The organism is Antarctobacter albus (assembly GCF_900101505.1).
Lineage (GTDB): Bacteria > Pseudomonadota > Alphaproteobacteria > Rhodobacterales > Rhodobacteraceae > Antarctobacter > Antarctobacter albus.
The window spans coordinates 109,660-330,963 of the sequence record NZ_FMZI01000005.1; the positions used below are offsets into that span (position 1 = coordinate 109,660).

The 221,304-nt window shown below is 64.9% G+C and carries 234 protein-coding genes, 4 tRNA genes, 1 other RNA gene and 1 pseudogene (2 of these 240 cut by a window edge); 92 read left to right on the plus strand and 148 right to left on the minus strand.

Annotated elements, in window-relative coordinates:
- The 15 genes from BLQ71_RS10125 to BLQ71_RS10195 all read right to left on the minus strand — a co-directional run.
- Window positions 1–260, minus strand: the start of a protein-coding gene (locus BLQ71_RS10125) for an RraA family protein (protein ID WP_074621626.1). It extends 436 nt beyond the left edge of the window; 260 of the gene's 696 nt are visible here — the first part of the coding sequence; its start codon is at window positions 258–260; its stop codon lies off the left edge, out of view.
- The gene (locus BLQ71_RS10130; protein ID WP_074621627.1) at window positions 253–954 is read right to left on the minus strand and encodes an alpha/beta fold hydrolase; all 702 of its coding nucleotides are present in this window, start codon (window positions 952–954) and stop codon (window positions 253–255) included. Before BLQ71_RS10130 ends, BLQ71_RS10125 begins: the two co-directional genes overlap by 8 nt.
- On the minus strand, window positions 951–2,072 hold the full coding sequence (locus BLQ71_RS10135; RefSeq protein WP_074621628.1) for a cobalamin-independent methionine synthase II family protein: 1,122 nt from the start codon (window positions 2,070–2,072) through the stop codon (window positions 951–953). The genes BLQ71_RS10130 and BLQ71_RS10135 overlap by 4 nt, the downstream gene beginning before the upstream one ends.
- Window positions 2,069–2,515 carry a hypothetical protein gene (locus tag BLQ71_RS10140; protein WP_074621629.1) on the minus strand — a complete coding sequence of 149 codons (447 nt, stop codon included), beginning with the start codon at window positions 2,513–2,515 and terminating at the stop codon, window positions 2,069–2,071. The genes BLQ71_RS10135 and BLQ71_RS10140 overlap by 4 nt, the downstream gene beginning before the upstream one ends.
- Window positions 2,516–2,521: 6 nt before the next feature.
- On the minus strand, window positions 2,522–3,487 hold the full coding sequence (locus BLQ71_RS10145) for a cupin domain-containing protein (protein WP_074621630.1): 966 nt from the start codon (window positions 3,485–3,487) through the stop codon (window positions 2,522–2,524).
- 160 nt (window positions 3,488–3,647) lie between these two features.
- Window positions 3,648–4,625, minus strand: a complete 978-nt coding sequence (locus BLQ71_RS10150) for a nuclear transport factor 2 family protein (protein WP_074621631.1) — start codon at window positions 4,623–4,625, stop codon at window positions 3,648–3,650.
- Entirely contained in the window at window positions 4,622–5,644 is a 1,023-nt protein-coding gene (locus tag BLQ71_RS10155; protein ID WP_074621632.1) for a nuclear transport factor 2 family protein, read from the minus strand. Before BLQ71_RS10155 ends, BLQ71_RS10150 begins: the two co-directional genes overlap by 4 nt.
- Window positions 5,645–6,661, minus strand: a complete 1,017-nt coding sequence (locus BLQ71_RS10160; protein WP_043138099.1) for a LacI family DNA-binding transcriptional regulator — start codon at window positions 6,659–6,661, stop codon at window positions 5,645–5,647.
- Window positions 6,661–7,416 carry an SDR family NAD(P)-dependent oxidoreductase gene (locus BLQ71_RS10165; protein ID WP_074621633.1) on the minus strand — a complete coding sequence of 252 codons (756 nt, stop codon included), beginning with the start codon at window positions 7,414–7,416 and terminating at the stop codon, window positions 6,661–6,663. The genes BLQ71_RS10160 and BLQ71_RS10165 overlap by 1 nt, the downstream gene beginning before the upstream one ends.
- A complete protein-coding gene (hisD, locus tag BLQ71_RS10170) occupies window positions 7,413–8,744 on the minus strand; it encodes a histidinol dehydrogenase (RefSeq protein ID WP_074621634.1) in 1,332 nt (443 codons plus the stop codon). Before hisD (BLQ71_RS10170) ends, BLQ71_RS10165 begins: the two co-directional genes overlap by 4 nt.
- Entirely contained in the window at window positions 8,741–9,238 is a 498-nt protein-coding gene (locus BLQ71_RS10175) for an ester cyclase (protein ID WP_074621635.1), read from the minus strand. The genes hisD (BLQ71_RS10170) and BLQ71_RS10175 overlap by 4 nt, the downstream gene beginning before the upstream one ends.
- Complete coding sequence (locus tag BLQ71_RS10180) at window positions 9,238–10,290, minus strand: ABC transporter ATP-binding protein (RefSeq protein ID WP_074621636.1); 1,053 nt, start codon at window positions 10,288–10,290, stop codon at window positions 9,238–9,240. The genes BLQ71_RS10175 and BLQ71_RS10180 overlap by 1 nt, the downstream gene beginning before the upstream one ends.
- Before the next feature lie 12 nt (window positions 10,291–10,302).
- Entirely contained in the window at window positions 10,303–11,184 is an 882-nt protein-coding gene (locus BLQ71_RS10185) for a carbohydrate ABC transporter permease (protein WP_043138112.1), read from the minus strand.
- 13 nt (window positions 11,185–11,197) lie between these two features.
- A complete protein-coding gene (locus tag BLQ71_RS10190; RefSeq protein ID WP_043138115.1) occupies window positions 11,198–12,226 on the minus strand; it encodes a carbohydrate ABC transporter permease in 1,029 nt (342 codons plus the stop codon).
- A gap of 98 nt (window positions 12,227–12,324) precedes the next feature.
- Window positions 12,325–13,563 (minus strand): ABC transporter substrate-binding protein, encoded by a 1,239-nt coding sequence (locus BLQ71_RS10195; protein ID WP_074621637.1) that lies wholly within the window; start codon window positions 13,561–13,563, stop codon window positions 12,325–12,327.
- Between the two features lie 220 nt (window positions 13,564–13,783).
- Here BLQ71_RS10195 and BLQ71_RS10200 point away from each other — a divergent pair, with 220 nt between their 5' ends.
- Both BLQ71_RS10200 and BLQ71_RS10205 read left to right on the plus strand, forming a co-directional pair.
- Complete coding sequence (locus BLQ71_RS10200) at window positions 13,784–14,860, plus strand: ester cyclase (protein ID WP_083342213.1); 1,077 nt, start codon at window positions 13,784–13,786, stop codon at window positions 14,858–14,860.
- Between the two features lie 72 nt (window positions 14,861–14,932).
- The gene (locus BLQ71_RS10205; RefSeq protein ID WP_043138120.1) at window positions 14,933–16,117 is read left to right on the plus strand and encodes a nuclear transport factor 2 family protein; all 1,185 of its coding nucleotides are present in this window, start codon (window positions 14,933–14,935) and stop codon (window positions 16,115–16,117) included.
- A gap of 57 nt (window positions 16,118–16,174) precedes the next feature.
- Here BLQ71_RS10205 and glpK read toward each other — a convergent pair whose 3' ends face one another.
- The 8 genes from glpK to glpD form a co-directional block, all read right to left on the minus strand.
- Complete coding sequence (gene glpK / locus BLQ71_RS10210; protein ID WP_074621638.1) at window positions 16,175–17,653, minus strand: glycerol kinase GlpK; 1,479 nt, start codon at window positions 17,651–17,653, stop codon at window positions 16,175–16,177.
- Window positions 17,654–17,761: 108 nt separating this feature from the next.
- The gene (locus BLQ71_RS10215; RefSeq protein ID WP_074621639.1) at window positions 17,762–19,474 is read right to left on the minus strand and encodes an ABC transporter substrate-binding protein; all 1,713 of its coding nucleotides are present in this window, start codon (window positions 19,472–19,474) and stop codon (window positions 17,762–17,764) included.
- Between the two features lie 88 nt (window positions 19,475–19,562).
- Window positions 19,563–19,835 carry a DUF2160 domain-containing protein gene (locus BLQ71_RS10220; protein WP_043138128.1) on the minus strand — a complete coding sequence of 91 codons (273 nt, stop codon included), beginning with the start codon at window positions 19,833–19,835 and terminating at the stop codon, window positions 19,563–19,565.
- A 22-nt stretch (window positions 19,836–19,857) separates the two neighbouring features.
- Window positions 19,858–20,709, minus strand: a complete 852-nt coding sequence (locus tag BLQ71_RS10225; RefSeq protein ID WP_074621640.1) for a carbohydrate ABC transporter permease — start codon at window positions 20,707–20,709, stop codon at window positions 19,858–19,860.
- A gap of 3 nt (window positions 20,710–20,712) precedes the next feature.
- Window positions 20,713–21,582, minus strand: coding sequence for a carbohydrate ABC transporter permease (locus BLQ71_RS10230; RefSeq protein WP_043138132.1), 870 nt, complete (start codon window positions 21,580–21,582; stop codon window positions 20,713–20,715).
- Complete coding sequence (locus BLQ71_RS10235; protein WP_074621641.1) at window positions 21,582–22,658, minus strand: ABC transporter ATP-binding protein; 1,077 nt, start codon at window positions 22,656–22,658, stop codon at window positions 21,582–21,584. The genes BLQ71_RS10230 and BLQ71_RS10235 overlap by 1 nt, the downstream gene beginning before the upstream one ends.
- Before the next feature lie 11 nt (window positions 22,659–22,669).
- The gene (locus BLQ71_RS10240; protein WP_043138136.1) at window positions 22,670–23,758 is read right to left on the minus strand and encodes an ABC transporter ATP-binding protein; all 1,089 of its coding nucleotides are present in this window, start codon (window positions 23,756–23,758) and stop codon (window positions 22,670–22,672) included.
- Between the two features lie 13 nt (window positions 23,759–23,771).
- The gene (gene glpD, locus BLQ71_RS10245) at window positions 23,772–25,370 is read right to left on the minus strand and encodes a glycerol-3-phosphate dehydrogenase (RefSeq protein ID WP_175459232.1); all 1,599 of its coding nucleotides are present in this window, start codon (window positions 25,368–25,370) and stop codon (window positions 23,772–23,774) included.
- 246 nt (window positions 25,371–25,616) lie between these two features.
- Between glpD and BLQ71_RS10250 the strand changes: the two genes are divergently transcribed.
- Window positions 25,617–26,390, plus strand: a complete 774-nt coding sequence (locus tag BLQ71_RS10250) for a DeoR/GlpR family DNA-binding transcription regulator (protein ID WP_043138140.1) — start codon at window positions 25,617–25,619, stop codon at window positions 26,388–26,390.
- Window positions 26,391–26,461: 71 nt separating this feature from the next.
- Here BLQ71_RS10250 and BLQ71_RS10255 read toward each other — a convergent pair.
- A tRNA-His gene (locus BLQ71_RS10255) sits at window positions 26,462–26,538 on the minus strand.
- A 113-nt stretch (window positions 26,539–26,651) separates the two neighbouring features.
- Complete coding sequence (locus tag BLQ71_RS10260) at window positions 26,652–27,851, minus strand: thiolase family protein (RefSeq protein WP_074621643.1); 1,200 nt, start codon at window positions 27,849–27,851, stop codon at window positions 26,652–26,654.
- 300 nt (window positions 27,852–28,151) lie between these two features.
- Here BLQ71_RS10260 and BLQ71_RS10265 point away from each other — a divergent pair, with 300 nt between their 5' ends.
- Entirely contained in the window at window positions 28,152–28,385 is a 234-nt protein-coding gene (locus tag BLQ71_RS10265; protein ID WP_083342214.1) for a DUF6455 family protein, read from the plus strand.
- Between the two features lie 20 nt (window positions 28,386–28,405).
- Here the strand turns inward: BLQ71_RS10265 and BLQ71_RS10270 are convergent, their stop codons facing one another.
- The 10 genes from BLQ71_RS10270 to BLQ71_RS10310 form a co-directional block, all read right to left on the minus strand.
- Complete coding sequence (locus tag BLQ71_RS10270; protein WP_074621644.1) at window positions 28,406–29,302, minus strand: helix-turn-helix transcriptional regulator; 897 nt, start codon at window positions 29,300–29,302, stop codon at window positions 28,406–28,408.
- 17 nt (window positions 29,303–29,319) lie between these two features.
- The gene (locus BLQ71_RS10275; RefSeq protein WP_043138148.1) at window positions 29,320–29,754 is read right to left on the minus strand and encodes an acyl-CoA thioesterase; all 435 of its coding nucleotides are present in this window, start codon (window positions 29,752–29,754) and stop codon (window positions 29,320–29,322) included.
- A gap of 1 nt (window position 29,755) precedes the next feature.
- On the minus strand, window positions 29,756–30,949 hold the full coding sequence (boxA, locus tag BLQ71_RS10280; protein ID WP_069209046.1) for a benzoyl-CoA 2,3-epoxidase subunit BoxA: 1,194 nt from the start codon (window positions 30,947–30,949) through the stop codon (window positions 29,756–29,758).
- Window positions 30,946–31,113 carry a hypothetical protein gene (locus tag BLQ71_RS26380; protein WP_157903837.1) on the minus strand — a complete coding sequence of 56 codons (168 nt, stop codon included), beginning with the start codon at window positions 31,111–31,113 and terminating at the stop codon, window positions 30,946–30,948. The genes boxA and BLQ71_RS26380 overlap by 4 nt, the downstream gene beginning before the upstream one ends.
- A gap of 98 nt (window positions 31,114–31,211) precedes the next feature.
- Window positions 31,212–32,663, minus strand: coding sequence for a benzoyl-CoA 2,3-epoxidase subunit BoxB (gene boxB, locus BLQ71_RS10285; protein ID WP_069209045.1), 1,452 nt, complete (start codon window positions 32,661–32,663; stop codon window positions 31,212–31,214).
- A gap of 87 nt (window positions 32,664–32,750) precedes the next feature.
- Window positions 32,751–34,409 carry a 2,3-epoxybenzoyl-CoA dihydrolase gene (boxC, locus tag BLQ71_RS10290; RefSeq protein WP_074621645.1) on the minus strand — a complete coding sequence of 553 codons (1,659 nt, stop codon included), beginning with the start codon at window positions 34,407–34,409 and terminating at the stop codon, window positions 32,751–32,753.
- A 146-nt stretch (window positions 34,410–34,555) separates the two neighbouring features.
- Window positions 34,556–34,990 (minus strand): DUF309 domain-containing protein, encoded by a 435-nt coding sequence (locus BLQ71_RS10295; RefSeq protein WP_074621646.1) that lies wholly within the window; start codon window positions 34,988–34,990, stop codon window positions 34,556–34,558.
- A gap of 2 nt (window positions 34,991–34,992) precedes the next feature.
- Window positions 34,993–35,811 carry an alpha/beta fold hydrolase gene (locus BLQ71_RS10300; RefSeq protein ID WP_074621647.1) on the minus strand — a complete coding sequence of 273 codons (819 nt, stop codon included), beginning with the start codon at window positions 35,809–35,811 and terminating at the stop codon, window positions 34,993–34,995.
- A complete protein-coding gene (locus tag BLQ71_RS10305) occupies window positions 35,808–37,337 on the minus strand; it encodes a benzoate-CoA ligase family protein (RefSeq protein ID WP_074621648.1) in 1,530 nt (509 codons plus the stop codon). The genes BLQ71_RS10300 and BLQ71_RS10305 overlap by 4 nt, the downstream gene beginning before the upstream one ends.
- Window positions 37,338–37,562: 225 nt before the next feature.
- Window positions 37,563–38,027: a MarR family winged helix-turn-helix transcriptional regulator gene (locus tag BLQ71_RS10310; protein ID WP_069209040.1), complete on the minus strand. Its 465-nt coding sequence runs from the start codon at window positions 38,025–38,027 to the stop codon at window positions 37,563–37,565.
- 100 nt (window positions 38,028–38,127) lie between these two features.
- Between BLQ71_RS10310 and BLQ71_RS10315 the strand changes: the two genes are divergently transcribed.
- Complete coding sequence (locus BLQ71_RS10315; protein ID WP_232788223.1) at window positions 38,128–38,670, plus strand: MarR family winged helix-turn-helix transcriptional regulator; 543 nt, start codon at window positions 38,128–38,130, stop codon at window positions 38,668–38,670.
- Between the two features lie 53 nt (window positions 38,671–38,723).
- Entirely contained in the window at window positions 38,724–39,512 is a 789-nt protein-coding gene (paaG, locus tag BLQ71_RS10320) for a 2-(1,2-epoxy-1,2-dihydrophenyl)acetyl-CoA isomerase PaaG (protein ID WP_074621811.1), read from the plus strand.
- Between the two features lies 1 nt (window position 39,513).
- Here the strand turns inward: paaG and BLQ71_RS10325 are convergent, their stop codons facing one another.
- Window positions 39,514–39,993, minus strand: a complete 480-nt coding sequence (locus BLQ71_RS10325) for a GNAT family N-acetyltransferase (protein ID WP_074621812.1) — start codon at window positions 39,991–39,993, stop codon at window positions 39,514–39,516.
- Between the two features lie 92 nt (window positions 39,994–40,085).
- Here BLQ71_RS10325 and BLQ71_RS10330 point away from each other — a divergent pair, with 92 nt between their 5' ends.
- Window positions 40,086–40,283, plus strand: coding sequence for a DUF6324 family protein (locus tag BLQ71_RS10330; RefSeq protein ID WP_043138168.1), 198 nt, complete (start codon window positions 40,086–40,088; stop codon window positions 40,281–40,283).
- Here BLQ71_RS10330 and BLQ71_RS10335 read toward each other — a convergent pair.
- Together BLQ71_RS10335 and BLQ71_RS10340 are read right to left on the minus strand one after the other, a co-directional pair.
- On the minus strand, window positions 40,280–40,660 hold the full coding sequence (locus tag BLQ71_RS10335; RefSeq protein WP_074621650.1) for a VOC family protein: 381 nt from the start codon (window positions 40,658–40,660) through the stop codon (window positions 40,280–40,282). The genes BLQ71_RS10330 and BLQ71_RS10335 overlap by 4 nt on opposite strands.
- A 109-nt stretch (window positions 40,661–40,769) precedes the next feature.
- Entirely contained in the window at window positions 40,770–41,231 is a 462-nt protein-coding gene (locus BLQ71_RS10340) for an MmcB family DNA repair protein (RefSeq protein ID WP_074621651.1), read from the minus strand.
- Window positions 41,232–41,345: 114 nt separating this feature from the next.
- Here BLQ71_RS10340 and BLQ71_RS10345 point away from each other — a divergent pair, with 114 nt between their 5' ends.
- The 3 genes from BLQ71_RS10345 (at window position 41,346) to ssrS (ending at window position 43,661) form a co-directional block, all read left to right on the plus strand.
- A complete protein-coding gene (locus BLQ71_RS10345; protein WP_074621652.1) occupies window positions 41,346–42,674 on the plus strand; it encodes a coiled-coil domain-containing protein in 1,329 nt (442 codons plus the stop codon).
- Between the two features lie 25 nt (window positions 42,675–42,699).
- A complete protein-coding gene (locus tag BLQ71_RS10350) occupies window positions 42,700–43,437 on the plus strand; it encodes a COG3904 family protein (protein ID WP_074621653.1) in 738 nt (245 codons plus the stop codon).
- Window positions 43,438–43,504: 67 nt separating this feature from the next.
- A non-coding RNA gene (gene ssrS / locus BLQ71_RS27145) (6S RNA) lies at window positions 43,505–43,661 on the plus strand.
- Between the two features lie 62 nt (window positions 43,662–43,723).
- Here ssrS and BLQ71_RS10355 read toward each other — a convergent pair.
- The 7 genes from BLQ71_RS10355 to rlmB form a co-directional block, all read right to left on the minus strand.
- Window positions 43,724–44,056: a hypothetical protein gene (locus BLQ71_RS10355; protein ID WP_074621654.1), complete on the minus strand. Its 333-nt coding sequence runs from the start codon at window positions 44,054–44,056 to the stop codon at window positions 43,724–43,726.
- A gap of 78 nt (window positions 44,057–44,134) precedes the next feature.
- Window positions 44,135–44,470: a hypothetical protein gene (locus BLQ71_RS10360; RefSeq protein WP_074621655.1), complete on the minus strand. Its 336-nt coding sequence runs from the start codon at window positions 44,468–44,470 to the stop codon at window positions 44,135–44,137.
- 168 nt (window positions 44,471–44,638) lie between these two features.
- Window positions 44,639–45,112 carry a transcription antitermination factor NusB gene (nusB, locus tag BLQ71_RS10365; protein WP_043138178.1) on the minus strand — a complete coding sequence of 158 codons (474 nt, stop codon included), beginning with the start codon at window positions 45,110–45,112 and terminating at the stop codon, window positions 44,639–44,641.
- Complete coding sequence (locus BLQ71_RS10370; protein WP_043138180.1) at window positions 45,109–45,660, minus strand: 6,7-dimethyl-8-ribityllumazine synthase; 552 nt, start codon at window positions 45,658–45,660, stop codon at window positions 45,109–45,111. The genes nusB and BLQ71_RS10370 overlap by 4 nt, the downstream gene beginning before the upstream one ends.
- Entirely contained in the window at window positions 45,660–46,787 is a 1,128-nt protein-coding gene (gene ribB / locus BLQ71_RS10375; RefSeq protein WP_074621656.1) for a 3,4-dihydroxy-2-butanone-4-phosphate synthase, read from the minus strand. The genes BLQ71_RS10370 and ribB overlap by 1 nt, the downstream gene beginning before the upstream one ends.
- 131 nt (window positions 46,788–46,918) lie before the next feature.
- Window positions 46,919–47,251: a hypothetical protein gene (locus tag BLQ71_RS10380; protein ID WP_074621657.1), complete on the minus strand. Its 333-nt coding sequence runs from the start codon at window positions 47,249–47,251 to the stop codon at window positions 46,919–46,921.
- 9 nt (window positions 47,252–47,260) lie between these two features.
- Window positions 47,261–48,037, minus strand: coding sequence for a 23S rRNA (guanosine(2251)-2'-O)-methyltransferase RlmB (gene rlmB, locus BLQ71_RS10385; RefSeq protein ID WP_074621813.1), 777 nt, complete (start codon window positions 48,035–48,037; stop codon window positions 47,261–47,263).
- A gap of 132 nt (window positions 48,038–48,169) precedes the next feature.
- Here rlmB and BLQ71_RS26385 point away from each other — a divergent pair.
- Together BLQ71_RS26385 and BLQ71_RS10390 are read left to right on the plus strand one after the other, a co-directional pair.
- Window positions 48,170–48,253: transfer RNA gene (locus tag BLQ71_RS26385), tRNA-Tyr, on the plus strand.
- 376 nt (window positions 48,254–48,629) lie between these two features.
- Window positions 48,630–51,134, plus strand: coding sequence for a DUF4062 domain-containing protein (locus tag BLQ71_RS10390; RefSeq protein ID WP_074621658.1), 2,505 nt, complete (start codon window positions 48,630–48,632; stop codon window positions 51,132–51,134).
- Window positions 51,135–51,542: 408 nt separating this feature from the next.
- On the opposite strand, the pseudogene BLQ71_RS10395 reads toward BLQ71_RS10390, so the two are convergent.
- Together BLQ71_RS10395 and BLQ71_RS10400 are read right to left on the minus strand one after the other, a co-directional pair.
- Window positions 51,543–51,727: pseudogene (locus tag BLQ71_RS10395) on the minus strand (integrase core domain-containing protein); the annotation flags it as partial.
- A 3-nt stretch (window positions 51,728–51,730) separates the two neighbouring features.
- On the minus strand, window positions 51,731–52,198 hold the full coding sequence (locus BLQ71_RS10400) for a thermonuclease family protein (RefSeq protein WP_133066141.1): 468 nt from the start codon (window positions 52,196–52,198) through the stop codon (window positions 51,731–51,733).
- 173 nt (window positions 52,199–52,371) lie between these two features.
- Between BLQ71_RS10400 and BLQ71_RS10405 the strand changes: the two genes are divergently transcribed.
- From BLQ71_RS10405 to BLQ71_RS10415, 3 genes are all read left to right on the plus strand, one after another.
- Window positions 52,372–52,560 (plus strand): type II toxin-antitoxin system HicA family toxin, encoded by a 189-nt coding sequence (locus BLQ71_RS10405; protein ID WP_198548535.1) that lies wholly within the window; start codon window positions 52,372–52,374, stop codon window positions 52,558–52,560.
- A gap of 52 nt (window positions 52,561–52,612) precedes the next feature.
- Complete coding sequence (locus BLQ71_RS10410) at window positions 52,613–53,011, plus strand: type II toxin-antitoxin system HicB family antitoxin (protein WP_074621659.1); 399 nt, start codon at window positions 52,613–52,615, stop codon at window positions 53,009–53,011.
- A gap of 234 nt (window positions 53,012–53,245) precedes the next feature.
- Window positions 53,246–54,922, plus strand: coding sequence for an ATP-dependent nuclease (locus BLQ71_RS10415; protein WP_074621660.1), 1,677 nt, complete (start codon window positions 53,246–53,248; stop codon window positions 54,920–54,922).
- Window positions 54,923–55,278: 356 nt separating this feature from the next.
- Here the strand turns inward: BLQ71_RS10415 and BLQ71_RS10420 are convergent, their stop codons facing one another.
- Both BLQ71_RS10420 and BLQ71_RS26390 read right to left on the minus strand, forming a co-directional pair.
- The gene (locus BLQ71_RS10420) at window positions 55,279–55,821 is read right to left on the minus strand and encodes a hypothetical protein (protein WP_074621661.1); all 543 of its coding nucleotides are present in this window, start codon (window positions 55,819–55,821) and stop codon (window positions 55,279–55,281) included.
- Window positions 55,818–55,988: a hypothetical protein gene (locus BLQ71_RS26390; RefSeq protein ID WP_157923297.1), complete on the minus strand. Its 171-nt coding sequence runs from the start codon at window positions 55,986–55,988 to the stop codon at window positions 55,818–55,820. Before BLQ71_RS26390 ends, BLQ71_RS10420 begins: the two co-directional genes overlap by 4 nt.
- Before the next feature lie 270 nt (window positions 55,989–56,258).
- On the opposite strand from BLQ71_RS26390, the gene BLQ71_RS10425 reads away from it, so the two are divergent.
- Window positions 56,259–57,173, plus strand: a complete 915-nt coding sequence (locus BLQ71_RS10425; protein WP_346223461.1) for a PDZ domain-containing protein — start codon at window positions 56,259–56,261, stop codon at window positions 57,171–57,173.
- Window positions 57,174–57,440: 267 nt separating this feature from the next.
- Here the strand turns inward: BLQ71_RS10425 and BLQ71_RS26395 are convergent, their stop codons facing one another.
- From BLQ71_RS26395 to BLQ71_RS27055, 34 genes are all read right to left on the minus strand, one after another.
- On the minus strand, window positions 57,441–57,662 hold the full coding sequence (locus BLQ71_RS26395) for a hypothetical protein (protein ID WP_157923298.1): 222 nt from the start codon (window positions 57,660–57,662) through the stop codon (window positions 57,441–57,443).
- Complete coding sequence (locus tag BLQ71_RS10435; protein ID WP_198548536.1) at window positions 57,659–57,946, minus strand: ubiquitination-like system serine protease family protein; 288 nt, start codon at window positions 57,944–57,946, stop codon at window positions 57,659–57,661. Before BLQ71_RS10435 ends, BLQ71_RS26395 begins: the two co-directional genes overlap by 4 nt.
- Window positions 57,943–58,698, minus strand: a complete 756-nt coding sequence (locus BLQ71_RS10440; RefSeq protein ID WP_074621665.1) for a lysozyme family protein — start codon at window positions 58,696–58,698, stop codon at window positions 57,943–57,945. The genes BLQ71_RS10435 and BLQ71_RS10440 overlap by 4 nt, the downstream gene beginning before the upstream one ends.
- Before the next feature lie 103 nt (window positions 58,699–58,801).
- On the minus strand, window positions 58,802–59,128 hold the full coding sequence (locus BLQ71_RS10445) for a hypothetical protein (protein WP_074621666.1): 327 nt from the start codon (window positions 59,126–59,128) through the stop codon (window positions 58,802–58,804).
- A complete protein-coding gene (locus BLQ71_RS10450; protein WP_074621667.1) occupies window positions 59,125–61,911 on the minus strand; it encodes a hypothetical protein in 2,787 nt (928 codons plus the stop codon). The genes BLQ71_RS10445 and BLQ71_RS10450 overlap by 4 nt, the downstream gene beginning before the upstream one ends.
- A 13-nt stretch (window positions 61,912–61,924) precedes the next feature.
- The gene (locus tag BLQ71_RS10455; protein ID WP_083342217.1) at window positions 61,925–64,159 is read right to left on the minus strand and encodes a phage tail protein; all 2,235 of its coding nucleotides are present in this window, start codon (window positions 64,157–64,159) and stop codon (window positions 61,925–61,927) included.
- Window positions 64,146–64,583 (minus strand): DUF6950 family protein, encoded by a 438-nt coding sequence (locus BLQ71_RS10460; protein WP_074621668.1) that lies wholly within the window; start codon window positions 64,581–64,583, stop codon window positions 64,146–64,148. Before BLQ71_RS10460 ends, BLQ71_RS10455 begins: the two co-directional genes overlap by 14 nt.
- The gene (locus BLQ71_RS10465; RefSeq protein WP_069211065.1) at window positions 64,580–65,170 is read right to left on the minus strand and encodes a hypothetical protein; all 591 of its coding nucleotides are present in this window, start codon (window positions 65,168–65,170) and stop codon (window positions 64,580–64,582) included. Before BLQ71_RS10465 ends, BLQ71_RS10460 begins: the two co-directional genes overlap by 4 nt.
- Window positions 65,167–65,850 (minus strand): hypothetical protein, encoded by a 684-nt coding sequence (locus tag BLQ71_RS10470; protein ID WP_069211066.1) that lies wholly within the window; start codon window positions 65,848–65,850, stop codon window positions 65,167–65,169. The genes BLQ71_RS10465 and BLQ71_RS10470 overlap by 4 nt, the downstream gene beginning before the upstream one ends.
- The gene (locus tag BLQ71_RS10475) at window positions 65,850–67,946 is read right to left on the minus strand and encodes a hypothetical protein (protein ID WP_074621669.1); all 2,097 of its coding nucleotides are present in this window, start codon (window positions 67,944–67,946) and stop codon (window positions 65,850–65,852) included. The genes BLQ71_RS10470 and BLQ71_RS10475 overlap by 1 nt, the downstream gene beginning before the upstream one ends.
- Window positions 67,915–68,190: a DUF7697 family protein gene (locus tag BLQ71_RS10480; RefSeq protein ID WP_074621670.1), complete on the minus strand. Its 276-nt coding sequence runs from the start codon at window positions 68,188–68,190 to the stop codon at window positions 67,915–67,917. Before BLQ71_RS10480 ends, BLQ71_RS10475 begins: the two co-directional genes overlap by 32 nt.
- Before the next feature lie 74 nt (window positions 68,191–68,264).
- Window positions 68,265–68,630 (minus strand): hypothetical protein, encoded by a 366-nt coding sequence (locus BLQ71_RS10485; protein ID WP_074621671.1) that lies wholly within the window; start codon window positions 68,628–68,630, stop codon window positions 68,265–68,267.
- Complete coding sequence (locus BLQ71_RS10490; RefSeq protein WP_074621672.1) at window positions 68,630–69,580, minus strand: phage tail tube protein; 951 nt, start codon at window positions 69,578–69,580, stop codon at window positions 68,630–68,632. The genes BLQ71_RS10485 and BLQ71_RS10490 overlap by 1 nt, the downstream gene beginning before the upstream one ends.
- A 12-nt stretch (window positions 69,581–69,592) precedes the next feature.
- Window positions 69,593–70,015 (minus strand): hypothetical protein, encoded by a 423-nt coding sequence (locus tag BLQ71_RS10495; RefSeq protein ID WP_074621673.1) that lies wholly within the window; start codon window positions 70,013–70,015, stop codon window positions 69,593–69,595.
- Window positions 70,016–70,024: 9 nt separating this feature from the next.
- On the minus strand, window positions 70,025–70,657 hold the full coding sequence (locus BLQ71_RS10500; RefSeq protein WP_043146331.1) for a DUF6441 family protein: 633 nt from the start codon (window positions 70,655–70,657) through the stop codon (window positions 70,025–70,027).
- The gene (locus tag BLQ71_RS10505) at window positions 70,654–70,980 is read right to left on the minus strand and encodes a head-tail joining protein (protein ID WP_074621674.1); all 327 of its coding nucleotides are present in this window, start codon (window positions 70,978–70,980) and stop codon (window positions 70,654–70,656) included. The genes BLQ71_RS10500 and BLQ71_RS10505 overlap by 4 nt, the downstream gene beginning before the upstream one ends.
- Window positions 70,977–71,354, minus strand: a complete 378-nt coding sequence (locus BLQ71_RS10510; RefSeq protein ID WP_074621675.1) for a hypothetical protein — start codon at window positions 71,352–71,354, stop codon at window positions 70,977–70,979. The genes BLQ71_RS10505 and BLQ71_RS10510 overlap by 4 nt, the downstream gene beginning before the upstream one ends.
- A gap of 2 nt (window positions 71,355–71,356) precedes the next feature.
- Complete coding sequence (locus BLQ71_RS10515; RefSeq protein WP_074621676.1) at window positions 71,357–72,307, minus strand: Mu-like prophage major head subunit gpT family protein; 951 nt, start codon at window positions 72,305–72,307, stop codon at window positions 71,357–71,359.
- A gap of 17 nt (window positions 72,308–72,324) precedes the next feature.
- Complete coding sequence (locus tag BLQ71_RS10520; protein ID WP_074621677.1) at window positions 72,325–72,744, minus strand: cytoplasmic protein; 420 nt, start codon at window positions 72,742–72,744, stop codon at window positions 72,325–72,327.
- A 29-nt stretch (window positions 72,745–72,773) separates the two neighbouring features.
- The gene (locus BLQ71_RS10525; RefSeq protein WP_074621678.1) at window positions 72,774–74,168 is read right to left on the minus strand and encodes a S49 family peptidase; all 1,395 of its coding nucleotides are present in this window, start codon (window positions 74,166–74,168) and stop codon (window positions 72,774–72,776) included.
- Window positions 74,158–75,747: a phage portal protein gene (locus BLQ71_RS10530; protein WP_074621679.1), complete on the minus strand. Its 1,590-nt coding sequence runs from the start codon at window positions 75,745–75,747 to the stop codon at window positions 74,158–74,160. Before BLQ71_RS10530 ends, BLQ71_RS10525 begins: the two co-directional genes overlap by 11 nt.
- Entirely contained in the window at window positions 75,744–75,956 is a 213-nt protein-coding gene (locus BLQ71_RS10535) for a hypothetical protein (RefSeq protein WP_043146240.1), read from the minus strand. Before BLQ71_RS10535 ends, BLQ71_RS10530 begins: the two co-directional genes overlap by 4 nt.
- A 7-nt stretch (window positions 75,957–75,963) precedes the next feature.
- A complete protein-coding gene (locus BLQ71_RS10540) occupies window positions 75,964–77,961 on the minus strand; it encodes a phage terminase large subunit family protein (protein ID WP_074621680.1) in 1,998 nt (665 codons plus the stop codon).
- A gap of 1 nt (window position 77,962) precedes the next feature.
- Window positions 77,963–78,592 (minus strand): hypothetical protein, encoded by a 630-nt coding sequence (locus BLQ71_RS10545; protein WP_074621681.1) that lies wholly within the window; start codon window positions 78,590–78,592, stop codon window positions 77,963–77,965.
- A 944-nt stretch (window positions 78,593–79,536) separates the two neighbouring features.
- Window positions 79,537–80,118, minus strand: a complete 582-nt coding sequence (locus BLQ71_RS10555; RefSeq protein ID WP_074621683.1) for a hypothetical protein — start codon at window positions 80,116–80,118, stop codon at window positions 79,537–79,539.
- A gap of 16 nt (window positions 80,119–80,134) precedes the next feature.
- On the minus strand, window positions 80,135–80,815 hold the full coding sequence (locus BLQ71_RS10560) for a helix-turn-helix domain-containing protein (protein WP_074621684.1): 681 nt from the start codon (window positions 80,813–80,815) through the stop codon (window positions 80,135–80,137).
- A complete protein-coding gene (locus tag BLQ71_RS10565) occupies window positions 80,812–81,093 on the minus strand; it encodes a hypothetical protein (RefSeq protein WP_074621685.1) in 282 nt (93 codons plus the stop codon). Before BLQ71_RS10565 ends, BLQ71_RS10560 begins: the two co-directional genes overlap by 4 nt.
- Before the next feature lie 322 nt (window positions 81,094–81,415).
- Window positions 81,416–81,655: a hypothetical protein gene (locus BLQ71_RS10570; RefSeq protein WP_133066142.1), complete on the minus strand. Its 240-nt coding sequence runs from the start codon at window positions 81,653–81,655 to the stop codon at window positions 81,416–81,418.
- The gene (locus tag BLQ71_RS10575; RefSeq protein WP_133066143.1) at window positions 81,652–82,068 is read right to left on the minus strand and encodes a hypothetical protein; all 417 of its coding nucleotides are present in this window, start codon (window positions 82,066–82,068) and stop codon (window positions 81,652–81,654) included. Before BLQ71_RS10575 ends, BLQ71_RS10570 begins: the two co-directional genes overlap by 4 nt.
- Window positions 82,065–82,790, minus strand: coding sequence for a helix-turn-helix domain-containing protein (locus BLQ71_RS10580; protein ID WP_074621688.1), 726 nt, complete (start codon window positions 82,788–82,790; stop codon window positions 82,065–82,067). Before BLQ71_RS10580 ends, BLQ71_RS10575 begins: the two co-directional genes overlap by 4 nt.
- Window positions 82,791–82,815: 25 nt before the next feature.
- On the minus strand, window positions 82,816–83,286 hold the full coding sequence (locus BLQ71_RS10585; protein WP_133066144.1) for a hypothetical protein: 471 nt from the start codon (window positions 83,284–83,286) through the stop codon (window positions 82,816–82,818).
- Between the two features lie 65 nt (window positions 83,287–83,351).
- The gene (locus BLQ71_RS10590) at window positions 83,352–83,783 is read right to left on the minus strand and encodes a hypothetical protein (RefSeq protein WP_074621690.1); all 432 of its coding nucleotides are present in this window, start codon (window positions 83,781–83,783) and stop codon (window positions 83,352–83,354) included.
- 72 nt (window positions 83,784–83,855) lie between these two features.
- Window positions 83,856–84,095 (minus strand): hypothetical protein, encoded by a 240-nt coding sequence (locus BLQ71_RS10595; RefSeq protein ID WP_074621691.1) that lies wholly within the window; start codon window positions 84,093–84,095, stop codon window positions 83,856–83,858.
- A complete protein-coding gene (locus BLQ71_RS27055; RefSeq protein WP_367888664.1) occupies window positions 84,092–84,307 on the minus strand; it encodes a helix-turn-helix domain-containing protein in 216 nt (71 codons plus the stop codon). Before BLQ71_RS27055 ends, BLQ71_RS10595 begins: the two co-directional genes overlap by 4 nt.
- 107 nt (window positions 84,308–84,414) lie before the next feature.
- Between BLQ71_RS27055 and BLQ71_RS10600 the strand changes: the two genes are divergently transcribed.
- Window positions 84,415–84,852 carry a helix-turn-helix domain-containing protein gene (locus tag BLQ71_RS10600; protein WP_074621692.1) on the plus strand — a complete coding sequence of 146 codons (438 nt, stop codon included), beginning with the start codon at window positions 84,415–84,417 and terminating at the stop codon, window positions 84,850–84,852.
- Between the two features lie 643 nt (window positions 84,853–85,495).
- Complete coding sequence (locus BLQ71_RS10610) at window positions 85,496–85,771, plus strand: hypothetical protein (RefSeq protein ID WP_074621694.1); 276 nt, start codon at window positions 85,496–85,498, stop codon at window positions 85,769–85,771.
- On the opposite strand, the gene BLQ71_RS10615 is transcribed toward BLQ71_RS10610, so the two are convergent.
- Complete coding sequence (locus BLQ71_RS10615) at window positions 85,755–86,108, minus strand: hypothetical protein (protein WP_074621695.1); 354 nt, start codon at window positions 86,106–86,108, stop codon at window positions 85,755–85,757. The genes BLQ71_RS10610 and BLQ71_RS10615 overlap by 17 nt on opposite strands.
- Before the next feature lie 156 nt (window positions 86,109–86,264).
- Between BLQ71_RS10615 and BLQ71_RS10620 the strand changes: the two genes are divergently transcribed.
- From BLQ71_RS10620 to BLQ71_RS10675, 12 genes are all read left to right on the plus strand, one after another.
- Window positions 86,265–86,537: a hypothetical protein gene (locus BLQ71_RS10620; protein ID WP_074621696.1), complete on the plus strand. Its 273-nt coding sequence runs from the start codon at window positions 86,265–86,267 to the stop codon at window positions 86,535–86,537.
- Window positions 86,534–86,809, plus strand: coding sequence for a hypothetical protein (locus tag BLQ71_RS10625; RefSeq protein ID WP_074621697.1), 276 nt, complete (start codon window positions 86,534–86,536; stop codon window positions 86,807–86,809). The genes BLQ71_RS10620 and BLQ71_RS10625 overlap by 4 nt, the downstream gene beginning before the upstream one ends.
- A complete protein-coding gene (locus BLQ71_RS10630) occupies window positions 86,809–86,991 on the plus strand; it encodes a hypothetical protein (protein ID WP_074621698.1) in 183 nt (60 codons plus the stop codon). The genes BLQ71_RS10625 and BLQ71_RS10630 overlap by 1 nt, the downstream gene beginning before the upstream one ends.
- On the plus strand, window positions 86,988–87,167 hold the full coding sequence (locus BLQ71_RS10635; RefSeq protein WP_074621699.1) for a hypothetical protein: 180 nt from the start codon (window positions 86,988–86,990) through the stop codon (window positions 87,165–87,167). Before BLQ71_RS10630 ends, BLQ71_RS10635 begins: the two co-directional genes overlap by 4 nt.
- Entirely contained in the window at window positions 87,154–87,480 is a 327-nt protein-coding gene (locus BLQ71_RS10640; protein WP_074621700.1) for a YfdP family phage-associated protein, read from the plus strand. Before BLQ71_RS10635 ends, BLQ71_RS10640 begins: the two co-directional genes overlap by 14 nt.
- A gap of 23 nt (window positions 87,481–87,503) precedes the next feature.
- Window positions 87,504–88,328 carry a DUF2303 family protein gene (locus BLQ71_RS10645; RefSeq protein WP_074621701.1) on the plus strand — a complete coding sequence of 275 codons (825 nt, stop codon included), beginning with the start codon at window positions 87,504–87,506 and terminating at the stop codon, window positions 88,326–88,328.
- 51 nt (window positions 88,329–88,379) lie between these two features.
- The gene (locus BLQ71_RS10650) at window positions 88,380–88,619 is read left to right on the plus strand and encodes a hypothetical protein (protein ID WP_074621702.1); all 240 of its coding nucleotides are present in this window, start codon (window positions 88,380–88,382) and stop codon (window positions 88,617–88,619) included.
- Complete coding sequence (locus BLQ71_RS10655; RefSeq protein ID WP_074621703.1) at window positions 88,616–89,251, plus strand: HNH endonuclease signature motif containing protein; 636 nt, start codon at window positions 88,616–88,618, stop codon at window positions 89,249–89,251. The genes BLQ71_RS10650 and BLQ71_RS10655 overlap by 4 nt, the downstream gene beginning before the upstream one ends.
- Window positions 89,248–89,517: a DUF4031 domain-containing protein gene (locus tag BLQ71_RS10660; RefSeq protein WP_074621704.1), complete on the plus strand. Its 270-nt coding sequence runs from the start codon at window positions 89,248–89,250 to the stop codon at window positions 89,515–89,517. Before BLQ71_RS10655 ends, BLQ71_RS10660 begins: the two co-directional genes overlap by 4 nt.
- Window positions 89,514–89,747, plus strand: coding sequence for a helix-turn-helix domain-containing protein (locus BLQ71_RS10665; protein WP_074621705.1), 234 nt, complete (start codon window positions 89,514–89,516; stop codon window positions 89,745–89,747). Before BLQ71_RS10660 ends, BLQ71_RS10665 begins: the two co-directional genes overlap by 4 nt.
- Window positions 89,748–90,827 (plus strand): tyrosine-type recombinase/integrase, encoded by a 1,080-nt coding sequence (locus tag BLQ71_RS10670; protein WP_083342219.1) that lies wholly within the window; start codon window positions 89,748–89,750, stop codon window positions 90,825–90,827. It begins immediately after the preceding gene.
- A gap of 243 nt (window positions 90,828–91,070) precedes the next feature.
- Window positions 91,071–91,541 (plus strand): NUDIX hydrolase, encoded by a 471-nt coding sequence (locus tag BLQ71_RS10675; protein ID WP_083342224.1) that lies wholly within the window; start codon window positions 91,071–91,073, stop codon window positions 91,539–91,541.
- Here the strand turns inward: BLQ71_RS10675 and BLQ71_RS10680 are convergent.
- From BLQ71_RS10680 to BLQ71_RS10695, 4 genes are all read right to left on the minus strand, one after another.
- Entirely contained in the window at window positions 91,520–92,881 is a 1,362-nt protein-coding gene (locus tag BLQ71_RS10680) for a hypothetical protein (protein WP_133066145.1), read from the minus strand. The genes BLQ71_RS10675 and BLQ71_RS10680 overlap by 22 nt on opposite strands.
- Window positions 92,882–93,013: 132 nt before the next feature.
- Window positions 93,014–93,814, minus strand: a complete 801-nt coding sequence (locus tag BLQ71_RS10685) for a metal ABC transporter permease (RefSeq protein ID WP_069209016.1) — start codon at window positions 93,812–93,814, stop codon at window positions 93,014–93,016.
- On the minus strand, window positions 93,804–94,547 hold the full coding sequence (locus BLQ71_RS10690) for a metal ABC transporter ATP-binding protein (protein WP_074621707.1): 744 nt from the start codon (window positions 94,545–94,547) through the stop codon (window positions 93,804–93,806). Before BLQ71_RS10690 ends, BLQ71_RS10685 begins: the two co-directional genes overlap by 11 nt.
- A complete protein-coding gene (locus tag BLQ71_RS10695; RefSeq protein WP_074621708.1) occupies window positions 94,544–95,023 on the minus strand; it encodes a transcriptional repressor in 480 nt (159 codons plus the stop codon). The genes BLQ71_RS10690 and BLQ71_RS10695 overlap by 4 nt, the downstream gene beginning before the upstream one ends.
- Window positions 95,024–95,120: 97 nt before the next feature.
- On the opposite strand from BLQ71_RS10695, the gene BLQ71_RS10700 reads away from it, so the two are divergent.
- A complete protein-coding gene (locus BLQ71_RS10700) occupies window positions 95,121–96,107 on the plus strand; it encodes a zinc ABC transporter substrate-binding protein (RefSeq protein ID WP_074621709.1) in 987 nt (328 codons plus the stop codon).
- A 14-nt stretch (window positions 96,108–96,121) separates the two neighbouring features.
- Here BLQ71_RS10700 and BLQ71_RS10705 read toward each other — a convergent pair whose 3' ends face one another.
- The 18 genes from BLQ71_RS10705 to BLQ71_RS25970 form a co-directional block, all read right to left on the minus strand.
- Window positions 96,122–96,898: a LamB/YcsF family protein gene (locus BLQ71_RS10705; protein ID WP_074621710.1), complete on the minus strand. Its 777-nt coding sequence runs from the start codon at window positions 96,896–96,898 to the stop codon at window positions 96,122–96,124.
- Window positions 96,895–97,896 carry a 5-oxoprolinase subunit C family protein gene (locus tag BLQ71_RS10710; RefSeq protein WP_074621711.1) on the minus strand — a complete coding sequence of 334 codons (1,002 nt, stop codon included), beginning with the start codon at window positions 97,894–97,896 and terminating at the stop codon, window positions 96,895–96,897. Before BLQ71_RS10710 ends, BLQ71_RS10705 begins: the two co-directional genes overlap by 4 nt.
- Window positions 97,893–98,636 carry a 5-oxoprolinase subunit B family protein gene (locus BLQ71_RS10715; RefSeq protein ID WP_074621712.1) on the minus strand — a complete coding sequence of 248 codons (744 nt, stop codon included), beginning with the start codon at window positions 98,634–98,636 and terminating at the stop codon, window positions 97,893–97,895. Before BLQ71_RS10715 ends, BLQ71_RS10710 begins: the two co-directional genes overlap by 4 nt.
- A 179-nt stretch (window positions 98,637–98,815) precedes the next feature.
- A complete protein-coding gene (locus BLQ71_RS10720) occupies window positions 98,816–100,060 on the minus strand; it encodes an aminotransferase class V-fold PLP-dependent enzyme (RefSeq protein WP_074621713.1) in 1,245 nt (414 codons plus the stop codon).
- Window positions 100,060–100,242: a DNA gyrase inhibitor YacG gene (locus BLQ71_RS10725; RefSeq protein ID WP_043138201.1), complete on the minus strand. Its 183-nt coding sequence runs from the start codon at window positions 100,240–100,242 to the stop codon at window positions 100,060–100,062. Before BLQ71_RS10725 ends, BLQ71_RS10720 begins: the two co-directional genes overlap by 1 nt.
- Window positions 100,239–101,270: a ribonuclease E/G gene (locus BLQ71_RS10730; protein ID WP_074621714.1), complete on the minus strand. Its 1,032-nt coding sequence runs from the start codon at window positions 101,268–101,270 to the stop codon at window positions 100,239–100,241. Before BLQ71_RS10730 ends, BLQ71_RS10725 begins: the two co-directional genes overlap by 4 nt.
- On the minus strand, window positions 101,267–101,857 hold the full coding sequence (locus BLQ71_RS10735; protein ID WP_074621715.1) for a Maf family protein: 591 nt from the start codon (window positions 101,855–101,857) through the stop codon (window positions 101,267–101,269). The genes BLQ71_RS10730 and BLQ71_RS10735 overlap by 4 nt, the downstream gene beginning before the upstream one ends.
- A 189-nt stretch (window positions 101,858–102,046) precedes the next feature.
- Entirely contained in the window at window positions 102,047–102,265 is a 219-nt protein-coding gene (gene infA / locus BLQ71_RS10740) for a translation initiation factor IF-1 (RefSeq protein ID WP_023849011.1), read from the minus strand.
- A gap of 82 nt (window positions 102,266–102,347) precedes the next feature.
- Complete coding sequence (locus BLQ71_RS10745) at window positions 102,348–103,232, minus strand: carbon-nitrogen hydrolase family protein (RefSeq protein WP_069209011.1); 885 nt, start codon at window positions 103,230–103,232, stop codon at window positions 102,348–102,350.
- A 9-nt stretch (window positions 103,233–103,241) separates the two neighbouring features.
- The gene (locus BLQ71_RS10750; RefSeq protein WP_074621716.1) at window positions 103,242–103,823 is read right to left on the minus strand and encodes a GNAT family N-acetyltransferase; all 582 of its coding nucleotides are present in this window, start codon (window positions 103,821–103,823) and stop codon (window positions 103,242–103,244) included.
- The gene (locus BLQ71_RS10755; RefSeq protein WP_043138214.1) at window positions 103,823–104,224 is read right to left on the minus strand and encodes a ketosteroid isomerase-related protein; all 402 of its coding nucleotides are present in this window, start codon (window positions 104,222–104,224) and stop codon (window positions 103,823–103,825) included. The genes BLQ71_RS10750 and BLQ71_RS10755 overlap by 1 nt, the downstream gene beginning before the upstream one ends.
- Window positions 104,225–104,279: 55 nt before the next feature.
- Entirely contained in the window at window positions 104,280–104,726 is a 447-nt protein-coding gene (locus BLQ71_RS10760; protein ID WP_043138215.1) for an arsenate-mycothiol transferase ArsC, read from the minus strand.
- 1 nt (window position 104,727) lies between these two features.
- Window positions 104,728–105,207 (minus strand): UPF0262 family protein, encoded by a 480-nt coding sequence (locus BLQ71_RS10765; protein WP_043138217.1) that lies wholly within the window; start codon window positions 105,205–105,207, stop codon window positions 104,728–104,730.
- 102 nt (window positions 105,208–105,309) lie between these two features.
- Window positions 105,310–105,657, minus strand: coding sequence for an arsenate reductase (glutaredoxin) (gene arsC / locus BLQ71_RS10770; protein WP_074621717.1), 348 nt, complete (start codon window positions 105,655–105,657; stop codon window positions 105,310–105,312).
- Window positions 105,658–105,668: 11 nt separating this feature from the next.
- Entirely contained in the window at window positions 105,669–106,970 is a 1,302-nt protein-coding gene (hisD, locus tag BLQ71_RS10775; RefSeq protein WP_074621718.1) for a histidinol dehydrogenase, read from the minus strand.
- Window positions 106,971–107,299: 329 nt separating this feature from the next.
- A complete protein-coding gene (locus BLQ71_RS10780) occupies window positions 107,300–107,779 on the minus strand; it encodes a DUF2948 family protein (RefSeq protein WP_074621719.1) in 480 nt (159 codons plus the stop codon).
- Window positions 107,776–109,047 carry a UDP-N-acetylglucosamine 1-carboxyvinyltransferase gene (gene murA, locus BLQ71_RS10785; RefSeq protein WP_074621720.1) on the minus strand — a complete coding sequence of 424 codons (1,272 nt, stop codon included), beginning with the start codon at window positions 109,045–109,047 and terminating at the stop codon, window positions 107,776–107,778. Before murA ends, BLQ71_RS10780 begins: the two co-directional genes overlap by 4 nt.
- Before the next feature lie 7 nt (window positions 109,048–109,054).
- Window positions 109,055–109,303 carry a hypothetical protein gene (locus BLQ71_RS25970; RefSeq protein WP_139168473.1) on the minus strand — a complete coding sequence of 83 codons (249 nt, stop codon included), beginning with the start codon at window positions 109,301–109,303 and terminating at the stop codon, window positions 109,055–109,057.
- A gap of 49 nt (window positions 109,304–109,352) precedes the next feature.
- On the opposite strand from BLQ71_RS25970, the gene BLQ71_RS10790 reads away from it, so the two are divergent.
- The 10 genes from BLQ71_RS10790 to BLQ71_RS10835 all read left to right on the plus strand — a co-directional run bounded on the left by BLQ71_RS10790 (window position 109,353) and on the right by BLQ71_RS10835 (window position 119,106).
- Window positions 109,353–109,427, plus strand: a tRNA-Thr gene (locus tag BLQ71_RS10790).
- 577 nt (window positions 109,428–110,004) lie between these two features.
- Window positions 110,005–111,348, plus strand: a complete 1,344-nt coding sequence (locus BLQ71_RS10795; protein WP_254780708.1) for a 3-deoxy-D-manno-octulosonic acid transferase — start codon at window positions 110,005–110,007, stop codon at window positions 111,346–111,348.
- Between the two features lie 52 nt (window positions 111,349–111,400).
- A complete protein-coding gene (locus tag BLQ71_RS10800) occupies window positions 111,401–111,832 on the plus strand; it encodes a DUF1178 family protein (RefSeq protein ID WP_074621721.1) in 432 nt (143 codons plus the stop codon).
- 61 nt (window positions 111,833–111,893) lie between these two features.
- Window positions 111,894–112,538, plus strand: coding sequence for an SDR family NAD(P)-dependent oxidoreductase (locus tag BLQ71_RS10805; RefSeq protein ID WP_074621722.1), 645 nt, complete (start codon window positions 111,894–111,896; stop codon window positions 112,536–112,538).
- Window positions 112,516–112,986: an SgcJ/EcaC family oxidoreductase gene (locus BLQ71_RS10810; RefSeq protein WP_074621723.1), complete on the plus strand. Its 471-nt coding sequence runs from the start codon at window positions 112,516–112,518 to the stop codon at window positions 112,984–112,986. The genes BLQ71_RS10805 and BLQ71_RS10810 overlap by 23 nt, the downstream gene beginning before the upstream one ends.
- A 170-nt stretch (window positions 112,987–113,156) precedes the next feature.
- A complete protein-coding gene (locus BLQ71_RS10815) occupies window positions 113,157–114,395 on the plus strand; it encodes an aspartate kinase (RefSeq protein WP_043138236.1) in 1,239 nt (412 codons plus the stop codon).
- Between the two features lie 216 nt (window positions 114,396–114,611).
- The gene (gene ptsP, locus BLQ71_RS10820) at window positions 114,612–116,852 is read left to right on the plus strand and encodes a phosphoenolpyruvate--protein phosphotransferase (RefSeq protein WP_074621724.1); all 2,241 of its coding nucleotides are present in this window, start codon (window positions 114,612–114,614) and stop codon (window positions 116,850–116,852) included.
- Between the two features lie 93 nt (window positions 116,853–116,945).
- A complete protein-coding gene (locus tag BLQ71_RS10825) occupies window positions 116,946–117,380 on the plus strand; it encodes a c-type cytochrome (RefSeq protein WP_043138240.1) in 435 nt (144 codons plus the stop codon).
- Between the two features lie 2 nt (window positions 117,381–117,382).
- Window positions 117,383–118,681, plus strand: a complete 1,299-nt coding sequence (locus tag BLQ71_RS10830; protein WP_074621725.1) for a multicopper oxidase family protein — start codon at window positions 117,383–117,385, stop codon at window positions 118,679–118,681.
- A complete protein-coding gene (locus tag BLQ71_RS10835) occupies window positions 118,681–119,106 on the plus strand; it encodes a c-type cytochrome (protein ID WP_074621726.1) in 426 nt (141 codons plus the stop codon). The genes BLQ71_RS10830 and BLQ71_RS10835 overlap by 1 nt, the downstream gene beginning before the upstream one ends.
- A gap of 254 nt (window positions 119,107–119,360) precedes the next feature.
- Here BLQ71_RS10835 and BLQ71_RS10840 read toward each other — a convergent pair whose 3' ends face one another.
- Both BLQ71_RS10840 and BLQ71_RS10845 read right to left on the minus strand, forming a co-directional pair.
- The gene (locus BLQ71_RS10840; protein WP_074621820.1) at window positions 119,361–120,125 is read right to left on the minus strand and encodes an EcsC family protein; all 765 of its coding nucleotides are present in this window, start codon (window positions 120,123–120,125) and stop codon (window positions 119,361–119,363) included.
- A gap of 50 nt (window positions 120,126–120,175) precedes the next feature.
- Complete coding sequence (locus BLQ71_RS10845) at window positions 120,176–120,661, minus strand: GNAT family N-acetyltransferase (protein ID WP_043138248.1); 486 nt, start codon at window positions 120,659–120,661, stop codon at window positions 120,176–120,178.
- 83 nt (window positions 120,662–120,744) lie between these two features.
- Between BLQ71_RS10845 and BLQ71_RS10850 the strand changes: the two genes are divergently transcribed.
- The 3 genes from BLQ71_RS10850 to BLQ71_RS10860 all read left to right on the plus strand — a co-directional run bounded on the left by BLQ71_RS10850 (window position 120,745) and on the right by BLQ71_RS10860 (window position 123,050).
- On the plus strand, window positions 120,745–121,350 hold the full coding sequence (locus BLQ71_RS10850; RefSeq protein ID WP_074621727.1) for a flavin reductase family protein: 606 nt from the start codon (window positions 120,745–120,747) through the stop codon (window positions 121,348–121,350).
- A gap of 213 nt (window positions 121,351–121,563) precedes the next feature.
- Window positions 121,564–122,073 carry a DUF3592 domain-containing protein gene (locus tag BLQ71_RS10855; RefSeq protein WP_074621728.1) on the plus strand — a complete coding sequence of 170 codons (510 nt, stop codon included), beginning with the start codon at window positions 121,564–121,566 and terminating at the stop codon, window positions 122,071–122,073.
- A 302-nt stretch (window positions 122,074–122,375) separates the two neighbouring features.
- Entirely contained in the window at window positions 122,376–123,050 is a 675-nt protein-coding gene (locus tag BLQ71_RS10860) for a CatB-related O-acetyltransferase (RefSeq protein WP_074621729.1), read from the plus strand.
- Between the two features lie 112 nt (window positions 123,051–123,162).
- Here BLQ71_RS10860 and BLQ71_RS10865 read toward each other — a convergent pair whose 3' ends face one another.
- Window positions 123,163–124,797, minus strand: a complete 1,635-nt coding sequence (locus BLQ71_RS10865) for a SulP family inorganic anion transporter (protein ID WP_074621730.1) — start codon at window positions 124,795–124,797, stop codon at window positions 123,163–123,165.
- Window positions 124,798–125,080: 283 nt separating this feature from the next.
- On the opposite strand from BLQ71_RS10865, the gene BLQ71_RS10870 reads away from it, so the two are divergent.
- The 4 genes from BLQ71_RS10870 to BLQ71_RS10885 all read left to right on the plus strand — a co-directional run bounded on the left by BLQ71_RS10870 (window position 125,081) and on the right by BLQ71_RS10885 (window position 127,896).
- Complete coding sequence (locus tag BLQ71_RS10870) at window positions 125,081–125,962, plus strand: S-methyl-5'-thioadenosine phosphorylase (protein WP_074621731.1); 882 nt, start codon at window positions 125,081–125,083, stop codon at window positions 125,960–125,962.
- A gap of 9 nt (window positions 125,963–125,971) precedes the next feature.
- Window positions 125,972–126,649, plus strand: coding sequence for a DUF2927 domain-containing protein (locus BLQ71_RS10875; protein WP_074621732.1), 678 nt, complete (start codon window positions 125,972–125,974; stop codon window positions 126,647–126,649).
- A gap of 4 nt (window positions 126,650–126,653) precedes the next feature.
- A complete protein-coding gene (locus BLQ71_RS10880) occupies window positions 126,654–127,274 on the plus strand; it encodes a LysE family translocator (protein ID WP_074621733.1) in 621 nt (206 codons plus the stop codon).
- Between the two features lie 82 nt (window positions 127,275–127,356).
- Entirely contained in the window at window positions 127,357–127,896 is a 540-nt protein-coding gene (locus BLQ71_RS10885) for an adenine phosphoribosyltransferase (RefSeq protein WP_074621734.1), read from the plus strand.
- 154 nt (window positions 127,897–128,050) lie between these two features.
- Here BLQ71_RS10885 and phaZ read toward each other — a convergent pair whose 3' ends face one another.
- Window positions 128,051–129,331, minus strand: coding sequence for a polyhydroxyalkanoate depolymerase (gene phaZ, locus BLQ71_RS10890; RefSeq protein ID WP_043138267.1), 1,281 nt, complete (start codon window positions 129,329–129,331; stop codon window positions 128,051–128,053).
- 131 nt (window positions 129,332–129,462) lie between these two features.
- Between phaZ and BLQ71_RS10895 the strand changes: the two genes are divergently transcribed.
- The 3 genes from BLQ71_RS10895 to BLQ71_RS10905 all read left to right on the plus strand — a co-directional run bounded on the left by BLQ71_RS10895 (window position 129,463) and on the right by BLQ71_RS10905 (window position 132,571).
- Window positions 129,463–131,265, plus strand: a complete 1,803-nt coding sequence (locus tag BLQ71_RS10895) for a PHA/PHB synthase family protein (protein WP_043138269.1) — start codon at window positions 129,463–129,465, stop codon at window positions 131,263–131,265.
- Window positions 131,266–131,389: 124 nt separating this feature from the next.
- Window positions 131,390–131,839 (plus strand): phasin, PhaP, encoded by a 450-nt coding sequence (locus tag BLQ71_RS10900; protein ID WP_043138270.1) that lies wholly within the window; start codon window positions 131,390–131,392, stop codon window positions 131,837–131,839.
- 264 nt (window positions 131,840–132,103) lie between these two features.
- Window positions 132,104–132,571 carry a hypothetical protein gene (locus BLQ71_RS10905; protein WP_043138272.1) on the plus strand — a complete coding sequence of 156 codons (468 nt, stop codon included), beginning with the start codon at window positions 132,104–132,106 and terminating at the stop codon, window positions 132,569–132,571.
- A gap of 162 nt (window positions 132,572–132,733) precedes the next feature.
- On the opposite strand, the gene BLQ71_RS10910 is transcribed toward BLQ71_RS10905, so the two are convergent.
- The 4 genes from BLQ71_RS10910 to topA all read right to left on the minus strand — a co-directional run bounded on the left by BLQ71_RS10910 (window position 132,734) and on the right by topA (window position 137,543).
- Window positions 132,734–133,357 carry a 3-oxoacid CoA-transferase subunit B gene (locus tag BLQ71_RS10910; RefSeq protein ID WP_043138274.1) on the minus strand — a complete coding sequence of 208 codons (624 nt, stop codon included), beginning with the start codon at window positions 133,355–133,357 and terminating at the stop codon, window positions 132,734–132,736.
- Window positions 133,357–134,061 (minus strand): CoA transferase subunit A, encoded by a 705-nt coding sequence (locus BLQ71_RS10915; RefSeq protein WP_043138276.1) that lies wholly within the window; start codon window positions 134,059–134,061, stop codon window positions 133,357–133,359. Before BLQ71_RS10915 ends, BLQ71_RS10910 begins: the two co-directional genes overlap by 1 nt.
- Before the next feature lie 117 nt (window positions 134,062–134,178).
- Window positions 134,179–134,745: a L,D-transpeptidase gene (locus BLQ71_RS10920; RefSeq protein WP_074621735.1), complete on the minus strand. Its 567-nt coding sequence runs from the start codon at window positions 134,743–134,745 to the stop codon at window positions 134,179–134,181.
- Between the two features lie 89 nt (window positions 134,746–134,834).
- A complete protein-coding gene (gene topA, locus BLQ71_RS10925; protein ID WP_074621736.1) occupies window positions 134,835–137,543 on the minus strand; it encodes a type I DNA topoisomerase in 2,709 nt (902 codons plus the stop codon).
- A gap of 187 nt (window positions 137,544–137,730) precedes the next feature.
- Here topA and BLQ71_RS10930 point away from each other — a divergent pair, with 187 nt between their 5' ends.
- Window positions 137,731–138,165, plus strand: a complete 435-nt coding sequence (locus BLQ71_RS10930; RefSeq protein WP_074621737.1) for a hypothetical protein — start codon at window positions 137,731–137,733, stop codon at window positions 138,163–138,165.
- A gap of 8 nt (window positions 138,166–138,173) precedes the next feature.
- On the opposite strand, the gene dprA is transcribed toward BLQ71_RS10930, so the two are convergent.
- From dprA to tldD, 3 genes are all read right to left on the minus strand, one after another.
- Window positions 138,174–139,379, minus strand: a complete 1,206-nt coding sequence (gene dprA, locus BLQ71_RS10935) for a DNA-processing protein DprA (RefSeq protein WP_074621738.1) — start codon at window positions 139,377–139,379, stop codon at window positions 138,174–138,176.
- A gap of 133 nt (window positions 139,380–139,512) precedes the next feature.
- Window positions 139,513–139,920, minus strand: coding sequence for a hypothetical protein (locus tag BLQ71_RS10940; protein ID WP_139168474.1), 408 nt, complete (start codon window positions 139,918–139,920; stop codon window positions 139,513–139,515).
- Between the two features lie 58 nt (window positions 139,921–139,978).
- Window positions 139,979–141,400, minus strand: coding sequence for a metalloprotease TldD (gene tldD / locus BLQ71_RS10945; protein WP_043138295.1), 1,422 nt, complete (start codon window positions 141,398–141,400; stop codon window positions 139,979–139,981).
- Between the two features lie 141 nt (window positions 141,401–141,541).
- Here tldD and BLQ71_RS10950 point away from each other — a divergent pair, with 141 nt between their 5' ends.
- The 12 genes from BLQ71_RS10950 to BLQ71_RS11000 all read left to right on the plus strand — a co-directional run bounded on the left by BLQ71_RS10950 (window position 141,542) and on the right by BLQ71_RS11000 (window position 152,027).
- A complete protein-coding gene (locus BLQ71_RS10950; RefSeq protein WP_074621740.1) occupies window positions 141,542–141,799 on the plus strand; it encodes a hypothetical protein in 258 nt (85 codons plus the stop codon).
- A gap of 265 nt (window positions 141,800–142,064) precedes the next feature.
- Window positions 142,065–142,940: a cytochrome c oxidase subunit II gene (coxB, locus tag BLQ71_RS10955; protein ID WP_074621741.1), complete on the plus strand. Its 876-nt coding sequence runs from the start codon at window positions 142,065–142,067 to the stop codon at window positions 142,938–142,940.
- Between the two features lie 84 nt (window positions 142,941–143,024).
- The gene (gene cyoE, locus BLQ71_RS10960; protein ID WP_043138302.1) at window positions 143,025–143,960 is read left to right on the plus strand and encodes a heme o synthase; all 936 of its coding nucleotides are present in this window, start codon (window positions 143,025–143,027) and stop codon (window positions 143,958–143,960) included.
- Window positions 143,957–144,127: a cytochrome c oxidase system small membrane protein gene (locus BLQ71_RS26400; protein WP_043138304.1), complete on the plus strand. Its 171-nt coding sequence runs from the start codon at window positions 143,957–143,959 to the stop codon at window positions 144,125–144,127. The genes cyoE and BLQ71_RS26400 overlap by 4 nt, the downstream gene beginning before the upstream one ends.
- Complete coding sequence (locus BLQ71_RS10965) at window positions 144,117–144,698, plus strand: cytochrome c oxidase assembly protein (RefSeq protein WP_043138306.1); 582 nt, start codon at window positions 144,117–144,119, stop codon at window positions 144,696–144,698. The genes BLQ71_RS26400 and BLQ71_RS10965 overlap by 11 nt, the downstream gene beginning before the upstream one ends.
- A 20-nt stretch (window positions 144,699–144,718) precedes the next feature.
- Complete coding sequence (locus BLQ71_RS10970; RefSeq protein WP_043138308.1) at window positions 144,719–145,525, plus strand: cytochrome c oxidase subunit 3; 807 nt, start codon at window positions 144,719–144,721, stop codon at window positions 145,523–145,525.
- Window positions 145,526–145,636: 111 nt separating this feature from the next.
- Window positions 145,637–146,314, plus strand: coding sequence for an SURF1 family protein (locus tag BLQ71_RS10975; protein WP_074621742.1), 678 nt, complete (start codon window positions 145,637–145,639; stop codon window positions 146,312–146,314).
- 1 nt (window position 146,315) lies between these two features.
- Complete coding sequence (gene thrC / locus BLQ71_RS10980) at window positions 146,316–147,704, plus strand: threonine synthase (RefSeq protein ID WP_074621743.1); 1,389 nt, start codon at window positions 146,316–146,318, stop codon at window positions 147,702–147,704.
- Entirely contained in the window at window positions 147,701–148,963 is a 1,263-nt protein-coding gene (locus BLQ71_RS10985) for a M16 family metallopeptidase (RefSeq protein WP_069208987.1), read from the plus strand. The genes thrC and BLQ71_RS10985 overlap by 4 nt, the downstream gene beginning before the upstream one ends.
- The gene (locus BLQ71_RS10990; RefSeq protein ID WP_069208986.1) at window positions 148,963–149,547 is read left to right on the plus strand and encodes a GNAT family N-acetyltransferase; all 585 of its coding nucleotides are present in this window, start codon (window positions 148,963–148,965) and stop codon (window positions 149,545–149,547) included. Before BLQ71_RS10985 ends, BLQ71_RS10990 begins: the two co-directional genes overlap by 1 nt.
- A gap of 135 nt (window positions 149,548–149,682) precedes the next feature.
- Window positions 149,683–150,510 carry an MBL fold metallo-hydrolase gene (locus tag BLQ71_RS10995; RefSeq protein ID WP_074621745.1) on the plus strand — a complete coding sequence of 276 codons (828 nt, stop codon included), beginning with the start codon at window positions 149,683–149,685 and terminating at the stop codon, window positions 150,508–150,510.
- Between the two features lie 101 nt (window positions 150,511–150,611).
- Complete coding sequence (locus BLQ71_RS11000) at window positions 150,612–152,027, plus strand: FAD-binding oxidoreductase (RefSeq protein WP_074621746.1); 1,416 nt, start codon at window positions 150,612–150,614, stop codon at window positions 152,025–152,027.
- Between the two features lie 40 nt (window positions 152,028–152,067).
- Here the strand turns inward: BLQ71_RS11000 and BLQ71_RS11005 are convergent, their stop codons facing one another.
- Window positions 152,068–152,937, minus strand: coding sequence for a lytic transglycosylase domain-containing protein (locus BLQ71_RS11005; protein WP_074621747.1), 870 nt, complete (start codon window positions 152,935–152,937; stop codon window positions 152,068–152,070).
- 359 nt (window positions 152,938–153,296) lie between these two features.
- Between BLQ71_RS11005 and BLQ71_RS11010 the strand changes: the two genes are divergently transcribed.
- From BLQ71_RS11010 to BLQ71_RS11080, 15 genes are all read left to right on the plus strand, one after another.
- Window positions 153,297–153,476, plus strand: a complete 180-nt coding sequence (locus BLQ71_RS11010) for a hypothetical protein (protein WP_043138327.1) — start codon at window positions 153,297–153,299, stop codon at window positions 153,474–153,476.
- A gap of 109 nt (window positions 153,477–153,585) precedes the next feature.
- A complete protein-coding gene (locus tag BLQ71_RS11015) occupies window positions 153,586–153,765 on the plus strand; it encodes a hypothetical protein (RefSeq protein ID WP_074621748.1) in 180 nt (59 codons plus the stop codon).
- Between the two features lie 109 nt (window positions 153,766–153,874).
- The gene (locus BLQ71_RS11020; protein WP_074621748.1) at window positions 153,875–154,054 is read left to right on the plus strand and encodes a hypothetical protein; all 180 of its coding nucleotides are present in this window, start codon (window positions 153,875–153,877) and stop codon (window positions 154,052–154,054) included.
- 113 nt (window positions 154,055–154,167) lie between these two features.
- On the plus strand, window positions 154,168–154,347 hold the full coding sequence (locus BLQ71_RS11025) for a Flp family type IVb pilin (protein WP_069208984.1): 180 nt from the start codon (window positions 154,168–154,170) through the stop codon (window positions 154,345–154,347).
- Window positions 154,348–154,534: 187 nt separating this feature from the next.
- Window positions 154,535–155,389 (plus strand): Flp pilus assembly protein CpaB, encoded by an 855-nt coding sequence (gene cpaB, locus BLQ71_RS11030; protein ID WP_043138330.1) that lies wholly within the window; start codon window positions 154,535–154,537, stop codon window positions 155,387–155,389.
- Window positions 155,390–155,607: 218 nt separating this feature from the next.
- A complete protein-coding gene (locus tag BLQ71_RS11035) occupies window positions 155,608–157,044 on the plus strand; it encodes a type II and III secretion system protein family protein (RefSeq protein WP_043138332.1) in 1,437 nt (478 codons plus the stop codon).
- Window positions 157,045–157,058: 14 nt separating this feature from the next.
- Entirely contained in the window at window positions 157,059–157,715 is a 657-nt protein-coding gene (locus tag BLQ71_RS11040; protein WP_223306163.1) for an OmpA family protein, read from the plus strand.
- Window positions 157,716–158,047: 332 nt separating this feature from the next.
- Window positions 158,048–159,301, plus strand: a complete 1,254-nt coding sequence (locus tag BLQ71_RS11045) for a CpaE/TadZ family protein (protein WP_074621749.1) — start codon at window positions 158,048–158,050, stop codon at window positions 159,299–159,301.
- Window positions 159,302–159,315: 14 nt separating this feature from the next.
- Window positions 159,316–160,755 (plus strand): TadA family conjugal transfer-associated ATPase, encoded by a 1,440-nt coding sequence (locus BLQ71_RS11050; RefSeq protein WP_074621750.1) that lies wholly within the window; start codon window positions 159,316–159,318, stop codon window positions 160,753–160,755.
- Between the two features lie 5 nt (window positions 160,756–160,760).
- Window positions 160,761–161,726, plus strand: a complete 966-nt coding sequence (locus BLQ71_RS11055) for a type II secretion system F family protein (protein ID WP_069208980.1) — start codon at window positions 160,761–160,763, stop codon at window positions 161,724–161,726.
- Window positions 161,727–161,740: 14 nt separating this feature from the next.
- Window positions 161,741–162,718: a type II secretion system F family protein gene (locus tag BLQ71_RS11060; protein ID WP_069208979.1), complete on the plus strand. Its 978-nt coding sequence runs from the start codon at window positions 161,741–161,743 to the stop codon at window positions 162,716–162,718.
- Between the two features lie 4 nt (window positions 162,719–162,722).
- Window positions 162,723–163,289 carry a tetratricopeptide repeat protein gene (locus BLQ71_RS11065; protein ID WP_074621751.1) on the plus strand — a complete coding sequence of 189 codons (567 nt, stop codon included), beginning with the start codon at window positions 162,723–162,725 and terminating at the stop codon, window positions 163,287–163,289.
- A gap of 85 nt (window positions 163,290–163,374) precedes the next feature.
- Window positions 163,375–164,226 (plus strand): tetratricopeptide repeat protein, encoded by an 852-nt coding sequence (locus tag BLQ71_RS11070; RefSeq protein ID WP_043138349.1) that lies wholly within the window; start codon window positions 163,375–163,377, stop codon window positions 164,224–164,226.
- A 5-nt stretch (window positions 164,227–164,231) separates the two neighbouring features.
- Window positions 164,232–164,726, plus strand: a complete 495-nt coding sequence (locus BLQ71_RS11075) for a prepilin peptidase (RefSeq protein ID WP_043138352.1) — start codon at window positions 164,232–164,234, stop codon at window positions 164,724–164,726.
- 111 nt (window positions 164,727–164,837) lie between these two features.
- On the plus strand, window positions 164,838–166,151 hold the full coding sequence (locus BLQ71_RS11080) for a DUF8689 domain-containing protein (protein ID WP_074621752.1): 1,314 nt from the start codon (window positions 164,838–164,840) through the stop codon (window positions 166,149–166,151).
- Between the two features lie 36 nt (window positions 166,152–166,187).
- Here BLQ71_RS11080 and BLQ71_RS11085 read toward each other — a convergent pair whose 3' ends face one another.
- Window positions 166,188–167,210, minus strand: coding sequence for an AbrB family transcriptional regulator (locus tag BLQ71_RS11085; RefSeq protein WP_074621753.1), 1,023 nt, complete (start codon window positions 167,208–167,210; stop codon window positions 166,188–166,190).
- 146 nt (window positions 167,211–167,356) lie between these two features.
- On the opposite strand from BLQ71_RS11085, the gene BLQ71_RS11090 reads away from it, so the two are divergent.
- Window positions 167,357–167,433, plus strand: a tRNA-Met gene (locus tag BLQ71_RS11090).
- A gap of 116 nt (window positions 167,434–167,549) precedes the next feature.
- Here the strand turns inward: BLQ71_RS11090 and BLQ71_RS11095 are convergent.
- The 10 genes from BLQ71_RS11095 to eutB all read right to left on the minus strand — a co-directional run bounded on the left by BLQ71_RS11095 (window position 167,550) and on the right by eutB (window position 178,716).
- Window positions 167,550–167,936, minus strand: coding sequence for a pseudoazurin (locus BLQ71_RS11095; protein ID WP_198543990.1), 387 nt, complete (start codon window positions 167,934–167,936; stop codon window positions 167,550–167,552).
- Between the two features lie 7 nt (window positions 167,937–167,943).
- On the minus strand, window positions 167,944–168,948 hold the full coding sequence (locus BLQ71_RS25975; protein WP_133066147.1) for a hypothetical protein: 1,005 nt from the start codon (window positions 168,946–168,948) through the stop codon (window positions 167,944–167,946).
- A gap of 95 nt (window positions 168,949–169,043) precedes the next feature.
- Entirely contained in the window at window positions 169,044–170,084 is a 1,041-nt protein-coding gene (locus tag BLQ71_RS11105) for a lipocalin-like domain-containing protein (protein ID WP_074621756.1), read from the minus strand.
- Window positions 170,074–172,470, minus strand: a complete 2,397-nt coding sequence (locus BLQ71_RS11110; protein ID WP_074621757.1) for an FtsX-like permease family protein — start codon at window positions 172,468–172,470, stop codon at window positions 170,074–170,076. Before BLQ71_RS11110 ends, BLQ71_RS11105 begins: the two co-directional genes overlap by 11 nt.
- Window positions 172,467–173,123 (minus strand): ABC transporter ATP-binding protein, encoded by a 657-nt coding sequence (locus BLQ71_RS11115; protein ID WP_074621758.1) that lies wholly within the window; start codon window positions 173,121–173,123, stop codon window positions 172,467–172,469. The genes BLQ71_RS11110 and BLQ71_RS11115 overlap by 4 nt, the downstream gene beginning before the upstream one ends.
- A gap of 154 nt (window positions 173,124–173,277) precedes the next feature.
- On the minus strand, window positions 173,278–174,648 hold the full coding sequence (locus BLQ71_RS11120; protein ID WP_074621759.1) for an aspartate aminotransferase family protein: 1,371 nt from the start codon (window positions 174,646–174,648) through the stop codon (window positions 173,278–173,280).
- Window positions 174,649–174,666: 18 nt separating this feature from the next.
- A complete protein-coding gene (locus tag BLQ71_RS11125) occupies window positions 174,667–176,142 on the minus strand; it encodes an NAD-dependent succinate-semialdehyde dehydrogenase (RefSeq protein ID WP_074621760.1) in 1,476 nt (491 codons plus the stop codon).
- A gap of 123 nt (window positions 176,143–176,265) precedes the next feature.
- Complete coding sequence (locus BLQ71_RS11130) at window positions 176,266–176,745, minus strand: Lrp/AsnC family transcriptional regulator (protein ID WP_043138373.1); 480 nt, start codon at window positions 176,743–176,745, stop codon at window positions 176,266–176,268.
- Window positions 176,742–177,722 (minus strand): cyclodeaminase, encoded by a 981-nt coding sequence (locus BLQ71_RS11135; RefSeq protein WP_074621761.1) that lies wholly within the window; start codon window positions 177,720–177,722, stop codon window positions 176,742–176,744. Before BLQ71_RS11135 ends, BLQ71_RS11130 begins: the two co-directional genes overlap by 4 nt.
- Window positions 177,712–178,716 (minus strand): hydroxyectoine utilization dehydratase EutB, encoded by a 1,005-nt coding sequence (gene eutB / locus BLQ71_RS11140; protein WP_074621762.1) that lies wholly within the window; start codon window positions 178,714–178,716, stop codon window positions 177,712–177,714. The genes BLQ71_RS11135 and eutB overlap by 11 nt, the downstream gene beginning before the upstream one ends.
- Before the next feature lie 164 nt (window positions 178,717–178,880).
- Here eutB and BLQ71_RS11145 point away from each other — a divergent pair, with 164 nt between their 5' ends.
- From BLQ71_RS11145 to BLQ71_RS11155, 3 genes are all read left to right on the plus strand, one after another.
- Window positions 178,881–180,065: a M24 family metallopeptidase gene (locus BLQ71_RS11145; protein WP_074621763.1), complete on the plus strand. Its 1,185-nt coding sequence runs from the start codon at window positions 178,881–178,883 to the stop codon at window positions 180,063–180,065.
- A 1-nt stretch (window position 180,066) separates the two neighbouring features.
- Window positions 180,067–181,221 (plus strand): acetylornithine deacetylase, encoded by a 1,155-nt coding sequence (gene argE / locus BLQ71_RS11150; RefSeq protein ID WP_175459233.1) that lies wholly within the window; start codon window positions 180,067–180,069, stop codon window positions 181,219–181,221.
- 61 nt (window positions 181,222–181,282) lie between these two features.
- Entirely contained in the window at window positions 181,283–182,314 is a 1,032-nt protein-coding gene (locus BLQ71_RS11155) for an L-idonate 5-dehydrogenase (protein ID WP_074621764.1), read from the plus strand.
- A gap of 65 nt (window positions 182,315–182,379) precedes the next feature.
- Here the strand turns inward: BLQ71_RS11155 and BLQ71_RS11160 are convergent, their stop codons facing one another.
- From BLQ71_RS11160 to BLQ71_RS11185, 6 genes are all read right to left on the minus strand, one after another.
- Window positions 182,380–182,961 carry a DUF1190 domain-containing protein gene (locus BLQ71_RS11160; protein ID WP_043138384.1) on the minus strand — a complete coding sequence of 194 codons (582 nt, stop codon included), beginning with the start codon at window positions 182,959–182,961 and terminating at the stop codon, window positions 182,380–182,382.
- Between the two features lie 46 nt (window positions 182,962–183,007).
- The gene (locus BLQ71_RS11165; protein ID WP_074621765.1) at window positions 183,008–184,234 is read right to left on the minus strand and encodes a glutathionylspermidine synthase family protein; all 1,227 of its coding nucleotides are present in this window, start codon (window positions 184,232–184,234) and stop codon (window positions 183,008–183,010) included.
- A gap of 135 nt (window positions 184,235–184,369) precedes the next feature.
- Window positions 184,370–185,107, minus strand: coding sequence for an SDR family oxidoreductase (locus BLQ71_RS11170; protein WP_074621766.1), 738 nt, complete (start codon window positions 185,105–185,107; stop codon window positions 184,370–184,372).
- Entirely contained in the window at window positions 185,104–186,429 is a 1,326-nt protein-coding gene (locus BLQ71_RS11175; protein ID WP_074621767.1) for an FAD-binding oxidoreductase, read from the minus strand. The genes BLQ71_RS11170 and BLQ71_RS11175 overlap by 4 nt, the downstream gene beginning before the upstream one ends.
- Complete coding sequence (locus tag BLQ71_RS11180; protein WP_367888665.1) at window positions 186,426–186,836, minus strand: GtrA family protein; 411 nt, start codon at window positions 186,834–186,836, stop codon at window positions 186,426–186,428. The genes BLQ71_RS11175 and BLQ71_RS11180 overlap by 4 nt, the downstream gene beginning before the upstream one ends.
- Before the next feature lie 13 nt (window positions 186,837–186,849).
- Window positions 186,850–188,337, minus strand: a complete 1,488-nt coding sequence (locus tag BLQ71_RS11185) for a UbiA family prenyltransferase (RefSeq protein WP_074621769.1) — start codon at window positions 188,335–188,337, stop codon at window positions 186,850–186,852.
- Between the two features lie 269 nt (window positions 188,338–188,606).
- On the opposite strand from BLQ71_RS11185, the gene BLQ71_RS11190 reads away from it, so the two are divergent.
- Together BLQ71_RS11190 and BLQ71_RS11195 are read left to right on the plus strand one after the other, a co-directional pair.
- Window positions 188,607–189,923, plus strand: a complete 1,317-nt coding sequence (locus tag BLQ71_RS11190) for an aromatic ring-hydroxylating dioxygenase subunit alpha (protein ID WP_074621770.1) — start codon at window positions 188,607–188,609, stop codon at window positions 189,921–189,923.
- Window positions 189,923–191,353: a glutamine synthetase family protein gene (locus BLQ71_RS11195; RefSeq protein ID WP_074621771.1), complete on the plus strand. Its 1,431-nt coding sequence runs from the start codon at window positions 189,923–189,925 to the stop codon at window positions 191,351–191,353. The genes BLQ71_RS11190 and BLQ71_RS11195 overlap by 1 nt, the downstream gene beginning before the upstream one ends.
- A 1-nt stretch (window position 191,354) precedes the next feature.
- On the opposite strand, the gene BLQ71_RS11200 is transcribed toward BLQ71_RS11195, so the two are convergent.
- Window positions 191,355–192,323, minus strand: a complete 969-nt coding sequence (locus BLQ71_RS11200; RefSeq protein ID WP_074621822.1) for a ketopantoate reductase family protein — start codon at window positions 192,321–192,323, stop codon at window positions 191,355–191,357.
- Window positions 192,324–192,597: 274 nt separating this feature from the next.
- On the opposite strand from BLQ71_RS11200, the gene BLQ71_RS11205 reads away from it, so the two are divergent.
- The 3 genes from BLQ71_RS11205 (at window position 192,598) to BLQ71_RS11215 (ending at window position 196,160) form a co-directional block, all read left to right on the plus strand.
- Entirely contained in the window at window positions 192,598–195,009 is a 2,412-nt protein-coding gene (locus tag BLQ71_RS11205) for a PIG-L family deacetylase (RefSeq protein WP_074621772.1), read from the plus strand.
- Between the two features lie 76 nt (window positions 195,010–195,085).
- Entirely contained in the window at window positions 195,086–195,784 is a 699-nt protein-coding gene (gene gst / locus BLQ71_RS11210) for a glutathione transferase, Atu5508 family (protein ID WP_074621773.1), read from the plus strand.
- Between the two features lie 31 nt (window positions 195,785–195,815).
- Window positions 195,816–196,160, plus strand: coding sequence for a carboxymuconolactone decarboxylase family protein (locus BLQ71_RS11215; protein WP_229754776.1), 345 nt, complete (start codon window positions 195,816–195,818; stop codon window positions 196,158–196,160).
- A 3-nt stretch (window positions 196,161–196,163) separates the two neighbouring features.
- Here BLQ71_RS11215 and BLQ71_RS11220 read toward each other — a convergent pair whose 3' ends face one another.
- From BLQ71_RS11220 to BLQ71_RS11245, 6 genes are read right to left on the minus strand one after another with little or no spacing between them, the layout of a single operon-like run.
- The gene (locus tag BLQ71_RS11220) at window positions 196,164–197,126 is read right to left on the minus strand and encodes a S1 family peptidase (protein WP_074621775.1); all 963 of its coding nucleotides are present in this window, start codon (window positions 197,124–197,126) and stop codon (window positions 196,164–196,166) included.
- A complete protein-coding gene (locus tag BLQ71_RS26405; RefSeq protein ID WP_074621776.1) occupies window positions 197,123–198,664 on the minus strand; it encodes a hypothetical protein in 1,542 nt (513 codons plus the stop codon). The genes BLQ71_RS11220 and BLQ71_RS26405 overlap by 4 nt, the downstream gene beginning before the upstream one ends.
- A complete protein-coding gene (locus BLQ71_RS11230; RefSeq protein ID WP_074621777.1) occupies window positions 198,664–200,463 on the minus strand; it encodes an Ig-like domain-containing protein in 1,800 nt (599 codons plus the stop codon). Before BLQ71_RS11230 ends, BLQ71_RS26405 begins: the two co-directional genes overlap by 1 nt.
- Before the next feature lie 12 nt (window positions 200,464–200,475).
- A complete protein-coding gene (locus BLQ71_RS11235) occupies window positions 200,476–201,999 on the minus strand; it encodes a hypothetical protein (protein ID WP_074621778.1) in 1,524 nt (507 codons plus the stop codon).
- A gap of 4 nt (window positions 202,000–202,003) precedes the next feature.
- Window positions 202,004–204,610 (minus strand): virulence factor SrfC family protein, encoded by a 2,607-nt coding sequence (locus BLQ71_RS11240; RefSeq protein WP_074621779.1) that lies wholly within the window; start codon window positions 204,608–204,610, stop codon window positions 202,004–202,006.
- On the minus strand, window positions 204,610–207,441 hold the full coding sequence (locus tag BLQ71_RS11245) for a virulence factor SrfB (protein WP_043138415.1): 2,832 nt from the start codon (window positions 207,439–207,441) through the stop codon (window positions 204,610–204,612). Before BLQ71_RS11245 ends, BLQ71_RS11240 begins: the two co-directional genes overlap by 1 nt.
- Before the next feature lie 529 nt (window positions 207,442–207,970).
- On the opposite strand from BLQ71_RS11245, the gene BLQ71_RS11250 reads away from it, so the two are divergent.
- The 4 genes from BLQ71_RS11250 to BLQ71_RS11265 are packed head-to-tail and all read left to right on the plus strand — an operon-like array spanning window position 207,971 to window position 215,884.
- The gene (locus BLQ71_RS11250) at window positions 207,971–210,259 is read left to right on the plus strand and encodes an ABC transporter ATP-binding protein/permease (RefSeq protein WP_074621780.1); all 2,289 of its coding nucleotides are present in this window, start codon (window positions 207,971–207,973) and stop codon (window positions 210,257–210,259) included.
- A 9-nt stretch (window positions 210,260–210,268) separates the two neighbouring features.
- Window positions 210,269–211,237, plus strand: coding sequence for a hypothetical protein (locus tag BLQ71_RS11255; RefSeq protein WP_074621781.1), 969 nt, complete (start codon window positions 210,269–210,271; stop codon window positions 211,235–211,237).
- A complete protein-coding gene (locus tag BLQ71_RS11260) occupies window positions 211,234–213,411 on the plus strand; it encodes a hypothetical protein (protein ID WP_074621782.1) in 2,178 nt (725 codons plus the stop codon). Before BLQ71_RS11255 ends, BLQ71_RS11260 begins: the two co-directional genes overlap by 4 nt.
- Window positions 213,401–215,884: a vWA domain-containing protein gene (locus tag BLQ71_RS11265; protein ID WP_074621783.1), complete on the plus strand. Its 2,484-nt coding sequence runs from the start codon at window positions 213,401–213,403 to the stop codon at window positions 215,882–215,884. The genes BLQ71_RS11260 and BLQ71_RS11265 overlap by 11 nt, the downstream gene beginning before the upstream one ends.
- Window positions 215,885–215,956: 72 nt before the next feature.
- On the opposite strand, the gene BLQ71_RS11270 is transcribed toward BLQ71_RS11265, so the two are convergent.
- The 6 genes in view from BLQ71_RS11270 to BLQ71_RS11295 are tightly spaced (at most 8 nt apart) and all read right to left on the minus strand, a layout consistent with a single transcriptional unit that may run on beyond the window.
- A complete protein-coding gene (locus tag BLQ71_RS11270; RefSeq protein WP_074621784.1) occupies window positions 215,957–217,180 on the minus strand; it encodes a four-carbon acid sugar kinase family protein in 1,224 nt (407 codons plus the stop codon).
- Window positions 217,180–218,439, minus strand: coding sequence for a ribulose-bisphosphate carboxylase large subunit family protein (locus BLQ71_RS11275; protein ID WP_074621785.1), 1,260 nt, complete (start codon window positions 218,437–218,439; stop codon window positions 217,180–217,182). The genes BLQ71_RS11270 and BLQ71_RS11275 overlap by 1 nt, the downstream gene beginning before the upstream one ends.
- Window positions 218,439–218,978 (minus strand): VOC family protein, encoded by a 540-nt coding sequence (locus tag BLQ71_RS11280; protein WP_074621786.1) that lies wholly within the window; start codon window positions 218,976–218,978, stop codon window positions 218,439–218,441. The genes BLQ71_RS11275 and BLQ71_RS11280 overlap by 1 nt, the downstream gene beginning before the upstream one ends.
- An 8-nt stretch (window positions 218,979–218,986) precedes the next feature.
- Window positions 218,987–220,264 carry a TRAP transporter large permease gene (locus BLQ71_RS11285; protein WP_074621787.1) on the minus strand — a complete coding sequence of 426 codons (1,278 nt, stop codon included), beginning with the start codon at window positions 220,262–220,264 and terminating at the stop codon, window positions 218,987–218,989.
- Window positions 220,261–220,794 carry a TRAP transporter small permease gene (locus tag BLQ71_RS11290; RefSeq protein WP_074621788.1) on the minus strand — a complete coding sequence of 178 codons (534 nt, stop codon included), beginning with the start codon at window positions 220,792–220,794 and terminating at the stop codon, window positions 220,261–220,263. Before BLQ71_RS11290 ends, BLQ71_RS11285 begins: the two co-directional genes overlap by 4 nt.
- Window positions 220,794–221,304, minus strand: partial view of a TRAP transporter substrate-binding protein gene (locus tag BLQ71_RS11295; RefSeq protein WP_074621789.1) — the 3' portion only. The gene runs 503 nt beyond the window's last position; 511 of the gene's 1,014 nt are visible here — the last part of the coding sequence; its start codon lies off the right edge, out of view; it ends in the stop codon at window positions 220,794–220,796. Before BLQ71_RS11295 ends, BLQ71_RS11290 begins: the two co-directional genes overlap by 1 nt.

The following is a 221,304-nucleotide window of genomic DNA, read 5'->3' on the forward strand; positions in this document are numbered from 1 at the left end:
GGCTTCGGTCCCTCGGCCATCGCCTTGTAATAGGCCATCCGGCGCGCGCGGATCACGTCCGCCGGTTCCTCTGGCGGGGCGAGGGCGGAAATCTTTGCGGTCACCGCGTAGCCCACCATCGCGCCGCCCTCTGGGTCCGAGCACAGCATCGTGCCACGCGTGAACCCGTTGAAGCCGCGCTTACCCTGGGCCACCTCGATGGCGTTGCAGACGGTGGGGGTGTCGACGCTGCGCAGAAGCGCCAGAAGGGTGTCATCCATCACATTTCTCCAGCCAGGCCGCCAGGGCGGCATTGGTTTCATCGGGTCTTTCCAGGGTGGGCAGGTGCCCGGCATTCTCGATCACGCGCAGGGTGCTGCCGGGGATCAATTCCTGCATCAACTCGTGCCGCGCCACGGGGCACAGCGCATCGTCGCGTCCACAGAGCACCAGAGCCGGGCCAATGTAGGCGCGCAGCACCTCCTGTTGGTCCGGACGATCCGCCAAGGCCCGCGACTGGTTGAGAAAGACCTCGGGCCCCAGTGACAGCGCCATCTCCATGCAGAGATCGAGGATCTCGGGCCGGCGTGGGCCTTCGGTCAAGTAATTCGGTTTCATCTCGTCGCGCATCACCGCGTCGAGGTGCCCGGCCCGCACCTTGTCCATCTGCGGAACGCGACGGGCGCGCACCTCGTCCAGCTCCGCCTTGGGATTGGTGTCGAGCAGAGCAAGGCCCGCCACACGGTCGGGCGCCTGCCGCAGCACCTCCATCGCAACGATGCCCCCCATGCTGAGCCCCGCCAGCGCAAAGCGCGGCGGGGCATGGGTCAGCACCTCTGCCGCCAGTGCCTGCATCGTGTCATGCGCGCCGATCGGCGCACAATGAACCGCTCGGTTGCCGGACAACGCGGCGATCTGCGGCGCAAAGAGCCGTGCATCACACATCATGCCCGGCAGCAGGACAAGCGGGGTCATGAGACGCGCTTTGCCCCCTCGGCCAGCGCCGAGAGCTTGGCATAGGCGATGTCGGGATCCACCGCGCCGAAGCCAGCGAAGGTGCCAAAGCCGCAATCGGACCCGGCGATCACACGGTCGGCGCCGACGATATCGACAAATCGCTGGATGCGCTGCGCCACCAGGTCGGGGTGCTCGACGAAGTTGGTGGTCGTATCCACCACCCCGGGCACAAGAACCTTGCCTTCGGGAATGTCGCCCTTGCGGTCGCGGAACACGGTCCATTCATGGCCGTGGCGTGGGTTCGAGGTCTCGAACAGGACGTATCGCGCCTTGGCCGACATCAGCGTGTCGAACATCTGCGCCATCGGAATGTCGCAGACATGCGGCCCCTCGTAGTTGCCCCAGCAGATATGGATGCGCACCTTCTCCTCGGGCACATCGGCCAGCGCGTGGTTCAGCGCCTCGACATGGGCGGCAGCCACCTTGACGAATTCCGCATCGCTGAGATCGGTGAACAGCATGTGCCGCGACAGGGCCAGGTCCGGGCAATCCAGTTGCAGGTCGAGGCCCGAGGCGACAATCGTCTCGTATTCCGCCTTCATCGCATCGGCGAGCGCGGCCAGGTAGGCCTCGCGCGACTTGTAATAGTCGTTCTGAAGGAACAAGGAGATCACCCCGGGCGAGGCCGCGTTCATGAACCCCCGCTCGACCCCATGCGCAGCCATCGCGGCCTGAAGGTTGGCGATGTCCTTTTCCAGCTCGCCCTGGCCTTTCGATTTCACCTCTCCGACGCACATCGGGCGGGCGTATTGCGGTGTGCCGCCGTCGTCGGCGATGCGCTTGAGGAATGAGGGAAACAGTTTCAGGTCGGCGGGCGCGTTGCGCGGGCTGTCGCCGTCAAAGCCGGTGTAGCGGTCCTTGACGTAGGTCGCGTAGCTGATCTTCGACGTCTCGCCGTCCGAGACGATGTCGATCCCTGCCTCGGCCTGCTTGCGCACGGTGTCCAGAACCGCCTCGGTCATGGCGGCATCGAAGGCCCCGGCGTCGTAGTCCTGCCCGTTTTCCCTGGCAAAGATGTAATCCACGACCTTTTGAGTGCGCGGCAGTGACCCGACATGCGTGGTAAGAATGCTCATGGTTTCAGTTCCTTGTTCAAAGGCACGGCTTGCAGCACCGGCCAGCTTTCCCGGGTCATGCCACCGTCGACGCGCACGCGCTGCGGCAGACCGTCGGCACCCAGCCAGACCCAACCCCGGCGCAGGACGCCGTACATGTCCATGTCCTCGCGCCGCGGCGCCCGATCGAGCGAGACGGACCAGGCAGCCCGCCGGTAGGTATCGATCTGGGCATAGGTGCCCGGCGGTCCGATCCCATCACCCGGTTCAAAGGTGAAAGTGATCCTTGCCTGCTCTCCGCCCTTGCGCGATTTTTCCGGGTCGCGCAGATCGCGCCAGAGAAGCCCGCCGCTGACCAGGGCGATGGCCAGCCCGAGAAGCGCATCCCGGACACGACCGGACAGAATGTCCGACACCGCCCAGGACAGCCCCACAAACAGGACAAAGGCAAAGACCACCCGCATCGACGGTCAGCCCTGCCAGGTCTGGCCCGCAGGATCGTCGGTGGCGATCACATGGTACATCGCGGCCTCTCCGGTCATCGAGGGCACCGCCGAATGGGCCAGGTTTTCCGGTACGCTCATGGTGTCACCGGGTGCCAGGATCGCGCTGCCGCCCTCCCAGTCGACCCGCCAGTGCCCCTTGACCGGCATCAGGACGGAAGGCTTGTCATGGGCGTGTTTTTCCTCTGTCGCGTTGGCGCGGGTCAGGAAATCGACCTCGAACCCCGGCTTGTCGCGGATGATGCCGGTTTCGCCGATGACCTTGACCGCACCGTCATTGGCCAGCGCCACCATGTCGAGATAACGCCGGACGTAGCCGCCGATCACATCCGACGTCGTCGGACAATCGACCTTGGCCAGTTCTTCCTTGGTCAGCAGCGGCATGGGGTTCACGCCCTCGGGCAGGCTCTCGCCCTTCTTGCTGTCGTACAGCTTGCCGTTCTCGCCCAGGATCAGCCCGTGATCCTTGGCGTCCTCGATCACATGCGGCGCCCAGATCACGCCACCACCGGCATCGTCGCCGCCGAGGATCGCCATGATCATCCCGTAATCGGTACCGATGTTCTCGAACCCGCGGAAGATGTTGGTCGGAATGTTGAAGATATCCCCCTCTTCGAGGATCACCTCGCCCGCGTCGCCCTTTTCGCCCCAGAAGAAGCGCCAGCGCCCGGAGAGGATGAAGAACACCTCTGCCGTGCGGTGGTTGTGCATCGAGTTGCGGCACTTCGGCGGCTGCCCCGCCGCACCGATGTTGAACCCGTGCGGAATGGTGATGTGCACGTGCTGATCCGGCGACTCGGACACGCCGCCGCCGATGATGGTAAAGTTCTCCTTCTGGTTCGAACCCGGTGTATGGGCGTCGATGAAGGCGGTCTTGCAGGGCTGCAACTCGCCGTAGCGGACGATGCGGGCGTTCATGTCTTGCGGTGTCATGTGGGTCTTTCTCTGGTTGCCACGCGCTGTCCGGCGGGGCGGGTTGAACAAATCTAGTGAGACATGTTCAGCGCCCCGGGCGGGCGATTGTTCAGCCGCCGCGCACGACGGCTGGCGAGGAACCCGTGCAGGGGCCGCAATTGTCGCGCAAGTGCGATCATCAGACCTGCCCCTGATGCAGCAGGATCTGTTTCCAGATGGCGACCTCGTCGATCAGGGTGAATTCCCGGCGCAGGCCCCATTCGCCCCATTCGGCATGGGTGACGCCCATCACGTGCACCTCGGCCCCGGTGGGCGCCCCGAAAAATCCGTTTCCAGAATGCTTGCCGGTCAGCGACCAGCGCACCGCGGCGCGGTTGGGCGTTCCGGGGTCCGACCGGCCGATCTGGTGATGGATCTCGAATGTCGCGGTCGGAAAGGACGACCGCAGGCGCATCCAGTCCGTCTCGGCAAAGTCATAGGACCAGCCTCCGCGCGCGCCCCAATGTTCGGTGCGCACCGCACGGTCGTATTCCTGCCGGATGACGGTGAAATCCTTGTCCATCATCCGTGTCAGGATATCGGACAGCCGGGCGCCCCATTCGTTGTCATTGCCACGCCCGGTATAGGGGCCCTGGACATCGTGGCCGGGATGAAAGGGACGCTGGCAGGCATCGGGTCCGCCCTCGGCCTGGATCTGGTGGCGCGCGTAGTCCGCCGGCTCCCAGCCAAGCTGGCGCGCTATGCCGCCCACGTCGCGGATCAGCCATTCATCGTCGATCACGTCCCCCTTGGCGGCACAATCGGCAATAGCGCGGATGGTAAAGCTGCGCCCCGTGGGCGCGCCAAAGGCCCCGTGGCCGGTATGTGTGCCCGAGGTCACCAGCCGGTGCGAGGACAGGTAACGCCCCTCTTCCGGCCCTTCGGACCAGATCACGTCCTCGCCCAGCAACTGCCGGTCGGGGAACTCGGCCAGGGTCGCCAGCGTGCCGTCGATCACGCCAGCATTGCCCGTCACAAGGCCCGAGGGAAAGCGCATGGGGATGTCGCGGCCATAGTAATGGTGCAGCGTGGCCAGCCCGCGGTCTTCCCAGATCTCCTTGGTGATTTTCAGGATGTAATCGGGAAGGTCGCTGAACTTGTCGGAAAACCCCTTCATTCATGTGCTCCGGTCTGCAAGAGGATCTGTTTCCAGATCGCGGTTTCGTCAATCAGGGTGAATTCGCGGCGGATCGTCGGTTCGCCCCATGTGCCGCTGCCCGCGTAGGGCCCGAAGTCCGCGTGACTGATGCCCATGATGTAGACCTCGGCCCCCGTGGGCCGGCCAAAGCGGCCCCAGCCGGAGTGTCTGCCGTGCAGGCTCCACCTGACGGCGGCGCGCGGCGGCATCAGCGGGTCTTGGCGGCCCACCACATGTTCGATCTTGAACGTGGCCGTCGGAAAAGCGGCCCGCAGCCCCATCCAGAACCGATCCGCATCGGCCCAGCCCAGGCCGTCCTGGCCGCCGGGGTAGTGCAGGTTCACGCCACGATCGTAGGCGCGCGGGATCACGTTCATGTCCGCAGCCATGATCGCCGAGATCACGTCGGCGTAGCGTTGGCCCCATTCATTCTGGTTGCCCTTCCGGTCATAGGGGCCGGCCACATCCGTCGCCGGGGTCATCGGCGGAACGCAGGTCTCCGGGCCGCCCTCTCGCGCGATCAGGTCTCGGGTCCAGTCGACCACGTCGAACCCCACCTGGGCCACGATGGCGGATTGGTCCCGCACCAGCCATTCGTCATAGACCGCGTCGTCGCGGATCGCGCAATCGGCCAGGATGCGATAGGTCACCCGCCGCCCCGTGGGCGTGCCGTACATGCCGGGATGGCTGTGGGTGGCGGTGCAGATCAGCCGGTGAGACGACAGGAAGGCATCCGATGTTTCCGTCGCCCCCTCGGAATCCTCGCACCAGATCACATCCTCACCCAGCAATTCCCGGTCGGGGAATTCAGCCAGCGTCGCCATTGTCGCCGCAATGACGTTGGAATTGTCCACAACGACAGAGGCCGGAGAACGAACGATCAACCCCGGCGCATAGCGATGCCGCAGCGAGCCGATCTCTCGATCCTCCCAGATTTCCTTGGTGATGCCGATGATGAAATGCGGTACATCCTGCCACTTGGGATCAAATCCGCGCATTCAGGTTGCTCCAATGTTCCTTGTCGAGCCGCGCAACTTCAACTCTCCGTCCAGCGTGATGCGCTCGGGCGGGGTTTCGCGGTCCTCGATCCTGCGCAGAAGGATCTTCACCGTCTGCGCGATCATGCGATTGATGGGCTGGCGAAAGCTGGTCAGGTCATAGGCGGGCCAGGCGGCGATGGGCACGTCGTCGAAACCCGCCACCGCCACGTCCTCGGGGACCCGCAGGCCCAGCTTGAAACGGATCACGTCCATCGCGGCAAAGGCCATGTGGTCGTTACAGACGAAAACCGCGTCCGGGTAGTCGCGCCCCGCGAACATCTCCAGCGCCGCGGCCCGGGTCTGAGCGTATTCGAAGTTGCCCAGTTCGCGCGCCGTCAACGTCAACCCGGCTTCTTCCAGCCCGTCGCGGAATCCCGCCTCGCGGTCGCGCTGTGTCGTGGCTTCTTCGAGGCCAGCGATATAGCCGATCTTCTGATGTCCGGCGGCCGCGAAATGGGCGGCAATCGCCCGCCCTCCCTGGTAGTTGTCCGTGGTGACCGACGACATCCCGGATTCATCCTGTTCGCGGTTGAACAGCACCACCGGAATTCCATGATCCCGGCACCGGGCAGCCAGGACCGACGACATCGAGACGGAGGCCAGGACGATGCCGTCGACCTGATAATCCAGGATTTCGCGCATCACGTCCTGCACGTCGCCCACCGTGGGCGAGGACATGAAGACAAGGACGTGGTAGCCCTCTTTCTGAAGCGCAACGGAGAGGCGTTCGACGACCTCGGGGTAGAACTGGTTCTCAAGGTAGGCAACGACCAGGCCGATGATACGCGACCGGCCGGTGATCATCGCACGCGCCAGGACGTTGGGCCGATAGCCCAGCTCCTCCGCCGCCTGCAACACCTTTTCCCGCGTCGCCTTGGACACGCTGGCCCCGGGCGTGAAGACCCTGCTTACCGCCGACTGGCTTACCCCGGCGCGGCGCGCCACCTGTATCGATGTCACCCGTTCATTCGTCATCAGTCCGCCGTCCAGCCTCCGTCAATCAACATGGAGGTGCCGGTTACCAGAGCCGAGGCATCGGAGGCCAGATAAAGCACCGCCCCCATGATGTCCTCGACCTCGCCGACGCGGCCCAGCTTGATCTTTTCCTCGATCCAGGCGGCGCGCTCGGGGTTGTCGAAGGTCTGGGCGGTCAGCGGCGTACGGATGAAGGTGGGGCAGATCGAGTTGATGCGGATGCGGCGCTTGCCCCACTCGATCGCCATCGCCTTGATCATGCCTTCTAGCCCGTGTTTCGACGCGCAATAGACCGCCCGGTCGATGCCGCCCACATGGCCCATCTGGCTGCTGATATGGATGATCGAGCCGCCGGTCTCGGGCATGGCCTTGGCCGCCGCCACTGACAGGAAGTAGGCCGCGCGCAGGTTGACGCCCATGACGGCATCGTAGTCCTCGGGCGTGGTCTCCATCGCCGGGCCGTGGCGGGCGAGACCGGCGGAGTTGACCATCACGTCGAGCCGCTGCCCAGACAGCGCGTCCCGCATCACATCCAGATCGGCAATGTCCAACGGCAAGGCCGCGGCGCTCCAGCCCTCGGCCTGCATCTCGGCCACGGTCTCGTTCAGGCGGTCCGCCCCGCGCGCCGTGCAAATGACATGCGCGCCGGCCTCGGCCAGCGCCACGGCGCAGGCTTGACCGATGCCCGAAGAGGCACCAGTCACCAGCGCGCGCTTGCCGTCGAGGCGCAGGGAAGGTGTGCGCGGCAGGGTCATTCCGCCGCTTCCGCCAGTTGCGCGGGCGCCCCGTAGGGCACGTTCACCCCACCGTAGCGGCGCACACGTACGTTGCATTGTTCCGCGTGACCGACAAACCCCTCAAGCAGGCAGAGCCGCGAACCATAGGCGCCGATGCGGGCCGCGGCCTCATCGGTCAGGACCTTCTGATAGCTGTGGGTTTTCAGGTACTTGCCCACCCATAGCCCACCGGTATAGCGGCCCGCCTTCTTGGTCGGCAGGGTGTGGTTGGTGCCGATCACCTTGTCGCCGTTGGCCACGTTCGTTCGCGGACCAAGGAAAAGCGCGCCGTAACAGGTCATGTTGTCGAGGAACCAGTCGTCGCGGTCGGTCATCACCTGGACGTGCTCGCTGGCGATCTCGTCAGCCACCTGCAGCATCTCGTCATAGGTGTCGCAGACGATGACCTCGCCGTAATCCTCCCAAGACACTTTCGCGGTGCCGGCGGTGGGCAGGATCTCGAGGATGCGGTCGATCTCGGTCAAGGTGTCCCGTGCCAGCTTTTCGGAGTTGGTGATCAGGACACAGGGGCTGTTGTAGCCATGTTCGGCCTGGCCCAGCAGGTCCGTCGCACAGAGTTCCGCGTCGGCGGCGCTCTCGTCGGCGATCACCATCGTCTCTGTCGGGCCAGCGAAGAGGTCGATGCCGACGCGCCCGAACAGCTGGCGCTTGGCCTCGGCGACAAAGGCGTTGCCGGGGCCGACCAACAGGTGCACCGGCGCGATGCTCTCGGTGCCCAGCGCCATCGCGCCGACCGCCTGGATCCCGCCCAGCACATAGATCTCATCCGCTCCGCCCAGGTGCATGGCGGCGATCACGCCGGGGTTCGGCTCGCCGTTGAAGGGCGGGGTGCAGGCGACGATGCGCGGCACGCCGGCCACCTTGGCCGTCGCCACCGACATATGCGCCGAGGCGACCATCGGGAACTTGCCGCCGGGCACGTAGCAGCCCACCGATTGCACCGGGATGTTCTTGTGGCCCAGGATCACGCCGGGCAGCGTCTCGACCTCGATGTCGAGCATCGAGTCGCGCTGTGCCTGGGCAAAGTTTTTCACCTGCTCCTGGGCGAACTTGATGTCTTCGAGATCCTGAGGGCTGACCTTGGCAATGATCGCCTCGATCTCGGCCTCGCTCAGGCGATAGCTCTCACGGTCGTACTTGTCGAATTTCACCGCCAGTTCGCGCACTGCCGCGTCGCCGCGCGTCTCGATATCCTTGAGCGTCGAGGCCACCACAGCCGCGGTTTTTGCGTCGTCTTCGGCGCGGTCGGCCTCGGGTTTGCCGCGCTTGAGATAGGTGATGGTCATGTCGTTTCCTTCTCTGCACTGGGCGGCGTGAGCGTACCGTCGTCAAAATGCTCCCAGCCCTGCCCGTCGAATACATCCCGGCCCAGCTGGGCCAGGACAGCGGCGAAATCGACCGACACCCAGTTGTCGGCGATACGCCCCTCGGTCACTTTCCAGAAATCCATGTAGGGGATCGTCACCCGCTTGCCGGTGGGCGCGATACCCATGAAGGTCCCGGAATGGGTCGCCTCGATATGGCCAAAGCAAGACGCCCAGTCGCCTTCACAGATGAATTTCTCGGTCTTGTACTCCCGCTCGGTAAAGGCAGCGCGCAGCGGCAGCTGCCAGTTGCGGCGAAAGGCATCCAGCCCCGGTTTCGTGCCGCAACCCTGGTTGCCCATCCAGCGGAAGTCCTCGTGGAAATGGCTGCCCATGTCGTTGGAATTGGCGCCCAGCGCCTCTTCCATGCGGATGATGACCTGGCGGGTCGCCTCGGCCTGTTCCTCGGGGGTCATTATTGTGCGATCCTTTCTCCGCTCGCGGTGTCGAAAAGGTGGCAGATCCCGGCGGGAATGCGGGCGTTCACCGTATCGCCGATCTCGGCCCGGTATTCCTTGTTGGTCTTGATCGAGACAAGCGATCCGCCCAGCCGCCAGGTGATCATCGACGCCTCGCCCAGGAGTTCGATGGAATACATCGGTGCCGAAATCTCGCCCGCGCCGTCCACGATTTCCGCGTCCTCGGCCCGGAACCCCAGGGTGACATTGCCGGACGAACCGGCGGGCAGGCCCTCGACCCGGATGCCATCCCCCTGGAAGACGCCGTTTTCCAGCCGGCCTTCCACCAGGTTCATCGCCGGGGATCCGATAAAGCTGGCGACGAAGGTATTGGCCGGGTTGTCGTAGATGTCCGTGGGCGTGCCGACCTGCTGGATCTTGCCCTTGTTCATGACGACCACGCGGTCGGCCAGCGTCATGGCCTCGATCTGGTCATGGGTGACGTAGACTGTCGTCGTCTTCAGTTTGGACTGCAGGTTCTTGATCTGCGCCCGCGTGCTGACCCGCAGCTTGGCGTCCAGGTTCGACAGCGGCTCATCCATCAGGAAGACCGTGGGTTTGCGAACGATCGCCCGGCCCAGAGCCACGCGCTGACGCTGACCACCCGACAGTTCGGCGGGACGGCGGTCCATGAAATCGTTGAGTTCGACCATGTCGATGGCCTTCATGACCATCTCGTGATGCTGTTCCTTGGGCACTTTGCGGACGCGCAGCGGAAAACGGATGTTCTCGTAGACGCTGAGGTTCGGGTAAAGCCCGTAGGACTGGAACACCATCGAGATGTCGCGATCCTTGGGTTCGAGGTTGTTCACCACCCGGTCGCCCAGCCAGATCTCGCCGTCGGTCACATCCTCCAGCCCGGCGATCATCCGCATGGTGGTGGACTTGCCGCAGCCCGAAGGCCCCAGCAGAACAAGAAATTCCTGGTCCGCGATGTCGAGGTCGAAATTGTCCACGCCGACGAAGGACCCCCAGCGCTTGTTCACGTTCTTGAGTTGCAGTCTGGCCATTTGAAAAGCCCCTTATCCCTTGACGGCGCCGGCGGTCAGGCCGCTGACGATCTGGCGTTGGAAGAACAGGATGAGCACGAAGAGCGGCACGATGGCCGAGACGACGGCGGCGACGGCGTACATCACCTTGCCCTCTTCCTGGGTGGACCCCAGGAACGAGTTGATCTTGGGGATCATCGTCGCGTTTTCCTGCGTGAGCAGCATCGAGGTGACGGTGAAGTCATTGTAGGCCAGCAGGAAGCTGAACAGCCCCGTCGTCACCACGCCCGGCCACATGACCGGGATGATCGCCAGGCGGAACGCCTGGAAGCGCGTGCAGCCATCGACCATCGCCGCCTCGTCCAGATCCTTGGGGATCGAGAGGAAGAAACTGTGCAGCATCCACAGGGTGAAGGGCTGATTGATCGCCACCAGCACGATGATCGTTGTGGGCAGGTAACCCCAGATGTTCATTTGGAAGAAGGGCAGCAGGTAGCCCGACACCAGCGTCACATGCGGCATCGCCCGGAACACCAGCGCGGCCATCAAGAGCCAGAAGGTGTACTTGAACCCCGACCGTGCAAGCGCATAGCCGCCCAGCGTGCCCAGCGTCAGCGAGATCACCACGGTGAAGAAGACGACGATGCCGGTGTTGAGCACCGCGCGCCAGAATTCCTGTTCGATCCAGGCGCCGCGATACCCGTCCAGCGTGAAGGGCCCGCCATGCTGGCGTTCCGTCACCGGCCCCGTGATCGCGTTCATCCAGTCGGCGCGGGAAAAGAAGTCGCCCTCGACCTTGAAGGAACCCCACATCGTCCAGAGGAAGGGAAAGGCGGCAACCACCAGCCAGAACAGTACGAAGACCGTCGACAGGGCCACCAGAGATGGCGGTTTCTTGTTGGCAAGATTGGACATGTCCGGCCCTCCCTCAGGTCTTGCGGTTGAATTCGCGCCAGTTGCGGCGCAGCACCGGCAACAGCAGGATGATCACGCCGACGATGGTCAGCATCGAGGTCGCCGCGGCCGAGCCGAAGAGCGGCGATTCAGCGGCGCGAAGGTCGTTGTAGATCAGGTAGCTGAGCGAGGTGGCACTGGCCGCGGCCGAGAAACCGATGATCGGCTCGAAGATGCGGAAATTGTCCATCAACTGCATCAGCGCGATGAAGGTCGCCAGCGGCATCAGGTATGGAATGGTCACGAAACGCACCCGCTCCCACCGGCTGGCCCCGTCCACCATGGCCGATTCCAGCGTATCCTGAGGCACCGTCTGCAAACCGGCGTAGAAGACGACAAAGGCAAAGGGCGCCGAATGCCAGACACCGTAGACGAACAGCGTGATCCAGGTCAGCGTCGGAGAGGCCTTGAGCGACAGGGTGGGATCGCCGAACAGTGCCTGCAACCCCGCCCCGATGATGCCCCGGCTGTCGATCATCCAGAACAGCACCAGCGAGCCGACCAGCGGCGTCACCAGCATCGGCAGCAGCGAGAAGAAGATCACCGGCCCTTTGAGCAGCTTGGGGATGGAGTTGACCACCACCGCGATGATGAAGCCCAGGATGATCACCAGCGGCGTCACGATGAAGGTATAGGCCAGGGTAAAGATCAGCGCCTTGTAGAACGGCAGGTTCATGATCCGGTTGCGGATCTCGCCGAAATTCTCGCTGGTGGCAAAGATCTCGCCGATCTCGTCGAAGGCAAGGTGGCTGGCGTTGGTATAGGTGCCCAGCCCGTTGAACCGGCCAGCCGGTTGTTCGGCCCGCAGGTCGGCCATCGCCTCGACGTCGACGGTGACTTCCTTGTTGCAGCCGAACGGCCCGCAGGTCTCGGCCTCGATCAGGATCTGTTTGTGCTCGATGAAAAGCGACTGGTAGCCCACCGAAAGGATCGGCAGCGCGATGAACAACACCATCGCCAGGAGTGACGGCCAGATAAAGGCCATGAACGTCTTGTGAGGCATGACTTCCCCCTTGTCGCGCCCGCCAGGGGCACGAGGTCATCCGTTCCGCTGATTGGGGTGAGTGGGGCCGCCCTGCGGCGACCCCGGCCGGACCGCCCCTAGTTCAGGAAGCCGGCTTCGGTGGCGGCGGTGGTATAGGCCGCTGTCACATCGGCCAGCGCCTGTTCGGCACTTTCCTTGCCCTGCAGGAACTCTGCCAGGTTGTCACCCAATGCGGTGTGCAGCAGGCCCATGTAGGGCAACATTGGGTAGGGCCGCGCGCCGGCCTGCAGGTCGGCGATCACGCCAGTGGCGGCCGGTGTCGGCTCATAGCCGTCGATCAGCCAGACCGCCGCATCCATGTTGGCCGCCAGCATGTCCTGCGACAGGCCGTTCATCATCGCACGGAACGACGCCTCGGCATCCTCGTCCGAGATGTTCTTGGCGATGGTGAACCCGTCCCACCAGAGCGCCGCCGAGGGAATACTGTACTCCCCGATCGTGGGCGCCGCAGCAAAGGCGGTATTGGCCGCGATTTCCGGCGCCGGGTTGTCATTGGCGATGTAGGCCCCGGCACGCGACCCCCAGGAGATCGACAGCGCCGCCTCGCCCGCTTCCCACAGCGGCTTCTGCGCGTTGCTGTCGAAGGTGGCCCAGTCCTGGCTCATGTAGTCCAGCATCTTCTTCATGTTGTTGAGAACGAGAAGACCATCCTCGTTGTCGATCGCCAGTTCGGCGCTGCCGGGCACGAAGAAGTCATTGCCGGTGGCAAGGTAGTTGTTCACGAACTCGGCTGCGATGTTCCAGCCGGGCATGTAGTTCGAGGAAATCGGCGTCTCCATGACGCCCGCTTCGCGCAGCTTTTCGGCGGCGGCGAACATCTCGGCGTAGCTGGTGGGCACGGGGATGCCGTGTTCCTTCAGCAGGTCTTCGCGGTAGAACATGTGCTGGGCATTGGCCATGAAGGCGATTGCCATGATCTTGCCGTCGACGACGATCTTCTGGCTGTCCTGCAGCTGGCCGCCCCATTTCTCGACGTATTCGTCCAGGGGTCGGATCAGACCGTCGCTGAGCAGCGGCACGATGGAGTTTGTGGCGACAACGGCGACGGTGTAGCTGGCCGGATTGGTCGTCAGCGCCGGCACCTGGATGTTCTTGTGTTCCTCGGTGTGGTTCTTCGTCACCTCGACCTTGTCGTTGGCACATTTCGCGGCCCAGTCGGCCACCGCGTGCAGCGCGTCGAAGTCATTCGACAGAATGCGGACCGATCCGCTCTCGATGCCGCAGTCGGCCCAGGCGCCACCCGCCGATGCAATCAGTGCACCCGCGGCGACCGTTGCCCTAACATTGAACTTCATTCCGATCTCTCCCGTTGGAACTGCGCGCGCCCTCCGGCCACCCGGACAGCCTCCCGATTTCTACCCCGGCCTCTTTTCCGCCCGGGGTTGCGCGCTTGTCATGGTCATTTGCCTTGCGTCGCCCCGGACAATGGCCCGGAACCACCTTACCGTAGCAATTCATGAATACGATTGCAATAATTTCCTGCAAACGCCAGAATGCCCACAAAGGGAGACCAGGATGACCACTGACATCACCGCACTGAAACGCAGCCTGCACAAGGATCTGTCCGCACTTTGCGAAAGCGGACAGGCCGATCTGGGCGCCCGGCTAGCCGCGCTCTACCACCCCGAGGTCGAGGTGCGCGCCGCCCATCCGATAAACGAGGGCGTGGGGTTGGACTTCCTAACCGATTCGCTCTGGCGGCCCCTGATGGCCGCCCTGCCCGACCTGGAACGGCGGGACCTCATCGTAATGGGCGGAGAGTACGAGGGGCGCACCTATGTCGCCATGATGGGCCATTACTGTGGCACCTTCCGGAAAGACTGGCTGACCATTCCCGCCACCGGGCGCCCCATCTACCTACGCTACGGCGAGGTGCACGAGGTGCGTGACGGCAAGATCGTCCAGACAAACTGCCTGTGGGACGTGCTGGACGTGATCCGGCAAGCCGGGTTCTGGCCATTGGCGCCCAGCCTGGGAACAGAGGGCATGTGGCCCGGACCGATCACCGGGGACGGCCTGATATTCACCCCGCAGGACCCGGAAGAAGGCGCGTCCAGCATCGCGCAAACCCTTGCCATGCAAGGCACTTTGGCGGCCTACGACGACTTTGGGAAACGCGGGCGCGAGGGCCTGCTGACCATGCCGCAAAAGGACCACTGGCACCCCATGATGATGTGGTACGGGCCGTCGGGCATCGGCACGACGCGCGGCCTGCAGGGTTTTGTGGATTATCATCAGCTGCCGTTCCGCCGCGCCTTTCCCGGTCGCAAGGGCGGTGGGCAATGGGATGAAATCGCCGAACTGAAGGCCCGGCACAAGGGTGGCCACTATATCCGCGTGGGCGACGGCCCCTACTCGGTGACCGGCGGCTGGCCCAGCGTCTTCGCCACGCATGACGGCCCGGATTTCCTCGGTCTCGCGGCCACGGGACGCCCGGTGATGATGCGGGTGATGGATTTCTACCTGCACCACCAGGGCCTGATTCGCGAAAACTGGGTACCGCTCGATATCCTGGACCTGCTGATGCAGATGGGCGTGGACGTCCTGGACCGCCTGCAGAGCCATTTCCGCCGGGGCGCCGGGCTGGAGTGACGTGAGACTTGCAATCGTATGCATTGCATGCTTCATTCCGCGCAAGTGAAACCGCAACGTCAGGACAGAGACATGGCCACGAAGGACCAGCCCGCAAGCGAAACGGCACCCAGGGGCAAGGACACGCCCCCGGGCAAGACCAACCCGGCATCCGTGCTGCAGGTCGAGCGGCGCGACTTTGTCGACATCGTCCCCGAAGGCCGCGACCGCGCGCAACCGATGCGGGGTTTCGACCCGATCTATACCGACATCGTGGATTACATCGTCCGCTGCACGCACCGCATCTGGGACGAGCGCGACGTGGGGCTGATCTATACCCACTACACGCATAACTGCGTCGTCTACCACGCCACCGGCACGATCTATAACCGCGAGGATGTGGTCCATGACACCATCAAGCGGATGTTCATGCTGCCCGAACGCCGCGGCATGGCCACCCAGGTGATCTGGAACGGCAACGAGGACGATGGCTTTTACACCTCGCACCTCGTCACCGGCACCGGGCGGCACACCCAGCCCGGCATCTACGGCAAGCCCACGGGCCGCACATTTGTCGCGCGCACCATCGCCGACTGCATGATCTACGAGAACATGATCTACCGCGAATGGCTGGTGGTCGACAGCATGGCGCAGGTGAAACAGATCGGGCTGGACGCCCAGGCCTACGCCGAAAACCTCGCCCGGCCCTACTTTGAAAAGGGGCTGCTGGCCGTCGACATGGGCGAAAACCGCCGCCTGATCGGCCAGTACCCGCCCGAGACCGCCCCTGACACCGAGATCGCCAATACCGACCTCGAACGCGAGGTACTGGAGTGGCTGCACGAGATCCACAACAAGCGCATGTTCGGCAAGATCCGCGAGGTCTATGCCCCCACGGTCCAGTACCACGGCCCCCTGATGAAGGAACTCTACGGCCACGGCGCCGTCACGCACCAGACGGTCGGCCTCTATGCCACCGTGCCGGACGGGTTCTACATGCCGCAGCACATCTGTTCGGTCCCCTGCGAGGAAGGCGGAACCAAGGTTGCCGTGCGCTGGCTGATCGAGGGGCATCACCTCGGCTGGGGCGTGATGGAAGAGATCGGCGCGCCCACCGGCAAGCGGGTGCAGATCATGGGCATGAGCCATTTCCATATCAAGAACGGCCGCATCGTCGATGAATGGACGAACTACGACGAAATGTCGGTACTGATGCAGATCAAGCTGGCCCAGATGGCCGACCGCGACAGCGCGGTCCTGGACGAAGGCGACGCCTGAGGCCGCCTGCCCTGACGGCTTGGCGGGGCCGTCCCGACAGCCCCGCCAAGCACGTTCTCAAAAACGCATCGTGGCCTCGACTGCGCGTTGCCAGGCCGCGTATTTGTCCTGGCGCGTGGCCTCGTCCATCGCCGGGACAAAGCTCTTCTCCAGCGCCCAGCCCGCCGCGAACTCGGCCTGTTCCGGGTAGATCCCGGCGCGTTGACCGGCCAGCCATGCCGCCCCCAGCGCCGTTGTTTCCAGCACCTTGGGCCGGTCGACCCGCGCGCCGATGATGTCCGACAGGAACTGCATGGCAAAGTCCGAGGCGCTCATACCCCCGTCCACCCTGAGGACGGCATCGCTGACCCCGCCCATGTCCGCCTGCATGGCAGCCAGCAGGTCACGGGTCTGGTACCCGACGCTTTCCAGCGCGGCGCGGGCAAGCTCTGCCGGGCCGGAATTCCGGGTCAGGCCAAAGACCGCGCCCCGGCATTCGGCATTCCAATAGGGCGCGCCCAGCCCGGTAAAGGCCGGCACCAGGACCACGTTCTGCGCATCATCTGCGCCTTCGGCCAGCGGCTGCGTCTCTTTCGCCTCGCGGATGATCTTCAGCCCGTCCCGCAGCCATTGCACCACCGCCCCGGCGATAAAGATCGAGCCTTCGAGGGCGTAGGTCGGCTTGCCGTCCAGCTGGTAGGCGATGGTCGTCAGCAGGCGATTTTGCGAACGGACCGGCGTATCGCCGGTGTTGATCAGGGCAAAACAGCCCGTGCCATATGTGGATTTCAACATGCCCGGCGCGAAACAGGCCTGCCCCACCGTGGCCGCCTGCTGATCGCCGGCGATGCCCAGGATCGGGATCGGGCGACCAAACAGGTCCGGTCGGGTCTGACCGAAATCGGCGGCGCTATCACGGACCTCTGGCAGCATCGACATGGGGATCCCCAGCCGGTCACAGATCGTCTGTGACCAGCTGCCCTTGCGGATGTCATAGAGCATGGTGCGCGCGGCATTAGTGGCGTCGGTCACATGCACCGCGCCGCCGGTCAGGTTCCAGACCAGCCAGGTATCGACGGTGCCGAACAAAAGGTCTCCGGCCTCGGCACGGGCGCGGGCGCCATCCACGTTTTCCAGCAGCCAGGCCAGCTTGGTGCCGCTGAAATAGGGATCGAGCAAGAGCCCCGTTCGGTCCGTCACCGCGTCCTCGAACCCTTCATCCTTCAGGCGACGGCACAGGTCGGCGGTGCGCCGGTCCTGCCAGACAATCGCATTGTGGATGGGCTTGCCGGTCTTGCGGTCCCAGACCAGCGTGGTTTCGCGCTGGTTGGTGATGCCGATGGCGGCGATCGCTGCCCCGCCCGCCTTTTCGATCGCAGCGCGGCAGGTGGCCGCAGTGGTGGCCCAGAGATCCGCCGGATCATGTTCCACCCAGCCGGAGGCCGGATAATGCTGGGGGAATTCCTCTTGCGCCGAGGCGACGACAGACATGGAAGGATCGAAGACGATGGCGCGGGTGGATGTCGTGCCCTGATCGATGGCCAGAATATGGGTCATGACCGCCTCTCCTCAAAGCGATTTCAGGTTGCGCTGTCGCAGCGCCGAGTATGGGGGGAAAACAAGGGGTGGTCGAGGCCCCGAAGGGCCCCGACCGGGGAGGAAGGCTTATTGCCAGGACTTGATCAGCTCGTCGTAGCTGACGGTCTTGGGCTCTTCGTCTTCGTCGTCCAGCTTGGCGAAGGGCGCGCCGGGCTGGTCGAACCAGTATTCGGCGTCACGCTCGTCGTTCAGCTTGGGACCGATGTCACCCTGGATACCGGCACGTTCCAGACGCTCAAGCACGCGTTCCTGGTCGGCGCACAGGGCGTCCAGCGCCTCTTGCGGCGTCTTGGCACCGGACATGGCGTCACCGATGTTCTGCCACCACAGCTGTGCCAGCTTGGGGTAGTCCGGCACGTTGGTGCCGGTCGGCGACCAAGCCACGCGCGCGGGCGAGCGGTAGAACTCCACCAGGCCGCCCAGCTTGTCGGCACGATCTGTAAAGCTGTCGTGCTGCACGGTGGACTCGCGGATGAAGGTCAGGCCGACGTGGGACTTCTTGACGTCCACAGTCTTGGAGGTGACGAACTGGGCATAGAGCCAGGCCGCCTTGGCACGGTCGACCGGGGTCGACTTCATGAGCGTCCAGGAACCGGCGTCCTGGTAACCAACCTTCTGGCCTTCTTTCCAGTAGACACCATGCGGCGAGGGCGCCATGCGCCACTTGGGCGTGCCATCCTCGTTCATCACCGGCAGGCCGGGCTTGACCGTGTCGGCGGTGAAGGCGGTGTACCAGAACATCTGCTGGGCGATATTGCCCTGCGCCGGGATCGGGCCGGCCTCGGAGAAGGTCATGCCAGCGGCGGCGGGCGGCGTGTATTTCTCCAGCCACTCGATCGCCTTGGTCACGGCATAGACCGCCGCCGGGGCATTGGTGGCACCACCGCGCGCAACGCAGGAGCCGACAGGCTGGCTCTGGTCGTTGACGCGAATGCCCCATTCGTCGACCGGCAGGCCGTTGGGTTCACCGACGTCTCCCATGCCAGCCATGGACATCCACGCATCGGTGTAGCGCCAGCCAAGGCTGGGGTCCTTCTTGCCGTAGTCCATGTTGCCGAAGATCTCGCCATCGACACCCATGTGCGACAGGTCGCGGCCGGTAAAGAACTCGGCGATGTCCTCATAGGCCGACCAGTTGACCGGAACACCGAGGTCGTAGCCATAGGCGGCCTTGAAGTCTTCCTGGTTCTTGGGATCGTTGAACCAGTCGTAGCGGAACCAGTAGAGGTTCGCGAACTGCTGGGTCGGCAGCTGGTAGACCTTGCCATCCGGCCCGGTGGTGAAGCTGAGGCCGATGAAATCGTCCAGGTCCAGCGTGGGCGAGGTCACATCGGCGCCTTCGCCCGACATCCAGTCGGTCAGGTTGCGCACCTGCTGATAGCGCCAGTGGGTGCCGATCAGGTCCGAGTCGTTGATGTAGCCGTCGTAGATGTTCTGGCCCGACTGCATCTGCGTCTGCAGCTTTTCGACCACGTCGCCTTCGCCGATCAGGTCATGCGTGACCTTGATGCCGGTGATGGCGGTAAACGCCGGGGCCAGCACCTGCGCTTCGTATTCATGCGTGGTGATGGTTTCCGAGACGACCTTGATCTCCATCCCCGAGAAGGGTGCTGCGGCGTCGATGAACCATTGCATCTCCGCCTCCTGGGCGTCGCGCGGCAGGGCAGAGAGATCGCCGATCTCGCTGTCCAGGAACGCGCGCGCGGCGTCCATGTCGGCAAAGGCCGGACCCGCGAGGATCAGCAGCGCTGCCGTGGTTGTCTTGAGGTTGAGGTTCATTTGTTGGTTTCCTCCCATTTTGAACCATTGACTGAGGAACAAGCAGATCGCGGCCGGGTCTCCTCTGGTCCCGGCCCCGCGCCCGTCGCTACACCCAGCGGAAGACCGCTGCGGCGTAGATCAGGCAGACAATCAGCGCGTAAGGTTGGTTCGCGCCGACCAATCCAAGCCAGGCCAGGTTGATGAAGGCCGAGCCGAGAAGCGTGATGAAGAGCCGGTCACCGCGCGTTGTCTCGATCCGCAGAATGCCCGTGCGGGGCGTTTCCGGGAACTTGATCGCCAGCACCGTGAAGGTGATCAGCAGCGTGGCGATGACCATGAAGAAGATCGCGGTCGGCCAGGTCCATGCCATCCAGTCCATTGAAATTCCTCCCTTTCCCGGGTCACACGCGGCCCAGGGCAAAACCCTTGGCGATGTAGTTGCGGACGAAGTAGATCACCAGCGCGCCCGGCACGATGGTCAGGATGCCCGCCGCGGCCAGCACGCCCCAGTCGATGCCCGAGGCGCCCTGCGTCCGGGTCATGATCGCGGCGATGGGTTTCGCGTCCACCGTGGTCAGGGTGCGCGACAGCAGCAGTTCCACCCAGGAGAACATGAAGCAGAAGAAGGCCGCGACCCCGATGCCGCTGGCGATCAGCGGGGTGAAAATCTTCACGAAGAAGCTGCCAAAGCTGTAGCCATCGATATAGGCGGTTTCGTCGATTTCCTTGGGCACACCGCGCATGAAGCCTTCGAGAATCCAGACCGCCAGCGGCACGTTGAACAGGCAGTGCGCCAGCGCCACGGCGATATGTGTGTCGAACAGCCCGACCGAGGAATACAGCTGAAAGAACGGCAGCGCAAAGACGGCCGGCGGCGCCATCCGGTTGGTCAGCAACCAGAAGAACAGGTGCTTGTCACCCATGAAGTGATAGCGCGAAAAGGCATAGGCCGCCGGCAGCGCCACCGCGAGGCTGATCACCGTGTTCATCACCACGTAGATCAGCGAGTTGACGTAGCCCATGTACCAGGCCGGATCGGTCAGGATCGTGGCGTAGTTGGCAAAGGTCAGGTTGCGCGGCCAAAGCGTGAATTCGTTCAGGATCTCCGTGTTCGTCTTCAGGCTCATGTTCAAGAGCCAGTAGATCGGCAGCAGCAGGAACAGCAGGTACAGCGTCATCACCACGGCCCGGCTGTTGATCCGGGGCAGCGACAGCCCGCGAGAAGTCGATTGGTTTGCACTCAGGTCGGCCATCACTCAGCCCTCCCGTTTGTCGAGGTTGACCATCACCGTGTAGAACACCCAGCTGATCAGCAGGATCACGAGGAAATACATCAGCGAGAACGCCGCCGCGGGTCCAAGGTCGAACTGCCCCAGGGCCATCTTGACCAGGTCGATGGACAGCAGCGTCGTTGCATTTCCCGGGCCACCGCCGGTGACGACGAACGGCTCGGTGTAGATCATGAAGCTGTCCATGAAGCGCAGAAGGATCGCGATCATCAGAACGCCCATCATCTTGGGCAGCTCGATGAAGCGGAACACCTTCCAGCGGCTCGCCTGGTCGATTTTGGCCGCCTGGTAATAGGCATCGGGGATCGACTTCAGCCCGGCATAGGCCAGAAGCGCCACCAACGAGGTCCAGTGCCAGACATCCATCACGACGATGGTGATCCAGGCCGCCACGGTGTCCTGAGTGTAGTTGTAGTTCACGCCCAGCGCGTCCAGCGTGTAGCCCAGCAGGCCAATGTCCACGCGGCCGAAGATCTGCCAGATGGTCCCCACCACGTTCCAGGGGATCAGCAACGGCAGCGACATCAGCACCAGGCAAAGCGAGGCCCAGAACCCGCCCTTGGGCATGTTCAGCGCCACGAAGATGCCAAGCGGGATCTCTATCGCAAGGATGATACCCGAGAACATCAGCTGGCGGCCCAGCGCGTCCCACATGCGTTCGGACTCGAGCATTTCCTTGAACCATTCGAGACCAGCCCAGAAGAACTGGTTGTTCCCGAAGGTGTCCTGAACGGAATAGTTGACCACCGTCATAAGCGGGATCACCGCCGAAAAGGCGACCAGCAGCAGAACCGGCAGAACAAGAAACCAGGCTTTTTGATTGACTGTCTTTTCCATCACGCCGCACTCCCCTGCACACGCCAGTCATTGGCATAGACGTTGACGTGAGCCGCATCGAAGGTGACGCGGTTCATGTCGGCGCTGATCCGGTCATCCTCGCCCGCAATGATATTGATGTCGGTGCCAAAGAACTCGGCCCGGATGATCTTGTGGCGGCCCACGTCCTCGACGCGGCGCACCTTGACAGGCAGACCCTCGGACTGGCTCAGGCGGGCGAATTCGGGCCGCACGCCGATCTCGACCTTGCCGTCGAGCGGCTTGTACCCCTGCGACAGCTCCACGAAGGACCCGTTGATATAGGCCTTGTTGCCATCGATCTTGGCCGGGATGACGTTCATGCCCGGCGAGCCGATGAAATAGCCCACAAAGGTATGCTCGGGCCGTTCGAACAGCTCTTCGGGTGTGCCGATCTGCACGACCCGACCGTCATACATGACCACGACCTTGTCGGCGAAGGTGAGCGCCTCTGTCTGGTCATGGGTGACGTAGATCATCGTGTGGCCGAAATCGTGGTGCAGCTTTTTCAGCTGGGTGCGCAGTTCCCATTTCATGTGTGGGTCGATCACGGTCAGCGGCTCGTCGAAGAGCAGCGCGTTCACGTCCTTGCGCACCATGCCCCGCCCCAGCGAGATCTTCTGCTTGGCGTCCGCCGTCAGGCCGCGCGCCTTTTTCCGCAGCATGTCCTCCATGCCGATCATGCGGGCGATTTCCTGCACGCGCTCGGCCACATAGGCCTCGTCCCGCCCCCGGTTGCGCAGCGGAAAGGCAAGGTTGTCATGCACGGTCATGGTGTCGTAGACGACCGGGAACTGGAACACCTGCGCGATGTTGCGTTCCGCGGTGGGCGCCCCGGTGACGTCCTTGCCGTCGAACAGGATGCGCCCCTGGCTGGGATGCAACAGCCCCGAGATGATGTTGAGCAGCGTGGATTTCCCGCAGCCCGAGGACCCCAGAAGCGCATAGGCGGCCCCGTCCTCCCAGTCGTGGTTCAGCTCCTTCAGCGCGAAATCATCCTCGCTGGCCGGGTTCGGCAGGTAGGAATGCGCCAGGTTGTCTAGCGTGATCTTGGCCATTGTGTCCCCCCTCAGGCCGCAAGCGCATAGGCGGCGGGCGCGACCAGTTGGCCGTCCTCGCCGAAGATGTAGACATGGCGCGGGTCCAGCCAGACGCTCAGCTCATCGCCCAGCGTCAGGTCATGCACGCCGTGGATCAGGCCGACCCAGCGTTCGCCGTGGTGATCGAGGTGCACGAAGGTTTCGGACCCGGTCAGCTCTGTCACGTTCAGCCTGGTCTTGAACTCCATCGCGTCCGTGGCATGTTTGCCGATCTCCAGGTGGTTGGGACGGAACCCTGCGGTGTAGCGGCCATCCCCAAGTTCGGCGATCTTGCCCGTCGCCTGCGCGCTTTGCCCGTCGCCGAACATGATCCGGTCGCCGGTCTTGGAAATCTGCAGGAAGTTCATCGGCGGGTCGCTGAACACGCGCGCCGTCGTGGCGTCGACCGGCTGTCGGTAGACCTCCGGCGTGGGGCCGAACTGCGTGATCCGCCCCTCCCAGAGCGTTGCGACATTGCCGCCCAGCAGAAGCGCCTCTTCCGGTTCGGTCGTGGCATAGACAAAGATGCTGCCCGAGGCCTCGAAGATCTTGGGGATCTCCACCCGCAGCTCCTCGCGCAGCTTGTAATCCAGGTTGGCCAGCGGTTCGTCCAGCAGCACCAGCCCGGCGTTCTTGACCAGGGCCCGCGCCAGGGCGCAACGCTGCTGTTGCCCGCCCGACAGTTCCAGCGGCTTGCGGTCCAGCATCGGGGTGAGTTTCATCAGGTCGGCGGTCTCGCGCACGCGGCGGTCGATCTCGGCCCGGTCCGCGCCCATCAGCTTCATCGGAGAGGCGATGTTGTCGTAGACGCTCATCGACGGGTAGTTGATGAACTGCTGGTAGACCATCGCCACCTTGCGGTCCTGCACGCGCTGGCCGGTCACGTCCTCGCCATTCCAGACCACCTGCCCCGTCGCCGGAACGTCCAGCCCCGCCATCAGGCGCATCAGCGATGTCTTTCCGGACAGGGTCGGCCCAAGCAGCACGTTCATCGTGCCCTTTTCAAGCGTCAGGTCGGTGGGGTGGATATGCACCTGCCCGTCCACGGTCTTCGATACGCCTTTCAGTTCCAGCGTCATCGGGTCCTCCTCCTCATTCCGCTGCTGCGGGCGTGCTGTGACGGTTGCGGGCCATCCAGGCATCCAGGGCCTCGATCTGCCCGGCGTCCAGCCGGAGCCCCAGCTTGTTCCTGCGCCAGACCACGTCCTCGGCGGTGCGCGCGTATTCATGTGTCATCAGCCAGGTCACCTCGGCTTCGGTCAGGGTCGCGCCGAAATCGCGCCCCAGGTCGGCGGCCTCCTTCGCATCCCCCAGCACCTTGGCGGCCTCGGTTCCGTAGGCCCGCACCAGCCGCCTGGCCCAGAACTCGGTCAGGAAGGGATAGCCCCCCCTGAGATCAGAGATCAGTGTCCCCACGCCGCGCACGCGGAAATCGCCACCGGGCAGGGGCACACCGGCGGTCCATGCGCCCTTCGTGACCTCGATCTGTGTGCCGATCTTCTCCAGCGCGCTTTCGGCCAGCCGGCGATAGGTGGTGATCTTGCCGCCAAAGACGTTCAGCATCGGCGCACCGGCACTGGTATCGACCTTCAGCGTGTAGTCCCGTGTGGCGGCGGTCGCACTGCTGGCGCCATCGTCATAGAGCGGGCGAACGCCCGAATAGGTCCAGACGACGTCCTCTGCCGTCAGGTCGCGCTTGAAATAGCGGTTGGCGAAATCCAACAGGTAGTCGCGTTCCTGCGGGGTGCATTCCGGTTTCGTGGACGGATCGTCATGGTCGGCATCCGTGGTGCCGATCAGCGTGAAATCCGTCTCGTAGGGAATGGCAAAGATGATCCGCCCGTCCGTGCCCTGGAAGAAATAGCACTTGTCGTGGTCGTACAGCCTCTTGGTGACGATGTGGCTGCCGCGGACAAGGCGCACCCCCTCGCGTGAGTTCAGCCGCGCCTTGGTCTGGATGATGTCGCCGACCCAGGGGCCGCCGGCATTGACCAGCATCCGCGCATAGAAAGTGCGAGTTGCGTTGCTTTCGGAATTGCGCGTTTCGATGCGCCACAGACCATCTTCGCAGGTCGCGCTGAGCACCTTGGTGCGGGTCATCACGTGCGCGCCCCGGGCCTCTGCATCGCGCGCATTCAGGACCACAAGGCGCGAATCCTCGATCCAGCAATCGGAGTATTCGTAAGCCTTCTCGAACCTGTCCTCCAGCGGCGCGCCTTCCGGCCCGTTCACAAGGTCCACGGTTCGCGTCCCCGGCAGGATCTTGCGCCCGCCAAGGTTGTCATAGAGGAACAACCCCAGCCGGATCAGCCAGGCCGGGCGCCGCCCCTTCATCCAGGGCATGAAGACCCCAAGCAGCTTCGACGTCGGCGTTTCCGAATCGAACCGCATATCCTTATGATATGGAAGCACAAAGCGCATCGGCCAGCTGATGTGGGGCATCGCCCTCAACAGCACTTCACGCTCGATCAGCGCCTCGCGCACCAGCCGGAACTCGAAATACTCGAGATAGCGCAATCCTCCGTGAAACAGCTTGGTCGAGGCAGAAGAGGTCGCCGAGGCAAGGTCATTCATCTCGGCCAGGGTGACCGACAACCCGCGCCCGACCGCATCCCGTGCGATACCACATCCATTGATGCCGCCGCCGATGATGAACAGGTCAGTAACCGTCTTGTCTGTCGGTCGTCCCACGCGAATCCCCCCATGCGCGTCTCTGCGACAGTTATGACCAAGAAATTTGCGTGAAGCAATGGATTCCTTTTCGTTTGTGTTCGATTTTCCGATTTATCGCGAAACATCGCGCTTTCTTCGGTTTCGCTTCCGCAGAAAACGAACCCACACACCCTTCGAACCGATCCTACCGGTTGCCATTTCGCGCGTTTCGGGGAAGGCTGGGCCGCATCACTCTAGAAACGCCCAGACCCGAAAGCCCCGAACGTGTCCCAATCCTTCCGGCAGCCAGAGATCCTCGACATCGCGCGCCGCGAAGGCAAGGTCACGGTCGAAGGGCTCGCCGCGCATTTCGGCGTCACCCTGCAGACCATACGCCGCGACCTGACCGACCTGGCAGAGGCCGGGCGGTTGGAGCGGGTGCATGGCGGCGCGGTCCTGCCCTCGGGGACGACGAATATCGAATACGGCGAACGCCGGTCGCTCAACCAGGAGGCCAAGCGCGCCATCGCCCGCGCCTGCGCCGACCAGATCCCCAACGGCATTTCGTTGTTCCTGAACATTGGCACCTCGACCGAGGCCGTCGCCGAAGAGCTGAAACACCATGAGAACCTCATGGTGGTCACGAACAACATGAACGTGGCCAACATCCTTGCAGGCAATCCCGGCTGCGAGATCATCGTGACGGGGGGACAGTTGCGCCGGTCGGACGGCGGCCTGATCGGCAATCTCGCTGCCGAGACGATCCGCAAGTTCAAGTTCGACCTCGCGGTGATCGGCTGTTCGGCGCTGGACCGCGATGGTGACCTGCTCGATTTCGACATCCAGGAAGTCAGCGTCAGCCAGGCGATTCTGCGGCAGTCGCGCAAGACATTCCTCGTCTCGGACCACACCAAGTTCTCGCGCAGCGCCCCTGCCCGCATCGCCTCGCTGGCCGATCTGGACGCCTTCTTTACCGATGCACCGCTGCCCCCCGGTCTTGCCACGGCCTGCCAGTCCTGGGGAACGCGGGTCGTGACCTCGGTTCGGCCAGACACCTGACGGATACAGACCGCGCAGCGGTCAGCAGGATAGCTGCCAGCCGGAGAATTCCATTGGTGTCCGAGAATTGATGGTACCGCCTTCCCGGTTCGAACGGGAGACCTCTTGATCCACAATCAAGCGCTCTAACCTACTGAGCTAAGGCGGCACATCAGGCCTTGCAGGGCTAACCTGCCAGAAACCGTGCGGCTTACTAACAGCACGCCCCGAACAGCGCAAGCCCTCTGTGACACAGAATTCCGCGCTGTTCGGAGGCTCATTTTACCGCACCTTTAGGATCAGCGCCATTGCGGAATCGCCGGCCGCGCAGCCCTGGAAAAGACCGTGCCCACCGCCCCGCATTTCCAGCTCTTCGATCATCTCGATGATGGCCCGCAGACCGGTCGGCCCCTGCGGATGCCCCCAGATCAGCGAGCTGCCAAAATTGTTCATGTCGCGCCAGTCGATGCCAAAGGCGCGGGCAAAGGCGATGTCGTTGACCGCAAATGGGTTGTGTGACTTGACCACCTCCATGTCATTGATCGACAGCCCCGCCAGGTCCAGCGCGCGGCGCGCGGCGTCGATGGGGGCGGCGGGCATATGGGCCTTGTCCTCGCGCGCCTGCGCCGCCGCCACCAGCTCGACCAGCGGCGCATCCCCCCGCGTGGCCAGTTCACGCGCCCGGCCCGGATCGGACACCATGACCAGCCCCGCGTTGCCATCCGCCGGATGGGTCTGGGCCGCAAAAGTGACCGTGCCGCCCTCGCGCACCGGTTTCAGCGCCGCCATCTTCTCGGGCGAGGCCGGATAGACGCCGCAATCGCCTGAAATCGTCCCCACCGTCTTGCGAAAGCGCGGATCGGGCACCGCGAATTCCGCCGCCATGTAGCGTTTCTGAAAGGCCCGGTCGTCTTTCAGCGCCTCCTGGTACTGGCCCTGACGGTACAGGGTCAGCTCATGCTGTTCGGCGGTCTCGATCCCCACGCGGCGCGCCACGTTGTCCGCCGTGTCGATCATCGCGCAACGGGCAAAGGGATCCTTGTTGAAACTCTCCAGCACGATGTCTTCGCTCTGTCCCGTGCCGCCGGGCGCGCCCGGTGCGGGATAGTAGACATGCGGGCTGTTCGAGGTCCGGTCCCCCGAGACGAGCAACGCGGCAGAGGCCGCCCCGATGGCAAACTCGCCGGCCGCGGTGGCCAGCAGACGCGCCCCCGTCGCGCAGGCCTGGTTGACGGTCGGCCCCGGCAGGCGTTCGGCCCCGATCATGCCCGTGAACCAGGGCAGGCCATAGAAACTGCGGTATTGCGGCACCGTCAGACCGTAGGCCGCGAAATCGAAGGTCTCGACGGGAATGTCTCGCTGAGCCAGCGCCTCGCGCGTCACATGCGCCGCGAATTCCATCGCGTGCAGTTCCGCGAACTCGCCCTGCCAACGGGCAAAAGGTGTGCTCCAGTAAGCGCCGTAAGGGATATAGGCCTGCATGGCCGCCTCCGTGTTGAGTGGGAATGGAAGGTTCGGCCCTCAGTCCGAGGAAGACCAATCATCGAGAAACGGGAAGGCCGGCCGCCATACCGCCAGAGCGGCCCTCATCAGCCCCTTTGAAGCCATGACAAATCCCCCTCCCGAATTTGTTATGTTTCATCCTAATTTGTATACTTAACAAATTTCATCCCCGAAAACAATCATCTTCCTTCAGCCGTGTTGACAGAGGTCAATGTCCAGGCGCCGATCCTGCGGCATGCTCCGCTCAAAGACAGGATTGCATTTGCAAGGAATACCCCGATGTTCATGAGAAAGATGGCGCAAAGCACCGAACTGACCCACGGAATGGCCCAGCGCCTCGGCTACGATCTGGCAGAGACGACCCAACGCAACCCCGAAGGTCAGGCCATCGCCTTTCGCGCGGCGGTGATGCGCTGCACCCAGTGCCGCCAGCAGGAAGACTGCAAGCAGCTGCAGGCCTGCAACGACCGGCTGGAGCGGGCACCCGACTACTGCCGCAACACCTGGCTCTGACCCGCGCAAAGGCGGCGCATCTAGCTGCCCTGCCCTGCCAGCAGGCCCTGCGCCGCGATCAGCCCGCGCAGGTCCTGCAAGGACTGCTCCACCGAGCGGCCGCTGGTGTCTAGGTGATGTTCGGCCTTTCGGTAACTCACTTCCCGCGCCTTCAGGATCTCGCGTAACTGCAACATTGCCTGCGGATTGCCTGCCATCGGCCGGGTATCCCCCTGCGCCCGGACCCGGTCCATGTGATCCCCCGGCGCGGCCTTGACCCAGATCGTGTGAAAGCCCGCCAGCGTCCGTTCAAAGGTCCGCGGTTCCTCGACGATGCCGCCGCTGGCGGCAAGGACGATCCGGCTTTGCGTCGCCAAGAGACGGTCCAGCGCCTCCGCCTCGATCTGGCGATAGCCCTCCGCCCCGTACAGCGCGATAATCTCGGACACCGCCATGCCGGCGCTGCGCTCGATCTCGGCGTTCATCTCGACAAAGGGCAGACCCAGGTCGGCGCCGATGCGCGCACCCAGCGTGGATTTGCCCGCGCCGCGCAGACCGACAAGGCAGATGCGTTCCGCCTTTTGCGCCCGCAGGCGCCCCGGGTCCAGCACCCGAAAGACCTGTTCTCGCGTCGCGCCGCAGGCATTGCGGTACAGCAGCGAAAGCTGCGCAAGATCCGGCGCCAGCGGATCCTCCTCGGCCAAAAGCTCTGCCATCGGACGGCCCAGGACCAGCGCCACCCGTTTCAGAAGGCCGATCGAGATATTGCCGTCACCGCCTTCCAGCTTGGCCAGGTAGCGCGGCGAGACGCCCGACAGCTCCGCCAGGTCCTGCCGTGTCAGGCCCGAGGACTTGCGGGCCGCGCGCACGCGATCTCCGACCAACCGGTAAAGCGCAGCTGGATCCGCCTCTTCCGCCCCGCGCGCCGGTCCGGTCATGGCACCCGCGCCCCGGTCTAGGCCGCAGGCAGCCGCGCTTCGATCGCGGCGCGCATGTCATCGGGCGGCGTGCGCTTGGAAAAGGCATCCGCCTCGATGAAGACACTGACCGTCCGCGAGGAAAAGCACAGCTTGCCGTCCTGCTCGCCATCGACCCGGAAGGTGATCGAGGTCTCGCCAAGTCGCACCGGCCAGACGTGGCAGACCAGTTCGTGGCGGGGCGTGATCGGGCTGCGGAAATCCATTTCCAGCCGCACAAAGGGCGTGCCCACGTTGCGGTCGATCTCCATCTGGAACCAGCCGTCGCCGCCCAGGTTCTCGACCCACCAACCGTTGATGGCATCCAGCGCGAACCAGGGGATGCGCGCCGTGTAGACGATCTTTGCCGGGTCGCAGTCGCCCCAGGTCACGCGGATCACATGCCGGTGGGCATTGTCGGGACGGTCTTCCATCTCAATAGGTCTCGACGTGATAGCGGCCTTCCTCGCGAAGGACATCGCGCAGGTTGCGCCACTGCTGGCCGATGCTTTCGGCGATATTGGTGAACGAGCGTTCGACGCCCTCCTCCATCTCCTTCAGCCCGCAGATGTAGATATGCGTGTTGGGGTCCTGCAGCATGTCGGCCACGATGTCCTCTTCGACGCGCATCCGATCCTGGACGTATTCCTTGTCCTGGCCGGGCATCCGGCTGAACACCAGGTGCTTTTGCAGCAGGCTGGAAGGCACCTTGTTGAGCGGTCCGAAATAGGGCAGCGAGTCCGGCGTGCGTGCGCCAAAGAACATCACCATGCCGCCGGATTTCTTGCCCACGGTGCGCTGACGCGCCATCGTGAAGGACCGCATCGGCGCCGAGCCGGTGCCGGTGCAGATCATCAACAGGCGGGCATCGGGATCGTTCGGCATCAGGAAGGTCGCCCCGAAAGGCCCCGTCACCTGCACTTTGTCACCCTTTTTCAGGTCACAGACGTAGTTCGAACAGACGCCGCCTTCCTCGCGCTTCACCGTCAGAGAGACGTTGTGATAGCCCGCGCGTTCACCGTCACGTGGTGAAGAGACAGAGTAGAGCCGCGGCAGGTGCGCCTTGCCCTCGGCATCTGTGCCCGGCGCGATGATGCCCAGCGACTGCCCCTCAAGAGCGGGAAAGGGCTTGCCCTGGAAATCCAGGATGATGTGACGAACATCCGTGTCCGCGCCTTCGGCGGTCAGGCGATAGTTGCCCTGGACTACGGCCTCGACCGGGTTGGCGAGGTTGTAGAGGTTGACCGTCGGCTTGGCCGCGCTGGCGGGCGCCTTTGCCTTGCCGCCAGCGCCCTTGTGCGCCTCGGCCAGCAGGGCCGCCACCGGGTCCTCACCGCTTTCGGTGCCGTCCTCGGCGCTTTCGGCCACGGAAACCTCGCCCTGTTCGGGCAGTTCCATCCACTCGTATTGCTCTTCGAGCGAATAGGGTTTCTCGACCACGCGCCATTCGTCGATGGACCCGGTCGGACAGACCGGGATGCAGTCCATGCAGAAATCGCAGGCATCCGCGTTCACGACGACGTTGTTCTCGTCATGCTCGATCGCGCCCACGGGGCAGGTCATCTCGCAGGTATAGCAGCGGATGCAGATTTCCGGGTCGATCAGGTGCTGTTTCAGCGGCTTGTTCATTGCGTCCCCCGGTGCAAAACGGCCTCTGGGACAGCTATGGCCTCGATCACGGCCTGGCACAAGCCGCGGCAATTCTCGCATCCGATGCAGCAGCCGATCTCGCCCAGTTCCTTCGCGACCTCGGTCACGCGCGGCGCATGGCCGACGTTCCGTTTGGTAATCATCGCGTTTCCTCCTCCTGCTGGTCGGTCCGGCGCGGGGCCATGCCCCGCGCCGCCCTTTGGTTCGGGATGGACGGAGGTGATCCCCCGTCCCCGGCGCATCAGGCCATGTGCAGCTTGACGTATTCGAAGTCGCCCGGCTTGTTGTCGATGCCCACCTTCGGCGGGGCGATCCAGCTGGCGTATTTGCCCGGCTCGTAGACCGGCTTCATCAGCGACTGGATATAGTCACCGTCCGCATGGGTCGGCAGCCACTTGGTGATGCCCTTGTCGTATTCCTCGCCCGAGACATGGTTGCCGTCCGGGTCGAAGTTGTGGCCCGCGAAGATGCCGATCTTGCGATTGAAGGCCTGATGCGGCAGCTTCAGCTCGAACTCGATCCCGGCCTTTTCGATGATCTTGTTCCAGCGCTTCACGCCGCCCGCCGCGTCGCGGATATAGTCGTCGCGCAGGCGCATGTTGATCGCGGTCAGCGCGGGCACGTCCTTTTCGACAATCTTGCCATCCTCGAGGTCCAGCACCTTGTAGGTGTCGTTTTTGAGCATGTGGTCGTCGTCGATCCGGTTCTCCATGTACCGGCCCTTGATGCCCGCGTTGAAGGCATTGGCCGCGTTGGTGGAGACTTCCTGCCCGAAGAGGTCCAGCGAAAGCGTGTAGTGCAGGTTGAGCTTCTTCTGGATGGTCGGCAGGTCGATCACGTTCAGGTCGCGGATCTTGCCCACATCGTAGGGATCGGTGATGCCGGCCTTGTTCATCGCCTCGACGGTCGCCTGGATGGTGCGGCCGACACCGGTCTCGCCCACGAACATGTGGTGCGCTTCCTCGGTCAGCATGAACCGGCAGGTGCGCGACAGAGGGTCGAAGCCCGACTGCGCCAAGCTCTCCAGCTGCATCTTGCCGTCACGGTCGGTGAAGTAGGTGAACATGAAGAAGGAGAGCCAGTCCGGCGTTTCCTCGTTGAAGGCGCCCAGCATCCGCGGCGCTTCTTCGCTGCCCGACGAGCGGATCAGCAGGTCATCCGCCTCTTCGCGCCCGTCCTTGCCGAAATACTTCTGCAGCAGGTAGACCATCGCCCAGAGGTGGCGGCCCTCTTCGACGTTGACCTGGAACAGGTTGCGCATGTCGTAAAGCGACGGCGCGGTCAAGCCCAGGAAACGCTGCTGTTCGACCGAACCCGGCTCGGTGTCGCCCTGGATGACGATCAGGCGCTTCATCAGGTTGCGGTATTCCCCCGGCACTTCCTGCCAGGCCGGCTGGCCGGCGTGTTCGCCACAGGGAATGGTGCGGCCTTCGACCTGCGGCGCCAGCAACACGCCCCAGCGGTATTCCGGCATCTTGACGTAGTCGAACTTGGCCCAGCCCTTGGGGTCCACGCTGACGGCGGTGCGCAGGTAGACCATCGATTCCTGGAAGTTCTGCGGGATCAGCTTGTTCCACCAGTCCAGGTAGCCGGGGTGCCATTTCGACAGCGCCTTCAGCACTTTCTTGTCGGACGACAGACCCACGTTGTTCGGGATCTGGGTGTCGTAGCTCACGTTGATCAGATCGAGCATCTCTCTCTCTCCCTTTGGGTGTGGTGTCACGGGAACGGCCTTCGCCGGGGCCCGCAGGGCGGGGTTCACCCCGCCATGCCGAACGCGTCAGACGCGCTCCATGTTGTAATCGCCGCGTACGCCGGTGCCATAACGCTGCAACGCGCCGTCCTTGCCGACGGCATTCGGGCGGTTGAAGATCCAGTTCTGCCAGGCGGTCAGTCGGCCAAAGATCCGGGTTTCCATCGTTTCCGGCCCGGCAAAGCGCAGGTTCGCCTCCATGCCGGTCATCGCATCGGGGCTGAAGCTGGCGCGCTCTTCCATGAAGATCCGCACCTCGTCTTCCCAGTCGATGTCATCCAGGATCATGGTGACAAGGCCCTGCTCGTCCGCCTCTTCGGCCTCCAGCGCCTCGCCGATCTTGCCTTTCAGCTCGTCCACATGCTCCGGCTCGCCCAGGAAACGGGTTTCCAGCCGGGTCAGACCGTTGCCCATCGGATAGGGGCCAAAGTTGTCCTTGGTCAGGGTGATGGTCGCCATGTGGCGGTTGTCGCCCTCGAACTCGTCTTCCATCATATAGCTGCGGTCGACCGCGAACAGGATCTCAGCCAGCACGCCGACATAGCACGAGCCATGTTCGACAAAGGCCGCCAGAGAGCGCGAGGTCACGTCGATCCGCTTGAGCGTGCGCTTCCAGTAGTGGCGCACTTCGTTGGCCAGCCAGTGATCCGCGTTCTCGGCCAACAGCGCTTCATGCGCGGCCAGTTTTTCCGGGTCGCCCTGCGTGCGGAAGATCCACAGGCCGATTTCCATCTCGTTCAGGCGCAGGTGCAGGATCGCATCCTCAAGCTCACGGCAGAGCTTCAGCATGTAGGCCTGGTCGCCCTGTGCGGCAAAGGCGTCCATGTCGGCGGGCGCATCCTCTTCGGGGCCTTTCAGCGTGATGGTGGCCTTGCGCCCCTTGCGGTCGATCTCGACCTCGACCAGCGAATAGCTGACCGCGTCCTCGGTGATGGTCCGCGACAGCGGGCCCAGCTGGATGCCCTGCGCCACATCCGCCTTGTCCGAGGCGGCGGCGAATTCCTTCGCCCGCTCCATCACCGTGTCGTCGAATTTCGAGTTCGGGATGACCTCGTCCACCAGGCGCCAGTCCTTGGCGCGCTTGCCCTTCACGCCTTCCTCGATCGAGCAGAAGATATCGGCCAGGTCGCGGCGCACCTTGCGCTTGTCGGTGACGCGGGTCAGGCCCCCGGTGCCCGGCAGAACCGCCAGCAGCGGCACCTCGGGCAGGCCGACGGACGAGGTGCTGTCATCGGTCAGCATGATGTGGTTGCAGGCCAGCGCGAGTTCGTACCCGCCCCCGGCGCAGGCGCCCTTGACGGCGGCGATGTACTTCTGGCCGCTCTCCTCTTCGGCGGCCTCGAAACCGTTGCGGGTCTCGTTGGTGAACTTGCAGAAGTTCACCTTGTGGCTATGCGCGGCACCGCCCAGCATCCGGATGTTGGCACCGGCGCAGAACACGCCCGCCTTGCCCGACTTCATGACCACGGTCTTGACCTCGGGATGTTCGAACCGCATCCGCTGCACGATATCGCTCAGCTCGATGTCGACACCCAGGTCGTAGGAATTCAGCTTGAGCTTGTAGCCCTCGAAGAGGCCCGCATCCTCGTCGACGTCCATGATGAGCGTGGCTACGGGGCCATCATACTCAACACGCCAATGGCGGTACTTTGACGGGTCGGTCTGAAAGTCGATCATCTTGGTCATCGGGTCCTCCCTGGTCGCGAAGCTGCAGCCAACTTACATCAAAGCCAAAAGTAAGTAAACTTATGTGTGCACAATAGAGCACAAAATAAATCCTGCAAACTCAATAATCTCGCCAATAAAAAATGTCCCATCGGCAATAAGGTGCATTATAATGCAGGTTTCAGATCTGCCTCCAGAGAATCGAGCATTGCGTGGATGCGTTCTGCGCCAATGCCCATGACCCAAGCCTCGCGCGATGCCGGCAGCAGGTCGCGCGCGATCCCGCACAGCCGCCGCGCCGCACCGGGACGCATCATCTCGCGTTTCAGAAGGGCATTGGCGGTCTGGATCAGCGCCTGGAGGAACCGCCGGTCCTGCCCTTCGGGCAAGGCCATCCAGATCGGCTCCAGCACTTCGTGCGCTTCCCAGTAGAAACCGCTGTCGATGTAGAAAAGACCGTGGCGGAAAGCATCGCTTTCCGCCAGGTCCGCCGGGGTCATGCCCGGTTGGGCCGAGGCCCTGATATGGTCGAAAGCACCTTCCATGTGCCGGGCATTCTGCCCCGGCACATGGGCGTGGGTCGGCCTGTGCCAGGCCGACATGGTCACGCGACCTCGGGTTCGGCGGCTTCGATCCGCTCCAGCCGGGCGCAGAACTCTGCGATGCCCGCGACCACCTTTTCCGGCTGGTCCAGGTGTGGCGCGTGGCGGCAGTCGTCCAGGATCAGAGTGTCCACCGGCGCGTAACTGCGGCTCTCGACTTCCTCGATCTGCGCCAGCGTGCCGTACTGGTCGTCCTTCCCCTGCACCGCCAGCACCGGGATGCGCAGGTAGTCGATCACGTCACCCACGTTCCAGGCCTTGAATTCCGGGTGCAGCCAGCTGTCGTTCCAACCCCGGAAGGTATTGTCCGGGTCGCGGTGATAGCGCGCCATCTTCTCACGCAGGTCAGTGGTGTCATAAGCCGTCTTCGCCTTGGCAATCTCGGCCAGCCCCATCTCCTCGGTAAAGAAATGCGGCGCCATCAGCACCAGCCCCCGCACCCGCAGGTCCGACACGCTGCCCGCGTAGATCGCCGCGATGGTCGCGCCGTCGCTGTGACCCACCAGCACCCCGCGCTGAAAGCCGATCGCCTCCAGCACCTCGGGCAGCACGTCCACCGCCTCGCGCGTCATGTAATCCAGCGGGCGCGGCAGGTCCGCCGGGTCCGACTGGCCATAACCCGCGCGCGAAAAGGCAAAGACGCCAAAGCCCGTCGCCTCGGCCAGCGCCTTGGGGAAATCCCGCCACAGTGCCACGCACCCCAGCCCCTCGTGCAACAGGACCAACGTCGGCGCCTTGTCCGGCGCGGACCCGTAGCAGGCGTATTCCAATTCCTTGCCGCCGGCGCTCAACCGGCCGCTTTCCGTCCATTCCGCAGTCATGCCGCCCCTCTCAGCTTGAAACGTTGAATCTTGCCCGTCGCGGTCTTGGGCAGGTCCTCGACCACCTCGATCCATCGCGGGTATTTCCACATGCCGATCTTTTCCTTCACGAACTCCTTGAGCCCGTCGACAGCAGCGGCCTCCTGACCCTCCTTGAGCACGATAAAGGCCTTGGGCTTGTCCAATCCCTTTTCGTCGGCACAGGCGACCACCGCGGCCTCCAAAACCGCGGGATGCTCGATCAGCGCCTGTTCCACCTCGAAGGGGCTGACCCAGATGCCGGAAACCTTGAACATGTCGTCGGTGCGCCCGCAGTAGACATACCGCCCCTCGGCGGTGCATTCGTACTTGTCACCCGTGCGGGTCCAGTGTCCCTCGAAGGTCGACCGCGATTTGTGCCGCCGGTTCCAGTAGCCATCCGCCGCCGAGGGCCCACGCACCAACAGCTCGCCCACCTCGCCCTCTGGCACGTCCTCGTCGTGTTCATCCACCAGCCGCACCTCGTAGCCCGGCACCGGGGTGCCAGAGGTGCCATAGACGATCTCTCCGGGCCGGTTGCTGAGGAAGATGTGCAGCATCTCGGTCGAACCGACACCGTCGACGATCTCGGCCCCGGTCATCCTGAACCAGCGTTCACCCACCTCCTTGGGCAGCGCCTCACCGGCAGAGGTGCACAGCCGCATGGCATGGGCCGGCACGCCCGACTTGTCCATCGCCGCATTCATCGCGGCATAGAGCGTCGGCACCCCGCAGAACAGCGTCGGGCGCTCGGCCTCCAGGATGGCAAAGACCACGTCGGGCGTGGGCCGTCCGGACAGCAGCACCGTCGTCGCGCCCACCGCCATCGGAAAGGACATGGCATTGCCCAGTCCGTAGGCGAAAAAGATCTTGGCAACGGAATAGACGGTGTCCTCTTCGCGGATGCCCAGCACCTGCGCACCGAATGTATCGGCGGTGGCCTTCAGACTGGAATGGACGTGACGCACCCCCTTGGGCTGCCCCGTCGACCCCGAGGAATAGAGCCAGAAGGCCATTTCGTCGTCAAAGGCCTCGACAGGGTCCTCGACCGGTGCGCCGGCGATGAAATCCTGGTAGCTCTCGGTGCCTTCCGGCGCCTCTCCGATCACCACCACCGCGCGCAGAAAACGGTTGTCCTGGATCGCCGGCTTCACCGTCTCCCACAGTTTTTCCGACACCACCAGGATCGAGGCGCGGCTGTCGCCGAGGATCGACTCGTAGACCGAGGCCGACAGAAGCGTGTTCAGGGGCACCGGGATCGCACCCGCCTTGAGCGCCCCCCAGAAGATCACCGGAAACTCCACCTGGTCCTGCACGATCATCGCGATCCGCTCTTCGCGCCGCACACCGTGACGGTAGAGCGCGCCGGCAAAGCGACCGGTCTGCTCGGCCAGTGCGCCATAGGTCAGGCTGCGCTTGCGGCCATCCGCTTCGCGAAAGGCCACCTTGTCGGCGCGCCCCTCGTCCACGTGGCGGTCCACGAAATATATCGCTGCGTTTCCATTCATGACTTGGCCTCCTCCTGCCGGTCATCCCGTCCCTTACCCGGTGCCGCGATCCTCCCCGATCGAACCGCACCCAAGACGCGCCGCGACGATCCTGCCTGCGGACAGAACGGAATCGTCATTTTGATAAGCGTACACCTTATCTGAGCGATATGCAATTTGATGCATCAAATCAGTTTCCTAGTTTGAAATCTGCATTATAGTGCGAAAATTGAGCGGAAACCGGGCTCAATCACCCTGCAACGCGGTCTCCACCGCGCCCCCGGCATTCGACTCGATCAGGTGCAAAGCGGCATTCAGCGCCTCGACCTCGGCCAGGGACAAGCCCTGCACCAGCCGCCGATCCGCGGCCTGCACCGCTTCGAAAGCGCGCCGATGCAGCAGCTTGCCCGCCTCGGTCGGGTGCAGCGCATAGGCCCGCCGATCCCCTTCGGCCTGGCGCCGCTGGATCAGGCCCGCCGCCTCCACTTCATCCACGATCTTGACGAGGTTGGGCCGCTCGATCGCCAGCGCATCGGCCAGCTGCGTCTGCCGCAACCCCGGTTGGTCCACCACCACGGACAGCGCCGAAAAGGTCGTCCGACGCAGGCCAAAAGGCGCCAGCTCCTGCGAAATGGTCGACAGCATCTGCACCGTGGCGCGACGCAGCCGGTAGACGGTCAACTGCCTCAGACCCGCATCCGGTCGTTCCATCCCCGGCCCTTTCCCAATCCCATCGCCCCGCCAGACCTCGCACACCGGGCCAGCCTTGTCACGGCTGGCGGCACGGCGCCTCGGGGCAATAGGCAGTACCATGACAATATGCGTACTTGTCACTTTCCCCGGCCTGTCCGATCATGGCACCATGAAAGCCATCTACACAATGCCCGGCCACCTGATCCGCCGGCTGCAACAGCTCTCGGCCTCGATCTTTGCCGAACGCATGCGCGAGGCGGGGGTCGACCTGACCTCGCCGCAATTCGCGGCCCTTGCCATGCTGCAGGAACATCCCGGCATCGACCAGGCGACGCTGGCCGGGATGATCGCGCATGACCGCGCCACCATCGGGGGGGTGATCGAACGGCTCTGCGCCAAGGGGCTGATCGAACGCCGGACCAACCCGAAGGATCGCCGCGCAAAGGTGCTGGCCCTGACGCCCGAGGGCGCCGAGCGCATCGCCCATATCCGCCCCATCGTCGAAGAGATGCAGCGCAACCTGCTTGTGGGACTGGACGAGGACGAAAAGCGCGAGTTCATCCGCCTGGCCACCAAGGTCGCCATCGCGGGCAACGACCGCACCCGGGCGCCGCTGCGGATGCCGCCGGAGAAGCCCGCGGACAAGACCGGGACGGATTGATCCCGCCGCAGGCCCGTGCCATCCACCGCGACAATCGCCTTGAGGAGGGGAACATGTCGGACACCATTCTTGTCACCGATCACGGCAACTGGCTGGAAATCACGCTGAACCGGCCCGAGCGGCTGAACAGTTTCACGCCCGAGATGCACCTGGCCCTGCGGGCCGCCCTGACCCGGGCTGCGGATGAGGCCAAGCGCGCCGTGCTGCTGACCGGCGCCGGGCGCGGCTTTTGTGCCGGGCAGGACCTCGGCGACCGCGACCCGCGCAAGATGGACGGCCCGCCCGACCTGGGCGAGACAGTGCGCAGCTACTGGGCGCCGCTGGTCCGCCAGATCCGCGCTCTGGACATGCCGGTGATCTGCGCCGTCAACGGTGTCGCTGCCGGGGCCGGCTCCTCCGTGGCGCTGGCCTGCGACATGGTGCTGGCCGCCGAAAGCGCCAAGTTCATCCAGTCCTTCTCCAAGGTCGGGCTGATCCCCGATACCGGCGGCAGCTGGCACCTGACGCAATTCCTGGGCCGCGCCCGCGCGATGGGCCTGGCCCTGACCGCCGAACCGCTGCCCGCCGTCAAAGCAGCCGACTGGGGCCTGATCTGGAAGGCGCTGCCCGACGACACGCTGATGGAAGAGGCGCGCAAGCTGGCCGCGCAGTTCTCCGAAGGCCCGACCTTCGGCTATGCCCGCACCAAAGAGGCGATCACCGCCGCCGCGACCAACACGCTGGACGCGCATCTGGATCTCGAGGCAGAACTGATGAAGGCCTGCGGCGAACACCCGGACTATGCCGAGGGCGTGGCCTCTTTCCTGGACAAGCGCGCGCCCAAATTCACCGGCGAACGCTAGGTTACAGGTCCACCTCGTACCCCTGTTCCACGACCTCCGTGCCGAAGCTCACCTTCGGCTCGGAGCGGACCAGCCGCCAGCCCGACTTTTCGTACAGCGCGCAGGCGGCGCGGTGGCTTTGATGCGTCCAGAGCGCCATCCGGCGATAGCCCTTGTCCCGCGCGAAGCCCATGCAGGCCTCCAGCAAGGTCCGGCCCAGACCCCTGCCCCGCGCCTCCGGCACCAGCAGGAAGAGGCGCAGCTTGGCGGTCTCGTCATCCTCGCGCACGCAAAAGATGCTGCCCAGCCGCTGATCCCCGTCCCAGGCGATAAAGGATCTTTCGCACGCAGGGTCATGGTCCCGCGCGAATTCCTCGAGGATCTGCCGCACGAGCACCGGAAAGCTGTCGTCAAAGCCTTCGTCGCGGGCGTAAAGCCACGCGTGCTGATCGACAAGCCAGTCGATGTCGCCGGGGCCAAGGCCTTTCAGGTCGACTGTCATGAGGGCAAGAAACCCCCGCACGGCTTGCAAATCAAGCCTTTCGCCGCTAGGTCACGACGATCTTTCGCGGGTCTCAGAGAAGGCAGAGGCAGATGGGCATCAACGACGAACGCGACATCGAGGCCAACCTCCAGATTGGCCCCACCGACGCCGGCATGGTCCGGCTGTTCATCCTCGCCGACGGGATCGAGATCCCGATGGACTTCGACCCCGTGGAGGCCGAGGAAATCGCCGAGGAACTGCGCGCCGCCGCCGCCACCGCGCGCAAGGCAAAACCGAAGAAACGCTAGGGTTTCGGCACATGCTGGTCCAGAAAGACCCGGTTTCCGTCCGGGTCGACCAGCGTCATGCAGGCAGGCCCGGCCCCCTCTTCATCCGTCCCCTTTTCCGGCTCGATCCCCTGTGCCCTCAGGCGCGCCTGGATCTCGCGGATATCGGTGAACTCCGACAGCGCCTCGTCCTCGGATTGCCATCCGGGATTGAAGGTCAGCATGTTGCCTTCGAACATGTCCTGGAACAGGCCGATCACGCTGTCGCCGTTGCGCAGGATCAGCCAGCCCTCTTCAGCCACGCCGCCGACCGCCTTGAACCCCAGCGCCTCGTAGAATGCCCGTGAAGCGACCAGGTCACGGACCGAGAGACTGACCGAAAACGCACCAAGCTGCATGGCAAATCCTTTCCGTTGGCAAAGGGGCCTTTTCGGACATGGTGGGACGGATCGGTCCCGCCCGGCAACCCCCGTCCGGCCCCGCCCGCGTGATTTCCTGCAAGCCCCGTCAGCCCAGGTGTTCCAGCCCCGCGCCCGGATCGCGCAGCCCGTGCAGCCGCCGCGCCGCGTGGACGGCGAACTTGCGGATCAGCTTGTTACGCCGCGCCGCCGCCAGCTTGTCCTCGGGGGCCATGCGCAGGATCTCGGCGTCATAGCCGTCGGCGATGATCAACCCCGTCCCCTCGGGCAGCAGCTCGGTCGGGAAATCCTGGTCCACCGCCCAGAAATAGCGGTCGCACCAGTCCAGATACCCCTGCCACTTGCCGTCGCTCATGTAATCCGCGCGGCTCGACTTGCACTCGACCACCCAAAGTTCTCCCTTGGGGCCAAGCGCCATTACGTCGACGCGCAGCCCCCGGTCGGGCACGAATTCCTCGATCACGGCAAAGCCATGCCCCGCCAGGTGGCGGCACACGCCCCGCGCCAGGAGCTGGCCGGGCATCAGGTCGGAGGTGACAGGCAAGTCCATGCCCAAATTCTTGAACATTTCGTGAACAAATGCAACCCCACCCCGGGCCGCCTTCCCTCTGCCGGGGAAAGGACTAGGCTCGCCCGGAACCTCAGAGATGACCCAAGGCCCCGTATGTCCCAGGACCAGACCGACACCCGCCTGACCCGCGCCGAAGCCCGTGGCGTGCGCGCCGCGCGCGAACTCGAAGGCCACCTGACGTGGCTCGACAGCTTCTCCGGCACGGCGCTTGGCGTGCTCTCGGTCGCCTCGGGGATCTATACCTACCTCGGCGTGTCCTCGCTGCTCGATGAAAACGGCGCCATGTCGGTCTTTGCCGCCATCGCCTATTCCACCGCCGTTTCGGTGGGCATCTTCGTGTTCTGGTCCTACATGCTGCGGCTCTTTCCCGCTGTCCGCACCACCCGCGCCCGCACCGGGCTGATGGCGGCGATGGGGCTGGGCAGTCTCGCCATCGTCGCCATGTCCTCCTGGCTGAACGCCGCCGCCCTGGCCGGTTCGGCCGCTGTCGAACAGCATCTCGCCGAAACCGTTCAGGACTATCAGGCCGCGCTGGAACGCGCGCATGAGATCGCCCTCACCGGCCAGGCACTGGAACGCGACGTCGCCCGCGTCCGCCAATCGTTCGAGGATCTTTCCGACCTCGAGGCCGAGGGCGCGCTTTCGGGCCTTGCCGGGCGCGGCGCCGTTTTCCGGGTCCTGCGCCAGAAGGCCGCCGAACTGACCGCGCTCGAGGCGCAGATCGCCGAACAGACGCCGCTGGTCGACACCGCCTTTACCGAGGGCAACACCATCCTCAGCCGGATGCGCGCCCTGACCGTCGAACCCGGCAGCGTCGAGGCCCGCAGCGTCGAGTTTTCCGAGGCCGCCGTGCGCCTGCAGGGCCTCATCACCCAGCTGCGCCAGCTGTCGGTAGCCCCGCTGGTTGAACGCGCGGCACAGGACCTTGCCGCCTCCGTGGTGCTGCCAGAACTGGACAGCACCACGGCGCAGGGCCGGGCCGACCAGTCCGCCACCATCACCTCGGTGCTGGAGGTGCTGGCGCAACGGGCGGCAACGCTGGAGCGCGCGGCGCAGAACGTCCAGTCTCTGCAACCGCCGACCGACGTCACCTACACGCCGCTGTCCGCCGCCGACGCGGTGATCCTCTACGCGCGCAACTTCGTACCCTCCTGGGCCGGGGCCATCGCCATCGACCTGCTTCCGATGGTGCTGGTCTTCATCCTTGCCATCACCCATGCCGCCATCCGCCAGGGCCGCGAGGGCGCCGGCGTCGAAGATACTCTGACGCTGGCCGAACTGCGCGCCGCCGTCACCGCCCTGCGCGAGGTCGAGGCCGTCGCCGGCCCGCCCACGGCACCGCCTGCACACACCGCCCAGCCCGCCGCCACCCCGCGCCCCGAGGGCGAGGAGGTCACGCCGCTCAAGGGAAAGTCCGCATGACCCGGGCCATGCAGGGACACCGGCCATGAACCGCTCCGTCGCCCGCACCCTGTCGGCTGTCCTGGTCTTCCAGGTCGGCATCGGCGTCCTGCTGGTCCTCGGTGACATGCGTCAGGGGCCGATCTCGCTGCCCGGCTTCAAGCCAGACGCCCCGCGCCTGTCAGAGCCCGTCCGCCCCGGCGACCAGCGCCGCGTCTTCGACCCGCGCCGCGACCGCCCTGCCGTGGCGCCCGAACGCGATCCCGGCGAACTGCCCAACCGGCTGACCCTGACCTTCGACCAGGGAATATGGCGGCTCGAAGGGGCCATCGCCGAGGGCGACGCCGAACGCCTGATCCCCCAGATCGACCGCGCCGACCCGCCGATCGAAACCCTTCTGCTGCAGTCCGAAGGCGGCTCGGTGCGTGACGCGCTCGACCTTGGCCGCCACCTGCGCGCCTCGGGCATCGCCACGCAGGTCCTGCCGGGCGAATTCTGCTATTCCGCCTGCCCCTACCTCTTTGCCGGCGGGCAGACCCGCAGCGCCGCCGCCTCCGCCTCCATCGGGGTGCACCAGCACTACTTTGGCGAAAACACCCTGCTGCCCGCCTTCACCGCCGTCGAGGACATCCAGCGCGGCCAGGCAGAGGTCATGGGCTATCTCGACGACATGGGCGTCGACACCCGCGTCATGCGCCATGCGCTCGCCACGCCGCCCGATGAAATCTACATCCTGCTGCCCGAGGAACTGGCACGCTACGCGCTTGTCACCGAAACACCCTGAGGCCGGCGACACAATTTCTTCGCAGGCCCTTGTCTCGGCGCCCCGCGCAACTTAGGTCTGCGCGTGGCGGGTTCTGCCCTTCTCGTGAGACGGGTACATTCCGGTGGCCTTAAGCAAATCCGAGGGAGCTGGCTCTGGCGGGATCGTGGTCTCGTTACCTGGCGCCCACCTGTATATACAGGTCCTCGGGAATGCGTTACCCACACGGTTGGCGCGGTTCCCGCCGCTTCCCCATCATGACCGAACCGGCAAGCAGGCTGGAGGGCGGGCCGCTGAGCCGCATGGCTCAGCCGGGGCGTCCGAAAGGCGGCTTACCCCCGATGCCGGACCGCCGGCCTGTGACCTCGACAGACAGCGGACGTCGCGGCCCGCTTGGCGGTGGCGGCGCAGGGGTCTCCCGCTCGCCCAGACGCATGACCGAAATCGCGATTTGCGCCGCCGCAAAGACCGCCGCGCAATGCACCCAAAGCAGCAACACCGCAAAGGGCCCGATGGCTGTACGGGTCGCCAGGTGCCACAGGTTGCCCACGTCCAGCACCAGCAGGCCCGCCACGAAAACCGTGGCAAGTCCGACACCGACAAGGCTCTGCGTGATGTAAAGCCGGATGATCCGTGGCATCTGCGCCTCCCTTTCCACGTGAAAGGGTATGGCGCGCGTCGCCCGCGGCAAGGCCGGGCGCGACGTGCCGTCAACACCTCAGCGGCGCAGCAGGCCGCGCAATGCCCGGTTCCGCGGGGCCTCTGCCGCCACCCGCACAGGGGCCGGTTCCTGCGACCGCACATGCTGACGCTTGCCGCCCGAGGTGTCGTCCCCTTCCCCCATGCGCATGATCGAGATGGCGAACTGCACCCCGGCAAAGACGATGCCGTTGAACATGAACAGCATCAGCACCGCCACGACCCCCATGTCGCTGCCAGAGATCAGGTGCCAAAGGTTGGCCACGTTGAACCACAAGAGCGCGCCGACAAAGACCGCCGACAGGCCGAAACCGGCCAGGACCTGCAGGATGTAGAGACGGATGAGCTTGGGCATGGGGCGACTCCTTCGCATTCCGGGTTCAGAATACAACTTGGGGTGCAGAAGGCAACCGTACAAGGGTTAAGCCTTCGTGACCTCGTTGTACGTTTTGCCGGAATCCGCGTACGAAACGTACAAAACGTACAAAGGTCTCGCCCGGACTGGCCGCCCGGCGGGCCGGGCTCAGAAGGCCTCGGGGCGCGCCTCGCGGGCCATGTGGTCCAGCACCGCGTTCACGAAACGCGCCTCCTTGCCCTCCGGAAAGAAAGCGCTCGCCACGTCCATGTATTCGACAATGGCCACCTTCGGCGGCGTGTCGAACTCCAGCAGCTCGGCCCCCGCAACGCGGAACAGCGCCCGCAATGTCGGGTCGATCCGCGCGATGGGCCATTTCGCCACCAGCGCCCGGTCGGTCATCTGGTCGATCTTCACCTGCCAGTTGACCGCCTGTTCCAACAGCCGGGCAAAGAAATCGACATCCCCGTCGATCATCTCTTCGCCGTCGATCTGTTCGGCACCGAACCGGAACTCCAGAAACTCGCGCCGCACCTTGTCCAGCCCGGCATCCGACTGTTCCATCTGGAACAGGGCCTGAACCGCGTAGAGCCGCGAGGCGCTGCGCATCTTGCGTTTCTGGTTGCCCGAAAGCTTGGTCATGCGATGCCGGGGTCCTTGCTGGTGCCTGCGATCTGGATTTCATCGCCGAAGGGGACGAATCCCACTCCCTTGCGAGAGCCGCCCCACTTACGTTCCAGCGCCAGGAGATGCAAGGCCGCAGCCGCCGCGCCGCCGCCCTTGTTCTGACCTTTTGCCTCGGCCCGCACGCGGGCCTGTTCGTAGTTTTCCACCGTCAGGATACCGTTGCCGATGCACAGCCCCTGCAGGCCCAACAGGGTCAGCGCGCGCGAGCTGTCGTTGCACACGGTCTCGTAATGGGTGGTCTCCCCCCGGATCACGCAGCCCAGCGCGACATAGGCATCGAAATTCGACAACCGCCCGGCAATGCCGATGGCACTGGGCACTTCCAGCGCGCCTGGCACCTCGATGGTCTCATGCCAGCCACCCGCGGCCTCGATCTCGGCCTCGGCCCCGGCGACCAGCTGATCGGCGATGTCCTTGTAGTAGGGCGCCACGACGATCAACACCTTGACCGGCTTGTCGAACGACGGCCGGTCCAGCGTGTGGTGGGTCTCGTTCGATGCCATCAGCCCAGCTCCGAGATCTTGCGGGTGCCCGTGATTTCAAGACCATAGGCATCGAGGCCGACCACCTTGGGAGTGGGCGAATTGGTCAGCAGGGTCAGCTTGGACAAGCCCAACGAGGACAGGATCTGCGCCCCCAGCCCGTATTGCCGCAGCGTCTTGGGAGAGACCTCGTCGCTGGCGTCCAGGTGCTGCGAGGTATCGCGCAATAACACGACGACGCCGCGCCCTTCGCGCGCGACTTCTTCCATCGCGTGCTGGAATTCATGCGCGCGGCCCTTGGGCCCTGTACCGACCACGTCCAGCAGCGGGTCCATCGCATGCATCCGCACCAGCACCGGATCAGGGGTCGAGATATCGCCTTTCACTAGAACGATATGCTCGTCGCCGTGGGTCTCGTCGGTATAGACCCGCATCGTCCACTCGCCGCCGAACTCCGAGGTGATCGGCGCCTCCGAACGGACCTTGACCAGGTTGTCGTTACGGCGGCGGTAGGCAATCAGGTCGCTGATGGTGCCGATCTTCAGCCCGTGGCGCTGCGCAAAGGCGACCAGCTCGGGCAGGCGCGCCATCGTGCCGTCCTCGTTCATGATCTCGCAGATCACACCCGCCGGGTTCAGGCCGGCAAGACGGGAGATGTCGACCGCCGCCTCGGTGTGGCCCGCGCGGACCAGCACCCCGCCCTTGCGGGCGCGCAGCGGAAAGACATGGCCCGGCGTGGCGATGTCCGCCGCGCCCTTCGAAGCATCGACGGCCACCGCGATGGTCCGTGCGCGGTCCGCGGCGGAAATGCCCGTCGTGACCCCTTCGCGCGCCTCGATCGAAGTGGTGAAGGCGGTTTCATGCCGGGACGAATTGTTCGTCGACATCAGCGACAGGCCCAGTTCCTCGATCCGGTCCGAGGTCATGGACAGGCAGATCAGCCCGCGGCCATAAAGCGCCATGAAGTTGACCGCATCGGGCGTCGCCCATTGCGCGGGAATCACCAGGTCGCCTTCGTTCTCACGGTCTTCATGGTCGACCAGGACGAACATGCGCCCGTTGCGGGCATCGTCGATGATTTCCTCGATCGAGGAGATTGCGTTGGACCAGTCCTGTTCCACCGGTCCGGGATTTTCGAAATCGGGCATAGGGCCTCCCTCCTGCCAGTCTCAGGCGGGATACTTGAGACCCGGGCCAAATGCCAGAGGCAAGCGGACTTGAACGGAACGCCGGTTTCAAAATACACTCGGGCATTCCGGGGGGTCCCGGTCGCGCGCCCTCAGTCGAAGATGTCCTCGATCAGGTCGAAGGCCTCGCTCAACAGCTTGTAGGCCGGGCTCTTGCGCCGCTTTTTCTTCTTTTTCTTCGGCTTCTTCAGCGGCGGTTCCCAGGTTTCCCGGCGCGTGGCATGGACCTCGGGCGCGCGCTTGCGCTTGCCCTTGCGGGGCGGGCGGTGCGCCTCGGGGTCGACGGCATCGACGCGCAGGGATTTCAGGTTGTGCAGCGGCGCCCCGCAGCCGGAACAGGCCAGTTCGTGACGCCGCTCTCCTTCCAGGCGCAGCGCGGCACGGGTGCCGCAGTAACAACAGGTGGCAATCTTGGTGGTCGGCATTCAGCGCAGTTAGGCACGCGCCGCGTAAAGCGCAACCGCCGCCGCGTTCGAGACGTTCAGAGAGCCGAAGTCGCGCGCGAAATCGATCCGCACCAGCGCATCGACCGTCTCCTTGGTCTTGGGCCGCAGCCCCGGCCCCTCTGCCCCCAGCACCAGCCCGACAGGCACATCCCGCCGGCCCTCCAGCGCCTCTTCGATGGTCTGTTCCGCCTCGCCGTCCAGGCCCAGCACCAGGTATCCCATCTTCTGCAACGCGACGATCGTATCCGCCAGGTTGCGCTCGCGCAGGTAGGGCTGGCGTTCCAGCGCCCCGCTTGCGGTCTTGGCCAGGGCGCCGGTTTCCGGCGCCGCATGGTGACGGGTGCCGATCACCGCCTGCGCCCCGAAGACCTCGGCCGAGCGCAGAATCGCCCCCACGTTGTGCGGATCGGTGACGCGGTCCAGGAGGACCAGCCGCAAAGCTCCCTCGCCCGAAAGCGCCACGTCCTCCAGTCGCCCCCAGTCCAGCGGCTTGACCTCAAGCGCCGCGCCCTGGTGCACGGACCCGGGATCCAGCGGCGCGCCGAACTTGCGCGGATCGTGGATTTCGGGCGTCATGCCAGAGGCTTCGACCGCATCGGTCAGTTTCTCGGCGGCATTGGGCGTCAGGATCAGCCGCAGCTTGTCGCGCCGGGGGTTCATCAGCGCGTCGCGCACCGCGTGCAGCCCGAAAAGCCAGACGGTTTCCGCCGCCGAAGCGCGTTTCGCCTGCTCCTTCTCGATCACCCATTTCGGTTTCTTCGCCATCGCCGATGCCCCCATGTCCTGAGGTGACAGGCTTTGCATCCAAGAAGGGCCTTTGCCAAGGGAATTTCCTGTTGACGCGGATTTTGGGCGGTTGTAATCAGCCCCCCACGCCGGCAGCGACCGGCGCTCGGTGGGCGACAGGCCGCAAGGTGTGGCAGGGGACTGTAACTCCCTCGCGGAGACGCACGCTTGGTTCGATTCCAAGGTCGCCCACCAAACTCCCAAATTAAACAATGATTTCAATGCAGATGTGTCCCGCACATTTCCCGTTTTGCGTCAATGAAAATCAATGGCTTACAGGGCAAGTGTCCCGCAGATGTCGGGCTTTCTCAATCTGTCCGCGTCCCCCCACATTGCGTCGGCCCCAGGATCGTAAAATCTGTGCCTGTCAGAGGCGCCGACGTGGCGGCAACGGCGACACTGCCTGCGACGCAAGATCTGAACATGCAGCAGGCCGTTGCTCTCATGCAGGGCGGAGTTGACGCCAGCGACATTCGCACTTGCCCACTGCCACCATCACAGCGTAACGAAACTACCGGCAACCCGATTATCGGTTAAGTTGTCTTTCAGACTTGAACACCGAGGTAGTTTCATGCCGCAACAAATTGACAATATCTCCGTCTTTATCGCTTCACCTGGAGGCCTCGATGAAGAACGACAAGCGGCGTACCGCATTGTACAAGATATCAACCGCGCAAATGCCAAACACTGGGGCTGCCAACTAGAGTTGGTAGGCTGGGAAGAAACCCTCCCCGGGCATGGGCGACCTCAATCCATTATTAATCGCGATCTAGACAGATGCGAGTACTTTATTGGTTTAATTTATGACCACTGGGGCTCACCACCATCATCAGAGGATACCAAGTTTTCCTCAGGGTTCGAAGAAGAATTTGAACGTGCTCGCGGTCACGTCGCCAATGGCAAAATGAAGAATATGGTCGTATACTTTAAGGAGATTCCCCCAGAACGCTTGCGCGACCCCGGCAAATCCCTGGAAAAAGTTATCAATTTCAAAAATAAATGCTTCACCGAAAAAACAGCACTCTACAAAGAGTACACAAGCACCTCAGATTTTGAGAATGCAGCAAGAGGGATACTGACTGAGATTGGCTGGGAGGAATCAAAATTAATAAAGCCACAGCCAGAACCCGCGGCTAGCTCTGAGGAAGAAAGCACGAAACAACTCAGTGATGGCAATAGTAAAAATTCAAGAACAGAGACTTCGAAAGCCACTGGCGGCGTGATCGCAACAAGTGCAAGCGCATTTGTGTCGCAGCTTTTGAGCAGCGCAGAAGAAAATAACAAACCCACAAATACAGATATTGCAAGATTTCGTTTGATTGGCTGCTCCATGAAGTCGCCCGGAAATGACGAAGAATACTTAGGGAACCACGACGCGAACCTCCTTTTCAACTCGAGAGAACAGCATTCATGGTCCGACCAAGAAGTCATAGAACTGATAAAGTGCGGAGTTGCCGGCTACCGCGACCAAAATGTTCCACTTTGGTACTGGGTTGAACTCCTAAAGAAAAGGCTCCCCAAGTATGACTACTTAGATATTATGTCAGTCATCGGAAGCGAACAAGTGAAGCCGAACGCGATCCGTTTGTCTCAATTACTTGGGCGGACGACACCAGAAATTAGCGACGTTCTCACTCGCGAAGACACAATAAAAAATTGGTTGTCGCATGAAAATCCGAGCAGCGTCTTTGATGCCGCTATAAGTTTTTTAAGCACCAACGGAACGCTAGACGATCTACCCTTTCTTGAAGCTTCACTCGCTGATTTTGAAGGCAATGAGAAAGAAGGCATTCAGAAGGCAATTGTTTTCGTTCAATTGAAGGAGGGTGAAGCCAAAGCTCTTGATAGGGTCTTAGATTTTGAAATTTCCGATGTCGGTGCAGAACTATTGGATACTCTTTTCTCACAGCCTTCGTCATTGACCTCTGAATTGCTTCGAAAGTGTCTGGCCGCAAACGACGGCAAGGTGAGAGCGAAGGCACTTGCATTGCTCAATTCTAGAAAAGCAACTTCAAAAGAAGAGGCTGAAAGTATGCTTGGCGACAGTAACTTTGCGGCGAGACTGCAAGCGGTCGAGGCGTTGCATTCACTTGGGAATCCCCTAGACGAAGATTTGACTAAGACAACTTTGACCAAAACAAAAGCCCGTAGCAGGTTTGGTGTTACATCACCTCTCTTCTCACTTTCCGATCAAACGGACCGCTCCTACTATGACGAATTTTGTTTAAACAGATGGTCTGAATTAAGTTTCAGCCAACTTAAGTCACTGGTAGATAAAGCCGGGCCATTCTTGGGGGGAGAAATTTCAATTCTTTACCAAAAATTTGCCGGGAAAATTGCAGGCGAACTCCGATGCAATCTTGCAGATGGATTTGAAACATTCTTCAAAAATCGAGAAGAAGAGTTTGCTGCGCAGATAGGCGGAAAAGAAACAGACATGTATCGCCGCCTGGAGAAACTTTTACCGATCACAAAACGAATTGTCGTTACCGATGCCCTGAAAGGGCTTTGTGGATTAAGAAAAAGAGATGATCTGCCACTCGTTCGCGATGTAATCGACAATTGCAACGTAGATGCGTCCGATGAAGTCTTGAGATTTCTAGGATCGTTCGGAGATTGGAGTGATTTTGGGAGAATAACCTCATTGTCGGGCTACCCATTAACAAACGCTGGAATCCTGTCCGTCTACAAATCTGGATTTGAGAAGGAAAGAGCATCTGCACTTCTCGGAATTTCCAGAAAACAGATAGCCGACCTCTTATCGGAGAACATCGAACATTCCATCAGAAAGGAGATTCTGCTGGCTCTAACCTCTACACACCTTACCGAGATGAGCGACGAAATACTTCTGTCTGAGCTAAACCGCGAGGGAGATACCTGCCGAATAATATTGGCGCTGCAATGCTGCATTCATTTACCGAAGCGCAGGATTTCAAAATTGATGGATAGACATGTTTCCCGCGATGGCCATCGTTTTTATAACACTGTCCATTGCCTGGATATCGGCGCCAGCCTTCCCGGCAAGGTTGCAAAGTCTCTCGCTCGGAAAAATCTGCGTCTTCTGGGGAATGGTTGAGCCTCACTTTCTTCGCATTCCGCTCTCTGAGTAACTCGGCTTTCTCCAAGAAACGTCGCATCGAAGTGGCATGGGACTGTCTGGGTGAATGAAAATAGATCGCACACCGCGATTTGGGAAACCAGGTCGCGCGCGAAACACCCATTCGGTCAGAGCGCAGCGCAAGGCTGCTATCCGCCCTCCTGCGTGAGGCAACGCTAACCCAATCGCCCCTGTCCCGTCTTCCAAAGATGTCCCGTCGAACGTCCGCTCTTCAGCCGTATTTTGCGTAGCTGAGTTTCGTTCGACCAATCTGTGGCACCTATGGGAGGTCAGAGCATCGTTCAATTGGTTTCGAAAAGTCTGAAGGACTATGTTTCGGATAGTTTGAGACGACGGATTATGACCTGCCCCCTGCTGGTCCCTCATTCATGAAGAGAGTCTGCAGGTTGGATTCGGGTATTGGGCTTCGCCCTCGGGCGCAAACGCGCCGGGCGCGGAGCCCTCAAATTGCTCAAGCGCTCGCGCGCCTGCTGTGGGGGCTGGTTGGCCAAAGATGAGTGGGGTCTGACCGTGTTGTAATCGTAGCGCCAGAGCGCCAGCTTTCGCCGCGCTTATCAACGCGACGTGCAGTACCCCGGCACCTCACCACGGAACGGCCCAGCCGCCACCTGCACCTCTACATACCCACCCTGCGGATCGAACCGCGCACAGCGCGCACAGACCCCCTGCCCGATCAGCACTGCGCCGATGTCGCGGCCATCGTCCAGCACGCAGCGGCCGACCTCTCGATCGTATGTCCGGTCACCGTTCAGCCTGCAGGTTAGGTGCCGCCCCTCGACCAGGTCGCGCATGGCAGCGGTCGCGAGCTTCCCGAAGTCAGAGCCGCTTTCCTCGCAGTTCAACCCGTTGAGGCGGATAGGGATGCCGGAGACCTCGATCGTGTCGCCGTCGCGGATGTGGGTGACGCGGCCCGTGACCAGGTTGGGATCTGCGGGCAGATCGCCGGCACGATCCAAGGCCCAGCCACCGGCAACGACGACGAGGAGGGCCGGAAGGATACCCCGTCGAAGGCCACGTCGCATTCTCTGACCGATCCGAAACATCTCACCTCCAAAAACAACACGCAGACGTTGCCTCTACCTCGATCCCGCAAGTCGATCAACGCGCAACCCGACATTTTGGTGTATATATTTACACAAAATTATTTACGGCTTCTGCGAAATGGTGTATCTATATACACATGAAAGGAGGGGCGATGGAGCTGGAACGAAACTCAAGAAAGCTCCTGAAAGTTCTGAAAGGCCAAGGTTTTGAACTCGTCTCGATCAAGGGAGACCATCACAAACTTCGGAAAGGCGACACGACAGTGATCGTACCCCACCCGAAGAAAGACCTGCCAATCGGAACCGTCAGAGCGATATACAAACAGGCCGGGCTTCTTTAGCCCGGCCAGCCATCGCCCTTCCGACCACCACAGCACCCACAGGAACCGACACATGCGCTACTATATTGCCCTCGTTCACCACGACGAAGACAGCGCCTATGGCCTGACCTTCCCGGATCTGCCCGGCGCCTTCGCGGCTGCGGACACTTGGGACGGCATCCCCCAGGCCGCCGCCGAGGCGCTGGACCTCTGGTTCGAGGATCAGCCGGACGTCGAGGAATCGTCGCTGGAAGAGATCCGCCAGCGACCGGACGTCGCCGAGGAACTGGAGGCCGGGGCCGTCCTGATGCCGGTCCCCTACATCCCTGCAGACACGGCCGCCGCGCGGGTCAACATCACGCTGGAACGCGGGCTGCTGCGCGCGATCGACGAAACCGCCAAGGCCCGCAAGATGACCAGGTCGTCGTTCCTGGCATCAGCAGCGCGGCGAGAGCTGGTGGGGGCAGCGTGAAACTCATCAATCCGTGCTAGAACGCAGGGACCGAGCCGAGGTGACCGAGAGCGGCCCCCTGCGGACATTCGGACTTGGTGGGGGACATGACCGGTCCCAGCACTTTGGGGATAGTCCATCTGGACGCAGGTCAGGCCTGCTATAAGCAAAAGACTAGCGCGTGCCGCAGTCGACGGCTACCAAGGAATGTGCTTCTGACGCATCTTCCCATTTGAAAGTAACGGAGTAAACTTCTTGAAGATCAATAGCGTGAGCGTGAAAGGGTATCGCACCATCAAGGAGGAATTGGCCTTCAATATGGATAGGTCCATCACCTTTGTTGGGCCAAACAATTCCGGAAAGACAAATACGCTCAAGGCAATTAAGTATTTTTTCACTGGGTATGAGAATAAATTCTCCTATGACTTTGAGGCGGATATTTGCAAGGGTGAAAAATCACTCAGAACCAGCATTCAATTGACCGTCGGAGAAATAAACCCGCTAGAAGACTCTGATATTATTGAAACTGTAGATGCCATCAGGGCGGCTCTCTTGATCATGCCAGGTCCTGTTGAAGAGATTACCCTTTACCTCACCTTCTCACCCAATTCAAACCCTGTATATCGCGTATACCCGAATAGCAAGAGCCCCAAAGGTAGTGAAGGGGTCGCATACTCAAGGCTTGTTAGACGACTTTTCGACCTTGTATTAGATCGAGTTTCGATCCATTACATCCCCTCCGAGAAAAGTGTAGTAGAATTATACAAGGGGCTTGTTGAACCATTTCTGTTCAGAGAGCTTTACGACGTTATTCTTCCTCACCTGGGAGAACTTGATCAAAAACTCACAAGCATTGCCGGCGAGATAAACGACATACTTGCAGACGGAGGCTTGAGCGCTATTTCCTCGTCCTTTTCACTACCTAAGAATCCGGAGAGCTTTTTTAGGGATGTGAATTTCAACCTCAGAGATATAAATGAAACAAGCGTATTTGAGAAGGGGATGGGCATCCAGTCAGCGACACTAATGAGTGGTTTTTGCTGGATTGCTAAGCAGGAACGCCAAGCGGGTAAGCTTTCTGTTTGGCTTCTGGAGGAGCCGGAATCGTTCCTGCATCCAGAGATGGTTGGGCAATGCCTGCGCCTCCTGTCGAAGTTGGCGGAAGATGCTCAGGTAATTACAACAACTCACTCTTTAGGCTTCGTACCCCAAGATCCGAGCAAAGTAATCGGCGTTCAATTGAATGCAGGCTGGACTGAGACTGAGAAATTCAAAACATACCATGAGGCCACAAAAAAAATCCGATCTTCTCTTGGAGTGCGCTTCTCCGACTACTACAATCTTTCATCCTTTAATGTTTTTGTTGAAGGTCAAACCGACCGCCTCTACCTCAAAACTGTCCTGAAAGGGATTTCGAAGAATCCAAGCCTGTGCGACGAATATCCAACACTTATGTCAGAAGACTTGAGCGTCCAAGATTTTGGAGGGACATCAGGACTTGAAGGTTTCTTAAAGGCGACCTTTGAGTTCATCAAAGGGGAGCGAGCAACGATCACGCTTTTCGATGGAGACGATGCTGGCGATAGGGCGAGAAAAGCTCTCCAAGGATACCTCGGCAATAAGAATATCGGATTCGAACACAATCGTGACTTTGTGATTCTTCGAGATCGGTTCGCTGTTGAGGGCTTACTGCCGGACTCGTGGATCAAAGAGATATATAATGATCACCCAGGCTGGTTTGCGGATTATGCAGAAGATTCCGGAGGAGCAATCCTCCCTTTTAAAGTCAAAGATGCAAATAAAGATAGCTACCTGAAAGCCTTCGAGCACATGGTTTCTGAGCGGGAAACAGACGAGTGGATGGGGCGATGGAAGCCTGTATTGGATGCTTGCGAAAAATCACTTTCGGATCAGCATGCCCGGCTTATGTGACGCTTAAATAGAAAAGGTCGACCTGTTGCAAAGCTACAGCTAACTGCGCTGTTCTGCGCGACCACGGCAGCGCAGTTAGCGATCTCTGCCGTTCTTGCGATCCTTAGCGAAGGTCCGCTCTCCGCCCCTCCCGGACGATTACGAACCGGGCAACTCCTCCTGCCCCGCGGCTTTCGCCTGCGTGTGAACCGCACAGCCCCCCAAAACTCAGACGCTGGGCAAGGCATCAACTAACTTTGACAGCTTGCCCCGTGATCGAGTATCAGCGCCCTGCGGCGAGGCCGGATCAGCCTGAAAGGACGGCTGGACGGAAGCGGAATTAGACCGTGGATGGTTCGCACCGCCTCCCGCTCCACTCACATCCCACCCAACAGTTCCCGCGTCCAGCCGGACATCGACCTCATCCGCGCGCGATACTCCGGGGCCAGGGCCTGCCAGGCGGGCCGGAAGGTCTCGCAGGCCTTCCACGGCTGGCGCCCTTCGTCCCAGTAGTGCGGGCGGTCATCCATAGGCACGCCGCACAGGACGACCCGGTCGAATCCCATGTCGATCAGCGCGACCTTGGCCGCGAACAGGCCGGATGATCCGGACCTGGTCTGCCCCGGGAACTTGTAGGGGATGAACTCCGTTCCCTCGGGCAGATCCTTGCCCGCGTGACAGCGCCCCGCCGCACCGTGGCCCAGGTGGCGCCGCGCGGGCGGATAGCCGCGATCGGCGCGCCCCCGCACCCAGCCCTTGCCGATCCAGTGCGTCGCGTGCAGCGACACCCAGGCGTCCAGCTCTCCCGGCCAGACCATGCCCGCATCGTTCGCCGCGATCGCGCCGTCGACCGGGCCGCCATAGGCGGAAATGTCGTCCTGCAGCGTGCCACCGCCGCCCAGGACAAGGCAGGTTCTCATCTAAGCAACTCCGGAACGATGGCGCGGACGTCATGGTGCGCCTCGACCCAGGCGCGCGCGGGCGCGGCACCGCGGGCCGCCGCGACGACCTCGGACAAGTCGGGCGTGATCCCGCCCCTGCCCGAATAGCTGTTGTGCATCTGGCGGGTCAGGTCGCCGTCCAGCATGGTCGACGGTTGACCCGAATCCAGTTTCTGGCAACCATGACCTGCAATCGACAAATAGCCGGTAAGATCGCAAGACGAGGCAGATCCGGCTGACCAAAATACCATTTTTTAAGGTTGAATATGAAGCACTTGTTTCTCGCCGTTGTCCTTCTGTTCCCCAACGCGGTATTCGCAAACTATTACATAGGGGTAAGAGTTTCAGATACATCCAAGAAATGCAGTGTTCAGGTTAATGAGGTAACATCCGACAGGGCCCGAAACGCGGGCATCGTGAGCGGCGATGTCGTCAAGAAAGTCGATACGCTCAAGGTCTGCACCAATGAAGCGCTCATTGCGGCGGTTCAGAAGGCCGGCATCGATGGCAACCAAAAGGTAACTGTAACACTTACTTCAAAAAACGGCTCCACCAAGACCATAGACGTACCGATCAAAAGCAGGGAACGCCCGTCCGCTGCATACCGCGCATACTCGATCAAGGAGGAGCCGTTTTATGCCCTTCCACTCCTCGTTGGTATCCATCCCCGGCAAGTGGATTGCGCACTTTCTCATGCACCAACCTGGTTTTCCGGAAGCCTGCGGGACCTGGCCGAAGAAGCCGTTTTCATTGCTTTCAGTCTCGGCGGGAACGAGGATCGTCTTCAGAGCGCTATGATGAAGCTGCCCCTAAGCTATCCCGGGACTATGGCTTGGATCTTGACCCAAGACAAAGAGAAGATGGAGCGGGAGTTCAGAGCTTTCGGAGACATCATGGAATCGAAAGATCCCTGCAATTTTTCGAACATCTCCGATCCAGCAAAGATCTACGAAACCTCAGGCCCTTTCCAATCGGTTATCGGCATAACTTACAGCACAAACAGCGAAGCTGTGATTGCAGACCTTTACCCTGACATGGTCCTCAACTCGATTGGCAAACAAGCCGGTTTCGGGCCTGGCCAGGATTCTACATCCGTCGGTGTCTACGTATCGGGCATTAAAGATGGAATGGCCGCGCAGAACGTGGGGCTTGAAGCCGGCGACATCATTACCTCGATCAACGGCATCCCCGTAAATGCAGAGAACCTCAAGGAGGTCGTCCGCAAGTTTCCGCCCGGTCAAACTGTTTTTGCGGTCGTACTGAAGAAGGGAGCGCTGAAAGTCCAACAGGTCGGACTGCTCCTGTCGGAGCGACCTGAGCCCGAAGACTGACGGCTTCCGCAGCTTTTCGACCGCGCGTGCAGGATCTCACTACCCGGGAACTGCGATGAGGGCATCGACTCCGGCTTGGCGTAGATAATGCCTTTGCAAGCATAGGGCGATCTTCACTGCGCAAGCTCCGCCCGCCTCTTCGCGCTCGCCGGCGTGTGATCGGCACAGCGGGCGCGGGTCCAGACACCGGCCGCACAGCCGCGCGCAACGGTTTCGTCGATGCGCTCCTGGTCCTCGATCGTCAGGCCCTGCGCGCCGGGCAGCGCGTCACCGAGGGTCGCTGACAGGCCCGGCACACTCTCCGGCTGCGAAATCCCACAGCCCCCCAGAAGCAACACAGTCGCGGCGGCCCAGCTCCGCCCAGATCGCGGCTTTCGTGGCATCGTCATTCTCCTGTTGGATGTCCCGGGCATGGTCGCGCCTCCCCAGCGCGTAGATCCCGGCGGCAAGGCTGGCGGCCAGCGCCAGCGCGATGGCAAGGCGGGTCACGCCTCGATCTCCGGCAGGTCGATGGTCTGCCCCGCAAGCTGGTGCGTGCTGTCCGGCAGGAACCGGATGCGGCCATTCTCGACAAAGCTGTGGCATCGCTGGGTCTTCCTCTCCGGGCCCCACTCTCTCCACGCATTGATCGACGGGCTGATCGTCGGCCGGTCGACGTCACCGTTGAACGACCAGACCGGGCGCTGCGCAGAGTCGGTGTTCAGAACATGCGTCCAGCCGCAGCCGGGGCAGTCGAAGGAAACGGATTGGCCCCGCCGAGTAACCCGGCTCACTTCCACACCGCCTTCAAGACGCGCACGAGGACCAGCAGGCCGAGAGCAGCGGCCAGGAACAGGCCCAGCCCCCATGCCGCATCCAGCGCCCAGGGTGGCGCGCTGTCGATCACGCGGGCGCCGCCATAGCCCGTCCCTGCCCCGCCCAGCACCTTGGTCGCCTCCTTCAGCGAGGTGTCGATGCGCGAGGTGACGGGGTCCTTGGGGTCCGGCTGCGGCGCGGCGCGGATCTGGCGCAGGGCGGTCATGACTTCGTCGATGCTGGCGTGCGCCTTGTTGAGCCCGTCACCCGCGTAGTAGCTCTGCCCGGCCCGCACGGTGCGCCCCTTGACCTGGACATCATGCGGCACCGGCAGGCTCGCCCACTCTTTCGCCAGCGACAGGGCGAAGGCCTCGGGCGCCATGCGGCCGGCCAGGAAATCGTCCAGGCCGCGACGCCGCAGCAGCCCCAGCGCCAGCCGGTCCTGCGTGGCCCGGTCGTACCGGGCGGTCAGGGGCACGCCCGCCTCGCGGTAGAGCCCGCGCAGCGTGTCCTCCAGGATCTGGTAGGCCCCCGCCGCCTCGCTGTTGTACCGGCGGTCGATGCTGTCCTGCCAGTCCAGCACCTGCCCCACGGTCATCTCGACCAGCGGGCGCGGCGGGTGATCCTGCGATTTGATCCCGCCCCAGACGGCGCCGTAATCGTCGGCGCTTTCGTGCAGGCGCAGAACCGCCAGCAGCGGTTCGACCGCCGCGATGGTCTTGTCGGTCATGCCGAGTCCTTTCGATTGTCGGATGTGTCGTCGCGCACCAGCGCGCGCGGCAGCAGCGGCCCCCGGCGCCAGAGGCCCCAGAGGTTCAGCGCCAGGCAGCGCTTCACTTGAGGCCCAGGGCCTGGGCCAGCTTGTCCCAGAACAGCGCCACGCCCCCGGCAGCCATCGACCCGAGACAGCCCAGAACGATCCCCGCGCCGGTCATGCGGGCCTTCCAGCTGGTGACGGATCGCGTGACCGGCTCGACCTCGTCCAGCCGCGCCTCGATCCCGCTGATGCGCAACTCGCGCAGGTTGTCCTCCTGCCTCTGGCGGACAAGTTCCTCGCGCAGACCCTCGGTCGCCGCCCGCTGGGTCTCTGCCTCGTGCAGCATGCGTTCCATCGTCCCGGCGAGGCGCCCCAGTTCGGCGGCCAGTCGTTCCTCTGTCATGCGAAGGTGACCGCCCCGGCGGCGCTGACCACCTCCCAGATCCCCGCCTCCAGGCATTCGACGGTGATGCAGCCGGGCACGGCGATGGTGGCCGTACTGGCGCTACCGTGAAAGCTGTCCCCGCTGGTGACGACATAGCCGACCGCATTGCCGCCGGTGTTGCGGTTGGCCAGGGTGAATGTCGCGCCCACCACGGCGGGCGGCAGCGTCCAGTTCGCCGCCGTGCCGCCGGTGTAGATGCAGTTCTGCCCGACCATGTCATAGGTCAGGGTCTGGGCCGTGGTGCGCTTGAAGATGCCGCGGAAGACGTTGTTGGCGATCCGGATCGTGCCCGCCAGGGTCACGCCGCTGGCGATGTCGAATTCGTTGCCCGTGGCGGCCTTGACCTGGTTCATGGCGACCAGCAGGTCCTGCACCGTCTCGGACCCGCCGATGGCAATGCCGAAGTTGGACCCGGCGTTCGACACGTCGACGATGTTCTCGATGATGCTGATCCGCTCGAAGGTCGATCCGTCGTTTTCCGTGTTGATCCGGATGCCGTAGACGATCGAGGCCGCCGTCGCCGCATCGACGGAGATCACGTTGCCGGTGCAGGAATACTGTTTCGGGCCGGTGGTGGCCGTCTCCAGCATGATGATCGAACAGGTCTGGGAATCGGCGCCAAGGTATTCGGTGATCACGTTGCCGCGGATCGCCACATCGTTGGTGTCCAGCCAGGTGAAGATCACGCTGACCGCCTTCGACTTGGCGCTGACATTGTCCGAGACGTTGACCCCGTGGCCGTCGCGGGCCGAGACGGCGATGTCGTACTGGGTGCAGCCCTCGGTGTAATTGCCGGTGCAGCTGACGTTTTCCGCCTGGATGTAGATGCCGGTCTGGTTGGCAGAGGTGCCATCGCACTTGATGACGTTGTCCGACACGACGCAGGCATAGCCATAGGGCGCATCCAGCGGCGAGGCCTCGCGCGACAGGCCCTTGACCGCGATCGCGCCGTTGTTCGCGCGCCCGCCGTTCTCGATCACGTTGTCGCTGACGTTGGAAAACCGGCACTTGGTATAGATCGCCTCGGCATCCTGCGTGCCGGCGTTGTAGAGATCGAAGACGATGTTGCCGCTGATGACCGCCCGCTTGCCGAAACAGATCGCGGCGTGGGTTTCCGCATCGGACACGCTGGACACGATGTTCTCAAAGACATTGCCCTCGATCACGTAATCGCCGCGGTTGTCCATTTCGTCGGTGTCGTTCCCGCCGAACTGGATGCAGAAGATCGTCCCGGCGCGGGTGATGTCGAGGAAGTAGTTGCCCGTCGCGCGCCCGGTGCCGATCTGGTCCGCCTGCACGATGAAGCCGGATCCGCAGTCATGAACATAGTTGTCGGTCAGCCGGATGCGGTCGATCGTGATGGTCTGCGTCGTGGTGTCGATGCACTTGTCCCAGCCGGTCAGCACCGTGTCGTGGAACTGCAGGAAGCCCACGCCGTGGGCCAGGTCAAAGATCCGCTGCGAGGCATCGCAGGACAGGGTGACCTGCCGCGCCCGGAAATCGTCAATCGCCGCCGACGCGGTGAAGGCGGCGCCCGACCCGGTGTAATTCAGCGTGCCCCGGCCCGAGAAATGCACCCCACCCGACGGCAGGGTGATCGCCGTCGAGAAGTTGATCGTGGTGCCGCGCTTGGTGACGATCTCGGCCCCCGCCGCCCGCGTCACCGCCGCCTGTAGCGCCGCGCCGGTCGTGCCGAAGGCTGCCAGGTGATAGCGGCCCCGGCTGTCCGGCAGGACCTCGAACGCGACCCCGCCGGCGTTGGTGAAATCTCCGCCAGAGGCCACGACCTGCACGGCCAGCCCCTCGGACCGCGTCCGCACGATCGTGCCATTGGCGAACCCCGTGTGGCTGGCGCTGGCCAGCGCCGCCCGGTCATCGTAGACGATGTCGCCCAGCCACCCCAGCAGCACGCCCGCGCCGCTGACGTTCTGGTAGACGCGCATGCCCGGCGCCGTCGACACAAGGAAGATGTCGTCGCTGACCGTGGCCGCCTCGCCCGCCGCCAGGCTGGCATAGATCGGATTCCCCGCCGCCTGCGCGGCCAGTTCGGCCACGCCCTGCGCCGCCTCCGCCGCCGTCTGCGCGGCCTCGGACCCGGTCTCTGCCAGCTCTGCCGCGGTCTGCGCGGCCTCTGCCGCCGCCTGTGCCGCCTGTGCGCCCGACAGCGTGGCCGCCGCGCTGGAGGTCGAGGTCAGCCGGTACTGCGTGCCGTCGTAGCGGAAGTCGATGACCATGTCCTCGACCAGGAACCCGGCCGCCAGGGCGCTGCCGTCCGCGTCGACCAGCGCCAGCGCGCTGCCCCCGTCCACAGCAACGGTGACGGCGCCGGTATTGTCCGCTGCCACCTGCATGGTGAAGGTCTCGGCAAAGGCGCCCGACTGCCAGGACCGGTTCGCGGTGGCCGCGATCGCATCCGCCGTCCCGCCCGCCGTCAGGATCACCGGGTCCGACGAGGTGAACCCCTCGGGCAGGTCGGCGACCTTGACCCAGGCGTCGGACTGTTCCTGGTAGACACCGCGGTTCGAGGCCGTGGCATCGTTCAGCACCATCGCGAAGCTGCCACTGGTCACGCCCGAGGCCGTGGGCAGATCGGCAAGATCGTCCTCGTAATAGCCGATGGCCGAGCCCAGCAGGCTCTCGAAATACGCCAGCAGCGTCGCCAGCTCGGTCGAAACGACCTGGTGGTCCGCACGATTGGGAAGGCCCAGCACCACGGTGCGGGCGGGAAGAGCAACAGCCATGCTCGCCTCTCTGTCAGGTGATTTCGATGGTTTCCGGGCCGGTCTCGTCGCCCTCGATGCCAGAGGCATTGATCGGCGCGACCCAGTAGGCGTAGACGCCCGCCGCCAAAGAGGCGTCGAGCCATTCGTCGTCTGCGTCCGGCAGACCGTATTCCGTGCGCACAAGCACCGCATCGCCCAGGTCGAAGGGACCGGAATACGCGGCGGCATAATCCGCCCGGTAGATCCGGGTGGCGTAGTAGGCCGCGTCATCGGGCGAGGTGAAAGCCACGGTCACGTCGCTGCCGGACTTGGACACCGACAGGTTGCCGGACCCATGCGCCGCCGGCGCCGTGGTATTGGCCACTGCCACCACCGACAGCGGCGTGTCCGGCTTCCATTCGCTGACGTCATAACCCGAGGTGCGCGCGCGGATCTGCGCCTCGTAGGTGGCGCCGTCCACCAATCCGGTCTGGACGTATTCGCTGGCGCCTTCCTGCAGCTCGACCTCGACCCATTCGTCGCCGTCGCGGCGCAGCCGCAGGACCGGGAACAGGTCATCCGGCGCCGTCCAGGTCCACATGATCTGCGCCACCCCGCCCGTGCCCTCGACCACGGAACCGGCAAGGTCGGCGATCGGGTCGACCGGGTCGGACCCGGACACGTCGTCGTTGTTGTAGCTGGGGGGCGCCGGTTCTTCGGTCGCGGCAGTGAAGGTCCAGTCCTCCTCGACGCTTTCGGCCAGCTCGATCTGAAAGCTGGTGCCGTCGGCGTTCATCTCGATCATTGAGACCTCGCAGGTCACGTCCCGCAACAGGATCGGGTGCTGCACCGTGACGAAGCGGTGCGCCAACTGTTTCGCGCCGCTGCTGGCCTCGGACCATTCCCGCCCGCCGATCACCTCGAACCCCGCAAGGCGCAGGGTGCCGGACAGCTTGATCGGCGCCCGTTCCGACCGGGCCAGCGGTTTCAGCACGCGCAGCGCCTGGTTGTGGTTGTCGATGCCGTAGATCGCCAGCGGGCGCGCGATGCGAGGCGCCACCGCGTCCACGATGAACGGCGCGGACGGCGTCTCTCGGTAGGCATTGCCGGGTTCGCGGTACTCGGCGACGTACTCGGTCGGCGGGTTCATCCCGAAGTTGCCCTCGACCATCGACAGCGACTCGAAATCGCTGGCGGTCAGGGTCAGGGTCGGTTCGATCCAGCGCCCGGCGTAGAAATCCACCTTGCCGTCCGGGCGTTGCCAGATGAACCCGTTGGCCGCGGCGACGAACTGGGCCCGGACCTGTTCGAAGTTCTGGTCGTCGGTGAAAGTATGGTTGAAGGTGTAGCGCGACTGCGATCCGCCGTCGCGGTTGGTCACGCTTTCGTCGCAGACATCCGCCTCGATCGCGACCCGGTCCCAGTCGACCTCGAAGCCCCAGACGGTGACCAGCTCATGCGCAAAGCACAGCGCCCAGTTGTTGCTGTAGCCGGTGCTGTCGTCGCGCGGGTCGTAGATCTCGTTCCAGAACTCCCAGACCGGGGCGTAGTCCGGTTCGCGCCCCTGGGTGTAGACCTTCAGCGCCTGTTCGGCGGCGGCGCGGCGGTACTGGATGGCCGCGTAGCTGTGCCCGGCAAAGTCATGGTTGGCGGTGATCTCGGCAAACTCGGCATCCAGGATCGCATCCACCGCCTGCGACGGCCCACCGGTGTGGGTGCGAATGTTGACGTAGGACCCGCGTTCCGCGTCGGTCGCGGAATAGGCACTACGCCGGTAGCGGTCCGACACGACGTTCCCGACCTCGTTGACCGTCACCTCTTCGAAGTCGAGGAAATGCGCCACCGGCCCATTGGTGGGATGCGCGGCCAGGGTCACCGTCATGTGCCGCCGGTTGTCTACCAGCCCGGAGCGGAAGCCGACCGGACCGCCCTTGCGCAGCTTGCCATAGGCGCGCTCCATCAGCGCGGCGGACTGGATGTAATTCGACAGGCGCTCCGACGGTTTGGGCAGTTCCGGCTGCGGCGTCAGGGCCGAGACAAGCGCCGAGGTTCCAAGGGCCAGCAGGGCGCGCCCCGCCAGCGTACCGAAGAACCCCGTGACGTAGGTCGATGCCAGGACACCCGTCACAAACCCGGGCGCCAAAGCCGATACGCCCAGCGACAGCCCAGTGATCCCCTGGACAAGGCCAGCCACGAACCCCACCACCGGCCCGGCATGAGCCGGCACAGGCGCCGACAGCGCCGTTGTCACCAGCAGCGCCCCCAGCAGCCTTCTACGCCCCGTCATATCCCACCTCCCATGCGCGCATGATCCTTTCCGGCCGCACCGAATGCATGGGCGCCTGCCCGCCAGGTTCCCCCCGACAGGCAAACAGCCCCGGAGCGATGCAGATGCCGCCCACCGGCATCACCTGCCCCCGCCCCGGGTGAAACAGCTTGAACACGGCCACGTCCCCGCGCACCGCCTCGCGCGCCGGGGACAGGCCCGCCCTGCCCTCCAGGATCTCGGAGGCCAGCCGCAAGGGCTGGGTGAAAAACCGCGTGACGCGCTGCGCCTGGGCCGCGTCCTCGTAGGTCAGGCGCAGGTCCTCGGTCAGGTCGAGGCCGCGCACCTGCCCGGCCCAGTCCAGCGCCGACAGGCAGCAATCGGACACACCCCATCGGGCGGGCTCGGCAAGCCAGCCTTGGATGAACAGTTGCAGCCGGGTCATCCGATGATGCTCTTTTCCTGGCGGGGTTCGGTCGGGATGAACTCGTAGCTGGGGTTGTCCTCGCCCAGTTGCCGGGAATGGTCGGCAGTGTTGTAGACCAGCCGCCGCGCGCCGTTGCGCACCCGGAACGGGCTTTCCATGTGCAGGCGGATCACCCGGACCACGTCATCGGGCGCGTCGATGGTGATATGATCCATCGTCAGCTGTGTGACCTGGCGCGGCGCATGCACGGGCGCATACATCTGTTCCACGCTGTCGAAGACCTGCAGGTAGCGGGTAAAGGCCCGCCCCTTGACGTAGGCAGACCCCAGCTCGGTGATCTGCGTCACCAGGTCGGATGGATCGACCGGGTCCTCGAAAAAGGACAGCGACACGCTGGAGGCCTTGGCCGTTCCATTCAGCCCGAACCCCAGCGCATCCGCCTGCACCAGGCGCGACCCCCACCATGTCTTGCCGTCGATGTCGGTGAACTTGCCATCGGCGCCCAGGATGAACCCGTAGTCGCCGTCGGGCGTGTTGACATTGGCCAGGTGCAGCAACCGCTGCGACTGCGCCCGGAAATCGTATCCGCTGGGGAAAAAACTCATCGCGTCACCACCTCGCGCAGCGCGATCTCTGGCCGGGCGCGGTGATCGCGCGCGTAATGCGGCGCGGCCCCGGTCGGATTGACCAGTTCGAACAGCCCGTGCGCCTCGAAATGGACGATGTCGCCATCGCTCACCGCGCTGCGCAGGCAGGGTTCCACCTGCAGGGTCTGTTCCGTGCCGCTGGTGTCCAGCACGCCGACCACTTCGAAGGGCCAGTCGTCGTGGCTCAGCCGCTGGCCCATCTGGACCGGCGTGCCCGTGGGCGCGTAATCGACGGTGATCTGCGTGGCCCCGATCGCATGGGCGCCGACCGCCAGGCCGAAGGGCGTATAGGCGAACCCCAGCCCGTTCGAGAAATACTGGCCTTCGGAAAACGGCACGCCCTGCGCGGCATGACTGCCCGCCATCGCCGCCCAGTCCGTCCCCAGCGGGTCGATCATCGGCAGGCGGATCACCCGTTCGCGCCCGCGCGCCATGCTGACCACGGCCCGCCAATGCAGGATCGCAGCGCGGTGCAGGTGCAGCTTCGGCTGCCCCGTCCAATGCGGAAAGGCCGAGGTGAACATCTGGTTGATGTTGTTCGTTGTCGGCCCCGCGTCCTGGCCGCGATGGTCGAGGGTCCAGTTAATGCCACTGGACCGGACAAGGCTGCGTGGCACGGTCAGGATCTCGCGCGCCATCAGAGTGTTCCCCTGCCCTGCAGCTCGCCAATCATGGCGCCGAAGTTCTGGCGCTGGAACTGCGCGTAGCCGCCAAGCTGTTGCAGGCTGCGGGCCTCTGCCGCGCGCATCCACTGCACCTGCACGCCGTCACCGATGCCGATGAACGGGATATCCTGCTGACGGCCACCCGACCCGCGCCGATAGTCGCCCGCCGCGTCCGAGGACCAGCGTTCGCGCGGGTGCACGACGGCCATCATCCCGCCCTTGCCATCGACCCCGCCAGAGCGCGGCCCGTTGCCGGTATAGCCGCGCGTGTCGAAGCTGGGCAGGAGGCCCCCGACCACCGATTTGACCAGCCCCATGATGCCACCCGTCACCGGCTGGCCCGCGATGGTGCGATAGAGCGCGTATTCGATGGCGGCGCGGGCAATGGCCTGCTTGAGCTGATCAAAGGCGTTTTTCTGGCCCATGATCGTGTTGATCACCGCATCCCGGCCCTGCTGGACGTAGCGGGTGAACTGCTGTTGTCCCTCGCTGGCCTTGCGGTAGGCCTCTTTCGTGGCCTCGACATGGCGGTTGTAGACCTCCTGGCTGATCCGGCCCGTTTCCAGCAGCTCCTGCGCCAGCCGCATCTTGGCGTTGTATTTCTCCAGTGCCGTTGTGGTGGCCCGGCGGATGCGCAGCGCCTCCTGATCCAGCCGGTTGGCCTCTCGCGAGGCAGCACCGCCGCCACCGCCGGCGACGTCCGGCAGCTTGAATTGCAAGCTCTTGGCAAGCTGGGCCCGCGGATCGTTCGTCTGCCAGTCCTTGATGGACCCCCCGAAGTTGCGGGGATCGCCCCCACGCCCGCGCCCGACCCGGTTTGCATAGACGGCATTGTCCGCAAGCGCCTGAGCGACACCGGCAGCGTAGACAAAGGCTTGCCGTAGTTGATCGACCAACCCCTCGGCACTTTTCTTTGCGCCGTCGAAGCTAATCCCTTCTGCTGCGTCTCCGACATCCCGCGCCAGTGCGGCGGCAGCGTCTGTCGCGTTCGACAATTCGATCATGCGGTCCACTGCCGCGCGGAACTCTGGCGGAAGATTGTTGGCTTCCACACCCGCCCTTTCGAGAAACGCGACCATTTCCTCCAGCGCTCTCTGCTGTTCGGGAAAGGTGGACGCCGTGAACATGTCCTGCAGGATTTGTTCGAGTGCGATTGCCTCGGTACGACTGGTCCCAAACGCAGTCGAAATTCGGTCGATGGTCCTTTCAAAAGCGTAGCCGCTTTCCGTCGAAATGATGAACTGCGTCAGGAGATCGTCCAGCACACTCGTTTGGGCCTGCAGAGCCTCTCGCGCATCGCTGACCCGGATCTGGGCCTGGAACTGGGCGAACTCTCTAACCCTGTCCGCAGCAGCACCGTACTTGTTGGTCAACTCCACAAGATCCATCGCGAGCAAGTCGGACGAATCCCCAAGGTCCGACATGATCAGATCCAAATCGGCGAGGGAGTCCTCAAATTCCTTTCCACCGTCCGCAGCATCGAAGAACGACATGGCGAGCGGACCCATGACGGCGGTCACACCGCCAGCAAGAACACCCCAAAGACCAAAAACAGCCAACATGTCTGCCGCCTGAATGGAAAGTGCGTTCATGTAGTTGCCCGTCACAGCGCCCTGTTGTGCCACTTGGTTCAGCTGGTAGGCGAACATCTTGGCATTGTTTTGAGCCGCAGGACTAAGACCCCTATTTACCCCGACACTGGCCGTGTCGACCAATTCCATCGCCGTGGCCGCGCTGCGCGAGCGCGTCTCGAGGCCGCGAAGAACCTCGGCGGCCTCCTGCTGAGAAGTGACCCCAAGCTTCACCGCCCGGTTGACCTGGGCCTGCGCCCTCTCGAACCGCATCTGGGCGGCATAGGCCGGGTCGATGCTGGCCTTGAGCGCCTTGAACTGCCGTTCCTCCGCATCCAGCATCCGCTCGAACGCCTTGGCCGACTTCTCCGCCGACTTCTGCCCGCGGTCGATCTTTTCATAGGCCTGCCGGCCCGAGTCGCCGATCTTCTTGAACCCGCCCTCGACCTGTTGGCCGCCGGCGAGTTCAGCCCGGTATGTGACCTTCCGCTGCACCATGTCCTGCGCTTTCGATTTCCTGGTCTGCCGCTTCGTTGATCGCGGCCACCGCCGCCTGCTCGATCCGTGGCATCAGCTCCGCCACGGCGATGCGCGGGATGCCCAGGGCATCCCCGACCGCCAGCACGGCGGTCATGTCGTATCCGATGACCCGGCCAGGCAGGGCGCGGATCTGTCCGCCGCAGCGCAGGGCCAGGTCCCAGACCTGCCGCCCCTCGATGCTCTGCGGTGCGTTCACCTTCATCGGGCAGGCGTCACAGACGCCCGCGCAACTGCTGCAATAGCCGTCCGAGCCGAAATGCCATTCGGCCCGACGGCTCAGCCGTTTCCCTCTTCGTCCACCGCCAGCGCGGGCAGGACGTACTTGTCCATGAACGCCCGGTAGATCATCCCGTCCTCAAGCATCGCGTTGATGTAGTCGCGCGAGGGTTCGATCGGGTTGCCGTTTTCGTCGCCGACGCCCTCCCAGGCGACGATCACCGCCCGCGCCAGCCCCTTGGCAAAGGGCACCATCCCGGCGGGCTGGGGCGCAGCATCTTCGGGATCTGCGTCAGGGTCCGCGCCCTGGCGCATGTCCAGGCGGACTTGCTCGACGATCGTGCTGCCAGCAGGCAGGACCTGCACCTGCACGCCGCGCGGCAGGTCGATCCAGTAGGGTTCGGGTTTCAGGTTCAGGTTCAGCATCAGTAGCTCTCCACCGTGTTCAAAAGGGTTGCGGTCAGCATCGCGCTGTCGTCGGTGGCGCGCGCCGCCATGAAGCTGAAGTTGGCCTCGATCCCGCCGGGCCCCTCGACCGGGCGGCCGGGGACGGACAGGAAGACGCGCGGCATGGCCAGGGTCAGCTTTTCCGTGGACGATTTCGTCAGCACGAAGGACAGCGCGATCGGCGTGCCCGCCTTGGCGGTGGCGAACAGGCTTTCGCTGGCGAAACGCAACCGCAGGTTCCCGGTCATGGCGGCACGCATCGGGTCCAGCCCGCCGATGAACTCATCGCCGGTCACCGTGTCCACCTGGTCCAGGTTGTTGCTGAACGTGAAATCCGCCGAGACCACGTTCGCCTGCGCCGAGGCGTCGATCTCGACGCTAGCCTGCCGCTGCATGAAGCGCGACAGCGCGTAGCTGGACGGCGTCCCGGCGGCGGTGCTGGAGGCCGGGGCCGTCACCGCCTGCCCGATCACGCCCACCGTTCCATTGACCCGCCCACCCCGTTGTAGCGTCAGGCGCAGGGTGTCGGCGCGACAGCCGCGGAACATCTCGTAGCTGGGAACGTCCGGCACCTGCTTTTCCAGGCTGAAGCTGGGCAGCGACCAGGCACCGGATTCGAACGTGTGGATGTAGTAGCCAGAGTTACCCGAGTTGTCGCCGCTAGTCGGCGCGCCCATCAGCGCCTTGAGCCAGAAGCCCAGGGCCTCCAGGTCAATCGGGATGCCGATGTCGCCCGCGACATTCGCCACGTCAAGGTCCGCATCGCCCGGGTCGCGGGTGCCGACAAGGTCATCCTCGATCAGCCCCCGGTCCAGCGCCAGCCCGTTGGACATGTGCGGCAGGAAATAGAACCCGCTGCCCGGTGCCGTCTTTTCGGTGCTTTCGAATGCCGCGGCGGCCAGTGACCGCTCGCCCCTTCCTCGTGCCATGTCAGGCCTCCTTCAGGTCAAAGGGTTTGTGGTGGCGTAGGACAGGGTGACCCGCACCACGTCCACACGCATGCTTTTGCCGCCCTGGACGCGCTGATCGTCGCTCTCGACCGGCTGCGCCTCGACCCAGTCGCAGAGACCGCCCAGCGTCCGGTCCGCCTCGATCGCGGCGCCCAGCTCCTGACGGCGGGCGTCTGTCACGGCCTCGCGGCCCGTGGCGCCCTGGGCGTAGAACTCGAACTCGACATCGTGGTCGAGGTGATAGGTGCGCGGCAGGGTCACGCTTTCGACCACCGGGCGGCCGTCACGCATGATCACCAGACCGGCGGCGGGAATAGCCTCCGGAACGACAAGGTTGCGCTCGACACCGCCTGTCACCGCGCCGTTCGCCAGTGTGTGCAACGCCGACAGGCGCGCCTCGACATCACTCGGCATCCCTGCCCCTCATTCTTCAAAGCCCACGGAATCGAGGATGCGCGCCGCCCAGCCGTCCGACTTCGCGAGGAAATCCAGCTTCTTGCGCAGCTTGACCTGTTTCACGAGGTAGAAGACGACCGAGGTCTGTTCCCCGGTCAGTATTCCGTCCTTCCGGCGGCGCCCGCGCTTTTGGCGGACAAACCCGCTCTTGTTGATCCGGGTGCCATCGGCCACCAGGAAACTGACGCGGCTGTCGCGGTAGACGAACCGCAGCTTCAGCCCGGTCTTCTGCTCGAAGGCGGCGGGCGTCATCTTGCGCCCGAACCGCTGCTTGCCGGCCCCCGGCGCCGGGATCGCAAGGTACAACCCGTTGGGCGACCGGATCAGCGATCCTTCGAGATGCGACAGGATGATCTTGGGCGAGTTGGCCCAGACCAGCGCCGCCGCGTTCATGCTGTTCTGCCCCTGCGGATAGGTCTGGTGCCTGACCGAATTGGCCAGCCGCCCGCCCAGCCCGCTTTCGCGGATCTCGTCGCGCCAGGCATCCTGCAGGAACTGGCCCGCCCGCCGCATCGCCGCCGTGTGGCTGCGCTCCAGCTGCTCAAAGTCCCGGCGGGTGATGTCGCGCAGGTCGCCGTCCTGTGTCACGCGCAGGCTCATGCCGGGCGCGCCTCGATCCGCCATTTCAGGCGGCGCTCATCCCGAACCGGCTCGCCCTGAACAGTGTAGGTTGCACCGTCGACGGTGATCGTGTCGCCCGCCACTGGCGCGGCCACATCCGAGACCAGCACCCAGAAGCCCGCCGAGGCGGACACGAACGTGCCCGCCCCGAACCCGTCCTGACTGTCGGACAGGTCAGGCATCACGCGGATCGCCAAGTCCTCCGGCTCAGGGTCCGGCGGCCCTGCCCAGGCCGGTGTGTAGGTGGCATCCACCCCCAGCGGCCCGTCGAAGATGGCAGAGGCGTCGGCGGCGAATGTCACGCGGGCGGCCCCGCCTGGGGATCACCGCCCGCGCTGTCATCCTGTTCGGTGGTGGGTGCGTCCGGAGGTTGCTGGACTGAACCGGTGGCCGGATCGGGAACTGTCGCCGGTTCCGTCCCGGTCTCAGCCCCGGGCTCCGGATTGACCTCTTCGAACAAGGCCGGGCTGAGCCGCCCCTTGAAATCCGCCACCTCGATGACCTCGCCCCGCTTGAACATCAGCCTTTGACCGCCGTCGAGGTCGACCGCCTTCAGGCGTTTGGGCACCGGACCCAGGACAGAGACACGCCGTTCCCACTGTTCCTTGGTCAGCTTGACCTTGCAGGGGCCGCGCAGCGCGGCCCCCTCGGGCTTGATTACGCGAACCTTGATCATGATCAGGTCGCCGTCGCCATGCAGGCATGCTGCCAGAAGCCGGGACCGCAGTTCGCCCAGTAGTCGAGACCAAAGGTCCAGCGGTCGTTGTCGAACTCTTCTTCCGAGCCCTCCGCCTTGGCCTTCATCTGCGGTTCGGTTTCCTGCTGCCAGATCACCGGGGCCGCCTGCCCATCCGAACGGAACACGCACAGCTTGTCGGTCCAAGACAGGCCGGAATCGTCTGCGAGCGTGATGTTGTAGTTCGGCATGTTCGGCAAGAAGTTGGTGTCACCGCCACCGAGGATCGGGTTGTAGATCGCCGCCATTGCAGCATCCAGGTATCCGTTGGGAACCACGACAGTGAAATTCCGCGCCGAGCGGTTCATCGGGCGGCCCCGATCATCCTTGAAGCCCTTGATGGCCTTGATGCAGGCCGTGACCATGCCACGCACTTCCTCCGCCGACGGTGATGTGGTCGATCCGTGGACGGAAGCCGGAAGCGCGCTGATGTCGACCGACAGGTCGTTCGACTGCGTTCCGCTTTCGCCTTCGGAATGGTCCGTATCGAAGAAATACTGGCCATCGTAGCAAACCAGGGCCTCGGCGCCGTCCAGCATGTCAACGATCAGTTCGTGTTTGTGGTTCGCCGCCGACACCGCCAGGTCGTCAATCTGGCGCATGATCTGCCCGGTCTTGTCGCGGCGGATCCAGCTGATCGGGATTCCGATCCCGTTTGCCCAGTGGATGTTCTCGATGGTGATGCCGTTCTCGCGCAACCCGTCGATGATCCGGCTGCCCTTCCATTCCGTCATCAGCGGAGCGGCGCCCAGCCACTTGTACGTCTCAGAGTCCTGGTCGGACTCGAACGTGGCCGAGATATCATTGATCCAGCCCTCCGACATGATCTCTTCGAGCCGCTGGTAGAAGGTCCCGATGATGGCCCGGGAAGAAAGGCCCTTGTTCTTGCTCATCTGTCTGTCTCCTGTGATCAGGCCGCCGCGCCGACAAGCGCTGCGTCGAACTCGACGATCGCCACGCCAGAGGACACGAAGCGTTCGACATAGCCGATGTGGGAATTGCCGCTGGCAACCAGCGTGAAGGTGTCGTCGTCGCTGGCGTAGACCGCCGGACGATCGTTGTCGGTGATCGCAACGGACGCGACCGCCAGCTTGATTTTGCCCTTGGTGCGCACCGTCACGTCGATGTCACCGGCGGACCCGGCCGAGTTGTCGGCGGTCTCGATGTTGAAGCCCAGGAACCGGTCCCCGGCCTGGAGCGGGCGGGCATAGCCCGACCCGTTTTCACCGACGGCGGCGCCCTCGTAGATCACGTCGGACGCGATCACCGGATAGGCGCTCTGGTCGCCCGGCAGGTACTGCCGCGGGCTGTCTGCGGGAAGAGTCGTCATCTTTCTGTTTCCTTTCGATCAGCGGGCGATCAGCCAGCCCGGTTGAGGATACGAACGCGGCCCGAAGCCTGGGCCTCCTGGAACTTCAGGTAAGCGTCCTTGTTACCGCCGAACTCGGCGCGCAGGTCGGCGTCGCGGTCCCAGGCGGCCTCGGCCTGTTCCTCGGGCGTGCCACCCGCGCCTTCGGTCAGGGTCGGGCGTTTCGGCACCACCGCCGCCGCATCGTCCTGCGCAGCCAGGTCCGCGACGTAGCCGGCGCCCTTGGCCTTGTCCGCCTTGACCATTTCCAGCGCCAGCGTCTCGGCGGTCCAGCCTTCGGCCTTGGCCTTGGCGACCATGTCCTCGGCCCCCGGGCGGGCGATGTCGTCGATGGCTGCCACACGGGACCGCTCTTTCTCCAACGCTGCGGCGACGGCGGTTTCAGTGTCCGAGGCCGCGCCGGACTTGGCCGCGCTCTCGATCTCGGTCACCAGGTCGGCCCGATGCTCGCGCAGCCCGGCCAGGGTCAGATCTTCCCAGTTCATGGAAGTCTCCTTTGCTGCGGTGGCGGGGGCCGCGGTTTCATTGGTCCGGGCCGCCAGCCCCGAACCGGTTTCCATGTCTCGCGCACCAGACAGTGCGCCGATCACGCCGGACATCGTCCCGCGCGCATCGACCATCCCGCGGCGCTGCGCCTCGGCCCCGTCAAAGACGAGGCCCTGCCCGAAGCGGTCCAGCACCTCGGCTGAGGTGACACCCCGCATTTCGGCCACGGTGTCGACGAACTCCTGCCCGGCTGCATCGACCAGCGCCTGCAGTTCGGCCTTGCCCTCAGGGCTCTCGGGATCCAGCCGCTTGTTCGGGCTCTGCTCTGCGACCACGCGGACGATCCTTGCGCCCATCGCCTCGAACAGCGGTTCCATGTCGATGTATTCGATGACGGCCCCGACAGATCCGACCATCGCGCCCGACCCGACGGTGATGCGGCTGGCCGCGCTGGCCAGGTAGTAGGCCGCAGAGGCAGCCGTGCCGCCGACAAACGCCTCGACCGGCTTGTCGCCGCTCTCGCGCAGGAACCGGGTGCAGTCGTCGCAGCCGGCCACCATGCCGCCGCCGCTGTCGATGTCCAGGACAATGGCGCGCACCGCGGGGTCCGCCTGTGCCCGGGCCACGTCCCGCGCGATCTCTTCATAGGACCAGAAGTAGAAAGAGAACTGACGCAGCAGCAGACCGCGAACGGGCACCACGGCCACGCCATCGACCACGCGGGCAAAATCGGACCCGTCGAGGATTTCACCATCGGCCAGAGCCGCGACCTCCTCGGTCGACTGCGCACTGCGCGCGGCTTCACGCTGACGCACGGCCTGCGCGATCATCATTTCATCCGGCCGCATCGCCCAGATGCGGCCCGAGCGGTCAACCTGCATCGTGCTTTCAAATGGCATGGCGTGCCCCCGGTGCTGTTTCAGTGTCCGACGTGTCGTCGTCGTCTTCCTCGTCCGGACCTTCGGCGGCTAATCCGGAGGCGCCGACAGCATCGCTGCCGTCCTCCTGCCGCCGCTTGCGGACGTCGCGGTGATCCAGGCCAAAGCGCGCCGCGGTGATCGCGGTCAGCGAGGTGGCGCCCATGTCCAGGTATTCCCGGTCCGCCTTTGCGTCCTTGACCGGGTCGATCGAGATCCGCGCCGGTCCCATCCAGGTCGCGCGCAGGTAGGCCTGCCGCATCAGCGGGTTGTCGAAGAACCCGGGCGCCGCGATCAACCCGCGCGCCACCGCCTCCGAGATCACGGCCTCGTAGACAGGACGGCAGAACTGGGCGACATGCTGCGCCCGGTCCACGCGAAAGAACTGCCAGGCCATTTCAAGCGCGGCGCGGCTGGCGGAATAGCTGGCCTGGAACTTCTTCAGCAGCAGCTCGTAGGGCAGATCGGTCCCTGCCCCCACCTCCTGCGCCACCGCCTCGATGAACGGCGTGAACTGCGGCGACGGGCGCCCGGGCGCGAAGCTTTGCACGGACTCGCCGGGCAGCAGGTCGAACACCATCCCCGGATCAGTCAGCCGGATGTCCTGTTTCGCGTCCGACCCACCTGAACCGGAGGTTTTCAGCCCCTCCGACAGGTCGCCCCCCTCCGAGGTCATCCCGATCGCGAAACAGGCGCTGACCACAGCGGCCTGCAACTCTGCCTCGGTGTATTCCGACCGCTGTTTCAGCGAGGTGATGACCGGCGCCAGCATCGGGGCATAGCGGCTCATGTCCGGGCGCCAGCGCGTGTTGTGCACGTGCAGGACCTGCCATTCACCGCGCGCGCCGTAGGCCGGGATGCGCTGCCAGGTCGTGCTGCCCTTCAACCCACGATCGAGGACGTAACGGTCCGCAACGTGGTAGGCCACGGCGGCACCGTCCTCGTCGAACTCGATCCCGCCGGCGATGTCGTCGCTGTCGGTCCGCCAGTGCGGGTTGCTGATCCGGTCCGCCTCGACCACCTGCACCGCCGTCGCCAGCAGGCGCCCTGCCCGGCGCTTGAACCGCCGAACGACAAAGACATCCCCAGACAGCAGCCGCGACCGAAAGACAAGGTCCTCCAACTCGCCGAAGGTCTGGACGCGCGTAATGTCGCAATCCCGGCACCCGGCCCAGTCGGTCCAGATGTCCAGCGCCTCGCGCTCCCAGGCGCGGGCCTGGTCTGGCGTCATCCGCAACCGCTCCGCGTCGATCTCCGGGCGGACCATGTGCCCGGCCCCGATCACGTTGGTGACCTTGGTCGCGATCGACGACTGCCCGATCGGATCGTTGCGGACCAGGTCGCGGGACCGCCCGCGCAGTTCGTCGAGATCGGGCAAGGTGTCCGCATCCGCCGAGGCAGCAGCACCACGCCAGTTGACGGTCACGTTCCGATCACGCCGCGCACCAGCATAGCCCGACGCGGTGGAGAGGGCGCTGCGATAGCGCAGACGGTCAAGACCTGTCTTCGGGCTGATCCAGCCGATCAGGCGGTCCGCCAGGTTCTGCTTGGCAACCTTCACGACATGACCCCGCGCTTGAAGGCGCTGCGCGTGCCAGCCGCGCGGTTCTTGAGCGTGATCAGCCGCTGTTCCTCGGCCCGAAGGGCGGGCATGTCCAGGTAGGTCACCCGCTGCCCTTCCAGCTCGTAGGACTTCATCTTGCCGGCCAGAATCGCGTTGATCGCCGCCTGCACCAGGGCAAGCCGCGCCGCGTAGTCGATGTCGCTCATGTGATCCTTACCTTGCCCGCCCGCGCAGCCTGCGCTGGCGTGTCTGTACCGTTGCGACCCCATCCTCGACCGGGGCCACCTGGACGGCAGCCTGTGTCTCGAACAGGTCCGGTTGATCTTCCGGGGCCTCGACCCCGCGTTCCGCCTCGAGGGCGGCCCATTGTTCCCTGGTCATCGAGGTCCAACCCAGCTCGCGCGCCGCCGCGTCCGAGTAGATCATCGTGTCCAGTCCCTCGTTTCGCCGTGTCGGTTCGACCAGCTGCCAGTTGCTGACCATCACGCCGACCCGGTCGCGTTTCAGCACCCGCACCTCCGATGTGATCTGGCGGAAATACTCATCCCCCAGGCCCTTCGCGAAATGCACGTACCCGCGCGCCAGCGGATCGTCCTTGCCCAGCCAGGTGTAGAAATCCGCCTTGAGCTGCGAGACGTTCAGGATCCGCCCCTGACGCCGCGCGGCGCGGGCCCGGGCATCCTTGCGGTCGCCCATGACCATCCGCTTCATGATCGGCCCGGTCTGGCCGGACCCGCCCTTGACCACGATCAGGCGCTTGGCCTGCCACCGCTTGGCGAAGGCCCAGACATCCTCTGTGTAGGTGCCGCCGTCGATGGCCATGCGGTCCAACGGCAGGCGGTGCCCCTTCTCGGTCCGCCAGGTCGTTTTCAGCAACGCATCCAGCGCCGCCCGCCCCTCTTCGCTGCCGACGTGATGCGGGATCACCCGGTACTCGATCACCCAGCGCTGGTAGTTCGCGCCATAGGCCACCACCTGCACCTCTGTCCGATCGAGCTGACAGTCCACGCCCGCCGTCAGGATCACGCCCCGCGCCGGCACGATGCCGACCCCGCGGCCCTCACCGTCCGGCACGTTCTCGACCCGGTCGCGCAGTTTTTCCCAGTCCGGCCCCTTGCTCGCCTGTTCGTAGGGCAGGCCCAGGACATCGTTCCAGAATGTCTGTTCCGTCTCTGCTTCGACCTTGTCGCGCAGCGCCTGTTCTGTTTCGCCGCTGACCTTGGCCGTGGTCCAGCCCATGACCTGCGCGTATTCGTATGCGATCGAGGCCCAGTCCCGCTGCGGCCCGTAGGCCCGCCACAGGTGAAACCCCGGGTGATCGCCGCGGGGGTTCGTCGCCACCCACTTGCCGTTCGCGATCAGCGCCGGCTTGTCCGAATGCCGGATTTCGCAGCCGCAGGCTTCGCAGGTGAAATGCGCATCGGCCAGGTTTTGCGGGTCGATCCGCTTCTTGAAGTTCTCCCAGGTCAGCGGCGCCATGTTGCCGCAATGCGGGCATGGCACGTTGTAGTACCGCTGGTCCGACCGCGCAAAGGCGGCACTGATCCGGCAGGCCCCCAGGATCTGCGGGGTCGAGGCGCGCAGGATCTTCGCATCCTCGAAAGCGGCGGCCCGGCTGACCGCCATCGCCTCGGGGTCGCCCTTGGCATGCATCTCGAACTTCGACAGGTCGTCCATAACAACCAGCCGGTGCGAGGTCTGCGCCAGGTCATCCGGCGACCCGGCGCTGGTCACCTTCAGGATGCCGGACCGGTCCAGAGTTTCCTGCCGAAACTTGGCGTCGCTGTTCTTGTCGGCCCCGCCGCCGCGCCCGAACATGCGCCGCAGCGACGGCGCCGCCCGGCGGATCGGATACCACTTCTGGTCGATCCAGTCGGTGGCCGCCTTGTTCGTCGGGTGCACCACCAGCGAATTGAGCGGCATGTATTCATGCCAGGCCGCCACGGTCGGGTTGATCACCGATTCCGTCTTGGCGATCTGGGCCGATCCCCGCAGCGTCACTTCCCGGCAGGGATGCTCCGGGCTCAATACCGCGTGGATCTCCGCCAGGAACTGCACCGGACGGATCGAGAACGGGCCGGGAAACGGCGACCGCTCGTCGAAGACGATGTTCTCCCGGCACCAGCGCGTGATGTCGGGTGGCGGCGGCGGGCGCATGGCATCGGCCATCGCCGAGGCGATGACGGCCCGCGCCGAGGTCAGGAAACCCATCTCAGAAATCGGCGTCCTGTTCTTCCGGCGCCATCTCTGCCGCCTCGGCCTCCTGGTCGAGCTGCTGCGCCCGGGCGCTGCGATGCTCGCGCCAGACGTCGATCATGATCTGCCGGGCCGTCTTGAAGTCGACCCCCATCTTGTCGGCCACCGCCCGCGCCGCATTCCGCAACACGTTCTCGAACTGGGCCAGTTCCGCCGCCAGCGCGCGCCGGGCTTCACGCCCCGCCTGTTCCGCCAGGACCAGCGTCCCGTCATCTTGCGCATTGAGGCGGCGCAGCTTCCGGGCCTCTTCCTCGGCCTTGAGCGTCCGGGCCATTTCATAGCGGGCTTGGTCGGTGGTCCGCAGCGGCGCCGAGTCCCGCTCGGGCACATCCTGCGAAGCCTCCGTCGGCGAATCGGTTTCCTCGATCTCGCGCAGCGCCTGCCTGGTCCGGGCGCCGTTCCCCATCAACTGGCCCGGGTCCAGCTTCCTGTTCAGCGCGTTTGCGCAGGCCGCCAGGTCAAACCGGCGCGACCGCCCGTCCCCCTTGTAGCACCCGTCGAGCTTTCCCTCGGTCACCAGTTGGCTGATGCGGCCTTTGCTCAGGTCCAGCTTTGTCGCCAGTTGTGTCGCCGTCAGTCCGCTCATGCCTTTCCTGCCCGCCTAAACCGTGTCCCGGCTTCTAAACATCCGTTATGTTTAGGCTTTCCATTTAGTTTACCGCCGCGAAACCCACGCGCTTAGCGCCCCCGTATAAGTTTATTTCGCCGGAAGGACCCGCTTTCGCTTGACATCTCGCCGGGGGATGTGGCGCCGCCCAGCCGCTGCAGCGCCCCGGCTCTGCTCGCGCCTGTCGGCTGGCGCGCTCGGGGTGTCCCGAAACGAGAAGCGCCCGGTGGCATCTCTGCCCCGGGCGCACTTCTGTTCAACGGCACTATGTCAACAGAGTGACTTTTCAGTCAAGCCCTTTCTCCACGGCTGCTGCGGCGGCATCCGCTCATCCACGACGAACCCGGTCAGATCCCGTCGTGTCCGAAAGGTTGTCTGCAACTCCAGCAGGGCGCCCCACCAAGCCAGCCAACTCCGTCGCTGCGCCGCCGTAGCACGCGCGTCACCGGTGAACCGCACGGGGCACCAATAACCCATGTCACCCCCCAGCCCCGGCACCAGCAGCTCGCGCCGCGCACGCATGCCATGCTTGCACCTCCGCCAAGTCACCGGTTCGCATACCGGGTCGACCTCAGGCGGAACCGGCCACCTGTCCGCCCTTGCCAACTCGGCAATCCAGATACCCATCCTGCGCCCGCCGCACCCCTCGGGCAAAGCCGCCACGGCCGAGGCCACAAGGTCAGCGTCGGGATGTGGTTCGCTTCGCCCGCCCCCGTCGATCTGACAACCGAGATCCTTCCGCTGCATCAACAGCCATTCTGTCCCGATCCCCGGTCTCTCCCCCGACACCGAGGCCAGTTCATCGAAATCAAGAGAGACCTTCTCATCCCGAAACGCCCAGACCAGCAGATGCCAGATCGACACCTCACGCTTGCTCCCCCGCCCCGGCCTCACTGACCCAGAGGCCACCACTCGCCCTTGCATCATGCCGCCGCCCCGCGCTTGCCCGCCTCGACCAGGGCACGCGCCCGCGCCTCCAGCCCCTCGTACCAGGTCAGCCACTCGGCATCGTCCATGAACGGCGCACGTCCGGCCTCCCGATCCGCCCGCGCCCGGCGCAGCCGCGCGGCCATCTCGCGCGCATCCTCGGTCACCCGCAGCTTGTCGCCCTTGGACTGCGGCGGGCGCTTCATCCGCTCCCAGAACAGGAACTCGGACACCAGCCGGTCCTCCGCCAGCGCCTCGCGCCCGGCGGCACTGGCAAACCACGACGCCACGCCCGGGGTATCCTCCAGCGCCCGGGGCTGGGCGATCTCGGCAAAGGCGAGGAAGGTCGCGCGATCAGGCCAGAAACACTTGGCCGTGCCCTCGCCCTTGGTCCGCAGGGCGCCGATCACCCGCCGCAGGTTCTCGGGCGAGAGATAGACCAGGTCATCGCAGATCCGGTCCAGCTTGCGCTTGGCATCCTCGGGCTTCACGCCCTTGGGAAACCGGAACCCCAGCCCCGCGACCAGCGCATCCCGCACCCGCCCGCGCTTCGTCTCGATCGTGTCACTGCCCGTCATCGCCTTTCCCCTTTTCTCAGCCAAGTCCCGCCGCCTGCCGCTCTTGATCGGTCAGGAGGTTCGCCGAAACGATGTGCGCCAGCACCCAGGGCTGCAGGTCGGCAAAAGCCTCCGTCCGCCCCCGCCGCCAATCGGCCACCGCCCGCTCCGCCGATTTCGCCACCATCGGGTTGAAATCCGCCGCCTCGCGCGCGCCCGCGCTGGTTATTTCCTGGTTACTTACAGGTTCCTCTCCAGTGGGCTGGAGACGGGTCGCCCCCGAAATTGGAGTCGGGTCGGCCCGCAGATTGGAGTCGGCTCCGACTCCACATTCTGGAGCCGGCTTGCCCGGTTTCCGGGGCTTTTTCGCCGCCGATCCGCCGCCCGATTTGCCCCCGTTTCCGCCTCCAGTTTCTGGAGTCGGCTCTTGCGGTTTGCCCATTTCGAACCCCAAGATGTAGCGGGTCGGGCATTGCCGTTTCGTCCGCCCGTCCCGGCTCTGGTGGCGCTGGATCAGCCCCTTGGTCTCCAGGCTGTTGAGCACGTTGTTGACCGTGCCGTTCGACACGGCGGCCCGCTCGCGCAAGTAGACCTGCGAGGGGAAGCACCCCGCACTCGCATTGTGGCAATCACAGAGATAGAAAAGCACCCGGAATTCCGAGGCCGACAACAGCGCCGGGTCGAGGTCGGACAGCCAGTTGGTCGCCTTGTGACTCACGCCGCCACCTCGCGCACCTTCAAGGCCCAGTAGGCCGCCAGCCGCAGCTGCAGCGCATCCTTGGCCTGACCGTAGGCAAAAGCATCCCCGCCCAGACGCGCCGCCAGCAGGGCCTCACAGGCCCCGCGCACCGGCCCCAGGGCGTCACCCGCAGGCAAGCCCGGCAGCGCCTCGCAGGCAGAGGACAGCGGCGACAGCAGGTGCGAATCCCAAGACATCCCGCCCCGGTTGGCCGCCAGCGCGGCGGCGCAGATGACGAACCGCGCCCGCGGGGTCATGCGTCCACCTTCTCTGGCAACGTGGCCAGCCAGGCGTTGACTTCGCTGGCAGGGAGGACGCAATGAACAGCTTCACGCCGCCGTTGTGGCGTGGCACGCCCCGGCCACGATCCTCGGCATTCTTCTTCCCGATACTTTTCGCGAGCCTCTTCGATCAGAGCCCGGCACCCAGCATTTGTACCGGGGTAAACTGTCCACTCTCCCTCAGATCGTCCGGCATTGCCACCGTACTTGCGAGGCATGTCGTCGATGATCCCGTGAAGAACATCCTTCCGTGCACCGCGCAACGGCATAAGCCTCCAGTAAGTGTCCGCCTCTCCACTCACGCCGCATCCTCCGCCATCGCCTTCTCGAAAACCGCCACCTGCACCGCCAGCTCGAACAGCCCGGCAGAGGTCAGCCCATCGTCCCCGCCCACCATGCCGCTCAGCAGCACCTTGTCCGGCGCGGGACTGTCGGGCGCCGCAAAGACGCCAAACGTCCCCTGCCCGCCCTCCAGCACCAGCTTCACCCGCAGATGCGCCAGAGGCACCACGAGCCGCATGACACCCGGCGCGCTCATGACGCACCCACGAAGTCGATGAGGTTTTGGCGAAACTCGACCCGGGCAGACCCCTGCGCGCTCACATCGAAGACCGAAGGCGCGGACGACCGGATCACGCACCCCATGATCGTCACGGCGCGCACCGGCCCGGACACCGCAAACCCCTCGGTGATGCGCAGATGGCTGTCGCGGATGGCAACACGCCCCCCATCGGTCCAGATCCCGCGCTGCGCCGCAGGGGACGCGAAATCGACCGGCGCACCGGACAACAGCGCCCTCAACGCCGGGCTGTCGTCGCGCAGCCCATCGGCAAAGATCACCGGACGGCTGGACGCCGGCACGGGCGGCAGGGCGACGGCCAGCGCCGCCGCCCCACCCAGCCGCAGCACGCCGCGCCGCGTGACCTGCCCCATGTGCCCCGCCCCGCTCATGCCGCCCGCACCCGGTGCCAGATCCCCTCGACCGACTTCACCGGCAGGGAATGCGTCGCCGCCACCTCGGACAGGCGCCGGTAACTGCCCTTGCGCCCGATCCCGGCCAGCGCCTGGACAACCTCCGCCCCGAACCGATCCCGCAGGCGATCCAGCGGGTCGGGCTCCGCCTTGGCGACAGGCTTGGGCGGCACCGCCGCCACCCGCGGCACATCAGGCACCGCCGCCACCCGCGGCACATCAGGCACCGCCGCGACCGGCGTCGCGTCAAGCGCTGGCAGAACGCCGCGCTTGCGCAGCCGAACCTGCCATTTGCGCACCGTCGTCACCGCAATCCCCATCGCCTCGGCGATTTCGGACTGCGTACAGCCCGACCGCGTCTTGGCGGCAATCGCCTCCGCACGGCACCGGATTTCCTCGCGCCGCCCTGCGCCGAACGTGATGCCCTCCCGACGCGCGGCAGAGGCCACGGCAGGTTTCGTCACCCCCAATTCACCCGCGACGGAGGCGGCAGTGAACCCTTCCCCGGCCCGCTTGCGGATCAGGTCGACATCCTCCGGGCTCAAACGGTTCGAAGGCGTATTCGCGTCCAGCTTCATCGCCCGGCGGTGGCGCCAGACCGTGTTCACGGCCACCCCCAGCGTATCGGCGATCTCGCGATCGCTGAGCCCGCGCGCGTGCAACACGCACAGCCGGTCCCTGTTCACAAAGGCCTGTCCCATCATTCCCTCCTGTTCAATCGGGGCGTCACAGCGGATCACCCTCTGGCGGGCGGTCATCGACGGCAAAGAACACCTCGCCAAAGTCGATCACGCAGGCCAGGCCATCCGGCCCGACCCGCAGCGCCGTCCATTCGCCCAGCTCGGGGTGCGCGTAGATCTCGACGACAGACCCCTGCGACAGCATCACGGCGACCCGGCGCTGGCCGAACCCTTCCGCCAGGTCGACCATGATCCGGTCACGCTCCGCGCAGCCCTGTACCGCCTGCGCCGCCACGCCGGTGGCCAGCAACAGAAAGGCCCCAGCGGCCATGAGGAACCGCCGGGGCAGGTGCCGCGCGCCCATCACGACAGAGGCGCGCAGGGAAGTGACTTTGCGCCGGGTCTGCGGCCCACCGGACCCTGCACCGGCGGTGGCCTCCCACCACGCGCCAGCAACCACAGCACGCGACGGGATCTGATTGCGCAGGCCGGAGACCGCCCGGGGGGACGTCTGCACGCCCCCGGCCTGCTGACCGGCGCCATGCCCGAGCGCCGGTTTTCCGTGAGTGATGGGCGGGCAGATCATGGGCACCCCGCCAGCTTGGATCGCGCCGCCGTCAGCGCCTCGATCGCCTCGTCGACCTCGACAATGGCCTGCCCCGTGTCGCGGGCCGTGTCCGACTGCTGGGCCGCAAGAATGGCCGCCACGGCCTCGCCGGATTCCTTGCTGATGACCCCGGCATGTTCGAACAGATGGCCCGAGGCACGGTTCCCGTCCGGGCTCAGCCGCCGGGCCATCATCCGCGTGACCGGGTAGCGCCCGGCGGCATCCTCCAGCGCCCAGACATAAGCCAGCGGCCACTGCAACTGCCCGCTGAGATACTTGGACAGGGTGCCCTTGCCGACCTGCCCGCCAAGCCGCGCATTGATCGTCTCGGCGGCAGCGTCGAGACAGCCGAACGTGCCGTCGATCAGCGCCGACATGGCCGCATTGATGGTGCGCGCGTCACTCATCCGGAAACCTCGTTTCCTGTGCATCCCCGCGAGAGACAGGCAGGCTGTGGGCATGGGACAGACAGACCGACATCACGGCCGCCACCGGACACGAATGTCATCGCCGATGGCGATCACGGGGACGCGGCGCGGCACCCTCGCGGGCTTCGGCGGTGGCGGGGTTTGCGGCACCGCCGCCACGATCCTTCCGCAAGGCGCCTGGTCACGCCCCTGCCGGATCGCCCAAGCCGCAAGACAGCCCGCGCCGAACCCGGCAAGCGCGCCGACCAGGGCGGCGAGGAAGAGGAAGGCGGTGAAGGCGGCGGCGGTCATGCGGCGTCTCCGGTCTGCGTGGACCCACGACAGAGGTCACCGCACGCTTTTTCGACCGCTTCGAGGTTTCGGAGATTGGGATAGTGCGCTCCGGATTTCCAACGCTGCCAGGTCGATTGCGCGATACTTGCCTCCCGGCAAAGGGCCGCAACAGAAATGCCCGCCTCACCCAATCGGCCCTCAATCTTCGCAAGCTGCTCGACAACGGACATGCTACGCCTTTCGGTTTACGTGCCCTCTGTTGTGCGTTTTTGCTCCACTTCGGTCAAGAGCGTTTTTGCTTGATGCGCGTTTGCGCTCATAATCGCATGATCGCCACATGACGAATTGGACCGGCGAATACCTGACCCACGTTCTTGACGCGAAAGAATGGTCGATGAACCGACTGGCCGAGGAGATTGGCGTCGCGGCATCGACCATCAACAGGCCGCTGCGACTGAAAGAGCCCCTATCAGCCAAGACTGTCGCCGCGATTTACCAAGCGACCGGGATAGACCCGGCGGACTTTGTCCCGAAAGACTTCCAAGAACCCATTTCCGTCTACCGCAACGCCCCAAGCCAGCCGCGCCCCCGGACCGTCGCAGACGAGACCCTTGCAAAATTGGACTCTGAACCGGCAGCGCCAAACGCTCAGGCCATCAACGAGATCAAGGTTGCGGTGGTAGGTCCAATCGCCCAGATCGTCGCGACCGTTGACCGCGATGGCATTGCCAAATTACGCGCGAAACTCGACGCCATTGAGTCTATGTTGGACTAAGGCACTGCCGAGGTTGCGCGCGGCCGCCCATTGGCAGGCAAGACCATAAGCCCATGAAAGGTTTATTAGAATGAGTTTCCACTACGCTGTGATTTCAGCCACCCTTCTTGCAGTCACCCTGCCCGCATGCTCCCCCGTACCCGTAGGCGGTAGCGGCTCAACCCAACGCGGCGAAGCCATCGCAGGCGAGATCCTAGTCGACCCGCTCGGTGCAGCCCATGAGCTCTTCATCAGAAGTCCCAAAGGGTGGCAGTGCCGGTCCGTCTTTGCCTCAAGCAAAGGGATCGCAAAGTCCGCCAACAAGACGATCCCCCTGGAATGCAACAACGGCGCGACAGGTACCGCGCTGCTGAGTTCAAACCGGTTCGGGAATCAAATCTCAGTCGCGTTCTCCCTATCAAACGGGGAAAACGGCAGCATTGTCATCGGGGTCGCCTAACCCGAAGCCCGGTCGTCTTCGCGCTGCGAGACACGAATCAAAACACCTAAGCCGAGCGCCCGCGCGTTGAGCGTGTGCGTTTTTGCTTGACTAATGTTGAGCATTTTTGCTCTACATGCTTCATCCCACCCCGGCCACATCCCCCGCGATGCACCCGCCGGGACACCCCGCCCGCCGTCAGGCAGGCACTTGGATGGAGGCCCTATGACTGACAAGTTGCTGGAAACCTTGAGCGCCGGAAACTTCGAGCGCGACGAGATGGACGCCGAGGCCTGCATCGACGTCCTGTCGCGCGAACTTTCGGAGCTTGCCGAAGAAAACCGCCGCCTGCGCGCGCTGCTGGCAGGATATCGTTGCAATGGCACGGCGCAGTGCGAGTGCATCCGCATCAACGGCAGCCCACACAAACTTCTGATCTTTCGTGGCTTCGACGGTCACATTCACCGAATTGTCGAAATCCCCGTCAGAACGGATGCGTAAGATGCCGGGGCGGTTCCTTGACATGCCTGCGCTCACCCTCGGGCAACGCCTCATAGGCCTCGACGAACTCGACCCGGGCGCGGTCGTAGTCCGCCAGGGCGCCCCGCAGCTCATCGCGATCAGGAAGGCGCGCCGGCCAGTCATTGATCCCAGGCTTGAAAGCTGGGTTCAGGGTCAGCGCGTTGAGCGGGCTTTGCCCAGGGCTTGCTGCGGAACCAACGACCAACCTGCAAACTTCGACAATTCGTTTGTGTATATCCAGCAAGGCGCTGTGCGCCTTTTCAAAGCCTACCCTTGCAGCCCTGTACCGGGCGTGCAGTGCATCAATGTCACTCATCTGAACATGTCTCCTGTGAAGTCTCGTTTCATTGGGGATGTGGCGAGGCGCGTGCCGGAATCGCGCGCCTCGCGCCTGACGCTATCACGCATCAATCCAACCCGGAAACAGGCCGCCCGTCCGAATGGCACGGCCCCGCATCCCGATGGAGGTCCCATGCCCAAACGCATCCCTCGCGATTTCACCGCCGACCTGGTCGTACCGCCCTCGGGCGCGGTTGACCGGATCACCAGTCTGGACGCCTGGCTGCGGCTGAAAGCCCGCCAGCAGCTCGAAGACGGCACCAGCGCCGCCATCGACCCTCAGCGCCTCTCGCGCCTCCTGCGCCTGCCCACCCCCGTCAACGAAATCGACGCCGCCCTTGCCCGCGCCCTGCCCGCCACCCGCGCAGCCATCGCGCGGCACCGGTCGGAAGGCGGTGCGGCATGACTCCGCATGACCAATGGGGCGGTCAGCAGATCGCCGAACACACCTACGGCACCAGTGATGCCGGAATGGAGGACATCGGCATGGGTGAGGCACCGCGCGTGGACACACGGCCCATCCACAAGGTCCCCCAGCGCCTGCACCTCTCGGCCCAGGCCGCCGAGGTCGCAGAGCGAGAGGCCGCCCGGCGCAGGCGCCGCCGCTGGGCCTTTGCCCTACCCATCCTCGCGATCCTCGCGCTGACCGCCGCGCGCCTGACACTTGGGGCGCCGTGATGAAGACGATCCTCAGCATCGTCGCGGGCGTCCTGCTGATCGCCACCGTCGTCATGGCGCTGATGCTGGGCCGCGAATGGCCCGTCATGCGCCGCGGCGAACGCCAGGCCGCGGTCTGCCTGGTGGCCCTCTTCGCTGCCGTCACGGCGGGCCTGACCCTCTACGCACGAGGCCTGCAATGACCCCCGCCGAGGCCCGCGCAATCCTCGCCCTGCCCGCCGATCACGACGACGCCACGATCCGCGACGCCGCCCGCCTGCTGATCGAGGTGGGCAGCTCCGACGAAATCAAGGACGCCCGCAGGTTCCTCAGCTTCGGCCTGCGCCACACAGGAAAGGACACCCATGGCACGCGATGAACTGAACTTCCTCGAACTTCTCCAGACCTTCCGTCGCGGCGAACTGCTGCGCGAGATGGACACCCGCCTGGCCGAGGTGCTGGAGGCAATCCAGGAGACCGGGAACAGCGGCGAGATCACGCTGAAACTGCCACTCAAGGTGAACAAGGCCGGACAGATCGAATGCGTCCCGCAAGTCACCGCCAAGAAGCCGCGCCGCGAGCTGGGCGCTGGAATCTACTTCCTCAGCGACGACGCACGCCTGTCGCGCCGCGACCCCAACCAGGGCGACTGGCTGGACGAGGTCGAAAGCCGCCGCGACGCGGCGGAATGAATCCCAACCCGAAAGGACCTGAAATGACCGACACCACACTGACCGACCCGCGCGCCGCGCTGGACGTGACCCTGACCGCCGCCCGGCTCGCCGAACCGGTGATCGAGGGCGCAAACGGCAAGCGCTTCACCTTTGGCCCGACCGATTTCAAGCTGACGGAGATCCCGGATCCGCACGCCCTGCCGCCGCACATCATGGCACAGCCGGTGGTGGACGATGCTCAGTCGCTGATCACCTACGCCAACCGGTTCAGCACCGAGGACTCGCTGCTGATCGCGGACATCGACAGCCTGCGCGTCATGGCCTGCCTCGACTATCACGCCAGCAACCTGGACGAGGAACCGCTGGCCCCCAGCCCGCGCAAGCACACGGCCACCCTGCAGCTGCGCGAAAGCGAAGAGTTCAAGCGATGGAACGACATCCAGGGTGAGCTGATCGACCAGATGGCCTTTGCCGAGTTCCTGGACGAGAACGCCAACGACATCATCGCCCCGGAACCTACCGTCATGATCGAGATCGCGCGCGACCTCGAAGCGACACAGGGCGTCAACTTCAAGTCCTCGACCCGGCTGCAAACCGGCGAACGGTCCATCGTCTACGAGACCGAGACCCACACCAAGGGCGAGATGAAGGTGCCAACCCAGTTCACCCTGCAGATCCCGCTTTTCGCGGGCGAGGCGCCTGTCGACATCACCGCCAGCTTCCGGTTCCGCCCCTCCGCCGGCGGCCTGAAACTCGGCTTCGTCTGGCGCCGGGTCGAGTACCGCCGCCAGGCAGAGTTCCAGCAGGTGGCAACGCGCATCGCCGAAGGCACCGGCCTGCCGGTGGTCTTTGGCCGCCCGGCGTAAACCGGACTGCCCGCGCCGCCAGAGGCGCGGGTCCTCAATGGGAGCCGCCACATGAAAAACAAGCTCACCGACCTCAACAACCACCTCTTCGCCCAGCTCGAACGCCTCAGTGACGAGAAACTGGACGCGGACATGATCGAGACCGAGTGCAAGCGCGCGGAGTCCATCGTCCAGGTCGCAGATCAGATCACCAGCAACGCCGAGTTGCAGCTCAAGGCGGCAAAACTCTTTGCTGAGCATGGTCAGGCGGTGCTGCCGATGCTGCCCCAGATCGGGAGCAAGAGCGAATGAAGGGCCGGGCGATCAGCTATTCCGACGCCGAGCTCTTCTGGATCGGCGACAACTGCCACCTGCCCCGCCGTGAGCTGCACCGCGAATTTGTCGACATCTGGGACCGCCCGGACGTTAGCCAGGCCAATCTGACCGCCCTGTGCAAGCGCAAGGGTTGGCTCACCGGTCGCACGGGGCGCTTCCAGAAAGGTCAGGCACCGCACAACAAGGGCAAACCTTTCAACCCGCCTGGCAGCGAACAAGGCCGGTTCAAGAAAGGGGAGCGCCGTGGTGTAGCGGTCGACCTCTACAAGCCGATCGGCACAGAACGCCTGAGCAAGGATGGCTACCTGGAACGCAAGATCCACGACGGGATGCCGCTGCAGTCTCGCTGGCGCGCCGTCCACCTGATCCGCTGGGAAGAAGCAAACGGCCCCGTGCCGGAGGGCCACGCCCTGAAATGCCTGGACGGAGACCGGACCAATACCGACCCGGCCAACTGGAAATGCATCCCCCGGTCGATGCTCCCCCGTCTCTCGGGCCGCTGGACCACGGGATACGACGACGCGCCAGCGCAGTTGAAACCAACGATCATGGCAACGGCAGAATTGGAACAGGCCGTGCGGGTGGCCCGCAAAGGAGGAGCAGCATGACCGTCTATGTCGATGACATGCACCGCACACCGCTGGGCCAGTACGGTCGGATGAAGATGTGCCACATGATCGCGGACTCGACCGACGAACTGCTGGCGATGGCCGACAAGATCGGCGTGGCCCGGCGCTGGATCCAGAAGCGCGGCACGGCCAACGAGCATTTCGACATAGCCACCAGAAAGCGCGCCCTCGCGGTCCAGCACGGCGCCGTCGAAATCACCATGCGCCAACTGGCGATGAAGTGCAGGGACAAGAAGAAGGCATGACCTATCACTTCCTCCCAAGGCTGATGCAGGCCAAGGCGGCGGCGCATTACCTGGGCGTCTCGCTCAGCAAGCTGCGCCAGCTCGACCTGCCCTGCAAGCGCGACGGGGGGAACGTGCTCTATGACCGGCGCGATCTTGACGCCTGGGCCGATGGCCTGCCCTATGATGGGCAGGCCCCGCTACAGGTGGTCCCGGCACCGGCAAAACCGAAACAATGGCGGACAGGATAGATGCGCGTCAGACTTCCAGGCCTCCTGCGCGAGACACACCGGAACGGCTCACCGCGGTGGCGGGTCCGGGTTGAGGGTGACACGTCGCGCCGGATCGCCCTGCCTGTCGGGCCGGATCACGCCGACTTCCTGGACCACTACTATGCCGCGCGTGCCGGCCAGATCTATCAGCCCGACACGCCTGTTGCGGTGGAACGGTCACTGGACTGGCTCTGCACCCGATACCTCGATTACCTGCGCAAGATGGTGGAGGCCGGGCAGATGTCCCCCGACACGCTCCGCCAGCGCCGGAGTGTCCTGACACGGCTCTGCGACCACGCGGAAACACAAGGCGACCGCTACGGCGACTATGACATGGACGCCCCGCCCGCCGCCTTCGTCGCGATCCGGGACGCCTGGGCAGATCGGCCCGGTGCCGCCGACAACCTGATCAAGACCGGTCGCGCAGTCTATCAATGGGCGATCGAGCGCGGAGAAATTGGACACAACCCCGCTGCTGGAATCACGGCCATCAACCGCCGCCCGGCTGGCGGTGCAACGCCCTGGACAGCAGAGGATCTGCGCAAGTTCAAGGACCGCCACCCGAAAGGCAGCACCCCACACCTCTGGCTAACCCTGCAGGCTTTCACGGCTTGCCGGATCGGGGATGCAATCTGGCTGGGTCGGGGAAATGAGCGGATCCGGGACGGCCAGATCTTCCTGGAATGGCAACCGCGCAAGCGTGGGTCCGCCTTCGTCAGCATCCCGATGGCCCGCCCGCTCTTCGAGGCGACCCGTGCCGTGACCGTTGTGGGCCCCGCCTACATCCTGGGAAAACGCGGGCGTCCGTTCACCAGCGCGGAAAGCCTGCGCAACCAGGTCCGCCGCTGGTGCGACGACGCGGGCCTGCCCGACAAGTCATCTCACGGCATCCGCAAGGCCGTTGCCGAGCTGATGGCCGAGTCGGGATGCACGCAGCACCAGATCATGGCGGTCATGTCGCACACCCAGGCAAAGACCTCCGAGGTCTACACGAAGGGCGTCCAGCGCCGGATTCTGGCCGCCGATGGCGTGGCCGCGCTGGAGGCTCGGGACTGGTAATGTGTCCCGCATGGTTTTTTTGCGGGACAGGTGAGCCTTAAAATAATGGCTCAACTTCTCATTCTGCGATTCCAAGGTCGCCCACCATCATTCTTCCTAATTCGATGGTGTTGTTTGGTGGGCGCGGCTGGGACCAAGTGACGATTTCCCCGATAATCGCTTGGCCTCCTCCGGCATGGCAACTACCGATGAGACAGGGCCGGGCCGCCGGCGCCCGGCGTGTTCAATCGGAAGTGCTACAGCTTGACCCAGATCGCCCCTGTCAGACCCATCGTCGCGACGATCGCGACGGTGTTCAAGCATGACCATGTGCTCCTGGTCCGGCGCCGAAACCCGCCGGATGCCGGGCGGTGGGGCTTTCCGGGGGGCAAGATGGAGCCCGGCGAATCCATCCACGCCGCCGCGCTGCGTGAGCTTGCGGAAGAAACGGGGATACGCGCCAAGGCACAACAGGTCTTTACTGCGGTCGATGCCTTCGATCATGGCGACGACGGCACGTTGCGGTATCACTACGTCCTGGTGGCCGTGCTCTGCGAATGGCTGGACGGTGATCCGGTCGCCGGAGACGACGCGCTCGAGGCGCGCTGGTTCCCGATGGACGCCCTGCACTCTGGCGCGCTTGCTCTCAGCCGGGACGTTGCAGAGGTCGCCGCGCAAGCCGCCTTAATCGCACCAAGGTCTGACGGGCCGGATCAGCCGAAGACCAGGGCGTAGATCACCACCCAGACGGACAACAGCGCCCCGACAATGGCGACAAAGGCCCCGTTCCAACGGGTCCCTACGTGCAGGGCGCTGACGCCTCCAAAGGACCCGATCAGCAAGGTGGTCGCAGTGAAAGGCGAACAGATGCCGCTGATGGCCCAGCCCGCGGCAATGGCCGCCACCACCGCCGCGGGCGTGACCCCCAGAACCTCGGGCGCCGGAATGATCGAGGCAAAGAGCGTCACCGCGAGGATCGGGTTCATGCCCAGTTGTCCCAGGAACGGCACCAGCCAGACCAGCAGCACCAGCACCGCCCAGGTCGGCAGCGCGGCCAGGTCGATGCCCGCCCCGGCCACCACGGGGCCCAGCAGCGGGCCACCCACGGTCCCGATATAGCCCGCCATCATCAACAGCGTGACCTCGCCCCGGGTGCCCGGCAGCTCTTGCGTGACATAGCGCACCAGCCTGTCACGCATCCCGTAATCCAGCGCTCCGCCCCGATGCTGGACCAGCGCCCAGCCCAGCGACAAGAGCGGCACCACCAGCATAACGATCCCAACGATCCGGAACCCGGTCTGGGTGTGCAGCACGGATACCGTCACGCCAAGCAGAAGCAAAAGCAGCAGGAGCGGGCGCATCAGCCCCCAGGACCCGTCGACCGGCCCGCGCGGCGGCGGCGGAACCGACAATTTCGGCTTGAAGATCCGGTCCAGCGCCCAGCCCGTCACGATGATGATGCCCGCACTGACGAACCCGGCGGGCACCGATGCCGCCCAGCGGGCACCGGGGATCAGCGCATTGGTGATCGCCATCGAGAACCCCAGCGGCGACCAGGGAAGCGACGAGATAAAGCCGCGCTGGATCGCCAGCAGCATCCGGCGCGTGCGGTGGCGCCGGATCTCGGCATTGGGTTCCTGCGCGGCGCTTGTCGTCGCCAGGTTCCCCAGCAACGAGATCGCCCCGTAGTTCAGCAACAGGGCGAACAGGTGGCTGCCCACCGTCAGCGCGGCATAGCGGCGCCCGGGCGGCTGCTCGGCCAGGAACATGCCTGCGGCGCGGATGGAGGGAGAGCTTTCGGCCACGTTGCGCAGCGTGGTCAGCGCGGCGAAAAAGGCGGCGATGAAACCGGCAGACCCCAGTGCGCGCAGCACGGTCTGCTGCCAGTCGGACAGAACCGCCATCGCGATGCCGGTCAACACCAAAGCCGCCAGCACAAACGCCTGGCGTGACCGCGCGACCCTGACTGCCAGAAGGACCACCAGCGCCACCACCAGGAAGGGAATCAGCACATTGGCGCCGTGCAAGGCCCATTCGTCCAGGGTGACAACGATGGCGACCAGCACCAGCAACACGCCGGTGGCCGCATCAACCTTGTCTGTTCCCCGCGCAGGAATCGCCGCTCTCCCGGTTATCAGGCCCTCGCTTGGGTCTTTCCTACCCGCTGTGCCCCCGGGGGGACAGCCGCAATTCGGTCCGATGCAGGATCAGCCGCCGTGCCCGCCGAGCAGACGTCCGCCAAGAGCGCTTATGCCAAAGGTGATGGCAGCGGCGCAGACGATGCTCGGTCCCGCAGGCGTGTCAAGGCTCCACGCTGCCCAGAGCCCGCCCAGCGCGGCGATCACGCCCACCGTGGCCGCGCCCGCCAGCATTCCCTCGGGCGTGCGGGACAGGGGACGTGCCGCCGCCGCCGGGATGATCAGCAGGGCCGCGATCAGCAGCGCGCCCACGACCTTCAGCGCCACCGCCACCACAAGTGCCAGCGCCAGCATCAGCGTCACCCGTTCACGTTCCGGGTTCACACCTGAGGCAGCCGCCAGGTCGGGAGAGAGGGTCGACAAGAGCAGCGCCTGCCAGCGCCAGCCGATCAGCGCCGCCACCGCGGCGCCCCCGCCCCAGATCACCGCCAGGTCCATCTTGCTGACCGCAAGGATGTCTCCGAACAGATAGGCCTCGAGGTTCAGGCGCGGGCCCGACAGAAAGCTCGCGGCCACCAGCCCCGTCGCCAGCGCCGCGTGGGCGGCCACGCCCAGGACCATGTCCGCAGCATAGCCACGCCCGGTCAGGCGGGCGACGCCAAAGGCCACCAACAGCGCCACAACCAGCGTCCCGGCAAAGACAGGCACCGACAGGGCCAGCGCCAGCGCCACCCCCAGGATCGCCGCGTGCGAGGTCGCGTCGCCAAAATAGGCCATGCGCCGCCAGACCACGAAGACCCCCAGAGGGGCCGCCGCCAGCGCCGCGCCCACTGCCGCCAGCACCGCGCGGACCAGGAAATCATCCAGCATTGCAGGTCTCTCCCGGCGCGTGATCGTGACTGTGCGTGTGTTCGTGACGGTAGAGCGCCAGCGCGCCTTGCGTGCCGGTGCCGAACAAAGCGCGGTATTCCTCGGCCTGGGCGACGACCTCGGGGTGGCCTTCACAGCAGACATGCCCGTTGAGACAGATCACCCGGTCGCTTGCGCTCATGACGACGTGCAATTCATGGCTGACCATCAGGACGGCACAGCCCATGCGGTTCCGCAGCGCCTCGATCTGGCGATAGAAACTGGCCTGTCCGGGCTGGTCCAGACCGGTTGTCGGCTCGTCCAGGATCAGGATCTGCGGGTCGTTCAGCAGCGCTCGCGCCAACAGGACCCGCTGGAACTGACCGCCCGACAGGTCCGACATCTGCCGCCCCGCCAGGTCGCCTGCCCCGGCATCGTCCAGGACCTTGGCACAGTCCGCCGCGCTGACCCGCGACGGCAGGTTCAGGAACCGCGCCACAGTCATCGGCATCGACCCGTCCAGCCGCAGCCCCTGCGGGACATAGCCCAGCCGCAGCGCAGGTTGACGCGTCACCTTGCCCCGCGAAGGTCTGAGCGCCCCGATCAGCGCCCGCAGCAACGTCGATTTGCCCGACCCGTTCGGCCCCACCACGGTGACGATCTCCCCAGGTGCGATCGAAAAATCCACGTCGCGCAGGACCTCGCGCGTGCCGTGCCGCAGGGTCAGGCCCCGCGCCTCGATCAAGCCGCTCACGCGTCGGCCTCCACGCAGGCGGGGCACAGGCCCTCGGCCTCGATTGCCACGCGTTCGACCTTGAACCCCAGCTCCCCGGCAGCGGCCCGCAGCGCGTCAGAGGCGCGCCGCCCCGGCGTTTCCGCCACCGCCGAACAGGCCCGGCAGATCAGGAAACAGGGCGCATGCCGTTCCCCCGGCGCCGCGCAGGCGACAAAGGCATTCAGCCGCTCGATGCGATGCGCAAACCCGTTGGCCACAAGGAAATCCAGCGCCCGGTAGGCCACCGGCGGCTGTGAACCCAGCCCCTCCTTGCGCAGCACATCCAGCACGTCGTAGGCGCCCATCGCCCGGTGCTCGTCCAGCAGGATCTCCAGCACCCGGCGACGCACCGGCGTGAACTGCAGCCCCTGCGCCTTGCAGGCCTCTTCGGCCGTGCGCAGCGACGTGGCGATGCAGTGGTGGTGATCGTGATGTTCGAACCCCTTGGTTTCCATGTCGCGACTCTCCTTCGGGTTTGGGGTTGATATGGTATAACGTTTTGCCGTACAAGCCCGCGAACGTTATATCATAACACACACGATCCGAGGTTCCATGCTCCGCCCCCTTCTCCTGTCCGCCTGCATCGCCCTGCCCCAAACCACCCTGGCAGAGGTGCCCCGCGTCGTCACCGACATCGGCCCGGTCGAAAGCCTCGTCGCCACGGTCCTGGGCGATCTCGGCACGCCGGAACGGCTTTTGGCCCCCGGTGACTCGCCGCACCACATGGCCCTGCGCCCCAGCCAGGGACGCGCCCTGTCCGATGCCGACGTGGTGGTCTGGGTCGGGCCGGACCTGACACCGCAACTGCAAGAGCAGATCGACGCGCTGGCCGGATCTGCCCTCTCGCTGCCCCTTGGAGAGGCGCCCGGCACGCATCTTTTGCCCTTCCGTGACACCGGTCTCTTTCCGCATGAACATGACGAGCATGAAGAGCATCGCGACGAACACGACGAACATGAAGATGACCACGACGATGACCATCATGACGACCACGCCGAAGAGCATCATGCCCACGACGGCCACGGCGCCCATGACCCGCACGTCTGGCTGTCCCCGGAAAACGCGACGCTCTGGCTGAGCCTGATCGCCGAGGCCCTGTCACAGGCGGACCCCGAGAACGCCGCTACGTATGTCGCCAATGCCGAGGCCGGCGCCCGGACCATCGCAGAAACCGTGGAGCAGGCACGCGCGGCCCTGGATCCGGTCGCTGACCGCCCGCTCGCCCTCGCCCATGATGCCTACCAGTACTACGAAGAGTTCTTTGGCCTCAGCGTCATCGGCGCCATCTCGGATGCGGATGCGAACACGCCCGGACCGTCCCGGCTGGCCGCCCTGCGCGACGGGCTGGCCGAACAGGGGGCGGCCTGCGTCCTGACCGAAGCCACCACGGACCCGCGCCTGCTGGAGGCGGTCAAGGCCAGCGGCCTGCCCTCGGTGCAGCTCGACCCGCTGGGAACGGACCTGCCGCAGGGCACCGCGCTTTATCCGGCGTTGATCCTGGAAACCGCGACCCGGATCGCAGGCTGCGCCGGCATCTGACCCGCGCCGGGGCCCTACGGGGCCCCGCGCCGCCCTTCGAAGGCCTTGACCTCGATCCCCGCCGCCTCCAGCGCACCACGCACGGCGCGCGCCATCGGCAGGGCCGTCGCCCCATCCCCATGCAGGCAGATCGTGTCGATCCCCGCCGGGATCGGATCGCCCGTCTCGGGCAGGATCGCGCCCGCCTGCACCATCTTCACAATCCGCGGCGCCGCCTCTGCGGGATCATGCAGCACCGCCCCGGGCAGGCTGCGATCCACCAGCGTCGCATCCGCGTTATAGGCCCGGTCGGCGAAAATCTCACCCGCCCAGAGACAGCCCAGCCGTTCCACCACCCGCTGCTGCGCCGTCGCGGCCAGAACCATCACGATGATCTCGGGCGCCACTTCCAAGGCGGCGCCATAACAGGCCTCGGCCAGCCCCTCGTCCTCTGAGGTCATGTTGGACAGCGCACCGTGCAGTTTCAGGTGCCGCACTTCGGCGCCCACCGCCCGCGCCATGCCCAACGCCGCCCCCAGCTGGTACTGCACCATGTGCCGCAGGGATCGCTCGGGCAGGTGCATCCGCCGCCGCCCGAACCCCTGCAGGTCGGCGAACCCGGGATGCGCGCCGATGCCCACCCCCCGCGCCTTGGCCGTCGTCATCGTCTCGGCCATCACGTCCCAGTCCCCGGCGTGAAAGCCGCAGGCGACATTGGCGCTGGTGACGACCTCCAGCAGGGCGGCGTCCTGCCCCATCACCCAGGGGCCAAAACTCTCGCCCATGTCGGCGTTCAGATCCACGGATGTCATGACAGTTCCTCCCCGGCGGTCACGCCGTCGATCAATTCATAAGACAGCAGGTCCGGCATGTCCGCCGGATCGCGCACCAGCGGGCGCACCGGGATACTTTCCAGCCCGCGCCGGAACGCCGCCTCTGCCTCCAGCGCCTCGTCGCGCGACACGAAGCGGAACCGCAGCTCCGCCCCCGGCGCCGCCTGCGCCACGCGCGGCAGGTCCGCCGGGATCACCGTGCCGATGCGCGGATAGCCCCCGGTGGTCTGGCATTCATAGAGCAGGACATAGGGCGCCCCATCGCCGGGGATCTGGATGTCCCCGGGCGTGATGACCTCGGACACGATGCTCTGCCCCTCGGTCAGGCCATAGCCTTGGCCCTCGGGTTTCAGGCGGATTCCCATGCGGTTGCCCCGGCTGTCGCGCGTGAATCGCTCTTCGACGAACCGCGCCCGCGTTTCCTCGGGGAACATGCCCGTCTGCAAGGACGGCAGCACCCGCAGCACACCGCCGCCGAACCGGTCCACCGGGTCCAGCGTCAGCCCCGTCTCGCGCCCGGTGTCGGGGCCAAGCGGCAGGCGGTCGCCCGCCTCCAGCAGCCTCCCCAACCCGGCGTTCAGATGCGCTGACCGCGCGCCGAGGTCCTCGGGCAGATCAAACCCGCCGCCCACGGTCAGGTAGCCGTAGACCCCCGCGAGGGCGCCGCCGATCTCCAGCACCGCCCCGGCAGGCAGGGCGTGGCTCGCGTTCCAGGCGAGCGGCGCGCCCGCCAGCGTGGCGCGCATCGGCGCCCCGGTCAGCGCGATGCGACAAGGCGCATCGACCCGGAACCGCCCGCCGTAGCCCGCCAGTTCCAAAGCCGTCCCCACGGGCTGGCGCAACAGCGCCGCCCCCTCGGCCAGCGCTTGCCGATCCGCCGCCCCGCCCCGCGACAGGCCCAGCGCCATGTACCCCGGTCGCCCGTCATCCTGCACCGTCACGCCCGGCCCGGCCTGCAGGATCTCCAGCACGCTCATGCCAAAGGCTCCACCGTCACGCCGCCCTTGGGATCGCCCGACAAACGGTCCCAGGCGTCCGCCGGAACCGCGTCAAAGACCACCTCGTCCCCGGGCCGCAACAGGAAGGGCGTCTCGCTCTCGGGCCGGAACAGGGGCGCCGCCGTGCGCCCCACCTGCCGCCACCCCGTCGGCGCCGAGACCGAGAACAGCACGAATTGCCGGATCGCCACCACCAGCGCCCCCTCGGGCACGCGCGGCGTCAGCCCGGCCTGGCGCGGGATGTCCCAGGCCTCGGGCAGCGTGCCCAGATAGGGCTGGCCCGGCGCAAAACCGATGGCGTTCACCCGCACCCGCGCCTGCGACAACTCAAGCTGCGCCGCCTCCGCGTTCATGCCTGCCGCCGACGCCGCCTCATCCAGTTGCGGGCCGAAATCACCACCATAGACCGTGGGAATACGCAACAGCCGCCGTCCCTCGGGCAGGGGCGCCGCGTACCAGTCATCATGCGCCAGCCGCGCCTCCAGATCGGCACTCAGGGCCTCAAGCGACAGGAACAGCGGATCGAACCGCAGGTAGGTGGAGACAAGCGAAGTCGAAATCTCCTCGACCCCGTCCGGCGGATCGCGTTCGACCGCTGCCCGAAAGGCCAGCGCCGCCCTGTTCGCCGGTTCCGACAGCGCCGGACCGAACTGCACGATCACGCCATCCAGCCCGATGGGCGCAATCCGGGGAAAGTCAGTGCAAGGCTCTTTGGTCACGTCGCGATGCTCCTCCTCCCAGAGACCACCACGCGGCAGGCGGCTTGTCCACTGCGCTGCAGCTTCTTTGGTTTTGAAAATACCTCGGGGGAGTCGACCGAAGGGAGACGGGGGTCATGCCGGAGGCGTGCCTTCGGCATGACGCCCCCCCACGCCACGCCCGGCGACCGGCACCACCTTCAACCGAGAATGCCCCGCATCGCCGTCAGGAAAGCCCGCACTTCCCCCATCGAGTTGTAGTGCGCCAGCGACACCCGGATGCAATCGGCCTGCCCCAGGGGGTCCAGCACGTTGCCCGAGTAGTGATCCGCCTTGCGGGTATGCGTGCGGATGCCGGCCTCGTTCAGCGCCGCGACGATCTCGGCTGAAGGGCGCCCTTCGGCCCAGAAGCTCACCAGCCCTTCGCGGCCGGCGTTGTCGGTGCCGCCGATGACGGTCACGCCCGGCAGGTTCGCCAGCCCGGCCAGGTTGCCGGTACCGTGGATCATCGCCTGGCACAGCGCCGCCTCGTGGGCATGGATCGCCCGTCGTGCCTCCGCCAGCCGCTCGGTCCGCGTCGCCGCATCCGACACCTGCGCGCCCAGCCAGTCGAAATAGCTCACGACGTCCGAGAAGGTCGCATAGGCGCCGGTATCCCGCGTGCCCAGTTCCCAGTTGCCCTCCGGCCCGCCGATCAGCGCATCATGCGCCAACGCTGTCAGCCGGTCCGAGGCCCAGGCCACGCCGTAGCCATGCCGCGAAAAGACCTTGTACGGAGAGATCACGTAGCCGTCGACACCCGCACCCGCCACGTCGATATGGCCGTGGCAAGCGTGCTGGATGCCGTCGACGATGATGAAACACTCGGGCGCAACGGCGCGGATCGCATCGGCGATCCCCGGCAGGTCCATCCCGATCCCCGTCACCGGCGACGTGTGCAGGATCGTGGCCACCGCCGTGTCCGGCGTCACATGCGCCGCATAGGCATCGGGCGTCACCCGCCCCGTGGCGTCGTCATGCGGGATCAGGACATGCCGCCGCGAGGATACCCCGGCCCAGCGCGCCATCGCGCTGCGCGATGCAGGGTGTTCCACGGTCGACCCCAGCGCTCTCCCCGGCCCCGCGCCCAGGCAGGCATCCCGGATCAGCCGGAACAGCAGTTCGGTGCCGCTTTCGCCAAAGATCACCGCACCGCCCTCGGCGCCCAGGAATTCGCGCACATCCGCCCGCGCCCTGTCGATCACCTCGACCAGCGCCCTGGAGGCCGGGTTGTCGCGCCCCTGGTTGTCGGGGATCGCCGCGAACCGCGTCGATGTCTCGACCACCGCATTCAGGGTCAGTGCCCCGCCCGCGTTCTCGAAGAACACGCGCTTGCCGGTAAAGGGGCAGTCCTCGACATGGGCAAAACGCCCGCGAATCTCGCTCAACAAGGCATCTTCGAACATCAGTGTGGTTTCCGTTCTTCCCGTTCCACGGCCTGCGCCGCCTCTTCCATGTCCTCGGGATCCTCCGAGGGGATCGCGTAACTGCCGCCCAGCCACTTCGCCAGGTCCACATCGGCGCAGCGTTTCGAGCAGAAGGGCCGGTACTCGGGGTCAGTGGTCTTCGAACAGATCGGACAGCTCATATCACCTCTCTCAACGCCACGCGGTCGCGCTTGCGCTGCAGTTCCAGCAAGCCCAGCGTCGTCCATCCCGCCACCACGGTCTCCGTGGTCTCGGCCTTCAGCGCCGCCTTCAGCACGCTTTCGACCTGGCGGCGGTCCTTTTTCACCATCGGCGCCGGGTCGACCACGATCTGCCCCCCCAGACCGCGCAGCCGCAGCTGGCGCGGCAGGTCCCGCATGGCGGCGATATTCGCCTTCAGCCCCGCCGCCGGAGAAGTATCGCCGCCGGTGTTGATGTCCACCGCCACCAGCGCCGAGGTCGGTTCGATCAGCATCGACCCGCCAGAGGGCAGCGCCACACGCGCCTTGCCCAGCGCCTCGATGGTCTCCCCCAGTTCGTGTCGGTCGAATGCCCCCTCGGCGTCGTCCAGATCCGCCGGGCCAACCCATTCGCGCCAGGCCAGCGCATGCGGGCCGTCGCCCTCGACCAGCAGTTCCGCATCGCCGATGGTATCCGCCAGAACCGCGCGGGCCAGGTCCGACATGGCCAGCAGGTCATCCATGACCTCATCCGCCAGGTCCGGATGCGCCGAGGAGCGCAGGATGACCCCCGCCCCCTCTGGCAAAGGGTTTTCAGAGATGACGTCATGCGCGATCTCCAGCAGGGCATCGCGGGTCTCGTCGTCGCGGATCTGGCGCGAGACGTTGATCCCCGGCGCCCCCGGCGTGACGATGGCATAGCGCGACTTGAACAGGATGCGATTGGTGACCGGGATCGCCTTGCCCGGCTCGGCATAGCCGGTCACCTGCACCAACAGCCGGTCGCCGGGGCTCAGCCCCTTGACCTGCCGCAGAAAGGCATTGCCGTCCGGGGTGCGCAGGAAAAGCCCGCCCTGCCCTTTCATCGGCCGTTCCACGACGCCGCGATAGATCGACCCGGGACGCGGCAGGTCCGCGTCGATCAACAGGTCTTCCAACTGTCCATCCACCAGCAGAGCAGCCGCCTCGCGGCCTTTCCAATGGTCCAATACGATTGTGCTGCCCTTCATGATGCGTCCCTGTAAAGCGGATAGCCCGCTGCTTGAAGCAGATTTGCCGTCTCGGCCAGCGGCAAGCCCACCACGGCGGTGAATGACCCGCTGATCCAGGGGATCAGCGCCCCTGCCGGTCCCTGGATGCCGTAGCCGCCCGCCTTGCCGCGCCAGTCGCCGCTGTGCAGGTAGGCATTCAGCTCTTCGTTGGACAGCATCTTCATCTTGACCTGCGTGACCACGTCCCGCTCCCAGACCTTTTCACCCCGGCGCACGGCGACAGCGGTGATGACCCGGTGGCGCCGTCCTGACAGCAAGGTCAGGAACTGCGCCGCCTCCTTTTCATCCTCGGGCTTGCCCAGGATGCGGCGGCCCATTGCCACAGTGGTATCCGCCGACAACACGATCTCGTCCGGGTCCGAGGGAATCGCCTTGGCCTTTTCCCGGGCCAGCCGCACGCAATAGGGACGCGGCTGTTCCCCCTTTTTCGGGTCCTCGTCGATATCCGGCGGACGGATGTCATCGGCCGTGACACCAAGCTGTGCCAGCAGCTCGCGCCGGCGGGGGCTGCCGGAGCCCAGGATCAGGCGGGGCTTTGGGGACATGGACGATTTCCTTGCAACGGGGACAGGTCAGGCTTCACCAGAGGCGCCGCGCGGATGCAAGGGTGCGACAGGCGCTGCCACGCGAAAAAGCGGCTTGAAAGCCGCTTTCAACGCGCTTCGCAAGCGCGTTCCCCGCATAACCCGGCGAACACCGCAACCGGAAAGGCTGCGCGCCGCCGGTCTTGCAACTTACTTGAAGCGATAGTTGATCCGACCCTTGGTCAGGTCGTAGGGGGTCATTTCCACCTGGACCCGGTCTCCCGCGAGGACACGGATGCGGTTCTTGCGCATCTTGCCTGCCGTATGCGCGATGATCTCATGGCCGTTGTCAAGCTCGACCCGGAACGTCGCGTTCGGCAGGAGTTCCTTCACGACACCGGGAAATTCGAGCGTATCTTCCTTGGCCATGTTCTCTCCTGAATCGAAAACCGCGCTCTAGGCGCGGCGCGCCATAATATGCGCCTGCAGCGCGGGGAATTCAAGTCACATCTCAGCGCAGGGCAACCACCTCCGGCGCGCCGTCCCGGCCCACCTGATCGTCCCAATGCAGCCGGTTCAGAACCACGCCCTCACGCCGCACCCGCGCCACCGCGCCCGGGTCGATCTCGGCATAGGTCCAGCCGGGCCGGTTCAGCACGCCATCGGCCAGGATGCCGGTTTCGGGAAAGCCGATGTCCGGCGGGCCGAAGACCGCGCCGCGCCCGACGCTGACATCGATCGACTCGCTCCAGTCCGCCTCCCCCACGACCGAGGACATGACCGCGACACATTGCGCCTCCAGCGCCCGAGCCATAGCGCCGATGCGCACCCGGCTGTGCCCGGACAGCGCCTCTGTCACCGAGGGCACCAACAGGATTTCCGCCTCCTGCAGGGCCCGCCCCAGCAACGGATATTCGCTGTCATAGCAGATCAGGATACCGATCTTGCCCAGCACCGTGTCGAACAGCCGCAGCGGCCCGCCCGGCACGACGTCCCAGTCCTCGCGCTCGAACCGGGTCATGATTTGCTTGTCCTGCACGCCCATCTCGCCCGAAGGCGCAAAGAAGCGCGCCCGGTTCACCGGACGCGGCCCGATCGCGGGATCGAAGACCGGTGCCGAGGCGGCCAGGATATGCACCCCGAACCGCCGCGCCAGCGAGGCGTGCAACGCATCGGCGGCGGGCACCCGCTCGGACACCGCGTGCAGGCTGGCTTCTAGGTCCAGGGCGACTTCGCGGCCTGCCAGTGTCGCCAGTTCCATCGCGCCGTATTCGGGAAAGACCAGCAGGTCGGCCCCCTCGCCCACAGCCTCACTCACCCATCGGGTCAACTTGGCCTCGTATGCCTGCCAACTGTCCAGAAATTCCGCCGGGTACGCCGCCGCTGCAACCTTCATCTCACTGCCTCACAATGCCCGAATCCAGAACTGGAGCGGCTTTTCCGTCTCCACCTCCTGGTCGATGTCCTTCCAGCGGAACCGCGCCACCGCGCCGTCCAGCGGTTCATAGCCCCGCTTGCGCCAGAACGGATCAAGCGGCGCGTAACCTGCAGGCCGCAGCGGGTGATCCTTGGGACGCACCACCCCGCAAAAGACGCAGTACCGCCGCCCAAGCTCCCGCGCATGCGCTTCGCGCAGATCAAAGAACCGGTGCCCGATGCCGTGCCCGCGATACTCGGGCAAGAGCACCGACTCGGCACAGTAAAAGATCTGGGACAGGTCAAAGCCTTTGCCCTCGAAGGCCCCGGCGAAATCCTCGGCGTGATCCTCCAGCGGGGTGCCCGTGGACGCCCCGACAAGCCTGTCGCCGTCAAACGCTCCGACCAGCACCGCGTTTTCGCTCTCGCGGTAGGTCTGCAGATAGCCGCGCTCATAGGCGAAGTCCCCGTCATAAAGATAGGGAAAGGCACGGAAAACCGCGATCCGCAGTCGCGCCACGTCATCCAGCGCCGCCTCCAGCGCGGCGCCTGTCAGCACCTCGACCCGCATCACGAGACCTGCGCGGTCCAGTCTGCGAGGTTGTAATAGGTGACAACCCGGCTGATCTTGCCGCCGTCCAGCGAAAAGAACGACCCCGCCGGCAGGCGATAGGTCTGTCCGCGTGCCTCCGGCAGCCCCTCGTCCGTTTCCAGGTAGGTCCCGTTGACGGTGAATTCCGCCGCAGCCCGGCTGCCATCCTCGCTCTCGAAGACCACCATATCGGTCAGATTTTCACGGTAGCAGCGGCTCATGTGGGCGCAGAACGCCTCGAACAGCTCTTTGCCGCGCCGCACTTGTCCCTCGTTGACGTGATGTGCCACGTCATCCGACAGGCACTCCAGCATTCCCGCCGTGTCGCCCGCATTGAAGGCCGCGAAATACTTCGCCACCACGTCCCGCGCCTGACCCATTGCGCAACTCCCTGTTTCTTCTCTCTGAAAATACTCGAAAAAGCGGTGCAGCCGCTTACTCCGCACTCCATTGATCGCCCAGCCGCTTGACCAGCTGGTCCCGCGTCTGGCGATAGGCGTTCAGCTTCTGCTCGCGCGTCTCGCCGATGCCTGTCGGATCCATGATCGGCCAGTATTCCACCGTCAGGTGGTAATAGCGTGTCAGGTCCAGCGCCCGCCGCTGCGAGGCCGGCGACAGGGTGACGATCAGGTCGAATCCCGACAACATCTCGCCCATCTGCTCCATTTCCTCGAAACTGCGCGATCGGTGCCGTTCCAGCTCTACCCCGATCTCCGCGCAGACCGAAATCGCGAAACCGTCGATCTCGAGATCGTTCACGACACCGACCGACTGCACATAGGTCTCTGTCCCGTACAGCTTTTTCATGATGCCCTCGGCCATCGGGGACCGAACGGCATTGTGGTCGCAGGCAAAGAGGATCGACTGCGGCAGCTCCGGCACCTCAGCCCCCGAAATGCAGGACGCAGACCAGGGTGAACAGCCGTCGCGCCGTGGCGTCGTCGACCTCCACCTTGCCCTCCAGCCGCTCCTGCAGGATGCGCGCGCCTTCGTTGTGAATGCCCCGCCGGGCCATGTCGATGGTCTCGATCTGGCTGGGCGGCAGGGTCCGCACGGCATCGAAGTAGCTCTTGCAGATCTGGAAGTAGTCCTTGACCACCTGCCGGAAGGGCGACAGCGACAGGTGGAATTCCGCCGCCTTTTCATGATCTTGTGTGCTGACGTCAAAGACCAGCCGCTTGTCCCGGATCGACAGCCCCACGTTGTAGGGCCCGGGCGGCACGGCGCGATCCTCGCGCGCGGGCAGGACAAAGGAATTCTCTTCCATCAGGTCGAACATGGCCACGCGCCGCTCCTGCTCGATCTCCGGCGTCGGCGGAGGCAGGTTGGCATCATCCAGTTCGATATGCGCGATGCGGGTCATGGGTAGCATCCTGAAAACTCGCATTGGCTTAGCGCGACCCGCCCCCGGGGGCAATGGCACCAAAGGGTCAAATCTTGTGCCCGGACCGGCCCCGCCTCAACCCTACAGCAAGTCCGCCACCAATTCGGGCGGACGGCACAGCCGCACGCCTTTCGGAGAACAGACGATGGGCCGTTCGACCAGTTCGGGATGCGCCACCATCGCCTCCAGGAGAGCCGCCTCGTCAACCCCCTCCTCCAGCAGTCCCAGGTCCTTCGCCCGACCACGCGCGGTGCGCAGCGCCTCGCGCGCCGTCAGCCCCGCCACGGCAAACAGTGCCTGCAACTGCGGCGCGGTCCAGCCCGTCTTCATGTAGGGCACGACAACAGGCTCCTCGCCCGCCTGCCGGATCAGCTCCAGCGCCGCGCGCGACTTGGAACAGTTCGGGTTGTGAAAAATGACGACCGTCATGCGAAGCCCCTTCAGCGATTGAGTTTTTCAAGCCGCGCCGTCACGCTCAGCCCATGTGCCTCCAGGCTTTCGGACCGCGCCAGCACCTCGGCTGCCGGGCCGATGGCGCGCAGACTGTCCGGCGTCATCCGCGCCAGGGTCGTCCGCTTGAGGAAATCCATCACCGACAGGCCGGACGAGAACCGGGCAGAGCGCGCCGTCGGCAGAACGTGGTTCGGCCCGCCGACATAGTCTCCGATGGCCTCGGGCGTCCACTGGCCCAGGAAGATCGCCCCGGCGTGTTGGCATTTCCCGGCCAGCGCCTCTGGGTCGGCCACGCAAAGCTCGAGGTGCTCGGGCGCGATCCGGTTCGACAGCGCCGCCGCCTCGTCCAGGTCGGCCACCGTGATCACCGCCCCGAAATCGCGCCAGGAGGCCCCCGCGATGGCCCGCCGCTCCAGCGTCTGCAAGCGCGCCTCGACGGCCTCCGCCACCTGGCGGCCAAATGCCTCGTCGGTGCAGATCAGCAGCGACTGCGCGCTCTCGTCGTGCTCTGCCTGGCTCATCAGGTCCAGCGCGATCCAGTCCGGATCGGTGCCTCCATCGGAAATGACCAGTATCTCGGACGGGCCGGCGATCATGTCGATGCCGACCTTGCCAAAGACCCGGCGCTTGGCCGCCGCGACAAAGGCATTGCCCGGCCCGGTGATCTTGTCGACCGGCGCGATGCTCTCGGTGCCATAGGCCAGCGCGGCAATCGCCTGCGCGCCGCCGATGCGATAGATCTCGTCCACCCCGGCAATCCGCGCCGCCAGCAGGACCGCCGGGTTCACGACCCCGTCCGGCGTCGGCACGCAGATCGCCAGCCGCTCAACACCCGCCACCTTGGCGGGAATGGCGTTCATCAGCACCGACGAGGGATAAGAGGCCAGCCCCCCGGGCACATAAAGCCCCGCCGCAGACACCGCCCCCCAGCGCCAGCCCAGCGTGGCGCCTTCCGGGTCGGTCCAGCTCTGGTCCTGCGGCATCTGTCGGACGTGGTAGGCGCGGATGCGCTCGGCCGCCGTTTCCAGCGCCTGGCGCTCGGCCTCGGGCACGCGCGCGCACTCCGCCTCGATCTCGGCCTCGGAAAACCGCAGACCGGCGGCGTCCAGCTCCAGCCGATCGAATTTCGCGGTCAGCTCCAACACCGCCGCATCGCCGCGCGCACGCACGTCCGCGATGATCTCCGCCACCACGGAATCCACGTCCGGGCTGTCCTCCCGCTTGGCCCCCAGAAGGGCCTGAAAGGCGGTTTCGAAATCGTCCTGGCGGCTATCGAGAAAGACGGGCATGGGCACCTCCGCTGTATCCAGCGCCTCTTAGCCCGCCCGTCCGCCGGCCTCAAGCGCCACGACCGGCGCGCTCCGCGTCTCAAAGTATCTGCTTATTCGCTTGCCACCCTCGGCGGACCGGTACTCAGCCTGTTCCCCGGAGCCCTCCGTCGCTTGAGGCCAATCAGGGCCGGAACGTGGGAGGGCTCAGGGGAACTGGCGATGCTTGTTTCCCAGTGACTCCAGAAACAAGAAACGGCGCCGACAGGCGCCGTCCAAAGGGGGGGCGGGCGGGCGCCTTTGCGGCAAAGCCGCAAACAGTCCCGTCCCGACGACAGCCCGCCACAGGCCTACGCCCCGTGGTCCGGGAGTTTCCCCGAGGGCGCCAGGTAAGGCCGCGTCACGTCCCGCAACGCCACTTCCAGCGCCTCGACCTTGGCACGCAAGGCCCCGTCCCCGGCCAGCGTCAGCACGACAAAACCCTCCGCGTCCTCGCCCGGCTCGAATGTCACCGACATCAGCTGCAGGATCATGTCGCGGTCCGACCGGTCCACCCCCTGGCTCGCCATTCCCAGCACGTTGTCGATCACCAGAAGTGACTGCACCCGCTCTACGGGACGGCCCCGCGCACGGGCCGCGTCGACATCTTCCCATCGGATGCGGTTGACCAACAGGCCGACCCGCCGTTTCGAAGCCTGCCAGCGGATTTCGGTCACGGGCAGAACCGCGTCCTGCACCAGGCTCGAAATTACCTCCAGGTCCCCGGCATCCAGCGCGCCAAGGTTCAGCGGGCGTTCGCCGCCATCTTCGAAACGCGCGTCCTCGGTCATGTCTCCGCCACCCTCTCGATCCGGGCGCCCACCGCCGACAGCTTGTCCTCGACGTTTTCATAGCCGCGGTCCAAGTGGTAGACCCGGTTGACCACCGTCTCCCCCTCGGCCGCCAGCCCGGCCAGGATCAGCGAAACGCTGGCCCGCAGGTCCGTCGCCATCACCGGCGCGCCGCGCAACCGCTCGACCCCGATCACGGTCGCCGTGCCACCGTGCACGTCGATCTGCGCGCCCATGCGCATCAGTTCCGGCGCGTGCATGAAACGGTTCTCGAAGATCTTCTCTTCCAGCACCGACACGCCCTCGGCGGTACACAACAGCGCCATCATCTGCGCCTGCAGGTCGGTCGGGAACCCGGGGAAAGGCTCGGTCGTCACGTCCACCGCCGAGACCCGGCCATTGCGGCGCGCGACCTTCAGGCCGGCCTCGGTTTCCTCCACGGCGATCCCCGCCGCGTCGAGTTTCTCGCAAAAGGCCTCGACCAGCTCGATCTTGCCACCCAGGCAGGTCACTTCGCCGCCGCAGATCGCAGGCGCCAGCATGTAGGTCCCCAGTTCGATCCGGTCGGTCACGACCGCATGCGTCGCCCCGCCCAGCCGGTCAACCCCCTGGATGGTGATCTCGGGCGATCCTTCGCCCTCGATCTGGGCGCCCATCGCCCGCAGGCAACGCGCCAGGTCGACGATCTCCGGCTCGCGCGCGGCGTTCTTCAGCACGGTGGTACCCTTGGCCAGGGTTGCCGCCATCAGCGCGTTTTCCGTGGCACCGACCGAGACGAAGGGAAACTCGACGATCCCGCCGCGCAGCCCGCCCGCCGGCGCCTTGGCATGCACATAGCCGTCGCGCAGGTCCATCTCGGCCCCCATCGCCTCCAGCGCCTTGAGATGCAGATCCACGGGCCGCGCGCCGATGGCACAGCCCCCGGGCAGGGACACCTCGGCATAGCCTTCGCGCGCCAGCAGCGGCCCCAGCACCAGGATCGAGGCGCGCATCTTGCGCACGATGTCATATTCCGCCCGCTGGGTGATCTTCCCGTGCGAGGACATGGCCAGCACCCGGCCATCGGCCAGGGTCGACACCTCGGCGCCCAGCGACTGCAACAGCAGCGTCATGGTGCGGATGTCCGACAGGCGCGGCGCATTGGTGAGTGTCAGCGGCTCGTCGCTGAGCAGCGTCGCCGGCATCAGCGTCAGGCAGGCGTTCTTGGCGCCCGCGATGGGAATCTCTCCGGCCAGCGGGCCGTTCCCCGTCACAACAATCGAATCCATGCCTGTCCTATTCCTCGCCCGGCGTGTCGCCATTGTCCTGTGCAGCGGGCTCTGCGGCGTCCTGCCGCGCCCGGGCCTGGGCCTTGCGGCGCGCAAGGTTGGCTTTCAGCGCCGCTTTCAGCCGCGCATCCCTGCCGTCATTGCCACTTTGGCCCCGCCGTTTGTCATCCTGCTTCATGGCGCGGGTGTACCCCAGCCGGGAAAGCTGGTCCAGCCTGCGGCAAGGCGTTGGGCAAAGCTTTGTCGGTTTTTTCAATTCGACCTCTTGCGCGGTCAGAATTTCCGGTCTAAGAGGCCCGCCACACGCTGCTGTAGCTCAGAGGTAGAGCACTCCCTTGGTAAGGGAGAGGTCGAGAGTTCAATTCTCTCCAGCAGCACCATTTTCCCAGTTCTCCCCTCCGTTTTCGCGCCCCTTCCTGGGCCTCGGAATCCTGGCTAACGGGCAGCGGGTACACTGCGGAAAAAGATGCGCCTCGTTTCGCATTCAACGCCCCGGCCCGACGCCATCGCCGAAGACCGCCCAAGGCACCTCTCCCGGATCAAGACCGAGCGCGGCCCCGGGGTGAGAAACGACCTACAACCACTTGTTTCGAAATTGGAAAAGTGGTTTTCGGGCCCGCACCTTGACGGTATTGCTTACAAGCCGATTTTGAGGCCTTTCCGACCCGAATTCCTTTCACAGGAACCTGGGGCGGCAACCTGCTGATTCAGCGATGCGATCAGTAGTTATCCCCATATCGGAACAAGAAACTTGGTGACGGTCACCGCAGCGGCGAAGCCACTTGCCCAACTCGGTCCCGGCCTTCTGTTAAAAGATCGTGTAATGACAATTTTTCTGGCCGCGCCCAGGGAAATTAACGAAAAAATGCTCCTTTTGGTAAAGTGCCAGCCCGCCAGCCCAAGCTCACCCGAATCCTACTGCCAGCTCTAACCCACTGAAAACCCAAGCAGGCGAAAATGGTCACTCTCGTCGCGCAAACCGGGATCTGCAGCCATATCGCCCACCCTTGCCAAAGCCCCGCTACAGGGCCTATCCGCAAGTTCGGGCAGTTGGCCCGCGCAACGACCGGATCGACCGTGTTTCTCTATCGTCTGCTCCTCAGCCTTTTTGCCGCCGGCACCCTGGGACGCGCCCTGCGTCGGGGCGGGATCGCCGCGGCCCGGTCCCGGCTGACGCCAGGCACGCCCGTGCCCGGCGCGCATGTCTGGCTGCACGGTGCCTCGAATGGAGAGCTTGCCTCCGTCCGGCCGCTTCTCGAACGGTTGATCGCCGCCCGCCCGGACCTGCACTGGCTGGTCACCGCCAACACGGACACCGGCGTGGCACTGGCCAAACGCTGGGACCTGCCCCGCGTCACCGCACGGCCGGCGCCACTGGACCTGCGCGGCCCGACACGCCGGATCATGCTGGGCTGGCAGGTGCGCGCCCATATCGCGCTGGAGGCCGAGCTCTGGCCAAACCGGTTCATCACCTGCCCCGGCCCCGTCCTGCTGCTGGGCGCACGGATGAGCGCGGGCACGGCGCGCAGCTGGGCGCGGCTGCCGAAACTGGCGAGGCGGACACTGAACCGCGTGGGCTTTGCCTCGGCGCAGGACGCCGCAAGCGCAGAGCGGCTGGCCGATCTCGGCCTGCCCGCCAGCGCACGGGGGCCGGTCGTCGACCTCAAGGCCTTTTACACGCCCCCCGCCCCGGTGCCCGATCCCGGGCTGGACGCCGCCTTGCCCCGTCACCTGACCTGGCTCGCCGCCTCCACCCATGAAGGCGATGACCAGATCGCCCTGACGGCGCACAAGGCCTGCCTGCGGGATACTCCGGACCTGAAGCTCATCCTCGCCCCGCGCCATCCCCGCCGCGCCGACGAAATCGCCGAGGACGCCCGCGCCCAGGGCCTGACCGTCGCCCGCCGCAGCCGGGGCGAGGACCCCGCCAAGGCGCAGGTCTACCTGGCCGACACGCTGGGAGAGATGCCGCTCTGGTACGCCCGCGCGGGCCGGGTCTTCATCGGCGGCACGCTCAGCGACCGGGGCGGGCACACCCCCTACGAGCCCGCCGCCTTTGGCGCCGCCTTGATCCACGGGCCGGACACGCGCAATTTCACCGCCGCCTTTTCACGCCTGCGGGGCATCGCGCTGGAAATCACCGATGCCGACACGCTCGCCCGCGCACTGACTGCCCTGCAAGACCCTGCCGAACAAGAGAAATCCGGCAGCGCGGCCTGCGCCGCCCTGCGCCAGGACAGCAACCTCGACGCGCTGGCAAAGAGCCTCCTGGCGCATCTGCCGCCGCCAGAGCGAACTTGATCCGCCGCGCGTTATCCTTATCTTTCGTTCAATCGCCATCCGGAGCCGGGAGATGATCCAGTACAGCCTCAAATGCGCCGACGGGCACCAGTTCGACAGCTGGTTCCAATCCGCATCTGCCTTTGACAAGCTGCAGGCTGCGGGCCACGTCGCCTGTGCCGTCTGCGGGTCGGAAAAGGTGGAAAAGGCGCTGATGGCGCCGCGCGTCGGACATGGGGACAAGCCGGAACCTGCCCCGGAAAAACCGCTGTCCAAACCCGCGAATCCCGCCGAACAGGCTCTGGCCGCGCTCAAGGCCCATGTCGAGGCGAACTCTGACTATGTCGGCACGCGTTTCGCGCAAGAGGCCCGCGCCATGCACGCCGGGGACGCCCCCGAACGCCCGATCTGGGGCGAGGCCAAGGGACACGAGGCAAAGGCGCTGATCGAAGACGGCATCAAGGTCGCCCCCCTGCCCTTTACCCCCACGCGCAAGAGCAACTGACCCCTGTTCCGGCCCCCGCCATTGCGCTAGGCAAAGCGGGCAGACATCAGGGAGCCCGCCCATGCAGATCCTCATCACCGGCGCCAACCGCGGCATCGGCGCGGCGCTGGACAGCGCCCTGACGGCGCGCGGCGACAAGGTGCTTGGCACCGCGCGCAATCACCCTGAATACCTGCCGCTGGAGGTCACGGACCCGGCCTCGCACCGCACCCTCTCCGCAAGGCTGGAAGGCCAGGCCATCGACACGCTGATCTGCAACGCCGGCGTCTACCTCGACAAGGGAGAGAACCTCGCCGATGGCTACCCGCCCGAGATGTGGGCCGAGAGTTTCGCCGTGAATGTCACCGGCGTTTTCCTCACAGTGCAGTCGCTTCTGCCCAACCTGCAACTCTCCGACATGCCGCGCATCGCGATCATCTCGTCTCAGATGGCCTCGCACAGCCGCGCGCCGGGCGGCAGCTATATCTACCGCGCCTCCAAGGCGGCGGCGCTGAACCTGGGCCGCAACCTCGCTACCGATCTGAAACCGCTGGGCATCGCCGTGGGCATCTACCATCCCGGCTGGGTCCGCACCGACATGGGCGGCGCCTCGGCCGAGATCGACGTCGAGGAGGCCGCGCGCGGGCTGGTGGACAGGATCGACGCGCTTTCCCCCGAAACCACCGGCTGCTTCGAGACCTGGGATGGCCGCGCCCATCCGTTCTGAGCCCCTCGCGCGGCCAGAGGATTTTCCCGCCGCCTTCATCGCCGCCTGGGAAACACGGCGCGGCGAGGCCATCGCCGCGCTCTTCACCGAGGACGCGGATTTCGTGAATGTCACCGGCCTCTGGTGGCACGGGCGCGCGGCCATCGCCAAACCGCATGACTACGCGCTGAAAAGCTTTTTCAGGGAGACGAGCCTACGCGCGGGCCGGACAGAGATCCGGCGCCTTGGCGAAGACGTGGCCGTGGTGCGCTGCCGCCTGACCCTTTCTGGCCAGACCGCGCCCGACGGCGGCACCGCAGGGGACCGCCAGACCATCCTCACCGCCGTCCTGCAGCGCGGCCCCGGTGGCTGGCTGGCGGTCTCGGCCCAGAACACCGACGTCGTGCCGGGCAAGGAAACCCATGTGAACTCCGGCGCCCTTGCCGCGGTCGATTACCGTCAGCGCTGACCCTGCGGCTTCTTCTTGGTCCAAATACCCCCGGGGTGAATTGGTCCCGGACCTGGTCCGGGATCAAGAGGGGCAGCGCCCCTCCTTCGCCCCCCAACCCTGCGGCCAATGCGCCCTTGCGCGCGGCCTCAACGCGGCGTAAACGCCCTGCGATCTGAAGGGGGACCTCCATGTCCGTGCTCGTGATGAAATTCGGCGGCACTTCCGTCGCCACGCTGGACCGCATCCGCCGCGCCGCCAAGCGCGTCGGCGTCGAGGTCGCCAAGGGCCATGACGTGATCGTCATCGTCTCGGCCATGTCCGGCGAGACCAACAAGCTGGTGGGCCTGGTCGAGGACACCTCGCCGCTGTTCGACGCGCGTGAATACGATGCCGTCGTGTCCTCGGGCGAGAATGTCACCGCCGGGCTGATGGCGCTGACATTGCAGGAAATGGATATTCCCGCCCGCAGCTGGCAGGGCTGGCAGGTGCCGGTGAAAACCACCTCGGCCCATGCCTCCGCCCGGATCGAGGACATTCCCCCGGCCAATATCACCGCGAAATTCGCCGAGGGCATGAAGGTCGCCGTCGTGGCCGGTTTCCAGGGCATCTCGCCCGAGGGCCGTATCACCACGCTGGGCCGGGGCGGTTCGGACACCACCGCCGTGGCCTTTGCCGCCGCCTTCGGCGCGGTGCGCTGTGACATCTACACCGACGTGGACGGGGTCTATACCACCGATCCGCGGATCTGCGAAAAGGCGCGCAAGCTGGACCGCATCGCCTTCGAGGAAATGCTGGAAATGGCCAGCCTCGGCGCCAAGGTACTGCAAACGCGCTCTGTCGAGCTGGCGATGCGCTACAAGGTGCCGCTGCGGGTACTGTCGAGCTTCGAGGAAATGGACGACGCGGCGGGAACGCTGGTCTGCGACGAGGAAGAGATCATGGAAAGCAATATCGTGGCCGGTGTGGCCCACTCCCGCGACGAAGCCAAGATGACCCTGGTCTCGGTCGCCGACCGACCCGGCATCGCCGCCGCGATCTTCACCCCCCTGGCCGAGGCCGGGGTCAACGTGGACATGATCGTGCAGAACATCTCGGAAGATGGCCGCACCGACATGACCTTCTCCTGCCCCACCAACCAGGTGGCGCGCGCCGAGAAGGCGATGGAAGACGCCAAGGCCAAGGGCGAGATCAACTTTCACGGCATCGTCGCCGATACCAACGTGGCCAAGGTTTCGGTCGTGGGGATCGGCATGCGCTCGGCCGCCGGCGTCGCGGCCAAGTTCTTCCGCGTGCTGGCCGACGAAGGCATCAACATCCAGGTCATCACCACGTCGGAGATCAAGATTTCCGTCCTGATCGAACGCAAGTACATGGAACTGGCCGTGCAGGCGCTGCACGATGCCTTCGAACTGGACAAGGCAAGCTGAACCCGGCGCCCCCAAGGCCCTGGACGGGTCTTGAGGGCACACTCCGGGCGCGGCCCGCGCCCACGCCGATTGAGTGTTTTCTCATCAAGTTGGCGCCACTCGTCACACGCATAGCGGGTATATTCTCGCCCCGTCCGCGAAAAGCGGTTTCCAATGGGGCGCGCAATGCTCTATTGCTCCGGATCGCATCCACCGGAGAGGCGCGGGAAGACATCCATGCCGACAAATACCGAATCGGAAAGCCGCAAGCTGCTTGGCCGGCTTCGCGACACGATGGCAGAGGATGCCGCCGGGCAGGCGCGCCTGGACAAGATCACCCATCTGACCGCCGACAGCATGGGGACAGAGGTCTGCTCGATCTACCTGTTTCGCGACAATGAAACGCTGGAGCTCTGCGCCACCCAGGGCCTCAAGGCCGAGGCGGTGCACCAGACCCGCATGAAACTGGGCGAGGGCCTGGTGGGCCGCGTCGCCGCCACCGGCAAGACGATCAATGCCGCAGACGCGCCTTCGGCCCGCGGCTTCCGCTACATGCCGGAAACCGGGGAAGAGATCTATTCCAGTTTCCTCGGCGTGCCGATCCAGCGCCTCGGCTCCAAGCTGGGCGTGCTGGTCGTTCAGTCCAAGCAGGCGCGCGAATTCACCTCGGACGAGGTCTACGCACTCGAGGTCGTGGCGATGGTCCTGGCCGAGATGACGGAACTGGGCGCCTTCGTCGGCGAGGGCGCGGCGCTCAAGGCGCGCCACACCCAGTCGCTGCTGTTCCGCGGCGGCACCGGTCAGGAAGGCAGCGCGATGGGCAATGCCTGGCTGCACGAACCGCGCGTGGTCGTCACCAACCCGGTGGCCGACGACCCCGACACCGAACTGCAGCGCCTGCATGACGCGGTGGACCAGCTGCGTGTCTCGGTGGACGAGATGCTGGCCGGCGCCGGCGGCGAAGGCGAGCACGCCCAGGTGCTCGAAGCCTACCGCATGTTCGCCAATTCCAAGGGTTGGATGCGCCGCATGGAAGAGGACATCGCCCGCGGCCTTTCGGCCGAGGCGGCGGTGGAAAAGGAACAGTCCACGGCCCGCGCCCGCATGGCGCAGGTCAACGACACCTACCTGCGCGACCGTCTGCACGATCTCGACGACCTGTCGAACCGCCTGCTGCGCATCCTCACCGGCCAGGGCGCCCAGACCGGCGCCGAGCTGCCCGACAACCCGATCCTGATCGCCCGCAACATCGGCCCCGGCGAACTGCTGGAATACAACCGCAAGCTCAAGGGCGTGGTGCTGGAAGAAGGCTCTGTCGGCAGCCATGCCGCCATCGTCGCCCGCGCGCTGGCAATCCCGCTGGTGATCCATGTCGACCGCATCACCAACGAGGCCCTGAACGGCGACCAGATCCTTGTCGACGGCGACCAGGGCATCGTGCACCTGCGCCCCGACGACACCGTGGTCAGCGCCTTCCGCGACAAGATGGCGATGCAGGCCAAGGCCCAGGAACGCTATTCCTCGATCCGCGACACCGATTGCGTCTCTGCCGACGGGGTGCGCGTGCACCTGCACATGAACGCCGGGCTGATGGCCGACCTGCCTTCGCTCGAAGGCTCTGGCGCCGAGGGTGTGGGCCTGTTCCGCACCGAGCTGCAGTTCCTCGTCCGCAACAAGATGCCCAAGCGCACCGAGCTGGTCGAGATCTACGCCCAAGTGCTGGATGCCGCGCAGGGCAAGCGCGTGATCTTCCGCACCCTCGACATCGGCTCGGACAAGGTGCTGCCCTACATGAAATCGCTGGACGAGCCCAACCCGGCGCTTGGCTGGCGGGCGATCCGGGTGGCGCTGGACCGTCCCGGCGTGATGCGGATGCAGCTTCAGGCGCTGGTGCGCGCTGCCAATGGCCGCCCGCTGACGATCATGTTTCCCTTTATCGCCCAGTACGAGGAATACGCCCGCGCCCGCGACGAGGTGGACAAGGTGCTGGCCCGCGAACGTCGCCTGGGTCACCCGGTGCCAGAGCCCATGGAGGTGGGCGCCATGCTGGAAACGCCCAGCCTCGCCTATGCCTCGCGCCGTTTCTTCGAAGAGGTGGAATTTCTCTCCATCGGCGGCAACGACCTCAAGCAGTTCTTCTTTGCCGCCGACCGCGAAAACGAGTTGGTCCGCCGCCGCTACGACACGCTCAACATCTCCTTCCTCAGTTTCATCGAGAACATAGTCGAACGCTGCGAAAGCACCGGCACACCGCTGAGTTTCTGCGGCGAGGATGCCGGCCGCCCGATCGAAGCGCTGGTGCTGGCCGCCATCGGGCTGCGCTCGCTCTCGATGCGGCCCGCCTCGGTCGGACCGGTGAAATCGCTCTTGATGCGCTATTCGCTGAAAGAGGTGCGCGACGTGATCGAGGAATCCAAGATGCGCGGTGAACAATCGGTACGGCAGGCCGTCATGGAGTACCTGCGCGACAATTCCTGATCGCGGCGCCTCACGCCAAGTTGCCCTGCACCGCCTTGACAGGTGCCGCCCCTGCTTCAACTCTGCCCCGACACGACAGACTTGGGGACAGACATGCACAAACCGATCCTGACCGGCCTTTTCATCCTGGCCGGGGCCGCCGCCCTTGCCCATTCCGGGGTTCAGAACCAGGCCGTTCTGGCGCGCATGGAGGCGATGAAATCCATCGGCGACGCGATGAAGGTGCTGGGCCGCATGGCCAAGGGACAGGCGAGTTTCGACGCCAGCGCCGCGCAAGACGCCGCCGCGGGCATCGCGCGCCATTCCGCGGACACCCCTGCGCTGTTCACCGCCCGGGAAACCGACCCGAAGTCCGAGGCCAAACCCGCGATCTGGACCGATTTCGCCGATTTCACGGCCAAGGCCCGGGCGCTGGAAACCGCCGCCCTGGACGTGTCGAAATCGCTCACGTCGCCGGACGACCTGGTGCCTGCCGTGCAACGGCTGGGCCAGGCCTGCAAATCCTGCCACAGCCTCTACCGGGAATGACCATGTCGCTGAACCGCCGCCAGTTCCTTGCCTCGACGCTTGCCGTCACGGCCCTGCCCCGCTTGGCCCTGGCTGCCCCGCACCCGCTGCGGGCCGAACCCGTGGTCTCGCAGATCCTCGATGCCGGAGAGGGGCAGACGGCGGGCTTTGGCTTCAACGGCTCGACCCCCGGTCCGGAACTGCGCCTGCGCGCGGGTGAGCGCCTTTCGGTCGCCTTTGAAAACAATCTGCCCGATCCCACCGCCGTGCACTGGCACGGCATCCGCATTGCCAACGCGATGGACGGCGTGCCCGGCCTGACGCAGGAGGCGGTCGCTCCCGGCGGCACGTTCGACTATGATTTCGTCGCGCCGGACGCGGGCACCTACTGGTTTCACTCGCATCACCAGAGCTGGGAACAGGTGGCGCGCGGTCTCTACGGCCCGCTCATCGTCGAAGAGGCCACGCCCCCGGATGTCGACCACGACATCACCGTGATCCTCGACGACTGGCGGCTGGAGCCTTCCGGCAAGATGGCGGGCGATTTCGGCAACATGCATGATTTCGCCCATGCCGGCCGGCTGGGCAATTTCGCCAAGGCGATCCTCCCGGAGATCACGGTGAACCGGGGCCAGCGCCTGCGCCTGCGCATCATCAACACCGCCACCGCGCGGGTCTTTCCGCTGGCGCTCGACGGGATCGCGGGACGTGTCGTGGCGCTGGATGGCCGCCCCCTGCCGGAACCGCGCGGCCTGTCCCAGGTCTCGCTTTCCCCCGCGCAACGGATCGACGTGATCGGGGACGTGACCGACACGGTCCGCTTTCTCTTTCCCACCCCGGAAGAGGCCTTTGTCATGGGCACGCTGGAACCCGGCCAGGACCCGGTGACGCCGCGCGAGGCACCCGTTGCCGCCCTGCCCGACAGCCCCCGCCCGACACCCTCGGACAATCCCCGCGCCCTGACCCTGCGGATGCAGGGCGGCGCGATGGGCGGGCAGCACGCGGGCGATGACATCTGGTCCTTCAACGGCGTCTCGGGCCTGCCCGACAGCCCCTGGGCCAGCTTCGACCGGGGGGAGACCGCGCGCCTGCGCCTCGTCAACGACACCGCCTTTCCGCATGGCATCCACCTGCACGGCCACCATTTCCACGAGGTGAACGAGGACGGCAGCCCCGGCGACCTGCGCGACACTACCCTGCTGATGCGGGGCGAGACGCGCGAAATCCTCGTGGTCTTCGACAATCCGGGCAAGTGGCTCCTGCATTGTCACATGCTGGGGCATCAGGCCTCGGGCATGAAAACCTGGGTCGAGGTGGCGTGATGCGCGCGATTCTGGCCTTTGTCCTCTTGCCCCTGCCCGCCCTCGCGGCACATGAACTCGACGGGCGCGACATTGACGCCGGGCGGGCGATCTATGCCGAAAATTGTGCAAGCTGCCACGGAGTCAACCTGCAGGGCCAGCCCGACTGGCAGACCCCGGACGATCAGGGCATCTACCCCGCCCCGCCGCATGACGAGACCGGTCACACCTGGCACCATGCCAACGCCGATCTCTTCGATTACACGAAACGCGGCGGACAGGCGGTTGTGACAGACCTCGGGCTCAAGAATTTCACCAGCGGCATGCCCAGTTTCGCCGACACGCTTTCGGACGAGGAAATCTGGCAGGTGCTGGCCTATATCCGCTCGACCTGGCCGGACCGCATCCGCGAGATCCACGCCGGCCGCAATCCGCCGCACGACTGACCGGGACGCCCGTCCAGGCAACAGCCCATGAAAAAACCCGGTCACAGCCTTCGGCATGTGACCGGGTTCCAGGACTGTCTACACGAGTTCGCCCCTACCGTTCTGGCCAGAGCGCCGCCCGCGCATTCTGCGCGGATGGAGACCCTATCCCCTGTGCTTTTGGCGCGGCCTTCGGCGAAGCCGGGCCTTTCGTGGGACGGGCGCTTCGTTCCGGGGCTTTCCGCCCCGGTACGACTCACATACCGCGGTTAAGCCTAATTCCGCGTTAACCGCGGTTCCGCCATCTGGGCTTTCAGCTCGGCCACCAGTTCGTCCCGCGGCAGGCCGGATCGCTCGGACAGGGCCAGCAGGCCGAAATGCACATGCGCCATCTGCTGGTAGTAACTGGTATAGGCGTAATTCGTCGCCGCCCCCGCCACGGCCCCCAGTACCGGCACCGTCTGCGCCGCCAGTTTCTGGCCCATCGCGACAGAGAGTTTCGGCGCGATCCGGGCAATCAGACTGTGCACCGCCGCGCCCGTAACCGTCACCCGTGCCGCGAGAAAGCCCATATCGGCGCCGTCGTCCGCTTCCAGCGGTCCCGCCACGGCAAAGACCGTCAGGCATTCCCGCGCCACTGCCGGGTCATCGGGATCGAACCCGTATTCCGCCGCAATCCCCTGGATCGCCCGCAACAGTACCGTCACCGTGACCGGCAATTCCGCCAGCGCCGTGGGCAAGCCGCCCGATCCGCCCGCAGCCCCCATCGCCGTGGCCAGCGCCGTGTTCAGCCAGCCCTTCTGGTCCGGCACCACGCCGCGCGACTGCTGCGCCGCCTGAAGGGCGACGGTCAGCGCCCGCCGAGTCCCCTCTTCCAGCCGGTCCTTGGCATGGTCGGGCAGTCGTTCCAGCAGATTGCCCGCCTGTCCGCCGATCAGCGACAACACCTGCATTCCGATCGACCCGGCCTCGTGATAACGTTTGGCCAGGGCGGCAATTTCCGCCTTGTGGTGCAGTACCGGCAATGTCGTGTCAGTCACGTCTGGGCCCTCCTCGATCCTCACAAAGATGGGATCTGAGCGGCCCGCGATCAAGCCGCGCGCGTCACCGGACCCGTGACACCGGCCCAGGCACCGGGCACCAGCTCCAGCCCCAGCACCCGGTCCGGGTTGGTCGGCGGCGGCATCTCGACCCCTTCAAGACGCTGGAAACCGAAGCGGGCGTAATACGGCGCATCCCCCACCAGCAGCACCCGCGCAAAGCCCTGTTCCTCTGCCCGCGCCACCGTGTCCCGGATCAGCGCCGCGCCCAGCCCCTCGCCCTGGGCGATGGGGTGCACCGCGACCGGCCCCAGGAGAAGCGCGTCGTGATCGCCCACGCGCACCGGCCAATAGCGAATCGCCCCGCCGATGGTCCCGTTCTCGTCCCGGGCCACCCGGCACAGGGGCGCCACAGGCGCCACATCCTCGCGCAGGCGGTAGGACGACAGCGCCGTGCGTCCCGGCGCAAAGGCCAGGTCGAAGAGGGCCTCGACCTCCCACCAGTCATCCGCTGTTTCCTGTGCAAGCGTGAACACCAGTCCTGCCCCCTGCCCCCGTGCATTCCGGCGCAAGGCCGCGTATCACGCGACAAACTCACGCGCAAACAGGAGCGACACCCTTGTTCTATCGTCCCGAGGACGGCCACGGCCTGCCGCACAACCCGTTCAACGCCATCGTGACACCCCGCCCCATCGGCTGGATTTCGACCCGGGGGGCCGACGGGCACGACAATCTGGCCCCCTATTCCTTTTTCAACGCGGTCGCCTATGTCCCGCCGCAGGTCATGTTCGCCTCGACCTCGGCCAAGGAGGACCGCGGCGACACCAAGGACAGCGTCGCCCAGATCCGCGACACCGGCGTCTTCTGCGTCAACATCGTGGAATACGAGATGCGCGACGCGATGAACGCCACCTCCGCCTTCTTCGGCAAGGAGGTCGACGAATTCGCCGAGGCGGGCCTCGAGAAAGCGGAATGCGAGACCATCGCCTGTGCGCGCGTGGCCGCGGCCCCCGCCAACCTGGAATGCAAGCTGACGCAGATCGTGCAACTGCCCGGCAAGTCGAATTTCGCCGTCTTCGGAGAGGTGACAGGCGTGCATATCCGCGACAATTGCCTGGTCGACGGCATCTTCGACGTGCTGACCTTCAACCCGCTCAGCCGCATGGGCTATCGCGACTACACCGTCGTGCGCGAGAAATTTCCGCTGAAGCGCCCGGGAGAGTGACGACGCAGCGCCACGCTGACGCCCTGTAGAGCGGCTTCGGACAACGGGCGACAGCGCCGGGCGATCAACGGCTGTATACGGGGAGCGGACTGTTCAACGTAATGTCCGCTCCCCGACATCGGTCATCCGCCTGAGGTGCGGCGAAAGCTGGCTAAGAGCCCAGCTTTCCAAAATTAGGCAACGCATCTAATGTCGGGTCTCGGGAGTGGAGGCATGATGAACATTTTAGCGAGGTTTTGGGATTTGCTACGTGTCGCATTCTTAGAAGGCATGTTGCATCGGACTGAAGATGGTCAAAGGTTGGGCGTCTTCTCGAGAAGAGGCTCGGGGGCCAACCTAATGTTTGTGGGAATAACCGGTTGCATGGTTGGGTTGGTTTGGATCGTTCAAAGAGCACATTTTGAGTTAGACGCGCTCACTGCAACTTCAGAAGTTTTGGAGGTGCAGGAGGGCGAAACATCGGATGGTGATGCAGTCTATCAACTGACGCTTAAATGGACACACGAAAATGGAACCACCCACGTCACGACCCCTCGCGTCAGGGCCAGCTACTACAATGTGCCGGTCGGAACTGAGTTGGATATCAAGTACGACCCCGATGACCCCAAGGACGTTCGTGTCGAAACTCAAGATGGGCCTTGGTATTTCCCTCGGCGGATCCTGATCGGAAGCTTGATGAGTTTTGTTATGGGACGATTGTTGAGGGGGAATCCAGAAGCTTGACCAACAGTGTTTTCGGCGGATGCAGACCTTCATATCTACGATGTCAACGGCAGCAAGGTCCCGCAAACCCGTCACTCATACAACCACCCCCGAAGGTCCGCTTCAACGGGCCGGCTCCTGACCTGCAATCTCCGCTTCGGACTGCAACCCTCCACCCCGCATGCCCTCCATGCGGATCCGCATGGCCCCGCACTCTCGCATTCCGGTGCCGGGCGTGCTACCACTGCCCTGCAACGATGGAGGCAGTGATGGACCAGACCCTTTGAACCCCTGACATTTTCCCAGAGTTCAAAGGAGGCATCATGCCTGATCCATCCAAGCCGGGTCCTTCCCTGCCCGCGCCCGACGCGGCTTTTCCCATCATCCTGCCCGACGGCACCCCGCATCGCGGCACGGTTTTCCTGAAAAACGTGATCGACCATCCGCGCTTCGAGGTCGGCGACTACACCTACGCCTCGGACTTCGACCCGCCTGAGGACTGGGCGGCGCGGCTGGCCCCCTACCTGTTCCCCTTCAGCCAGGAAAAGCTGCGCATCGGCAAATACTGCCAGATCGCCCACGGGGTCCGGTTCATCGGCAGTTCGGCCAACCACGCGACGGACGGGCTGACCACCTTTCCCTTTGCGGTCTTCGACCCGTCGACCATGCTGGGTTACCAGCCCGACAGCCGCGACACGGTGATCGGCCATGACGTCTGGCTGGGCTATGGCGCCCTGGTCCTGCCCGGCGCGCGGATCGGCAATGGCGTCATCGTCGGCGCAGGCGCCGTGGTGCGCGGCACGGTGCCGGATTACGCTGTCGTCACCGGCAACCCGGCGCAGGTGGTCAAGATGCGGTTTGCCCCGCAAGAGATCGAGACGCTCAACGCGCTGGCCTGGTGGGACTGGCCCCCCGAGCTTGTCGCCCGGGCCCGTCCGGCGCTGGAGGCTGGCGACGTTGCCGCGCTGCAGCAAATCGCACCGGCAGATCCCGGCTGAGCGCGAAAAAGGGCGCCCTTTCACGGGCGCCCTTAAAGAAACCTTGCCGGTTTGTACAAAATGCTGAAAACGGCGTACGTTTTGTACAAAACGTACAAAACGCCGCCCGCCCTCAGTGCCCGCCCAGGATGCCCGTGCGAACGTTGTAATCGACCGCCAGTTCGTAATCCGGGTCGTCGTCACTATCGACCATCAGGTGGCCCGCCTTGGTCAACAGCTTGTGGCAATCCCGGCTCAGGTGACGCAGCTTGATCTGCTTTCCGGCGTCCTGGTACTTGCCCGCGACGGCCTCGATCGCCTGCAGGGCCGACTGATCGACCACCCGGCTTTCGTTGAAATCCACGATCACCACGTCCGGGTCGTTCTCGACGTCAAACAGTTCCATGAACCCGTCGCTGGAGCCAAAGAACAGCGGCCCCTGGATCTCGTAGACCTTGGCACCCAGATCGGTGTGGGACTCGCGCGTCTTTGCATGGATGCGCCGGGCGTTGTTCCAGGCATAGGCCAGAGCCGAGACGATGACACCGACGACAACCGCGACGGCCAGGTCTTCCATCACCGTGACGACCGTCACCAGCAGGATGACAAAGGCATCCATCGCCGGAACCTTTGTCAGGATTTTCAACGAGTTCCAGGCAAATGTCCCGATCACCACCATGAACATCACACCCACCAGCGCGGCCAGCGGGATCAGTTCGATCAGCGGCGCGGCAAAGAGGATGAAGGTCAGCAGGAACAGCGCGGCCGCGATGCCCGCGATCCGCGTGCGCGCGCCGGATTTGACGTTGATCATCGACTGGCCGATCATCGCACAGCCGCCCATGCCGCCGAAAAAGCCGGTCAGGATGTTCGAGGCCCCCTGCGCGATACATTCCTGGCTGGCGCCGCCGCGCTTGCCGGTGATTTCTCCCACCAGGTTCAGGGTCAGCAGCGATTCAATCAGCCCGATGGCCGCCAGGATCACGGCATAAGGCAGAATGATTTCAAGCGTTTCCAGGTTCAGAGGCACCGCCGGGATGTGGAAGGGCGGCAAGCCCCCCTGGATCGAGGCCAGGTCGCCCACGCGCGGCACGTCCAGCCCGAAGCCGATCACCAGCGCGGCCACGACAAAGATCCCGGCCAGCGGCGCGGGCACAACCTTGCTGACCTTCGGCATGACCCAGATGATCGCCATCGTCAGCGCCGTCAGTCCCAGCATCAGGTACAGCGGCATCCCCGACAGCCATTCGCCCCCGCCCATGCCGTGCCCGGTATTTTCCATTGTTCCCGGGACCTTGAACTGACCCAGCTGGGCCAGAAAGATCACGATGGCCAGCCCGTTCACAAAGCCCAGCATGACCGGATGCGGCACCAGGCGGATGAACTTGCCCCATTGCAGCGCCCCGGCGATCACCTGCAGAATGCCCATCAGGACGACGGTCGCGAACAGGTATTCGACCCCATGCTGCGCCACCAGCGCCACCATGACCACCGCCAGCGCCCCCGTCGCGCCAGAGATCATGCCAGGCCGCCCGCCGATCAGCGCCGTCACCAGCCCCACGAGGAAGGCCGCGTAAAGCCCCACCAGCGGGTGCACCCCGGCGACAAAGGCAAAGGCCACCGCCTCGGGCACCAGCGCCAGCGCCACGGTCAGACCCGCCAAAAGCTCGATCCGCCACCGGCTGGGCGTCAGTTTCTCGTCCGGCATCAGGGACAGGTCGGGCAATTCCACACGGTTGGCGAAACGCGCCAAGAGGGCTTTTTTCATCGGGGATCCTTTCCTGGGCGCAGCATCGGACAGCCTGTGGCCGCTAACGCCGCATCGCAGCATGTTCGCGATTCAGGGCCTCATAGCGGAACCTGGCCAAAGATGCACGGAATTCTTCCGTATGCGACCGGACCACAGCCAGTGGGTATCCCACAGAGGCAACACCGGCGGGATTGTATCACGAAACCCCGCTCGGGCGCTTGCCCTTGGACACGCATCCGGCACACTTCGGGCAAAGCGAAACACCGGGCGCCGCGACGCCACGCAAGGACGGGGTACAGACATGACGGATACGATGATCGCCGTGATCGGCGGGTCGGGCATCTACGACATCGAGGGGCTGGAAGGCGCGGCGTGGCAGGCCGTGGACAGCCCCTGGGGCACGCCCTCTGACGAGATCCTGACCGGCACGCTGGACGGCGTGAAGATGGCCTTCCTCCCGCGCCACGGCCGGGGCCACGTCCACGGGCCGACGACGGTCCCCTATCGCGCCAATATCGACGCGCTGAAACGCATCGGCGTGACCGACGTGATCTCCGTCTCTGCCTGCGGCTCCTTCCGCGAGGAAATGGCGCCGGGCGATTTCGTCGTCGTCGACCAGTTCATCGACCGCACCTTCGGGCGTGAAAAATCCTTCTTCGGCACCGGTTGCGTCGCCCATGTCTCGGTCGCCCATCCCACCTGCCCGCGCCTGGGCGATGCCTGTTTCACCGCCGCCAGGGACGCCGGGATCACCGTACACAAGGGCGGCACCTACCTTGCGATGGAAGGGCCGCAATTCTCGACCCTGGCGGAGTCGAAGATGTACCGTGAAAGCTGGGGCTGCGACGTGATCGGCATGACCAACATGCCCGAGGCCAAGCTCGCCCGCGAGGCCGAGCTTTGCTACGCCTCCATCGCGATGGTCACCGACTATGACAGCTGGCACCCCGACCACGGCGAAGTCGACATCATGGACATCATCAAGACCCTGTCAGGCAACGCCGACAAGGGGCGCGAGATGGTGCGCCGCCTGCCCGCCCTCCTGGGGGCCGACCGTGCCCCCTGCCCGCACGGCTGCGACCGGGCGCTGGAATATGCCCTGCTCACCGCGCCCGAGAAGCGCGATCCCGCGCTACTGGCCAAGCTCGATGCGGTCGCGGGCCGGATGCTGGGTGGCAACTGACGCGCGGCCATGCTGAGACCTGCCCTGTTCTGCCTGGCACTCGCCCTGCCCTGCGCCGCCTCGGGGGCGGTGGACTATGTCGAAACCGATGGTCTGCTCAGCGACGAGGATTTCTACCGGCTGGTCGCCTGCGCCGCCCCCCCGGGCCAGTCCTGCCGCAAGGACATGGTGCGCTGGCCCACAGACCGCCCCCTGCGGGTGCAGTTTGCCCGGATCGACCGCGCCTTTCTGGGCGGGCGGCAGAAACGCGCGCGCGCCGCGCTGGAACGGGCCATCCAGTACATCAACCGTGCCGGGGCCGGCATATCGCTCCGCGAAGTCGCGCCGGAGGCAGAGGCCGACATCCGCATCTACCTCGTCGATACGGACGGCTCCACGCCGATCAGCGGCACAGGGATCAAGGGCGTAGACGGCATGAGCGTCACCGGCGCGCGCGTCATCGTCTGGTCGCGCAGCGACACCCATGTGATCCAGCGCGCGCGGATCATCTTTGGCACCCGGCTGGACATCCGCCACTACGAATCCGCCATGATCGAGGAACTGACCCAGGCCCTGGGCCTGTTGACCGACATCCGGAATCCCGCTTACCTCGGCAGGTCAATCTTTTCGCAGGATGACAATCAATCCAAGGACCTCGGCCCGCAGGATATCAAGGCCCTGCGCCGCCACTATCCGCCACGGGAGTAGCCTAATGGACCTGAATCTCTGGCTGGCCTTCGTCGCCGCCTCGACCGCCCTCCTGCTGATCCCGGGCCCCACCGTTCTGCTGGTCCTGTCCTATGCGCTCAGCAAGGGCCGGTCTGTGGCCATTGCCTCTGCCGCCGGCGTGGCCACCGGCGATTTCATCGCAATGAGCCTGTCTCTCGCGGGCCTCGGCGCGCTGGTCGCTGCCTCGGCGACGCTCTTCACGGTGCTGAAATGGGTCGGCGCCGCCTATCTGGTCTGGCTGGGGGTCAAGCTGATCCGCTCGGCCCCGCGTGAGGGGCTGGCCCTGCCCGACAGCGACGTGACCGCGCACGGCGTCTTTGGCCACAATCTCGCCGTGACCGCGCTGAACCCCAAGAGCATCGCCTTCTTCATCGCCTTCGTACCGCAATTCGTCACCCCCCAGGCGCCGCTCCTGCCGCAGTTCGCTATCCTCGTGAGCACCTTTGTCACCCTGGCGGCGCTCAACGCCCTCGCCTATGCGCTGGCTGCCGACCGGCTGCGGCGCATGATCCAGCGACCCTCGATCCTGGCCTGGCTGACCCGCGCGGGCGGCGCCACGCTGATCGGGATGGGCGTGCTGACGGCAACACTGCGCCGCGCCTGACAGGGGCCCTGCGGGCAGAAGACTTGCACAGCCCGCCACCGCCGCGCTACCGCGGTCGGGCGTTTCAACCGGGGACCCTTCCATGCCGCGCAAGACAGAGATCAAGGACTACATCCGGACAATCGTCGACTTCCCGCACGAGGGAATCATGTTCCGGGATGTCACCACGCTGTTCGCCGACCCGCGCGGCTTTCGCATGGCCATCGACCAGCTCCTGCACCCCTACGCCGGGGTACGTTTCGACAAGGTGGTGGGGCTGGAGGCCCGCGGCTTCATCCTGGGCGGCGCCGTGGCGCACCAGCTCTCCGCCGGTTTCGTGCCGATCCGAAAGAAGGGCAAGCTGCCCGGCGCGGTCATCTCCGAAGACTACCAGCTGGAATACGGCGACGCGGTGGTCGAGATCCACGACGACGCCATAGAGGCGGGCGAAAAAGTGCTGCTGGTCGATGACCTTCTGGCCACGGGCGGCACCGCCGAGGCCGGCATCAAGCTGGTCGAACGCCTGGGCGGCGAGATCATCGGCTGCGCCTTCGTGATCGACCTGCCGGACCTGGGCGGCCGCAAAAGGCTCGAAGCAATGGACATGGACGTCCATACACTCTGCACCTTCGACGGTCTCTGACACCCGCTCCGAGCTTCTTTGGTTTCAAAAATACCTCGGGGGAGCGCCAAAGGCGCGGGGGCAGAGCCCCCTGCCGGAGGACGGCGCGCTTGCCGCGCAAGGACGACAGGCAAAGCGCGCGCCCGCAGGCGCGCACAATTGGATCACCGATCGGTCAGCGGTGATCGGCCAGGTTCACCGGAACGGCCGCAGGGCCCTTGGGCAGGTCCGAATTGGCGTCGATGAAGTCCAGCACCAGCGGGCGGATGTTGTTGCGCCAGCTCTTGCCGGCGAAGATGCCGTAGTGGCCCGCCCCCGGCTCCAGGTGGCTGGCCTTCTTCTCGTCCGGCAAGCCGGTACACAGATCCAGCGCCGCCACGCATTGCCCGGGCGCCGAGATATCGTCCTTCGCGCCTTCGACGGTTTTCACCGCGACCTTGGTGATCTTGCCGATGTCCACCCGATGGCCGTCCACGATGAATTCGTTTTTGGCGATCTCGCGATTCTTGAAGACCCGCTCGACGGTCGACAGGTAGAACTCCGCCGGCATGTCCATGACCGCCAGGTATTCGTCGTAGAAACGGTTGTGCGCGTCGTGGTCCGAGGCCTCTCCGCGTGCGACGCGGATGATCTGGTCGCGGAAGGCAGCAGAGTGGCGATCCGCGTTCATCGACATGAACGAGGCCAGCTGCAACAGGCCCGGGTAGACCATGCGGCCGACGCCCTTGTACTTGAAGCCAACGCGCTGGATCATCGTCTCTTCCAGCTGCCCCATCGTCACGCGGCGGCCAAAGTCGGTCACGTCGGTGGGGGTGGCGTCCGGGTCGATCGGCCCGCCGATCAAGGTCAGGGTGCGCGGCTGCGCCTCCGGGTCCAGCTCTGCCAGGTAGGCGGTCGCGGCCAAGGTCAGCGGCGCCGGCTGGCACACGGCGATCACATGGGTATCCGGCCCCATGTGCCGCATGAACTCCATCAGGTAGAGCGTGTAATCCTCGATATCGAACTTGCCCGCGCTCACCGGAATGTCGCGCGCATTGTGCCAGTCCGTGACGTAGACCTCGCAGTTCACGATAAGCGACTTGACGGTCGAGCGGAGTAGTGTGGCATAGTGGCCCGACATGGGCGCGACCAGCAGGATCTTCCGTGGCTGTTCCTCGCGCCCGGAGACGTTGAAATGGATCAGGTTGCCAAAGGGTTTTTCCACCACGGTGGCGACGTCGACGAGGTGATCCTTGCCGTCCTCGCAGGTGAACGTGCGGATCCCCCAATCGGGCTTGACCACCATGCGTTCGAAGGTACGTTCCGTAACGGCACCCCATGCCGCCATCCACTCCAGCCCGGGGTTGGGAAAGGCCGAGAACACCGGGTAAGAGGCCATCGTCCGCGCCGTCGCGCCCATCCAGGCGTTGGTGTTGCGGATGCTCTCCATCAGATCATAGGTCGCCATGTAGCGCACGACAGCACTCCTTTTGTTTCGCGGGGTCAGCGGCTTGCCGCGCACCCAGGCCCGAGCCAATTCGTCGCTTTGCCCCCCGAAACCCACGACGGTATTTCTGCACTTGCGAAGGATAGGGGGATTTGTTTCCAATGACAACAAACGAGGTTGCCGCAGGCGAAAGCCGGGCGCGGCTGGAGGAGAACCTTGAGCGGGTCGAGGAACTGAGCAAGCGGCTCGTTTCGGCCCTGACCCGACGCCATCCAACGCCGCAGGCGCTGAACGGCCCCGACCACGCGCTGTATACCAAGGCCGCACAGGCCTACATGCAGGAATGGATGACCAACCCGGCCAAGCTGATCGAGCAGCAGGTCAGTTTCTGGGGCAAGACCGTCACCACCTTTGTCGAGGCGCAGCAACAACTGGCGCGCGGCAAGCTGACCGCGCCGGAGAACCCGGGCCCCAGCGACAAACGGTTCAAGAACCCGCTCTGGGACAGTCATCCCTATTTCAACTACGTCAAGCAACAGTATCTCATCAACGCCAACGCCATCCGCGATGCGATCGACGCGATCGAGGACATGGACGAGAAGGAAAAGCGGCGTCTGCGCTATTTCAGCCAGCAGATCGTCGACATGTTCGCGCCGACCAACTTCCTGGCCACGAATCCCGACGCGCTGATGAAGGCGGTCGAGACCGAGGGCGAAAGCCTGGTGCGCGGGCTGGAAAACCTTGTCGGCGACCTTGAAGCGAACAACGGCGAGCTTGTTGTGCGGCTGGCCGATGACAGCGCCTTCGAGATCGGCGAGAACATCGCCACCGCCCAGGGCGAGGTGATCTATCGCAACCGCATGATGGAGATCATCCAGTACAGCCCGACAACCGAACAGGTCTACGAGACCCCCATCGTGCTGTTCCCGCCCTGGATCAACAAGTTCTACATCCTCGACCTGAAACCGCAGAACAGCCTGATCCGCTGGGTCGTGGACCAAGGCTATACCCTGTTCGTGGTCAGCTGGATCAACCCGGACGGCAAGTACCGCGACGTCGGCCTCGAGGAATATGTCGACGAGGGTTTCCTCAAGGCGATCGAGGTCGCCAAGGACATCTGCGGGACCGACAAGATCAACGCGGTCGGCTATTGCATCGCCGGCACGACGCTCAGCCTGACCCTGTCGCTGATGAAAAAGCGTGGCGACAAGTCGGTGAAATCGGCCACTTTCTTTACCGCGCTGACCGATTTCAGCGACCAGGGAGAATTCACGCCCTTCCTGCAGGACGATTTCGCGGACGGGATCGAACAGGAGATCGACCAGGAAGGCATCCTGCCCTCCTTCATCATGGCGCGCACCTTTTCCTTTTTGCGGTCGAACGACCTGATCTACGGTCCTGCGATCCGCTCTTACATGATGGGGGAAACCCCGCCCGCCTTCGACCTGCTGTACTGGAACGGCGACGGGGCGAACCTACCGGGGCGGATGTTCAGCCAGTACCTGCGCGGGCTTTGCCAGCGCAATGAGTTTGCCGAAGGCACGTTCGAGCTTTTCGGGGAAAAGCTCAGCGTCAAGGACGTGGATGTGCCGCTGATGTCCATCGCGGCAGAGACAGATCACATTGCCGCCGCGCGTGACGTCTATCGTGGCGTGCAGATGATGGGATCGCGGTCCAAGCATTTCGTGATGGGCCAGTCCGGCCATATCGCGGGGATCGTCAATCCGCCCTCCAAGGGCAAGTACGGCCATTTCGTCAACGACGACCTGTCCGGTGACTTCGATGCCTGGAAAGAGACCGCCGAGTTCCAGGAAGGCTCTTGGTGGCCGCACTGGGAAGGCTGGCTGCGCAAACGCTCGGGCAAGAAGGTCCCCGCGCGTGAACCGGGCGATTCGGCTTATGCGCCGCTTGCGCCCGCCCCCGGCACCTACGTTAAGCTGAAAGCGGCCCAGCAAAACCAGTGACTTGTCAGCCATATGCTGCGGCGCAGAAATTTTTCTTGAAATGCCGCGTCGCAGCATGCATATTCTAGTCAGTTGCTGAACGACGGGGCGGGCCCGGGGCAGCAAGACACAAGGATTGACTGAGATGGCACAGACCCAGGACATCACCGCGATGATGAAAGAGATGATGGGCGCATTCCCCGTGGACACCAAGGCCATGGAAGACGCGTTCAAAACCACCGCGACCATGAACGAAAAGCTGTCGGCGGTTGCTCTGGAAGCCGCTGAGAAGTCGACCGAGCTGTCGGCAACCTGGACCAAGGACACCCTGTCCAAGCTGGCCGACATGTCGAAAGCCAAGGCAGAGCCGGCCGACTACGCCAAGGCGATGACCGATTTCGCATCCGGTCAGGCCGAAGTGGCAGCCGAGAACATGGCCGCCTTCGCCGAGATCGCCAAGAAAGTCCAGATGGACACCGTCGAGCTGCTGATGGCAGCCGGCAAGGATTTCTCCGAGGACGCGACCGCGGCCATGAAGAAGGCCACCGACGAGATGACCGCGACCGCCAAGAAGGCAACCGCCGCGGCCAAGTAATCGGTCTCGACCGAAAGATTTTGCGCCCTCTCCTCCCAAACTTGGCGCAATATCCTGGGGCAGGATCTTCGGATCCTGCCCCTTTTTCTTTGCCTGGCAGGAACTTGTCCATCGCTACGTTGCCCCTGCGACAAGGGGTGCGACATAATTTTCGCTGCAGCGCAGCAGAAAAATCTTGAAATGCTGCGACGCAGCATCCATCTTTGGGTCAGTGGAACGCAGCACGCCGGAGACGGCGCAACATTGGAAAAAGGATCAAGACAGATGGCAAAGACCGACGACATCACCGCCATGATGAAAGAAATGATGGGCGCATTCCCCGTCGACACCAAGGCGATGGACGACGCCTTCAAGACCACCGCGACCCTGAGCGAGAAGCTGTCCGGCGTCGCGCTGGAAGCGGCCAAGAAATCGACCGAACTGTCGGCAACCTGGACCAAAGACACCCTGTCCAAGATGACCGAGATGTCGAAGGCCAAGGCAGAGCCCGCCGACTACGCCAAGGCAATGACCGACTTCGCCTCGGCACAGGCAGAGATCGCGGCGGAAAACACCGCCGCCTTCGCCGAAATCGCCAAGAAGGTCCAGATGGACACCGTCGAACTGCTGATGGCGGCCGGCAAGGATTACTCCGAGGACGCGACCGCGGCGGTCAAGAAGGCCACCGACGAGATGACCGCGACGGCCACCAAGGCGACGACCACCGCCAAGAAAGCCGCGCCGGCCAAGTAATCCGGTCTAGACCGGACGGAAATTGCGCCTCTCCTCCCAACCTTGGCGCAAGGACCTGGGGCAGGATCTTCGGATCCTGCCCTTTTTCATTTGCTCAATGCACCAACGAAAAAGGGCGCGCCCCTCGCGGGCGCGCCCTTGGGTCCGGAAAGTGTCCCGGGATCAGACGATGGTCGCCTCGGTCGCAGCGCGCAGTTCGTCCTCGGTCACGCCCTCGGCGCATTCGACGATCCTGAGGCCGCCCTCGACCACGTCCAGAACGCCCAGGTTGGTGATGATCCGGTCGACCACGCCCTTGCCCGTCAGCGGCAGCGTGCATTCCTTCAGAAGCTTCGAGTCACCGTGCTTGTTGGTGTGATCCATCACCACCACGACCTTCTCGACACCGGCCACGAGGTCCATCGCCCCGCCCATGCCCTTGACCAGCTTGCCCGGGATCATCCAGTTCGCCAGGTCTCCGTTCTCGGCCACTTCCATCGCGCCCAGGATCGCCGCCGCGATCTTGCCGCCCCGGATCATGCCAAAGCTCATCGCACTGTCGAAATACGACGTCCGCGCCAGTTCCGTGATCGTCTGCTTGCCGGCGTTGATCAGGTCCGGGTCCTCTTCGCCCTCGAAGGGGAAAGGCCCCATGCCCAGCATGCCGTTTTCCGACTGCAGCGTGATGTCCTTGTCGCCGACGTAGTTGGCGACAAGCGTCGGGATGCCGATCCCGAGGTTCACGTACATGCCGTCTTCGAGTTCCTGCGCCGCGCGCGCGGCCATCTGGTTGCGATCCCAGGGCATCAGGCTTCCTCCCGCTTGCGGACGGTCCGCTGTTCGATCCGTTTCTCGTGCTCTCCCTGGATGATCCGGTGCACGTAGATCCCCGGCAGGTGGATGTGATCCGGATCCAGTGAGCCGCGCGGCACGATTTCCTCGACCTCGGCCACGCAGACCTTACCGCACATGGCCGCCGGCGGGTTGAAGTTCCGCGCCGTCTTGCGGAACACTAGGTTCCCGGTGTCGTCCGCCTTCCACGCCTTCACGATGGAAAGGTCGGCAAAGATGCCTTCCTCGAGGATGTAGTGTTCCCCGTTGAAGACCTTGACCTCCTTGCCTTCACCGATCTGCGTGCCGTAGCCGGTCTTGGTGTAGAACCCCGGGATCCCGCAGCCACCGGCCCGCATCCGCTCGGCCAGGGTGCCCTGGGGGTTGAATTCCAGCTCCAGCTCGCCGGAGAGGTACTGGCGCATGAACTCGGCGTTTTCACCCACGTAAGAGGACATCATCTTCTTGATCTGGCGGGTGTCGAGCAATTTGCCCAGACCGAACCCGTCAACGCCCGCGTTGTTCGACGCGACCGTCAGATCCTTGACCCCGCTCTCGACGATCGCGTCGATCAGCAGTTCGGGAATGCCACAGAGGCCAAAGCCCCCAGCGGCAATCAGCATGCCGTCTTCTAGAAGACCGTCCAGCGCTTCTGCCGCCGAACCGTAGACCTTTTTCATGGGACTCCCCCTGTTCACCTGGATTGGCGCAAGTTGTCGCCGCTCTGCAGCAAAGAGTCAACGCGGGCGGGCCGATGTCGACCCGCCCGCGGGATATCGCACCTGACCCAGAGGGTATCAGATCAGGCGCACCTGCGTGCCGATCGGCGTGATCTGGTACAGCTCTGCGATCTTTTCGTTGTAAAGACCGATGCAGCCATCGGACGACGGTCGCCCGATCTTGCGCGTGTCGTGCGTCCCGTGGATCAGGTAGGCCGGCCAGTCAAAGTACATCGCGTGCGTGCCCAGGGGATTGTCCGGCGCGCCCCCTTCGACCGGTCGCCAATCCGGAAAGCGTTCCATCTGCGACGCGGTCGGCGTCCAGGAGGGAGCCTCCTTCTTGCGCACGATCCTGGTGTATCCGCGTTTCGTCAGCTCGTCGGTCTTGGGCACCGAGGTCGGATAGACGCGATAGTCGCTGCCGTCCGCGTTCCAGTAATGCAGTGCGCGGCTGGCGGTATCGCAAACGATGCAACCCACGCCCAGTTCGTCAAAATGGTCACGCCAGTCCTGGCTCGAAAAGCTCGAGATGTTGCGCCGCACGACTGTCGCCTCTTCGCGCACCTCGGCCCGGACCCGGGCCGGCACGACCAGCGCCGCGCCGCCCGCGATCAGCAGGCCACGGCGGGACATTCCCTTGTTCATGATGCACTCCTTGCCTGTAGTATTCCACGGCAAGCCTTACTCCGCGCCGCGATGCGGCACCAATCACATCCAGTTGACGAAATGTGTTTTCAACCCTCGTCGCCGGCCGCTTTCTTCGTAGCGGTTTTCTTGGCCGTGGCCTTTTTCGCGGTGCTCTTTTTGGCGGCCGGTTTCTTGGCCGCTGCCTTCTTGGGAGCAGCCTTCTTCTTGCCGCTCTTGGCCGCCTTTTCGTTCACCAGCGCGACCGCGGCCTCCAGCGTGATCTCCTTGGGATCGGCATCCTTGGGCAAAGTCGCATTGACCTTCTCCCACTTGACGTAAGGCCCGTAGCGCCCTTCGTAGACGCTCAGCGCGCCGCCGTCCGGATGGTCCCCCAGTTCCCGCAGCGGCTTGGCCGCCGCGCCACGACCGCGTCCCGGGTTAGCCCGTTTCTCGGCCAGCATTTCCACCGCACGGTTCATGCCGATCTCAAAAACCTCCTGGAATTCCTTGAGGTTGACGTAGACAGGTTTTTCCTCGTCCGGCTTCTGGTGCATGATGAATGGACCAAAGCGGCCCAGGTTCGATTTGACCACGCCGCCCTCGGGGTGCATCCCGATTTCTCGCGGCAATGTCAGAAGGGTCAGCGCCTTTTCCAGGGTCATGCCATCCGGCTCCCACCCCGGCAGGAACTGGCCGCGCGCCTTGGGCAGCGAGGCCCGCGGCGGCTTCTTGTTCTCGGGCGTGGGTTCGCCGCGCTGGACATAGGGCCCAAAGCGCCCGGCCTTCAGCCAGATCTCGTCTCCGCCGTCCTCGCCAAGCAGGCGCTCCTCGCCCTCGGCGCCTTCACCCGCGATCGGGCGGGTATAGGTGCATTCCGGGTAGTTGCCGCAGCCGACAAAACCGCCGGTGCGCGAGGTCTTCAGGTGCAACTGCCCCTGCCCGCACTTCGGACAGATGCGCGGATCGCTGCCATCCTCACGCGGCGGATATAGCTGCGGCGCCAAAGCCTCGTCCAGCACGTCCAGAACCTCGGAAATCCGCAACTCGGAAGTCTCGGCAATCGCGGCACTGAAGTCGCGCCAGAACTTGGCCAGAAGGTCCTTGTAGTCCTCGTTGCCCGCAGACACGCTGTCCAGCTCATCCTCGAGAGCGGCGGTGAAATCGTACTCGACATAGCGCTTGAAGAAGTTGAGCAGGAAGATCGTGACGATGCGCCCCTTGTCCTCGGGGATCAGGCGGTTCTGTTCCTTGCGAACGTATTCCCGTTCCTGGATCGTGGTCACGATCGAGGCATAGGTCGACGGGCGACCGATGCCCAACTCTTCCATCTTCTTGACAAGCGTCGCTTCGGTGTAGCGCGGCGGCGGGTTGGTGAAGCTCTGCGTCGCCAGCGTGGCCCCGTCATTCGACATGACGGCGTTGCGCGCATCACCCACCGCCTTTTCGACCGCCTTGGCGTGTTCGCCTTTCAGGGCGTCGGCGTCGAACTTGGCCGCCTCTCCCTGCATGATCTGCGGCAGCCGCTTGTCGTCATCCTCGACCGGCTCGTCGCGGCCCTCTTCGTAGATCTTGAGGAAGCCGTCGAACAGGACCACCTGACCCGTCGCGCGCAGGCCCACCTGGCCGTCGTCGCTGCCGATCTCGACCGTGGTCCGTTCCAGCCGTGCCGCTTCCATCTGACAGGCCAGCGTCCGCTTCCAGATCAGGTCGTAAAGCTTGCGCTGATCGGGTTCGGACAGGCGCAGGCTCTCGGCGTCCTTGGTCATGTCCGTGGGCCGGATGCACTCGTGTGCTTCCTGTGCGTTCTTGGCCTTGTTCTTGTACATGCGCGGGCTGTCGGGAACGTAATTCGCACCGTAGCGATCCTTGATCGCGTCACGCGCGGCCATGACCGCCTCCGGCGCCATGTCGATGCCGTCGGTCCGCATGTAGGTGATGTGCCCGGCCTCGTACAGGCGCTGCGCCGCGTTCATCGTCTGGCGTGCGCCCATGCCGAACTTGCGACTGGCCTCCTGCTGCAGGGTGGAGGTCATGAAAGGCGCAGAGGGGTTCCGCGAGGTCGGCTTGGCTTCGACCGACAATACCTTCAATGCGCGCTTTTCGATGGCACTGACGGCCATCTCGGCATCGGTCAGGTTGGCGAGGTCGTAGCGGTCGAGCTTCTTGCCCGCGAGATTGGTCAGCCGGGCCTCGTAGCTCTGACCCCGCGGCGTGGTCAGCTGCGCCTTCACCTGCCAGTATTCCCGAGGTTTGAAGGCCTCGATCTCCATCTCGCGCTCGACGATCAGGCGCAGGCAAACCGACTGCACCCGACCCGCCGAGCGTGCGCCCGGCAGCTTGCGCCAGAGCACCGGCGAGAGGTTGAAGCCCACGAGGTAGTCCAGCGCCCGGCGCGCCAGGTAAGCCTCGACCAGCGGCGCGTCGATGTCGCGCGGGTTCTTCATCGCCTCGCTGACCGCCTGCTTGGTGATCGCGTTGAAGGTGACGCGTTCGACCTTGGTGGACTTCTTGATGGAGCGGCGCTTGGTCAGCGCCTCTTTCAGGTGCCAGGAAATCGCCTCCCCCTCGCGGTCGGGGTCGGTGGCGAGGATCAGTTCGTCGTCGGATTTGAGCGCCTCGGCGATCGCCGCGACGTGTTTGCGCGAATCGTTGGCGATCTCCCATTTCATCGCGAAATCATCATCGGTATCGACCGAACCGTCCTTCGGCGGCAGGTCACGGACGTGGCCGTAGGACGCCAGAACAGTGTAGTCGGACCCCAGATACTTGTTGATTGTCTTGGCCTTGGCAGGGGATTCGACGACGACGACGGGCATGGGGTTCTGCTACCTCGTTAAATTTCTTTGGGGCCCTGTGAGGGCCTTGTCTTGAGCCGCGTATGGCGGCGCAAGATGTGGTGCGCAAGGAGGATTTGTCAATCCGGGGCGCCATGACGCTGGCGATGCCGCTTTCCGCGCCGCTCCGGTTTCGGCTAGGTTCCCCGCATGTAACGGAGCTAGAACAATGACCCGATTTACCGCTTTTCTGGCCGCCATCTCGTTGGCCGTCACGCCCTTGTCGGCCAGCGCCTGGCAGGAACCCGCACGCGGAACCGCTCTGCGAACCGACCTGATGGACGCGATCCGGCCGCACGCGGAATGGGTGCTTGGGGCGCCCGTGATCTTCGTCGTCTCGGACCTGCGGGTCAGCGGCGACGTGGGATTTGCCAGCCTGCATCCCGTCCGCCCCGGCGGACGCGAGATTACGCGGGACGAGATCCCCGTCCGGCCCGGCTGGGACAATCCCTTTGACTGGGGCGGGCCGGACATCCAGGTCCTGTACCAGCGGTCCGGATCGACCTGGGTCGCCGTCCAGCACGCCATCGGCGCCACCGATGTCTGGTGGTCGGACCCCACCTTCTGCCCCACCTGGGGGCCGGTGATCCCGGAGTTCTGCTGATCCCGGGATCAGTGCCGCACCACCAAGGACAGTAATCCGCCCGGCTGGCGCCGGATGCGTCCGTCCAGTTCGAGGTCGGTGAGCACCGGCGATACCTTGCCGGCGGGTGCGCCCAGATCGCGGATCAACTGGTCTTCGGCCAAGGGCGAAGGACCAAGCCGGTCCAGAATCTGCTGGTGCAGTGCCGCGGCCTTGCGAAGGGCCGGGTGCCGGTCCTGCGCCCGCTGCGGACGGGACGGTGCCCGCACTACACGTTCCGCACCTTGTGACGAATCCTGTAGGTCCAGTTCGGGTTGGGCTTTGGCGTTCGGTGTATCCAGCGGAGGCAGCGCCTCGATGATGTCCTCGACGTTGCGCACAAGGCGCGCGCCGTCGCGGATCAGGATGTTGCAGCCGCTGGCGCGGGCATCCATCGGGTGACCGGGAACCGCCAGCACCTCGCGCCCCTGGTCAAGCGCGGTGCGCGCGGTGATCAGCGACCCGGACTTGGCCGCCGCTTCGACAACGACGACTCCGCGAGACAGGCCGGAAACGATCCGGTTGCGTGTCGGGAAATGCCGGGCCACGGGCTGCAGGCCCATCGGCTGTTCGCTCAGCCGGCAGCCACCACTCTGACATATCTCGTCCGCCAGACGCGTATTCTCGGACGGGTAAAGCACATCGACACCACCGGCCATGACGGCCACGGTGCCGCTGCGCAGGGCGCCGACATGGGCCACGGTATCGATTCCCCGGGCCAGCCCGGAAACCACCACGAACCCGACTTCTCCCAGTCCTTCGGCCAGGCGCCGCGCCATGCGCGTACCCAGGGACGAGGCGCTGCGTGCGCCGACCAGGGCAATCATGGGGCGCCGCAACACGGCCCTGTCGCCGATGCCCCAAAGCAGCGGTGGCGCGTCTGGAAGTTCCGCCAGGTCCGGGGGATACCCCGGCTCGCCACGGCAGAGCAGCCAGGCCCCGGCGCGGTGCCCGGCGGCCAGTTCCGCCTCAGCCACGCCACGCGGGCAGGCCTCGTACTTCTCGACCCCGGCGGCGCGGGCGACATCCGGCAAGACGTCTATCGCGGCGGCGGCGCTGCCGTGTTCGTTCATCAATCTCCAGAAAGTCGTCGGCCCCACGCGACGAGAGCGCAAGAGACGGAGCCAATCCACGCGATGATCTTCCGTGGTGGGTGGGAGTGGGGGGTGAGTGGAAGAGTAGCTTTCGTCGCGCATCCTGACCCCGTCTTCTTGCAGGACCAGTGATAGCGCCAGAGTGGTTAATCATAGGTGAATCGCGCAGGATCACCCGCAGGATTTCGCGTAATGCACTGTTTTTCCGCAACTCTTGATCTCTGCCCGGCGCCAGCTAGGCAAGCCCCTCCGGCTCCGGTGGAGGGGCAGCGTCACCTGCAGGCCGAAACACGGATGCCATCCAGCGCAACGCGACAAGATGGATCAGGGCAAGGAACGGCCCCAGAATCACCGCCAGAATGCCGCCGATCAAAGCCGACAGGAGGGTGCCGATCACCAATCCGCCCGCAAGCGCCACGGCCCAGCCGCCCCACCCGTTGACCAAGGCTAGATGGAGGACCACCGCCCCAGGCAGATGACCCGCCCAGCTGAACAGGGCCGAGAACGCCAGGACGATCCCGATGGCGCCGAAAACACCGGCGATTTCGGAGGAAACCCCCGCCAGGAGCGAGGCATTCATGCCCAGGATGACCCCGAAGACCACCGTGCCGGTGACGGCGATGCCCACGGCCAATAGATGCACCCAGATACTCAATCCTTCCGCAAGACCGGGATCGCTGCGGAACGGGTGCCACCAGGGGTCAGGCCTGGGCGCCGCCAACCGTAAGCCCCCCGATCATCACGGTCGGCTGTCCCACGCCCACCGGCACCCATTGGCCCTGCTTGCCGCAATTGCCCATGCCCGGGTCCAGCTCCATGTCGTTGCCAAGCGCCAGGATACGGTTCAGCGCATTCGCACCGTCACCGATCAGCGTCGCGCCCTTGACCGGGGCGCCCACCTTGCCGTTCTTCACGCGGTAGGCCTCGGTACAGGAAAAGACGAACTTGCCATTGGTGATGTCCACCTGTCCGCCGCCAAAGCCAACGGCCCAGATGCCATCCTTGAGATCGGCAACGATGTCCGCGGGATCCGAATCGCCGCCCAGCATGTAGGTGTTGGTCATGCGCGGCATCGGGATATGGGCATAGCTCTGCCGCCGCCCGTTGCCCGTCGGGTCGACCCCCATCAGGCGCGCGTTCTGCCGATCCTGCATGAAACCGACCAGCTTGCCGTCCTCGATCAGCACGTTCTTCCCCGAGGGCGTGCCCTCGTCATCCACGGTGATCGAGCCGCGACGGTCCGGAATCGTGCCATCGTCCAGCACCGTCACGCCCTTTGCGGCGACCTGCTGGCCCATCAGGCCGGCAAATGCGGACGAGCCTTTGCGGTTGAAATCCCCTTCCAGCCCGTGACCCACAGCCTCATGCAGCAGGATGCCCGGCCATCCGGGGCCCAATACGATGTCCATGACACCCGCCGGGGCCGGTTCCGCCTCGAGGTTGACCAGCGCGACGCGTAGCGCCTCTCGCGCCTTGGACTGCCAGTCTTGCGGCGCCAGCAGCCCGTCCAGGGCCACACGCCCGCCACCACCCGCGGTGCCGGATTCGCGGCGACCGTTCTCCTCGACGATGACCGAGACATTGACCCGTGTCATCGGCCGCACGTCCGAAACCAGCGTTCCGTCGGCGCGCAGGATCGAGACCTCCTGCAAGGAGGCGGCGATTGTCGCTGTCACCTGCACGACGCGACGATCGAGATCACGGGTAAAGGCGTCGATCTCGCGCAGGGTTTCCAGCTTGACCGGGAAACTGGCTCCCTCGATGGGATCGGCGTCCGTATAAAGGTGCCGGTTGGTGCCCGCGGGGGGCGGCGCCATGATCCCGCCGCCATCTCCGATGGCCAGCCGCGCCGTGTCCACCGCCCGCTTCAGCGCCGCTTCGCTGATCTCGGAAGCATGGGCATAGCCCGCCACTTCGCCGCGCACCGCACGCAGGCCAAAACCTTCGGAAGAATCATAGCTGGCGGTCTTGACCCGTCCGTCATCGAGAACGAGCGCTTCGGAACGGGCGCGCTCGATGAAAAGCTCGCCATCCTCGGCACCGGCCAGCGCGTCGCGGACAAGCGCTGTGGTGGCATCGAGGTCCAGATGGGTCTCGAACGGGCGAAAGGGAGCGTTGGACATGTGAAACTCCGGGATCGGTCAGGGCGTCTGTTGCCCCAAGACCTAGACCATCGGCATCGGCTTGACCACGGCAGAGGTCGGGCGCGTTTGGGAAAGGAGGCACGTCGTGTTAGGTTGAAACGTCATTCGGGAGGACGATCCATGCGCAAGACTTTGACTGCACTGCTCCTTGCCCTCAGCGCTGGCGGTGCCTCGGCCCAGTACATCGACGTGATCGAAATGCTGCAGGCCCCGCCAAGCGGGGGCGGGGTGACGCTGGACCGGAACACCAGCACGCTGACCATCGAAAAGCCCGGATCCCTGCCCCCCATGTCGGAAAACGTCCCTCACAAGGTGGACGGCGCAGGCATCGGCATAGATACAGGGCCAGACACCAGAGGCACGCCCATCGGCAAGTAACAGCTCACGACCGGGCTCAGACGCTTTGAAACCGGCCAAACGGGCACGCCTGTGCCTGCCCGAATTACCCTCGCAGGACATGGCCTGCGACATCGCCGCTTGATCTGGATCAAAAAAAGCGGCGGTTTGCCGCAAGAACCGTGCTTTCCTGGCATTCCAGAATATGATTTTAAGCAGACAGAACGCAATGGGAGGTGCGTGAACTGCCGTGTCTACTGCGGTGTTCCTCCCGTCCGACCACACTCGCAACCGATCAGGGTGAGACATGCAAAGCAAACCGATGCTTTTGGGCCTTCTGAGCGCCTTCATCGCCGCGCCGGCACTGGCGCAGGACCTTCCCGTCGTGGGCAAACCCCACGACGGTGGCATGGGCTTCCAGCCCGCCGCCACCGAACTGGCGGCCGATCTGCAGTGGCTGGACGGCATGATCCTTGTGATCATCACCGCCATCTGCCTGCTGGTCGTCGCCCTGATGGCCTTCATCTACGTGCGGTTCAACCGCAAGGCGAACCCGAACCCCAGCTCCTTCACGCACAACTCTCCGCTCGAGGTGGCCTGGACCATCGGCCCGATCGTCATCCTCGTCTTCATCGGCGCCTTCTCGCTGCCGGTGCTGTTCAAGCAGCAGGAGATCCCCGAGGGCGACATCACCATCAAGGTGACCGGCTACCAGTGGTACTGGGGCTACGAATACGTCGGAACCGACCTGGTCTACGACGCCTACATGATCGGTTCGCCCGCCACCGGTGGCGACAACCGCATGACCCCGGCCGTCGAGGAACAGCTGGTCGATGCCGGCTATGAGAAGAGCGACTTCCTTCTGGCCACCGACACCGCCATCGTCCTGCCCGTGGGCAAGACCGTCGTGATGCAGGTGACCGGTGCCGACGTGATCCACTCGTGGACCATTCCCGCCTTTGGCGTGAAGCAGGACGCTGTCCCCGGCCGCCTGGCCGAACTGTGGTTCACCCCCGAGAAAGAGGGCGTCTACTACGGCCAGTGCTCGGAACTCTGCGGTATCGCGCACGCCTACATGCCGATCACCGTCAAGGTCGTCAGCGAAGAGGCCTACGAGGCCTGGCTGCAGCGGTCTATCGACGAAGGTGGCTACACCGACGTTCGCGAAGTTCTGACCAACTGAGACCGGATGGGTCTCAGGACCCATCCCATGCCCAACCTGCAAGGTGCGCCCGTCCGGCGCATCTTTTGACCACAGGGACCAAAGATGAGCGACGCCAGCCTGCACGCCAGCCCTTACGAGAACGAGGCCCAGTTCGGCGACTACTTCGCCCTGCTGAAGCCGCGGGTGATGACGCTTGTCGTCTTCACCGCCTTTGTCGGCTTGCTGGCCGCGCCGGTCGGTGTGCATCCCTTCGTGGGCTTCTGCGCGGTGCTGTTCATTGCCGTGGGCGGCGGTGCCTCGGGCGCCCTGAACATGTGGTACGATTCGGATATCGACGCGGTGATGAAACGCACCGCCAAGCGCCCGATTCCCGCCGGCAAGGTCACCCGGGACGAAGCGCTGGCCATCGGCCTGACCCTGTCGGTCTTTGCCGTGGTCTTCCTGGGCCTCGCCACCAACTGGGTGGCGGCGGGCCTGCTGGCCTTCACCATCTTCTTCTACGTCGTGATCTACACGATGTGGCTCAAGCGGCTGACGCCGCAGAACATCGTGATCGGCGGTGCCGCCGGGGCCTTCCCCCCGATGATCGGCTGGGCCGCCGCAACCGGCGACATATCGACCGCCTCGGTGCTGATGTTCTGCCTCACCTTCCTCTGGACGCCGCCGCACTTCTGGGCGCTCGCCCTCTTTGTGCGCATGGACTATGACAATGCCACCGTGCCGATGCTGACCGTGACCCACGGTCGCCGCGCGACCCGCCGCCATATCCTGGGTTACACCGTGCTGCTGGCCATCTTCGCCATCGGGCTGGGCTTTACCCAGGTCGGCGGCCCGGTCTACCTGGCCACCTCCCTGCTGCTGAACGCCCTGTTCCTGAAAGGCGCCGTGCAGATTGCGCGCCGCGACGAGGCGCAGGCCGAGGCGGACAGCTACAAGGTGGAAAAGAAATTCTTCAAGCTCTCGCTGCTGTACCTCTTCGCGCATTTCGGCGCGATCCTGGTGGACGCGGGTCTGGATCGCATGGGGGTCTGGGCATGAGCCTGGTCAAGGAACACGAGCTGCACAAGCGCCGCCGCGGTCGCAACATCGGCGTCGGACTGGTGCTGGCGGCATTCATAGCGATAATATTCGGGCTGACCGTCGTGAAAGTCACCCGGGGGGACTTCCAGATGCAACCGCAACAGGGAGTAACTGATGGCAACTGATGGCAAGCTGAAGACGGTCTACCAGACGGTCGGTGTCGTCGTCCTGATGGGGGGCCTCGCCTGGGCCTCTGTACCGTTCTACGATTGGTTCTGCCGGGTGACCGGTTTTGGCGGTACGCCCAACGTGGCCGTGGCGGCCGGCGACGTGCTGGACCAAACGATCAAGGTGCGTTTCGATGCCTCGAAGGAACGCGGGATGCCGTGGGAGTTCAAACCCATGCAGACCGAGATGACCATTCGCATCGGAGAAGAAGGCCTGGCCTTCTACGAGGCTTACAACCCTACCGACCGTCCCATCGCCGGGCAGGCCTCCTACAACGTGGCCCCCTACGAGGCCGGCGCCTTCTTTTCCAAGATCGAATGCTTCTGCTTTACCGAACAGGTGCTGATGCCCGGTGAACGCGTGCAGATGCCGGTGAGCTTCTTTGTCGACCCCGAGATCGTCACCGATCGGGACGCCAAGCACACCAACCACATCACGCTGTCCTATACCTTCTACGAGATCGACCTGCCCGAAGAGACGCAGGCCGCGCTCGACGCCCAAAAAGACGCGAAAGCGTCCGTGAACTAACGCCTAACGAGGGAACCGCAATGGCGCATGCAAAGAACCACGACTACCACATCCTGAACCCCTCTATCTGGCCCTTCCTCGGGGCGGTTGCCGGCTTCGTCATGCTGTTCGGCGCGGTTTTGATGTTCCATGACAACGGCCCCTGGATGTTCCTGATCGGCTTTGTCGGCGTGCTTTACACCATGTTCGGCTGGTGGTCGGACACTGTGGCGGAGAACCAGGTCGGCGATCACACGCCGGTCGTGCTGATCGGCCTGCGCTATGGCTTCATCCTGTTCATCATGTCCGAGGTGATGTTCTTCTTCGCCTGGTTCTGGTCGTTCTTCAAACACGCCATGTACCCGATGGATCCCGACGGCAACTCGCCCGCCGTCGACGGCGTCTGGCCGCCCGCGGGCATCGAGACCTTCGATCCCTGGCACCTGCCGCTGATCAACACGCTGATTCTGCTCTGCTCGGGCGCGGCGGCGACCTGGGCGCACCACGCGCTGGTGCACGAGGACAACCGCCAGGACGTCAAGTCGGGCCTGATCATTGCCGTGCTGCTGGGCCTGATCTTCACCGTCTTCCAGGCCTATGAATACAGCCACGCGGCCTTCGGTTTCGGTGGCAACATCTACGGCGCCAACTTCTTCATGGCGACGGGCTTCCACGGCGCGCACGTGATCATCGGCACGATCTTCCTGTTCATCTGCCTGATCCGCGTCTACCGCGGCCATTTCACCGCCACCAACCACCTCGGGTTCGAAGCGGCGGCATGGTACTGGCACTTCGTCGACGTGGTCTGGCTGTTCCTCTTTGCAGCGGTCTACATCTGGGGCGGCTGAAGATGCGGCGGGGCGCCCCCCGCCTTACATCAGGCCTTGAACCTCACGGCCCACAAGGTACACCAAGGCGCGCCCCACCCGGGCGCGCCTTTTTCGTTTCCGGAGCTCCGCTTGAGACGCTACATCGCCCCCCTGCTGATTGGCCTGACAGGCATCGCCATCCTGCTTTGGCTGGGCACCTGGCAATTGCAGCGGCTGGAATGGAAACGGGGCATCCTTGACGAGATCGAGACCACCATCGCAAGTGCCCCACAGCCCCTGCCCCGGCTGATCGATCCCGAGGCGCAACGCTACCAGCCCACGACCCTGACCGGAGAGATCGGCGCCGAGACCCTGGCCGTGCTTGTCTCTGTCAAACAACGTGGTGCGGGCTGGCGACTCATCTCGGCCTTTCAGACGGCGGAGGGACGGCGCGTGCTGGTTGATCGCGGCTTTGTCCCCGTCGACCGGAAGGAAGCCACCCGCTACGCCGGACCGGCAGAGGTGACGGGCAACCTGCACTGGCCGGATGACCGCAATTCCTCGACCCCTGACAACGATCCGGCGGACAACACATGGTTTGCACGCGATCTGGCACAGATGGCGGACAGGCTGGATACCGAACCCTTGCTGGTCGTGACACGGACAATGTCGCCCGCCGACGAGGGTGTGTCGCCCCTGCCCGTCGACACCAGCGGCATTCCCAACGATCACTTGCAATACGCCATAACGTGGTATTCGCTCGCCGCGGTCTGGCTCATCATGACAGGCGTCTGGATCAGGCGGCTGAAAACAGGCAGGGAGGCCTGACATGCGTTACATCTCCACCCGCGGACAGGCGCCTGCGCTGACATTCGAAGAGGCGATGCTGTCCGGTCTCGCGCGTGACGGCGGCCTCTATGTCCCTGAAACCATCCCTCAGATGAGCGCGGACGACATCCGCGCCCTGCACGGCCTCAGCTACGAGGAAACGGCGTTCCGCGTGATGCGCCCCTTCGTCGGCGACGGCTTTACCGACGAAGTGTTCGCTGACCTGATCGCCAAGGCCTATGCCGGGTTCGGCCACGGCGCGCGGGCGCCGCTGGTGCAACTGGCACCGGGCCATTTCCTGCTCGAGCTGTTCCACGGCCCCACGCTGGCCTTCAAGGACTTTGCCATGCAGCTCATTGGTCAGCTCTTCCAGGAGGCCTTGGAGCGCCGGGGCGAGCGTGTGACCATCGTCGGCGCGACCTCGGGCGATACCGGATCGGCGGCCATCGAGGCCTTCAAGGGGCTGGACAACGTCGACGTCTTCATCCTGTTTCCGCATGGCCGGGTCAGCGAGGTGCAGCGCCGCCAGATGACCACCCCGGCCGAAGCCAACGTGCACGCCTTGGCACTGGACGGCCACTTTGACGACTGCCAGGCGCGGCTCAAGGACATGTTCAACCACTTCGAGTTCCGCGATGGCGTACGGCTGGCCGGTGTGAACTCGATCAACTGGGCGCGCGTGCTGGCGCAAGTCGTCTACTATTTCTCCGCCGCCGTCAGCCTGGGTGCGCCGGATCGCAAGGTCAGCTTTACCGTGCCCACCGGCAACTTCGGCGATATCTTTGCCGGCTACATCGCCAAGAAGATGGGCCTGCCCATAGACCGGCTGGTAGTCGCCACCAACCAGAACGACATCCTGCACCGCTGCCTGTCCTCGGGCGACTACCAGACCTCCGAGGTGCATCCCTCGATCAGCCCGTCGATGGACATCCAGGTCAGCAGCAACTTCGAACGCGCGCTCTTTGATGCCTATGGCCGCGACGGGGCCGCCGTGGCGCAACTGATGGACGAGCTGAAAGCCGGTGGTTTCAAGGTCAGCCAGGGCGCACTGGAGGCCCTGCGCGAGCATTTCGATTCGGGCCGCGTGTCCGAAGAAGACACGCTGGAAACGATCCGCACCGCCCATGCCACGATGGGAGAGCTGCTTTGCCCGCATTCCGCCGTGGGTGTCCGCGTGGCTGAGGCACAGCGCGACCCGGCAACGCCGATGATCACGCTGGCCACCGCGCATCCGGCCAAGTTCCCCGATGCCGTGGAAAAGGCCAGCGGCATTCGCCCCCCTCTTCCAAATCGCATGGTCGATCTGTATGAGCGTCCGGAACGTGTGACGCGGGTGCAGAACGACCTCGCCGCCCTCGAATCCCTCATCCAGGAGCGTATTGCCAAGTGAGTGTTCAGATCGCCACCCTTTCCAACGGACTGCGCGTCGTGACCGAAAACATGCCCGGCCTGCAAAGTGCCGCGGTCGGGCTATGGGTCACGGCCGGTGGGCGGCACGAACGCGAAGAACAGAACGGCATCGCGCATTTCCTGGAACACATGGCCTTCAAGGGCACCAAGACCCGCAGCGCCCTGCAGATCGCTGAGGCGATCGAGGACGTGGGCGGCTATATCAACGCCTATACCTCGCGCGAGGTCACGGCCTACTACGCCCGCGTTCTGGAACCGGACGTGGCGCTGGCCGTGGACGTGATCGCCGACATCCTGCGGGACCCGGTGTTCGACCCCAGGGAAATCGAGGTCGAACGCCATGTCATCCTGCAGGAAATCGGCCAGGCGCATGACACGCCCGACGACGTGATCTTTGACTGGTTGCAGGAACAGGCCTATCCCGATCAGCCCATCGGCCGCACCATCCTCGGCGAGGCCGCGCGCGTGCAGGGGTTCGATCGTGGCGACCTGGCAGGCTTCGTGAACGAACATTACGGGCCGGACCAGATGATCCTGTCGGCCGCGGGCGCGGTGGATCATGACTCGCTGGTCAAACAGGCCGAGGCACTTTTTGGCGACATGGTTCCACGCAGCGCCCTGTCTGCCGATCCTGCCCGGTTCCACGGCGGCGAAACGCGGCGGACCAAGGATCTTGAACAGGCGCACCTGGCTCTGGCCTTCGAGGCACCGGGGTATCGCGATCCGGCATTCTACACCGCCCAGATCTACTCCGTGGCCCTGGGCGGCGGCATGTCATCGCGGCTGTTCCAGGAAATCCGCGAGAAACGCGGCCTCTGCTACACCATTTTTGCCCAGAACGGCGCCTACGCCGACACGGGCATGACGACGATCTACGCCGGCACCTCCGGCGCCGAGATGCCGGAATTGATCACGCTGACCGTGGACGAGATGAAACGCAGCGCCGAGGACATGAGCCCCGCCGAGATCGAGCGTGCCCGCGCCCAGATGAAGGCCGGCCTGCTGATGGGCCTCGAAAGCCCCTCGTCCCGCGCCGAACGCAGCGCGCGCATGGTCCAGATCTGGGGAGAAGTGCCCGACATCGAGCGCACAGTCGCCAAGATCGACGCGGTCACGCGCGAGGACGTGTTGCGCTTTGCCGAGGCGCAGGCCGCAGAGGCCGCCGCCGCGATGGCGCTTTACGGTCCCGTCGCAGAGGCCCCCACGCTCTCCGAGCTGCAGGCACGCCGGGCGGCATGATGCTAGCGTTCCGGCGCAAGGTACAGCTCGAGACAGAGCGCCTGACGCTGCGCCCGCCCGTGCATTCCGATTTCACGCCCTGGTCGAACCTGCGCCGCGAAAGCCGCGAGTTCCTGACCCCCTGGGAGCCATCCTGGTCCACCGACCACCTGACGCGAAAGGCCTTTACCAACCGTGTCTACTGGGCCTCACGCTCGATCGGGACCGGCTCGGCCCTGCCGCTGTTCCTGATCCGCCGCGAGGACCAGGCGCTGCTGGGCGCGATCACGCTGGACAACATCCGGCGCGGCCCGGCACAGGCAGGCACGCTGGGCTACTGGATCGGCGAACGCTACACCCGGCGCGGCTACATGTCCGAGGCCATCGCCATGATGGTTCACCAGGCCTTCGAGAAGATGGGGTTGAGCCGGATGGAGGCCGCCTGCCTGCCGGAAAACGTCGCCTCGCGCGGGTTGCTGGAACAGTCGGGCTTCAAATACGAGGGCGTGGCGCAAAGCTACCTACAGATCAATGGCCGTTGGCGGACCCACGTGCTCTATGCCTCGTTGCGGTCGGACAGGCGTGGCCGGACCGAGGTCGGCTAGACGCCTCTGGGCCTCATCCTGATGCACAGAAAAGCATCCCCATACACTGACCGGCCGTTCCCGGCGAAATTGTGAATTTGGCCGGGGGCGCAGCCGCGCTACCCTTTCCCGGACGTCACCCGACAGGAGCGCCCGATGATCCGCCTTGCCGCCGCCCTTCTTTTCCTGACCGCCACGCTGGTACAGGCCCAGGAACAGCGCCGACCTTCGCACTGCATCGCCATAGCGGATGCGGCCCCGGGGATCGAATACCTGCACAAGGCCAGCTGGACCGCGCCGATCCCCGAATACACGGTTCGCATCCACTACATCGCCCATGCCTCCTTCCTGATCCAGACGCGCGGCGGGCTCGAGGCCGTGACCGATTACAACGGAAATATCGGCACCACGCGGATGATCCCCGACATCGTCACCATGAACCACGCCCACACAACGCATTGGACCCATGCCGTCGATCCCGCCATCCCTCACGTCCTGCGCGGATGGGGAGAGGTCTTTGGCGAAGGCGTCGATCATTACCTGGACCTTGGTGAAATGCTGATCCGCAATGTCTCGACCGACATCCGCTCTGCCTATGGCGGGGACGAGCCGAACGGCAATTCCATCTTCATCTTCGAGGTCGAGGGCCTCTGCATCGCCCATCTTGGCCACTTGCACCACGAACCGACCGGCCGGCAATACGCCGCGCTTGGGCGGGCGGATGTGCTGATGGTGCCGGTGGACGGCGGCATGACGATGCCGCTGTCGACAGTCAAACGGATCGTCGACCGGCTGAAAAGCTCGGTCGTGATCCCGATGCACTGGTTCTCCGGCTACGCCCTGGAACGGTTCCTGGCCGACGTCAGCGACACCTTCCAGATCGACCGGCGCAGCGATGCGACGCTCGAGATCTCATTGCGCGACCTGCCGCGCCGACCCACCGTCATCGTGCTGCAGCCTCGCTACCTGACCGACCCGGACTGACCCGGCCTTCCTTGGGCCGCAAACACCTCGGGGAGCGCGAGGGGCTGGCCCCCCGCTGACCCGCGTGCCACAAGTGCGGGCATCCGAAGAAAGAGGATGCCATGCCGCTTGCCCCCGCCGATCACGCCTTTGTCCAGCGCCTCTCGGCGCTGCTACCCGATGACACCCTGCGTCCCGCAGAGGCCCGCCACCGCGAGGAACCGCGTGGACGCTGGACCAGCACGGCGGAATGGATCGCCCTGCCCCGGTCCACGGAAGAGGTTTCCACGATCGTGCGGACCTGTGCCGAAACAGGCGTCGGCATCATCCCCCTTGGCGGCGGAACCGGCCTTGTCGGCGGCCAGCTGAAACCGGACGGCCCTGCGCCTCTGATCGTCTCGCTGGAACGCATGTCGGCCATCCGTTCGGTCCACCCGGAGGAAAATGCGGTCGTGGTCCAAGCCGGCGCAATCCTGGCCGATGTCCAGAGCGCCGCTGCCGACGTGGACCGTTTGTTCCCATTGTCGCTGGCTTCCGAAGGGTCTGCCCGGATCGGCGGCTTGCTGGGGACCAATGCGGGCGGCATCAACACGCTGCGCTACGGCAATGCCCGCGACCAGGTTCTGGGACTGGAGGCAGTCCTGCCCGACGGGTCGGTCTGGCACGGGCTGAAACGGCTGCGCAAGGACAACACCGGCTATGACCTGCGCCACCTGCTGATCGGGGCCGAAGGCACATTGGGCATCATCACGGCAGCCAGCCTGAAACTGGCGCCCCGGCCCGCGGCCACCGGCACGGCCCTGCTGACGGTCCCCTCGCCCGAGGCAGCGCTGACCCTCCTGGCACTTGCGCGCGGCCAGCTGGGCGAGACGATCAGCGCCTTCGAGCTGATGCACCGCACCGGGTTCGACTTCCTGGCAGAGAAATTGCCCGACCTGCGCCAACCCTGGGAAACGCCGCCAGAGTGGAGCGTGCTGATGGACATCGGCCTGGGGCGTGGCGCCGATCCTGCCGAGGCGCTGGAAACCCTCTTTGCCGCAGCGCATGAGGCCGACCTGGTCACGGACGGCATCGTGGCACAGTCGCTGGCCCAGTCCGAGGCGCTCTGGACCCTGCGAGAGCACATGTCCGAGGCAAACCGCCTTGTGGGGGCCGTCTCCAGCCACGACATTTCCGTCCCGCTTGGCGCCATCCCCGAGTTCATCTCGCGGGCCGGTCCGGCGCTGGCCCGGCTGGGGGACTGGCGCATCAACTGTTTCGGCCACGCAGGCGATGGCAACCTGCACTACAATGTGTTCCCGGTCCCGGGCCGGACCAAGGCCGACCATGTCGATCAGCGCGACGCGATCAAGACCTGCGTGCACGACCTTGTGCATGAACTGGGCGGTTCCGTCAGTGCAGAGCACGGCATCGGGCGGCTGAAGGTCGACGACCTCGAACGCTATGGCGACCCGGCCAAGCTCGCCGCGATGCGGGCGATCAAATCGGCACTGGACCCGAAGGGCATCATGAACCCGGGCGCGGTCCTGCGGGGCTGATCCCGGCGGGGTCCCGGTGCAGGCCCGGGACAGGGCCGCCTTACTGCGACATCACCCGGAACACGCAGCCGTCAGAGATCAATTCGGGCGGCGTCATGCACAGCCCCTTGGCGACCTGAAAGGCGGCCAGCACCTTGGGGACGTAATCCCGCGTCTCGGCGTAAGGCGGCACGCCCCCGTGCTGACCGATGGAGTTCTCGCCTGCGTTGTAGCCGGCGAGCACGAGGATCGGATCACCCTCGAATTTCTCCATCAGGAAGTCCAGAAAGGCGACCCCGCCCCGGATGTTCTGAACCGGGTCGAAGGAATCCTTGACCCCGAAGCGCTCGGCGGTGGCCGGCATCAGTTGCATCAGCCCTTGTGCGCCCGCCTTGCTTTGCGCCCTGGGCGCGCCGGCGGATTCCACGGCGATCACCGCCAGGGCAAAGGCCGGCGAAACGCGGGTGCCCACTGTCTCTCGCAGAAGGTCGACGCCGTGGACCTGCGCGATGTCCTGCAGCGCCTGCAGGCGCGGGCCGCCGACGCTCTGCCCCTCGGGGCCCTTGGTCAGCGTGGCCAGCGCGGGGGCCAATCGTCCCGGCCCGGTGGCCGTAGCCTCGGGCGACACGGCGGTCCAGAACCAGGAGTAGCTGCCCAGCGGGACTGAAGGCACAGCAGCCAAGGCGGCGGTTGCCTGCGGTGCCGCGGTCGGCGCCTTTGCGGGAGCAGAGGGCAGCGGCGGCGCCACAGCCGGGTTGGCACGCGGCGCGATCTGGACGGTGATGCGTTTCTTGACCCCGGCCTTGGGGGGCGTCACCCGCTTGAAAGTGAAATCCTGAGCCGGTGCCCCGGCCCCATCCTGTGCCTGGGCGCCCTGCGCACAGGCCAAACTGGCCGCAATTGCGGCGCAAATCAGCATTCTGACGACCATGGGCCTGCTCGATCCCCGTTTTTCGGTCTGACTTTTCCACAGTCTCGCACAATCCGCGGAATTTATCCATCAGTGTTGCGAAAGGCCGAACCGGCGCCTTCGAAAGCGGGCATTCCGGGGCCGAAATTAACGGTCCGGACATCCAGAAAACAGAATTTTTCGCAACCAGTACAGGCACCTATATGGATTCTCTCAAAAATCCGACCCGGCTGCAAAATCAATCCATTCGAGCCACACTCTCGCCCCAAACCAACTGCTTAATAAGTTCATACCGACGAGGGACAGGGCAAGGTGAGAGAGGCCCGCAACGCCCAAGACGGTCGCTGAAAGCAAAGCAAGATATCTACGGAGAGAGACCAATGATCAACTTCATCAAGAACTTCCGCAAAGACGAAAACGGCGCCGTGACTGTCGACTGGGTTGTCCTGACCGCAGCCGTCGTGGGCCTGGCCGTCGCCGCCTACACCACCATCGAGACCAACTCGCAGACGCTGATCGACAACGCCGCCGCACGCGTCGCTCTCGAAAACGACTTCTAAGTCGGGCGCGGCCTGAGCGCCGCGTATCCCTCATGGCCCGGCCGCCTGGCGGCTGGCCCTCCCTACCGCACATGACATGACCGACCGAGAGGTCGACCGGAGAAAACCAATGATCAACTTCATCAAGAACTTCCACAAAGACGAAAACGGCGCCGTGACTGTCGACTGGGTTGTCCTGACCGCAGCCGTCGTGGGCCTGGCCGTCGCCGCCTACACCACCATCGAGACCAACTCGCAGACGCTGATCGACAACGCCGCCGCACGCGTCGCTCTCGAAAACGACTTCTAAGTCGGGCGCGGCCTGAGCGCCGCGTATCCCCCAGGGCCCGGCCGCCTGGCGGCTGGCCCTCCCCACCGCACATGACATGACCGACCGAGAGGTCGACCGGAGAAAACCAATGATCAACTTCATCAAGAACTTCCACAAAGACGAAAACGGCGCCGTGACTGTCGACTGGGTCGTCCTGACCGCAGCCGTCGTGGGCCTGGCCGTCGCCGCCTACACCACCATCGAGACCAACTCGCAGACGCTGATCGACAACGCCGCCGCACGCGTCGCTCTCGAAAACGACTTCTGAGTTGCCTGATCGCCCGATGGCGATCACCTGAAGACCCAGGCGCGCGCCCGCCGCGGCGCGCGCCTTTTTCACAACCGCATTTCTGCTTGTGCGGTCCAGCCCGGAGTAACACCATGCGTGATCTGATGAGAGCCTTTGCGGCCGAGGAAGATGGTGCCGTGACCGTGGACTGGGTCATTCTGACCGCCGCAATCGTCGGTTTCTGCATCGCGGCCTATACCGCGGCGGAAAACTCGACGCTCGGCCTGCGCGACGGCCTTGCCGCCGAACTTGTCCGCCAGAACGACTTCTGACCCCCTGCTGCCACGACATTCGCAAGGGCGGCCCGTTGCGCGGGCCGCCCGTCGCCGCGTTCTGCCACAGGAGAGCAGAGGCGTCGCCAAACCGCCCAGCGAGTGTCCCGTTCTTGCCGTATTCCCCCGCCAGGATGATCCGGGCCGGGAGACCGGCGAATCCAAGTTTGTCCAAGTGAGGTGACATATGCGACTCGTATTCGGACTTGTGCTGATCGCCGGCCTCGCCCTGGCGGGCTTTGCCGTCTACATGGCGCAGAATTACATCGGGGCCTACGAGAGCGCCCTGGCAGAAGAGCGTGCCAAAGCAGGCGCCTCTGTTCCGGTGGCCAAGGTCTTCATCACGAAACGCGCCATCAACTACGGCGAAGAGATCAAGCCCGAGGACGTCGTACTGACCCACTGGCCCAGGCAGGCCCTCCCCGAGGACTATTTCGACGAGGAAAATCCCTTCTTCGTCGACGGCCAGGAACCCCGCCTCGCCATGCGCCCGATCGAGAAGGCCGAAGTGCTGATGAAGGTGAAGGTGTCCGAACCCGGCGGCGACGCAGGCCTGACCTCGCGCCTCGATCGTGGGCAGCGCGCCTTTGCGATCAAGGTCGACGTGGCTTCGGGCGTGTCCGGTTTCCTGCGTCCGGGCGACCGGGTCGATGTCTACTGGACAGGCCGCCTGCCCGGCGAGATCGGTGAACGCTCGTCCGGCGAGGTGACCAAGCTGATCCAGACCGGTATCCGCCTGATCGCCATCGACCAGACCGCCGACACTGAATACAACACCGCAACCATTGCCCGCACCGTGACCGTTGCCGCCAGTCCGCAACAGGTCGCCGCCCTTGCGCAGGCCCAGTCGACCGGAAAGCTGTCTCTGTCGCTGATGTCCCAGCTGGACGATACCGTTGCCGAGGCGATCGAGGTGGACCAGCGGTCACTTCTGGGGATCGTGGCCGAGGAACGCGCCGAGAAGAAAGCCGACAAGACCTGCACCACCCGGGTGCGTCGCGGCGCCGAGGTGGTCGAGATCCCGATCCCCTGCACCAACTGACGCGCAAATTCGAACGGCGAATTCAACCGCTTGAAAAGATCAGGCCCCTGCCTTGGCGGGGGCCTCTTGTGGCGAAAATACCCGGCGTGTTGCGGGTTGTCCACATAAGCCGCAACACTGAAGCCATTGATTCTTGCAAAAAAACACGAAATGCCGCATGTTCGGGAAAAATGCAGGCGTCAGACCTGCGTCCGAGCAGTGATCGAGAGGCAGGTCACATGACCATTGACAGATTCCTGAAGACGGCCCTCCTGGGCCTGTCGCTTGCGGTCGCCCCGCTGGCGGTGCAGTACGCACAGGCGGACAACCTGCGCATCCTGCGCAATGGCACGCAACCTGTGCTCAACGTCCCGATGAACCGCGCACTGGTGGTCGAAAGCGATATTCCCTTTGCGGAATTGTCCATCGCCAATCCTGCGATCGCGGACATCTCGTCGTTGAACGACCGCAATATCTACGTGCTCGGCAAGGCGCCTGGGACGACGACGCTCACGATCCTGGACGCGGCGGGTGAGCTGATTTCCAACGTCGATATCCGTGTCTCGCCCGATGTGTCCGAGTTCAAGGAACGGCTGCGCCAGATCCTTCCCCAGGAAAAGATCGAGGTGCGCACCGCCAATGACGGCATCGTGCTGTCGGGGACCGTGTCGTCGACGGCCAGGATGCAACGCGCCCTGGACCTTGCACAGCGCTATGCGCCCGACCGCGTGTCGAACCTGATGTCCGTGGGCGGCGTGCAGCAAGTCATGCTGAAAGTCCGTTTCGCCGAGATGGAACGCACAGCGGCCAAGATGCTGCGAACCTCGCTGGCCACCGGCGGATCGGTTGCAGGCGGCGATCTCGGCCTTGAACTGGGGACCTTGAGCGCCGCTTCGGATGCGGCGGTCGACGCCGTTGCCGACAAGCTGGCACCGCAGGGACTGGACGTCGAGGGCGCAGTTCTCTTTGGTTTCAACGCCGGCGGGCTCGAAGTGGGCATCATGCTGGAGGCACTGGAACGCAAGGGCATCGTGCGCACCCTGGCCGAACCGAACCTGACCGCACTGTCGGGCCAGGAGGCAAAGTTCCTGGCAGGTGGCGAATACCCCGTCCCGGTCAGCCAGCAGAACAATACCATCACCATCGAGTACAAGCCCTTCGGCGTAGAGCTGAACTTCATCCCCCGGGTGGTCGATGGCGACCTGATCAACCTCGAGCTCGAGGCCGCGGTCTCGTCGATCGACACCAACAACTCGATCGTTCTTTCGGACATCTCGATCAACGGTTTCAAGCGGCGCGAAACCTCGACCACTGTCGAACTGCGTGACGGCGAAAGCTTTGCCATTGCGGGCCTGCTGATGGACGATTTCACCGACCGCAACTCGCAGCTGCCCTGGCTGGGCGACGTGCCGGTGCTGGGCGCGCTCTTCCGCAGCGCGGAATACCAGCGCTCGCAGTCGGAACTGGTGATCATCGTGACCCCGCACCTTGTGACGCCGACGCGAGGCGAATACCTGGCCCTTCCGACCGACCGCGTTGTTCCCCCGACCGAACGTGACCTCTTCCTGCGTGGTAAGGTCGCCGGCAAGCCGGGGCAGAAGGCGCCGAATTCCGGGGCCGCGGGTGAAGTGGCCAAGCAGGACTTCACCGGCTCCTACGGATATGTGATGGATTGATGCAGAGGCGAATGATGATCAGGCTTCCCTTTTCCGCCGCGCTGACCGCGGGCCTCTTGATCGCCGGATGCAGCCAGGCGCCTGTCGGGTTTGACCGCGAGGCGGGCGCGCTGATCGACACCGGTCACTTCGGCAATGCCACTATGAACAATCACCAGCTGATGACCGGCGAAAAGCAGATCATCTACGACATGTCGCAACGCTTTGCCTCCGAAGTGATGACGACGGTGAATTTTGCCTTCAACAGCGCCGTTCTGGACCACGGCGCGCGCGACACGCTGCGCGAACAGGCCCAGTGGATCCGCCAGTTCCCGGAAATCCGGTTCCGCGTCTACGGTCACACCGACAAGGTCGGCAGCAACGGCTACAACAAGAGCCTGGGCCTGCGGCGGGCCAATGCGGTCGTGAACTACCTCGTCAGCCAGGGCATCAGCCGTTCGCGCCTCGAAGCCGTCGTTTCCTACGGCGAGACGCAGCCACTGATTGTGACCGAGGGCCGCGAACGCCGCAACCGCCGCACCGTGACCGAGGTGTCGGGCTTTGTGTCCAGCCACCCCACGGTGCTGGATGGCAAATATGCCGAGGTGATCTATCGCGAGTATATCAACAGCGCCGAACCCAAGACGGGGCTGACCGGACAGCAGGGACAGGATCTCGCGATCACCGAGTGATCCTGACAAGGAACCGGCAAGGAAAGGGGCCAAACGGCCCCTTTTTTCATGTCCGCGCACGGGAGGGTCATTCATGCGCATGCAGCATACTCGTTTGAATTGATCAAATGATCCTATTGACCACTGGAGGGATGCGAGGGCGTACCAAGGCCCGCCGTCAGTCCCCGTTCACCGTACAATTTCGGTTTTTTGGCCCAAATGTTGCCTCGATTATGGGGGACTGTCGCCTTGGAGAACCAGTGCGTGCGCAAATCCCGAGTCGCGCACCGCGGGTCCGGGGGACTTCTCTTAGCCACGTCCACCCGGTCCGGCAAAAGTAAAGGACGACAGGCATGACCAACGCGACACAACAGCAAACGGAGCCGGCGCCGATCGTCGCCTGCACCATCAGCCGCGACGTCCAGAACTTCGACCTGCTCATCGACGACATGGAAGCCCTGCTTGGAGAAGGATGGGGGGACCTCGGCTTCGACGAGGCCACGGCCTTCCTGAACCAGCCTGACGGGCGGTCGCTGGAATTCGTGGCAATGGCCATCGACGCCATCGACGAGCCGGACCTGCCGATGTTGTCCCAGGTCATTCACGCCGCCAAGGAAAATGGCGTCAAGGTCATCCTGATCGCCGAAGACGTGACGCCCGCCTCGTTGCACCATCTCTTGCGCGACGGGGCCGATGAATTCGTGCCCTACCCCCTGCCCGAGGGTGAGCTGGCCGGGGCCTTGGAACGCTTGCGCCAGCCTGCACCCGCCGCCGTTCATTCCGAACCCGCGCCCGCCACCAATGCCGAAGGCGTCCGCCTTTCCGGTGGCGGTGACGGCGTGTTGATCGCCGTTCACGGCCTTGCCGGCGGCGTCGGCGCCACGACCCTGGCGGTGAACCTGGCCTATGAGCTGGCCACCGGCGGAAAGGAAAAACAACCCAAGGTCTGCCTGATCGACCTTGGACTGCAGTTCGGCTCTGTCTCGACCTATCTCGACCTGCCCCGCCGCGAAGCCGTCTACGAAACCCTGTCCGACATCGAGGCGATGGACGGTGACAGTTTCGGCCAGGCACTGGTCAGCTTCGAGGACAAGATGCAGGTCTTCACCGCGCCTTCGGACATCCTGCCGCTGGACATCATCGGCCCCGCCGAGATCAAGCGCCTGCTGGACATCACGCGCGAGCATTTCGACTACGTCATCGTCGACATGCCGTCCACCGTCGTGCAGTGGACGGAAACCGTGCTGACAGAGGCGCAGCTGTATTTCGCGCTGATCGAACTGGACATGCGCTCTGCCCAGAACACGCTGCGATTGAAACGGGCGCTGCAATCCGAGGATCTGCCCTTCGAGAAGATCCGCTTTGCGCTGAACCGCGCACCGAAATTCACCGATCTGCAGGGCAAGAGCCGCGTCAAGCGTCTGGCCGACAGCCTTGCGATCTCGCTGGACGTGCAGCTCCCGGATGGCGGCCGAACCGTCATGCAGGCATGCGACCACGGGCTGCCGCTGGCCAGCCACGCGGCCAAGAACCCGCTGCGCCGCGAAATCGTCAAGCTTGCCCAGCAGCTCAACGCCATCGGCGACAGCGACGCCGAAGCCGCCTGATCCAGGGGATATACATGTTCTCGCGTTACAAGAAAAACTCCGCTACCGGCGCCCAGCCGGTCAAGGCCCCGGCCCCGGCGGCTCCCGCCACTGCAGCTCAGCCTGCCGCCCAGCCCACAGCCGTGCGCCGCAAGGCGAAACCCGCCGCGCAGGCGGCCCCCGTGGACAAGGAAAAGAAACGCAAGGAACGGCTTGGCGAGATCAAGCTGGAACTGCACCGGGCGCTTCTTGAGAACCTGAACCTGGCCGCGCTGGACAAGGCCTCGGAAGGGGAGCTGCGCGAGGAAATCAGCGCGATCGCCAACGAGACGTTGCAGGAGAAGGGCGTCGTTCTGAACCGCGACGAACGCCGCGCGATGATGGCCGATCTCTACGACGAGGTGAAGGGGCTCGGCCCTCTGGAACCACTGCTCAAGGACGAGACGATCTCGGACATCCTGGTCAACGGTCCCCAGCAGATCTTCATCGAACAGAACGGCAAGCTGACACTGTCGGACGTGACCTTCAAGGATGAACGCCACCTGATGCGGATCATCGACAAGATCGTCTCGGCCGTGGGCCGGCGCGTCGATGAATCGAACCCCTACGTCGACGCCCGTCTGGCGGATGGGTCGCGTTTCAACGCGATGGTGCCGCCGGTGGCCATCGACGGCAGCCTGGTGTCGATCCGGAAGTTCAAGAAGGACAAGCTGGGCATTGACGACCTGGTGAACTTCGGCGCCTTCACCGAAGAAATGGCCGTCTACCTGCAGGCCGCCGTGGCCACCCGGCTCAACATCATCGTCTCGGGCGGGACGGGCTCGGGCAAGACCACGACGCTCAACGCGCTGTCCAGTTTCATCGACGACAGCGAACGCATCCTGACCATCGAGGACACCGCTGAACTCCAGTTGCAGCAGAGCCACGTCGGCCGCATGGAAAGTCGCCCGCCCAACGTCGAGGGCAAGGGCGCCGTCACCCCGCGCGACTGCCTGAAAAACGCCCTGCGAATGCGCCCCGACCGCATCATCGTCGGCGAGACTCGCGGCGAGGAAGTGATCGACATGCTGCAGGCCATGAACACCGGCCACGACGGATCGATGACCACGATCCACGCCAACAGCGCCCGCGATGGTGTTGCGCGTCTGGAGAACATGATCGCGATGGCGGGGATCGAGATGCCGCTCAAGGCCATGCGCAGCCAGATCGCAAGCGCGGTCAACCTGATCGTGCAGGCCAGCCGCCTGCAGGACGGCTCGCGCCGCATGACCTCGATCACCGAGATCACCGGCATGGAAGGCGATGTGATTTCAATGCAAGAAATCTTTCGCTTCCAGCGCGTCGGCCTGACCCCCGATAACAAGATCATCGGCCATTTCACGGCCACCGGCGTTCGCAGCGCCTTTGCCGAACGGTTCCGGATGTGGGGCTACGACGTGCCCGCCTCGATCTACGAACCCTTCAGACCGGAGTAACGCATATGCTCAGCGCAGAACCGATCATCTACGGCGGGATCTTCCTGGGCGTGCTGATCCTGGTCAACGGCGTCTACCTCGTCGCCTTCGGCAAGTCGATCAGCCTCACCAACCGGGTCAACCGCCGGCTGGAGATGCTCGACAAGGGCGAACGCCGAGAGGACGTCCTGGCCAAGCTCCGCAAGGAGATGGACCAGCACATGCAAAGCCGCTCTCTGCCCATCTACTCGATGCTGGCGAGCAAGGCCCAGAAAGCGGCGCTTGCCTTCACGCCGCAACAGCTGATCCTTGTCATGGTCGCAGCCTCCGTCTTTGCCTTCGTCGGTCTCAGCATCGGGACAGAGGCGGGCGCCGCCGTGCGCGCTGTCATGTCCGTCTTCATGGGCGTCGGCGGTGTCTATTTCTGGGTCAATCACCGCGCCAAGAAACGCCTCAGCATGATCGAGGAACAGCTACCCGACGCGGTGGAACTGATGGTCCGTTCCTTGCGCGTGGGGCACCCGTTCAGCTCGGCCATTTCGATCGTCGCCAAGGAACTCAAGGACCCGCTGGCCACGGAATTCGGCATCATCGCGGATGAATCGACCTATGGCCGCGACGTGGGCGAGGCACTGAAGCACATGGCCGAACGGCTGGACATGCAGGACTTGCGCTTTCTGGCCGTGGCCGTGGCGATCCAGCAGCAGGCCGGCGGCAACCTGGCCGAGATCCTCGAAGGCCTGGCCAAGGTGATCCGGGCCCGTTTCCGCCTCTTCCGCCGGGTCAAGGCGATCACCGCCGAGGCGCAATGGTCGGGCAAGTTCCTGTCAGGTTTCCCGGTCGCTGCGCTGATCTTCATCCAGGTCGCCAAGCCCGACTACTATGACGAGGTGCTCGATCACCCCTGGTTCATTCCCGCCTGCTTCATTGTCGGCATCATGCTGGTCGCGAACATGATCGTCATGCGCTGGCTGGTGAATATCAAGGTCTGAGAAAGGCTGCCCCAATGCTCGACACGCTCAACACGATGATCACCGATACGCTGGGTCCCGCCGGTCCGCTTATCGTGGTCGCGGGACTGGCGGCGCTCCTGATCGTCGCCACCATCCCGATGTTCCTCAACTCCCGCCCCGACCCGCTGGACAAGCTCAAGCAGGACGGCAAGAAACGCATGGACGCGGAGACCCGCGCCGTGTTGCGGGAAAAGAGCAAGAACGAAAAGCTCAACAAGTATGCGCAGTTCCTGGAACCGCAGGACGCCAAGGAATACTCCGAGATCCGCACCAAGCTGATGCAGGCCGGCTACCGGTCCAAGGACGCGGTGCAGATCTACTACTTCCTGCAATTCGCGCTGGGGATCGCCCTGCTCTGCGCAGGGGTCGTGTACTACATCTTCTTCATCGACCCAGAGACGGCAACGATGCAGACCAAGCTGATGTATATCCTCGGCCCCGGCTGCCTTGGCTACATGGCGCCCAAGTACTGGGTCAACAAGCGGGTCGCCAGCCGCCAGGAACAGATCCAGCAGGGCTTTCCCGACAGCCTGGACATGATGCTGGTCTGCGTCGAGGCGGGCCAGTCGATGGACCAGTCCATCGTCCGCGTCGCCCGCGAGTTGCGCAGTTCCTTCCCTCCGCTGGCCGAGGAATACGAGATCATCAGCTACGAGATGAAGGCCGGCAAGGACAAGAGCCAGGTCCTGAACGACATGGCCGACCGCTGCGGCCTGCCTGACATCTCGTCCTTCGTCACCGTGCTGAACCAGGCGGCGACCTTCGGCACCTCGATCTCCGATGCGCTGCGGGTCTACGCCGGCGAAATGCGTGACAAAAGAGTCATGCGTGCCGAGGAAGCTGCGAACAAACTGCCGACAAAGATGACGCTGACCACTATGATGCTCACGGTGCCGCCGCTGCTGATCATTCTCGTGGGCCCGTCCGCGGTTGGCATTTCCGAAATGGGCTCGATGGCTGTGGGCAACTGACCGCATGAAACAGGCTCTTTGGGCCGCCCTGATGACGCTGCCGCTGGCCGCCTGCACCGCAGGCGGCCCGTTCGCGCATAACGAACCCGCCTCACCCTACGCACCCGGCCTCGACCCCAGGGGCGAAGCGGTGGATGGGTTGACCGTGGGCCACCGCCTGATGGCCGCCGGCCAGCACGAACTCGCGCTCGAGGCCTTTACCCGCGCCGCCGCCGACCAGGGACTGACCGCCGAGGTCCTGATGGCCCTGGGGTCCGCCAACCTGGCGCTGGGGCGGTTGCACCAGGCCGAACCGCTGCTGCGCCGCGCCGTAAAGGCGGAACCGGACTGGGCCGAAGCCTGGAACAACCTCGGCATCGTGCTGATCGAAAAGGGTGAGACCGCCGAGGCCTCCGAAGTCTTCCGCCGGGCCTTTGCGCTGGACAATGGCCAAAGTGACTCAATTCGCGACAATCTTCGCTTGGCGCTCGCAAAAATGGAAAATTCCGTTTATGGTGATGAGTTAGAGCAAGAATACAAGATCGTACGCCGCGGGCACGGGGACTACCTGATCCGGCGCACTGGCGGCTGACGATCGATCGTCCCGGACAACGGGGCAAAAGAACAACCGCCGAAAAGGCGGGCGAGAGGCAGAGCAGCACAAGGACGCAGGCAAAATGCGCCATCCCATCATCGTTTCCCTCTGCGCGGCGGGCGTCGTCGCGCTGTCGGCCTGTGACAAGGGCATCGACACCGCCGAAATGGACCGCAAGTTCCAGGGCGTGAACGTGGTCGACGAAAGCGACCTGAACGAGGTCATGCTGACCGTGGGCGACCCGAACGAGGCCGTGGCCTATTTCCAGCGCACGCTCAAGGAAAACCCCGACCGGATCGACATTCGTCGCGGCCTTGCCCAGTCTCTGGTCCGGGCCAAGCGCATCCCCGAGGCCAAGGTGGCCTGGGCCAAGGTCGTCGAGCACGAGGACTCGACCGATGACGACCGGGTGCAACTGGCCGATGTCCTGATCCGCGCGGGCGAATGGGACCAGGCGGAAAAGGTGCTGGACGCGATCCCGCCCACCGTCGAAACCTACAAGCGTTACCGGTTGGAGGCGATGATCGCTGATAGCAACAAGGAATGGAAAAAGGCCGACAGTTTTTACGAGGTCGCGGTGGGCCTGACGACCAAACCCGCCTCGGTGCTGAACAACTGGGGGTATTCCAAGCTGACGCGTGGCGATCTGCCCGAGGCCGAAAAGCTCTTCCTCGAGGCCATCCGCCACGACGACAAGCTGTATACCGCCAAGAACAACCTGGTCATGGCGCGCGGCGCGCAGGGCAAGTACATCCTGCCCGTCATCCCCATGACCCAGGTCGAAAAGGCGGAACTGCTGCACACGCTGGGCCTGGCCGCGATCAAGAGTGGTGACGTCAAGACCGGCAAGGCCCTGCTGCGCGAAGCGATGGAGACGCACCCGCAGCACTTCGAGGCCGCGGCCCGGGCGCTGGCGGCGCTTGACGAGGCCTGAGATCCATGTCGCTGAGTGCCGCCGCGGCCCTGTGGTTCCTGCCCTTCGTCCTGCCGATCTGTGTCTATATCTGCTACACTGACATGAAGGGAATGCGCATCCCCAACCATGCGGTTGTGGCGCTGTTCCTGGTTTACCTCTTCGTGGGCGTGGTCGCCTTGCCGCTGGATGTCTATTTCTGGCGCTACCTGCATCTTGTCGTGGTGCTGGTGGCGGGCATCGCGCTGAATGCGGGCGGGGCGATGGGGGCCGGCGACGCGAAATTCGCCGCCGCCGCCGCCCCCTTCATCCACATCGGGGACCTGCGGTTCCTTATGGCGCTCTTTGCCGCCAACCTGCTGGCGGCCTTCGTGGCGCACCGCCTGGCCAAGCGCACGCCGCTGCGCCACCTGGCGCCCCACTGGCACAGCTGGGAGGCCGGGTCGAAATTCCCGATGGGGCTTGCCCTGGGCGGCACACTGGCGATCTACCTCGGGTTGGGGTTGTTCTACGGGGCGTGACACCGGCACGCCCTGCCCCGGCGGGCGGTTCGGAATTTCCGCAGTCGCTCCCTCATCCTGCCACAATCCCCTGCCAGTCTGCTTGCTAAAGCAGTTGAGGGCAGATCCGACATGAACATGGAAACCGGCGCCGTCCTGGCCCCGCCGCAGCCGCGGCGGATCGAGGAAATGCAGCTTCCGCTGGTGATGATGCGTGACATCGTGCTCAAGACGATGTTCCGCAAGAACACCAACATCGTGACGGATCTCGCCCGCACCGTCTGCCTACCGGTGACGGTGGCACAGGAACTGATCGACATGTGCCGGGGCCAGGGCCTGATGGAGGCGATGGGCACGCTTGGTCCCTCGGGCGAAGTCTCCTCCGAGATGCCTTACCAGCTGACCGACAGCGGCAAGGCGCGCGCGCTGGATGCCTTGGCCCAGTCAGAGTATTTCGGCGCCATGCCGATCCCTCTGGACGTCTACGCCGAACAGGTCAAGCGCCAGTCGATCCGCAACGTCCAGATCACCCGGGACCAGCTGACCGGCGCGATGGGCCACCTGGTCCTGCCCGAAGGCCTGATCTCGAACCTCGGGCCCGCTGTCTCTTCGGGCCGGTCGATCCTCATGTACGGCCCACCGGGCAACGGCAAAAGCTCGATTTCCAACGGGATCCGGGACGCGATGGGCGACAAGATCTACGTCCCCCGCGCAATCGAGTATTCGGGCCAGGTGATCACGGTTTACGACCCGATCGTGCATTCCAAGGCCGAAGACGACAGCGAAGACCCCAACGCGCTGCGGCGCCGCGCCCGCTTTGACCGGCGTTACGTCCTGTGCCAACGGCCGACGGTCATTACCGGGGGCGAACTGTCGCTGAACATGCTCGACCTTGTCTACAATCCCACCGCGCGCACTTACCAGGCGCCGCTACAGCTGAAATCCACGGGCGGCATCTTTATCGTCGACGATCTCGGTCGCCAGGCGGAACCGCCGCAGAAACTGGTCAACCGCTGGATCGTGCCGCTGGAGGAATCCAAGGACATCCTTGCCCTGCAATCGGGCGAAAAGTTCGAGGTGCCTTTCGACACGCTGGTGATCTTCTCGACCAACTTCCACCCGAACGAGATCTTCGATCAGGCCGCGCTGCGCCGGATCTTCTTCAAGATCAAGATCGACGGACCGAACCAGCAGGACTTCCTCAAGATCTTCAGCCTGGTCGCGCGCAAGAAGAAGATGCAACTGGACGAGGCCAGCCTCGTGCACCTGCTCAAGAACAAGTACCCGACGATCAAGAACGTCTATGCGAACTACCAGCCGGTGTTCCTGATCGACCAGATGATTTCCGTCTGTGATTTTGAGGGCATCCCTTACAAGATGACCCCCGACCTGATCGACCGCGCCTGGAGCAACATGTTCGTGAAGGACGAAAAAATCGTGAAGTGAGGGTGACTTGCCCGGTCCCCTCTGTGCGCGAGGGGGCTAACCCTCCCTGATCCGCGCCATCCAGATCGGCAACAGAAGGCTGAGGATCAACAATCGCATCACATGGTGTGCCGCCACATAGGCCGGGTCCAACCCAAGGGTCACGGCGATGGCGGCCATCGCCTCGACCCCGCCGGGGGCATAGGCCACGATCAGGACGGCGGGCGGCACGCCCATCAGGACCAGAGCAACCGTCACCGCCATCAAGGTGGTGATCACGTTGACCAGTGTAAGCCAGGCACCGGCCACGACCGAGTTGCGCAACACGGCGCCGCTTTGTCCCGCGAAACGAGAGCCGATCATCGTCCCCATCACCAGAAAAGCCGCGTCGCCCAGCCCCGCCGAGAGGCGCCCGGGCGTCAGGTCTGTCACATGGCCCAGCGCACTGACCGTCATGCCCGCCATCAGGAAAGCCGCCGGCACACGCAGCTTCTGGTAGCCATAGCCCACAATCAGACCCGCAAGCCCCAGCAGGCCCAGCGAGATCAGCGTCATGTCGGCCACCGGAAGGAGGGTCGCCCCGCTGGCGCCAAAGACGACGCTGACCAGAAGCGGCACGCAGAGCGTCAGGAACAGGACCCGGATGCTCTGGATCACCGCGATCTGTGCCGTGGGGCCGCCCTGTTCCAACGACATGCTGAGCACGTAACTCAGGTGTCCCGGCGCCGAGGCAAGGATCGCATCACGTTGGCTGAAGCCCATCCAGCGCACCATGCCGGCTTTCGCGATCGCCAACCCCAAGGGCAGGCTGGCACCGAGGACCGCGATGCTGAGCGGCCAGGAAGCCGCCGCTTGCAGTGTCTCCGGCGTGACACCGGTTCCGATGTTGACGCCCAGCAGGATAAAGGCCGCTGTCCGCATCCAGACCGGCAGATCGAACCGCAGGCCTGCCAACCCGACCAGCGTGACGCCCACGGCGGAACCGGTCAGCGCCGCGGCCGGAAAGCCGATCAGCCCGAAGACCAGCGCGCCCAGCGCACCGGCGCAAAAGGCCAGGAGAGTTCCGGTAAGGTGGGACATGCCGGACCGGTTTATCCATCCGGATTGACCTGCGCCAGCCCCCGGGACAGCCTTCGACACGGTGCCATGCGGAATGGTTTTGCGCCGGTGCGATTTTGCGCTTGACGGCGGCGCGCGGCTTCCGTATCCGACCCCCCACACTGCTTGGCGCGGTAGCTCAGTTGGTTAGAGCGAACGACTCATAATCGTTAGGTCGGGGGTTCGAGTCCCCCCCACGCCACCATTCCTCCCCTTCATTTTCGAAATCACGCCCGGGTCGGGTCCGATGTCTTGTCGCGGATGACCTGTCCCCGGAAAAGGGAGGCGCTGCCCCCCTTTCCCAACCCTTTTTCGGACCTTTCAGGCAGAAAGGTCCATACCATCGACCTCGGCCCAGATATCGCCCCAGACCGCCCTGGCCTTGCCCCGGTGGCGCGCAGCCTTTGCGGCTTCGAGATTGTCCATCATGCCGTCGCCCCTGACCACGATCAGGCCAACCATGCCGACGGCGTAATGCGGCTGACACTGGTAGCCATAGAACCCGGGAGTGTCGAAGGTCACTTCGATCTCCTCGTTGATCCGGCCCCGGAACGGTTCCGCACCGTCGGGGATCATGTCGTCGGCGGACTGGGCGTTGTGGCCCTTGTCGGTGGCCAGGAACTTGACGCTGTCGCCGGGTTCGATCACCGCGATGCGCGGAAAGAACACCTGCCGCAGCTTGCGATCCTCGGGGTGCTGGTTCAGCATCTGGATTTCATGTGTCGTCGCCGCAAGCACCCGACCGGGCAGGGTCAGGGCCAGCGAGGCCGAAGCCGCAGCAGAAAGAAGCGCGGTGCGTCGTGTGATGAAACGGGTCAAGTCTTCCTCCATCGGGATTGCACACCGGTCCCCTTGGGAAGGCCAGCGCAGGATGCCGGCACGTTGCGGCAATCCCCGGAACCTTGTCCAGCGTGGCGCAGCCCCATAGGCCGGTTTCCGCGTTGTGAATTAGACCCCAGAGCTCGTCTGACATCCGGAAACGGGCGTGATGCGGCGCTTTGTCCGCAGCCCAGGCAGAGGCACGGACCGACCACCGGGATCGGCCCGCCGCAAAGGCCAGAAACAGACCGGACACCGCCACAATGACCACAACCACGACCGCCGCCAGAACCGCCAACGGGCCGCCTGGGACGGCCAGTTCCAGCGGCTCACCCGGCGGCAGGTGCACATGGCGGTCCCGAAGTGGCCCACCAAAGCCATGATCCTGCACCATCAGGTCCAATCCCTCGGGGTTGGGCAGGCGCAGAGTGATTGGTGCGCCGGGGTCATCCGGGTAGGCCACGAAACCGGCGTAGAGATAGAGATCCCGCAGGCCTCGCGGGGCCTCCGGCGCGGGGACACCGCAGACGGAAATTGCCGTCAGCCCGTCCAGCGGTGTGACAAACGGCAGGGGCTGGTTCAGCGGATGCACCATCAGGGACATGCCTTCGAACGTTGCCGTCTGCCCGGCGATACGCGCCTCGACCCGCTCCCACAGCGCATCCGCGATCTGCCAGGTTCCCTCCTGCAGGCTCTCGAAACGCACACGCCCGTCCGGCCCTATCAGCATTCCGGCATCCAGGCCAAAGGTGTCGACCGCCGTCAGGACGGGCATGCCCATGAATATCTCGACAGAGCGGTCATCGCGGGCAACGATCAACTCGACCCGATCGGCCAGAACCGGCGAGCAGGTCAGACCGCCGGCAACCACAAGGGCTGCCCGTGCCAAGATCCTTTGCACCCCCTGCATCCTATCCCCTTCGTCCCTTGGCCGGAGTATCTACCTCTGCCGCCCCGACAGAACAAAGCGCAACATGGACGCGGGCGGCAGGTCGGTCATTCGTATCCCGTCATCTCAAGATAGCCGCGTCCCGCGTGGCTGCCACCGACGCGCACCGGCCCTTCCCAGTAGGGGATCGAAACCGCCATCCATGCTTCAGGGTTCAGCGCCTCGACCGTCACGTCGATGTCCCGGTCCGGAAGCGTCACGCGCCAGGTCACCGGGATCTCTCGCCCGGCGACCTCTGCGTCCTGCAGCGGTTCTGCGATCAGCGCGCCATCGCCGTAAGCCTGTGTCGCTCCGTCCGCACCGATCCAGGTGGCCGAGGTATAGGCGCTGCCATCTGTCTGGCGCAGGCGAAATCCCATCAGCTTGTCCCCCGTATCGAAGGACAGCGAAAACCAGTCCCAGCCCGATTGCGTGCTGCTCAGTGGTTGCGAGGAATATTCGCGATCCAGCCAGGCCTCTCCGGTCACGGGCACCGGGCCGTCAGGCAGATCCAGGACACCCTCGACGCGGTAGAAGGGCTGCGAATAGTAATAGCTGGCCTGCCCCTCCGCCGATTTGGCCGAAAACCCCCGGTCACCGTGAAAGACCAGCGGCCCCTGCGCCGCCAGCCGCAGATCATAGCGGAACTCCGTCCCGCTGGCCGTCAGGGTCACCTTGTCCAGCGTCTCGCCAGTCATCTGCCAGTCGTCGATCCAGGCATCGAAAGGCTGCGCCGTCACACCCGCCTGACCGATGCCGCCACGGGCAAAGCGCTCGGCAACATGGTGCGCCCCGGGCGTGGTCACCGCCGCATGGGCGAACCAGACCTGCGGCGAGGTCCAGCCCTCGCCCTCTCCCGGTGCCAAGGCCGAGCGGAACAGCGTCCACTGCACCCCGTAGTCGGTGCCATCCGGACCGGCCAGGTTGGCGGTCACGTACCACCATTCGATGCGATAATCGGGGTGCGGGCCGTGATCGGCGGGGAAGTCAAAGACCGGATCCGGGGCGGGTATGGCAAAGCCCGTCGCATCCGTACCCAGCCCGGCAAAACCCTGCCCCAGCGCCGCCATCGGCCACAGCAGCAGGAAAGCGATCAGCCTAGCGTTCATTGGCAAAGACCCTCAGCAATTGCGACACCGGCGTGCGCGCCATGCGCAACGCGGGCCAGAGCGCGGCCAGCGCCGCCGCCAACAGGGTCAGCAGCCCCAGCCGTGCATAGTCCAGCGGAAAGAGATACATCGGCAGGCGCCAGCCAAAGGCCTGCACATTGACCATCGCCAACAGGACCCAGGCCAGCGCCAGCCCCAGCGGCAGGGCCAGCAGAGCCGTCAGCGCCGCCAACACCAACGCCCGGATCAGCTCGACCCGGGCAAGCGTGCCGCGCGTCAGCCCCATCGCCCAGACCGGCGCAAGCTGCGGCAGGCGTATGGCGGACAGGGTCAGCAGGCTCATCAGGATGGCAAAGCCCGCCACCGCCAGCGTCAGCACGTTGAGCGCCGCCGTGACGGTAAAGGTCCGCTCGAAGACAGCCAGCGAAAAGGCCTTGACCGACGACTGGTCCACCACACTGCCCGGCGGCAGGTCGAATGCGTCGCCCAGCACGCTGCGCAGGTCTTCGGGGTCAAGGCCCAGCACACCGAACTGGCGCGGCGTCTCGTCGGGGAAAACCCCGGCGAACCGCGCCTCGGAGATGACCGCCTGGCCCAGAGGGTTGCCGTAATCGCCGTAGACACCGGCGACCGGCAGGCGCAGACCTCCGCCAAGGTCCAGTCTGTCGTCCAACCACAGCCCGGCCCGGCGCGCCAGTTGTTCGTTGACGATCACCGCCTCGCCCGCCGCGACCTGGGCCCAGGCATCCGGCCGCGCATCGACAAAGACCCAATTGTCCTCGTAGGCGGGCCCGATCCGCGCGCCCATAAGCTCTGCCGGGACCCCGGCAAGGCGGCTGTCGACCCGCAAAAGGGGCAGCACTGTCGCCCCCCGTTCCTGCAGGAACGCCTGTATCCCGGCCATCCGTTCGCTGTCGATGCCACGGACATAGGTATCCGCAAACAGGCGCTGATCTAGGAAGTCGATGAATGTCAGGCGAAAGCTGGACACCATCGTTGACACGCCCAGGTTCGCCGCCATCGCCAGCAGAAGCGCCATGAGCGCAAGGCTGAGGCCAGGCAATTGCTGGCGCGTGTCGGCCCAGAACCAGCCGCCGATCACACCTTTGGCGCGCGACTGGCCCAGCGCAAGGACGGCGCCAAGGATCAGGGGCAGCGCCAGCGCGCCCCCGATCAACAGGCAGCCCAACAGCGCGAAGGTGGCGATCAGACCGGCATCGGCCAGGGCAATCCCCGCCGCCACGGCCAAAAGCAGCACCGCCGCCCCGCCCTGCAACCAGCGCCCCCGGCCCGCGGCCATTGCCCAGGCACGCGGGCGGGCGCTGGCCAGGATGGGCATCCGCGCGATCCGCCAGAGCGACCCGGCCCCCGCCATCCCGGCCCCCAGCACGGCAATCGCCAGCCCGGACAACCACCACACCGGGCGCAGTTGCAGACCACCGGACACCTGCGCGCCATAAAGCCCCTCCAGCGTCGCGGCCACGTCCGGCAACAACAGGGCGGCAACAAAATACCCAAGCACGACGCCGATCCCGCCCGCCAGCAGTGACAGCAACAGCAGCTCGACCGTCATCAGCACGATCAGGCGCCGCAAGGGCACGCCCAGGGTGCGCAGGGTGCGCACCATGCCCCGGCGCTGTTCAAAGACCAGGCCGATGGTGCCATGCACGATAAAGATGCCGACGGCAAAACTCAGCAGGCCGAAGGCCGTCAGGTTGAGATGGAAACTGCCGGTCAGTTGCCCCACGTCACTGCCCGATTGCGCCGCGACGCGCGTCAGTCCCGGCGCCACCTCGTCAAGCGGCGGCAGGCCCAGTGGCTGATCTGGTGCGACGATCAACCGGCTGAGCCTTCCCTGCCGGTCCAGCAGGCGTTGCGCCACACCCACATCCGTCAGGGCCGTGTCCGGCGCCACGGAAGGATCCCTGACAACCTCTTGCGGAAGGCCCGCCAGCCGATCCGCCGTCGCGGCATCCGCAAACAGCACCCCCACCGTCAGGAAGCTGTTCAGGTCGATATCTCTGGCACCACCGACCGGGCTGAGTGCGCCGGGCGTGGTCAAGGGATCCAGCCCGACAATCCGGACCCGCCCGGTATCGGTGCGCAAGCTCCCTTCGACCACCGGCGACACCTGCCACCCCGCCCGTCGCAGCGTGACATATGTATCTTGCGGGAAACTGTCCCCGGCCCTTGGCACAAGCTGGTCAAAGCGCCCCTCACCCAGTGTCGCGGCGGCGGCGTCATAGCTGGCCCGCGCCTCGGCATTGATCGCCTGCACGCCGGACCACAGCGCCGTCGCCAGGGCGAGACCGGCAAGAAAGGTAAAGAACTGCAAGGGATTGCGCCGCCAATGCGCGGCCAGCGCCTGCAGCACCGCGCGCGTCATGCCAGTTTTCCGGCACGCAGGTGCAATTGCCGGTCCATGCGTGCTGCCACGGCAGGCGAATGGGTCACCACCATCAGCGCCGCGCCGGTATCGCCCACCAGCGCCAGCATCTGGTCCAACACCTCTGCCGCCGTCGTTTCGTCAAGGTTGCCAGTGGGTTCATCCGCCAGGATCAACCGGGGCCGGGCCGCAAGCGCGCGCGCAATCGCGACACGCTGCTGCTGTCCCCCGGACAACTGTTCAGGATACTTGTGCCGGTGATCGCCCAGGCCAAGCGTTTCGATCAGGCGCGCCACCTGCGCGGCATCCTCTCGCCCTGCCAGCCGCGCCTGGAACCGGATGTTGTCCGACACGTCCAGCGAAGGGATCAGGTTGAACTGCTGAAAGATCACCGCCACGTCCGAACGCCGCAAGGCTGCCCGCCCGGCCTCGTCCAACGCGGCGACGTCGCGCCCGTCGAACAGGACCTGTCCGCCGTCGACCGTATCCAACCCGCCGACGATGTGCAGAAGCGTGCTCTTGCCGGAACCGGACTCGCCCTGCAGCGACATGGTCTGGCCAAGGTCCAGCGAAAGGTCGACGCCGGACAGGACGGGAACCGGCCCCTCTGCCCCGGCAAAGCTCTTGGTGACGCCTGAAACCTGCAGCAACATGACCTACCCTCCGAGAGGGCGACATAGCCCCCTGCCGGGCTTAGCAAACCCGTTCATCACGCAACAGGCACAGACGAAAAAGGCGCCCCGGTTCCGGGGGCGCCCTGTGGTCGCAGGTCCGCGTCCGCCTGCGCGGGAGCGATGCCGGTCGGGGTCAGCCCAGAACCTCCCTGACCGCCTCTGCCGTCTTGCCGGCGACCTCTTCGGCCTCTTCGCAGGTCAGGCAGAAGGGCGGCGCAAAGCCCAGGATGTCACCCTGCGGCATCGCGCGCCCGATCACGCCGCGCGACAGCAGCGCGGCGGCCACGCTTGGCCCGACCTTCTTCGACGGATCGAAGAACGTGCGGCTGTCACGGTCCGCGACGAATTCCACCGCCGCCATCATGCCTTCGCCGCGCACCTCGCCGACGTTCGGGTGCGCATCCAGCGCGTCGTGCAGCGCCTTCTGGAAATGCGCGCCCACCTCACCCGCGTTCTGCACCAGGTTCAGCTCGTCCAGAAGTTTCAGGTTGGCGACCCCCGCCGCCGCGCCGATCGGATGCGCGGAATAGGTCCAGCCGTGGCCGATGGGGCCGTTCTCATCCGTGCCCTGTTCAAGCACCTTCCACATCTTGTCGCCGACGATGGAGCCCGACAGCGGCGCATAGGCCGAGGTCAGGCCCTTGGCGATGGTGATCAGGTCTGGTTTCAGCCCATAGTGATCGGACCCCATCATGGTGCCCAGACGGCCAAAGCCGGTCACGACCTCGTCGGCGATCAGCAGGATGTCATGCTTGTTCAGCACGGCCTGGATCGCCTCCCAGTAGCCCGGCGGCGGCGGCACGATACCGCCCGTGCCCAGCACCGGCTCGCCGATGAAGGCGGCGATGGTGTCGGCGCCCTCGCGCTCGATCAGCGCTTCCAGCTCTGCCGCGCAATGAGCGGTGAACTGTTCCGGCGTCAGGTCCAGGTTGTCGCGGCGGTAGTAATAGGGCGCCTCGGTGTGGATCACCTGGGTCAGCGGCAGGTCGAACTTCTTGTGGAACAGCTCGAGGCCCGTCAGCGAGCCGGTCATCAGGCCCGAGCCGTGATAGCCGCGCCAGCGCGAGATGATCTTCTTTTTCTCCGGGCGGCCCAGGATGTTGTTGTAGTACCAGACCAGCTTGATGTTGGTCTCGTTCGCGTCGCTGCCCGACAGGCCGAAATAGACCTTGGACATGCCCTTGGGCGCGCGGTCGAGGATCATCTTGGCGAGCGTGATGCTGGCCTCGGTGCCGTGCCCGACATAGGCGTGGTAATAGGCCAGTTCCTTGGCCTGATCGGCGATTGCCTCGGCAATGTCCTGGCGGCCATAGCCCACGTTCACGCAATAGAGCCCGGCAAAGGCATCCAGCAACTTGTTGCCTTCGCGGTCCTCGATGTGGCAACCCTGACCGCCGGTCACGATGCGGTTGGGCACGTTGCCCCGGGCGAATTCGGCCAGGTGGGTCGACGGGTGGAAAAAGTTGTCGCGGTCCCACTGGTCCAGTTGATCGTTTCTAAGCATCTCGGTCCTTTCCTCGCCTCACGCCCAATCGCGGCAGACGTATTTGATGTCCATGAATTCTTCCATCCCCCGGCGGGCGCCTTCGCGGCCCAGGCCGGATTGTTTCGTGCCACCGAAGGGGATCGGCGCGCCCGTCACCTTGGTGCGGTTCACCGCCACCATGCCGAACTGCAGCGCGCGGCTCAGCCGGTAGATGCGGCGCGGGTCGAGCGAGTGGACATAGGCGACCAAACCGTATTCGCCCGCATTGGCGCGCGTCACCACCTCGTCCTCGGTATCGAAGGGCGTGATCGGGGCGACCGGGCCAAAGGTTTCCTCGCTCATGATCCGTGCGTCGTCCGGCACGTCGGTCAGCACCGTCGGATCGTAGAACAGCGGGCCCAGTGCATTGCGTTTGCCACCGCAGGCCAGCTTGGCGCCCTTGTCCAGCGCATCGGCGACATGCTCTTCCTGTTTCTTCACCGCCACCTCGTTCATCAGCGGCCCGATGTCGGGATCGCTCATGCCGGCACCGATGCTCAGCGCCTGGGTGGCGGCAACGAATTTCTCGCAGAAGGCGTCATAGATGGGCCGTTCGACGTAGATGCGGTTGGCGCCAAGGCAGTCCTGGCCGGAGGTGGCAAATTTCGCCTTGATCGTCTCGGCCACCGCCTCGTCGAGGTCCGCGCCCTTGAAGACGATCACCGGCGCGTGGCCACCCAGTTCCATGACCAATTTCTTGATCGTCTCGGCAGAGGAGCGGTACAGCAGCCGTCCCACCTCGGTCGAGCCGGTGAAGGACAGTGCGCGCACGCGCTTGTCATCGGTCCAGGGCGGCACCACGGTCGAGGCGCGGCCTGTCACCACGTTGAAGACACCCGCCGGAAAGCCCGCGCGCTCTGCCAGCTCGGCCAGGGCAAGCGCGCTGAAGGGGGTTTCATGGCTGGGATGGGCGACCACGGTGCAGCCCGCCGCCAGCGCCGCCGCCGCCTTGCGGGTCAGCATGGCCGAGGGGAAGTTCCACGGCGTGATCAGCGCTGCCACGCCAACCGGTTCCAGCCAAAGCTCCACCTCGGCATCGGGCAGGTGGCTGGTGACGCCCTCGATGTTCGGGCGCTTGGATTCCTCGGCGTAGTATTCGACGAAACTGGCGGCATAGTCGATCTCGCCGCGCGCCTCGGAGATCGGCTTGCCCTGTTCCAGCACCATGATCCGGGCGAGGTCTTCCTTGTGCTTGACCATCAGGTCGAACCAGCGCCGCAACAGGGCGGACCGCTCCTGCGGCAAGGTCACCGACCAGGCGCCAAAGGCGCGCTGCGCCGCGTCCACGGCGCTGGCGCTGTCTTCGGCGGTCAGGCTGGCAACCTCTCCGACCACGGCGCCGCTGGCCGGGTCCGTCACCTGCAGCACCGCGTTGTCCCGCGCCGCGATCCACTTGCCACCGACATAGGAAAAGCTGCGGACCAGCGACTTGTCAGAGACTTCCTCACGCGCGGAAAGAACCGTCTGGGTCATGTCACACCTCCATTTTCTGAGGTGCAGAATGTCCTGAATCCGGCACGGTCTGGGACCAAATCCAACCAACAGATCAGAAGAATCCTCTCCAATCCGGCCATGAGACAGTCCAAATCGTTTGTTTCAGCCGCCCAGCAGCGCATCCAGCGGAGGCATGGCCGAAGATTTCACCGGTTTGGTAACGATATAGGTGAAATAGCGCGCCAGCCCGATCCGGGCCTCCAGCATGGCGTCGATAAGGCGCTGGTAGGCGTCGATGTCCCGCGCGACGATCTGCAACAGGTAGTCGAACCCGCCGCCCAGTGCCCAGCAGTTCACCACCTCGTCATACCCCTGCATCGCGCGTTCAAAGCCCTGCATGCTGGCGGCCGTGTGATCCGCCAGTTCGGCGGCGACGAAGACCGTGACATGGGGCGCGATCCGCTTGAGATCAATCTCGGCCCGATAGCCTGTGATCAGGCCGGCCTGCTCCAGTCGCTTCAGCCGTTCCCAGCAGGGCGTCGCAGACAGACCCACCTTGTCGGCAAGCGCCGCCTTCGTGATGCGGCCCTCTTTCGCGAGGACCGAGAGGATCTTGAGGTCGCGTGCGTCCAGACGGGTCATGTGGCAATCGTCGTCCCGGCAGTCCCACGGACCTGCATCACATGGGTGGCGATGGCCGTATCCTGCGCGCCGGTGCCGGTCAGGTCACAGAGGGTGATGTCCTCCGGCGCGCGGCGCCCGGGCGCCTTGCCCGCGATCACCTCGCCCAGTTCCACCGGGGACGGCCTCAGGCCCGCCGCCAGCGCGGCTTCCAGTTCTCCGCTGGTCTCGCACTGGCTGATCCGGTCACAGACATAGCGATCCGCGCGCGCCAGCGCCGCCGGATCGATCTCGTTCTTGCCCGCCTGGTCCGAGCCCATCGCCGTGATGTGCAGCCCAGGATGCAGCCAGTCCGCCATCAGGACAGGTGCGCGCGCCGGTGTCGTGGTGATGACCAGCTGGCTTTGCGCCACCAGGTCGCGGGCGTCGGTCATGACCTCGGCTTCGACGCCAAGCGCCTGCGCGATGTCCGCCGCACAGGCCGCAGCCTTGACCGGGTCGCGCCCCCAGACCAGCGCCCGTTTGAAGGGCCGCACAAGATGCGCCGCCTGCATCTGCAAACGCGCCTGCACGCCGGTGCCGATCACCCCAGCGGTTGTGACCCCGGTCGGGGCAAGGTGGCGCGCGGCAACCGCCCCTGCCGCCGCCGTGCGCACATCGGTCAGGTAACCGTTGTCCAATAGCAGCGCCTCGACCAGCCCGGTTTGCGCCGCAAAGAGGATCATCAGCCCGTTGAGACTGGGCAGGCCCAACTTTGGATTGTCAAAGAACCCCGGGCTGACCTTGATCGCAAAGCCGTCAAAGCCGGGGATATAGGCCGTCTTGACGTCGACCTCTCCGTTCACCTGCGGCAGGTCCATCGACAGGATCGGCGGCATCACCACGTCACCGCTGGCCAGCGCGGCAAAAGCGCGTTCGACCACGTCCACCGCGGTAAGGTCCAGGGCGACGGCAGCGCGCAAATCGGCCTCTGTCAGGATGGTCACATCATGGCTCATAGCGCGTCCCCTTGATGGTCAGCTCCCCCAGCGTCACGTCCTGCCCGGCCATGATCGCCGCGTGCAGGCGCATATCGAGATTGCGCCCGGTGATGATCGTGGCCGTGGGTCCGCGCAGGGCGACCTTGCCCGCCTGAACGGCCGCGATTCCGACGACACAGGCCCCTTCGCAGACGATGCGATCCTCGTAGTAGATCGTCTGCAGCGCATGATAGATCTCGTCCTCGGTGACCAGCACCACGTCGTCCAGGTAGTCCCGGCACAGCGGAAAGGACAGGCGGTTCTGCAAACCGATCCCACCGCCCAGGCTGTCGGCAAGACTGGCGACCTCTGTCACCTCGACCGGGTGCCCGGCCTGCAACGAGGCATACATGGCCGCACCCCGATCCATCGTGATACCGATCACCCGAACCTTAGGATTGATCGTCTTGGCGGCAAAGGCGACGCCCGCCGCCAGCCCGCCACCGGAAAGCGGCACAAGGATCGTGTCGAGGTCGGGCCGGGCTTCCAGCAGTTCCAGCCCGATGGTCCCCTGCCCCGCGATCACCAGGGGGTCGTCGAAGGGCGAGATTTCCGTCAGCCCCTCTTCCCGCACAAGCCGCTCTGCCTCGGCCTGGGCCTCGTCCTGGCTTTGCCCCACGATCCGCGCCTCGGCACCCAGCGCGCGCACGCCCGCCACCTTGGCCTGGGGGGCGAGATGGGACATGCAGACCACCGCCCGCAGCCCCCGCGCCCGCGCCGCATAGGCCACGCCGCGCCCGTGATTTCCGGTGGAACAGCAGGTCACACCGGCCACATCCGCATCCAGCCCGAAAATCGCGTTCACGGCCCCGCGCAGCTTGAAGGCCCCCACCGGCTGGACGATCTCCAGTTTCAGCAGGAACTCTTGACCAAAGCGCGCGTTGAGCGACGAAGGAACCAGCGGCGTCCGGTCTGCAATTCCTGCGATGCGGGCGCGTGCGGCGAAGACGCGGTCCAGCGCGAAGTCGGTCATTGTGCCCCCTGCCGGTCGTTTTCGAACCAAGTGGTGTCGGTCCCCCTTCTTGCACAATGACCAATCGCCACCTAGGACTTCAAGCTGTCCCATAAGGTTTTTCCTTGCAGTTCCTCCGTTTCGCCAAACCATGGCGGAACGGACAATGATAAGAGGTGCAATAGATGTCGGCCCCGAACCTTCCCTTCTCGCAGACCGAATATGACCGGCGCCTGCGCCTGGTCGAGGCGCGCATGGAAACCCTGGGGCTGGATGCGCTTTTCGTCGAGGACCCGTCGAACATGGCCTGGCTGACCGGTTATGACGGCTGGTCCTTCTACGTTCACCAGGGCGTTCTGGTCATCCCCGGAGAGGCGCCGCTGTGGTGGGGCCGGTCGATGGACGGCTACGGCGCGCTGCGCACCGTCTGGATGGACCCCGACCGCATCCTTGGCTATGCCGACGATTACGTGCAGGCCACGGACATTCACCCGATGCAGGATCTGGCCGCGCATATCCGTGCGCGCGGTCTGGACACGGGCCGGATCGGCGTCGAGATGGAGAACTACTATTACTCGGCCCGGGCACATGCGACGCTGGTCGAGGAACTGCCGGATGCGCAGTTGATCGACGCCACCGCTCTGGTCAACTGGCAACGGGCCGTGAAATCCAACGAGGAAATCGCCTTTATTCGCCGTGCCGCCAAGATCTCGGAGAAGATGGTCGATGGCATTCTCGAGCGGGTCGAACCGGGCCTGCCCAAGAACGAACTGGTCGCCGAAATCTACGCCGATGCGATCCGCGGCGCCGACGGTCACTGGGGCGACTACGCCGCCATCGTGCCGCTGCTGCCCTCGGGCCTCGATGCCTCTGCCGCGCACCTGACATGGGACGGGCGCCCCTTTGCCGAGGGCGAAGCGACCTTTTTCGAACTGGCGGGATGTTATCGGCGCTACCACGCGCCTTTCTGCCGGACCGTTTTCCTGGGCAAGCCGCCGCAACACATGCTGGACGCGGAAAAGGCGCTGGTCGAGGGGTTGGAAATGGGGCTGGAGGCAGCGCGAGCGGGCAATACCGCTGGCGACATCGCCCGCGCCCTTTACGCGGCGCTGGCCAAGGGCGGCATCCAGCGCACCGGGCGCTGCGGCTATCCCATCGGCCTCAGCTATCCCCCGGACTGGGGCGAGCGCACGATCTCGATCCGCACCAGCGACGAAACCGTGCTGCAACCTGGCATGACCTTCCACTTCATGCCCGGCCTCTGGATGGAAGACTGGGGCCTCGAAATCACCGAATCCATCCTGATCCGCGAGGACGGGCCGGCGGAATGCCTCTGCGACCGTCCGCGCCAGCTTTTCGTCAAGGACTGATATGGACCTGCTCTACCGCACAGAGGAACTGCTGGGCGAGCTGATCGCCTTTCCCACCGTCTCCGCGGACGGCAACCTCGACCTGATCGCCTGGGCCGCGAACTATCTCAAGGATCTGGGCGCGATCTGCGACGTGACGCTGGACGAGACCGGGCACAAGGCCAACCTCTTTGCCACATTCGGCCCGGAGGGCGACGGCGGGCTGGTCCTGTCGGGCCATTCCGACGTGGTGCCGGTCGAGGACCAGGAATGGTCTTCGGACCCCTTTGTCATGGACGACCGCGAAGGGCGGCTCTACGGGCGCGGCGCCTGCGACATGAAGGGGTTCATCGCCTGTGTGCTGGCGGTGGCCCCGCGCATCGCCGAATGGCCGCTGACCCGCCCGGTCCACATCGCGCTGACCTATGACGAGGAGGTGGGCTGTTTCGGCGCCCGCGCGCTGGTCGAGGACCTGCGTGCCCGCGAAATCCGCCCGGCGATGGCGATCCTGGGTGAACCGACGATGATGCGCGTCATCAATGGTCACAAGGGCTGTTACGAATACACCACCCATATCACCGGCTGCGCCGGGCATGGGTCGGCCCCCGATCACGGGGTCAATGCCGCCGTCTGCGCCGCGCGCTATGCCGGGCGCCTGATGGAACTGGAAGGCGAACTGCGGACCCGCGCGCCCGAGGGCAGCCCGTTTTCGCCGGCCTGGACCACCCTGAACATCGGCCGCATTCATTCGGGTCACGCGCATAACGTCATCCCCGATCATGCCGAGATCGACTGGGAAATGCGCCCGGTGCAGCGTTCCGACGCCGAACATGTGCTGGCCGAGATCGACCGCTTTGCCGAGGAGATGCTGCCCGCGATGCTGTCCGTGCATTCCGAGGTCGCGATCACCCGCGAGGTCATCGCCGAAACCCAAGGCCTCCACCCGGTCAAGGACAGCGAAGTGGCGGACATCGTTTCGGCCCTGACCGGCGCCAACGGGCTGGACGTGGTGGCCTTTGGCACCGAGGCGGGGCTGTTTCAATCGCTGGGCATGGATTGCGTCGTCTGCGGCCCCGGGTCCATCGAACAGGCGCACAAGCCGGACGAATACGTCAGCCGCGACCAGCTCTCGGCCTGCCTGCACATGCTGCAAGGGCTGGAAAAGCACCTGACCTGAACGCCCCTCGACAAGCCCCGGCCCCGTCCCCATCATGGCCCGGAACAGGGGAGGAGCCAGCATGAAGACCATCGTTGCCCACGGCGCGCATGACCTCAGGATCGAGGACCGCGAGATGCCAGTTCCGGGATCGGGGCAGGTGCTTGTCCGGCTGGAAACCGGCGGCATCTGCGGCTCCGACCTGCATTATTACCACCAGGGCGGCTTTGGCACGGTAAGGCTGAAAGAGCCGATGATCCTGGGCCACGAAGTTGCGGGCCGGATCGAAGCCCTAGGCGCCGGGGTCAGCGGGCTGGCAGAGGGGCTGCGGATCGCCGTTTCGCCCTCTCGCCCCTGCCATGCCTGCCGGTTTTGCCACGCGGGCCAGCCGAACCACTGCCTGAACATGCGGTTCTACGGCTCTGCCATGCCCTTCCCCCACATCCAGGGCGCGTTCCGAGAGTACCTGGTGGCGGATGTCGCACAATGTGCGCCCGCCGGAGACCTGAGCGCCGGCGAGGCTGCGATGGCAGAGCCGCTTTCGGTGGTGCTGCACGCGGCCCGGCGCGCAGGCGACCTGCTGGGAAAACGCGTGCTGGTGACCGGCTGCGGACCGATCGGAATGCTGGCGGTGCTGGTGGCCCGTGCAGCGGGCGCGGTCGAGATCGTGGCCACGGATCTCACAGATTTCACCCTGGACATGGCGGCGAAACTGGGCGCCGACCGGGTTGTGAACATGGGCAAACACCCTGACGGGCTGGCGCCCCTGACCGCTGAGAAAGGCCAGATCGACGTGCTGTTCGAATGCTCGGGCGCGGCGCCTGCTCTGGTCTCGGCAATCCCGGCAATGCGGCCCGGGGGCGTTATCCTCCAGCTTGGGCTTGGGGGCGACATGACCCTGCCGGTGCAGGCGATCACCGCCAAGGAGCTGGAGTTGCGCGGGTCCTTCCGCTTTCACGAGGAATTCTTTGCCGCCGTGGAACTGATGCGCAAGGGCCGCATCGACGTGAAGCCCCTGATCACCCATGAAGTCGCGCTGGATGAGGCCGAGGAGGGGTTCAAGCTGGCCTCGGACCGGAGCCGGGCGATGAAGGCACAGATCCGGTTTTCGTGACCGGCAACAAACCGGTCAATCGCTTACTGCCGCGCACCCTCCAAAGGTGTCGGCAGTGAGCTTGGTCAGCCGCCGAACCGCGTGCGGTCTCCCGCCGTCTTGCCAAACCCGCCACGGGAGATCGCGGTGGCGCGGGACATGGGCTTGGCGCCGATGGTCGAGGCCGGGCGCGCAAACTGCGAGGTCCCGAGCTTGGTCGCACCCCGGTTGCCCGAAAAGACGCTGGTGCCCGCCGCATTGGTAAAGCGTCCGTCCTGCGTCTTGTAAAGCGGCTGCGCGGCGGACATGCCGGACCGTCCGCCCATCATGTTCCCGATCAGGTAGCCGGCCAACAGCGGCATGAAGATGCTGCCGGAACCACCTTCCGTCACCGCAGCCTCGGTGCCGCAGGCGCCCGGGCCGTGCAACTCCTCGCAGACCTCGCGGCTATCATAGCGCGGCGCGGCCTCGACGTGCAGCTTCTGCGCTTCGGCAAACTGGATCTCGCAATCCTGCGCCGAGAACATGCCGCCACGCAGCGCCTCGTCCTTGCAGGTCTGCAGGTCGGGAAAGGCGGCGGCGTCCACCTGTTCTTCCTTGCAGCCCGCAAGGGTAAAGGCAGCGGCGCCGACGATCGCGATGGCAACCCGTTTCGAACGTTTGGACATGACACTCTTTCCTTCTGCCCGGAGGGCGGTCAGTTGGTTGCGCGGCTTATGCCTGAATATAGTGAGGTTTGAACCGCGACAAATCCTGCGTGATGCGAGAGCGGTCTTCGCGGATGCCGATCCCGGCGCAGGACTGCCCGACGATCCATGCGCCGACAACGGGCCGGAAACCGTCGAACTGCGGCAAGGGGGCGTAGGCCTGTACGATCCGGGGGTGTTCGGAATACTCGGTGTTCTGGGCCTCTTCGAGGATCTTGCCCGCCTTCAGGATCGACACCGATGCGCCTTCGCGCGACAGGATCGGCTTGCGCACATGGCCTGCGGCCAGGTCGACTTCGGCCCGGGAGAATGCCTGTGCGGCCCCGGCGGAGGGACTGCCCGTGCCCTCCAGTGCATCGGCGATGTCCGCCTCGAAGAAGGCGGGCAACAGGTTGGGGTGGCCTTCGAACATCTGCCAGAGAACCGGCAACAACCCCTTGTTAGACAGGAGCGCCTTCCACGCGGGTTCAAGGAATAGACAGCCCGACCCGTCGATGTGATCGGCATAGTCGTCAAGGAAGAGGTCTTCCCAGGGGTAGAGCTTGAACAGGACGGCAATGCGGCGATCCTCGTCATCGAGGAACTGGCCGTCCTCGCTCAACCCGATCTTGTCGAGGTCGCAGTAATGCGCACCCAGGCCCGCTTCGCGCGCGGCCCATCCCATCGCCTCGACCGTGCCGTAGTCTTCGGGGTTGCCCCCGACCGCCGTGAAATGCAGATCGCTGTTGGCCTCGAAAACCTCATCGAAGCGCGCGACCAGCGCCTCGTGGATACCGTTGAACTGGTCGGTGCCCTCGGGCAACACACCGGCGGCAAGCTGATCCTCCAGCCACTGCCACTGGAACGCCGCGCTTTCGTAAAGCGAGGTCGGCGTGTCGGCATTGTATTCCAACAGCTTCGCCGGCCCCTTGCCGTCATAGGCAAAATCGAACCGGCCATAGATTTCCGGGTCGCCCTGCTTCCAGCTGTTGGCGACAAGGTCGCGGCGGTTTTCCGGGATCGCAAGCTGCGTCATCAGGCGCTCGGAGGCGATGATTTCCGCAACAGCCTCGCGGCACATGGAATGCAGCTCTGTCGCCGGGTCCTCAAGATCGTTTTCGATCTGGTCGAGCGTGAAGGCATAGGCCGAACTTTCGTCCCAGTAGGGCTCGCCATGCATGTCGGCGAAGGTAAAGCCGACCTCCTTGGCATGATCACGCCAATGCGGCCGCTCGGGCAAATGGGTCTTCTGCACGTCCCTGCTCTCCTGTTGCCTTGCGGCGGGTCTTTGATGGTGATTTCGGGTGCCGGGCGCAGCCCTGCAAGGGCGGGCCTTCGCTAGCTTGCGGGGAAAATACCGTCACCGGACACAAGACCGGCGTGTCTGCCGTCAGATCTTGAGTTTCTTGAAGACCGGTTCGGGGATGTTGCGGATGATCGCCATGACCAGCCACCAGATACCGCGCACATAGATCACGTTGCGCCCCTTCTGCACCGCCTTCAGCACGGCGGCGCCCACCTCCTGCGGTTCGGCGGTCAGTTTTTCGGGCAGGTCCATGCCCTCGGTCATCGCGGTGTTGACGAAGCCCGGCAGCACGGTGACCACATGCACGCCCTTCTTGGCCAGTCGGTTGCGTAGGCCCGACAGAAAGGCAGTGAACCCGGCCTTGGCGGAACCGTAGACATAGTTGGTGGCCCGCCCCCGGTCGCCGGCGACAGAGCTGACGCCGACCAGCGTGCCCGAGCCCCGCGCCTCGAACCGGTTAGCAAGGAGGGCGAGGATGCCTGCGGGGCCCTCGAAGTTGCTGCGCAGGACCAGCGATGCCTTGTCCAGTTCCTGTTCGTTTTCCGCCTGGTCCCCCATATAGCCCACGACGCTGACCGCGACCTGCGGCAGCGCAGGCAGGCCATCGAGGAATGGCGCGAAACCGTCGCTGTCCAGCACGTCGAAGTCGTTCAATGTCACCTCGACTCCGTGGCGCAGGGCCAGGTCGGCGCGCACCGCGTCAAGGCTGGCGGCGTTGCGCGCGGCCAGCTGGATCGGGTGGCCCTGCGCGGCAAAGGCATGGGCGATGGCCTGACCCATGTCGGAGCGGGCGCCAAGGATCAGGACGGGCAGATGGGTCACAGGGAAAGCCTTTCGGATTGGGCAGAGGCGAAATGCGCCTTGAGACCAAGGGTTTTGCGCATCTCCTGGAACTCGGACACGCGGTCATCGGCCTGCCGCAGGGTCTCGGCCCGCATCCGGCTGTCCTTGGCCAGGTAGAACCGCCCGCCGTGGGCGACCGCGATGGCGTCGAGCCGCTCCAGCAGGTCGAGCGTGTGCGCTTTCATCGGGAAGTCCAGCGCCAGGGTGTAGCCCTCCATCGGGAAGGAAAAAGCGCTGTCCTGCGGACCAAACCGTTTCAGCACCGCAAGGAAGGACCCGGCGCCCGCGTCCGCGATCGCCTGTAGCAATTCGGTCAATCCGTCGCGGGCCGAGGCCAGCGGGATCACGCATTGGAACTGGGCAAAGCCGCGGCGGCCATAGATGCGATTCCATTTCAGCACCGAGTCGAGCGGGTAGAAATAGCTGTCCCAGTCGACCAGCGACATGCCCGCATTCCATGCGCCCATGCGGTAGTAAAGCTCGTTGAAGGCGCGCACCGTCCAGCGGTTCAGGGCGAAGCCTGGAAAATCCAGCGGCACGGACAGCTTGCCCTTGTGGCCCGCGTCCAGCGGGTTGGCGGCCTTCTTCGGGTCCAGTTCGGCCCGCGTCGCATGTTCCCCCAGCATGACCAGTGAACGGCCAAGATGCCGCCCCTGCCCCATGCAGTCGATCCAGGCGACGGAATAGGTGTCATGGCCATGCGCCTCGAAGAGGTCCATCGCCGTGGCGAGGTCGGGCGCGGGGTGGATCGTCTGCCTGATCCAGGCCGTTTCCACGGGCCGCAGGCGGATGGCGGCGCGCAGCATCACGCCGGTCAGGCCCATGCCGCCGATGGTCCACCAGAACAGGTCATCCTCGTCCTTGCGGGTGGCGCGGCGCACCTCTCCATCCGGGCCCATGATCTCGACCCAGTCGACGCAGGCGCCAAAGCTGCCCTCGACATGGTGGTTCTTGCCGTGCACATCCGCCGCGATGGCGCCACCCAGGGTGATGAGTTTCGTCCCCGGCGTCACCAGGGGGAACCAGCCGCGCGGCAGGAAGGCGTCGATCACATCTCCCAGCAGGACACCTGCCTCGGCCACCAGCCGCCCGGTTTCCGCGTCGAATTCCAGCATGTGGTTGAAGTGGCGCATGTCCAGCGTCAGGCCGGCGCCCACCGCGCTGTCGCCGTAGGACCGCCCGTTGCCGCGCGCGATGACCGGCCTGTCGCCGGTGACAAGCGCCCTTAGCGCCGCCTCGTCACGCGGGGCGTGCACCTCTGTTTCGACCTGCGGAAAACGGCCCCATCCGGAAAGTTTCATGACATTGCTCCCAGCCGCGCATCGGTAAAGACAAAGCGCCGGTCGAGATTGTACTTGATGACGTAGCCGATGGTGAGGCCGAGGACTGCGCCCAATTCGCGCATCACATCGGTTTTCCAGAATATCCAGAAGGCGGTTTCGGTTCCCCAGAAGACCGCCGTGGTGACGATCCCCATCACTGTATACAGCGTGAACTTGCGCCCATGTGCGCGCAGGCCGGTGGCGTCGTCGTAGAAGATCCAGCGCTTGTCGAGCAGGTACTTCACCACCAAGCCCACCAGCGTACCCGCCCCCACCGCAATGGCAAAGGCGGTCCCACCGTCCCCCGCCAGCAGGACCAGCCGCTGGGTGGCAAGATTGGCGAGCGTGGCCAGAACCGCAAAGCCCGCGTAGCGCAGCAGGAGCATCCGGCGCGTCATCTCACAAGGCACCGATCACGGCGAACCCGAGGCACAGCAGCACGCAGAGCTGGCTGACGCGGTCACGGGCGGCAAAGACCAGCGGGTCGTCGTGCATCTGGCCCCGATGGGCGATCATGATGGTCCGCGTGATCCAGAACAGCAGAACCGCGCCGATCCCCCAAAGCATGTAGGGCGCATTGTAAAGATCGCTGACATCCGGCGAATCCACATAGAGCACAAGCACCAGCACCGAGACATATCCCGCCGCGATGGCAATCATGGTGATGATCGGCAGGTCTCCGACGTTGTAGCCGCGCCCGCGCGCATGCAGCGTCCCACGCCGGGCGCTGTCGACCAGTTCCGCCTGCCGTTTGACCGCGGCAAGGGCGAGGAAAAAGAAGATCGCGAAGGCCAGCAGCCAGACCGACAGGGGAATGCCCGTGGCCACCGCGCCCGCCACGATGCGCATGCTGTAAAGCCCCGCCAGTGTGCAGATGTCGATCACCATCTTGCGCTTGAGGTTCAGCGAATAGGCCGTAGTCAGCACGAAATAGCCGCAAACCACCGCCAGAAAGACCGGGCTCACCGCCAATGACACTGCCGCGCCGGCCAGGAACAGCGCGGGCGCCATGATCATCCCGTGCGAAAGCGGCACCGCGCCCGAGGCGAAGGGGCGCCGTTTCTTGCGCGGGTGGGCGCGGTCGGCGTTCAGGTCGGTCATGTCGTTGACGACATAGACGCTGGAGGCCACCAGGCTGTAGGCGACGAAGGCCGACATGGCCAAGAACACCGTCACCGGATCGAACTGGTGCCCGGCCAGCATCGGCAGGAAGACCAGGATGTTCTTCAGCCATTGGTGCGGACGCAGCGCCTTGACGTAGGGCCGCAGTGTCACGGGCTTGGTTGTCAGGTGCTCGACCTCGGGCGCGATGGCCTCTGCCTCGGACCGCAGCCGTTGCGAGGCGTTCACGGTCACCGCCCGGGCGGCCTGTTCCCAGACCGGCAGGTCGGCGGAGCTGTCGCCCATGTAGACATACTGCGCCGCCCCGAAACGATCCGCGAGAAAGGCAGCCTTGGCCTTTCCCTTGAGGTTTCGCGTTCCGTCAGAGCCATGCACCTCGTCGAAGACGCCCAGGTGGCCGGCAATGGCGTCGGCCAGGCTCTGGTCCGAGGCCGTCACAAGCGCGGTGCGCCCGCCCTTTTCGCGCCACGCCCGAATATAGGCCAACACCTCCCGGTCGAAAGGCAGGGTCGCTGTTTCCAGCCGGGCGGTTTCGGCCAGCCGCTGTTTCAGCGCCGCGCGCCCCTGGGTCAGCGCCCGCATGGCGGTCAGCGCCACGGTCCAATCACGGCCGAACGCGGTCCAGAAGCTTTCGTACAGCATGTCGCTGCGCAACAGCGTCCCGTCGAGATCGACGACCAGCGTCAGCCCGGTCCGGTCACGCTGCGGATCCTCCGCTGCACCGCCGGACTGTCCATCCTGACCGCGTGCTGGCTCTGCGTACATTATCCTGTCCATTCAGGTGTTTGGATCAGCCGTTACCCTAGGCGGGCCGGCCTGTCACGTCGAGCGCGGAAAACCTGTAGCGCGGATTGTGTCCGGCGGGCCACAGGCCCGGCCTTGCGAGACCGCCAATCCGTATTCACCCTGTGCCCGTCGAGCTGGCTTGACCTTGCGGCACCCTCTCCGCGGGCGGCGTTCACCTTGACGCCGCAACCACCTGCCCGCCAAACTCCGCCCAAAGCCAGACAGCCGAGACGCGGGAGGAATGCGGCATGATCAGCCAGGAGCTCAATGATCGATTGACAAGGGTGGGCCGGGACCAGCCTGCGGGCCAGGTCCTGCGCCGGTACTGGCAGCCTGCCGCCCTCAGCGACGAGCTGAAAGGCCCCCGCCCCGTCGTGCCGGTCACCCTGCTGGGCGAAAAGCTTGTTCTGTTCAGGGACAACGAGGGGGAACTGGGCCTGATCGCGCGGCATTGCCCGCACCGGGGGGCCGACCTGTGTTACGGGCGTCGCGAGGACAACGGGCTGCGCTGCCCCTTCCACGGCTGGCACTTCGACCGGACCGGGCAATGCGTCGAACAACCCGGAGAGCCCGAGGGTTCGAAGATGCATGAACAGATCCGCACGCCCGCCTACCCGGTGGTGGAACGCAACGGCATCGTCTTTGCCTACCTCGGGCCCGGAGCCCCCCCGCCCCTGCCGAACTTTGACTGTTTCCGGGCGCCGGATACGCATGTCTTTGCCTTCAAGGGGTTGTGGGAATGCAACTGGCTGCAAGCGCTGGAGGTCGGCATCGACCCGGCGCACGCCTCGTTCCTGCACCGTTTTCTGGAAGACGAGGACCCCAAGGACAGCTACGGCAAGCAGTTCCGCGACAGCGCGGCGGATACCAACATCCCCATGACCAAGCTGTTGCGCGACTACCCGCGCCCCGAGATCCGTGTCGAGGAAACCGACTTCGGGCTGAAACTGACGGCGCTGCGGCACATGGAAAACGGGCTGACCCATGTGCGTGTGACCAACCAGATCTTCCCCGAGGCGATCTGCATCCCGATGAGCCGCGAGATGACGATCACCCAGTGGCACGTCCCCATCGATGATGAGAATTGCTATTGGTTTTCGATGTTTACCAGCTTCGACAAGCCGGTGAACAAGGAGCTGATGCGCGAGCAACGGCTGAAGGAACACCGCCTGCCGGATTACGCGCCGCTCAAGAACAAGCGCAACGACTACGGCTATGACCCCGAGGAACAGGCACGCGAGACCTATACCGGCATGGGGCTGGACATCAACGTGCATGACCAGTGGGCGGTCGAGAGCATGGGTCCGATCCAGGACCGCACCGACGAACACCTGGGCAAGACCGACGTCGGCATCATCCGCTATCGCCGCATGCTGCGCGCCGCGATGGATGCGCTGGAAAAAGGCGAGGAAGAGGCCCTGCCGATGCGGGGCACGGTTGATCCGTCGACCCTCAAGGGACCGCTGTCAAACGATGCCATTGCCGACAGCGCCGATTGGGACGCGGCCAGCCTGCGGGCCGATGCCGAACGGCGCGACGCCTGTCCGTGGGACGCGGGCCTCTGATGCGGGACCACCTGGCGCAGGGCCGCCTGTGTCGCGACGGGCTGTTGCAGCCCGAAGCGGCGGCAGACCTGATGGCGCGGGTCGAGGCCGAGGGGATCGAAACCCTGCGCATGCTGTTTGCCGATGCCCACGGCATCCTGCGCGGCAAGACCGTCACGCGGCGCGGGCTGGAGGGCGCGTTGAAGTCCGGCTTGCGAGTGCCCTCCACGCTCCTGCTCAAGGACCTGTCGCACCGGACGGTTTTTCCGATCTGGTCCGAAGCGGGTGATACGCCGATGGCGGGCGCCAGTGACGTGCTGCTGGTGCCCCGGGTCGAGACCTTCTGCCCGCTGCCCCATGCGCCGCATTCGGCCATGATCCTATGCCGTGTGTTGCGCACCGACGGCAGCGCGATCCCCTTCGTACCGGAGACGCTGCTGCAAGGGGCCATCGACAGGCTGGCGACGCGCGGCATGCGGGCTGTCATGGGGCTGGAAGTGGAGTTCCAGGTCTTCGAACCGGTTGAGGCCGCGCTGGACCATGCCGACGCCACCATGCCACCGCGCCCGCCGCTGACGCGCGGCGTGAACCAGGGCTGGCAGTATCTCACCGAGACCCGCTATGACGCCGCCGAACCGCTCCTCGACATCCTGCGACGCAGCGCCGAGGCGATGGGCCTGCCGGTCCTCTCTGTCGAGGTCGAGATGGGGCCGAGCCAGTTCGAGTTCACCTTTGCCGCCGATGACCCGCTGACGATTGCCGACCGCGCGGTGCTGTTTCGCACGATGGTCAAGGAGATCTGCGCGCGCGAGGGCTATCTGGCATCTTTCATGGCCAAGCCCCGGCTGGAAAACGCCGCGGCCAATGGTTGGCACATCCACCAGAGCGTGACCGACATGGACGGGCGCAACCTGCTGATCCCGGATGAGGGCGGTGTGCTGACAGATGTGGCCTCGGGCTGGATTGGCGGCCTGCTGGCCCATGCGCGCGCCTCCTGTATCGCGACGACGCCCACGGTGAACGGGTACAAGCGCTACGCGCCCTACCAGCTTGCGCCAAACCGGATCGGCTGGGGCGCAGACAACCGGGGCGCCATGCTGCGCGCCTTGATGGCCCCCGGGGATGGGGCCAGCCGGGTCGAGAACCGCGTGGCCGACAGCGCCGCGAATCCCTATTTCGCGCTGGCCTTCCAGATCCTGTCGGGGCTCGACGGGATCGAGGCCGGAGACCCTGCCCCCGCCCCGCTTGAGAACCCCTACGACGACGCGGCAGAGCAACTGCCCGCCACCCTGGGCGAGGCGATCGCCGCCTTTGAGGCATCACCGATGTACCGCGAGGCACTGGGGGAAGAGAGCGTGTCCTACCTCGCCCGGCTGAAGCGGGCCGAATGGGAGCGTTACCTGTCAGCGATCTCGGAATGGGAGCAGGCGGAGTATTTCACCGCCTTCTGACTCACATACCCAGTTCTGCGGCCAGCGCCTCCGGCGTCATGGCGCCCGCCGCCGCGCCACCACGCGCAAGTCGGGCGGCAAGCGAGGTTATGGCCGCATTGAGGGGCGCCTGCCCACCGTTGCGCCGGGCGATCAGTGCCACCTCGCCGTTGAGGTAATCCGTCTCGACCGACCCCGCCCCCCGCAGAAAGCTCTGCGTGGTGGAATTGCCGGCCCGGTCGATCCCCTCGATGGGCGCAATCTCCAACAGCGTGCCACGACGCGGGTCGCCATCCCCCATGTCCTGCCAGGACACGCCCGCAGCCCGGAATACGGTTTCAGCCTCCTGGCGCAGGGCGGATGTGATCTCGGGCGCCTTCACGCCACGTCCCAGGGCCGCCTCGACGATATTGCCGAGGTTGACGATCAGCTTGCCGAACTTGTTTTCCATCACGGCGTCCGTCACGAATGACCGGATGCCGGCCCCCGTCAGCGCCTCGGCCAACGCTTCATCCGCCGCGTCGAAACCTCCGGGATAGCGGCCGATGTCGAAGACACCGTAATTGGGGCGCCCGAAACAGATCGCCTCGTCCGCCGCGATATATTCGGCGGGCAGCATCACGTTGATCCCATGCACGTTGTCGAAGAACCGAAGCGCGAGGTCCTCGTTGGCGACACCGTTCTGCATGCAGAAGACAGGTTGCGAGACATAGCCAGCGGCACGCAGGTCGCCCAGCGCTGCCGCGCTGTCCTGGCTCTTGGTCGCAAGCAAGATCATGTCGTCGTCGCGCGCTGCCAGCTCTGTCGCCCGTTCAACCAGGTCAAGCGGGACGCGCTTTTCGCCCTGGTGGCCGCGCAGCAAAAGACCCTTGTCGCGCACCGCTGCCAGCCGCCGCCCGCGCGCGACGCCGATCACCTCGTGCCCGGCCTGGGCGAGCGCTGCCCCGACGACCCCGCCAACGGCACCAACGCCGAAAATCACCACCCTCATGTCCGTCTCTCCCATCCGCATTTTGGGCGCGAGCATGGGGGGCCGACAGGGGCGGTGCAAGCCTGGTCCAGGGTGGCAGCCTCCACGCCGATCAATTGTTTCCAATCCGGCAATGCAGAGTTTCCACCTGGAACAATACCCGTTGCACAACCCATGCGAGAAACTGCTAACATGGACCTGTTTTTCAGTCCGATTGACGGCCCCCGGCCGAAGTATTCCAGAAATCCATAACCTCCGAACGGTGGACTTCCGTGCGGGCCAAGGGAGAAAGGCCATGCCACCTCTGGGAATTTCAGGGCCGCTTGACGACTTCGAGGATGTGACCGGCGCCTTCGAGATCGAAGTGGTCGCGCGTTTCGACGACCTCGACGCAGGCTATTGGCAGCGCGTCTTCGACTTTGGCGACGGGCCGGACAGCAACAACCTGCTGCTGACACAATACGAGAACACCAACACCCTGATGTTCGTCCTCTACCAGGATGGACAGGCCTACCGCGTCACCGCACCAGAGGCGATCGTCGAAGGCGAAACCGCCACCTGGAACGTTGGCATCGCGGCTGATGGCACCATGTGGATCAACAAGAACGGTGTCCGACTGGCCGAAGCGGCCGGCGTGGTCCCCACCGACACGGTGCGGCTCAACGAACTGCTGGGAGAGTCGAACTGGGCGGATGACACGCCGCTGGACGGTGCCGTCCTGGGATTAGACGTGACCAACATCGGCGACACCGTTGATGGTGGACGCCTGAATATGCCCGAACAGATCGGCGGCGCCTTTCAACTGGACCTTGTCGCCCGGTTCGACGATCTTGACGCCGCGCAGGACCAGACCCTCTTCGACTTTGGCGGGGACGGCCCCGAGGGCGCGATCCGGTTGCAACAAGTGGGGACTTCGGATGCCCTGCGCTTTTCCATTCAGCAGGACGGGACCACCCACGAGATCATCGCCGAAGGTGCCCTGATCGAAGGGGAATACGCGATCTGGTCCGTCGGCATAGACCCGGACGGGCGCATGTGGCTGGAAAAGGACGGCACCTTGCTGGCAGAGGGCGCCGGGGTGGTGCCTGCGGACGTGGATCGGGGTCCGCTGTCGGTCGGGAGCCCCGCAGGGTCCGACGGAGAACCACTTGATGGCGTCGTGCTGGACCTGACGGTGACACAGGGGCCGAGCGATCCTGTGGACCCAGTTGACCCGGTGGACCCAACGGACCCGGTTGATCCGGTAGATCCGACCGACCCGGTTGATCCCGTTGATCCGGTGGAGCCTGTCGATGGCCCGCAACAGATCGACGGGGCCTTCCGGATCGACGCGACCGTGCGTTTCGATGACATCGAGGGCGGATACTGGCAGCGGGTCATCGACTTTGGCGACGGCCCGGCCACGAACAACATCCTTTTCACCCAGATCGAGAACACCTCTGGCATCATGCTGGAACTCTGGCAGGACGGCGAGGTCTATCGCGTCGTGGCCGAGGCCGCCATCGTGGAGGGAGAGACCGCTGACTGGAGTTTCGGCATCGACGAAACCGGGCTGATGTGGATCGACAAGGATGGCGTGCGGCTGACAGAGGAACAAGGCGTGGTTCCGGCGGACGTGGATCGTGCCAACTTGCTGATAGGCAGCTCCAACTGGGACGGGGACTCACCGCTGATCGGCGAAGTCGCGGTCCTGACCGTCACCAATGGCACAGATCCTGCAGACCCGGGCGATCCGACCGACCCCACGGACCCAACGGACCCCACCGATCCGGTGGACCCGACCGATCCCGTCGATCCCGGACCGCCCATCGCCGGCAGCGGCGACATGGTGATCGTGGCTCACCAGGACGACGACCTGCTGTTCATGAACCCGACGCTGGACACGCTGATCGACGGCGACACGCCCGTGACCACCATCTACCTGACCGCCGGTGATGCAGGGCGCGGCGAAGACTACTGGGCCGGACGCGAGGCCGGGGAAAAGGCGGCCTATGGCTACATGGCTGGGTCCGATGAGTGGGTGGATGAAACCGTCAGCGTGACGGTCGGAGACACGACCTACGAAGTGGCCAGTTCCTACCTGGCCGATGATCCCGACGTGCGCCTGTATTTCCTACGCCTGCCGGACGGGTTCGGGGATGGCAGCGGCTCTCCCACCTACGGCTACCAGAGCCTCGAGCAACTGGCCGAGGGAGAGATCGACAGCGTGACGGCAGTGGATGGCAGCGCCACCTATACTTCCGAAGAGCTGACCGGCCTGCTGACCGCGCTGATGGAACGGCACACGCCGGACCATATCCATATCCAGGACCACACCAGCGACCTGGCCGACATCGAGCATTCCGACCACCTGACCACGGCGGCCTTTGCGACCGATGCCGTGGCCGGTTACAACGCGGATCTCACGGTCACGAGCTATGTCGGTTATGCCTCCTGGGGGCTGGAAGAAAACCTGACGCCCGAAGAACAGACCGTGGTGGAAACCACCTTTGACACCTATGCCGCCCATGATCCGCTGGTCTTTGGCAGCGATGGCGCGCTTATCGGCTCTTACGTGGACTGGGTTCAGCGCGAATACGTCGCCGACGAATACCAGCTGACCGCGACCGATCCGGCTACCCTGTACGAAGCACTGATGCAGCCGTCAGAGGCCGCCGAGCCGCCCCCGGAAGACCCCGCGCCGGAAGAAATCGACCTGGTGATCTGAACCGCGCCGCGACTCCGCAAAGGGATGACCCCGCAGGCGGAATCGGCGTAGCCTCGGGCCGAAGACCGGAGGCCCCATGTCATACACATTGCTCTACTGGCCAATCCCCTTCCGGGGCCATGTGCCTCGGTTCATCCTGGCCCAGGCGGGTGCAGAGTGGGACGAACCGGGCTTTGACGCCGTCCTGGCCGCCAAGACCGCCCGCCCCGAAGAGCAGCCGACGCCCTTCATCGGCCCGCCCGTGCTGATCGACCATGACACCGGGCGGGCCCTGTCGCAGATGCCCGCCATCTGCATGTACCTGGGGCGCAAACACGGCCTGTCGCACGATCCGGACCTGGAATTGCGCCTGCTCTGCGATGCCTCGGACATCCTGCTCGAGATCACCTGCCATCATGGTGCCACCATGTGGACGCGGGACAGCTGGACCGCCTTCCGGGAGGATCGCCTGCCACGCTGGATGCGGGGCCACGAACGCTTGGTGATGGAGACGAGGGGCACGGCAACGGATGGGTTCGTCTCCGGCGCAGAGGCGCCGGGCCTCGCCGACCTCACGCTGGCCGCGCTGTGGCACACGATGGTCGATCGCCTGCCGCCACTTCGGCCCCTGCTGCATGAGCACGCGCCGGTGCTGACCGCATTGGTGGACCGCGTGGCCGCCTTGCCCGCCTTGGTGCGTCTGCGCAACGACTGGGCCGATCGCGCGGATGTCTATTGCGCGGGGCAGATAGAGGCCTCGCTGCTGGAGATGCTGAACGAGGATATGGGCAGATGAGCACATCGACGAAGACCTGTTCCTGAAAGGGTTGGATCAACGCCGGGCAACGCTGGGCGCAGACTATGTTGACCGGAACCAGGCCGAGGCCGATGACTTCACCCGCCCGTTTCAGGAGGCTACGATCGCCTGGTGCTGGGGGTTCCGCTGGGGCGACGACGTGATCGACGCCAAGACACGCAGCATGATGAACCTTGCCATGATCGGCGCGCTGGGAAAGATGCAGGCATGGGAAACCCATTGCCGCGGCACCCGGACAAACGGCGTCTCCTGGGAGGAAATCCGCGCCATCATTCACGTCGTCGGGATCTATTGCGGCGTGCCACAAGTACTGGAATGCGTTCGCGTGGCGCGCCGCGTGAAGGAGGCCGAGTGACCCTCAGGGCTCGCAGGTCTGGGCGGTGGTGACCGTCACCCCTTCCGAAGCCAGATAGTCCGCAAGGTCCGCCGATGGCAGGGCGAAATCGGTTTTCACCTTGGGTGATGCCCCCTCGCCCGAGGGATTGGCCCAGATGATGAAGGTGTTCATGCCGATGACCTGCCCGCAGGCGTTGATCAGCGGGCCACCACTGTTGCCCTGCAGGACCTCGGCGGAATGGGCAAAGACCTCGCGCCCGTCCGCCTGCGGCAGGGCGTCGATGAATTCGCCCGCGCGAAAGATCATGCGCGGCAGTCCGGTCTGCTGGAAGGATTGGAACAGGCCCGGAAATCCGACGGAAACCACCGGGTCCAGTTCGGTCACTCTGTTCATGAACTGCAATGGTTGCACACCCTGGCCGCCCTCCACCTCGACGATGGCATAGTCGCGTTCGGCCAGCCCCTCGCCCCGCTTGACGGTGCGGGCGGTGACACGACCCCGGACCGGGGTCGGGAACAGCGTTTCGGAATAGACCAGCACATCGACCTCCGCCCCCACGACGTGGGCATTGGTGGCGACATGCCGTGGCGTGACGAAGAATCCCGTGCCTGATCCCTCGCCCGCCTGGATGAAGACCACGGCCCCATCGGCGACCGCTCGCAGGCGCGACATGTCGGGGCGACCGGCAAAGACGGTCGGCGCAGGGCCCGTGTTCGGGCTGACCTGGTCGATGGTGCACTGGAACCCGGAGAGGCGCTGCTCCGCCTCGGCCACCCGGGATTGCAGGCGCTGGCCCACACCCTGTTCAAAGGCCAGGAGCGACGACAGCACCGAGGGGTCCGAGCTTTGCCGGGGCAGGTCGGGCGGCTGTGACAGAAAGCGGGGCGCGATCATCACGGCGATCAGCAGCCCGCTGGCAAAGATCACCGCCGCACGCAGTATGGTCCACCAGGCGGGGGCTTGGGGGTTGGGTTTCGCGGTCATTGGAGGCGCCTCAACTCTGTCTTGACGCTGGCATCATCCCCGGCATCGCGGGGCGTCAGCGTACAGTCCGCGGTCCGGTCCTGGGCGATTTCACAGGTCACGGCATAGGGCACGACAAACAGCCCCTCGCCGCAATCGGCGCGTTCTCCCTCGACCATCTGCAGACGGTTCTCAGCATCGAAAGAGGCGGTCACGGTGCCCGTGCAGATGGTCCCGTCCTCCAGCAGAACCCGGCGCGTGCCCTCGCCGGAGGCATCGATGTCATATTCGACAACGATCTTCAGGTCCGGGCGTTCGCTGTCCGAGAAGGTCAGGAAAAGCTGTTCGGCGACGGAGCGCCAGGTGCCTTCGAGGAAGGACAGGTCGTCGACATCCTCGGCCCCGTCCGGCACCACAAGCGGATCGCCCTCGGGGTCAGGGTCCGCAGGCGGGTCGTCAGCGGGCGGATCATCTGCCGGAGGCTCGTCGGCCGGAGGTTCGTCCACGGGCGGGTTATCAACCGGCGGCTCATCTGCAGGCGGATCGTCAGGCGGAGGCGCATCGGCCGGAGGCTCGTCCAGCGGCGGATCACCGGCGGGCGGCTCGTCAGCAGGCGGCTCGCCTGGGGCCGGGTCCACGATCGGCGGCTCATCCGGCGGCGGATCATCGGCGGGCGGTTCGTCTGCCGGGGGTGACGCGGGCGGATCAACCGGCGTACCCTGAGGCGGACTTTCCGGGTTCGGGCCGGGGGGCGGTGTCGGGTCCACCGGCACAGGCGGCGCGGTGCATTGCCCAAGACAGGCCAGGGCACGATCCAGCAGATCCTCCTGCAGCCCGTCCACGTCCCGGCGCAAAGCCTCGTTCGCGGCCTGCAGGCGCCGCAATTCGGCCAGTTCGGCGGGATCGCTGCCGTCAGGCTCTGCCGCGGCAACCAGAGGCGCATCGAATAGCCCCGCCGACTTTCCGAACAGGGTCAATGCCACAAGACAAAGCGCCCCAATCATACACAGCGTCAGGACGCTGCCCCCCAGCAGGCGGCGCTCTGTCCCGGCTGTTTCCGGGTCCTTGGGCGGTTCCGACTGCAGTGGCGCGCGGCGCTCTGTCCCGGGATAGGTCAGCGGCACGAAATCGCGCGGCGGCTCGAACCCCCAGTTCACCACCACCGGTCTGCCGCCCGTGACAAAGACGTCATCCTCGGATGGGTCGGTCAGAGCCAGCGACAGGATCTTGTGTATCTGTCCCGCGTTTTCCGCCGGGGCCGCTTCGGCGAAGGCGCGCATTTCGCGGCGCCACTCGGCCAGCTGGGCCAGAGCCTCGCGCCGTTCCGGCCCGCGCAGGGCAGAAAGCGGTTGCGGGTCGCCCGCCGCATCGGTGAACCAATCGGTAAAGCCGCTTTCGGCCTCACGGACGGGTTCGGCGAAATAGCCGGCCGTTTCCCCGCCCAGGTACTCGGCGACATAGGCGCGCAGCTGCGGGAAATAGGCGGTTATGGGGCGGCCAAAGGCCCCCTGCGGCGCCTGCTGACTTTCATCCGTCCGGATCAGGAAGCTGGAGGCCATCAGGGCGTTCCGCACTCTTCGCGCACCACCATGCGGGCCGCTTGCAGGATCTCGGAGGGCAACCGCGATTGAGCTGGGGCATCCAGCAACTCTCGGTAGTTGCGGGTTTCATCCGGAGGCCAGACCATGCGCTGATACAGGTCCGCCCACTGCGGCTTGGGCTCTGTCAGGGTGATCAGCGTGTGTTCGATCGGCACGCGGGACGTCTGGAAGGCTGCCTCGAACTGAGCAAGGAAATCCTCGGGGTTGTCCTGGGCATCGGTGATCGTGACCACGGTGATCAACGAGAAATCGGTTCCCGCCTTCTGGATCTCCTGGCGCAGCCACTCGATATAGGCGGCAAACCGGGGCGTCGGGCGCCCGTTGGCCGTGGGATCGGACAAAAAGGCCGCGCCGTCAGTGCGCAGGTCGACCGGGAACTCCCCCCGCATGAGCTCGAGCGTGGCGAAGGTTTCTGCCGGGAGGCGTGTACGCAGCTCTTCCAGCGCGTCCAGCATACGGCTGAAGTTGTGCGGCGGCTGCTGGCGGTTTTGGTCCATGCTGGACGACCAGTCGGCCCCGATCAGCAGGCGGACCGGCAGGTTGGTGGTGAAGGGCGTGCAACGGTTGGCCTCGCGCGCGACCTCGACGGGCACGGTCAGGGTCAACCCGTCATCGCTCTGGACGCGGCAGTCGAATGTCTCGCTCTGGACGGTGTCATCGGGGTTGCGCGGATAGGTGACACGGCCATTTTCCACCACGCCAGGCGCATCACAGCCGACCACCTGCCAGACCCGGTTGCCGCCGTTCACAACGCCCGACAGGACATCCACCGAGACGCTTGGCTCACCCGGGGGCAGGATGGCCGACACCGTGCGCGCCGACGGCGCCGTGCCCGATACGCCCCCACCCGTTCCGGCCCCGGCGCCGCCCTGACCGCCAACGGCAATCACGACATCCGCCGCATCGGTCAGGCCAGACGGATCCTGCACCGTGCAGCTGAACCGCACCTCGCCCGAGGATTGCGCCGGATCGCGGGCAAAGCGCACGGTCTGGTCATCCCGCACGATGCCCGGCGCGTCGCAACCGGCGATGGTGATCGGGTCGCCATCGGGATCACTGTCATTGGCGACGACGTTCACATCGACAAAAACCACGCCGTCCGGCAGCACGCCCCGGTCTTCCTGTGCGATCGGCGCGTTGCAGGCCCGCAGGCCGAAGTCGCACAAAAGCGCAGGACCGAAAAGTAAAGCCAGAAGCCCAAGCAAGAGCAGCAACAGCGCGAGCCCGCCGAACAACAGCCGCTTGCGGTTGCGGCCCGCGTCATCCGGCCCCCCCGCGACGGGCTTGTCCTTTTTCGGGATCTTGATGCTGCGCAGATCCAGAGACGCGCCATCGGACTGGAACCCCCACAGCGTGACCACAGGCGCGCCATCGACAATCCAGATCGCATCCCGGCTGGGCACGCGAAAGGCCTTTTCCAACGCCAGCGCGATGTTGCGATTGTTGCTGTCGCCACTGTCGGCAAGCCCCTGGCGAAATGCCTCGATCTCGTTGACGATGGCTTCGATCCGGCCGTCGATCTCCTTGCGGGTGTCGGGCCGCTGGTCGGCGTATTTCACCGCCGTCTTGTAATCCTCGGTGTAGAAATCGATCCGGTCGTCGCCGACGGCCTCGGGCATGGCGAAAAAGGTCTGCGCATCTTTGGACAGGCGCATCTTGAAGGCGGTCTCGAACTGCTGGAACAGCTGCATGACATTGCGTTCGGACCATCCGATCCCTGAAACGCGCGACCTTGGCTCGGATGTCAGCAGTTTCATCGGGTCTAATCCTTACTTGTCCAAATCCGGGGTCGGCGCCGGAGGGGCACCGGAAATGCGGCCGTCTGTGGTGATCCGGGCAGTCCCGCCGCCCGGCGCCCTGTCCGGTGCACTGTCGTCCAGCGCCGCGTCTCCGGGCACCAGGATCACCGAGACCGGCGCCTGCGCGGTCAGCCCGTCGCCGTCGCTGATGACACAACTGAGGCGCAGGCCAAAGGTAGACGTGCGAGGCACCTGTGCGTCGGTCAGAACGATCCGCGTTCCATCCCCGGACACCGCGACCGTCAGGTCGCCGCGCTGCGCCGGTTCGCAAGAGGCGATCCGCAGCCCGGCACGTCCCGCATCGTCGAGATCGTTGCGCAAGGGCGCCAGCCGATGTTGACCGCTGGGGTCGCCACGCAGCAGGAACCGGTCGGCGCAGGCGATGGGCGGGTTCGTCCCATCCCCAAGCGGCGTCTCGGGGTAGCGCCCGGACTGGCAAGCCTCGGCGTCCGTCTGGCGTGGTCCTGAGGGTGGCGTATCGGGATCCGGGTCGGCCAACGTGCGCGGCACCTCCGGTTTTTCCCGCGGCGTCACATCGATGGGCGGCTTCTGAGCCTTCGGCGGTTGATCCCCCTCGGGCGGCTCAACGGGAACCTGAGGCTCCGGCTCTTCCTTGGGCGTTTCAGGATCGGCACTGACGGTCAGCAGGCTGGTCTGGACGGCACGCCCATCCCCCGGGTCGATCCGGCAGGTCCAGACGGTCGGGGCACCATCGGGCAGCGCGCTGCGCAGGACCGTCACCCTGCCATCCGTCGCGCCGGGCAGCGCCGACACACCGTCGCACCCCGCAAGGCGGGCGCTGGCGGGCAGGTCGTCATTGGCGAAAAGTGCAACCTCGCCTTGTGTTTCGCCCGCGGCCAGGTGCAATCGGTCGTCGCGCAGCACGATCGGCTCTGGCCCTTCGTCACGAAAGAAAAGGAAATAGACCAGAACCGCCAGCAAGAGGAGCAAAAGCAACGCCAGCCACCACGGCCAGCGACGGCTCGCAGGGTCGGTCTCCGGGTCGCCGACGCGCTCTGTCTCCGGTCCCGGCCCTCCTGCAGGCTCTGCCGGGTCCTCGTCCTCGGGTCCCTTGGCCCCGGCACCGTCCAACCGCAGTTCGGACTCCACGACATCGGTACTGGCCGGATCCGGCGCCAGCCCGGCGGCCTCTGCCCCGCCCCACATTGCGTGGCTGGTAGAGACCGGCAGGCTGAATGAAACCTCTCCCCCCTGCGCCGTCCGCAGGTTCAGAGTGACCGGGACCCCCGGTTCCAGGTTCATCGCCATTTCCGGCGGGATCAGGACACCGACAGATCCCTTTTCCAGCTGCTCCGCCGGGCGGAACACCTCTTCGTGGCGTTCCGAGGTCCAGTCATCGTCCTTGGCATAAAGCCGGGTGTCCTGAGAGCCGGTGCGGGTGATCGACCACGCCGCCACCTCGCCCTCGGGAGCCTCGACCACCGCGAAGAGGCCCAGGCCATCATCCGTCTCTATGTCGAAAAGCCTGGTCACGCGGTCAGGCCTTGCTGTCCGTCATGGCCTGGATCAGCCCCCCCAGTTCCGCGTTGGCCGCCAGATCCACTCCGGACAGGCCATCATCGGTCCGCGCATTGCTCTCGGACAGGTTCTTGAAGGCCCAGGCCCAGTGCTGCGCCATCTTGACGGCGCGCGGTTCGGCCGTCTTGGGCAGGTCGGGAACACCGCCGTCGGGCGTGACGGGGCGGTCGAAAAGCGGGGTCCGCGCCTTGTCCTTGAGCGTCAGTTCGCCCGCCTCGTAGCCCAGCTGGTTGACGAAGTGGTTCACCGTCAGCGAGGCCATGCGCGCCTTGTGCGGGATCAACCGTTCGGAGGAGCGCGGGAACTGCGAGGCATCGCGCGAGGTCTGGGCCACCTTGTCGGCCAGACCGGCGCGCTGCGCACCCTCGCGCATCTCGTTGAACATGGTTTCCAGGTTCTCGGGCGAGATGTTCAGGTAGCGCGACACGCGCGGGTTCTCCAGCACGGCCTGCAACTGATCGGACCATGTGCTGAGGACGCGATCGGCAAAGACATCGTGCCGTTCCTTGGGCATCTCGGGCGCCTCGTCCTCGGCAATGTCCTCGTCGTCGTCGTCAAAGATGGCGTCCCAACCATCGTCTTCCTTGCGCACGACGGCGGGGCCGGTATCGGGATCCTCGCGCTCCAACTGGCGCAGGATGCCTTTCAGGCTGCGCTCCGACATGTAGCACATCAGGAGGAATTCGCCGAATTTCTGTTGCAGGGCACAGGCGCGCACGTCCTGCAGTGCCGCGCGCACCGCCCTGGAGCGTTCCTTGAACACCCGTTCCGCATCGCCGTCGGCATGGAACTCTCTCAACAGCCGCTCCAGCCGCTGCTGGAACTCCGCGAACTCGCGTTGGAGCTGATCGCGTTTGAAGCCTTCATGGCAGACGCTTTGGAGGTTCGAGATCAGGTAGGTGCGGCCGCCGTCGTTCAGCTCCAGCATCTCGTTCCAGGCCCTGTCGGGCTCGCGGAAATGCTGGCTGACCTTGGCCGATGTCGTGACCGCCTCGCGCAGGGCCTTGAAGACCTCTGTGTGATGCGTGTCAAAGCCGGTCTCTTCGAACTCTGGCGTGTTCTTTTCGCCCCGGCTGAGGATGCCCGTGGAAGGCTGGCTGGTGTTTCGCAGCCAGTACATGTTGCGGAACTGGCTGCCCGGTTGCCATTCGCGCACCCAGGACATCGACGCCGCACCGGATTCCGCCTCGTCGCCGCTGCGCGCGCCGCCGAACCGTTCCAGCATGGAATGCATCCGGTCCTCGAGCATGTTGACCGCATCGCGCGAGGCGATGTTGAAGGTCAGGTCCGCCTTGGTGGCAACGAAAAACAGTGCGCAGGGCTGATCCGCGCGGGCCTGTGGGGTCTTGCCGTGGGTCACGGTGATCCAGCGTTCGATCATCCCGGCCAGCGGGCCGACCTCTTGCGGACCGTCCCCGACACAGAGCAGCATCGCCGTCAGCTCTCGGTTATCCAGGTAGCGGTCGAAGAGATAGGCCACCTTGCCGCGCACCAACGCCTTGCCCACCACGGTCTCGTCGATGGCCTTTTCCTCGCTCCGAGTACGGGCGCCGGGGAAATCCAGCAGGTCGGTTGTGCCGAAGAAATCCGCTGGCGGTTCCTTGATGACCACCTTCAGCTCGGTCACCAGGGCCGACAGCGTGGCGTGATCCACCTTGCGGATTTCGCCGCTGTTGGTCCGGATGTTCGCCTCCAGCCCGCTGCCGTTCCAGATCTGCTGCAGGGCCGACACCAGGATCACGTTGGCCTGCGGGTCAAAAACCTCGGGCGTGGCCCAGCAACGATCCGCGTGGCCCAATTCCTCAAGCGCCGAGATCATCTTTTCGAAGACTTCGGTGAAATATCTGTTGCGCCCCCAGAACAGGCTGTAGGCGCGCACCCGGTCCGCCACTGCCCCGTGTTCGAGGATTTCCGAGATACGGCCCCAGTGCGGTTTGAACTGCGCGAAATTCGCGCGGTAGACATCCGGGTGCAACTGGCGTTCCAGGTAGGCCGAAAGATCATAGGCCCTGTCGCTGCGCGCCGCATCCACCGCCAGGGCGACCTCGCCCAGTGTCGCCTCGATCTCGTCGCCAGAAACCCGTTTCAGGGCATCGCTCTCGAAGTCCGAAAAATAGGAGTTGCTGAGGATCTTGGCGATGTCCATTTCCGACAGCAGCGACAGCTCGATCGGGTAGTTCGGATCTTCCAGCGTTTCGGTGCTGGTGAACCGTGTCACCACGCCCGTGGTTTCCTTGCCGCTGACTGCCGGGTTGATGTCCCCGATGAATTTCAGCGTGCGGTCGCCCGCCTTGGCCAGCAGCTGTTCACCAGGTTTGCTCGCCAAAGAGGAGATCAGGTAGGACTTGCCCGCCTGGCTGGCACCGAACACGCCGACGCACATGCGCCGCTGCGCCGCCCGTTCCAGGCGGCCCAGTTCGGTTTCCATCAGCACGCATTCACGTTCGACCGGGTCGTGGCGCAGGCCGACGATTTCCGCATGTTTGCGCACCCAGGACTTGTACTTGCCCGCGATGGCGCGATGCGCCGAGATCGCGCCAACCAATGCCTCCTGAGCCCCCGACATCACATCATCCCCCCAAGGTTGAAGCTGCCCGACTCGGCCCAGTGCACATCCGTCGTCACCATCGTCTGAAGGTTCATCCGCACAAGGCCACGCGGCAGGTCTTCCTTGTTGCCATCGACGATGGCCTCGATCTCGAACAGTTTTTCCAACGGGTCATCCTCTGGCCGCAGCCGCGTCAGAGTCACGTCCATCACAGAGGGCGGGTCTCGTTCCAGGTTCGACTTGGACAGGGTCACGTTGTACAGCATCGTTGCCGGCCAGCGATCCAGGTCCAGCTGACGAAAGCCCAGCGCGACCGGCGGGTGACAGCGGAACACCGCGTCCTCGATTGACTGGTCGTCCTGCTCCATGTCCACGTTGCGGAACAACAGCTGATCCTCGCGGATGCGGCCCTGGTTCATCTGGCCGATGTAACGCGCGGTCGACCGCATGGTCAGCTCGCTGGTGCGCATGTGGAAATCGTTCAGCTGCCCCTCGGACAGGGCGCAGATCATCGCGCCGACGGCGGCACAGGTCTTGGGGTCGCCGATCTCGTCGTTGAAGTTGCGGAACGGATACCAGGCGCCGACCTCGTAGTCATGCATGGTCACGATCCGTTCGGGCATGACCGGCATCCGCTGGGCGATCATCGCCCGCAGGGCCGGGAACCGCGAAGGCCGCCCGGCAAGCAGCATGAAATCGCAGTCGAAATAATAGGTCGCCTCGGCCAGGCAGTCGATGAAGGGCTCCATGACCTTGTAGACCGTGTGTGTCAGTTGCGCCGAGGTGACGGAGAAAGAAAAGCCCGAAAGGTCGACCGGCTCCGCCAGCCCGTCGATCTCGCAGATGTGGTCCAGCACTTCGCGCGTGGGCTGGGTCTCGCCAAAGACGCGGTCCCAGGATGCGCTCAGCTGCAGGTCCTCGCCGAACCTGTCACTGCCCTCGTGCGCCTCCAGCAGCCAGTAGGCGAAGGGCGTCAACACCTGTTGCGAGAACTGCTGGCGCCGGATCAGGCGTTTCGCGCTTTCTCCTGCCCTGACCGCGCCCAGGCGCGAGACGACAAAGTTCTTGGCCCCCGGAACATCCTGTTTCGCCAGGTATTCCGTCAGCGCCGGAATCACGTGGTTCTCGATCACCGCCTTGACGATGTCGTCACCGGCACATTGAAAGCCTTCGCGGAATTCCTGCCTGGGCGTGAGGGAGCGTTCATCGTTCCGGTAGGAACTGATGATCAGGTCCGAGGTCCCGCCACCGATGTCCAGACTGACGATCCGCAAGGGACGGTCGCGGGCCTCGGGGCGCGACGAGGCATACATGAACGACGCCGTGTCCCCAAAGAACCGCTCCACCACCTCGTTGTAGACAAAGACCGCCTGCGTGGCAGAGGCCTCGTCCCACTGCATCTGCAGCTTGGGTTGCGTGTCGGGCGCAAAGTTCAGCCCCTGCCAGACTTCCTTGATCGCGGTTTCGACGCGGCGACGCAGGATAGAGCGTTCCGGACGCGTCATCGCCGTCGGCATGGTCAGCACGATGCGGCGCAGGCGCCGGGCCTGCAACTGCTGCCCCTGCTTTTCACGACGTGACGGACTGTTGATCTCGCGCAGGACCTGCAACAGCAGTTCCATCAGGAAGAAGGTCATGACCGAAGAGCGCGAAAAACTCGCCGTCACCGCCGGCAGCGCGTCTGGCACATCGGCCAGGTATTCACCGTCCGCGGCGAAGTTGCGGAAATAGCCGCCGGTGTCCAGAGCGCTGTCCTCGGATTCGCGCCCGCCCGAATTGAACCGCCATTCGACGGAAACCGGCGTTCGGCTCCAGAGATAGCGTTTCGGGCTGGACATGCCGGTAACGCCATTGACGCTGCTGTATTCATGCGACAGGCGCACGGCCTCGTCGCCGATCCGCACCGCCGAGGGCCACTGGAACGCCGACCGACGCCCGGTCAGCCGCGACAGGTTGGCAGGCCCGAAGAAGGGTTTGCAGAATTCCACCCGGCTTTCGAAGGGACGATTGTGCACCTGGTCGGGTTGCGAGATGTCGCGGAATTCCAGCGGATAGCTGCGGGTCAGGTCGACATGCGGTTCGCGCTCGTCATCCTCGATCAGCAGGCCGAAGGTCCGCGAGTTGCCGATGTCCAGCACCAGGTCCACGTCGATCGGGCGGTGGGTGGAGTCGGCTGTATTGTCGATGAAGCGGCAGCGCGGGAAATCGACCGTCTCGGATGAGCCGAAGGAATAGAGCAGCGCCAGGTAGTTGGCCAGCGCCTTGCGATTGCGGATCTCTTCCGCCTCGGGGTTGATCCGTTCGGGGCGCACCCAGCTTTTCTTGATCCAGTCCCCGACCCAGCGTTGTTCAAAGAAGGTGCGGATGCCCTCGTGGTCCTTCGGCACCCCAAAGGTCGTCTCGCCCGCCACCACGTCGCTTTCGACCGGCATGAGCGAGGCGATACGGTTGAGCTCGTCCCCTTCCAGCGCGCGTCCGGATTCGTGCTCGCCCAGTGTGGTATCGAAAACCAGCACGATCTTGACGTCCGCGGACCGCTGCTTGCGCGGGAAATAGGCCCGCGCCCAGTTCAATGGTCCTGTCCTGTCATTGCGAAAGAACGGCAAGGGCAGCCATTGCCCGGCAAAGTCCCGCAACGCGGCCTCGACGCTGCCGGACACCTGGTCATCGTCTGCGACGGGACGCCCGGACTCGTCGATGTAGCTTTCCCCGTCCTCGTGCAATTGCAGGCGGGAAAACCGCAGGGTCCGTTCCTCGCGCACGACGGAAAACCGGATGCTGCGAAAGTCTTTTACATTAAACTCAAAATCGAAAAACTGAATTCCGGAATTTGGCACAAGCCTAAACATGCAAACCGAATCTCCTGTTTTCGCAACACGCTCACGATCCTAGGTGACACCCTTGTAGGTCACAAGGGCGCTTGCCTAGGGTAGCAGCCGCAGCCCCTGCCCCTGATTTGCCTCGAAAAAGGGCAGCGGGAAGAAGCCGGAGAGTGCGGCGAACGCCCCAGATACGGCCTTTGGGCGACGACGATTTCCAAGCGCGCACCAATCGCCCAACACAGGCAGGAATTGTTTACCGATCAGGGACCCGGAACCCTGGGTCCGTTAACCATGATCCACTTTCACCTTTTCCTGACTTGCTGGCGACAAATGGACCGGCTTGGCCCTCAAGAACCGCGACCCGGGCGCGACATACCCTGCGCAAGCGACTGCTCCACGGCATATTTTCTTGCCACGCCTCCAACAGGCCTCACCCCGAAGACCTGCCGCAAAGCAGCGCAAGGCGGTCAGGAATCCCGTTGCTCTTTGGATTGGCCAGACCTAATTTGCCTACTGTTTGATGTAATACATAAACGCATGGCGACCGGAGGCGATTTTGACAGCGGGTGACGATTGGGTCCTGAAAGCCGAGCGGCTTGGCTGTGTCTATGCCGACAATGGCTCTGGAAACCAACCGTCCAGCGGTGTCTATGCCGACAAGTTCACCCTGCCCCGCGGCCAGGTGACCGCCATCATCGGTGAGTCCGGGTCCGGCAAGTCGACCCTGCTCAGCATCCTGGCCGGGCTGCGCAAGCCCAACCGCCTCAACGACCAGAGCCGCCTGCTGTACCGGGGCAAGGACGGGCGTGTCTGGGACCAGTTGCGCGAGAACCGGCCGCCCCCGGGCGAGATCGCCTTCGTTTTCCAGGAAGCGCAGCTGATCAAGGCGATCCCCGCGCGCGCCAATGCTAAGATGGCGGGCCATATCTCGAACAAGGGCAATGCCGGGGAACTGGCCCGCGACCTGGCCCAGGACTTCGAATTGGGACCGCAGTGGGACAAGCTGTCCGAAACGCTGTCGGGCGGTCAGGCCCAGCGCATCGCCATCATCCGCGCGCTCTGTGTCGAGCCGAACCTGATCGTCTGCGACGAGCCGACCAGCAGCCTCGACAAGACCATGAGCCAGAACGTTATCGAGGCGCTGCGCTGGTGGACCCATGAAACCGGTTGCGCGGTGCTCTGGGTGACGCATGAGCTGGACCTGGCAGCACATTACGCGGACCGGGTGGCACTGGTCTCGTCTGGCCGGGTCTATTGTGATGCGGAAACCGGCCAGCCCTGGACGCTGGACGCGCCCTACGAGGAACGCCTGGACATCCTGCATGACCTGATCGAACAGGGCCGCAAGCAGCCCGCCCTGACGGTCGAGGCGCTCGACCGGATGATCGACCGTCCGGGCGATGCGGCACCGGACGAGATGGAGCTGGCGCGGGCGCCCCGCTGGCGCCCCGGCTCTCTGCGGTCCTACGGCTTTGTCGTGAACTGCGCTGTCGACGAGGTGTCGCTGGGGATGCGCCGGGCCGTCGCCGCCGGGTCAAACCGGATCTGGGCGCATCTGCGCGGTCTCTACCAGGCGATGACGCGCTCCTTGACCCTGATCCTTTTCCTCGGGCTGACGGTCTTTTACTTCGTGGCGCTTGGCCGCCACGTGACAGAGGCCGCGTTGAACGCGCAACTGTCGCAACCCAGCATGTCGCATTTCACCATGCGCACGGTCTACAACGGCGGGCAAACGCTGGACATCGCCTCTCTGGGGGTGCTGGACAAGACGTTGTTCGATGCCGCCCCCATCGCCGCCGAGGCCAGCGACAAAGCGCGCCGCGTCTTTGGCCGCCGCGTCCACGAACAGCAGTACCTCTGGTTCCCCGATGAATCCAAGGACGGCACCTGCAACACGCGCCCCCTGGACGGGATCGAACCCTATATCCGCACCATGCAGGTCTTTGACGCGCGCGAACCGCTGTTCGAGGATCTTTCCTTTCCGGCCTGGAACGGGGTGGAGGCCGACCCCGAATGGCGCACCAGGCCCGGCATCCTTGCGACGCAGGGATTCATGGAAACATTCCGGATCGAAGCCGGTCAGGAGATCTGCCTGGAACTGTTCAACCGCACCATCGGCCTGCCGGTTCTTGGCGTGGCCGAGGAATTCCCCGGCGGCGGGGAACGCAAGTACCCGCTGGCGGTGACCGAACTGGTCTATCATGACCTTTTCCTGGAGGCCCCGCCGGACAATTTCGTGCAGAACGGCAAGATCACCCTGCCCACCTACCGCGAGGCGGCGGTCTATTTCGACAAGACCAGCTTTGAAAACGTGGTCTGCAAGTTTCCCGACATGCCCGAGTGTACGCCGGATGAAACGCCAGTCCTGTTCGGGTTCAAGCTGGACCAGGACATCCTGAACCAGGTACGGGGGATGCTGCGGGCAATGGACGGGGCCAGCGTGTCCTTCGCTGTACTGTCCTGGACCTTTGCCGCGACAATCGTGATCTCGACTGCGCTGGCCACCGCCGCCTTTGTCCAGCGCAACGAAAAGTCGATCGCGGTGATGAAGGCCTTTGGCTACACCGTCGCCCACATGGCGATGATGATCCAGACGCAGATTGCCGTGTTGCTGTGTCTTGCGATCTTCTGGTTCCTGGGGCTGCACTGGATCTTTCAAACCTACGCGGCGCCCTATGCCGCCAATGCCTTTGACCTGCCGGTGGAATGGCTGGCGATGAAACAGGGGCTTTTCTGGCGCGCATTCATCGCGGTTTTCCTGCTATCACTCTTGGTAACCGTCGTCGTTATCGGGACATGGTGGCGCAAGAACCGCTACTTGAGTGAAACGCTACAAACGATCTGAGGGAAAGCATTGGGTAGAATATCCACCGTCCTGGCCGCCACGGCGTCCGTCCTTTGCCTGACGGCCACCGCCGGATACCCGGAGTCCCATGAAGCCGCCGGGCCGGATGTCTCGGAAGAGGTACAGGGCCGCCTGGTCACGCCGGACGGAACACCGGACGCCGATGATCCCGCCGCCGCCCCGGCAACCGAGGACACCGACCCGCCCGCCGCGCCAGACGAAGGCGCGGGGCCGGCGGATGCCCCTCCCGATCCGGCACCGGTTCCCGATCCGGCCCCCGAGGCGCCGGAGCCGCCGGCGGCAGACAGTGGTATCGATGTCGACCTGCTGATGGACACGCTGCTGTCCGCGCTGGAGGACATGCAGGAGCTTCGCCCAAGGATCGACGCGCTGGAAGGACAGGTCGCGGCGCATGAAAAGCTGCTCCGCCAGGTCTGCACCAACGAAGGCTACGAGGCCGATCCACCCGATTGCCTGCACCTGCATCCGGATCCGCCGGATCTTGACCCGCTGCAGGCCCAGATCGACGAGCTGAACCGCACCATCCTTACCTTGCAGGGCGAGCTTGCCGAGCTGCGCGCGCGTCCTGCCGCGCCGACGGCGGAACCTCCGGTGATTGCCGAAGATCCGGACCCCGCGCCGACGCCACGCGAAGACACCGGCCCGGTTGTGGCCGAAGGTGATCCCTTTGTTCTGCGCCAGACGCCGGACGGCCTGCCCCTGTTCCCGGCCCAACGGGAATTCGGGCTGGACCAGGGGCCGCTGGCCGCCATGATCCCCGACCTGCCGGATGCCGCCTTGTGCCAGGAGGCAGGGCAATGGCTGGTCGACAGCGCGGCCAACCGGATTGCCGATGCATTTTACGTCACCAGGGAGGGCGAAATCGCCATGTGCAAGCTGGTCGGAGACCAATGGTCGGTCGTCTCTGCCGGCCGCCTGGACAAAGCCCACATCGTCGTTGAGGGAGGAAAGCAATGAGACGTCACAGGCTTTTCACGGGCCTCCTGCTGGCCACCATATCCGCCGCCGTGCCTGCCCTTGCCGAAACCTGCCTTGAGGACCTGCGCATCATGCGCGATCAGCCCGACCGCCTGCTGGGCGGTCCGGCAGGGCTGGCCTCCAAGGTGCGTGACCAGATGATTGCGCGGAACGCGATCCCGCTGGCGCGGTCCAACGAGGCACTGGAAAAGGTCAAATGGGCGGGCGGTGAAAGACGCACCGTCGCCACGGACGACCCGCATTGCCTGATCACCGAGGGGCTCGTGCTGGACTACCCTTTGCCCGGCCGCGACGCCAATTCAGAGGGTTTCCTGCGCTTTCCCTTGCGCCTTATCGCCTACAACGACGTCCCCATGCCCGAGGACGCGGGCGATCTGCCGGGCGTCGGACTGCAATTCTACAAGCCGGTCACTGACACGACAGAACCGAATTTCGGCCTGGCCATTCGCCAGTTCTGGCCCAACCTTGACGGCAAGGAGTCGAACCCCGCCGGGTCCGGGGAGTTTACGAGCGAAAGGCTTGCCAAGTATTATCGCATCATCGCCCGTGACGCCGACGACCTGTCACAGGGGGTCATCATGCTGCTGTGCATCAACGATTGCGCAGCGGACCTTGCGGACCTGCCGGAAGCGGCGGACGCGCCGCTGCCCGTCACGCCGCCAAAACCGGTCGAACCGGACGCACCTGTGACGGTTCAGACCGCGAAACCGGACAAAGACCCGGCGACCGATCCCGCGCCCGTCGACCGCCCCGAGGTGACGGCCACGCCCCTTCCCCCGGCGGAACCGGGCATTCCCTATTCCAAGCTCTGGGCGAGCAGCCTCCTGGATCTGGTCGAGCCGGTCTTCCTGTTCGAGGGGCAGGAAGTCACTGTCCCGCCCTACCAGATCGCCTGCCGGGACGCGGCGCCGGCCTGGGACGCCAACCTGGCGCGGCTGGCCACGCAGCTTTATGGCCCCGAATGCCTGCAGTTCGACGAGGAATACGAAGCGGCGTCCGCCCGCCTAGTCGAGGCCAGCGTCACCACCGAACGCCTGGTCGTGAACGTCGCGCTGGCCCGCAAGCGGTCGGCCTTCCTCAAGCGCCTGGTCGTCGGGTTCGAGATCCCCGAGACGCTCTACCTCGACTGCACGCTCAGCGTTCGTTTCGCCGAAACCCCGGGAACGGATGCCGATCCGGTCTTTGCCGGCAAATCGACCCGGCTCTTTACCGGGCGTGACATTTCGGCGGGCTGGTTCCTGCGGGAGCAGGAAGTTCAGGCACTGTTCCCCGACAAGGCCCGGCTGGACGAGATCGCGATCGAGATCACCGCGCCGCAGGATGCCGACAACCAGGCCTGCCGCCTGGCCGAACCCGTGATCCTGTCGCTGCGCGACGCGGACAGCGACCCGCGTGTCTCGATCGACCTGGATGGCGTGGTGACGATTTCCGAGGTCCGGCTGCTGCCCAATGCCGCCACCGAGTATTTCTTTCTGAACACCTACCTGGGCGCCTCGCTGGTGGGCACCGCCGAACAGGGCGAAGGTGTCTATGCCTTCACCAACCAAAGGAGCGACCTGCTGCATTACCTGGCAGCATATGTCGATTTCGCCGTCGAGGATGCGCTGGAAGAGAGCCGTTCGGCCGAGTTCGTCTTTTTCGCGCCCGACGAAAACGGCCTGCACCGCGAGGTCGCCCGCCTGACACCGCTGGAGATGCGGCAGAAACCCGACTGGCTGCGCGAGCTACTGGGGCGTTTTGCCCGGGTCGAACCGAACGCGGATTATGCCGATGTTCGCGTCACCGCCGTTCTGGACGAGTTGCGCGCGGCGGGCGCCCTGTCCGCGGATGTCCCGACCGGCGTTCACGTCGTGGGCCGCACCGGCTTTGCCGACCGCAACGACTATTGCGATCCCTCCGCCTTTCTGGGCTACGAGGGGTCCACGGTCAGCATCGTCGAGTTCGCCTCCGGCAACTATTTCCCCGACCTTGCCAGCAGCCTCGGCGAGGAAAACACCGTTCGGGACGCCGACGTGCGCACCCTGCGGTGCCGTGACCAGCTGAACAGGCATATCATCATCTTCCCCGACAGCGTGTTCATCAGACCGACACCGGATGAGCTCTCCGTCAGCTTCCAGGGCCTCAAAGGAGGAAACGCGACCCATGCGGACTAAGACCGACCAATGGCGCCGGGTGATCGGTGTCGCCGGTTTCACGGCCACACTGACGCTTGCGTCCCTGGCCCATGCCCAGGGGACGCCGCCGCAGGATTTCTACATCGAAGAGGGTCTGTGCAGCATCCAGCAGCTGGATTCGCTGCCCGACCCGCAGGGCACGGGCGGCGCGGTGCTGACCGTGGCCGACACCCAGATCTTCCAGACGCGCGGCGGCAACCCGATCCCGACGCCGACCAAGGTGCCGCCTCTGACGCGGCTGACCTGCCATTTCGAAGCCGGCGACAAGGTGCTGGTGTCCAGCACCGGCGAAACCCCCTACTGCGGCTGGATCGACGGTGACGACGTGCTGGCCGGCAAGATGTCCGCGACCCTGCGCACCATCGTCGGGGGCGAATACTGCGGCGACATCCTGCCGATGCGGGTGTCGGAATTCTGTTCGCGGCTCAAGGACATGGGCGAGGAAACCGCCGAGTGCAAGGACGCCTCGATCGCGCGGTCGGTCTTTGACGCCAAGTTCATCGTCGACAACACCGGCCTGTCCGGGGATGCCAGCGTCCGCGACCTCAGCCCGGTGGAAATCCCCGTCTACGCCCTGCCAGATGACCGCGAACGCTCGGGCACGATCAACATCTTCAACGTGCTGCTGATCCGCGAGATCGCGCGGGGCCCGGATGGCCAGCTGCGCTATCTGCTGCTTTCGGGCGAACAGCCCATCGGCTGGGTGGACGCGCAGGCGGGACAGGTCTGGTATTCGCGCCTGACCACCTTCTTCAAGACCGGCGGCGACGGACAGGTGCTGTCGGACTTTCCGCACAGCCCCTACGCCAAGCCCATCGCCGGCGTCCCGGGCAATCTGGACCGCGTCGCCACCGAGGGACCGGAGTTCCAGCGCTACCCGGTCTTGCAGGACAACCGGCAGGCCAGCTCGGACAACAACAACTTCCTGCCCAACCTGCGGGTCGCCTTCATCGGGGCCTATTGCGACAGCGGCGGTGCGGGCGTCTGTTCCCGGATCGACGACACGCCCCCGCCCGAGGTCTTTGACGCGCTGAACAAGACCGACGTGCTGTTCCTGATCGACGGCACCAAGTCCATGCGCAGCTATTTCGACATCGTGTCGCGCGCGGTGCGCGGGCTGGCGCGTGACTATGTGGGCAATGCCTCGTTCCGCTTTGGCGTGGCGATGTACGGTGACTACCTGTCGCCCTCGGCCACCCGGCTGCGCGATCCGATGCAGTTCCGCTATCCCATCGCCCTGCAACCCATCCTGCGCGGCGACGAGTTCTCGGAGCTCAGCGGCGTCGATCTCTACATCGAGGATGCGCTCAAGGACAAACCCGAGGCTTCGAATGCGGCATTGCTGCGCGCTGCCGAGGAAACGGACTGGCGCAGCGATGCGCCCAAGTGGATCATCCACATCGCCGACCACGGCGACCGCCAGCCCCCCAGCCCCGAGTTGATCGAGGCCCTGCAAGAGGCCAACATCTTTTACGCGCCGATCCCGGTGCGCGGCGAGGCCGTTCTGGCGGCCAGCCAGGCCTTCCTGCAGCATTCCAACGCGATCCGGAACCAGCACGTCTCGCCCTCGGGCAAGGCGCTGTCGGTCGAGGTGAAAAAGACCTACACCACCGGCGCCAAGGACGAGATCGCCGAGTTCGAGGCCATCGGCCTGGCCATTCGCGGCGCCCTCCTCTACGGCGAACAGCTGCGGCAGGAAGCCATCCGGCGCGCCTACAACCAGACGCCAAGCACTGGAACCGCGGACCGCAGCGCGGCCTTCCCGGCCGGCTACTCCGAGGTGCTGGAAGCCGGTTACGAGATCTTCCTGAAGGATTTCGAACGGTCCATCGGCACCAATGACATCACCCAGCGCACCATCGCCGCGGTCGGATATGTCGAGACGGCGCCGGTGGAAGAGGAGGAAGAGGACTGGAGTTACTATGCCTCGCTGCCTCTGGGAGTCGCGGTCAAGCTGTCGGGCGCGCTCAACACCGCCTGCCGGGGCTTCGGCGACGGCGGATCGGGCGAATTGGTCTCGCAGGCCGCGGTCGAGATGCTGTCCGTCCTGACCGGTGACCCGATCCAGGAGGGCCAGGACTTCGAGGATTATTTCCGCAACCGGGGCAGCCTGCCACTGGCGACGCGCACCCTGTTCCGCGCCGACGATCTGCGGCAGATGAACCTGGACATCCTGAACCAGAGCAAGCCGCGCCAGATCGACGCCCACCGGCGCGAACTGTGCCGCAGCGCGGTCCTCGTCAGCCGCATGGTCAATGGCGGCCGCCTCGACCAGCCTTACGAGTTCGACGAGAACGGCAACCGGGGCGACCTTGTCTGGCGGCGCGACCAGGGGTCCTATACCTTCCGCAACCTGCGGGAATATGACTGGATCTACACCGACAAGTTCGGGCGCAAGGTCTATTTCATGCCGCTGGAATTCCTGCCCCAGTACCGCAAGGTCGCGGACTGACGATGCCTTGACGGCGGCCCCTCCATCACCGGGAGGGCCGCTGTACGATTGCAGACCGGCATGGGGTCAGGCCTATTGCCCGGCCGCGAACCCTGCGAAGCGATCGAACAGATCGGGCTGCCCCATCTGCCCCCCCTTCAACATGATCCGCATTCCGTCACGGCGCGCGTCCTGGTGGCTGGCGACGCAGATGCAGACACCGGCCCCCATCGCCCGGTCATAGGCCAGGGCATCCAGACCGAGGCGTGCGCAGATGCGGCTGGATGTATCGCCCCCCGCAAGTCCAAGGCAGGCCACCGGGCAGCGATCCAGCAATTGCGCGACGAAACCCGCCGAGGCATCGGCCAGCCCGCCCGGCGAGAGCCCGTAGTCGGCCCCCTGTTCCAGATGCACCAGCAAAGGCGACCCGGCCTCAAGTAGGCCGGCGGCCTGCACCAGGGCAGAGCCATCGCGCAGGGCACCGGGAGTCAAGGCCAGGCGTGTTCCGGAAAACTGTTCGACCTGGGCACGGGTGTTGGCGGATCGGCTGCCTGCGAACATCAAAACGCCCCCCGACGGCGCGGCCGGCAGTGCCGATGGCGGAGAGGATCGCTCACTGGACCCGGCAAGGATCTCGGCCACGGAACTGGCGCCGATCAGCAGTTGGCGCCCCCCGGCCTGCCGCAGCGCCCGCGCGATGGCAAGCCCGTCCGCTTCGCTGGCCATGTCAAAGAGCACGGGACCAGCCTTCAGGGTTTCGACCACCGCTTCCGTCTCATCCAGTTGCGTGAAGGGCACCAGGGTCAGCCCCTCCAAACCCTGCGCCGCCAGGTGACGGCGCAGGTCGGCTTCTTCCATCGGCGTCACCGGGTGGCAAGCCATGACCGGGTGGCGGTCGATCCGGTGCACATTGCCGTCGGGACCGCGCGCAAATAGATGCCCAAAGAGGCAATAGCGCCCAAGGCTGGGCTGACCGCCGATCACCGCAACTACATCGGGCTGGAACCGGTCGATCAAGGCGCCCGTGACCGCCCCGATGGACCCTACGGAAGGCGCGGAATCGAAGGTCGAGCAGACCTTGAAATGCAGGACTTGCGGTGAGGTCGCGGCAATCGCCGGCCAGAGGCGGTCAAGCTCTGCGAGCGCGCGCTCCGGCGCCAGCGAGCGCAGGTCGGTCGGCAGGCCAAGTGCGTCCAGATCCCCCGGCGCTGCCTCGGGGCGCAGCACCAAACGTGACGTCACCCCGAGGCGAGCATATGTGGCCAGGCTGTCCGACGCGCCGGTGAAATCGTCCCCCAGGAAGACGAGGCCCGCCATCAGCGCGCCCCGAAGAACCGGAAGGCGGCAGCCAGTGCCGGGCGGCTCTGCGCCGCCTGTTCCAGGTCCTCACCGGCAGACAGGGCCTCCCACGCCTCGCGCAGCGAGGCGATGCCCTGGGCCGGTCCATCCGGGTGGGCCAGGATGCCGCCGCCACACATGAACATGAAATCCGGGCCCTGCGCCGCCTCATAGGCCGAGGGCATGGTTCCCGCCCATTGGCCCGAGGAAAAGGCCGGCATGACCCGGTCATCGGCGCCGTCGGTCAGCGGGGCAAGACAGGCACGCGCGGCCTCTGTCACCTCGTCGGCATGGTCTACGAACTTGCCGCCGATGCCGTGGACATGCATGTGATCGACTCCCGCCAGCCGGTAAAGTGACTGGTAGGCGGGGAACCCCATGCCCAACAGCGGGTGGCGGCTCATCGCGCCGAACCCGTTGCGGTGGCCGTGGATTGCCAGCGGCGTCGCCGCGCGCAGCGTCTCCATCCCCGCCAGGCCGCACCAGTTGAGGCTGGCCATGACGCAGGTGCCGCCCTCGGCCGCCACAAGATCGGCGTGGCGGCGCATGGCATCACTCTCGTCGGTGATGTTGAAGGCCATCATGACGTTGCGGCCCTTGTCCTGCCATTTTCGCAGCACCTTCATCACCGCCGGAACGCGGGTCACCAGCGGCGCCACGTCGGGATTGGCGCAGACCTCGTCATCCTTGATGAAATCGACCCCCGCCGCGCACAGACGGTCGACCAGCGCGGCGATGTCCTCGGAGGTCATGCCAACATTGGGCTTGATGATCGTGCCGAATAGGGGCCGGTCGGTGACACCCAGTGTTGCGCGCGTTCCGGCGATACCCTGCGCGGGCATCGGATAGCGGGCACGGTAATCCGCGGGCAGCTCCACCGACAGCAGTTTCAGGCCGGTGATCTCGCCGATGTCGTAGAGATTGCCAGAGACCGTGGCCGCCAGTGTCGGCAGGTTGCGCCCGATATTGCCGGGCGGAAATGCGATGCGGACGCGGGCGCGGGTGAAAGGCCCCGCCTTTCCCTTGCGCTCGACATAGGCCGAGGTCAGCGACGGGCTGTCCACCTGCCCCAGCACCTCGACCGAAAGCACCTGCGCGGCAGCGCGCGCGCGCAATTCGTCGGTTTCGCCCGCGACGCGCACGAAAGTGCCGGAAGACTGCTCGCCCGCCATCATGGCGGCAACCTCTTCAACCGGAAAGGGCGTTTCCAGCAGGTATTCCGCGACGATCAGGTCCATCACAGCGCCGACAGGTCCGGGAAGGGGCGCACGGGATCAGATCCGTCCCAATCGACCGAGGCCGCGCGGATCATATCGAACATCTTGCCCTTGGGTCCCAGCACTTCGGAGAGTTCAATGCAGGTGCCGGGGTGATGTTCCTCGGCGAAATAGCAGAAGCGCCCGTTCTGACCGACGCAGCCGGACATCTTGACGGTAAAGCCACGGTCCAGCATCCGGGCCAGATCGGCATCATAGTCGGTCGTCCAGAAGGCGACGTGTTGCAAACCGCGCAGGCCCTTTTCACGAAAGTCGCGATACATCGAGGGCACGTCGTTGCGGCACTGGATCAGTTCAACCTGCATCGGGCCGGAGTTGGCCAGGGCAACGGAGTTTTCCGGCTGATAGCTTTGCCCGTCGTAGTGGTAATCCTCGATCGGGACGCGCGGGTTGTAGAACCAGGGGCCCACGCCCATGACCTCTGACCAGTGCTTCATGCCGGCCTCGATATCGTCGACGACATAGCCAAGCTGTCGGATCGGGCCCAAAAGGGTGCTCATGTCGAACCTCAGTTCATCAGTGTTTCGGGAAGCCAGGTGGACAGCGCCGGCACGGCAGAGACCACCAGGAGCGAGAGAAGAAGCGGGATGAAGAAGGGCAGCACCCCGGCAATGACGCGGTTGATCGGCATCTTGGTGATGATGGTGATCATGTAGAGGCTCATGCCCACCGGCGGCGTCAGCAGACCAATCATCAGGTTCAGGACAAAGACGATCCCCAGTTGCAGCGGATCCACCCCGGCAGCGGTCAGCGCGGGCGCCACGATGGGCGCGATGATCAGGATGGCGGCGATGCTTTCCAGCACCATGCCGACGATCAGCAGAAAGACGTTGACGATCAGCAGCAGCACCAGCGGGTTTTCCGACAGGCCCAGAAGGAAACCGGAGACCTTCATTGGCACCTGGTCCAGCGTCAGCACCCAGGCGAACAGCGCCGCCGTGGCCACGACAAAAAGGATATTGGCGGTGGACTCCACGGTTTCGCGCAGGGCCGCGCCCATCTTGCGCAGGGTGAGCGAGCGATAGACGACGATCCCGATCAGCGTGGCATAGGCGACGGTGACGCCCGCGACCTCTGTCGGGCCGAACCATCCGCTCATCAGCCCGCCGATCAGCAGGACCGGTGCCAGCAGCGCGGGAATGGAGATCACCGCCTGGCGCGCAATCGCCTTGGGCTCGGCCCGGACGGTGTCGCGCGGCAGGCCCTTGACGCGGGCGATGATCGCGATCTGCGCCATCAACAGGCCCGTAAGCAACAGCGCCGGAATGATCCCCGCCAGCAGCAGCTTGACCGCCGAGACATTTGCGACCGAGGCATAGATGATGATCGGGATCGAGGGCGGAAAGATCGGTCCGATGGTGGCGGCGGCGACGGTGACACCGGCGGCAAATTCCTCGCGGTAGCCCTGCGCCTTCATCTGGTTGATCTGGATTGCGCCAAGCGCGCCGATGTCGGCTAGGGCCGCGCCGGAAATGCCCGAGAAGATCAGCGAGACAAAGACGCTGACCTGCGCGACGGCGCCCCGAATACGGCCAAAGATCATCCGCACGAGGTCAAAGAGATGCGTCGTCACCCCGGTCGCGTTCAGCAGGTTGGCGGCAAGGATGAAGAGCGGCACCGCCAGCAGGGGCGAGCTGTCCAGAGCATTCAGGCTGCGCTGCGACAGGACCGCAACTGGCAGCCCCTGCATCACGATGACAACGGCCGAGGACAGGCCTAGGCAAACCGCGATCGGCACGCCGACGGCCAGCAGCGCGAGAAAGAGGGCGACAAGAATGAGGCTCATGTGGGTAGTCCGCTATCGTCCCTGGGATCATGGTAGGGCTCGGTTGGGGCGCGCCCTGTCAGGGTGCGGGCAACACGGTGCAGCGCGACGGCAAAGAGGAACAGGCTGCCGGTCAGCGCGAGGCTGTAGTAGACCCAGTTGGGCACGCGCATCGCGGGCGTCAGGAACTTGCCAGCGCGCGGCAGGAACTCGGCAAAGCTCCAGAGCATCAGCGCGGCGAAAGCCAGCGTGGCGATGTCCCCGATCAGGTGCATGACCTTGCGTGCCGCCGGGGGCGAGGCATCGGGCAGCATCGAGACCGAGACCAGCACATGCCGTCCGGCGAGGCAGGGCACGGAAAGAAACACCAGCCCGATGCCGGAAAACCGCGCCAGTTCATCCGCCCAGGGAAGCCCCAGGTCGTAGAAATTGCGCGCGGCCACCTGCGTCACGACCAGTCCGGCCATCAACACCAGCAGGCCCATACCCAGGATGACCCCGAAACGGGCGAGCCGCGCGAGGATCGCGCGGCCCGGTTCGCTACGCTTCATCAGGCGACCGCCGCGATCTTTGCGTAGAGGTCGCCGTATTCGGCGCCAAAGCGTTCGTCGACCAGCTTGCTGACCGAGGCGCGGAAGGCGTCCAGCTGCAGACCGTCCTCGGCGCCGATCACGGTCATGCCCAGGTCGCGCAGCTTTTGCGTCTCGGCTTCCTCGTTGTCGAGGATCGCCTTGGTCGCCTTCTGGCGCGTCTGCTCCGAGGCTTCGCGCACCGCATCCTTCTGCTTGGCGTCGAGGCCCTGCCAGGCATCCTCGTTCATCACGACAACCTCGGCGTTGGACATGTGGCCGGTCAGCATCAGGTGCGACTGCACCTCGTAGAGCTTGACGTTCAGCACCACGTTGACCGGGTTTTCCTGCCCCTGCACGACGCCGGTGGCCAGCGCGGTCGGCACCTCGGACCAGTCAACCGGCACCGCGACGGCGCCCATGCCCTCGACCGCGGTGGTGTAGATCGGGAAGGGCACGGCTCGGATCTTGGTCCCGGCCAGGTCTTCGGGC

Coding starts and splice junctions, on each gene's coding strand:
- BLQ71_RS10130 (WP_074621627.1), bottom strand. CDS start 954: ATGACCCCGCTTGTCCTGCTGCCGGGCATGATGTGTGATGCACGGCTC.
- BLQ71_RS10135 (WP_074621628.1), bottom strand. CDS start 2,072: ATGAGCATTCTTACCACGCATGTCGGGTCACTGCCGCGCACTCAAAAG.
- BLQ71_RS10140 (WP_074621629.1), bottom strand. CDS start 2,515: ATGCGGGTGGTCTTTGCCTTTGTCCTGTTTGTGGGGCTGTCCTGGGCG.
- BLQ71_RS10145 (WP_074621630.1), bottom strand. CDS start 3,487: ATGACACCGCAAGACATGAACGCCCGCATCGTCCGCTACGGCGAGTTG.
- BLQ71_RS10150 (WP_074621631.1), bottom strand. CDS start 4,625: ATGAAGGGGTTTTCCGACAAGTTCAGCGACCTTCCCGATTACATCCTG.
- BLQ71_RS10155 (WP_074621632.1), bottom strand. CDS start 5,644: ATGCGCGGATTTGATCCCAAGTGGCAGGATGTACCGCATTTCATCATC.
- BLQ71_RS10160 (WP_043138099.1), bottom strand. CDS start 6,661: ATGACGAATGAACGGGTGACATCGATACAGGTGGCGCGCCGCGCCGGG.
- BLQ71_RS10165 (WP_074621633.1), bottom strand. CDS start 7,416: ATGACCCTGCCGCGCACACCTTCCCTGCGCCTCGACGGCAAGCGCGCG.
- hisD (WP_074621634.1), bottom strand. CDS start 8,744: ATGACCATCACCTATCTCAAGCGCGGCAAACCCGAGGCCGACCGCGCC.
- BLQ71_RS10175 (WP_074621635.1), bottom strand. CDS start 9,238: ATGACCCCCGAGGAACAGGCCGAGGCGACCCGCCAGGTCATCATCCGC.
- BLQ71_RS10180 (WP_074621636.1), bottom strand. CDS start 10,290: ATGGCCAGACTGCAACTCAAGAACGTGAACAAGCGCTGGGGGTCCTTC.
- BLQ71_RS10185 (WP_043138112.1), bottom strand. CDS start 11,184: ATGTCCAATCTTGCCAACAAGAAACCGCCATCTCTGGTGGCCCTGTCG.
- BLQ71_RS10190 (WP_043138115.1), bottom strand. CDS start 12,226: ATGCCTCACAAGACGTTCATGGCCTTTATCTGGCCGTCACTCCTGGCG.
- BLQ71_RS10195 (WP_074621637.1), bottom strand. CDS start 13,563: ATGAAGTTCAATGTTAGGGCAACGGTCGCCGCGGGTGCACTGATTGCA.
- BLQ71_RS10200 (WP_083342213.1), top strand. CDS start 13,784: ATGACCACTGACATCACCGCACTGAAACGCAGCCTGCACAAGGATCTG.
- BLQ71_RS10205 (WP_043138120.1), top strand. CDS start 14,933: ATGGCCACGAAGGACCAGCCCGCAAGCGAAACGGCACCCAGGGGCAAG.
- glpK (WP_074621638.1), bottom strand. CDS start 17,653: ATGACCCATATTCTGGCCATCGATCAGGGCACGACATCCACCCGCGCC.
- BLQ71_RS10215 (WP_074621639.1), bottom strand. CDS start 19,474: ATGAACCTCAACCTCAAGACAACCACGGCAGCGCTGCTGATCCTCGCG.
- BLQ71_RS10220 (WP_043138128.1), bottom strand. CDS start 19,835: ATGGACTGGATGGCATGGACCTGGCCGACCGCGATCTTCTTCATGGTC.
- BLQ71_RS10225 (WP_074621640.1), bottom strand. CDS start 20,709: ATGGCCGACCTGAGTGCAAACCAATCGACTTCTCGCGGGCTGTCGCTG.
- BLQ71_RS10230 (WP_043138132.1), bottom strand. CDS start 21,582: ATGGAAAAGACAGTCAATCAAAAAGCCTGGTTTCTTGTTCTGCCGGTT.
- BLQ71_RS10235 (WP_074621641.1), bottom strand. CDS start 22,658: ATGGCCAAGATCACGCTAGACAACCTGGCGCATTCCTACCTGCCGAAC.
- BLQ71_RS10240 (WP_043138136.1), bottom strand. CDS start 23,758: ATGACGCTGGAACTGAAAGGCGTATCGAAGACCGTGGACGGGCAGGTG.
- BLQ71_RS10260 (WP_074621643.1), bottom strand. CDS start 27,851: ATGCAGGCCTATATCCCTTACGGCGCTTACTGGAGCACACCTTTTGCC.
- BLQ71_RS10265 (WP_083342214.1), top strand. CDS start 28,152: ATGTTCATGAGAAAGATGGCGCAAAGCACCGAACTGACCCACGGAATG.
- BLQ71_RS10270 (WP_074621644.1), bottom strand. CDS start 29,302: ATGACCGGACCGGCGCGCGGGGCGGAAGAGGCGGATCCAGCTGCGCTT.
- BLQ71_RS10275 (WP_043138148.1), bottom strand. CDS start 29,754: ATGGAAGACCGTCCCGACAATGCCCACCGGCATGTGATCCGCGTGACC.
- boxA (WP_069209046.1), bottom strand. CDS start 30,949: ATGAACAAGCCGCTGAAACAGCACCTGATCGACCCGGAAATCTGCATC.
- BLQ71_RS26380 (WP_157903837.1), bottom strand. CDS start 31,113: ATGATTACCAAACGGAACGTCGGCCATGCGCCGCGCGTGACCGAGGTC.
- boxB (WP_069209045.1), bottom strand. CDS start 32,663: ATGCTCGATCTGATCAACGTGAGCTACGACACCCAGATCCCGAACAAC.
- boxC (WP_074621645.1), bottom strand. CDS start 34,409: ATGACCAAGATGATCGACTTTCAGACCGACCCGTCAAAGTACCGCCAT.
- BLQ71_RS10295 (WP_074621646.1), bottom strand. CDS start 34,990: ATGTCGGCCTGGCACAGGCCGACCCACGCCCATGTGCCGGGGCAGAAT.
- BLQ71_RS10300 (WP_074621647.1), bottom strand. CDS start 35,811: ATGACTGCGGAATGGACGGAAAGCGGCCGGTTGAGCGCCGGCGGCAAG.
- BLQ71_RS10305 (WP_074621648.1), bottom strand. CDS start 37,337: ATGAATGGAAACGCAGCGATATATTTCGTGGACCGCCACGTGGACGAG.
- BLQ71_RS10310 (WP_069209040.1), bottom strand. CDS start 38,027: ATGGAACGACCGGATGCGGGTCTGAGGCAGTTGACCGTCTACCGGCTG.
- BLQ71_RS10315 (WP_232788223.1), top strand. CDS start 38,128: ATGACAATATGCGTACTTGTCACTTTCCCCGGCCTGTCCGATCATGGC.
- paaG (WP_074621811.1), top strand. CDS start 38,724: ATGTCGGACACCATTCTTGTCACCGATCACGGCAACTGGCTGGAAATC.
- BLQ71_RS10325 (WP_074621812.1), bottom strand. CDS start 39,993: ATGACAGTCGACCTGAAAGGCCTTGGCCCCGGCGACATCGACTGGCTT.
- BLQ71_RS10330 (WP_043138168.1), top strand. CDS start 40,086: ATGGGCATCAACGACGAACGCGACATCGAGGCCAACCTCCAGATTGGC.
- BLQ71_RS10335 (WP_074621650.1), bottom strand. CDS start 40,660: ATGCAGCTTGGTGCGTTTTCGGTCAGTCTCTCGGTCCGTGACCTGGTC.
- BLQ71_RS10340 (WP_074621651.1), bottom strand. CDS start 41,231: ATGGACTTGCCTGTCACCTCCGACCTGATGCCCGGCCAGCTCCTGGCG.
- BLQ71_RS10345 (WP_074621652.1), top strand. CDS start 41,346: ATGTCCCAGGACCAGACCGACACCCGCCTGACCCGCGCCGAAGCCCGT.
- BLQ71_RS10350 (WP_074621653.1), top strand. CDS start 42,700: ATGAACCGCTCCGTCGCCCGCACCCTGTCGGCTGTCCTGGTCTTCCAG.
- BLQ71_RS10355 (WP_074621654.1), bottom strand. CDS start 44,056: ATGCCACGGATCATCCGGCTTTACATCACGCAGAGCCTTGTCGGTGTC.
- BLQ71_RS10360 (WP_074621655.1), bottom strand. CDS start 44,470: ATGCCCAAGCTCATCCGTCTCTACATCCTGCAGGTCCTGGCCGGTTTC.
- nusB (WP_043138178.1), bottom strand. CDS start 45,112: ATGACCAAGCTTTCGGGCAACCAGAAACGCAAGATGCGCAGCGCCTCG.
- BLQ71_RS10370 (WP_043138180.1), bottom strand. CDS start 45,660: ATGGCATCGAACGAGACCCACCACACGCTGGACCGGCCGTCGTTCGAC.
- ribB (WP_074621656.1), bottom strand. CDS start 46,787: ATGCCCGATTTCGAAAATCCCGGACCGGTGGAACAGGACTGGTCCAAC.
- BLQ71_RS10380 (WP_074621657.1), bottom strand. CDS start 47,251: ATGCCGACCACCAAGATTGCCACCTGTTGTTACTGCGGCACCCGTGCC.
- rlmB (WP_074621813.1), bottom strand. CDS start 48,037: ATGGCGAAGAAACCGAAATGGGTGATCGAGAAGGAGCAGGCGAAACGC.
- BLQ71_RS10390 (WP_074621658.1), top strand. CDS start 48,630: ATGCCGCAACAAATTGACAATATCTCCGTCTTTATCGCTTCACCTGGA.
- BLQ71_RS10400 (WP_133066141.1), bottom strand. CDS start 52,198: ATGCGACGTGGCCTTCGACGGGGTATCCTTCCGGCCCTCCTCGTCGTC.
- BLQ71_RS10405 (WP_198548535.1), top strand. CDS start 52,372: ATGGAGCTGGAACGAAACTCAAGAAAGCTCCTGAAAGTTCTGAAAGGC.
- BLQ71_RS10410 (WP_074621659.1), top strand. CDS start 52,613: ATGCGCTACTATATTGCCCTCGTTCACCACGACGAAGACAGCGCCTAT.
- BLQ71_RS10420 (WP_074621661.1), bottom strand. CDS start 55,821: ATGAGAACCTGCCTTGTCCTGGGCGGCGGTGGCACGCTGCAGGACGAC.
- BLQ71_RS26390 (WP_157923297.1), bottom strand. CDS start 55,988: ATGCTGGACGGCGACCTGACCCGCCAGATGCACAACAGCTATTCGGGC.
- BLQ71_RS10440 (WP_074621665.1), bottom strand. CDS start 58,698: ATGACCGACAAGACCATCGCGGCGGTCGAACCGCTGCTGGCGGTTCTG.
- BLQ71_RS10445 (WP_074621666.1), bottom strand. CDS start 59,128: ATGACAGAGGAACGACTGGCCGCCGAACTGGGGCGCCTCGCCGGGACG.
- BLQ71_RS10450 (WP_074621667.1), bottom strand. CDS start 61,911: ATGGCTGTTGCTCTTCCCGCCCGCACCGTGGTGCTGGGCCTTCCCAAT.
- BLQ71_RS10455 (WP_083342217.1), bottom strand. CDS start 64,159: ATGACGGGGCGTAGAAGGCTGCTGGGGGCGCTGCTGGTGACAACGGCG.
- BLQ71_RS10460 (WP_074621668.1), bottom strand. CDS start 64,583: ATGACCCGGCTGCAACTGTTCATCCAAGGCTGGCTTGCCGAGCCCGCC.
- BLQ71_RS10465 (WP_069211065.1), bottom strand. CDS start 65,170: ATGAGTTTTTTCCCCAGCGGATACGATTTCCGGGCGCAGTCGCAGCGG.
- BLQ71_RS10470 (WP_069211066.1), bottom strand. CDS start 65,850: ATGGCGCGCGAGATCCTGACCGTGCCACGCAGCCTTGTCCGGTCCAGT.
- BLQ71_RS10475 (WP_074621669.1), bottom strand. CDS start 67,946: ATGGTGCAGCGGAAGGTCACATACCGGGCTGAACTCGCCGGCGGCCAA.
- BLQ71_RS10480 (WP_074621670.1), bottom strand. CDS start 68,190: ATGAAGGTGAACGCACCGCAGAGCATCGAGGGGCGGCAGGTCTGGGAC.
- BLQ71_RS10485 (WP_074621671.1), bottom strand. CDS start 68,630: ATGCTGAACCTGAACCTGAAACCCGAACCCTACTGGATCGACCTGCCG.
- BLQ71_RS10490 (WP_074621672.1), bottom strand. CDS start 69,580: ATGGCACGAGGAAGGGGCGAGCGGTCACTGGCCGCCGCGGCATTCGAA.
- BLQ71_RS10495 (WP_074621673.1), bottom strand. CDS start 70,015: ATGCCGAGTGATGTCGAGGCGCGCCTGTCGGCGTTGCACACACTGGCG.
- BLQ71_RS10500 (WP_043146331.1), bottom strand. CDS start 70,657: ATGAGCCTGCGCGTGACACAGGACGGCGACCTGCGCGACATCACCCGC.
- BLQ71_RS10510 (WP_074621675.1), bottom strand. CDS start 71,354: ATGATCAAGGTTCGCGTAATCAAGCCCGAGGGGGCCGCGCTGCGCGGC.
- BLQ71_RS10515 (WP_074621676.1), bottom strand. CDS start 72,307: ATGAGCAAGAACAAGGGCCTTTCTTCCCGGGCCATCATCGGGACCTTC.
- BLQ71_RS10520 (WP_074621677.1), bottom strand. CDS start 72,744: ATGACGACTCTTCCCGCAGACAGCCCGCGGCAGTACCTGCCGGGCGAC.
- BLQ71_RS10525 (WP_074621678.1), bottom strand. CDS start 74,168: ATGCCATTTGAAAGCACGATGCAGGTTGACCGCTCGGGCCGCATCTGG.
- BLQ71_RS10535 (WP_043146240.1), bottom strand. CDS start 75,956: ATGAGCGACATCGACTACGCGGCGCGGCTTGCCCTGGTGCAGGCGGCG.
- BLQ71_RS10540 (WP_074621680.1), bottom strand. CDS start 77,961: ATGGGTTTCCTGACCTCGGCGCGGGCCGTCATCGCCTCGGCGATGGCC.
- BLQ71_RS10545 (WP_074621681.1), bottom strand. CDS start 78,592: ATGAGCGGACTGACGGCGACACAACTGGCGACAAAGCTGGACCTGAGC.
- BLQ71_RS10555 (WP_074621683.1), bottom strand. CDS start 80,118: ATGACGGGCAGTGACACGATCGAGACGAAGCGCGGGCGGGTGCGGGAT.
- BLQ71_RS10565 (WP_074621685.1), bottom strand. CDS start 81,093: ATGACCCCGCGGGCGCGGTTCGTCATCTGCGCCGCCGCGCTGGCGGCC.
- BLQ71_RS10570 (WP_133066142.1), bottom strand. CDS start 81,655: ATGAGCGCGCCGGGTGTCATGCGGCTCGTGGTGCCTCTGGCGCATCTG.
- BLQ71_RS10575 (WP_133066143.1), bottom strand. CDS start 82,068: ATGAGCGGGGCGGGGCACATGGGGCAGGTCACGCGGCGCGGCGTGCTG.
- BLQ71_RS10580 (WP_074621688.1), bottom strand. CDS start 82,790: ATGGGACAGGCCTTTGTGAACAGGGACCGGCTGTGCGTGTTGCACGCG.
- BLQ71_RS10590 (WP_074621690.1), bottom strand. CDS start 83,783: ATGAGTGACGCGCGCACCATCAATGCGGCCATGTCGGCGCTGATCGAC.
- BLQ71_RS10595 (WP_074621691.1), bottom strand. CDS start 84,095: ATGACCGCCGCCGCCTTCACCGCCTTCCTCTTCCTCGCCGCCCTGGTC.
- BLQ71_RS27055 (WP_367888664.1), bottom strand. CDS start 84,307: ATGTCCGTTGTCGAGCAGCTTGCGAAGATTGAGGGCCGATTGGGTGAG.
- BLQ71_RS10600 (WP_074621692.1), top strand. CDS start 84,415: ATGACGAATTGGACCGGCGAATACCTGACCCACGTTCTTGACGCGAAA.
- BLQ71_RS10610 (WP_074621694.1), top strand. CDS start 85,496: ATGACTGACAAGTTGCTGGAAACCTTGAGCGCCGGAAACTTCGAGCGC.
- BLQ71_RS10615 (WP_074621695.1), bottom strand. CDS start 86,108: ATGAGTGACATTGATGCACTGCACGCCCGGTACAGGGCTGCAAGGGTA.
- BLQ71_RS10620 (WP_074621696.1), top strand. CDS start 86,265: ATGCCCAAACGCATCCCTCGCGATTTCACCGCCGACCTGGTCGTACCG.
- BLQ71_RS10625 (WP_074621697.1), top strand. CDS start 86,534: ATGACTCCGCATGACCAATGGGGCGGTCAGCAGATCGCCGAACACACC.
- BLQ71_RS10630 (WP_074621698.1), top strand. CDS start 86,809: ATGAAGACGATCCTCAGCATCGTCGCGGGCGTCCTGCTGATCGCCACC.
- BLQ71_RS10635 (WP_074621699.1), top strand. CDS start 86,988: ATGACCCCCGCCGAGGCCCGCGCAATCCTCGCCCTGCCCGCCGATCAC.
- BLQ71_RS10640 (WP_074621700.1), top strand. CDS start 87,154: ATGGCACGCGATGAACTGAACTTCCTCGAACTTCTCCAGACCTTCCGT.
- BLQ71_RS10645 (WP_074621701.1), top strand. CDS start 87,504: ATGACCGACACCACACTGACCGACCCGCGCGCCGCGCTGGACGTGACC.
- BLQ71_RS10650 (WP_074621702.1), top strand. CDS start 88,380: ATGAAAAACAAGCTCACCGACCTCAACAACCACCTCTTCGCCCAGCTC.
- BLQ71_RS10655 (WP_074621703.1), top strand. CDS start 88,616: ATGAAGGGCCGGGCGATCAGCTATTCCGACGCCGAGCTCTTCTGGATC.
- BLQ71_RS10660 (WP_074621704.1), top strand. CDS start 89,248: ATGACCGTCTATGTCGATGACATGCACCGCACACCGCTGGGCCAGTAC.
- BLQ71_RS10665 (WP_074621705.1), top strand. CDS start 89,514: ATGACCTATCACTTCCTCCCAAGGCTGATGCAGGCCAAGGCGGCGGCG.
- BLQ71_RS10670 (WP_083342219.1), top strand. CDS start 89,748: ATGCGCGTCAGACTTCCAGGCCTCCTGCGCGAGACACACCGGAACGGC.
- BLQ71_RS10685 (WP_069209016.1), bottom strand. CDS start 93,814: ATGCTGGATGATTTCCTGGTCCGCGCGGTGCTGGCGGCAGTGGGCGCG.
- BLQ71_RS10695 (WP_074621708.1), bottom strand. CDS start 95,023: ATGGAAACCAAGGGGTTCGAACATCACGATCACCACCACTGCATCGCC.
- BLQ71_RS10700 (WP_074621709.1), top strand. CDS start 95,121: ATGCTCCGCCCCCTTCTCCTGTCCGCCTGCATCGCCCTGCCCCAAACC.
- BLQ71_RS10705 (WP_074621710.1), bottom strand. CDS start 96,898: ATGACATCCGTGGATCTGAACGCCGACATGGGCGAGAGTTTTGGCCCC.
- BLQ71_RS10710 (WP_074621711.1), bottom strand. CDS start 97,896: ATGAGCGTGCTGGAGATCCTGCAGGCCGGGCCGGGCGTGACGGTGCAG.
- BLQ71_RS10720 (WP_074621713.1), bottom strand. CDS start 100,060: ATGTTCGAAGATGCCTTGTTGAGCGAGATTCGCGGGCGTTTTGCCCAT.
- BLQ71_RS10725 (WP_043138201.1), bottom strand. CDS start 100,242: ATGAGCTGTCCGATCTGTTCGAAGACCACTGACCCCGAGTACCGGCCC.
- BLQ71_RS10730 (WP_074621714.1), bottom strand. CDS start 101,270: ATGAAGGGCAGCACAATCGTATTGGACCATTGGAAAGGCCGCGAGGCG.
- BLQ71_RS10735 (WP_074621715.1), bottom strand. CDS start 101,857: ATGTCCCCAAAGCCCCGCCTGATCCTGGGCTCCGGCAGCCCCCGCCGG.
- infA (WP_023849011.1), bottom strand. CDS start 102,265: ATGGCCAAGGAAGATACGCTCGAATTTCCCGGTGTCGTGAAGGAACTC.
- BLQ71_RS10745 (WP_069209011.1), bottom strand. CDS start 103,232: ATGAAGGTTGCAGCGGCGGCGTACCCGGCGGAATTTCTGGACAGTTGG.
- BLQ71_RS10750 (WP_074621716.1), bottom strand. CDS start 103,823: ATGCGGGTCGAGGTGCTGACAGGCGCCGCGCTGGAGGCGGCGCTGGAT.
- BLQ71_RS10755 (WP_043138214.1), bottom strand. CDS start 104,224: ATGGGTCAGGCGCGGGACGTGGTGGCGAAGTATTTCGCGGCCTTCAAT.
- BLQ71_RS10765 (WP_043138217.1), bottom strand. CDS start 105,207: ATGACCCGCATCGCGCATATCGAACTGGATGATGCCAACCTGCCTCCG.
- arsC (WP_074621717.1), bottom strand. CDS start 105,657: ATGACGGTCGTCATTTTTCACAACCCGAACTGTTCCAAGTCGCGCGCG.
- hisD (WP_074621718.1), bottom strand. CDS start 106,970: ATGCCCGTCTTTCTCGATAGCCGCCAGGACGATTTCGAAACCGCCTTT.
- BLQ71_RS10780 (WP_074621719.1), bottom strand. CDS start 107,779: ATGACCGAGGACGCGCGTTTCGAAGATGGCGGCGAACGCCCGCTGAAC.
- murA (WP_074621720.1), bottom strand. CDS start 109,047: ATGGATTCGATTGTTGTGACGGGGAACGGCCCGCTGGCCGGAGAGATT.
- BLQ71_RS10795 (WP_254780708.1), top strand. CDS start 110,005: ATGGTCACTCTCGTCGCGCAAACCGGGATCTGCAGCCATATCGCCCAC.
- BLQ71_RS10800 (WP_074621721.1), top strand. CDS start 111,401: ATGATCCAGTACAGCCTCAAATGCGCCGACGGGCACCAGTTCGACAGC.
- BLQ71_RS10805 (WP_074621722.1), top strand. CDS start 111,894: ATGCAGATCCTCATCACCGGCGCCAACCGCGGCATCGGCGCGGCGCTG.
- BLQ71_RS10810 (WP_074621723.1), top strand. CDS start 112,516: ATGGCCGCGCCCATCCGTTCTGAGCCCCTCGCGCGGCCAGAGGATTTT.
- BLQ71_RS10815 (WP_043138236.1), top strand. CDS start 113,157: ATGTCCGTGCTCGTGATGAAATTCGGCGGCACTTCCGTCGCCACGCTG.
- ptsP (WP_074621724.1), top strand. CDS start 114,612: ATGCCGACAAATACCGAATCGGAAAGCCGCAAGCTGCTTGGCCGGCTT.
- BLQ71_RS10825 (WP_043138240.1), top strand. CDS start 116,946: ATGCACAAACCGATCCTGACCGGCCTTTTCATCCTGGCCGGGGCCGCC.
- BLQ71_RS10830 (WP_074621725.1), top strand. CDS start 117,383: ATGTCGCTGAACCGCCGCCAGTTCCTTGCCTCGACGCTTGCCGTCACG.
- BLQ71_RS10835 (WP_074621726.1), top strand. CDS start 118,681: ATGCGCGCGATTCTGGCCTTTGTCCTCTTGCCCCTGCCCGCCCTCGCG.
- BLQ71_RS10855 (WP_074621728.1), top strand. CDS start 121,564: ATGATGAACATTTTAGCGAGGTTTTGGGATTTGCTACGTGTCGCATTC.
- BLQ71_RS10860 (WP_074621729.1), top strand. CDS start 122,376: ATGCCTGATCCATCCAAGCCGGGTCCTTCCCTGCCCGCGCCCGACGCG.
- BLQ71_RS10865 (WP_074621730.1), bottom strand. CDS start 124,797: ATGAAAAAAGCCCTCTTGGCGCGTTTCGCCAACCGTGTGGAATTGCCC.
- BLQ71_RS10870 (WP_074621731.1), top strand. CDS start 125,081: ATGACGGATACGATGATCGCCGTGATCGGCGGGTCGGGCATCTACGAC.
- BLQ71_RS10875 (WP_074621732.1), top strand. CDS start 125,972: ATGCTGAGACCTGCCCTGTTCTGCCTGGCACTCGCCCTGCCCTGCGCC.
- BLQ71_RS10880 (WP_074621733.1), top strand. CDS start 126,654: ATGGACCTGAATCTCTGGCTGGCCTTCGTCGCCGCCTCGACCGCCCTC.
- BLQ71_RS10885 (WP_074621734.1), top strand. CDS start 127,357: ATGCCGCGCAAGACAGAGATCAAGGACTACATCCGGACAATCGTCGAC.
- BLQ71_RS10895 (WP_043138269.1), top strand. CDS start 129,463: ATGACAACAAACGAGGTTGCCGCAGGCGAAAGCCGGGCGCGGCTGGAG.
- BLQ71_RS10900 (WP_043138270.1), top strand. CDS start 131,390: ATGGCACAGACCCAGGACATCACCGCGATGATGAAAGAGATGATGGGC.
- BLQ71_RS10905 (WP_043138272.1), top strand. CDS start 132,104: ATGGCAAAGACCGACGACATCACCGCCATGATGAAAGAAATGATGGGC.
- BLQ71_RS10910 (WP_043138274.1), bottom strand. CDS start 133,357: ATGCCCTGGGATCGCAACCAGATGGCCGCGCGCGCGGCGCAGGAACTC.
- BLQ71_RS10915 (WP_043138276.1), bottom strand. CDS start 134,061: ATGAAAAAGGTCTACGGTTCGGCGGCAGAAGCGCTGGACGGTCTTCTA.
- BLQ71_RS10920 (WP_074621735.1), bottom strand. CDS start 134,745: ATGAACAAGGGAATGTCCCGCCGTGGCCTGCTGATCGCGGGCGGCGCG.
- topA (WP_074621736.1), bottom strand. CDS start 137,543: ATGCCCGTCGTCGTCGTCGAATCCCCTGCCAAGGCCAAGACAATCAAC.
- BLQ71_RS10930 (WP_074621737.1), top strand. CDS start 137,731: ATGACCCGATTTACCGCTTTTCTGGCCGCCATCTCGTTGGCCGTCACG.
- dprA (WP_074621738.1), bottom strand. CDS start 139,379: ATGCGCGACGAAAGCTACTCTTCCACTCACCCCCCACTCCCACCCACC.
- tldD (WP_043138295.1), bottom strand. CDS start 141,400: ATGTCCAACGCTCCCTTTCGCCCGTTCGAGACCCATCTGGACCTCGAT.
- BLQ71_RS10950 (WP_074621740.1), top strand. CDS start 141,542: ATGCGCAAGACTTTGACTGCACTGCTCCTTGCCCTCAGCGCTGGCGGT.
- coxB (WP_074621741.1), top strand. CDS start 142,065: ATGCAAAGCAAACCGATGCTTTTGGGCCTTCTGAGCGCCTTCATCGCC.
- cyoE (WP_043138302.1), top strand. CDS start 143,025: ATGAGCGACGCCAGCCTGCACGCCAGCCCTTACGAGAACGAGGCCCAG.
- BLQ71_RS26400 (WP_043138304.1), top strand. CDS start 143,957: ATGAGCCTGGTCAAGGAACACGAGCTGCACAAGCGCCGCCGCGGTCGC.
- BLQ71_RS10965 (WP_043138306.1), top strand. CDS start 144,117: ATGGCAACTGATGGCAAGCTGAAGACGGTCTACCAGACGGTCGGTGTC.
- BLQ71_RS10970 (WP_043138308.1), top strand. CDS start 144,719: ATGGCGCATGCAAAGAACCACGACTACCACATCCTGAACCCCTCTATC.
- thrC (WP_074621743.1), top strand. CDS start 146,316: ATGCGTTACATCTCCACCCGCGGACAGGCGCCTGCGCTGACATTCGAA.
- BLQ71_RS10990 (WP_069208986.1), top strand. CDS start 148,963: ATGCTAGCGTTCCGGCGCAAGGTACAGCTCGAGACAGAGCGCCTGACG.
- BLQ71_RS10995 (WP_074621745.1), top strand. CDS start 149,683: ATGATCCGCCTTGCCGCCGCCCTTCTTTTCCTGACCGCCACGCTGGTA.
- BLQ71_RS11000 (WP_074621746.1), top strand. CDS start 150,612: ATGCCGCTTGCCCCCGCCGATCACGCCTTTGTCCAGCGCCTCTCGGCG.
- BLQ71_RS11005 (WP_074621747.1), bottom strand. CDS start 152,937: ATGGTCGTCAGAATGCTGATTTGCGCCGCAATTGCGGCCAGTTTGGCC.
- BLQ71_RS11010 (WP_043138327.1), top strand. CDS start 153,297: ATGATCAACTTCATCAAGAACTTCCGCAAAGACGAAAACGGCGCCGTG.
- BLQ71_RS11015 (WP_074621748.1), top strand. CDS start 153,586: ATGATCAACTTCATCAAGAACTTCCACAAAGACGAAAACGGCGCCGTG.
- BLQ71_RS11020 (WP_074621748.1), top strand. CDS start 153,875: ATGATCAACTTCATCAAGAACTTCCACAAAGACGAAAACGGCGCCGTG.
- BLQ71_RS11025 (WP_069208984.1), top strand. CDS start 154,168: ATGCGTGATCTGATGAGAGCCTTTGCGGCCGAGGAAGATGGTGCCGTG.
- cpaB (WP_043138330.1), top strand. CDS start 154,535: ATGCGACTCGTATTCGGACTTGTGCTGATCGCCGGCCTCGCCCTGGCG.
- BLQ71_RS11035 (WP_043138332.1), top strand. CDS start 155,608: ATGACCATTGACAGATTCCTGAAGACGGCCCTCCTGGGCCTGTCGCTT.
- BLQ71_RS11040 (WP_223306163.1), top strand. CDS start 157,059: ATGATCAGGCTTCCCTTTTCCGCCGCGCTGACCGCGGGCCTCTTGATC.
- BLQ71_RS11045 (WP_074621749.1), top strand. CDS start 158,048: ATGACCAACGCGACACAACAGCAAACGGAGCCGGCGCCGATCGTCGCC.
- BLQ71_RS11050 (WP_074621750.1), top strand. CDS start 159,316: ATGTTCTCGCGTTACAAGAAAAACTCCGCTACCGGCGCCCAGCCGGTC.
- BLQ71_RS11055 (WP_069208980.1), top strand. CDS start 160,761: ATGCTCAGCGCAGAACCGATCATCTACGGCGGGATCTTCCTGGGCGTG.
- BLQ71_RS11060 (WP_069208979.1), top strand. CDS start 161,741: ATGCTCGACACGCTCAACACGATGATCACCGATACGCTGGGTCCCGCC.
- BLQ71_RS11065 (WP_074621751.1), top strand. CDS start 162,723: ATGAAACAGGCTCTTTGGGCCGCCCTGATGACGCTGCCGCTGGCCGCC.
- BLQ71_RS11070 (WP_043138349.1), top strand. CDS start 163,375: ATGCGCCATCCCATCATCGTTTCCCTCTGCGCGGCGGGCGTCGTCGCG.
- BLQ71_RS11075 (WP_043138352.1), top strand. CDS start 164,232: ATGTCGCTGAGTGCCGCCGCGGCCCTGTGGTTCCTGCCCTTCGTCCTG.
- BLQ71_RS11080 (WP_074621752.1), top strand. CDS start 164,838: ATGAACATGGAAACCGGCGCCGTCCTGGCCCCGCCGCAGCCGCGGCGG.
- BLQ71_RS11085 (WP_074621753.1), bottom strand. CDS start 167,210: ATGTCCCACCTTACCGGAACTCTCCTGGCCTTTTGCGCCGGTGCGCTG.
- BLQ71_RS11095 (WP_198543990.1), bottom strand. CDS start 167,936: ATGCTGAACCAGCACCCCGAGGATCGCAAGCTGCGGCAGGTGTTCTTT.
- BLQ71_RS11105 (WP_074621756.1), bottom strand. CDS start 170,084: ATGAACGCTAGGCTGATCGCTTTCCTGCTGCTGTGGCCGATGGCGGCG.
- BLQ71_RS11110 (WP_074621757.1), bottom strand. CDS start 172,470: ATGACGCGCGCGGTGCTGCAGGCGCTGGCCGCGCATTGGCGGCGCAAT.
- BLQ71_RS11115 (WP_074621758.1), bottom strand. CDS start 173,123: ATGTTGCTGCAGGTTTCAGGCGTCACCAAGAGCTTTGCCGGGGCAGAG.
- BLQ71_RS11120 (WP_074621759.1), bottom strand. CDS start 174,648: ATGCTTAGAAACGATCAACTGGACCAGTGGGACCGCGACAACTTTTTC.
- BLQ71_RS11125 (WP_074621760.1), bottom strand. CDS start 176,142: ATGACCCAGACGGTTCTTTCCGCGCGTGAGGAAGTCTCTGACAAGTCG.
- BLQ71_RS11130 (WP_043138373.1), bottom strand. CDS start 176,745: ATGACCCGTCTGGACGCACGCGACCTCAAGATCCTCTCGGTCCTCGCG.
- BLQ71_RS11135 (WP_074621761.1), bottom strand. CDS start 177,722: ATGAGCCATGATGTGACCATCCTGACAGAGGCCGATTTGCGCGCTGCC.
- eutB (WP_074621762.1), bottom strand. CDS start 178,716: ATGACCGACTTCGCGCTGGACCGCGTCTTCGCCGCACGCGCCCGCATC.
- BLQ71_RS11145 (WP_074621763.1), top strand. CDS start 178,881: ATGTCGGCCCCGAACCTTCCCTTCTCGCAGACCGAATATGACCGGCGC.
- argE (WP_175459233.1), top strand. CDS start 180,067: ATGGACCTGCTCTACCGCACAGAGGAACTGCTGGGCGAGCTGATCGCC.
- BLQ71_RS11155 (WP_074621764.1), top strand. CDS start 181,283: ATGAAGACCATCGTTGCCCACGGCGCGCATGACCTCAGGATCGAGGAC.
- BLQ71_RS11160 (WP_043138384.1), bottom strand. CDS start 182,961: ATGTCCAAACGTTCGAAACGGGTTGCCATCGCGATCGTCGGCGCCGCT.
- BLQ71_RS11175 (WP_074621767.1), bottom strand. CDS start 186,429: ATGAAACTTTCCGGATGGGGCCGTTTTCCGCAGGTCGAAACAGAGGTG.
- BLQ71_RS11180 (WP_367888665.1), bottom strand. CDS start 186,836: ATGCTCCTGCTGCGCTACGCGGGCTTTGCGGTTCTGGCCACGCTCGCC.
- BLQ71_RS11185 (WP_074621769.1), bottom strand. CDS start 188,337: ATGTACGCAGAGCCAGCACGCGGTCAGGATGGACAGTCCGGCGGTGCA.
- BLQ71_RS11190 (WP_074621770.1), top strand. CDS start 188,607: ATGATCAGCCAGGAGCTCAATGATCGATTGACAAGGGTGGGCCGGGAC.
- BLQ71_RS11195 (WP_074621771.1), top strand. CDS start 189,923: ATGCGGGACCACCTGGCGCAGGGCCGCCTGTGTCGCGACGGGCTGTTG.
- BLQ71_RS11200 (WP_074621822.1), bottom strand. CDS start 192,323: ATGAGGGTGGTGATTTTCGGCGTTGGTGCCGTTGGCGGGGTCGTCGGG.
- BLQ71_RS11205 (WP_074621772.1), top strand. CDS start 192,598: ATGCCACCTCTGGGAATTTCAGGGCCGCTTGACGACTTCGAGGATGTG.
- gst (WP_074621773.1), top strand. CDS start 195,086: ATGTCATACACATTGCTCTACTGGCCAATCCCCTTCCGGGGCCATGTG.
- BLQ71_RS11220 (WP_074621775.1), bottom strand. CDS start 197,126: ATGACCGCGAAACCCAACCCCCAAGCCCCCGCCTGGTGGACCATACTG.
- BLQ71_RS26405 (WP_074621776.1), bottom strand. CDS start 198,664: ATGGCCTCCAGCTTCCTGATCCGGACGGATGAAAGTCAGCAGGCGCCG.
- BLQ71_RS11230 (WP_074621777.1), bottom strand. CDS start 200,463: ATGAAACTGCTGACATCCGAGCCAAGGTCGCGCGTTTCAGGGATCGGA.
- BLQ71_RS11240 (WP_074621779.1), bottom strand. CDS start 204,610: ATGTCGGGGGCTCAGGAGGCATTGGTTGGCGCGATCTCGGCGCATCGC.
- BLQ71_RS11245 (WP_043138415.1), bottom strand. CDS start 207,441: ATGTTTAGGCTTGTGCCAAATTCCGGAATTCAGTTTTTCGATTTTGAG.
- BLQ71_RS11260 (WP_074621782.1), top strand. CDS start 211,234: ATGAGACGTCACAGGCTTTTCACGGGCCTCCTGCTGGCCACCATATCC.
- BLQ71_RS11265 (WP_074621783.1), top strand. CDS start 213,401: ATGCGGACTAAGACCGACCAATGGCGCCGGGTGATCGGTGTCGCCGGT.
- BLQ71_RS11270 (WP_074621784.1), bottom strand. CDS start 217,180: ATGGCGGGCCTCGTCTTCCTGGGGGACGATTTCACCGGCGCGTCGGAC.
- BLQ71_RS11275 (WP_074621785.1), bottom strand. CDS start 218,439: ATGGACCTGATCGTCGCGGAATACCTGCTGGAAACGCCCTTTCCGGTT.
- BLQ71_RS11280 (WP_074621786.1), bottom strand. CDS start 218,978: ATGAGCACCCTTTTGGGCCCGATCCGACAGCTTGGCTATGTCGTCGAC.
- BLQ71_RS11285 (WP_074621787.1), bottom strand. CDS start 220,264: ATGAGCCTCATTCTTGTCGCCCTCTTTCTCGCGCTGCTGGCCGTCGGC.
- BLQ71_RS11290 (WP_074621788.1), bottom strand. CDS start 220,794: ATGAAGCGTAGCGAACCGGGCCGCGCGATCCTCGCGCGGCTCGCCCGT.